Genomic DNA, 229,916 nt, shown 5'->3' with positions numbered 1-229,916 from the left:
GAACATAATTAATGAATATGAATAAACTGGAGCAGTAATGAAGGGAATTATTTTAAGTCTGGCTATGGCATCACTGATGGCTGCCTCGTTTACAGCTGATGCGCGCGGCCATCGTGGTGGGGGTGGGCATAGAAGCTACAGCCATAGTTTTAGTTCAGCTTACTCATCACAAACAACGACACCCAGAATCACGAAGAGATATTCCAGCAGCAAGCGAACGGCCAGATATGCTACTGCGGGCGTGGCGGGTTATGGCGCATACCAGGCCCATAACTACACGTCATCCTACGTGCGTGAGAAGGGCCGTCAGGCCGCAAGAAAACCCTCAACGAACAGCTATGACAACCATTATCCAAATCAGCCCCAGGCTCAGCCAGTTAGCCAGAATATGGCACCGACATGTTCACCCTTATCTATGGTAAGCCAGCCGGGCTATACAAACCTGCCTGTATGCCTGGGCAGTGTTAATTGATTTCAAGCCTTGTAGCGATGAAACGACGATGAATTGATATTTTTCAGGAAGACACATTTTACAGAATGCCACTTACCGCACCCCGGAGAGGTCATATTTTAGTGACTTCGTAGGGACACGAACCTTTAATAATATGAGATATAACTCATGACCATAGTTTTTATACCTGCCCTCATCCCATTACTGATGAGAATTGAGAATGAGAAAGGAAGCCCGCTTACTGAGCAGGAAGTCAGTAGCATCCGTGATAATGCCACAACTATCGAAGTGCCGCGTGATGTTGCTCTCGCCATGGCTGAATGCCGCGGTTACTTCGATATCAACCCTGAAAGTTGCTGGGCTGAATGGAGCTTGTACCGGAGTAAAAGTTTGCTGTATGTTGCTGACAACGGATAACTGCATCGCGGTGCACAGTTTTAGCAGCCGGTATCTGACGGCATAGCTTCAGAGCAGCACGGTGCCTTATGGGATTGTGAGTTTAGACATTTAAGAGCAACGCTTAACACTTTCCTTAGCTATGTAATCTTATTGCGGAGCAAAATGTATCGGGATTTCATCCTTCATAAAGGCGGGTCTCATTGGAAAAGTGTGGGCATCTGCAGCTTGTTTGATTGCTTTAATTGCAGCAGCGCACAGAGCTGGATCTCCGCCCTGAACGTTGATGCTTACCGGAGGCTCGCCTTCCGGCTGCCTGATCCTTACATCACATGTTTTACCGCGATAATTATCTGCATCGAAAAACCGATATTGTATTGCTGTAACAGCCTGGCAGAGCCAAAGCTGAGTTTCACGCTCTTGAGTTTGCTGTGGTGTCTGAGATTCACACTGACTTTTAATCTCTGACGCGTCGGGAGTCTTAATTCCCTTTTGTCGGATGTGATTTGTGCTCATATGGCATCCTGAAACTGCCAATGCGGCAGTCAAAGCAATTATTCTTTTCATGATTTCATCCCTGATCTTTGCCCATATTTTATACCATTAATTCTACTGACTTAATATCCACAGCCACCAGAACAACCCAGTACTTCATCTGCTCAGTCATCAGCTACGTTTTCAAAAAAAGACAGTGTTTCGGCGCTTTTTCGGCGGGGCTGCCCTACTGTTACCTGGCAATACACACCTCTCTATTATCTATAAATTTTTCTGTTCCGATGGAATGCGTGGCCGTTGGTCATCATTCTGTACCCTGCTTCAGACGCGCAACAATCTCACCCCTCTTTTCAAACCACGCCGATAACGTTAAGCTATACGAAACATATACGTTTCATATAAGGCTTGCATGGGTATCGTAAAAATCTCCGACCTGATGCATGAGAATCTGCGCATCGCCAGTCAGGCGATGAGCCGCTCAATTAATGCACAGGCAGAACACTGGCTAAAACTCGGTATGCTGGCAGAACTCTATCCACAGCAGACCCAACATCAACTGGCGCAGATGCTAATCCGGCTTGAACTGGAAGGCAGCGCTGATATACGCAATATGCTCCCTAAAGAGAGCCTCACCACACAAGGAGACGTGTCATGAACAGCGTTAAAATTCATACCGCAGCGGAAATCGAAATGGCACGGGCAGCCGGACAGGCTGCGGCTCAGGTGCTGGCGATGATTACACCTCACGTCCGTCCCGGCATCACCACGGAAGAACTGGATGATATCTGTCACGACTTCATCGTGAATGAGCTTAAAGTAACGCCAGCAAACATCGGTTATCACGGTTATACCCGTACCACCTGCACGTCGGTCAATCATGTGGTCTGCCACGGCATCCCGGCCAGCAAAAAACTCAAGGATGGCGATATCGTTAATATCGATGTAGCGATCATCAAAGATGGCTGGTATGGCGATACCAGCCGGATGTACTTTGTCGGCACACCGTCAGTCCGTGCCAAACGTCTGGTCGATATCACCTATCAGTCGATGGTCGCCGGTATCAAAACCGTACGTCCTGGCGCGACGCTGGGCGATGTGGGCGCGGCTATCCAGCGTGTCGCTGAATCGGCTGGCTTCTCGGTGGTGCGTGAATATTGCGGTCACGGTGTCGGCGAAATTTACCACACCGATCCACAGGTGCTGCACTACGGCACGCCGGGCGAAGGAATGCCACTGAAAGCAGGCATGATTTTCACTATCGAACCGATGATTAATGCCGGTAAAGCCGGAACCAGCGTGCTGTCAGATGGCTGGACGGTGGTCACCAAAGATCGTTCGCTCTCGGCGCAATGGGAACATACCGTCGCCGTCACCGATAAGGGTTTTGATTTACTCACGCCCTGGCCTGAAGGCACCGGCGACTACCCGGCGATTTAATCTCTCAGCCTGAGACAGGGGCCTCAGGCTGCATTGTTAACTGCCCCTGACTTCACTCAGCGTTTCCAGCGTGCCGGAATGCCACACCTGCACATCGTTACGTCCGGCGCGCTTGACCTGATACAGCGCCTCATCGGCGCATCTCAGCCATTCATGAATTGTCGCCGCATCGCATGCCGGTGCAATCCCGATACTCACCGAGCACTGAAAGGTGGATGAAGCCGGCAGCCGCAGCAGGGCAATCCCCTGTCTGATCTGCGCTGCCAGCAACATGATGCTGGGTTCATCCGCATCCCGCACAATCACACACAGCTCATCACCGCCAAAGCGGGCAGGTATATCTTTCAGGCCGACGCTGTCACGCAGTAGTGCCGAGATTTCTGCCAGCAGGAAGTCGCCGGCTTCATGCCCGAAGGTGTCGTTAACCTGTTTGAAGTGATCGACATCCAGCAGCATCAGCCAGGCTTTAACCTCACCTCGCTGGGTACGTAAAAACTCGCTTTCAAGCCGCCGCTCAAACAGACGTCGGTTAGGTATTTTCAGACCAGGATCCATCAGCGCAATGCGTTCCAGCTCCTGATTCTTCTTTCGCAGACTCAGGGTCAGATTGTGTGAAACCACGCTGAGCGCCAGCAGATAGCCGCTGGCGAGCGGCAGAGTCAGCCAGACGGTGCGGGTAGAGAAAGTCAGCTGCAAAGGCGCTTTTTCGGCTAACCAGGCCAGTAAAAAGGTCAACAGAAAGGCCTGCAGAGCAGACTTTAGCTGAACCCAACCGCCCGCCGAGTAACGATCAGAGATCAGTACCGCCATAATAATAATTGAGGGAAGCGGACTCAGCGCCATGGTTGCCACCCAGAAGCCGCCGAAAGCGGCATCCAGCGTCAGATTCTTACGTTCAAAACCCGTGGGATCGCGCGATCGCAATGCCAGTCTGAAGGCGGCATAGGGCCAGACAAACGCATTAGTAAATAGCAGTGCGCAGAGTTCCAGGCTTTTTCCCATCTCCATCAATACTGACAGAATGGGCAGGAAACAGAGAAAGGTGCCGAGCTGGCGCATCATGAACATGCGGCGCACAAATCGCGTCGATCGGCGCTTCAGCTGAATATCGTCAGGAGTGTAGTAATTCATATGCAGACTGAAGCAGCAACAGGTTATGGCAGTTTATCGGCAATTAATGAATTAAGGTAAACTATTTACAGAATATTCTTATTGCGGGTCGCGAAGGGAATCTAATCGGGCTTTGACTTGTGTGCCGGGGACGATGGCAGTCAGGGAACAATTGCAGTAATGTGAGAAGATACCGCGCGACATGAATACGCGCGGAAGCTTTTTATCGGCGGCCTTTAACCACTGAGGCAGACCAGTTGAAATCGCTGACTTCACTGGCGGTCATTGAAGAAGGTTTTTTCTTACGCAGCGGTTTTTTCTTCTCCTTCTCAGCCTGCGCCCTCTCCTTCTCCAGTTTGCTGGTCATGATGATCTGACGAGCTTCACTATTGAATTCTTTCTCTTTTTTGCTATCAGGCTCTTTACCGGTTCGTTGACGGTACTTCTCGGCAAGGCCCTTATAGGTTTGCTCGACGGCCAGTCGTTCATCAGCGTTGAACTGATCAATGGAAATCATCTTTTTATCGTTCATAGCGGCGTGTCCTGTGGCGAGTTATTCCGGCAAGTGTACCGCATTTGCGGTCCGTTAACGCAGGGAATGGCATTAATCCGGTGAGCTGCTGATTCCGTCAGCACACGCAGCCCGGTAATTTCTCTGAAACCTGCGCTTAGCCCTGTAAAAAATAGGGTTATCTCTTAATATAAAACTAATGTTCATCAGGTTTACTGGCAGTGACCACGTACTGCCGAGGAGCTGAAGGAATGATAAAAGAGACCGATCGCCTGTCACAGGCACTATTACGGCGGCATGGGATTGGCGTTAAACAGAAACGTATACACTTTCGTGGCAGGGATTTGCTGTTTCAGCTGCATAATGCCCGCTATGAGGTGTTCAATGGCGATCGCTGTATTGCAACCGTCGATACCAACAATATCAATGAAGCCATTAAACAATTTAAAGCGCTGGACCAGACTGGGGAGAAATAGCCATGCCAGACTATCGTCTGTTTCAGAAAGAGCAAACAGTCAGAGCCGTGAACACTGAGCGGCAGGATCAGCAGGACGCGTTAATGGCTGATGGCTATAAGATGGTGTGGGACGTGGTGCATGCCGATAACGACGATGCCGCGCTGCTGCGCTATCAGCAACTGCGTCACGAAGAGGATAATGCTGAGCAGAGTTTCGCAAACGATTCAGTTTTAAGTAGTCTGATGAACCTGATATCCCGCTGAGTCAGTGCGGGGCTGAAGGTATAAAGCCAATGTTACTGTTAATTCATGCTGTGCTGATTAGAATAAAGAAAATTTCCCGAATACAGGTTTCTGATGAAAATCACCATTCATAAAGAAGATGAGCTGTTTATGCACAACTTCTTTGCTGCGCCATGCCACACCGTTGAAACAGACTCACCACAGGCACAACAGATTCAGCAATCGCTTCAGCTGGCCATCCAGCAAAAAGGTGCAGAGGCTGATGGCGACTGGAAACGTAGTCTGACTTTTCTGATTCTGTTTCTCTTTTTATATGCTGCGCTGGGTGCCTCGCTGACGCTTGATCTCAGCACCACTGGCACGCCTCATAAGAGTATTGAATATGCGCTGGAAGCGATTCCGGTGCTGATCGCTTTCTCCGGCTTCTTCATCTCTATTCTCTATCTGTTCCTGACCCGCGCCAGCGCGCGTAAACAGCGTAACTGGGAAAGGACTATCCTGGTGCTGGAGAAATACTCCATCGGAAATCTGTTTAAAGCGACGCATACCCAGGGCGGTGGTACCAGCAACTACTCCGTGCCCAACCTTTCTATTTCGCTCGCGCTGTTTATCTGCCTGACCTGGCTGGTGATTTATAACTATCTGACATTTACCACCAGCGGAGTGTTTGGCAGTGTCATCTCCCTGTTTATCAGCACCATGGTTTATGTGATTCTGGATATTCAGCTGCTTAAGCCTTTTACCCATGTTGTTGAGAAAGAAGAAGCGGAAAAGAGTGACACGGATAAAGAGCAGGATTAACTGCGCCTGGTAAGCGGCAAAACAGATACCCGGTCAATGAGCCGGGTATTTTTTTTTCTAATCAGAACGATCTTGCTGCAAGACCCCTGCTGCACGGAGTTCAATGAGGTGAGTTGATATTAAAACATTTAAGTATGTTGTAACTATAGGCAGGACTTAATCCTTCGGGTTCAGCCCCTGTAAAAGTCAGACGGCCCGCTTTTAAAGCGGGCCGTATTCATCACCAGTGGGTTTTCTGCATATCGATGACAAAACGATATTTCACATCACTGGTCAGCATACGTTCAAAGGCAGTTTCGACCTCTTCACCGGTGATCATCTCAACATCAGCCGTGATGTTGTGCTGACCACAGAAGTCGAGCATCTGCTGCGTCTCCTGAATGCTGCCAATCGATGTGCCACTGATGCTCAGGCGACGAAACACCATCGGTGTCACATTCGGTGACGGATGAGGTTGATCGGGAATGCCCACCAGCACCAGCTGACCATTGGTTTTCAGCGCACCGAGATAAGGATCAAGGTCGTGTGGTGCAGCGACACAGTCCAGAATGATATCCAGTGACGCCTGGCAGTCAGCCATTTGTGCGGCGTCTCGTGAGATCACCACGTTCTTAGCGCCGAGCCGGCGTGCATCTTCCCCTTTCGCCGGAGAAGTCGTAAACAGGGTGACTTCTGCGCCCAGTGCACTGGCCAGTTTAACCGCCATATGGCCCAATCCCCCAAGCCCGACCACACCCACACGATCGCCTGCTTTGACTTTAAAATGCTGCAACGGTGACCAGACGGTCACGCCAGCGCACAGCAGCGGTGCCACCGCATTCAGTGCCAGATTGTCGGGCACCGTGACCACAAAATGCTGGTCGGCGATGACATGCTGCGCATAGCCACCAAATGTCGTATTGCCGGTGTATTTATCCGTACCGTTGTAGGTCGGCGTGAAACCCGCCTCACAATATTGCTCTTCCTGCTGCTGACAGAAATGGCATTCACCGCACGAGTCGACCATCACGCCAACGCCAACCGTATCCCCGGCGGAAAATTTAGTGACGTTGCCGCCCACTGCCACTACGCGTCCGACAATTTCGTGACCGGGAACCAGCGGATAGCGGCTGACTCCCCATTCATTACGGGCCATATGCAGATCGGAGTGACAAACACCGCAGTAAAGAATTTCGATTTTCACATCGTCAGCCTGCAGCTCGCGTAACTCTACCTGGCCTGCCCGCAGCGGCTGGTCTGCCTGGGACGCTATCAGCGCGTTAATTTTCATCTGTTGCCTCTTATCACCTGGTGGTCGTAAAGAAAGCGGCCCACTATAGACATACGGAACCCCATTTGGTAGTAGTTACCTTTTGGTTACCATCATGTCTGGGATGTCACTATGCCGGTCTGGGTTGAAGGAAAACTTTGCTTTTATGCGGATTCACCGCCACGCCGCCTGATGGAACTCTTTTCGGTGAAGTGGAGCACGATGGTGCTGCATGCGCTCTATCACTGGCCGGAAAATCGGGCACGCACGGGTGAACTGGAGCGTAGCCTGCAGGGTATTTCGAAGAAGATGCTGATTCAGACGCTGCGTGAGCTGGAGCAGCGCGGACTGGTGTCGCGTCAGGTGTGGCAGGTGGTGCCACCAAAAGTGGAATACAGCCTCACGCCGTTGGGGCATACCTTTGCCCAGCCGATTGAGCAGATGTATCAGTGGGGACTGGAGAATCAGGCTGCGCTGGATGAAATGGAACATCACGCGCGCAGCCATCAGGAGAGTGGCGGATAGAAGGCCGCCAGTTCTCACGCAGTGCAGGCTTAATCGAACGGGAATTCGCGCGCCAGCACGCGGGAAATGACATTCAGCGCGCCTTCATCATTGTTGCTCTGAGTCTGATAGCGCGCCACGGCAGCGACCGAATCAGCGGCATTGGCCATTGAGAAACTGAAGCAGGCCTGACGCAGCATTTCAATATCATTAGCGCTGTCACCAATCGCCAGCACTTCACAATCGCTGATGCCCCATTTTTCCTGCAGCAACGCAATGCCATGAGCCTTATGGCAGCCGGGAATAATGAGATCAATAAAGCCAAAACCGCTGGATACCGGATGCATGATGTTTTCCAGCTCGCCCAGACTGGAATGCAGTCTTTGCAGCAGTGCATCCACCCCTTCGTGCTCCAGCTTCAGCGAGAATTTGAAAATGGTGTCGTCGATGGCATAGAGGTCATCGCGTTTTTCCAGCCGGTGATAGTGGTTTGCAAGCATTGCCATCACCTCGTCAGAGGTGGATGAATGCATATAGGCGCCGTTGCGTCCACAGACCACGACCGCGATGTCAGGTTCATGCGCCAGGATATCGAGGATCTTATGCGCTTTCTCCTGAGCTAACTCTCCGCAGAAGATCTCTTCATTACAGTCAGAAACCCATGCGCCATTTTCCGCCACGAAAGCGATCTCATCTTTGATGTCGGGAAAATAGCGCTGCAGCTGGTAATACTGATTACCACTGGCCACCACAAAACGGATGCCCTTCTGCTTCAGCAGCGCATACTGACGTGAAAACCGCTGAACGTTGTACTGCTTATTGTCGTCCAGAAAGGTGCCGTCCATATCCACCGCAATCATCTTAACCGCCATCTCGCCTGCCCCTATACGTTCGCCGTTCTGTCCTTTCGGCTGATTGATTTGATTCATAAAGCTTACTCGCTGTGTGGATTAATGAGAATGCAAATAGTGACTTTGCTAACGGCTTTCAGAGCGTTCCGGTTCCGGAGTTGTGTTATCACGCACGTTTTTTTTCGTTAAAAGGATGTTAACCTCAGTCGAATATTACGAATGAAGGTTATTTTAATTACATTCGTAACTCAACCCCCAGATATTCAGGAGCACGAGATGCGTGAAGATTTCCGATCAACCCCTTTACCTGACGACGTCAAAACCGCTATTCGCGAGATGAAACAGCAGTTACGTCAACAGATTGGTGATGTTGATGCCCTTTTCCGTCAGGTTTGCGACAACATCACTGCTGCGATTGCTGAAGCAAAAGCAGATGAAAAGCGCACGGGCAGTGCCTGGCCGGTAGTGCCCATGCAGGACATTGCAGCGGGAAAGGTTTCGGATGAAACCCGGGCGCTGATTAAACGTCGCGGCTGTGTGGTAATTAAGCAGCACTTCACGCGTGAGCAGGCGCTGGCATGGGATAAGTCGATGCTCGACTATCTGGATCACAACCGGTTTGACGAACACTATCGCGGCCCCGGCGATGACTTTTTTGGATCGCTGGCCGCCTCCCGCCCCGAAATCTATCCGATTTACTGGTCACAGGCGCAAATGCAGGCGCGGCAGAGCGCGGCAATGGCTGACGCGCAATCTTTTCTGAACCGGTTATGGAAGTCTGAATCACAGGGCAAGCAGTGGTTTGACCCGGATGTCAGCATTATCTATCCCGATCGCATCCGTCGCCGCTTGCCGGGCACCACCTCGAAGGGATTAGGCGCCCATACCGATTCCGGCGCGCTGGAACGCTGGTTACTCCCCGCGTATCAGCAGGTTTTCAGTAAGCTGTTTCACGGTGATTTTGCCGCTTACGACCCCTGGGATGCAGCTCACCGCACCGAAGTGGATGAGTATGATCTGCCGGGTACCACCAAATGTTCCGTGTTCCGGACCTTTCAGGGCTGGACCGCACTCTCCGATATGATCCCCGGTCAGGGCCTGCTGCACGTGGTGCCGGTGCCGCAGGCGATGGCCTATGTTCTGCTGCGCCCGCTGCTTTCAGACGTACCTGAAGATGAACTGTGCGGCGTCGCGCCGGGCCGGGTGTTGCCCGTTAATGAACAGTGGCATCCGCACCTGATTGCAGGACTCTGTTCGATACCGGCCTTAGAGGCGGGCGATTCGGTATGGTGGCACTGTGATGTGATCCACGCCGTTGCACCGGTTGAAGATCAGCAGGGCTGGGGCAATGTGATGTATATCCCCGCGGCACCTATGTGTGACAAAAACCGCGCCTATGCCCGGCGGGTTGCACAGGCGCTGGAGCAGGGACGTTCGCCGGGAGATTTTCCGCCGGAAGATTATGAAACAGAGTGGGACCAGCGTTTTACGCTGCAGGATCTCAATCTTAACGGACGCCGGTCGCTGGATTTGTCCTGATCCCAATCCCGCGTTGTACACCAGCGCGGGATATCCCTGTTACACTGGAGCTTCTTTTTTTCTGCGAAACGCAATTATGAACCCGCGACATCATCAGATTATTCAACTGGTTAATAGCCGGGGCAGCGTAACGGTCAGTGAACTGGCGCAGCTTACCGGGGTTTCTGAAGTGACGGTGCGGCAGGATCTCACGCTGCTGGAACGCGACCGACTGCTGCGGCGGGTTCACGGTTCCGCGCTGGCGCTGGACAGCGATAACGTCGGCACCCGCATGAATACCCGCTATCCCACTAAGCAGGCGCTGGCACGACATGCGGCCAGCCTGGTTCAGGCGGGTGAATCGGTCTTCATCGAAGGCGGCAGCACCAATGCGCTGCTGGCGCGTGCGCTGGCTGACCGCGCCGATCTTACGCTGATTACCGTCAGTCACTATATTGCCCAGCTTCTTCGGGAAGCCACCTGTGAGGTGATTGTGCTCGGTGGCCTGCTGCAGAAAAGCAGTGAGTCGGTAGTCGGCCCGCTGACGCGGTATTCCATCCAGCAGGTTCATTTTCACCGGGCATTTGTTGGCGTGGATGGCTGGCATCCGGAGACCGGTTTTACCGGCCGCAACATGCTGCGCTGTGATGTGGTGGATGCCGTGCTGGCGAAAGGCGCTGAGAGCTATGCCCTGACCGACGCCTCCAAGTTTGGTCAGATTCACCCCTATCCGCTTTCATCCGGTTTTCAGGTCGGGCACGTGATTACCGATGAGACGCTGGATGCGGCGACGGTAGCGCAGCTCAGGGAACAGGCGATAGAGGTGATACAGATCGCCGCAGGTTAAGCAGAACGGCCGGGGCCTTTAGTAACGGAGTCCCGCAGCATCAGGCTGGCCGTGAAAGGTGCCTGAGTATGCCAGTCTCCGCCATCCAGCATGGTCAGCAGGCGGTTAATCGTCTCATCGATCATCTCAGTGACCGGCAGTTTCATGCTGGATAACGACGGCGTGATGAAGGGCGCCAGCGGAATATCATCGAAGCCAATCACCGAAACCTGCCCGGGTACCGCGATGTTGCATTCAGTCAGACGCTTGATTGCGCCAATCGCCATCTCATCATTACTCGCCACCAGCGCGCTGAATGTCACCCTGCGTTCCAGCAGCTGGTCCACGGCCGCCATACCGCTCTGCGCCGTCCATTTACCGGTCACGATTCGCCGGGAATCGGCTTCAATGCCCTGTGCGGCCAGCGCAGCGTGATAGCCGGAAAGTCGCTCGACGCCGGTCGGCGAATCGAGCGAACCGGTGATAAATGCGATCTCGCGATGCCCCTGATTCAGCAGATGGCTCACCGCCGCAGCGCTGCTGGCGTGCTGATCGCTGTAAATACAGTAGCTATGGTTGACGCGCAGCCGCCGGTTGATCACCAGTATCGGCTGCTTGTGCCGGGAGATAATCGCATCCAGCGCGTCAATAGTCAGGAAGCGCGGATAGATAATGATGCCGTCACAGCGCAGATCGAGCAGAAACTGAATCGCCGCCTCTTCCTGCTCAGCGGTGTGTTTGCCGTCCGCCAGAATCAGTTGGCGGCCCTGCTGCTCCAGTATGCGCGCGGAGTGTGCCATTAGTTCAGTGAAGTAGCTGCCGCTGTAGAGCGTATTGGTGATCACCAGTCCAATGGTCTGAGACGTTTTTGTCGCCAGGTTGCGCGCCAGCAGATTGGGCCGGTATCCGGTTTCGGCAATCGCCTTCAGTACTTTTTCGCGCTTTTCCTTCCCGACATAGCCATTGCCCGAGAGCACACGTGACACTGTCGCTTTTGAGACGCCCGCCCTGTTTGCCACTTCCTGAATCGTTGCCATGGTGATGCTCCTTTGCTGCGTCGTCCTGCAGTCTACCTAAGCCTCTCAATCTTGGAAATATTTACCCCGCCCTTGCACGAAGTTACCAGGCAGCATTAGGTGATGGAGTTCACAAAAAAGAGATCTTGATGATTTTGGCGCTTGTCGGCGCCATGAAAGCACTTCATGATTTTGTGAAACCGGTTTCCTATTTGCCTGCCCGCAGGCGCAAAAACATAAAAACTTTGACCGATTTACCCTACAGAGAAGAGCGATCATGCCCAGAAATTATGCCGAGGTGTCACGCGCCATCGTCGATGCGCTAGGCGGCCTCACCAATATCGAAGCCGTAACCCACTGCATGACCCGCCTGCGGTTTGTGTTGAAAGATGAAAACCAGGTCGACTATCCCCGGCTCAAGGCGATCAATGGCGTTATGGGCGTGGTGCACAACGACACTCAATGCCAGGTGATCATTGGTAACAACGTGTCACAGGCTTATCAGGCGGTGCTGGAGCTGGGATCGCCCGCAGCGACATCGACTGCACCCGTAAAACGTAAAATCACGCTACGAGGCATCGGTGCAGGTATTCTTGATGCGCTGGTGGGCACCATGTCGCCGCTGATTCCGGCCATTATTGGCGGGTCAATGGTTAAGCTGCTGGCGATGATCCTGGATATGGCGGGCGTGTTTGAGAAAGGCTCATCAACGCTGGTCATCCTCAACGTGATTGGCGATGGCGCATTCTTCTTCCTGCCGATCATGGTGGCCGCCTCTGCGGCGCTGAAATTCAAAACGAACATGTCGCTGGCGATCGCCATTGCCGGTGTACTGGTTCATCCCAACTTTGTTGAACTGATGGCGAAAGCGGCACAGGGTCAGGCGGTGGAATTTGCTTACATCCCGGTGACCGCGGTGAAATATACCTATACGGTGATCCCGGCGCTGGTGATGACCTGGATCCTGTCGCACATCGAGCGCGGCGTGGATCGTATTACCCCTGCCGTCACTAAAAACTTCCTGAAACCGATGCTGATTGTGCTGATTGCGGCACCCATCGCGATTGTGCTGATTGGTCCGATTGGCATCTGGATCGGCAGCGGCATCTCCGCGCTGGTCTACACCGTGCATGGCTATCTTGGCTGGCTTTCCGTCGCGATTATGGGCGCAATCTGGCCGCTGCTGGTGATGACCGGGATGCATCGGGTGTTCACCCCCACCATCATCCAGACCATTGCCGAAACCGGCAAAGAGGGCATGGTGATGCCGTCAGAGATTGGTGCCAACCTCTCGCTGGGGGGATCGTCGCTGGCGGTGGCGTTCCGGACCAAAAACCGTGAACTGCGCCAGACCGCGCTGGCAGCGGCGGCATCAGCGATTATTGCCGGCATTTCAGAACCGGCGCTGTATGGCGTTGCGGTCCGCTTAAAACGACCGCTGATCGCCTGTCTGATCAGTGGTTTTATCTGCGGCGCGGTAGCGGGCATTGGCGGGCTGGCCAGCCACTCCATGGCCTCTCCCGGCCTGTTTACCAGCGTACAGTTCTTCGATCCCACCAATCCCATGAGTATTGTCTGGGTCGGTGCGGTCATGGTGTTGTCTGTGGTGCTGTCATTTGTGCTGACGCTGCTGTTAGGTTTTGAAGATATTCCTGAAACCGAACCCGAAATCAAAACCGCACCCGAAAGCGCAACGCAACCTGCGCCCGTTACCGAACGCGCTAACGCGATTAATAGCCACTAAAGGAAAGGGTCACGCTGACCCGGAAAAGAGGATTGCATGTCTGATTCAAGGTTTCCGCAAGGATTTTTATGGGGCGGCGCACTGGCCGCCAACCAGAGTGAAGGCGGTTTTCGTGAAGGCGGAAAGGGCTTAACCACCGTCGACATGATTCCACATGGCCTGCACCGTATGCCGGTCAAACTCGGTCTGGAAAAGCGTTTTACCCTGCGTGACGATGAATTTTATCCCAGCCATGAAGCCATCGATTTTTATCACCGCTATCCGGAAGACATTGCGCTGATGGCGGAGATGGGGTTCAGCGTGTTCCGCACGTCGATTGCCTGGAGCCGTCTCTATCCCAATGGCGATGAACTGACGCCCAATCCGCAAGGCATCGCCTTTTACCGCGCGGTCTTTGAGGAGTGCCGGAAATATAATATCGAACCGCTGGTCACGCTCTGTCACTTTGATGTGCCGATGCATCTGGTGACTGAATATGGCTCGTGGCGCAATCGCAAAATGGTCGACTTTTTTGCCCGCTATGCCCGCAGCTGCTTTGAGGCGTTTGATGGCCTGGTGAAATACTGGCTGACCTTCAATGAGATTAATATCCTGCTGCACAGCCCCTTTTCCGGCGCCGGTCTGGTGTTCGAACCCGGTGAGAACAAGGATCAGGTAAAGTATCAGGCGGCCCATCATGAACTGGTCGCCAGCGCGCTGGTGACGCGCATCGCGCATGAAGTGAATCCGATGAACCAGGTCGGCTGCATGCTGGCAGGCGGCAACTTCTATCCCTGGTCGAGCAAGCCGGAAGATGTCTGGGCTGCGCTGGAAAAGGATCGCGAAAACCTGTTCTTTATTGACGTGCAGGCGCGTGGGGCCTATCCGGCCTACGCCGCCCGCGTATTCCGTGAAAAAGGGGTGACGCTTGAGATCGCTGACGGCGATGACGACATTCTGAAAAACAGCGTCGATTTTGTCTCGTTCAGCTACTACGCCTCACGTTGCGCCTCGGCCGAGATGAACGAGCAGAACAGCAGCGCCGCCAATGTGGTGAAATCCCTGACCAATCCCCATGTACCGCGCAGTGAGTGGGGCTGGGGTATCGATCCGCTAGGCTTACGCATCACGATGAATATGATGTATGACCGCTATCAGAAGCCGCTGTTTCTGGTGGAGAATGGCCTGGGCGCGCGCGATGAGATCGAATCAAATGGCGAGATCAACGATGATTACCGCATCAGCTATCTGCGCGAACATATCCGCGCCATGGGCGACGCGATCGAGGATGGCGTGCCAGTGATGGGTTACACCAGCTGGGGCTGTATCGATCTGGTTGCCGCCTCAACGGGTGAAATGAGCAAGCGCTACGGATTTGTCTATGTTGACCGCGACGACCTGGGTAACGGCACGCTGGCGCGCACGCGGAAGAAATCCTTCTGGTGGTACAAAAAAGTCATTGCCAGTAATGGTGCGGATCTTGAGTGACAACGTCACTTAAAATCTATCGTCATGCTGTTACTGGCGCGACAGCAACGCCGGAACAGAACGCTTATTTCTGCCGTTGTACTCCGGCAGTAATTATCGTATAACCAATGTCTCCGAGGGGTGTCCTGTAATGGGCTGAGATGGCGTAAGCCGAACCCTTTGAACCTGATCTGGGTCATGCCAGCGAAGGGACGGGTCGGCAGATTTTCTGCGTCATCTCCTGCAACATTCCCTGTTCCAGACCGTATGCCCGGATCTCCCTGTTACTGGAGATCCTATGTCACATCCGCTTTTCGACACCGGCTTTTATGGTCGTCTGCGCCAGCAGGCGGGCAGTCAATGGCACGCCTATATCGGGCACGATTTTGTGCGGCAACTCGGTCAGGGCACCCTGCCACCCGCCGCCTTCCGCCACTATCTCACCCAGGATTATCTCTTTCTGTTGCACTTCGCCCGTGCCTGGGGCCTGCTGATCAGCAAACTTTCCGAGCCAGCAGCCTTACGCAGCGCAACGGCATCGCTTAACGCTACCGTCAGCGAACTGCCACTTCACCAGGCTTACTGCCAGCAATGGGGCATCAGCGAGGCGGCTATGGCGAGTGAACCCGAAGCCGTGGAAACGCTCAACTACACCCGCTACGTGCTGGACGTGGGTCACACCGGGGATGCGCTGGAGCTGCTGACCGCGCTGATGCCGTGCGTTGCCGGTTACGCTGAAATTGGCCTGACACTACTTCATGATCCCGCAACCCGCTTTGAGGGGAATCCTTACGCGGCATGGATAGAAAATTACGGCGACGAAGCCTATCTGGCTGGCGTTCGCTCCTCACTTTCACTGTTTGAAACCCTGGCCCGGCAGCGTGCCGGTGAACACCGGTTTCACCCGCTGGCGGAGATCTTCACCACCGCGACCCGGCTGGAAGCCGCTTTCTGGCAGATGGGTCTCAACCATGCTGCCGCCCAGCGGATCAGCTCATGAACCTGCCGTGCAGTCCGGTGCCGCCAGGCATTTCAATTCGCCAGCTCAGTCTGAATTATGGCCAGCAGTCACTCTTCAGCCAGCTTGATCTGGAGATCGCGGGCGGTGCTTTTACCGCTTTACTGGGTGCCAGCGGCGTCGGAAAAAGCAGCCTGATGCGGGTCATTGCTGGTCTGACGCCACCCACCGCCGGGCAGGTCAGCGGCAGCGACGGCCTGCCACTGACCGGACGCATCGCCTGGATGGGGCAACAGGATCTGCTCTATCCGTGGCTGACGGTTGAACAAAATGTCTGCCTCGCCAGTCGCCTGAAAGGTGAAAGGGCCGATCGCGACTGGGCGCAGCATCTGCTGATGCGGGTAGGTCTGAGCCACTCTGCAAACGCGCGACCCGCGACACTTTCCGGCGGGATGCGTCAGCGCGCCGCGCTGGCCCGCACCCTTTACACCCGCCAGCCCGTTGTGCTGATGGATGAGCCCTTCTCCGCACTGGATGCCCTCACCCGCGCTCAGATTCAGACGCTGGCCGCAGAAGTGCTGGTCGGACACACCGTGCTGCTGATTACCCATGACGCCGCTGAAGCCTGTCGGCTCAGTCACCACATGCTGGTGATCGGTTCTGCGGGAATTGAAACCTGCCCGCCCCTGCCGGATCAGCCACCGCGGGCTGCAGACGACATACAGGTATTGCAGAGTCAGGCCGCATTGCTGAAGCAGCTGAGCAGGATAGCGGGATGAGATTACACAAAGGTTTTGCCGGTCTTCACCGTGGAGTGATGCTGTTTGCCGGACTGATTGCGCTGTGGTGGCTCGCCACACTGACTTCGGTTCCGGCCTTTCTGCTGCCCTCACCCGCTGCGGTCGCCATCGCACTGTGGCAAAACGCAGGTTATCTCGGCCATCACACTTTGATTACCCTGACCGAGATCGTCAGCGGCATGGCCCTCGGCGTGCTGCTGGGGAGCGTGCTGGCGCTGGGCATGACCTTTTCGCCGTGGCTGCAGCGCTGGATGATGCCGCTGGTGATCACCACCCAGGCGATTCCGGTTTTTGCCCTGGCGCCGCTGCTGGTGCTCTGGTTTGGTTTCGGCATGGGCGCAAAGGTCGCGATGGCCGTCCTGGTGATCTTCTTCCCGGTGACCTCCGCCTTTTTTGATGGTCTGCGTCGCGTCACGCCCAGCTATCTCGATCTGGCTCGCACGCTGGGCGCATCACCTGCAGCGCAACTGCGCCATGTCCGGCTGTTAGCCGCGCTGCCCGCCCTGGGCTCAGGATTGCGGATGGCGGCAGCCGTCGCGCCAATAGGCGCAATCATCGGTGAATGGGTCGGCTCGGCCGAAGGGCTGGGCTACGTGATGCTGAATGCCAACGCCCGGATGCAGAGCGACCTCTGTTTCGCCGCCTTGTTTATTCTGGTGCTGATGACGCTGGCCCTGTGGCTGACCCTCGACATCCTGCTACGCCGCCTGATTACCTGGGCACCCGAGACACATTAATGACCATACCAATGAGAAAACCCATGACAAAAATGCCTCTGTTTACCCTGCTGTTCAGCGCCACCTTAGCCACACAGGCTCAGGCGATGGAGAAACTGACACTGGTGCTCGACTGGTATATCAATCCCGATCACGCACCCATTATGGTGGCCCAGCAGACCGGCGCGTTTGCGGCAGAAGGGCTGGAGGTTAACATTGTGCCGCCTTCCGATCCGGCGCTGCCGCCGCGTCTGGTGGCAGCCAGGCAGGCGGACTTAGCGATTACCTATCAGCCGCAGCTGCATTTCTTCGCCGATCAGGGATTGCCCTTGATGCGGGTGGGGACGTTGATTAACAGTCCGCTGAATACGCTGATGACGTTAGACGAAACGGTAAAAAAACCAGCCGATTTAAAAGGGAAACGTATCGGCTATTCGGTCAGCGGCATTGAACAGGCGACGCTGGCGACCATGCTGAACCATGATGGCGTTAAGGCCGATCAGGTTAAGCTGGTTAACGTCAATTTCCAGCTCACCAGTGCCCTGATGACCGGGCAGGTGGATGCCGTTATCGGCGGCTATCGCAATATCGAAGCGCTGGAGATGAAACAGCACGGTAAAAAACCGGTAGTCTTCAATGTCGAGGATTATGGTGTTCCGGCCTATGACGAACTGATCATCGTCGCCAACCGTGATGAGGCACACTCGGAGAAAATCAAAAAGTTTTTGCGGGCACTGAAGAAGGGTAATGCGCAGTTGCAGGCGCACCCGGAGGAGAGCTGGCAGGCCTTTGCCCGCGCGCATCCGGAGCTGAACACGCCGCTGAATCATCAGGCATGGCGTGCCACCCTGCCGCTGTTCGCTGCCGATCCGGCAAAACTGGATCGCGCACGCTATCAGGCTTACGAGCAATTTCTGTTTGATAACAAGCTGATTAAAAGCATCACGCCGGTTGAGCGCTACGCCACCGGCAGTGAGTAATATGAGAGCCCGCAACGATCGCTGCGGGCCACTTGTCTAGTGTGACTTCTGATAAAGCCAGTGTTCAATATCGCTGGCTGGCAGCGGTTTTGAAAAGAAGTAGCCCTGGATTTGATCGCAACCGTAAGTTTTCAGCAACGTCAGGGTGGCTTCCGTCTCAACGCCCTCAGCCAGCACGGTGTAGTTCAGCTCTTTCAGCATCTGAATAATGCATCTGACGATGATTTTTGATGCATCATCTTCACCCATACGCGAGATCAGGGATCGGTCGATCTTGATCACATCCAGCGGGATATCCTGCAGATAGCTGATGTTGCTGTAGCCGGTGCCGAAATCATCCAGCGAGATCACAAAGCCGTGTGATTTCAGCGCTTCCAGCCCGCTGATCGCCACATTGGTTTTGGTGATCAGTTCATTCTCCAGACACTCAATGCCCAGAATAGAATTGGGTAACTGAGCCGCCGCTAATTTTGCCACCAGCCGATCGGCAAAATCGGGCTTTGCGAAGTCGCGTTCGCTGACGTTGATCGAAACCGGAATCAGATCGTATTCGCGATCCCAGCGCGCAAGCTGCTCAATGGTGTGATCGATAACCCAGTTGGTCAGATCGGAAATCAGGTTGGTTTTACCCGCTAACGGAATGAATTCTGAAGGGAAAAGCTCGCCCCGCTCAGGATGATTCCAGCGGATAAGCGCCTCCAGCCCGACCGTTTTACCGCTTTTGAGACACACTTTAGGCTGCCAGGCCAGGTAAAGCTCTTCGTCTTTATTCAGCGCCTGAGCCAGATCGTTCATGATCATAAAGTCATCGGTGCGCCGCGAGTCGTAACTCTCTTCAAAACACATTGCACTGATGTTCTCATCAACCGCCTCATGCAGCGCGCTCACGGCCTGACGCACCGTTTCATTGGCATCCATCTGGCCCGGTACAAACTCTGTTTCACCGGTAAAGACATCCAGGTCGAGCGTGATATTTTCCGCCAGATCGGCCTTCATGCCCTTAAACAGGTCGATCATGTTATGTGCGGTATAACGACCCGAGTAGGGCTGAACAATGGCAAAACGGCCTGGAGCGAAAGTATAGAGCGTTTCATTCTCCGGAAGATTGAGCCGGTGAGCGACATCCTGCGCCATCTGCTTTAGCAGTTTCTCCATCGGCGCAATGCCCACCGCACGGGAAAGCTCATAGGCGCGAATGATGTCGAGGCAGTCGATAAGAATCAGGCGAAAGCGGCTCTGTGGTGCGACAAGGGTCAGTTGCTGAATATCACGAATCAGACGTGGGCGATTCGGCAGGTGCGTAATGACGTCGGCAAAACCCGCATTGTTCCAGGCATCCAGAAATGAGGTGACCAGCGTAGCCAGTGAGCGCAGCGTAGCGAGTTTCTCATCCGTAAAGGGATGTGGCTGGGTGTCGGTGACGCAGAGCGTGCCCAGCACCGCGCCGTCTAGGTTCTGCAGCGAGACACCGGCGTAGAAACGAATATGCGGATCGCCTTTCACAAACGGGTGCGTGACAAAGCGCTCATCCAGTAAGGTGTCATACACCACCAGATGTCCCTCACCATCAATGACGTGGCGGCAAAGAGATTCATCACGGGTCGATTGCTTAAGATCGAAGTTGCGGGACGCTTTAATATATTGGTTATGATCGTCAATAATTGAAATGAAGCTGCCAGAAATACCCAGCACCTGGCTGGCGAGATTAACGAATCTTTCCAGCACCTTATCCCGGGCTTCATCCGGGGACAAAAGTGCCTTGATCGCACTCAGACGTTTTACGTCGCTGCCATTTTGCTCGTTATGCACTGAAACCTCTCCTATGCAGGCGCAAAAATCGAAAATAATTTAGCTCAGGAATGCTCAATTAGCGCCCAATTATCAGATAAATAGCGGCTCAATCTGACAGTACTTTCACAATGAAACAGTGTCGCATGATATCTGATCGCTGTCGAAATCATTTAACGCTCTTCTTTCATGTGCGCAACCTGCGGCGACTCCGTCCTGAAGCCCAGACCGATCAGGCGTCCCAGTACAAAACGCAGAAACGGCAGGCGCTGGATAATCGCGGGAACCTTGCTGCTTCCCGTAGGTTTTCTTTTTGCTTTGCTGCGGCTCATTTTGATCTGCAAAAACTGTGTGGCGACGGTAGGGAACTGACGGCGCTTCTGCACTTTTTCCAGATCGCGCAGCTGCAGTTCTCCCCGCTTCAGGGGATCGGTCAAAAGATTCGCCGTCGCTACCGCATCCTGAATCGCCAGATTTACGCCAACCCCACCAATCGGCGACATGGCATGCGCCGCATCACCAATGCAGAGAACCCCGGGCTTCGCCCACTTATCCAGGCGGTCGATACGTATCGTCAACAGTTTGAACGCCTCCCAGCTCTCGATTTCCGCCATACGCGCAGGCCCGAACGGCGACAGTGCGGCAACTTCCGCTTTAAATGCGTCGAGTCCGGCGGCCTGTTTCGCTTCAAACTCCCCTTTCGGAATAGTCAGTCCGCACTGCCAGTAGTCGCCGCGATCGATAACAATAAAGTTCTGGCGTGGCCCTTTATGCCCCATACCCAGATCGGGATCCTGCGGCTGTTTACTTAAGCGGAACCAGATGACATCGCGTGCTGCGCCGAATTCCTGTCCGGTCAGTCCTGCCGCTTTGCGTACGCGTGAATGGCGGCCATCTGCACCGACCACCAGTTTACAGCGGATGTGCAGTTGCTGATTCCCGCGGGAAGCTATCACACCACTGACCTTGCCATTTTCAACATTCAGCGACTCAAAAGAGGTCGACTGCAGCAGGCTGAAGCCCGAATACCGGGCGCTCTGTTCAGCCATATAGTTCAGGAAATCCCACTGCGGCATAAAGGCGATAAAACGGCACTGAACCGGCAGCCGTGAGAAATCGGCCATCGTAATACTCTGTCCGCCGATTTCCGCCTCCAGCTTTTCGGCACGCTGATGCGGCAGCGTCAGGAAAGATTCCAGCAGGCCGAGCTGATGCATAATTTCCAGCGTCGAGGGATGGATGGTGTCACCGCGAAAATCGTGGAGAAAATCGGCGTGCTTTTCGATCACCACCACGCGCAGGCCTGCGCGGGCGAACAGATAACCCAGCATTAATCCGGCCGGGCCACCGCCGACGATACAACAGTCAGCGGTGAGAATTTCAGTGGAATGTGGCTGCATGTCAGCTCCCTGTCACGCCAGTATTGCTATGATTATTGCGTCGACCGTGGCGACATTGCCGCAGTCGGTCGGGGATATTGTGCTCAGGCTAATCACTCAATGCGATTAATATCAACTGAAAACTGCCGAAGACCCGATCCTGTCCTCAGCAGTCAGGAGACCATCATGAACGTGATCCGCAACACGCTGTTTATTCTGCCGCTGTTAAGCCCGCTGATTGTGGCAGCCGCACCCTACGACACGCTGAAGTTTGCGCTGCGTCAGCAGCAGATAACTGACGATCTGCGTCAGAAGTGCCAGTTATCACCAGCCATCTCCGATGAAAAACTGCGTCAGACGTTTCTTAACGATAAGCAGAACCAGAAGCAGAATCAGGTCACGCTGACTGCGGTGGCTCAGGCGCTGAAAAACCAGGATGATCCAGCCTACCGCGAACGCATGGCGCAAGTGGTTTGTCCACCACAGACGAATTAACCCTTTACCCCGATGAAATTGATCCTGACGTTTGTTTTCACCTTATCACTCAGTAAACTGGGGCGCTGGTCTGGTTGAACAAGAATGTCTCTCAATGAATGAAGAATCACCGCAGCCGGTTTATGTTCCCCGCTCCATCGCGGCGCGCAGCCGGATGTTTCGCGCCCTGCTCTATCGTGATAAAACACCGCTGGCGATGCTGTTCTGTGCCGCGCTGGTCGGTACGCTGGTTGGCCTGGCGGGCGTGGCGTTTGCCCGGGCCGTTGAAACAATACAGCAGTGGCGTGCTGACACGCTTATACCATCGCAGTTTCAGGGCTGGATGCTCTACGCCGCCGCCTTTGCCATCTCGGCTCTGCTGGCGATGGTGGGCTATTTTCTCGTCAGGCGCTTTGCTCCCGAAGCGGGTGGCTCCGGTATCCCTGAAATTGAAGGGGCGCTGGAAGAGCTGAGGCCTGTGCGCTGGTGGCGGGTGATTCCGGTGAAGTTCTTTGGCGGCATGGGCACGCTGGGTGCCGGTATGGTGCTGGGCCGGGAAGGCCCGACAGTGCAGCTGGGCGGGAACATTGGCCGCATGGTCATTGATATTCTGGGGATGCGCAGCAATGAGGCACGCCATACGCTGCTGGCAACCGGCGCGGCGGCCGGTCTGGCGGCAGCGTTTAATGCGCCGCTGGCGGGCATCCTGTTTATCATCGAGGAGATGCGTCCGCAATTCCGCTATAACCTGATTTCAATTAAAGCCGTGTTTACCGGTGTGATTATGGCCAGCATTGTGTTCCGCTGTTTCAACGGCGAACAGGCGGTGATCTCCGTCGGCAAGCTGGCTGATGCGCCGGTGCAGACGCTGTGGCTCTATCTGGTGCTCGGGATGATTATCGGTATGGTCGGCGTCCTGTTTAATCGCCTGATATTTATCACGCAGGACATTTTTGCGCGTTTTTATGCCGGTAAAACGGCACGCGTGGTGCTGGCCGGTGCATTGCTGGGCGGCGGCTGCGGTATTCTGGCTCTGCTGTTTGCACCTGGCGCAGGCGGCGGTTCAGAACTGATTCCACAGGCGGTCCATGGCGTCTTTCCGTTCACCCTGCTGCTGATCATCTTTCTGGTCAGGCTGGTGACCACCCTGCTCTGTTTTGGCTCAGGTGCGCCGGGCGGTATTTTTGCGCCGATGCTGGCGCTGGGTACGCTGCTCGGCACAGCCTTTGGGATGGCCATGTCGGACCTCTTCCCGTTTTATCATCTGGAAGCGGGCACCTTTGCTATCGCGGGAATGGGAGCACTGTTTGCGGCGTCGGTAAGGGCACCGCTGACCGGTATCGTACTGGTGCTGGAGATGACCGATAACTATCAGCTGATATTGCCGATGATTATTACCTGTCTGGGCGCTACGCTGCTGGCGCAGTTTCTGGGGGGGAAACCACTCTACTCCTCAATACTGGCCCGCACGCTGGCGCGTCAGGCAGAAGCTACCCGCCCGTAGGGGCGGGTGACCGGCTTAATTACTTACCATCAAAATAGTCAGCAGGCATCTGTCCGGGTGCCTGATTGATCACTTCATCGTTATCTGGACCTTCATTTTTCATATAGGTCACTTTCGCAAACTCTGGAATGATCACATACGGATAAGCCGGGCCTTCATCGCGGAAGCGGTGCATATCCTCAATGAAGTCATTCTGATAACAGATAGTTTTTTCCGGATGCTGACCTTCACCGGCAATCCACTGCGGGAAGAAAATTGTGCCGTGAACCAGGGTGCGATTCAGATCAAACAGCAGGCTGACGCAGGTGCCGGTGGGCTCATGCCAGTCTACTTTGTAGATGCCAGGGGCGAACTGAATCGCATGCATTTTCTGGTTGGTTACCCAGCGGCCACCTACCAGCCCCTGATGAATACGGTAGTCGCAGGTGGTTTCGTTGCGAGCGTACCACTCATATTTCCAGCCATTATCATAGGTATAGACAAAATGTGTACCGACGAACTGTGAAAGATCGCTGGAGATATTCTCTGGAGATTCTGCAGACATTTTAACCTCTGTTTGAATAGCGCACTTAACAGGCGCAGATGAATTTCAAAAGAAAGCTATAGCGCAATAACTCGGTGAATATTGACTATGACGCAGATTGATTTTTTTGCCATCAGAAAACGGAAATGGTTCGCGATGGATAAATAATAATGTCAATAAAAACCCTTCTCACTTCCTTCAGGTCAATAGATGCCGGAAAAACGTTCTTTTTTATATTACCCCTTGAAATATTGGAGAATAGAGTGATCTAAAATGGGATATTTGCCCATCGTAAATCACACAACAAAAAGATGATTCATTATCAGAATTTAATATACTTTAAATAGATTCAACAGCCTATAAGATTATTGCTTATGCATTTCAGCTCTTTTTTATTTGTTTAAATATCGAAATTCCTCTGTCAGATGGACGAGTGAATAATAATAATCTGGTATTTTAACGTATATGATATAAATCAATAAGTTAATCTTAATAACTTAAAATTTAATCTTCCACCAACTTCAAATGAGGATAGATTTATTTTTGCTGACTTAGTGGGATTTTTTGACATTTTTGCGCACGATTTATGCTCAGGCATTCATCAGGTGTCAAAATGACGAGTAGCGCGATACCACTAAAGGCTCTGCTCCTGTGAGGTACAAATCGTCGATCTAGAAAAGGCGCCTCAAACCCGGCAGGTAAACCCTTTTATTATTATCAATCCCGTCAAACTTAAACGGCGCACACTATTGCTGATATTAAACACATAAGGAGGTAGCGTTATGTGAGGGTCACGTTAATGTTAAACCCGGCCGGAACAGGCAACCGACGCGCCGATAACGCGCCGGTCATAAATTGTCAACCTGTTCGCCGGTCAGCGTTTAATTGACCTTGCCGCAGCGACAAGTCCATCCAGCCATTCCTGATGTCCATTGATCATCGGATTAGGTTTAGCGACCGCCAGCTCTTTCGCCGGATTTCCGTTTTGCGTCTCCTGCGTCAGAATGCGTAGCCGGTTTCCTGGCAGCGCTTCAATCAACCAGGCATGAAGAACATCAAGCCGGTCGGCAGCCCCTTCCTCACCCGACCAACCGTGCCAGGCCAGACGTGCTAATTCGCCATTAACTGGCGGAACACATTCCGTTACCTTTGCCTCAACCCGGAAGCCAAAAGTCTCAAAGCAGAAACGCACGTCCTGCTCCAGTACTGGCCCTTTATTGTCATAAAACTGTGCGTTAGCGGAATTAGCATAATATTCAGGCCAGCAAGCGGGGGTGGCCAGCAACGGCCAGACGGCTTCTGGCGTCAGGTCAGTGACAATCACCTCGTTTGAACAGAAATTATCAGTCAGACCCGGGATAAATCCTTCTGGCCAGTGAATCGCGTTCATTTTCATTCTACGTTTTCCTGCCTTGTAACGGTTGCAACGGTAATCAGTGCCGTGGAAAACGCAGTATCTGATCCCTCCATATATAAGGCCAATAGTTATAATTTATCTGTGATATTATTTAAATTAATATCAAGATTTAACCGTGTGTCACAGGGGAAGAATGAACAATCATCTGCTTAACGTTGACCTGAATTTATTAAAAACGCTGGACGTGCTGCTGGATGAACGCAGCGTGACCCGAGCGGCTGAACGTCTGTGCCTGACGCAACCTGCGGTAAGCGGTATGCTGACACGACTGCGTGAAAGTTTTGATGATCCGCTGTTTATCCGGGCTCAACGCGGCATCGTGCCGACTCTGCGGGCGCTGGAACTGGCCGGGCCGGTAAAAGCGATACTGTCGGAGGTGGGAGAATTACTTCAGCCGCAACAGTTTAATCCAGCCCTGTCGCAGATGACGTTACATGTTGCTGCAACAGATTATGCGCTTAGTGCGGTGATTTTACCGTTTATTGCGCATTTACGACGTGAAGCACCAGGTATACGTGTCGCGGTGGTACCCGTGAACAGCGAGACCCTGTCAGGACAATTTGAACATGGGGACGTTGATGTGGCGTTGCTGACGCCAGAGACCACGCCGCCGACATTGCATACGCGGCAACTGTTCAATGAAGAATATGTTTGTCTGCTGAGTGAAAATCATCCTCTGGCGGGCTGTGCGACGCTGTCGCTGGATGAGTTCTGTGCGCAGGATCATGCGCTGGTTTCGTGGCCCGGCGGAAATTTTCATGGGGTTACCGACCAGGCTTTGGCTGCGATTGGCCGGGCCCGCCGGGTAACGCTCTCAGTTTGCAGTTTTCTGGTGCTCCCGGAAATTTTGCGCGTCACTGATTTGGTAAGCGTGGTACCGAAAAGACTGGCGGTCGACACCACGGGTCTGGTCATGTTGCCGCCACCGCTGGTCATCCCCGGCTTCAGTAAAATCATGGCCTGGCATGACCGAACCCATCATCACAAAGGGCATGTGTGGCTGCGTGAACGACTGGCGTCCGTGGCTAAAACGGTGGTGTATTGACAGGGATACCGGACTGCGGCTCACTGTTTCGCGATTTTGTTTAAGCAACAGACAGGATAACGGGGCGGTTTATCGCATTCTCCCCGATGCCAAAAAGGCAAAATCACGCTTTACTATGTCGGTAGCGGGGTAAAAATGGATGCTGGGGAATTCAGGAAAGAGAGTGTTGAACTGAGGAAAAATTAGCAGGGGAATAAATCGCGCGTGAATAACTTTGGTTATTATCGATAAAAGCTGCTTTGATAATGTTAATTACTCATATTTACGTTCTGAAAAGAACTGACAGACATCGTAAAAAGATAAAAGCCCTGACTGAAATAGCCAGGGCTTTTAAGGTACTACAGATTTTACGTTTACCATTAACTAACTTAATTGATAGGTACTACTTCGGTACTGCTATTTATGAACAGATCCTGCGGATAATAATGATCACGATACTTAAATGTCACTATTATTATCGGTTTCAACCACCTGATAGTCTTTCAGGAGACAAAGACAGGTCAGGCCCGTATAAATCTGCACACCCCCATCGCGATATATACTCTTTGATGCGTTGCCTTACTTTCATTACGACGTTTAAACCGCAATCGTATCCTGTCGTAACGTAACGTTCAGAACTACGAGGCCTTACATCATCGCGACGCGATACTACATACTTCTTAAAGACTTACTTCGACTCCATTTAACAGGGTTATCTTAACTAACGAACAGTTTTAAAGAACAATGTTTAACAGAACCACCGACAAGTTCAACTCACAAATTTGTCGGACCTTTTTACTTTACTCGTAACGCTTTTGTTTCCGGTTTATCAGGGCAACTGCACGCCGCTGATGAGTCCTACTTTACGGATATAAAAAACGATGTCAACACTGGTTTTAAAAACATGTTTATATTTGCAGTGAATTTTTCAGGCAATCATTTAGCTCTGAAACGCCCGTAAATTTATTATCAATGTTAAGAAAAATTGAGCCCTAATCTATTCAACCTGAATAATTAAGCAGGTCACTATCTGCCCTGACACTTAACGGTAGCAATAAAAAAGGCGCCCGCAGGCGCCCTCAAAACTCAGCATGCTGTAAAGATCTTTATTTCGCCAGGCTTGCCAGTAAAACCTTCGCGGTTTCGGCTGAGGAACCTGGGTTCTGACCGGTAATCAGCAAACCATCCTGAACCGTATAGGATTGCCAGTCATCACCGCGTGAGTATAGGCCGCCGTTCTGTTTCAGCACATCTTCAACCAGGAACGGCACCACGTCAGTCAGGCCAACGCCCTCTTCTTCACTGTTCGTGAAGCCAGTAACTTTCTTTCCTTTGACCAGAGGCGTGCCATCAGCATTTTTCACATCACGCAGGACACCTGGAGCATGACAGACCAGCGCAACCGGTTTGCCCGCCTGCAGGGTTTGCTCAATCAGCGAAATGGAGTGTTTGTCGTTTGCCAGATCCCATAAAGGACCATGGCCGCCTGGATAGAAAACGGCATCAAACGCTTCCTGATCAACAGTATCAAGCTTGACGGTCGAGGCCAGTACTGCCTGAGCAGCAGAATCGGCATGGAAGCGGCGGGTCTCATCAGTCTGAGAATCGGGTTCATCACTTTTTGGATCGAGTGGAGGCTGTCCGCCCTTCGGTGAAGCCAGGGTAATCTCTACGCCCGCATCAAGAAATGCATAGTAAGGTGCCGCAAGCTCTTCCAGCCAGAAACCGGTCTTCTTGCCAGTGGTGCCCAACTCATCATGCGAGGTCAAAACCATTAAAATTTTCATTTCCGCTCCATATAACAGTTAGTCGGTTTCAGGTGTAAGGATAGTCAGAACCAGCGTCTGAGCCGCTATCTTCTGCGTTGACCCGTTAATCATGGCGGGGTTACGAATATTTATGAAATTTATTTCTTAAATTTCAGTTATTCACATAGCATTATATCTTAATGAAATACGATCTGAATTTACTGCCAGTTTTGCTGGTTATGATGGAGGAGCGCAACGTTACCCGCGCAGCGGAACGGCTTGGCATAACCCAGCCGGCGCTTTCTAATGCATTAAACCGGCTGCGTGAAACGCTCAACGATCCGCTATTTATCCGCGAACGTTACGGGATGCGACCGACGCCGAAAGCGGAACAGCTGGCTCAGGTGGTCGGTGCTGCGCTGTCATCGATCGACAAGGTTATTCTTGGCCAGCAGGACTTTGATCCGCTTCATGCCACCCGGCTCTTCACGCTTGCGCCTAACAGCTATGTCGAATTCATCATGATGCCTGCCATCGTGGCCCGCCTGAGGAGCTGTGCGCCCGGCATCCGACTACGCCTCACTCCTTTTGGCAATGACGTCACTGAAACCGGTGTGATTTCAGGTAATACCGATATGGTGCTGGGTCGTATCGTGGAGCCGCCCGACAATCTCGTCGTTCAGCACCTGATGAATGAAGGTCTGGCCTGCGTGATACGCGCCGATCATCCGCTGGTGGGCGAAAACCTCAGCGCGGAGCAATATGAGCAGCTAAAGCACGTCAACGTTCTGCCACCTGGCCGTATGCGCGCTGGGTTATATCAGGCGCTTGAGCAGCGCGGCCTGCGTCGTCAGGTTGCAGTCTCCGTCACACACTTTCTGGCCGTGCCGGAAATGATTGCGGTCACGGACTACTGCGCGACCCTGCCGCGTTTGATCTGTCAGCATCTTTCACGCGATGAGCGGCTCAGAATCGTTACCGCGCCGGTTGACCTGGGCACCTTCCCGGTTGAAATGGGCTGGCATGCACGCTATCGCGACGATCCTGCCCATCGCTGGTTCAGGACGTTGATTACAGAGACGGCACAGTCGCTGTCTGATCCCCAGATAAACAATTAGCACGATCACCATTGCCGCACTAATAGTTAATATTGATATCATAACCTGAGTTACTATTCTTCTCATCGGAGGCAAACATCCTCCCAATTCATAACTCAGGAATATGACCATGAAAAACGTAAAAGCACTTTCAATCGCCGCACTCGCAGCTCTTTCTCTGATCTCTTTTGGCAGCTTTGCCGAGAGCGTTTCTGTCACCTCATCCACACTGGATGGCGCAGAATCAAAAATTGCAGCTCAGGCTCAGGAACAGGGCGCGCAGTATAAAATTACGGAAGCGAACACCAACAACCGTGTTCACATGACCGCAGAACTGTATAAATAACGGATGGTCGCAAACGGATTTGCCAGAAGAGGCTGCCCAATGGGCAGCCTTTTTTGTGTCCGATCAGGCCAGACGGGCGGCTGGCGCGCTACCGGTGCGCCACCATAGAATCAGCGCTGCCAGCGCAATTGCGCCGAGTACCGCAAACGCGGTGCTGTAGGAATATCGTGCGGCGATCATGCCCGTCATGGCGGGACTCAGCGCGGCACCTGCGCCCTGCATCAGCATAATAACGCTTTGCCCGGCGTTAACATGGCCCGTACCCCGCAGCAGGGAAACAATGTAGCCCGGCACCGCCACACCGAGAATCCCTGCCGCAATACCATCCAGAACCTGAACCGGAATGACAAAAATCGGCCCGGCAAAGCCGGCGGCGAGAACCGCGCGCAGCGGTAATATCATCAGGGCGATCATGATAAACAGGCGATAGCCGTGCGTATCAACCCGTTTAGATACCCACAGCGCGACCGGGATCATCACCAGTTGGGAAATCACCACCGTTGCCGCCGCGTAAAGGCCCGGACTGATCGCCGCCTGGCCGCCTGCCGAGGCGACGCGCATGCTCAGCATCGGCAGCAGTGCGGCATTGGCAAGATGAAACAGCAGCAGCGTCAAACCGGCGATCATCAGCGCCGGGTTTCGCAACAACATTGATAAGTGCAGCGCTGGCTGACGCTCTTCATGCGGTTCATAACCGCGCGCCACATCGTTATCGATCTCATTTCCGCGAATTGCCAGCGTAGCGAAAGCAGCGAAAACCGCCATTACCGTCATAAGAATGAAAACGGCACCCATGCCCCAGTACCAGGCTGAAAAACCGGCCAGCAATGCAGCAATCGTATTCCCGCCATGATTAAACGCCTCGTTGCGTCCCATCTGCTGGTTAAAGCCGCGCTGACCCGTGAGCCCTAAGGTGATCCCCGCCACCGTCGGGCCGATAAACGCCGCAGCCAGGCCTGCTACAACCTGAGAGACCATCGCCGTCCAGGTCTGATTGCTGTACCACAGCAGCAGTGTGGCAACGGTAATCACCAGACAGCCCAGCAGCACAATGATTTTTTTATGACGGGTCGCATCGGCGGCGATCCCTGCCGGTAGCGTGGCAAGTAATCCGGCGATACCGCCACAGGTCATTACCAGACCGATTTCGTCGGGTTGCCAGTGTCGCTCCGTAAGAAAGATGCCCAGAAATGGCCCCAGGCCGTCGCGGACATCGGCCAGAAAAAAGCTCATTAAACAGAGCGCGTAGAGTGAACGCTGAGACATGTTATTTCCCTGGAAGGTAAGTGTTAGAGGCAGTTGCGCTTCGGTTAAAAGGGAAATTATGTGTTACGCCGTGGAAAGTCACCTTTCGTTATAGTAACAAAATGAAAAAGGCCACCCGTAAACGCTACGGATGGCCTTTTTCTATTCACTCAATAACGAGAGCGAACTATTTATCTGTGCCAAAACCCTGCTTCAGCAGTGCTGGCAGTACATTCGGGAAGTAGATGTTTTTATAGTAACCGCTGACGCTTTCGCTCCAGCTCTCACCGTCATTACGACCAATCGTCTTCCAGTGCTGAACCATCTCATCGTTGTAGGCCGCAATCTGCTGCTCCAGACCCTGCGTCTGGTAAATCTCATCATGGCGGAACGTTGCCAGAGGCAGACGTGGTTTCTGATGAGCCGGTTCGTCTACGTGACCGATTACCACACCCGCCACCGGGAAGGTCAGCGGCGGCAGCTCCAGCAGTGAAATCATCGCCTGTGGGTCGCGACGGATACCACCAATTGGCACAATCCCCAGACCTTCGGCACGCGCAGCCGCCATTACCGATCCCAGCGCGATACCGATATCGGTAGAACCCGACACGATACTCTCAATGCTCTGATGGGCGATCTGCTGCTGATCGACAGCGGCCATTCCCACGGCTGATTTATGCATATCCAGCACAAAGGTGATAAACACCGGTGCTTTGGCAATCCACGGCTGACCGCCTGCAATGGCGGCGATCTGTGCGCGACGGCCGGCATCACGCGTGATCACCACAGAAACCTGCTGCGAGTTTACTGATGTCGGTGCGCGATAAGCGGTACTGATAATCCGATCCAGCACAGCTTCATCGACAGGTTGCTCAGTGAAACTGCGTTCACTTTTGTGACTTGTAAAAATATCAATCAGTTCGCTCATGGTTCCTCCCATATAAAGCGCAAGAATAGCAGCAAGTCACAAGGAAAAACTTAACCGCACTGGTCATGCTGTCGCGGCGTTTCTCAGCCTCCCCAGCGGCTTTTAAGATAGCTGACTGCTTGCTGAGTCTGCGGCTGATTCAGATAGTTCTCTCTGAACAGAATCGTGCCATCAATATTGGGGTTCGATTCATTAAGGTCGAGCTGCTTTTTCAGCTCCGGTACGCCGCCCTGCTGTGTCCAGTCAGGCTCAACTTTTGACGGCTCGCCCACTTTATAGAGAGCAAGGCCGATGTAGAGCCGGGTTTTGGTCGGTTTCACGACCTCTGCCCACCAGTTTGCCAGCACGTCGTATCGGGCCGCCTGACGGGAAAATGGCCAGTAGAGCTGAGGTGCAATGTAATCCAGCAAGCCCTGCTGCACCCAGCGGCGGGTATCGGCAAAAGCTTCATCATACGCCGCCGCTCCGCGGGTATCGGAACCGGCAGGATCATGCGACAGATTACGCCAGACGCCCGCCGGGCTGACACCAAACTCCACGTCCGGCTTCAGTTGTTTGATGGTACGTGACACCTGCTCAATCAGCTGCTGAGTATTGTGACGCCGCCAGTCCGCTTTGCTGGCAAACCCCTGACCGTAGCGGCTGAAGGTCTGATTATCGTTGAGCAGTGAACCGGCAGATTCCGCATAGAAGTAGTCATCGAACTGCACACCGTCGATGGGATAACGCGCCACCACCTCGGCCACAATACTGGTGATCCAGTCACGCGCCTCAGGGATACCCGGATCGAGTACATAGCGATCGCCTGCAGTGCGGATCCAGTCGCGATGCAGCACAAAAACGCTGGCCGGATGCAGTGACAGCGTGCGGTTGAGTTCGCTGACGGTAGACGATTTAGTGTTTACCGACACCCGGTAAGGGTTGAACCAGGCATGGACTTTGATACCGCGCTTATGCGCCTCATCCAGCATAAACTGCAGCGGATCATAGCCCGGATCTTCACCAATTTTTCCTGTCAGCATATCTGACCAGGGGAGGATTTTTGAGGGCCAGAGCGCAGTGGCATCAGGCTTAACCTGGAAAAACACCGTGTTGATGCCCAGGCTTTTCAGCTTATCCAGCTTTTCGATCAGCGATTGCTGCTGCTGGCGGATACGCTGCGCCGGACTGGTGCCATTTACCGACGCAACCGGCGGCCAGTCAAGACGTGAAACCGTGGCTAACCAGACGCCCCGCATCGGTTCCTGCGCATGAGGTTGTGCTGGCTTGCCGGGCGTCGGTAACGGCTGTTTCGTCACGGGCGGAAAAGGTGTGACCAGCGATTTCGGCGGCTCAGATGCGCAACTGACCAGCAACAACGCGGCAGCCAGCGCGGCGCCTCGCTTAATAGCCGCACGGGCCGGTGCAGTAAAGGGTTTAAAGGCGATGATAGACTCCAGTATTGTCTGGTCGGGGCGCAAAGAGGAGTATTCTCGGTGACTCTGATTAAATGTCAATGCGTTAGCACAGAGGCGGCAGTAAAACCGCCCTCCTTCAAAAAAAGCGCCCCTGAACCCGCTAGCGCTGCGGAGTGAATACCATTCCGGCTGACGCAAGACAGGCTTTGAGTGTGCCAAACGCATCCTGACACTGCCGCTCATTGACGCAGGCGTAACCCAGCAGCAATCCGCGCGCCTCCTGAGGGTGCATATAATATTGCGAAAGTGGCCGTACTTTGACGCCGCGCTTTAGCGCCTCCGCGGCTATCGCCACGTCATCCGCGCCTGCTGGCAGCGGGATCACCAGATGCAGCCCCGCTTCATGATTGAATGCCGGTAAAAAGGCTGGCCCCAGATAGCGCTCGATCAGCCTGCAGAGAAACTGCCGCCGCTGGCGGTAAAGCAGTCGCATCCGGCGGATATGCTCCATGTAATGGCCCAGCCGGATAAACTCCGCCAGCGCACGCTGAATCAGCAGATGTCCGCCGCGATAGAGTTCTGCCGCGGCGATGCGCAACGGCTGTGCCAGCGGTTTCGGCACCACCATGTAGCCAATGCGCAGCGCGGGATAGAGCGTTTTGCTGAACGTTCCCATGTAAATGACCGGCGCATCCGCTTCCAGCCCCTGCAGTGAGGGATGAGGCTGGCCGGAAAAACGAAATTCGCTGTCGTAGTCATCTTCCACAATCCAGCTCTGATGGCGACGTGCAAGGGTGAGCAATGCCTGACGACGGGCCAGACTCAGATGCACACCCAGCGGATATTGATGAGAGGGCGTCACAAACACCATCTTTGGTGCCGGGCCGCTGTCCGGCACCAGTCCCTGCTCATCCACGGGCATCGCCCGAATCTTCAGGCCATTCATGCGCAGCAGATTGCGCGTTCCCCAGTAGCCTGGCTCCTCCATCCAGACCCGATCGCCAGGATCGCACAACACCCGCGTCACCAGATCAACCGCCTGATGAACCCCTTCGGTGATCAGGATCTGGTCAGCATCGGCCCGCACTGAGCGGGCCACCCGCAGATAATCCACTAGCGCATGGCGCAGATCGGGACAGCCACCGCCGCTGCTGTAGACCAGGCGGTGAACGTCAGGCTCACGGTTCAGACGCGCCTGAATCTGACTGAACAGCTTGTGGGGGAATTCGGTCACATCGGGCGCACCGGGGACAAACGCGCCCCACTGGTAAGGCGATGCTGTCGCGTGCCCCAGCAGACTGGCGCCACGCTTCGACAGCGTTGCCGGTCGTTGCGCCTTCACCGCCTGAAGGTCGGCTATCGCATCACTCTGCAGAGAGTTTTCCGGCAGCGTCTCTGCAATCCAGGTGCCGCTGCCGGTCCGCGCGGTGACATAGCCCTGCGCCATCAGGCTCTCATAAACATGCATAACCGTGTTTCGCGACACGCCCAGCTCGCGCGCCAGATCGCGGGTTGGCGGCAAACGGCTTCCGCGCGGAAACACCTCTTCAGCGATCGCGGCCTGCATGCAGTTCAGCAGCCGCTGATGTAATGAGCCAGTTCTTAAAAACTGTAACCGCGCTAATAGATGATCTGCGTATAAGAGTCGCAATTGGCTCCACCTTTCCTCTGACAATTGGCTCTGGCAACTCACCACGCCTCAGGCATAAATAAACGTGTTTGTCGGGAATTGTAAACACGCATATTAACGAGGTGGAATAAATGAGCGAAAAAAATAACCTGTTGCAGCAGCGCAAAGCACAGGCTCTCCCCAAAGGTATCGGTACGCTGTGCGACTGGTACGTTGCCCGGGCAGAGAACGCCACCTTATGGGATCAGGAGGGTAATAGCTGGATCGACTTCGCGGGCGGCATCGCGGTACTGAACACCGGCCACCGCCATCCACGCATTGAACAGGCGATTGCCGATCAATTAACAAAGTTTACCCATACGGCTTTCCAGATCACCCCTTACGAAAGCTACATCGCACTGGCCGAGCGTATTAATCAGCGGGTTCCCATCGCCGGTGCGGCGAAAACGGCCTTCTTCACCACCGGGGCGGAAGCGGTAGAAAATGCCGTAAAAGTGGCGCGTGCCTATACCCGCCGTCACGGCATCATCACCTTTGGTAACGCATTCCATGGCCGCACCTTTATGACCATGGCGATGACCGGAAAAGTAGCGCCCTACAAGCGGGATTTCGGCCCGATGCCGCCGTCAGTCTTCCATGCACGCTATCCCAGCGCGGTTCAGGGGATCAGCATCGAGGCGGCACTGACCAGCCTTGAAGAAATTTTTACGCAGGACATTGCGCCCCATGACGTCGCCGCGATCGTGCTGGAGCCGGTGCAGGGCGAAGGTGGATTCCATGCGGCACCTGCAGAGTTTATGGTGCAGTTGCGGGAGCTGGCTGACCGTCACGGCATTCTGCTGATTGCGGATGAAGTCCAGAGTGGATTTGCCCGTACCGGCAAGCTGTTTGCCATGGAACACTACCCGGTGAAGGCCGATATCATCACCATGGCGAAAAGCCTGGCAGGCGGGATGCCGCTCTCCGCGGTCGCTGGTCGTGCAGAGGTGATGGATGCACCTGCACCAGGTGGTCTGGGCGGAACATATGCCGGCAACCCGCTGGCTATCGCCTCGGCCCATGCGGTGCTGGATGTAATAGAAGAGGAGCAGCTCTGCCAGCGCGCCGTTGATCTCGGTGCCCGGCTTGAAGCAGAACTTCAGGAACATCAACGCAAACATCCGGACATTGCTGAAGTGCGTGCGCTGGGTTCGATGGTGGCGATGGAGTTCTATCAGGCCAGCACCGCGCAGGCGGTTCAGAAGATGGCGATGGAACAGGGCTTGCTGCTGCTGACCTGCGGAGCCAAAGGCAACGTCATCCGCTTCCTCTACCCGCTCACCATTCCGGATGCGCAGTTCAGCCAGGCGCTGACCATTCTCTCCACGGTGATCGATCACTGTGTCGCACCCGTCGGACATCCCGTCGTCCCGGCCTGATTTCGCTGACGCGTTAACGCAAGTTCATCCCCGTTCGTCCGGCCATCCAGGCCGGACGTCGACAGGAGACGTTTACATGACGATGACTCAGAGTGCGAATGCAGATTCGCTGGCTCAAAACCTGAAACCGCGCCACGTGCGTATGCTCTCAATTGCGGGCGTGATTGGCGCCGGGCTGTTTGTTGGCTCCGGCCATGCTATTTCTGAAGCGGGCCCCGCGGTGCTGATCTCTTATGCCGCTGCCGGTGCGCTGGTGGTCCTGATTATGCGGATGCTGGCCGAGATGGCCGTCGCCTCACCCGATTCAGGCTCGTTCTCAACCTACGCCGATAAAGCGCTGGGACGCTGGGCCGGATTTACCATCGGCTGGCTCTACTGGTGGTTCTGGGTGTTGGTGATCCCGCTGGAAGCCAATGCGGCGGGAACCATTCTTCATGCCTGGTTCCCCGATGTCGCCATCTGGCAGTTCACGTTTGCTATCACCCTGTTGCTGACCATTACCAATCTGCTCAGCGTGAAAAATTATGGTGAGTTTGAGTTCTGGTTTGCATTGATCAAAGTCGTTGCCATCATCCTGTTCCTGGGCGTGGCAGGTGCGGCAGTGTTTGGTCTGCTGCCTGACAGCAATACCAGCGGCCTGTCGCATCTCTATGACACTCACGGATTTATGCCAAATGGTATCGGCGCGGTCGTGGCTGCCATCCTGACCACCATGTTCTCTTTTATGGGCACAGAAATTGTCACGATTGCCGCCGCAGAGTCGAAGAATCCCGGTAAGCAGATTACTCAGGCGACTAACTCCGTCATCTGGCGTATTGCACTGTTCTATCTGCTGTCGATTTTCTTTGTAGTGGCGCTGGTGCCGTGGAATGCACCAGGGCTGGTTGAACAGGGTTCATGGCAGACAGTGTTACAGGCGATGAACATCCCGCACGCCCGACTGATTGTCGATCTGGTGGTGCTGATGGCGGTGTGCAGTTGTCTTAACTCTGCACTTTATACCTCTTCGCGCATGCTCTACTCTCTGTCACGCCGCAAAGATGCACCGTCGGCTGCCTCACGTACCAATCGCAGCGGCACGCCGTGGATTGCTGTGCTGCTCTCTACCGCGGCTGCATTTCTGGCGGTGATCGCCAATTATCTGGCGCCCAGCGTGGTGTTTGAATTTTTACTGGCCACATCGGGAGCGATTGCACTGCTGGTCTATCTGGTGATCGCTGCGTCCCACCTGGTGCTGCGTAAAAAGCGCGAGAAAGCGGGTGAAGTCCTGAGTTACCGGATGTGGTTATTTCCTGGCCTGACGTGGGTCACTATCCTGTTTATCGTCACGGTGCTGATAATCATGTTGTTTGATGCGAAACATCAGGCTGAATTACTGGCAACGGGCGGTTTGACGCTGCTGATTATTACCACCAGCCTGGTGCTGCGTCGTAAAAAGGAGAAGCGTCAGAGCACGAAATATTTTACTCAGCGATCTTCTGACTCTTACTGATCTTCACGCAAGCTTTTTATAAATTAAACCCACCTTTGACAGCAAAGGTGGGTTTTTTTTGCATATCAACAGATGCAACGCGTATTAACCCTCGATTATGCAAGGGATTAATAAGATGCACACATTATCTGCTGATGATGAATATGGTAAACTGAATTCCCCGATGCTGACTTAAAAATTTCAAAAAAGATACTTCACTGGCTCTTAGTGACTTAATGATAAACCCTGTATTGGTTATGGGTTTATATCTTTAGGTTCCATGTCACCGTTGCTGCTAAGGCATTGCACTGTCGTTCAGAATAAAACTTCAGGAGAAGCGTTAAAGATAGGTAACGTAAAGTATCCCTTTGCTCTTTTCAGGATTAAACCAGTGCATTTTTACTTCCAGAGGTAACTTGGTCAGCGATTCGGGATTCATCAGGTCAGCAGTAGTGGCCACAGCCTTACCACTGGCGGGATCAAAACAGTCAAACACGACAGGATTTTGTCCGACATTCATATTACATGAACCATTAGTAATGGCTCCGCTGAAGGTAATAGTGCCAGAATCTGAATCCGCAATAACCGGTCCGGCCAGGGCAATCAGCAGCGTGCTAATGCAGACAGATAAAAAAGATTTCATTGTGCGTCCTCCTGAGTATGTATCACCTGTTATCGGCTCACATTCCCAAAGATTAAGTGCTGAGTGAACGAATAAATGTAAATGTACGAACGCTTAGCCCAATGAAATCCCTTAAAAACCTTTGTTGAGAATAATCCTAATCCAGCCAGCTAACGAGAGTGTAGACCATCGCTGGATAAATTTTCTTTCTTACATTCGTTTTTTTATTATGGCTTTGTAGCAGCAAATCACGGCCGCCTGTGACTTAATGACGCTTTGCAATCGTTAACACGCTATTCATAGCGCCTTCCGTTAGTGGAAAAGGTCATGATTAATGTGACGGTGGTAAACAGCAGGTAACTCTTCGCGCTTTAGATGACTTTACTACGCTGCTATTAAAGGCTTCCGTTGATCATGATTGAACAGTCAATATAAAATATCCGAAGAGAATGTTTATTTTACTCAAGCCATTCTCCTGCTGATTAATATTGCCAAAACACGTTCAGCTTATTCCAGATACTGGCTGAAACGCAGCAGATAACCATCGGGGTCCTGCACCAGAAACTCCCGCTGACAGGCGGTGGTCTCACCGGTGTCATAGTGGTTGTCTCGAAGCGCCTGAAAGAGCGGAACGGCATGCTGCTGCAAACGCGTCAGCACAGCCTGAACATCGTCGACTTCAATCTGGAAATTAATACCTCGCCCCAGCGGCCAGCGTAGATCGGCTACGTTCCAGCCCTGCGGGTGGAACTGCTCAATCATCAATTGCACCTCTCCATAGCAGAGGTAAGCAAAATCAGGCTGCTGGCGCTGTATTCTCACACTGAAACCCAGCACCACGGTGTAAAAATGCAGCGAGGCGGCAAAGTCAGTGACGGTCAGTTCTGGCACCATAGGGTTCCAGTAAAGAGTTTGATTATCACTCATAGTAAGGTTCCATTTTGATCGGTAACTCGCCCCTCTGATCACCGGTTCTGGATTGTGATTTGCAGCTCATCCAGCATCAGCCGCAATGCGGCAGACTGGTGCTCACGCGACAGGTAAAGCCCCCATATGCCGATGCGTTGCGGCTCATAATCGGGCAGTAATTTTACCAGCTTCCCTGTTTCCAGTGCGTGACGAGCCTCCTGCTCAGGCACCATCGCTATCCCGCAATGCGCTATCGCCGCGTCACACAACAGTGAGGAGATACCCGCACTGAAATTTCCTCTGACGGCAACCGCGATTTTCTCCCCGCCAGCCGCCGTAAAATGCCAACTCTGTCCGGCAAATCGACTGTAGTAGAGGCAGTTATGCTGAGCCAGATCGTCCGGGGTTTCCGGGTTACCCCGCGCCTTAAGATACTCAGGTGACGCGCAGAGTACCGAGTGACATTCGCCAAGACGGCGTGCGATCGCCCCCGGCTCTGGCGAGTCGGTGATGCGAATAGCGAGATCGATACGCTCACCAATCAGGCTTACTGGCTGATTGTTAATTTCCAGCTCGATGCGCAGTGCCGGATAACGCGCCAGAAAATCGGGGATCACCGGGCCGACAAGATGAAGAGCCGTAAAGTGGGCGCAGGCGATGCGAAGCGTTCCGGCCGGGACGCCCTGGGTAGTTTCCTGCTGGATCGCCTCTGAGAGCAGGGCCAGCTGACGGGTTTTTTGCAGGATCGCCTCACCGGCAGGCGTAAGGGTCAGCTGGCGCGAAGAGCGATGCAGCAGACGCGTTCCCGCCCACTTTTCCATCTCCTCCAGATAACGGCTGACCATCGGGCGAGAGATCCCCAGCGATCGTGAGGCGGCACTCAGGCTGCCCAGTTCACATATCCGGTTGAAAACGGCTGCCGCCGTGACTCTGTCCATCCACTCCACCTGTTCGGATTATGAAACTCAGCATCTCTGATTGCGGGAATTATAACAGATAGCCAGATGCGTAGAATAGCGCCACTGATACTGAAAATCGCCCGTTACGCCTGCCTGAATCGGGCATTTATCTCTGAGGATCCTCAATGAAAACTAAGCTGTTACCTGTGATGCTGGTGCTGGCCTCGGCCTCCGCCAGCGCGGCCACCCTGCAACTGCAAACCTATAATCCGCAGGAAAAGGGCATCTTTGCCGTCTCCTCAACGCTGGTTAGTGGGCCAACCGAAGCGATTCTGTTTGATGCCCAGTTCAGCACCCAGGACGGTGAAAAACTGGCAGAGATGATTAAAAAGAGCGGAAAAACGTTAAAGGAAATTGTGATCACTTCTGGCGATCCCGATTTCTACTTTGGTCTGGAGCCAATTGTTAAAGCCTGGCCGGACGTGAAGGTGGTTGCCGCGCCGGCGGTGGTGAAGCATATCCAGCAGACGCATGACGCCAAGCTGAAATACTGGGGTCCACAGATGAAGCAGGGCGCGCCGGATAAGGTGTTCGTGCCTGAAGTGACCCATCAGACCCGCTTTAGCGTCGACGGCGAGGTGCTGGAGCTGCGTCATCCGGAGCAATACGCCGCTTATATCTGGATCCCGTCTGCAAGCACCATTCTGGGCGGTACCGCCCTCTCCTCGGGCATTCATGTCTGGACGGCTGACACTCAGACCGTCCAGAGCCGCGCTGAATGGCGTCATATCCTGACCGAAATGCAGACGCTGAACGCGAAGAATGTAATTCCGGGTCACTATCTCGGTGCCCGTCCGGCCGGTTCACAGGCGGTGGATTTCACCCTGAATTATCTGAAGAGTTTTGAGGCGGCGCTGGCGCAACATAAAACCTCAGCGCAGGTGATTACCGCCATGAAAGCCGCCTGGCCAAAACTGGCAGAACCGGCTTCACTGGAACTCAGCGCCAAAGTTAATACCGGCGAGATGAAGTGGTAAACCCCGCTGAGAGGTCAGCTGACTACCAGGTTTGCAACGTTTAAGCAGACCCGGCTGAACCCATTGACCTGATCTAAAGATGCCCGGGCGCTATCTTTTAGCCAGATAGCGCCTGTCATCGCGCGCCTGCAACCGCGCCTCCGCTGGTGAGGGGAAGATATAGTGAAACAGATCGCGGTAAAAACTCAGGTGCTTCAGCAATCCTTCCTGTATGGATTTACTGATGTCTTTGATCAGAAATTCCTGGGTGGTGCTGAAGTTAGTCACGCTAAAAAAGGTTTTGTCATAGACGTTGACCACACCTTCCCATTTCATCACCTGCTCTTCCGGGGAAGCCCCTTCAGAGGCGACAAATATCCCTTTATGGGATTTCACACCCTGCTTGCTGATATAGGTAGTTAACGCATCATAGCCGCGCTTGTTACGCCAGCGGCAGAATTCGTAGGGCACATCGTAATGGGGCAGCACAAAGTCCGGACTACGAAAATGTTCATCACCAATTAACCCATCCAGCGTAACCGTGAAATGCAGAAAGTCCTGCAGGAAGTCGAACTGGCGGGTTTTAGTCAGTGTGACATTAATAGTGTAGTGACCTGCATGCACATACCAGTAATTGGTAAAGCCGGTGACCAGAATACAGAACGCCTGCCAGTCACTGAGTCTTCGATCCCCCGCCAGCCCCCTGAAACGACTGATCATCATCCGTGATTTGGGATGCTGATACGCTTTCAGCAGCGGATCGTTCATACCTTTCAGTAACATCAGGCACACTCCTTGATAGATTGCGCTTATCCTGCCACGCCCTGATCAGGGTGAAAAGTGTCGTTGGTCTGAATGTGACCCCCTTAAGATTGGGCGGGAGGCGTGAACTTATGAGGCGAATTGGGGAAACGGGTGCGCCTGGAGACCTTATAACTCTTAAGTGTGATTTTGCCCTTCTGAAGCTCCCTAAGCTCCTGCACACTTGTCATCACTTCACTGAAAATATCGCGTTCAGTCATGTCTTAACCCTTTTTTGATCACGTTCAGTGCGGTCGCCAAGGCATCACGCTGCTGCTTCGTCAGATCGTCGCGTTGATCTTTATCACAGATAGTAAAGAGAATTTGAGGGCCAATGGAACGAAAACGTATGTTAGTAAAGTAACTGGCTGATAAACATTCACATAATAGACATGAAAAATACCCTATAAATGATTTTTAGATCGTGAAATGGCACTTAATAGGCATTGATGTCTACTAATCGATTTTTTATACGATTATTTTTCTCTTATCGTACATTTCCGTTCAATTGGCCCTCGACCCCAGTTATCAGCACGGCCGCTTCTCTACCGGACAACCCCCAAGAAGAGTGCAGGCACGACCTCAAGAAAATATTTATTCGACTACCGAAGACACTTATGACATAAAAATATACTCTTCCAGTACTTATAAACTTATGGTCAGGGAAATGGGACTAAGATTTCGAAAATCAATAAGTATAATGCCGGGAGTCAGGCTAAACCTCAGTGGTTCAGGTGCGAGCATGAGCGTGGGGCCGCGAGGTGCATCTGTGTCGTTCGGTAAGAGAGGAACATACGCAAACTTTGGTCTGCCAGGCACCGGCCTTAGCTACCGGACACGGCTGGACCGGGCCAGTTCTTCAAGCAGACAGAGAGCACTTCAAGCCGAAGCAAATGGACACCTGCGTGATGAACTTGAGAGGGAAGTCGAGGCGTTAAACAGCGCGGTGGAGGCCATCATTAATATCCATTTGCTGACGCCTGATCCCAGAAACGGGCATACATACTCTGAGTTACTTCATCATTACCGTGAACTGGCACTTAAGCCATACGCAGTACCCGCCCCCATGCGCCCGGATAAACCCGTCCCGTTAGCTGAACCTACACAGCCTGGTGATGATCATGGCCGTGGTTTCATTGGCCGGATGTTCGAATCTGCAGACGCACGTCAGGAACGACAGCGTCTGAATCTGGAAAGATGGCAACGTGAAGTCGAAATGTGCCAGCAGGAAAATGCGCTAACCCTGAAGCGATACCAGACGGCTCGCCAGCTCTGGGCAGAACAATACTCGCACTGGCAGTATGACGCTGCAGAACACGATAAAAAGATTCAGCATGCAGCTGGTGATATCGACCGCCGTTTTGACGCCGACAGCGGGTATTTCGAATCCTTACTGACTGAGGTACTACAGGCAACTGACTGGCCCCGTGAAACGTTAGTGGCCTTCCAGGTTGAACCAGAACGCTCTGCCATCCTGATAGAAGTCGACTGCCCGGAAGTTGAAGATATGCCTACTTCGACGGTTCGGTTAAACGCAAAGGGAACGGAGATTCTGGAAAAGGAAATTTCACAGAAGGCAGTCAGGGAAAGATACGCGCTACACGTTCACGGCATACTGATGCGAGTAGCCGGTATGGCATTCTGTGCCCTTCCCTTTGAGAAGGTAGTTATAAGCGGCTTCACACAGCGCATAAGCAAGCAAAGTGGTTTTCTGGAAGATGAGTATATTGTTTCTGCAAGGATCAACCGACGGGATTTTGAGGGGTTGAATTTCAGCAATCTGGATTACGTCAACCCGGTAGAGGCTTTTGAGCGCTTCGAAGTACAAAGACGCATGAGCTCAACATACCTCTTCCAGCCCATCACGCCATTCAGTGTATAATAAAAACCGGCCTCATGGCCGGTTATGCTTATTCAGCGGCAGATACCCTCTTTACGCGCTGCATCTAACCACTCCCTGAACTCAACCAGCAGCTGGTCATAGAGGTATTCATCGCTCAGGCGATCGTAGTTATCGATCGGGAAAAAGTGGGTGTTATCGACCGGACGTCCGCTAAGGTTGTCGAGCTTCTCCAGAATCCCGTAATTGTTGCCGCCCAGACCAACGAACTTGAAGAATATCGGGCAACCAGAGGATTCGACGATCTTCTCTTTAATTTCACGGGTCTTGTTGATGCCGCCATCTGTGATGAAAACGACATACACTGGCAAGGTTGAATTTCTGAATTCACGAATGATATCAGCCAGCACTGGGGGTTCGTTGTTCGTACCGCCAAGGCCAGGCAGAATTTCCCACATGCCCTTCTTGCCGTCTTTCTGAATCCGTTCAATGTAACCATCCAGATTGTCTAGGGTCACATCTTCATACCGTTTGTGTTTTTCGGCAAAACCCCAGACCGGCATTAAACCATCATCATCGAACTGGACAGCCAGAGCTGCAATCCTTTCTAAAACTTTCTGCACATTGCCTTTCTTGAACTGCGCGGTCATTGACCCGGATGCATCCAGTACAAAGGCAACCTGGGCTTTTACGTCTGAGAGACGATGCTTTTCCAGGCTGACGCGTATGGGTTTCGCCAGGCTGACCAGTGCAGGTGCCTTCGCCAGCTTTTTCTCCAGGCTAACAGTCGTATTTGAGGCAGGAACAGGCGCTGAAGATGGAGCTGGTTCAGGGCTTGCGACATCCACCCCAAAGTGAAGAGCCAGCGGATGCAGACCACCATCAAATCCCTGACCTACAGCTCGAATTTTGAATTGCCCATTGTGGCGATAGATATGGGCTACGATCAGCGCCTTCTCACTTCTTCCCTGCAGCGACACGTTAAATGTATGGCCGTCGACAGTCATTTTGAGCTGTTCAAGTCCATCCAGTGTATCCGGACCGTCAATCACAACGGTCAGGGCAATTTTGGAAACAGATGAGGGAAGAGTGGTCAGATCGACAGCAAAAAAGGTATCACCCTGCTCAGAGCGCATAGTGACACTTTTATTCGCGTTGCTGTTGTTGTTGAAGAAGAGCATATCTTCATCTGAATGCGTTTTATCATTTTCTCCCAGGAGAAAAGCCGATGCATCTAAGTCGCTGCGAAATGTTGTCTTCTGAGTATAGGAGAGGCGAACCTCTATCTGGCTGGCACTAATAACAGTATTCTGACCGGGTAAAAGATCCATATTAATCCCCATTAATCACGTTACACCTGCCAACACAGGCAAAAAAAAGCCCCTTCAAAATGGAAGAGGCTGATACAGCGTTTTTATTTAGATGCTGACGCCATGCTGTGAAGCCAGAGCGGACAGGCCACCCGCAAACCCTTGGCCTACGGCTTTGAACTTCCACTCACCGTTGTGGCGATACAGTTCGCCGAATACCATTGCTGTTTCGGTGCTGGCATCTTCAGACAGGTCGTAACGCGCGATTTCCGCATTGTTGTCTTCGTTCACGATGCGGATGTAAGCGTTAGATACCATGCCGAAGTTTTGCTTACGGGCTTCAGCGTCATAGATGGTGACGGCAAAGACCGCTTTCTGAACGTCAGCCGGTACCGTAGCCAGGGAGATTTTAACCTGTTCATCATCACCCTCGCCTTCACCAGTACGGTTGTCACCCTGGTGAACGACAGAGCCGTCCGGGCTTTTTGCATTGTTGAAGAAAACGAAATGCTGATCGCTCAGCACTTTTCCGTCTGCGCCAACCAGGAATACAGAGGCATCCAGATCGAATGCCTGACCATCAGTCGCACGAGAGTCCCAGCCAAGACCTGCGATTGCTTTGGTCATGGTTGGTGCTTCTTTGGACAGGTTTACGTTACCGCCTTTCGTCAGGTTTACTGCCATGTTTAATTCCTCATTGCTTTTGGCTAATGCCCGGTTAAACCGGGCGTAAGATCAGTGCGTAATGTGAAACTCTATTAAGACGCGTTGATACCGTACTGAGCACAAACTGAACCCAGACCACCAGCATAACCCTGGCCTACGGCACGGAATTTCCATTCCCCAGCATGGCGATACAGTTCGCCAAACAGCATTGCGGTTTCAGTGCTGGCATCCTCAGACAGATCGTAGCGAGCGGCTTCAACATTGCTGTCGTTGTTCACCAGGCGAATGAAGGCATTCGCGACCTGACCGAAAGACTGACGGCGTGTGGTTGCATCGTGGATGGTAACCACGAACACAATTTTGGTCACTTCCTGTGGTACGCGGTTCAGTTCAATAATCAGTGATTCGTCATCGCCTTCACCTTCGCCGGTTCGGTTGTCACCGGTATGGGTAACGGAACCGTCAGAGGATTTCAGGTTGTTGTAGAAGATGAAGTCGTTATCACCACGAACTTTGCCAGCGTCAGTCAGCAGGAAAGCTGATGCATCCAGGTCGAAGTCCTGACCATCGGTAGAGCGGGTATCCCAGCCCAGACCGATTTTCACGTTTTTCAAAGTCGGGTCCACTTTAGAAAGTGATACGTTGCCGCCTTTAGAGAGAGTCACTGCCATGTTGTTATCCTCAAATCGTGTTGGTGCATACCTTGTATGCTGTGATTAACGACGCGGTTAACCGCGCCCTTCTTCTTTATGCTCGTCTTTAGCCGGGAAAAGTAGGCTTACAATGATACCTACTGCCAGTACACCCATAACCACGTAGAGGCTCATAGTCGCACTGATTGAATAGCCGTGATGGAAAAAGTGCTCAGTTGCGTTCAGACCCAGCTTCACGGCGATGAAGAACAGTAAAACGATAACGGCTTTTTCCAAATGAACCAGATACTGCTTCAGTCCCTCAAGCACAAAGTAAAGCGTACGCAAGCCGAGGATAGCGAACATCATGGCGCTGTATACGATCAGTGGCTCACGGCTGACCGCGATGACTGCAGGAACTGAATCGAATGCAAACATCACATCTGAAAGTTCAACAACGGCTAAACAGAGAAGCATCGGGGTTGCGTAACGCGCTGCTTTGGACAAGCGTCCCACCTGAACATCGGCATTTTCTGGTTTAGCCAACTCTGCATCCACTTCCTTCTGGCTGATTACGAATGCATTACCCTTGAGCTTTGGCCAGATAGGATAGAATCGTTTGACCATGCGGTAAGCTAGATGCTGCGAGTAGTCTTCGATTCCATCGTCATCATTGCCGCCTTTCAGCATCATTACCGCAGTCCAGCCCACGATGACTGCGAACACAACTTCCACCCACGGGCCCAGAGCAAGCAGACTGGTACCGATGGCAACGAAAATGCCACGGAACACGATTGCGCCGATAATCCCCCAATACAACACGCGATGACGAAAGTTATTCGGAATGGCGAACCATGAGAAAATAGCCATCATGACAAACAGGTTGTCGACCGACAGCACTTTTTCCAAGGCGTAACCCGTTACGAACAGACTCGCAACTTCCGGACCGTGATGGATGTACAGGAAGCCCGCAAATGCCAGCGCCATGAAGATCCAGAAGACCGACCAGGCTGCAGCGCTCCTCAGAGAGATTGGCTTGTCATGGCGGTGCATGAACAAATCGATAAAAATGGCACCGACTGACAGCAGCAGGAAAACTGCTACTGTCTCGATCGGGAACCCGATGTGGGTGGATTGCATGTGTTTAGCTCCAGAGATTGAAAGTCAGTAACCGTTACAGGCCAAACTCGCTGGTCGTAAAGCCGAGGGCTTCAATGATTTCGCGAGCGTTTGCCATTTCCGTTTCATCAAAATTACCGTCACTTTTCGCCACAGCGATGCCTACACGGACAGCTAACTGTGCCTGCTCTGGTTTATTTTTAAGTGCAAGGATGTACTTCATGGTTTCGCCCTTCCCAACTTCAATGTCGAAATTGAAGGACGTCACCAGCTTGTTGAAAAATTCGATCACTTCAGTAGTGTCGAAGATGCTCAGCTCAGGCGATTCTCGCAGGAACCCCATCATTTTCATCTTCTCTTCAGAACTGACGCCATCGCTTGAGACAGCAATACGAGCGCAGACTGCAACTGTACCTTCCAGGAAGGCGCGGTTTTTGTAGCGCCCAACCTGTTTGGTCAGCTCATCACGACCGGAATTAAATGACTCTTTAAGCTTATTGAAGAAACTCATGTCTAACCCTCTTAGATAACTACTTAGAGCCTGCTTTCCAGTTGAAACCCCAACCGAATGCCTGATCCAGCTCCTGATGTCCGCTGAAATAACGGTTGATACGCTCCACGCGGATCGCACCTCCTTCATTCACCAGACGGGCAATGGCGCACATATTCTGACGGTTGTTACCTTCAGTCATGAACGTTTCAACCGGTGGCTGTCCCGGCACAGTGATGGTCACTGAACCATCGGTGTTTTCCCAGCTAGGTACGCCTTCATAAATAAAGGCAAAAACCAGCACCTCACGGATGTGTTTCCATTCAGAACCGTTGATATGTATCCACTCACCGTCACTGACGGAACCCGTACGATCGTCACCCTGAAGTTCGACATAAGGTTCATTTCGGAAGCTGCCAAACTGATTACCCAGCGCCTGAACAATCGTGCGGTGTCCATCAGAGAGCTCAACAAACGCAGCAAGGTCCAGATCGATACCTTTATTGTTGCTGAAGATGCCTTTGAGGAAGCCGCCGTCAGAGCGACTGTGCTGATTCCAGTTCAGGTTTACGCGTATCTGGCCGTAATCATCCTTTTTCGTCAGGCTGATTGAGGGCTTTTCCTTGGTCAGGCTGACCTTACTCAGGTTAACCTTTGCTGGAGCTGGAGCTGGAGCTGGAGCTGGCGGAGGTGTCGGGCTGGCTGAAGGAGCATCTAAGATATCCACTCCAAAGTGTTCAGCCAGAGGTTGAAGACCCCCGTTAAACCCTTGTGACACAAAGCGGAACTTCCATTCTTCATTACGTCGGTAGAGCTCACCCAGAATCAGCGCCGCCTCAGTACGCCCTGTGAGGTCGACATGACTGCGCAAGATAACGTTGCCATTCGCTTCAACCTGAATCGCCAGGCGCTCGGTCTGAGAAACATTTTTTCCTGCATCACAGGTTGCGGTGAAAGCCACCTTTTGCACATCATGATGCAGCTGCGGCAGATTGACCGAAAACATGATTTCATTACCAGATGAGGAGTAACGGATGGTGCTGTCATCATTCTCTCGCTGGCCGTAAAAAATCATATCCAGATCGCCACGCACCTTACTGTTGTCATACAGACAGAAGGACGACACATCTACGGGTGTGCCGGAGGATATACGCACCACCAGCGACTGGTTAGGAACGGGGGCATTGCCCCCCGGCGTCAGGTTCATTAGCGGGTTACCGCTTGGATATCAGGGATCATGTCCTGAATGGTACGGCCACGCGATGTATTACCGTGAGCGGTAAAGTTCCACTCACCGCCGCTGCGGCTCAGAGAAGCGATGATGACCGCCGTGTGTGAGCCCTGCTCAGTGAGTGTGTATTTAGCCAGCTCTTTGCCCTGCTGATCGACAACGCGGCAGAAAGCATTTTCGACATCATTGAAGCTCTGTCCTGTAAAACTGTTTACTGTGAGGACCAGGTGCTCAACATTTGATGGGAGACGGGACAGGTCAGCGATGATTGTTTCGTCGTCACCATTACCTTCGCCTGTACGGTTGTCACCACTGTGCTGAATTGAGCCATCGTTAGACTTCAGCTGGCGGAACCAGACTGTATCAATAACGTTGCCCGAAGTGCCTAACATGACGCAGCTTGCATCGAGGTCGATGCTGTCACCACCGCCAAGTAACTTGCCAAACAATCCTTTCTTTTTGGCAGGATCCCAGCCGAGGCCGAACTGAATTTGTGAAATTGCGCTGCTGGATTTAGCTAACGAAATCGTCTGATTCTTACTTAAAGATACCATCACATCCCCTTACTGATAGGTGTTATTGCTATAGTAAAATCGTCGATAATTTCAAAGAAAGACAATCATAACATGACTTTTTTCACTCGCAATAATGCAATACTATGGTGACACTTTAATAATGATTATATTGCTGATACAGAAGGCTATTTATTTTATTTATGAAATTAAGTCAAATTATGTAAAGACCTAAATTTTAGTTTAAATACGACAAACCTCAAATAATCATAATATGATTGCTTAAAAAAACAGATATGCCTACACTCACCTAATCGTCATTTCAGCATCAAATCTAAGGAATACTTCAGCATGGCTAAACCTGTATCCATCTGGTTTATGGAGGGCGTATCGTCTCAGAAAGACATGCTTGCCTTAGTGAAAATGGCCCGCACAGAGTTTGACAAGGATTTCAGTATCATTGCGTCCCACCGAAGTGAGCGCCCTGAAATCCTTTCTGAAGCAGATATTGCTTATCTTGAGCCTGATGAAACCGAAGACCTGCTCCCGTTTATTGTCGGCATCTGCAGAAAGCATAATGTCGTCGCCATTCATGCCGGAAAACGTGGGCATCTTCTCGAACGCTATCGTGATGCCATCGAAGAGATGGGCGTAAGGCTGACGACCGGTGCGACGAACCTTGAGACCTTTGAGCTGGCCGATAACAAAGCAGAGTTCAGTATCAGGATGATGATGTATGGTCTGCCATCCGTCGTTTCAGTAAAAGTACAAAGCCCTGATGAACTTGCCAGCGCGCTTGAAGACTTTGAATCCCGGGGGGTGCTGCCATGCATCAAGCCAGTGAAAGGCATTTATGGCTTGGGATTCTGGATCCTCAAGCGCACTGCTAAAACCCTCAGCTTTTATAATAATCCTGACTACCGACAGATACATCCTGATGTCGCGATTGCTTCATTGCAGAGAGCGGAACTGGCCGGAGAAGAGTTACCGATACAGATAGTCATGCCGTATCTTCCCGGACCAGAATGTTCAGTAGACATGCTGGTCGAAAATGGCTGCGTCCTGGCCGCTGTCGCCAGGACTAAAGTCGGTTCATTGCAAACGCTTGAGAACGAGGGACCTGCTTATCAGCTTGCCATCGATTGTGCAAAAGCACTCGGTGCGGACGGATTGATTAACGTGCAGACCCGCAACGATGAAAATAGTATGCCCGTCCTGCTGGAAGCTAATCTCCGCCCGTCTGGAGGAATAGGCTACACAGCTCACAGTGAAGTGAATTTGCCTGGGCTTTATGCATTAAGGCAGCTGGGTATCATTTCTGATGATGACGTCCTGGTAAATGCTTTGCGCTTTAAATCCACCACAGTGATACCCACGCATTCAGTCAAGCCACTGCCGTTTTGCAGCATCACTCCATCACCGACTTCCAATAATTAGAAATAAGGCAGGAAGACATGACCCCTTCACAACAACAGGTTTATCAGCGTGAGCTCACTAGCGGAACTCTGACCGTGAAAACTAACAGCGCGATTGAGCTCGAAATGCTTTTCGACATCGCTCAGCGCAATAATCCTAAACGTGCCTTCCTGTTTGTCAGCAAAGTCCTGGGCCGCCACATCCCGGTTGCACCTGGGTTGATGAAGGAGACCTATGTCCAGCTGGCCGCTGGCATTCCTGCTGACTTACCTGAGCCGGTTCTGTTTATCGGCATGGCAGAAACAGCCGTCGGTCTAGCTGCAGGGGTATTCCGTGAGGCCAGCTCGCGCTTAGCAGAGCCTGTATTTCTGACCAGCACACGTCATCCGGTCGACGGCGAACTACTTTGTGAATTCAAAGAAGATCACAGTCACGCCACAGATCACCTCATCTACCAGCCGGAAGATGACACACTGCGTCGACGTGCATTAAATGCCCGAACTCTGGTTCTTATCGATGATGAAGCCACTACAGGTAAAACGTTTTTGAATCTGTTACAGGCTCTTCGCGATGCGGGTCTTTCGGACGTGACACGTGTGGTAACTGTTACACTCACTGACTGGAGCAACAATGCCATTACCAACAGTTGCCCACTCCCGGTTGACGTCGTCTCGCTCGTGAAAGGGGAGTGGAAATGGGAGCCTCGCCTGAATGCACCCGTCCCAGTTATGCCATCCGTGAACGTCACAGCAACTGGCACAGTTCCTGTGTCCGTTCGCCAGGACTGGGGCCGACTGGGTATGCATGAGACGACGTCTAAACTGGGCAACCATCTCCAGACTGAGCCCGGTGAAACCATTCTCGTTATAGGCTCAGGGGAATTTATCTGGCAGCCCTTCCTGCTGGCTGAACGACTGGAAAATGAAGGAGCAATCGTGAAGTTTAGTTCTCTTACACGTTCTCCCATTGCGCAGGGAATGGCAATTGAGTCAATCATTGCGTTCACCGATAACTACGGTCTCGGTATCCCTAATTTTGTCTATAACGTCGCTCATCAGAGCTTTGAGCGCGTGATTGTCTGCGTTGAAACACCCTGTTCGTCCGTCTGCCCGCAGCTACTCGCTGCACTCAGTAAGGTCGCTCCACGTGTTGAGGTCATTTGCTATGAATAAGCCGCTTGCTCTTTGCGATCTGGATGACACGCTGTTTCAGACGAAACGAAAGATGCTCGATGAAAACAGCCAGATTCCTTATCGCACAGGTGCCCTTGATCGGGAGCTTCAACCAAGAAGCTTTATGTCCGAAGAACAGTCGATGATGGTGGACTGGCTTCTTACAACCGCAGAACTTATTCCAGTTACTGCCCGTGGCACAGAAGAAACTTCACGCGTCCAAATCCCATTTAATTCATGGAAAGTCATGACGCATGGCGCTGTTATCACTAACCCGGACGGATCAATTAACGAAGAATGGGCGCGCGTTGTCAAAACGGCACTGTCAGGTATGCGTGAACAGCTCATTTCATATCAGGAGAGGCTGAGCGCTCAGCTACTGGACTCAGGTGTGAATGCATGGTGCCGCATGAACTATGAATATGACGGCACACCAGTGTATTTCGTCATGAAGCATCAGGACAGTACTCGTATAAAGGAGCTTTTTGACTTTAATGCGAACGCTGTAAAAGCATTTGACACAACAGATTTTTATATTCATCAAAACGGCAACAATGTTGCCTGGATCCCCAACTGTGTTCAAAAGGGGTTGGCCGTTGAGTGGCTTCTAAAGAAACTGCGCGAGGAACGCGGCGCGTTTCCTGTGCTAGGGCTTGGCGACAGCCTCAGCGACCACACATTCATGAAGCACTGCCACTGGTTTGGCATGCCATCCAGAAGTCAGTTTGCTGATGCAGTCAGTCAGAAATTGTTTTAGAGGATAAATCCACATGACTATTCTCGCACCAAAGCCATTTCACGGCTCATACCTCTCAACTGACGTCCAGTTCCTGTTAACGACGGTACAAATGGAAATGACGCCAGTCGACGAAAAAGAACATCTTATTCAGTCTGGACAAAAGCATTATTCCGACATGCTGAGCCAGGAACCAGCCCCGAGTTCTGCACACCTTGAATTGTTTGGCCGTGCACTGGATTTGGGTGCAGCGCGGATGGCGAAGGAAGTACTCAGTCTTGCAAAAGGGCTCGTCAGCCATATTGGCAATACTCCTGTTATCCTGGTGAGCCTGGTTCGTGCCGGTGTGCCATTAGGCGTAATGCTTCAGCGAGCAATGACAGACATGGGTCTGGAATCGCACCACTACGCTATCAGCATCATCCGGGACAGAGGGATTGATACAAAAGCCCTAGATTACATCGAGGCAAAACATGGAACAGGCGGGATCGTGTTTGTTGACGGCTGGACAGGTAAAGGTGCGATAACTAACCAGCTGGTAGAAAGCCTCAAGGGACGAACTGGATACCCTAATATTCCTCGTCTTGCTGTGCTTGCCGACCCGGCAGGTTGCGCCTGGCTGGCCGCATCTGATGATGACTGGTTGATCCCATTTGGCATCATGGGGGCTCCGGTATCGGGAATGGTCTCCCGTTCAGTGTGGACGGAGTCAGGCTTTCATGGATGCATGGAGTGTGGCCACCTCAAGGAATTCGAATGCAGCACAATGTTGGTGGATACTATTGACCATATCAGGAAGAAGCTGTGTGAAGAGGATGTGCCAGTAGCTGCGCCCTTCTCATCTCAAAATAACAATCAGCGTAAGATCAGCCTGCAGGTTATTGACCAGCTGGCAGCAAAGTATGGCATTACAAATATCAACCGCATTAAACCGGGAATCGCTGAAGCGACCCGCGCTGTGCTTCGCAGAGTGCCCGATCACGTGCTTGTTAAAAGTAAAGACGATAAAGATGTGGAGCTGCTTGTGTACCTTGCCGAGCAACGCGGCATCTACATTGAAGAAGTTGGCGAAGCGCTTGGACAGTATCGGGCCGTCACTATCATCAAAAAGGTGGCATGATCATGAGCAAGAACATATCTCCATTCATGCTTGGCGCAACACTCTATATGCCAGCAACTCGCACCGACCTAGCTGAAGTCATCCTTCGTGGCAAGATCCCAGAGCTTCGCTCAATGGTCATTTGCCTGGAAGATGCGGTAAGTGAAGAACAGGTCGATATGGCCCTGTACAACCTTAGTGAACTACTGGATGAACTGAAGCACACAGCTAATCAAGACAGCCCGGATAGTCGCCCATTGGTCTTTATACGCCCCCGTAATGCTCAGATGGCTCGTGAACTCGTCGAAAATTACGATCTGGTGGGAATTGATGGTTTTGTTGTGCCAAAGTTTACCAAATCTAATTTACCCTCCTGGTGGGAAATCATTTCAGCGACGACTCTCGCGCTCATGCCTACGCTTGAGACGCGAGAGGTCTATGACGTACAGGAAATGACTGAGCTTGCGGTTCTGCTTGAAAACCATGCTTGTCGTGATCGCATAGTCGCTTTGCGTATCGGTGGCAATGATTTGATGAGTGTTATTTCTATGCGACATCCGAAGAACATGACACTTTACGATGGCCCCATGGGCTATGTAGTGAAGATGCTGGTATCGGTTTTCGCCACTCGTGGTTTCTCTTTGACTGCGCCCGTCTGCGAGCAAATCGACAACATCGAGTTACTGCAGCGGGAGTTAACTCAGGACGTTGCACACGGTCTGGTGGGTAAAACAGCTATTCACCCTTCGCACCTGAATTTGATTCACCAGGGATTAATGGTCGAGAAAGACGATTATGAGGATGCCCTCCGCATTATCAACTCATCTCAGGCCGTTTTTAAATCGCAGGGAGCGATGTGTGAGCCTGCAACGCATCGCAACTGGGCTGTCTCCGTACTGGAGCAATCCAAGTATTGCGGCATCGCTAAGCAGTTTGAAAATGTAATTTTAGCCTCACGTTAATGAGGCGCGTATTATCCAGAGATATGGTGTGCTATGACCATCAGTCCTAAACAGCTGAGACAATACAAACTGATTGTCTTACTGAGTACAGGAAAGCCCGTGCGTAAGGACACGCTTTTTCAGGAGATGGACTGCTCCGAACCCACGTTTACGCGTGATCTTCGTGAAGTCAGAGAAGAATTTCAGGCTGATATCAAATTTAACAAGGCAACCAGTAAATACCAGTTAGCCTCAAAAGGTACTTTAACTACCAAGTTGTTAAGACATATGCGTGATGTTCTGACCGCACGTCAGCAAGCTGGATTTGCCGGGAGCGTATCCTCAGGAGTAAAGCTTGATAAGGAAGGTAAGAAGCCGGTGTCCCTTTCGCTACGACTTGATGTCATTCGTAAGATTGATAGCTATGCAATCGCGAATGGGCTGAACAGAAGCCAGGTTGTGGAATTGCTCGCAAAGGAAGTACTACCTGTCAGAGAGAAATAGTTATCTCCTAAATCAAAACGGCCAAAAGGCTGGTTTGATTTAGGATTAAAATCCCCATCCGATGTATGAAGTAATTATATTTGATTAGGCATAATATCCGCTCAGCGAAGTGAATATCATGAAGGAATTCTGTTTCAGAATAGAACAGGATTTAGGATCAGGGTCACTAAAATAGGAAGTTAAATCATGCAATTACATGCCTGACATGGGGTTCGAAGGCCAACTGTACGGAAACGTCCGATAAGAGAAAATTAATCGTATAAAAAAACGATTAGTAGACATCAATGCCTATTAAATACCATTTCCCGATTAAAAAAACCATTTACAGGGTAATTTCATGCCTATTATATATCAGGCAGTTAATTCACTAACGTACGTTTTCGTTCCATTCGCCCTCAAATCTCTAAACAGGATGAATTGGCCTTGTGTGTTCATCCAGTAATAGATAACTCTGATCACGCCTCTTGTGCCTGCGCTCATCCATGTATTTTTCTTCTCAACCTTATTCGCTGAAGTTCTGCCCTGTTCCCTGCAACCGCACCAGCTCCTGAGTTAACAACGTTACCAGCTTCCGCACTTTATCCGGGATAAAGCGGGCATCGGGGAACACTGCATAAAGATAGCGGTCGGGAAGCCGCCAGTCCGATAAAACCCGCACCAGTCGGCCGGATGCCAGCGCGTCTGCGCCGATAAGTGTTTGTAACCCACCGATCCCCAGCCCCGCTTCAAGGGCCTGCATCAATGCATCACTGTTGTTAGAGCGAAAAGCACTTTCCACCGGCAAAGACACCCTCGTGGTCGCGGACACCAGCTGCAGCGGCGCATCGGGCGATACGCCGCTAAAACGTATGTGAGGATGGTGCTGCAGGTCACCGGGAGTTTGCGGCGTGCCGTTTCGCGCTATCCACTCAGGGGAAGCCACCAGCACGGTTTCAACCGTGGTGAGTGAACGGGCAGCCAGTGTGGCGGGCGGCGATTCGCTGAGGCGGATTGCCACATCAACGCCTTCACCAATGAGATCCGACAGGCGATCCTCCAGCGCAATATTCAGACGCAGTGCGGGATGCGCCTGCTGGAATGCAATCAGATACGGCATAAGCCGCTGCCCGATGCCGCTCGGTAGTTGCATATAGAGTTTGCCGTGAAGAGGCTGCGACTCAGGCCGTAGTTGCTGCTCCAGCTCTTCCATCGCGCTGAGCAGCTGCCTGACCTGCTGCAGATAATGCTGACCCTGCTCCGTCAGCGCCATTTTGCGGGTGGTGCGGTGCAGCAACACAACCCCCAGCGCCTCTTCAAGCGCGGCAATCTGCTGGCTTACCGCCGACTGCTTCATGCCGTTTTGCCGGGCCGCCGCCGAAAAAGATCCCGCTTCAGCAACCCGGATGAAGGTCTGAATCGCATTCAGTTTGTTCTGCATTTATTGATTTTCCTGATAAGTGACATCCGGTTCAGGGTATTTAATCAGAAATAAACGCAGGTGAGAATTCAGCTTCTCTCTTAACAGGGCAATGATCATGAAAACGACGCAGGATAAGAAGGTTGCGCTGGTGGCGGGTGCCAGCGGGATTGTCGGTCAGCAACTGAGTCAGGCACTGGTAGCAGACCACTGGCAGGTCAAAGCACTGACGCATCGGTCAGACTATGCAGTCAGCGGCACAGAGGTGATTGCGGTTGATCTGCGCGATAGCCAGCAGTGCCAGCAACGGCTGGCATCACTCACCGACGTCACGCATATCTTTTACAGCGCCTGGCTGAACGCTTCTGACTGGGGAACGATGGTCGGGCCAAATCTTGCCATGCTGCAAAATCTGGTTCAGACCATGGAGGATGTCGCCCCACTTGAGCATGTCAGTCTGATGCAGGGATACAAAGTGTATGGCGCCCATCTCGGACGCTTTAAAACGCCGGCGCGGGAAAGCGATCCTGGTGTACCGGGTGCTGAGTTTAACGCCGCGCAGCTGAACTGGCTGACCGCACAACAGCAAGGTAAAGCCTGGCACTGGAGTGCGCTGCGGCCCGGTGTGGTCGGCAGTGACAGGCCGGGCAACAGCATGAACCTGGCGCTGAGCCTGGCGCTGTACGCTTCAATCTGTCGCGCGGCGCGGCTGCCCTTACGCTTTCCCGGTTCGCCGGAAACCTGGCACAGTATGGTCGATTTTACCGATGCCACTCTGCTGGCCGACGCGACGATCTGGGCCGCGCGTACTCCAGACGCACGCAATCAGGCCTTTAATATCAATAATGGCGATCTCTGGCGCTGGAGTGAGCTATGGCCGGTCATTGCAGCGTGGTTTGAACTGGAGATCGCGCCGCCGGTTTCGCTGTCGTTCCGGCAACTATTTCAGGATTATCGTGCGCTGTGGCGGGAAATCGCCGCTGCCGACGCGCTGCTCCAGCCCGATATTCTGGCGCTCAGTGATGGTGTCTTCGCTGATTTTGTTTTTGGCTGGGATTACGACATGTTTGGCGACGGCAGCAAGCTGCGGCGGGCGGGATTCCACGGTTATCGCGCAACGGATAAGATGTTCTGCGATCTGTTTGCCCGCTTCCGGGCGGCCCGGATCATTCCGTGATGATCCGCTGATTACCGATGCAGAGAGCAGGAAAGTCGCTCTCTGCATCGGGCCAGCATTAGCGCCCTTTCTTCTTACGTCCCGGCTGGACAAAGCGCTTGCGTGAGGCACCGTTAGCATCCGCTTTTTCAGCGGGTTTCGCCGCACTCTTCTGCGGTTTTTTAGCGGCGGCCGGTTTCGCCGGAGCTTTAGCTTTCTTCGCTGGTTTATCTTCTGAAGAGGAGTTCTCCAGCAGTTTAAACAGCTCAACGAGTTCGTCGTCAGTGAGATCGCGCCATTCCCCCAGCGGCAATCCCTTGAGATTGACGTTCATGATGCGGGTGCGCTCAAGCTTCGTCACTTCAAAGCCAAAATGCTTACACATACGGCGGATCTGGCGATTCAGCCCCTGGACCAGCGTGATGCGGAAGACAAACGGTGCTTCTTTCTTCACTTTGCACTTTTTGGTCACCGTGCCCAGCATCGGCACGCCCGCGCTCATTCCGGCAATAAACTCATCGGTGATCGGCTTGTCGACCGTAACGACATACTCTTTTTCGTGATTGTTACCGGCCCGCAGTATTTTGTTGACCAGATCACCGTGATTGGTAAGGAAAATCAGCCCCTGAGAATCTTTGTCGAGTCGGCCAATCGGGAAGACGCGCTTGCTGTGATTGACGAAATCGCTGATGTTATCGCGCTCGCCCTCTTCCATGGTGGTGATAATCCCCACCGGCTTATTCAAGGCAATCAGCACCAGATCGTCTTCATCGCGCGGCTCGATAAGCTGACCATTGACCTTCACCACATCGCCTGCAAATACCTGCGCGCCTACAGTGGCGCGTTTGCCGTTAATGAAAACGTTGCCCTGCTCGATGTAACGATCGGCGTCACGACGGGAGCAGATGCCGCTCTCGCTGATGTATTTATTAAGACGAGTTGATGAGTCAGTCAGCATGATTCCTCCAAAAAACGCGGACTATACCTTACCGGCGGGGGCTTGCGAAGTCTTTGCACCGGAAACTTTTGCTCTGCTTTGCCAGCCTGACGGCAGCGGGCATTCACAGATCAATCGCCATCTCAGTACAGCGTAAATCGCTGCCCGCCAGCTTTGACGGATAGAAACTTTCGCCCAGCGGCCGGAAGCCATGCTGCTGGTAAAAACCCACGGCGTTCGGCGTCGACGCGAGCGTCAACCGGCGGTAGCCACGCTGCAGCGCCTCCGCTTTGATGGTGTTGATGATTAGGCCCGCCATTCCCTGTCCGGTGAACCCAGGCAGGGTAAAAATGGCTTCCACGCTGGCGGCGGCAAGGTCCAGCGATCCCATAGCAACCGGTACGTCGTCCGGACCATCAATCACGAAGAAGGGATTCATGCGGATCATTGCGGGAAAGCTGGCGGGCATGCGGTCCGGCGTCCAGGCGGCGAGCACGTCGGGTGGATAAGCATGCTGGCAGCCATGACGGATGGCCAGATTTCTGATGTTCCATAAATGGTGCGCCTCTTCGGGCGATGCCTGTCTGACAATCATAGTGCCCTCCGGCTCTGCAACAGAACCGCTACGTTATCACATCGCTTTGCGGCTATCTGCGAATACCGCCGGGTTCAGTGCCCCTGGCCTCGCCGCAATTACGCGCGGTCATGAAGCGCTGCTGCATCAGCAACCGTGCTGTTTCTGTGTTGCTGCATTTGCAACAGCTCGCTTATGCAAAACTGGATTTTAATCCTTTAACTTCAATTATTTAATCTCTGGCATGGTTACTGCTTGGTCTTTTCTTTTATATCTGAAAGTTTGGAAGATTTAACTGTTCCATTAATCCAGCTATATGCCAGGAGAAAACCATGTCACTGAACCAACCTTTACAGTTCGCCTACTGGGTGCCGAATGTCTCGGGCGGACTGGTGATCAGTCAGATAGAGCAGCGTACCCGCTGGGATGCCGAATACAACCGCAAACTGGCGCAGATCGCTGAACAGGCGGGTTTTGATTACGCGCTGACGCAGATTCGCTTTACTGCAGGATATGGCGCAGATAATCAGCATGAATCGGTCACATTCTCGCAGGATTTACTTAGTCACACCTCGAAATTAAAAGTGATTGCCGCTCTGCTTCCCGGCCCGTGGAATCCGGTATTGGCGGCAAAGCAGATTGCCACTATCAGCCATCTTTATGGTCCACGCATCGCCGTTAATATTGTCAGCGGCTGGTTCCGGGGCGAGTTCAAGGCAATTGGTGAACCCTGGCTCGATCATGAAGAGCGCTATCTGCGTTCAGAAGAGTTTATTCGCTGCCTGCGCGGCATCTGGCGTGAAGAGAGTTTTAGCTTTGCCGGCGATTTTTATCGCTTCCGCGATTACGTGATGAAACCCAAGCCGTTGTCACCGCTCCCGGAAATTTTCCAGGGTGGCAGTTCACGCGCGGCGCGCGACATGGCCGCCAGGGTGTCAGACTGGTATTTTACCAACGGTAATACCCCGGACGGTGTCCGTCTGCAGGTCGCGGATATCCGTGAAAAAGCCGGACGTCATCAGCATCAGGTCAGAATCGGGCTGAACGGTTTTGTGATTGCCCGCGAGAGCGAACAGCAGGCGCAGGCGGTGCTTCATGAGATCATCAGCAAAGCCAACCCGGATGCGGTAAAAGGCTTTCAGCATGAGGTCAAAAATGCTGGCAGTGCCTCACCCGAAGGAGAGGGGAACTGGGCGAAATCGTCGTTTGAGGATCTGGTGCAGTACAACGACGGCTTTAAAACCAATCTGATTGGCACACCGCAGCAGATTGCTGAACGCATTATCGAACTGAAGCAGGCCGGTGTGGATCTGCTGCTGCTGGCATTTCTGCACTTTCATGAAGAGGTCGAATTCTTTGGCCGCGAAGTGATACCGCGGGTCCGCGAACTGGAGGCGCAGGCTTTGATCGAAGCGTGAAAAAGGTACGCCACAGAAGAGAGTTATACCCGACTGCATCCGGGGTGTGATGAACGCTCAGATCTGCTGCAACGTCGCCCGCCGCTATCATTATGAGAGCGACGGACAACGTCTGCAGGGCTTTTCACTCCGCAAAGCAGATCCGTTAAAAGCGGGCGTTAAGCCCGACGTTCCATGTCACCTGATGCATGTCGCTGTTGCCTGTTACCGCCGAGACGCCCGCAAAGGCATTCACCGAGGTGCCAAGCGGCACGCTCGCACCCACCGCCATATCGATCCAGTTATCATCACTGGAATCGCTGCTGCGGGTAAAGGCGGTGCGGGTCGATTTCAGTCCGGCGGTCACCGCCGAATCGCTGTCACCAAACTGGTGATTGTAGCTGACCTGCGCCCAGGGATTGATCAGCAAATCTTTGCTGTCGATACGCCAGCCCACTGCGCCGATTTGAGAGTGCAGCGTCTGGTCGCCAAAGCGCATTGAGGTGCTGCTGTTGCCTTCCTCTTTATAGCCATCGACCTGGGTGTAGTCGAGCGCATAGCTGGCCACCGGGCCAGTAGAAACATAGCTACCCAGCGGCAAATCCCAGCCGGTCTGCAGCCGCATTCCCAGCACCTTACCATTGCTGTTGCCCTTTTCCGTGCGGGTCGCCGGTCCCAGCCTGATCTGACGCTCAATATCATCAAAGTCGAGATCGGCATAATGGGCGTCCGCATTAATCCATCCCCGATCGAGATAATTCAACTGACTCCAGAGTGCCACCAGATTGCCGCGTAAACGGTAATCAAAGCGCGACGAGGGATCCTGACGTTGCGAGGTCGTAGAGAGCATGGCACCGGCCTGCCAGTGATCGGTCAGCTGATAGCCCACACCCACGGTGCCGCTGGCGCTGGTCGCATCGCCATCCTGCAGGCTGTCGCCGCGGAAATCACGCTGCTGCCCGGCATAACCGCCGAAAACAGTAAACTCGCCAGCACTGGCGGGCTGCTGACGCTGCTGCTGCAGATGTCCATCCAGCGTATTGCGCGCATCGCCCACCAGCATCGACGGCGCCTGACTCAGTGCAGCTACCTGCAGCGGCGCATTCAGCACCGACTGAATGTAATCGGCGATCAGCGCATGGACCGCCGGGCTGGGATGCAGTCTGTCTGCAAACAGATACTGCTGTGACTGCGAAAATCCTGTCGTCGAGGAGGTGCAGTCCATCGCCGAGACACCTGGCGGACAGGCCATTCCGGCCGTATTCGTGAGTCCATACAGGCCCGGATTATCGATCACCTCATTAAACAGGCCATTGATATCCACTCGTGCGATGTTCCCGCGTGCGGTCACCAGCCCCTGCTCTTCAGCCTGGTTGTAACGGTCGGTGAGGGCCGCCGCCTCCTGACTCAGTAACTGCCAGGCGGCAATCAGCTGCTGTGCAATGGCATCCCGGATCAGCGGAATTGAAGAGATTTGTCCGGCCGCCTCGCCAAGCGCGGTTTCAATCGCCTGCTCTCTTGCGGCACGGTCAGGCGTAGTGGTGGTGCTCAGCGACTGAAACAGCGCCGCCGTGGCAGGTTGTGCCGCTGGACCAGGCACCTGCAGAATCGCCTGCAGCAGGGCGGGCGTTGCCCCTACATTAGGTACCGTCGGTACAATCACCGTTCCGGCTCCGGCATCCAGCAACCGGCTGACCTGTGAGGCCGCTGCACTGGCGCTGTTATCCACTATCTGCCGGGCAGCGAGAGGGGCAAGAGCCGCCGCCGCTAAATCATTGCCGCCAATCCAGTGAATATAGAGACCATCCGAATCAGCCCGCCCGCCTCGCGCCGCAAGGTAGCTATCAAGCTGATCCTGAGTGTTAAACAGGGGATTAATCGCAGGTACCGCAACTGCGCCACCTTCGGCATAGTTGCTTCCGCCCTGCGATGAAGGGCGCAGGTTATCACCCAGCGACTGCGCTACGATCTCGTCATAGAGCGGATGGGTCGCGCCATCATAGGTAAAGCGCCCGACGTTCCCGCCATCACTCAGGCTATCGCCAAAGACGGTGAGGTCGCTCCAGGCCATCGCAGGGAGCGGCGACAGCAGGCTCAGGGTGGCACAGCAGAAAAGGTATTGCGCGTGAAGGGGTTTCATCAGCAGCTCCGCACAAATCAAATGAAAGTCAGTATGAGTAAGAACCGCACCGGCTGGCGCAGCAAGCTGTAAGCGTAGACGGCTGAGGAAAGGGGTGGCAGAAAATACGGGATCGCGCTCGCAAAGCGGAGAAATTTGACTTAAAGATCAGCCGTGCCGGTTCAGGTGAAATACCGGGAATCCACCACGGCGTCGTTACACTGGCTACTTTTTGCTGGCGGGCTTCAGCCCGCGATTAAGATCCTGTAAACGTTTCATCGTCTTAACGGTACGCTGTGGCAGCGTTGAGGCAACGGACAGGATCAGCATCTCCAGACAGACCATAATCGTGCCGTGCAGGGGAATGCGTCCCTTCTCGCCGCCGCGCGGCACATTGATTACGACATCTGCCTCGCGGGCGAAAAAGGAGTCGGTGGCGTTGGTCAGCAGAATAATCGGAATATCCAGCCGCTTCGCTTCACGTACCACGGTTGTCCCTTCCCGGTGCGCCGACTGTTGCGCCATCATGATCAGCACGTCGCCACGCTGTAGTGCCAGCATCTGCTCTGCCAGTGCAATACCGGCACGGTTAAGGGAAAAGGCGGGCAGCCCGATACGGTTGAGCAGCCGCACGCTGTAGTCCGCCAGAATACCAGAGGCGTTGATGCCGAAAATAGCGACCTGCCGCGCTTCGCCCAGCAGCGCCACGCTATCCGCTACCGCCACCCGATTCTGCGGCTGCGACAGCACCTCACAGGCGTGCCGGTGGCCCTCCAGCACAAAGTCGATGGCGCTGTTCACATCACTGGTCACCTCACTGACGGTGGTAATCATCTTATCTTCAGAGGTCAGCGAAGGACCAAACCAGGCCTTTAGTGTCTGTTTGAGGTCACGCAGTCCGCTAAAGCCCAGCGCCTGAATCGCGCGGATTACAGTGGCATCAGAGGTGTGATTCGCCACAGCGATCTCCATCGCGGTGCTCTCCAGCACCGTTTCCCGCTGCTGATCGATATAGCGTGCCACCGCCAGCAGGCGGGGTGAAAGCTGCTTTTCACGGGCGCGAAGACGTTCTGCCACCACATCCACTCTGTTTTTAACGGGCCTGCTCTGTTTCATGCTGCACCTGCAATTGGGGTTAACGTGTGAAAAGGCTCATCGCTGGTCTGGCTAAATGGAGAGTTTCAGGGCCGGGAGATGTAGTAAAAACGTCATGCTGTTTTATATTTCACCTGAAGAAGATGTGGATTTAACCAAAAACATCACCTCACCATGAAAATATATTGATTATTTTCAATAAGCTAAAACTTCCAGCCAATCTATTTGCCAGCGATAAACGACACGGCAAAAATGTAGTCAATTCTATTCAAATTATGTTTACTACTACAATAGCGGATGTTTGAATGATTCTCAATTACAGATGAGAAAGGTTGTCGTCCGGCCGGCATAATGACCTTGAAGGCCTGATACTGATCTCCTCTGTTTAAACGCTGCATATTGCAGAACACCTCCAGGGTAGACCTGCAAGACAGACAGATTGTCAGTCGTCAGGTCCTTTGCTTCAGATACGAAAAGAAAAATGAAAAACAAAGACTCACGATATCCGGCCCGGCACCCCGCTCTGGTCGTGGCGATCTGCAGCAGCATCATGCTGCCACAGGTCAATGCAGCAACCGACAGCGCCCCGGATATGACCGTGACCGCGGATGCCAGTTCAGAGGGAAATTACAGCGCCAGCCAGAGTAGCGTTGCCAGTAAAATGCCGACCGCGCGGATCGATGAGGCGCAGTCGGTCAGCGTGGTCACGCAGCAGCAACTGGACGATTACCAGGCAAGCTCACTGGCGGATGCGATGCGCTTCGTCAGCGGTGTGACCGAAGCGAACACGCTGGCTGGCACCGAAGATGGCTTTGTACGACGCGGATTTGGCAGCAACGCCGATGGCTCCATCTACCGGGATGGCATCCGCAGCAGTCAGGGATTGAATTTCGATGCCACGACCGAGTGGGTTGAGGTGCTGAAAGGCTCCTCCTCGCTGCTGTATGGCATTCAGAATCCGGGCGGCATTATCAATGTAGTCAGCAAAAAGCCGCAATACAGCTGGCACTCCAGCGTCAGCGGACGTTACGCCAGTGAAGGTGGCGGTGCGGGCACCCTGGATGTCACCGGTCCGCTGGGCAACGGCTTCGCCTTCCGCCTGATCGCCGAAAAGCAAAATCAGGATTACTGGCGCAACTTTGGCAGTGAAGAGCACACACTGCTGGCACCCTCTCTGCAATGGTATGGCGAGCAGGCAAGTTTTCTGATCAGCTATGCCGACTACCGCTATGACATTCCCTACGATCGCGGCACGGCCTTTATCGACGGCAAGCCAATCGACATCGGTTATAAAGATCGGCTGGATGACAAAGCCAATCACGCCTGGGGCCATAACAAAACCCTGAATGCTCATTATGACTGGCAGTTTAATGATGAGTGGCGCACCCGGTTAACCCTGGGCTGGAACCAGCGGCGCTATGACAACAATGAAGTGCGCGTGACGGCGGTGAACGCCAGCAGCGGCGTGGTCACACGTCGCGCCGATGCCAATCGCGGGTTTAACCACAAAACCAAATATCTGAGCTGGGATCTGCTGGGTAATCCCGAAATTCTGGGTATGCAGCATGCGCTGGTGGTGGGCACCGACTATGAGATGAACCAGACTTATCGTGCCCATCAGTATCAGGGCAAGGTCAACCGCCAGTTCAACTATTACTCGCCTGAATATGACCTGCTGTCACCGGTCACGGACGCCAGCACGGAAAATAGCGCAGCCGCCAATAACCTGAACCGCATTCATAGCCGGTCGCTCTACGCCAAAGACAGCATTTCTCTGTCACCCGACTGGATTGTGGTGCTGGGCGGTCGTTATCAGCATTATGAACAGCGCGCCTCGCGCGGATTTAATCCGCAGGTGGAAACCCTGAATGATGAGGGTAATAAGTTTCTGCCGCAGACGGGGGTGATCTACAAATTCACACCTGACCTCTCTTTCTACACCAGCGTCAGCAAGTCGTTTACGCCGTCAACCGACGTGGATGATGATGGCAATGTCGGCAAACCGGAACAGGGCACCAGCTGGGAAGTTGGCAGTAAATGGCAACTCTCGCCGAAACTGTTCGCCACCGTCGCGCTCTATCGGATAGACGAAAAAGCGATGTCGCTGAATATTAATGGCAGCACGCGGGCCATTGATAAAGCCCGATCGACCGGCGCTGAGTTTGAGCTGAACGGCGAAATTGCACCCGGCTGGGATTTAAGTGCGAACTACAGCTATGATCAGGCAGAGATCGTTAATGACCGGGTTAATCCGGATAACAATGGCAATCGTCTGCAGAATGCGCCGCGCCATGCCGGTGCGCTCTATCTCAGTCATGAGATGCAGATCAGCAGCCTGCCCGGCTCGTTCCGGCTCGGTGGTGGTGCTCGCTATGTCGGCAGCCGTGCGGGCGATCCCGATAACAGTTTCACCCTGCCCGACTATGTGGTGGCAGACAGTTTTGTGGCATGGAACAACCGCCTGTTCGGTGAAAAAACGCAGCTGCGTCTGAACATCAATAACCTGTTTAACCAGCACTATTACAGTTCAAGCGGCGGCAACCTGCGCGTCCGTGAAGGTGAAACCCGCAACCTGATGGTACAGGCCCGTGTTGAATTTTAAATCGCTGCGCTGTGCGTTATTAATGCTGAGTGTGATACTGGTCAGCGCTGGCGCACACGCCCGCACGCTGACCGACATCACCGGCCGTAAGGTAGAGATACCCGACCATCCGCAGCGTATTGTGCTGGGTGAAAGCCGGATGCTCTACAGCGTCGCGCTGCTGATGCCCGGCAATCCGCTGCAGCATATCGCTGGCTGGCCACAGGATCTGAAAAAGTATGATCCCCAGACCTGGCAGATTTTTGCCAGTAAGTTTCCGCAGATGGAGGACATTCCGGTACTGGGTCTGGATGGCGTCAATGACATGAATCCCGAACAGGTGATCGCACTGAAACCGGACCTGGTGATCCTGCCGCAGCTGGCGCGCGGCAGTGAAAGCGGAGCAGTGCTGGAGAAGATGCTCAGCGCGGCGCATATCCCGGTGGTGAAGCTCGATCTGCGGGTTGAGCTGCTGAAAAATACCGAGCGCAGCATGACCCTGCTGGGCGAGGTGCTGAATCAGCCCCAGCGGGCTGCTGACTTCAATCGCTTTTACCGCAGCCACATGCAGCGCATTGAGAGCCGACTGGCGGGCTATCACGGTGCTAAACCTAAAGTTCTTTTGCAGCTGCATCTCGGGCGGCGCAGTGAATGCTGCGTGACGTCGGTGAATGGCAACCTGGGTGAGCTGCTGCGCTTTGCCGGGGGCGACAACATTGCCAGTCAGCAGATCAAAGGCGTGTTCGGACGGCTGAGTGAGGAGAGTGTGATTGCGGCACAGCCCGACTTTTACTTCGCCACCGGCACCGGCAGCGCCGATGAAGCGGGAGCCTTAAAACTCGGCCCCGCCGTCACAACAGCGCAGACCCGGCAGAGCCTGCTGGCGCTGACCGGTCAGCAGAATGCGCTGAAGCAGCTGACGGCATTGCGGGACGGTCATGCCGGGGCAATCTGGCACAACTTTTACCTCAGTCCGTGGCACGTGGTAGCGACAGAGTTCTTCGCCACCACGCTCTATCCGCAACTGTTCCGCGATGTCGATCCTGAACAGACATTGCGGCAGCTGTTCCGTGATTTCCTGCCCATCCCCTATTCAGGCAGCTACCTCTATCGGCTCGCACCGGAGGCGACGCCGGGATCAGGCGGCTGATAGCCCGCGATTTTTCACCCGGACGATATCGGCCATCACCGACAGCGCAATCTCCGCCGGGGTTTTGCTGCCGATAGGCAGGCCGATGGGCGCATGGATGCGGTCCAGTTCGGCACGATCCATGCCGGCGATCTGTTGCAGTCGCGTACGTCTTTTCTCGCTGTTTTTCGCCGAGCCCATGATGCCGATATAGAACGCGGGTGTCGCGATCGCCTCCATCATCGTCAGGTCATCAATGCGGGGATCGTGGGTCAGTGCCACAATCGCCACCGCTGCATGCGCCCCGTTCAGCTCCAGCCAGCGCGCCGGATGCTGTGACACCAGCGTCACGTTGTCCGCAGCACTGAAGTGGCTCTCCAGCTCCGTCAGCATCTCCGGTCGGTGCTCACAGACCCGCACATGAAAACCCAGCATCTGCCCGAGCCGGATGCACTCATATGCCACAGTCGAGTAGCCCGCGATCAGCAGTTCCGGTATCGCGCCAACCGGCAGTAACATCTGCTGCTCACTGGCATCCAGCGCAGGCAACACCCTGTCAGGGGCGAGCACTTCCCACTGCGCACGTTCGCCGGGTCGTATCATTTTCACCATCGGCTGCTGTCCGCTCAGCGCGCGCTGCATGGCCGTCAGCAGCGCCAGCGTGGCATCATCGGGCGGCAGAAACTCGATGACGATCTCCAGGCTGCCGCCGCACGGCAGGCTGACGTCAGGACGCATTCCGCCTTCACCGTACCGCACCCGCTGACTGCTGGCGCGATAGGCTCCTGCCGCCAGTTGCGCCAGAAAGTCCTCTTCAATGCAGCCGCCCGACAGCGATCCGCAGTAAGCACCCGTTTCGTTGACCGTCATCAGGGTGCCAGGGGCCCGCGGCGAAGATCCATAGGTGCGCAGCACCGTGCAGAGCCAGACCTGCTGACCCGCCTGGCAGCTGCTCAGTGCCGCATTAATCACACGTTGATCCAGCGTAATCATGAAAATTCCTTTATTAACTGCAGATCGGCAGGGAGATCGATATCACACAAACAGCCGCGATCCTGATGCGGCAACCGGACGGCGAGTGACTTCACCGCCGCCTGCGGCCCGGCATCGCCCTGTAGCGTGCTCAGCATCGGGTAGCAGGGGTTCTGAAAGCCCACCGGATGGCCCGGCCTGCCGTCAATCCACGGCCTGACGATCGGCGCGTAAGCCAGCGCAGCGCTGACGGCGCGGTAACTTTCAGGCGTGACAAACGGCATATCGCCCAGCGCAATCAGCCAGCCGTCATAGTCACGGCTGGCTTTGACACCTGCGGCGATTGATTCGCCCAGCCCGCCGCTGTCACACAGCACCAGGGTAGCCTGCGAGCAGAGCGCCTTAAGCGCAGCGGCGTCCGGGCGCGTGACCACAAACAGGTCAAGACCACTGGCAGCGGCCTGCTCCAGCGTGCGTTGCAGCACCGGTTTGCCATCCAGGTCGGCCAGCAGCTTATGCCCGCCCGCCTGCTGGCGAAAACGGCGACTCAGCCCGGCGGCCAGCACAATCAACGCTATCTTCACTCTTTCTCTCCGCTAAGCGTGAAAAACGGGCGCAGGTTTCAGCCCGCGCCCGCATATCCTCACATCGACCTGCTGGCAGCAGGTCAGGAACAGGCTCAGATAATCTTATCGAGAGTAATAGGTAAGTCGCGCACCCGCTTACCGGTGGCATGGAACACCGCATTACTGATGGCTGCCGCCACGCCCACGATACCCAGCTCACCCACGGCTTTACCGCCCATGGTGGTTGCCTCAAAATCGGGCTCGCCAACGTTGATGGTGGTAATGCTCGGAATGTCTCCGTTAACCGGCACCAGATAGTCGGCCAGGTTGTTGTTGATCACCCGACCATTGCGCGGATCGACGATGCCCTCTTCCATCAGCGCCTGACCGACGCCCATGATCATGCCGCCAATCCACTGGCTGCGCGCCAGTTTAGGGTTGTAGAGACGACCGCTGTCGAGCGCCGCCACCATCCGTTTGACCCGGATAGTGCCGAAATCTTCATCGACCCGCACTTCCACAAACTGCGCGCTCCAGCTGTGGGCCGAGAATTTTTCAGGGCGGCTCATGTCATTAAGGTTGCGCACCATCTTGTCGCGCTCGCTCTGTGACAGATCGTCCGGGAAAGTGCCGCCTTTCACCGTCAGACTCTCCGCCGGTGCCAGGCTTGCCAGCCGGGCAAATGAGACCGCCAGACCGCTGCGCAGATTATGCTGAACCCCGTCGCCTTTCAGCGTGAGCTGAGATGCCGGAGTGCCATTCAGTGGCGACTGTGGTAGCTCGCTGGCGAGTTTCAGCAGCTGGTCGCGCATTCGTCTGGCGGTATCGTTCACCGCCGCGGTCACGTTGCCCGCCAGCTGCGATCCACCTGCGACACCGGCACGCGGCAGCTCGGTATCACCCAGCTGAACCTCGATGGTGGCAGAGGCGACGCCAAGAATGTCGGCAGCGGTCTGCGCCAGGATGGTATAGGTCCCGGTGCCGATATCCGCACCGGCGCACTGCACCACAAATTTACCCTGTGGCGTCAGGATGATTTTTGCCTCAGCCGGCAGTTTGTTGACCGGATAGGTGCCAGAGGCCATGCCCCAGCCAATCAGCTCACGCCCTTCGCGCATCGACCGCGGCGTCATAATGCGCTTATCCCAGCCAAAGGCTTCAGCCCCTTTCTGATAGGCTTCTTTCAGGCGACGCGAACTCCACGGCAGATCGAGCTGATAATCTTTGTCCGCCCAGTTGCGCAGACGCAACTCCAGCGGATCGATATTCAGGGCATAGGCCATCTCATCCATCGCCACTTCAAGACCAAAGGCGCTGGGGTTTTCGCCTGGCGCCCGCATCCAGCCTGGCGTCACGGTATTGATCGGCCTGACCTGATGCTGGGCGGAGACGTTGCCCACCGCATACATGCGGGCGGTGACTTTGCTGCAGTTCTCAGCAAATACATCGATTAATGAGGTTTCACTGAAACTGCGCTGGATAATCGCCTGGATTTTGCCGTCACGCGAGGCACCTAGTTCCAGCTGCTGCGAGGTGGCGGGACGTCCGCCCAGACCGGTAAAGGTCTGCGGTCGGGTCAGCGACACTTTGATCGGACGCTTTAGCGCCCGCGACGCCACACTGGCCAGTGCGACGTGGGTGTAAGGCACCGGCTTGGACCCAAATCCCCCGCCGACATAGGGCGAAATGATCCGCACATCTTCAACGTCAATGCCCATCCACTCGGCGATTTCCACCTGCGCGCCTGCCACCCACTGACTTGGCTCCCAGACGGTAATGCGTCCATCCAGCCACTCAGCGACACAGGCGTGCGGTTCCATCGGCATGTTGTATTCGCGCGGCGTGGTATAGCGCTGGCTCAGACGCACCTCGGCCTGCTGCATCGCCGCCTGTGCATCGCCCATATCGATATCCTGTTTCGATACCGGTTTCGGTTCGACACCCTCATCGGTGGCAAAAATCAGTGCGGGCGAGGTTTCATAGTCGATCTCCACCAGCGAGGCGGCATAAGTTGCCTGCTCAAACGTCTCTGCCACCACCAGACCGATGTTCTGGCCGTTGTGAATAATCACATCGTCCTGAATCGGGGTATAGGTTGACTGCGCCGCGCCGCCGTCTGCAATCGCGGTAGGTTTGTTGATCTTCAGGCTATTCAGATGGGTATAAACCGCCACCACTCCCGAGGCCTGCTGCGCCTTTTCCGTCGACATCCGGCTGATACGGCCGCTGGCAACAGTAGACTGGATCACCACGCCATAGAGCGGATTTTCCGGCTGATGTTCTACCGCATACCGCGCCTCACCGGTGACTTTTACTTTGCCGTCACCCCGCGAGCGCCCGGCGCCCAGTCCCTCAATCGGATCGGTGGTTTCTGGTTCCGCCGTGGCAGTATCGCTGGCACTGGCGCTTTGCATACTCAGCCCCAGGCTGCCCGCCGCTGAGATCGCCGCCGTCGCCTTCAGTAACTCCCGACGTGATTTGTCATTTACGTCACTCATGCGGTTTCTCCTGCTGCCATCAGCGCACGTGCAATCACACGCGGCGCCAGTTTTACTTTATAGGCGTTGTGGGTCAGCGCCTGCGTCTCCTGAATAATCCGTTCTGCCGCCTGGAAGACCGTCTCTTCATTAAACGGCTGGCCCTCCAGCGCCTGCTCCACCGACCTGACCCGCCAGGGTTTGGTGGCGACGCCGCCCAGCGCAATATGGACCTGACGCATCACGCCGTTCTCCAGCGTGAAGCCTGCGGCCGCGCTGGCTGCAGCAAACTCATAAGAGCTGCGGTCACGGACTTTAAGGTAGTGTGAGTGCCGCAGTGACTCGGTTTGCGGCACTTCAATGGCCACAATAATTTCGTCATCGCGCAGATCGTGCTCACGATCAGGTGTGTCACCCGGCAGCAGGAAGAAATCATCAATCGCGATGCGACGGGTTTCGCCCTGCTGATTCTGCAGGACCACGATGGCGTCAAACGCCACCAGCGCCACCGCCAGATCGCCGGGATAGACCGCGATGCAGCTGTCGCTGGCGCCCAGGATGGCATGATTGCTGTTAACGCCATCCAGTGCGGCGCAGCCGGAACCCGGATTGCGTTTGTTGCAGGCGGAAAAGGTCGCCGGATCACGGTAATAGGCGCAACGGGTACGCTGGCGTAAATTACCGCCCAGCGTGGCCATGTTACGAATCTGCGGTGACGCGGCCTGCCACAGGCTGCCGTAGATGGCTGGCGCGTTCTGCTGGCAGGCGGGATGATCCGCCAGGCCGCTCATGGTGACCAGCGCGCCGGCCGTGATCTTATCGTCGTCAAACTCCAGGTTTTTAAGCCCGGTCAATCCAGTGATGCCGATGAGCTGCGGCGGCGTGAAGACCCCACACTTCATCAGATCGAGTTGTGTGGTGCCACCTGCCAGAAACTGGCTGCCAGACTGCTGTTTCAGGGCTGCGGCTTCCTCAGGCGACTGCGCGACTTTCCAGCTGAATTCATTCATGCGGACTCCTTCGCCATCTCTGCTGCGGCCTGTTTAATCGCATCCACAATGTGCGGATATGCTCCACAACGGCAAAGGTTGCCGCTCATATACTCACGGATCTCATCTTCTGAACCCGCATGGCCCTCTTTGATGCAGGCGACGGCGGACATAATCTGACCCGGTGTACAGTAGCCACACTGGAAGGCGTCATTCTCCATAAAGCAGCGCTGCACCGGGTGCAGTTCACCTTCGGTGGAGGCTAGCCCTTCAATGCTGGTCACTTCGGCGCCATCCGCCTGAGCCGCCAGCGTCAGGCAACTCAGCACCCGCTGGCCATTAATCAGTACCGTGCAGGCACCGCACTGCCCCTGATCGCACCCTTTTTTGGTGCCGGTCAGGTTAAGATGCTCACGCAGCGCATCAAGCAGGGTGACACGGGGATCGACCTGCATCTGCTGCGACTGACCATTAACCTGCATTGTTAGCGATATTTTTTCCGACATTGTCTGCTTCCCATTGTTGGGGGCCAAAAGATGTAATTTTTTTTAGGTTTATTTCTGACGGGGTTCGAATCGGGGGAAAATCGTGATAACCCTAATCTTTACGCGCGTATCTCTGCTTTAAGGTTTAGCAGCTTTTTGGCAATTTTGCGGGCAAGCCGGGAAAAGTAAGTGTTATCTGAATGGCGGAGCAAGGTTGAATCAGGATAAATACGTGCTCATACAACGCTCATCTAAATGATTTTATTAATTTTATTGAAAAAAGCTTTTATAGCCGTGGTTCATAGGGTTTATCTGTGCGCCTCATTAATCCTGCCGCGAAATGTGCAACCCTGAAAGACTATTTCGGGTCTGATAGCAGGTCGGGTAGCGAAGCCGCAGTTAACGTCGATAAATCGGCCTGTCCCGACCGGGATAACCGATCAAACAGGTCAGAGGGCCTATGCTGAAAGAAAATTTTAACGATCTGATCTATCTGTTGGTGGTAGCAGAAGAGCGCAGCTTCACCCGGGCAGCGGCAAAGCTGGGTGTGTCGCAGTCGGCACTGAGCCACGCGATTCGCGCTCTTGAAGAGCGTCTTAGCGTCCGGTTGCTGACGCGCACTACACGCAGCGTTGCCCCGACAGAAGCCGGTGAACGGCTGATCACTACCCTCGCCCCGCTGTTCAGCGAGATTGAGTCTGAACTGGTCAATGTCACTGACAGTCAGGGTAAAATCTCCGGCAACATTCGTATCACCGCAGGCGAACATGCGCTCACCTCTACACTCTGGCCGCTGCTCAGGCCCTTTCTTCAGCAATACCCCGATGTCCATGTTGAAGTGTCGGTGGATAACAGTCTGACCGATATTGTCAGCGGCCGTTTCGATGCGGGCGTGCGACTGGGTGAGCAGGTCGAAAAGGATATGGTGGCGGTGCGCATCGGGCCGGACTGGAATATGTGCGTGGTGGCAGCCAGCAGCTATTTTGATCAGCACGGCAGACCTGAGACTCCCTATGATTTACAGCATCATAACTGCATCAACCTGCGGCTGCCGACGCTGGGTGGCCTCTATAACTGGGAGTTTATGCGTGATGGCAAGGAGATCAGGGTCAAAACGCAGGGTCAGTTAATTTTTAATCATCTCGCGTCGCGCATTGATGCGGCACTGAGCGGGATGGGGATCTGCTATGTGCCGCAGGATAGCGTTGCGGAACACCTTAAAAGTGGCCGTCTGGTTCAGGTTTTGGCTGACTGGTGTGAGCCTTTTCCGGGTTATTATCTTTACTATCCCAGCCGCAGACAGCACACCAGCGCCTTTACACGTTTGATTGAAGCGGTGCGCTATCGCGGTTAAGAGAAAGCAGCGATAGCCAGTCAGCTGGCATTAAGCCGCTGGCGTTCAAGCTGCCGCGTTTTGCGACCTGAAATCACCATCGCCACAATAAATACCAGTGCAAACAGCACCACGATCGTGGGTGCTGGCGCGCTGTCGATAAAGAACGAGAGATAGACCCCGCTCAGCGACACCAGCACCGACACCATGACCGCCACCAGCAGCGCATGTGAAAAGCGTCGGGTGAGCAGAACTGCGATAGCACCGGGCGCGATCAGCAGGGAAATCGACAGGATGATCCCTACTGCTTTCAGCGTCGCCACAATGGTCAGCGAGACCATGCAGAGCAGCCCATAATGCAGCCAGCGTGCGGGTAAGCCAGAGACCTGCGCCTGCTGTGGATCAAAACTGAATAGCATAAAATCACGCCATTTCACCGCAATGACCCCAACGATCACCGCTGCGATAAGCGAGGTCTGAATTATGTCAGCGCCCGTAATGCCGAGCATGTCACCAAACAGAATGTGATCAAGATGCACCTCCGGCTTCACGGCTATATAGAGGATCAATCCCACCGCGAACATGCCGGAAAAGACGATTCCCAGCACCGTATCCTGCTTGATACGACTGTTGTCCTGCACAAATCCACTGGCAACGGCACAGAACAGACCGGCGACAAACGCGCCCACCGCCAGCGGCAGCCCGGCCATCCAGGCGAGGACGATGCCAGGGAATACCGCATGGCTCATGGCATCGCCCATCAGCGCCCAGCCTTTCAGTACCAGAAAGACCGACAGCAGCGCACAGGGAATCGCCACCACCAGCGCAATCAGCAACGCGCTGTTCATAAAAGCGAACTGGAAAGGTTCAAAGATCCACATCAGCCAGGCTCCTTTTCGGGACGATGGCGGCCACGACGCCGGTTAGCCAGCAAGCCATGTTTGGGCGCAAAAACAAACGCCAGCAGGAACAGCAACGTCTGCGCCACCACGATGATGCCGCCCGTTGCGCCATCCAGGTAGTAACTCGCCCACGCACCGAGAAAACTGGTGATACTTCCAATCGCTACGGCAATCATCAGCAGACGCGGGAAGCGGTCGGTGAGCATCCAGGCCGTCGCGCCTGGCGTCACCACCAGACAGATCACCAGAAATGCACCGACGGTTTGCAGCGCCGCCACGGTTGAGACTGCCAGCAGGGTAAAGAAGAGGACCTTCAGTCGTTCAGGGCGCAGTCCGATAGCGCGCGCGTGATTCTCATCAAAGAAGGTAACCATCAGATCCTTCCACTTAAACAGCAGAATGATGATCGACAGCCCGCCAATCAGCGCCAGCTGGAGTATATCCGCGGGCGCAATCGCCAGAATATTGCCGAGCACAATGGTCTGAATGTTTACCGCGGTCGGATTGAGCGACACCATAAACAGACCCAGCCCAAAGAAGGAGGAGAAGATCAGGCCGATGATTGCATCTTCTTTTAAGCGGGTGCGCTGATTGAGTAACAGCATACTGCCCGCCGCCAGCCCACCTGAGAGAAACGCGCCCAGCGCAAAGGGCAGTCCCAGCATGTAAGCACCCGCTACGCCCGGCACGATGGAGTGCGACAGCGCATCGCCAATCAGCGACCAGCCTTTAAGCATCAGATAGCAGGAGAGAAACGCACACAGGCCGCCGACCATGGCGGAGACCCACATCGCGTTGAGCATGTAGTGATAACCAAAAGGCTCCAGTAACAGTTCCATGGTCAGTTCCCGTCTTCAGGTGCCGTACGTGGCGCAATAAAAGGCCGCTCATCGTCGGTGATAATCTGATCGTCCAGCCCTTTCACCATTACATGACGCAGCACCCCACTGAACGCGCGCTCAAGGTTGGCGGCGGTAAAGGTGGTGCGGGTCGGGCCGCTGGCCAGAATGGTGCCTTTGACCATCACGGTGTAATCGCAGAACTCCGTGACCGATCCCAGATTATGCGTTGAGACCAGCATCGTCTTGCCTTCATCGCGCAGCTCACCCAGCAGGCTGATGATTCTGGCCTCAGTCTGAACGTCCACGCCGGTAAACGGCTCATCCAGCAGGATAACGCTGCCCTGCTGAGCAATGGCGCGCGCCAGAAATACCCTTTTTTTCTGTCCGCCGGAGAGTTCACCGATTTGCCGATGGCGGTAATCCAGCATATCGACCCGCGCCAGCGCATCACTGACAATCTGCTGGTCGTGTGGTTTGGGTCGACGCAGCAGGCCCATATGACCGTAGCGACCCATCATTACCACATCCTCCACCAGCACCGGAAAAGACCAGTCTACCTCTTCCGACTGCGGCACATACGCCACCAGACTCTGACGCAGTGCTTCACGAGTTGGCATGCCGAGCACCGAGATGCTGCCGCTGGCGAGCCGGACAAAGCCCATCAGCGCTTTGAACAGGGTTGACTTGCCGGAGCCATTCACACCCACCAGCGCCGCAATCGATCCACCCGGCACGCTGAAGCTGGCATCATGCAACGCGGTGTGACCGTTGCGATAGGTCACGGTGACATCCGAAACAACGATGGTGTCTGTCATTGCGCTTTCTCTCCCGCTTTAATGCCCTGCGCCAGCGTCTCAGTGGTGACTCTGAGCAAATCCAGATAGGTCGGCACCGGTCCCTGAGCGTTGCTTAAGGAGTCAACGTAAAGCACCCCACCGTAATGCGCACCCGTTTCCTGTGCGACCTGACGGGCTGGCTTATCCGACACGGTGCTTTCACTGAACACCGCCGGAATAGCATTTTTCTTCACCTGGTCGATCACTTTTCTCACCTGTTGCGGCGTGCCTTGCTGATCAGCATTTACAGGCCACAGGTAGAGTTCTTTCATACCCAGGTCGCGAGCCAGATAGGAGAATGCGCCTTCGCTGGTCACCATCCAGCGTTTATCCTCCGGGATGTCGGCAATCTGCTGGCGAAGCGGATCCAGCGCTGCGGTGATTTTTTGTTTATAGGCAGCTGCGTTCTGACGATAGGTTTCCGCATGCGCCGGGTCATATTTCACCAGCGCATCACGGATATTATCGACATAGATCAACGCATTGTCCGGTGACATCCAGGCGTGCGGATTCGGTTTACCGTTGTAAGGCCCCTCGCCGATACCAATCGGTTTTACCCCGGCAGAGACAATCACTTCCGGCACCCCATCCAGATGCTGATAAAAACGCTCAAACCATCGTTCGAGATTAAGACCGTTCGCCATGATTAACTGCGCACCCTGCGCCCGTTTGATATCGCCGGGCGTCGGCTGATATTCGTGTATTTCAGCACCCGGTTTGGTAATGGAAGTGACTTCGGCCGCATCGCCCGCCACGTTCTTTACCATGTCAGCGATGACCGTAAACGTCGTCACTACCTTAAATTTTTCTGCTGCATAGCTGCTGGTCGCCATCAGGGTTGTCAGTAGCGCACTCAGTAGCATCATGGTTATTTTTCTTTTCGGGACCATAGGGCGATCTCCAGAGGTGATTAAAAACAGAACATAATTAGCATAGGCTATTTTTTATAGCACAGGCTATACCTTTGTAACAGCGAAGGGTTGTGAAGTTTCTTCAGCGTCCGGGCCCGAATGTGAAGTTTTGTAAGCTAGGTGTTTTACTTATTGATATGTAAAAAGTTAATTTCATTGATGGAAAGTTTATGGAAAGCGTGATGTATAGCTATAACCGGGTTTTACGCCTTTCTCATCTGTGGTTGAGTAAACCGCAAAAGCGATAACAGGATTACAAAAAGGCCATCCTGGCTGTGCAATTGACCGAAAAGCGCTCTGACACCTGGCGGCACTCACATGACACGCATAGCAGACCGACAATTAAAATAATCTTATTGATAGGCTGAATTGATTAAGCTTCGTAAATTTTTTTGCTACAGTTAATGTTACTTACCGCAATCACCCAGGAGGATAATTTGTATTTTTCCAGCGACGAAAAAGCGAATGTCATCATTGGCGAAGCCGCAATGAACCTGTTTAATGCCGGTCAGGAAGTGAATGTTGAACTGCTGATTAATGAACTAAGGGTCATGGCTGACTCTGAAGTTAATGAGACTCGCCTTGAGCAGATGCAGCATGCGCTTCAATGGCTGATGGGGTTCAAAACCATCGGTTCCCGCAGCACCGCCCCGGCGAACTGGCTTGCCAAAACCACTGGCAAAGAGCCCGCTGCTCCTGTCTCTGCCGATGACATCTTCTTTAAACACTAATCCATGTGTGCCGTTCCTCTCCGGCCTTAATATTCAGGTCGGAGCGTCGGTGGGGTGTGAATGATACAAGAATCTGGTACAATTTTTACCTCGCTACAAACTCCTCGTAACACCCTGTTTTAAAAGCCTTAGCACTTTTTGCACAAAAAAATTAATCCCAAAAATCCAAAATTCTGTACAAGTTTTGCAAAGATGTATAACTTGCGCATCCAGAGTGCATACATTTAAATCACCTGAGGACAACAACATGCGTCAGAACGGACAAGCCCCGGAAACGATCAGCGATATTGCCCGTTACTTTAATCAGGCCAGCTCACCGTCGCAACAGGAGACGCTGGGTTCGGTTGTGGTGGAAATTCTGCGCGCAGGTCATAGCCTTAGTCGGAAAACGATTTGCAGTAAACTGCTGAGTCGCCTTGAACTGGCTGCCACGCCAGAAGAAGAGAGTCATCTGCATGAACTCATTGCGATGCTGTTTCGTCGCGAAGATTAATGCCCTCTCACGGTCGTGCATGTTAATCAGGACGCCTGTTTCAGCCATCACCCAGGAAGATCTATCCTAGCAATAAAGCCCAGTTCTGCTTCCCGTATCGGGTGCACTAAGTCGCACCCGCTGACGCATACGGACCCGCAGCATGGCCATTGATTCGCAATCAGAGAAGCCAGTATGTACAGAAGTGAAGATGAGAAACTGACAGATGTTATGATCGGCGAAGCCGTTCTGACATTACTCAAGTCAGACAAACCGGTATCCAGCAACGCCTTAATCGCACAGCTCGAACTGATGGCTGCTGATGCTGACGACGCCGTGAAAGTGTCAGTGATTCGCAAAGCCATCACTGAAGTCCGTAATGGTATGGTTGCCGCGCGCAAACGCGTGCAGGGCGACGGTGCCGAACGTGATAACACGGCTCATCGTATGAACAGTGATGGCCCGCCTGAAGGTTCGAAAAAGCACTGATTGAGCGTACTGCGTACCTGATACATGCGGCTAATTTTAAGCGAAGCGGCAGACCTGAACAGAATTTTTAAGGCGGGCTGGGCAAAACGAAAACTGCGCCTACACTCGTTTTTGACTTCAACCATTGCATCTGACCCATTTTCCTCAGAGAAAGAATAATCATGCAGCATTCATCATCAGATTCTTCAATCATTGACTACTTCCGTAGCGCAGGCGATCAGCTTGCTCCGGAAACTGAACTGCTGGGCGCAGTGATTCGTGACATTGTTGCTGATCAGGGACGTGTAACCAATAAAGCGATCATCCTCTATTTGATCGCTGAACTGGAATGCACTTCAGATGTTGTCAGGCTGGATGTGTTACGCAAAACGCTGGAAATCGTGGTTGGCCGCACGCCAGACGATACCGGCATCTGATACGCCATTCTGCGTTACCTCTGGTAACGCAGGATACTCTTCCCCCTTGCCCGCTTTTGTTTCCTTCCCTCACTTTCGCTGTATACCCGATATGCCACACAGAAATTATCCGATATAAAAATTCTTTTGCAGGTTAATGATGTAGCAGGGATTTGATCCCGACGATAACGCTTTTTTGCAATCATGCCAGATGATGATCATTCAGGCTTAATAAGACCTGCCAATGAAAAGGCGAACTTCTTTATCAGAAATTCGCCACCCCTAATGAATAATCAACAGAAAGATCTGACTGACATTTTTAATGCGGTCATCAACCGTCTCGCTGAATAAAAAACAAACGACTCACAAAAAATCCGTTTTAATGGCTGCCAGCAATATGCAATGCCTCTTATTCTCGCCGATGTCAAAGGTAGCAGGGCCGCTATCATGACACAGGCCGGGACAACGCCCGGCATCAGGCCTGGCAACCTTAATGCATCTTACGAGTGAAAAAGCTTATCGCTTCCTGACACAATGCTTTCAGCCTGTTGTCACGCGTCTCTTCGCTCAGGCGAAACAGCGCGTCCGTAATGTCGTGGAAATGAACCGGCTCTCCCGCCTTGATCAAATCACTGACTACCGCACCAACCAGCGCACGGATTTCATTATCGTTGTCGTACTTCACACGACCTCCCGATGGTGTATGCATATACAGTCTATCATTAGCGGGAGCCAAAAAACAAAAAAGCCGTCAAGCGGGAAATATAAGCGAAGCGGCAAAAAGGTTATTAACTATACAACCTCAGAATATTATCTTGCTTTATTTTCACCCCATGCAGCCCTGAAGCTATAAATAGCAAAAACGTGGTAGCAACCGCTGTAATCTATTTATGCCCATGTATATTGAGAGTTGGATAGTTATATATCGCGGAAACAGACTTTTGGCTGAATGTGTTATAAACACTTCTACGACTCACTGTTTGTTGCGATAACCTGCGCGGCAGCTTTCCCGGCCTGATATGTTCTGACCAGCCTTTCACAAATGATCATCTGACAATGGCCAGCAGTATGATAAAACTATCGTCATCCTCTGGTGTCACGAGCAGCACATGGCTAAATTTACCCTGAAACAGATTGCTGCCCAGTCGGGACTCAGTCTGGCGACCATCGACCGGGCCCTGCATCAGCGCGGCAACGTGCATGCCACGACCCAGCACCGAATCCAGCAGGCGATAGCGGACCTGGAACTGATGCAAAAAGCGGGACTCGCCAGGGGAAGAACGATCTATTTCGACGTCATCATGCATACACCTGACCGCTTTCAGCCACTGATACGTGAGGCGTTCAGCAGTCAGATTGCCAGTTTTACTGCCTTTAAACTTCAGCTGCGTTTCCACTTCGGCGCGAATTTGACTGCGGAGGCGATTAACGCGCTGCTAAATAAAAAAGCGTTGCATAGTCACGGCGTCATTCTTAAGGCAGCCTGTTCTGGTGAACTTCATCCCACCCTTGAATCACTGCTGAAACAACGCGTTCCGGTGGTCACCATGATGAGCGACCTGCCCGGCAGCGCGCGCCTGCGCTATATCGGCATGGATAATTTTGATGCCGGTAAAGTGGCGGCTTTTCTGATGTCAAAATGGCTGCGGGTGAGTCGTTCGCATATTGTGGCTGTGACCGGCAGTCACGATTTCATTGGCGAACAGGAGAGAATTCAGGGGTTTCAGCGAGCAATGCAGGAGTTTGCGCCCCAGCATCAGGTGAGCGTGGTGGCAGGCGGTTATGGCATTGACGCCCGGATGCAGCAGTCGGTGACACAGTTTTTGCAGAGACATCCGGATGCAGATGCGGTCTACACAGTCGGTGGCGGTAATCCCGGCATACTGCGCGCTTTTGCCGAACAAAAGCGGACGGTTAACGCTTTTATTGGTCACGATCTCGATCGTGAGAATCGTGCACTGCTGCAGGCCGGTAAAATTGATGCATTAATCGAGCATAATTTACAGCTTGATGCGCTGCACGCTTTCAGAACGCTGCTGGCGTTTCATGGATTTTTGCCCGCCTCAGAACCGCCCGCGCCCTACTCTAAAATTAACATCATCACCCGTTACAACATGACAGCCTGAAAACTGTCAGGCAATTAATGAGCCCGGCTCATAACCGTTTGCCGACTGAGCGGGCTAATCACGCTCCGGCTTGCCGGTTACACTGTGCATGACACGTTAACAACAGGAGTGAGTAATGAAAATTATCGCCAACGGATCGCTGCCTTCGCGTAAGGGACCTGCTGAATATTTTACCGGCACGGTTCGGATTGATGCGCCATTCCAGGCAACCGAACCCGCCCGCGTGGGTGGCGCAACGGTGACTTTTGAACCGGGTGCCCGCACCGCATGGCATACCCATCCACTCGGGCAAACCCTGATCGTCACGCATGGCCAGGGCTGGATTCAGTGTGAGGGTGAAGCCATTCAGGTGATGAACACCGGTGATATCGTCTGGATCCCGGAAAACGTGAAGCACTGGCACGGTGCAACGCCGGATAACGCCATGACGCATATTGCTATCGCTGAGTCACTGAACGGCTCGCCGGTTGACTGGCTGGAGCAGGTCAGCGATCAGCAATATCAGCGCTAAATCAGACGTGCACTCTGTCGCTAAAGTCTGACGTGATCGATCAGCGCCCTCAGCTTGGGGGCCAGGTTTTTACGGCTGGGAAAATAGAGATAGAAGCCGGCAAAGGCAGGCAACCATGCGTCGAGCAGGGTCACCAGTTCGCCACGTGCGATGTAAGGCTGGAAGGTTTCTTCCATGCCAAAGCTGATGCCGCCCCCGGCGCAGGCGGTGCGGATCATCACCCCCATATCGTTGGTGGTGAGTTGCGGATTGACGGCAACATCAAACTCGCGTCCCTGCTCTGCGAACTCCCAGCGATAAGGGGCCAGACCTGGCCCTTTTCGCCAGCCGATGCAGCGATGATTGACCAGATCCTGAGGATGTTGCGGCGTGCCTGCGCGAGCCAGATAGGCGGGTGACGCCACCGCCACCTGACGCTGCGCGGTGGATACCGGCACCGCAATCATATCCTGAGCAATCACCTCCCCCAGCCGCACGCCCGCGTCATAGCGCTGCCCGACAATATCAAACTCCTCATCGGTGACGGTGATATCCACCTCCACCTGCGGGTAAGCGGTAATAAAGCTCGCCAGCAGTTCTCCCCCCAGCATCCGCTCAGCAATCGAGGAGATCGCCAGCCGCAGCTGGCCCCGAGGTTCCGCAGCCAGTTCGGCAATATCGGTCACGGCGCGATTGAGCTGGTTGATCGCCGGCGCCACTTCGGCATAGAGCCGCTGTCCGGCTTCGGTCAGCTGAACCGATCGTGTGGTGCGCTGCATCAGCGTGAGGTTAAGCCTGTCTTCCAGACGTCGCAGACTCTGGCTGATCGCCGGACGCGTAACACCCAATTGTTCTGCGGCCAGCCGGAAATTTCGCGTCTGCGCCACAATCACAAATACTTCGAGAGCATTTTTATCGGCATTCATTGGTCAGATTGAGTTACCAGTGCGTAAAGCGTTCGGTGGATTATCTTTATAATCCAGTCGCCGTATGATCGCCAGTGACAACCTGACTGGAGAAACAAAATGACTCAGAAAGTGATTTTAATTACCGGCGCCTCAAGCGGCATCGGTGCAGGCATTGCACGTGAACTGGTGAAAACAGATGCCATTATGCTGCTGGGTGCGCGGCGGGAAAGCCGCCTGGCCGCGCTGGCTGAAGAGCTGCAGTTCAATGGTGCAGAGGTGGCGATCAAAGCGCTTGATGTAACGCGCCGCGAAGAGGTGACGCAGTTCGTTGAGTATGCGCTGGCGAGATGGGGCCGGGTGGATGTAATGATCAATAACGCCGGTATTATGCCCTTGTCAGCGATGGCGTCGCTGCGGGTGGAAGAGTGGGAACAGATGATCGACGTAAACATCAAAGGGGTGCTGTATGGCATTGCGTCAGTGTTGCCGACCATGCTGGCCCACCAGCGCGGCCACATCATCAACGTCGCGTCGATAGGGGCGCTGGCCGTGTCGCCCACCGCAGCCGTCTACTGCGCCACTAAGTTTGCGGTGCGGGCGATTTCCGACGGATTACGGCAGGAGAACAGCCAGCTACGGGTGACCTGTGTCCATCCCGGTGTGGTGGAGAGCGAGCTGGCATCAACCATTACCGATCCGGCAGCCGCCGAGGCGATGCAGCACTATCGCGCTATCGCGTTGCAGCCGGACGCCATTGGTCGCGCCGTGCGCTATGCCATTGAACAGCCTGAAGAGGTGGATGTGAACGAAATCGTGGTGCGGCCAACCCGAACGCAGCAGTAAGCAACCCGCCCGATGCGCTGTGTGCATCGGGCGGAAGGTTTTACTGTCAGTAGAGGCTTCTGCGGGTACGCTGCACGGTGATGGCGATGGCCGTCAGTGCCACCAGCATAAGAAATATTCCCAGTCCAACCATGGCGTTAAAGCCATAGACTTTGAACAGCAGCAGACCGGCAATACAGCCGCTCAGGAATGAAAACACGGTAGTCAGATGGGTGTGCAGAACCTTCTGGAAAAAGCGACGATCGTCGGTTTCAAGATGCACGGCGTGGGACGTATGGGCAAAGATCCACGAACCCAGCGCAATACCCGCATCGGTCAGCGTGCCGGTAATGTGGGTCGATCTGACGCGGCCATTGGAGAGCTGCGTCGATGTCGCATTATGAATCCCCATTAAAAAGCCCAGCATTAACAGCACTTCCCCGTTAAAGCTTGGCCGGTAGAACACGATCTCAAAGATTGATGCCGCCGTCAGTGCCGCCCCTTCCGCCAGAATGATCAGACAGAATATGGTGCGTAACTTATGTCTGATCCCCACTACCACCGCCAGCCGGGCAACGGTACAACCCAGCACAAAGGCAATAATCAGTGCCATCAAAAACAGCATGGTATGGAGGTCGCTGGTGGTCACTTTCTGGGAGATTTGCGACGTGTTACCGGTCATATGCGATGGAAAAAATCCAAACGCGCCCAGCGCCATGGCATTAAGGATGCCGGCGGTGGTGGCAAGCACCAGCGCCAGCAGTCGATCTTCGGTATGCGAACGAACTTTCTTCTTTTTTATCAGCACAGGCTTCCCCACCTCAGGTGAATGCAAAACGTTCTTATAAGGCTTCTAGCATACAACCTGATGGAAATTATTCCTGTCAGAACCAGATAACTCTGATGAAATAAGCCATTAATTTTGCTGATTTTTATAAAGCTGATTCAGTTTACTTTTAAAAGTGTCAACGACGCGATGATTCACCAGCAGGTGATCACCAGAGAGGCTGATGGTGAACTCAGTCAACGATAAATAGTTGCGCGCCTGTGGACGTAAAGGAGCGATGTGGTTCAGCATCGTCCGCCACCTGATAGCTGACGCCCGGTGTCAGCACGAAACGGCGACCATCTGCCAGTTCAGTGTGCAACTCACCCGCCATGCACAGCAAAATATGGCCCTTTGTGCACCAGTGGTCGGCGACATAGCCTGGTGAATAGTCGACCATCCGCACCCGGATATCGTTAAACTTCACGGTTCGCCAGGTCGCCTGTCCCTGTTCGCCGGGATGAATCGTCTCTTCAATCTGATCCCACTGGGTCAGGCCAAACGGCAGATTTTCTATTTTCATGCAATTCCCTTGAGGTTAAGTGCAGGATAAACGTCAGGCCAGCGCCTGGGTAACAGCCTCTTCCGCGTGGATAAGCGTGGTATCAAACAGTGGCACGCTGGCATCCGTGGCATCCACCAGCAGTGTGATTTCGGTGCAGCCGAGAATAATGGCCTCCGCCCCCTGCGCGACCAGCTGCTGCATGATCTCCCCATAACGGCGACGCGACGCGGGATTGATCTCGCCCAGACAGAGCTCGTGGTAAATCACCTCATGCACAAAAATCCGATCCTCTCTATCCGGCGTGATCACCTCAAGACCAAACTGCTGTTGAAGTCGCCCGCGATAGAAATCCTGTTCCATGGTAAATCGCGTCGCCAGTAATCCGACCTTACGCACCCCGGCCTGCTGAATGCGCCATCCGGTGGCGTCGGCGATATGCAGCAGCGGGATGCCCGTTGCGGCGCTGATTTGTGCTGCCACTTTATGCATGGTGTTGGTACAGAGTACGATGAACTGCGCGCCAGCCCGTTCCAGATTGCGTGCCGCTTCAGCCAGTATCTCTCCCGCCTGCTGCCACTCGCCCGCGGCCTGTAGCTGCTCAATGCGCTGAAAATCCACGCTATAGAGCACCAGCTCCGCCGAGTGCAGGCTGCCCAGCCGCTGTTTAACCAGCTGATTGAGAATACGGTAATAGAGCGCGGTAGACTCCCACGACATACCGCCTAACAGACCAATCACTTTCACAATGCACTCCGGGTTCAGGGGTTTTATTCCAGCATGCCAGATCGACATTGATCGGCAACGGCTTTGTTCAGTTGATACTGTTCTGAGGTCTGAAGCGTCGGGCAATCACCATTAACAGCACAACGCCAGCGCTCATGATCAGCCAGGCCTGAGTCATTGACGTTCCGCTATCACGCACCCAGCCTGCCAGCAGCGGCATCAGAGCCGCAATCAGATATCCGCCTCCCTGTACACGTGACAGCAGAATGCCCGCTTCTCTGGCACTGCGCGCATGATCCAGCGTGACGATCAGCGACAGCGGAAAGAGCGCACCGATGCCCGTACCCAGTAACAGTGAAGAGAGTATCGGCATCGTACCCGGGTAAAAGACCAGACTCAGCAGCCCCAGCAGCAACAGGGCCAGCACGCCGAGCAGCAGCGGACGGCGATCGGGAAAGCGATGTAACGTCGCCGAGACGATGAATCCTGCCACCACTTCGGTTAACGTCAGGGCCGCGAGCAGATAGCCACTGTGGCGAGCACTCCAGCCCAGTTGAATATAGAATGGCGGCAGCCAGGCCAGCACTAATGTATAAGCACCCGTGCCAATGCCGAAAAAGAGCATCAGCAACAGGGTACGCCGCACAGGCAGCGTCGCTGCATCAGAGGCCACGCTCACCTGCGGCGATCGCCTGACTAAAGTCAGCCAGATCAGCAGTGTTACCAGCGTTAACCCGCCGGAAAGCGCCAGCGCGGGTTGCAGGCCCAGCCATGAAAACAGCGGGTCAGCACCGGCAGCAGTCAGTGCCGCGCCCGCCATAATGCCCGTGCTGAACAGCGCCATCAGCGTCGCCGCTGCCTCAGCAAAGCGTTGCCGGATCAGAGCGGGCATCAGCGCCTGTATCACGCCAATCCCTGCGCCCCCCGCCAGCGCGGTGAGCAGCAGTTGAGAGGGAGTAAGCGTAACCCCGCGCCACAGGCAGGCGACCGTCAGACAGAGCAAACCGGCGGCGATTCCCCTTACCGGCCCGATGCGGGCGATCAGCCACGGGCCAGAGAGTGCGGCCAGACCCATCATCGCCACTGGCAGCGTGGTCAGCAGACTGAACGTTGTCGACGACAACCCGGCCTGCAGTTGCAACACCGGGAACAGCGGGCCGATAATCGCCAGCATAGGGCGCAGGTTCAGCCCGATAAGAAAAGCGATCACGGCAAACAGAACGGGGAACAACACCTTATTTTTCATCATCGACGCCTTAAAAGAGGATTGACGATGACAGCACCGGGCTGCCACTATTTATCTTAACGTTAAGATAAATTCCCCCCGGTGTTAAGAGGCTGCGCACAACCCGACAACATAACCACAATATTTAAAGGTGATTTATGCATGACCATATTGATTTCGTTGTCAGTCAGTGGGACGACGCGATGCCCGATCTCGACGCCTCTTCAATGCGGATCTTCGGCAGGGTGCTGCGTCTGATGAAACATCTGGCGAAAGCGCGCAGTCAGGCACTGGAGCCTTTTGGTTTTCAGGAGGGAGAATTTGATGTGCTGGCGACATTGCGACGGGCGGGATCGCCTTTTCGCCTGTCGCCCACCCAGCTCTACCAGGCGCTGCTGGTGACGTCCGGTGCGATGACAAATCGTCTGAACCGGCTGGAGCAGCAGCATCTGATTGAGCGTATTGCCGCGCCAGAGGATAAGCGCAGCATGCTGGTCGGGCTGACGCCGCACGGGCAGCAGCAGATTGAGCATGCACTCCGCGTCCATACCGCTACGCAGGAGGCGGTGCTGGCCCCGCTTGGCGCTTCAGAGCGTGCCGAACTGGAAAGGTTGCTGAAAACGCTGCTGCTGGCGTGTCCAGGCGAAGCGACAGCCGCAGAATAGCGCCGTCAGCGCTGCAGTTCGGCCACCGTCATGGTGAAGATAACCGGCAGGTGATCGGCGCTGGCATAGGCATGCGGCATATCGGTTCGCGCTACGGCTGCACAGCCCTGCTGCACCACCAGGGTCTGCTCACCCACCGTTAAGGCGAGCGTGCCCTGCTCGACATGCAACAGTTCGAGTGTGCCTGAGGAGTGACCGGCAGAACGGAAAGCTTCGCCCGCAAACATCTGCCAGCGCCAGAGCTCGATCATATCCGGCCCACGGGTTCCCGCCAGCAGCTGCGCATAACCGCCCTGCTCGCCCTGCCACAGCCGGGGCATTTCGCTGTTCTCAATCAGCCAGGCGTCAGGCGCATGCGCAACGTTGACGATATCTGCCACCGAGACGCCCAGTGCGGCAGCCACTTTACAGAGAATGGCAATGCTGGGATTGGCGGCACCCTTTTCGATCTCCACCAGCATGCCTTTACTGACGCCAGCCCGGCGGGATAACTCATCCAGCGAGAGTTTCTGACTTTTACGCCAGCTTTTGATGCTGTCCGAAACAGCCTGATTGACACTGGCGACATCGGCACCCGCATCGGTCGTTATATTGACTTTTTTGGTCATCGGTCATTACTATGAAATAAATTAGTCACTGAGAGAGTATCCGATGTTATCTGTTCACCCGTCAATCGATCCTGCTGTTTTCGCGCTCGCTCCCGGCTTTCGTGCCATGAGTATTGTGGTGGAAGCCACACCGATTACCCGACCAGACGTTGCCAGCGATGCAATGAAAAGCGCATGTCAGCAGGTGTTAAATGATGATGCGACGTGGGCAGACGCGCATCTCGCCGCCTGGGCTGAAGTATTTAAAGCCTTTGGTGCCAAAGCGAAACGTACACCCTGTTCGGCAGAAGCATTGCGTAAGCGTGTGCTGCGGGATGGCGCATTGCCTGCCATCGATCCGGTTGTCGATCTCTATAACGCCATCAGCATTCGTTATGCGCTGCCGGTCGGGGGTGAAAATATCGCGGCCTATGCTGGCGAGCCACGTCTGGTGATTGCTGACGGCAGTGAACGTTTCGATACCGTTAAAGAGGGCGAGGTGGTTTATGAGTCGCCAGAACCAGGCGAAGTGATCTGGCGCGACGATCAGGGCGTAACCTGTCGCCGCTGGAACTGGCGTCAGGGTGTAAGAACCCGACTGGATGCCAGCGCGCAGCAGATGTGGTTCATTCTGGAAAGTCTGCCCGCTATGCCGCTCTCCGCGCTGCAACAGGCCAGCGACGATCTGGTTTCGGGATTACAGCAGATGATGCCGGGTGCGCAAATCAGTACGACGCTGATTGAAGCGCCAGCAAACTGAACATTGCCTTAACAGCGGCTGAACAAGGTAAACGGTGAGCAGAAATTGTGGCAGGATACGCGCCCTGCGTCTGGCCATACCCGGCTGACTTAACGGCACTCAACCGGTGACTAAAATGGCTAAAGTAAAATATATCCTGCCCCTGCTGCTGATCCTCGCCCTGGCCGCCTGGTGGTTTATCCCACACGACAGTGAGGAAGATAAGGCGTATTACGTCGCGGTGCTCTGCGCGATTGATCATGATAATAAGCAGCCACTCGACCGGCAGATGCAGAACGTCATTGAAGGCGGCAACTCTGATTATGCGCTGCAAAAAATCACTTATAAATCGGGGCTGGGCCGCAGCGTGATTGCTCGCTGGCAGCAACTGACACCTGATGAACAGCAGCGCGCCGCCCAGGATAACCTCGCCTGCCAGCAGATGCTGAAGCGCTGATTTCTGACGGGCGTGTTCATATCATTAATCATATGATTTCGCGCTGGTCATCATTATGGCCGCGCCCGTCCTGGCTTATCCCTACGCATCTGAAATTACCGTGTTTTTTGTCTACGACTAACAGGTAAGCGGGCTTATGAATCCCTGATAACCTGATGCCGGAGAAATATGGGCTGATGGCTGAGAATCCGGAAATCTCAAAAATTGAGTGAAACTAAAACGGGGATGCTGACAGTGGCACTTACGTCCATAAGCTTTCATTATGCAAAAGCCCGCATTAGCGGGCCCTGAGCGTCATTTCAGTATGTTGTATCTGTAAAGCAAATTTCCGAAATCCTGTTTCATACTAACGAAAAGAAGAATCTGGATAGTATTGTCCACGAAATCGTACAGAACACGATACTCTCCTTCAACATCAAGACGTTCGCGTAACAAAAGCCCGCGCTCTGAAAGATAAGCATTGTAGCGATACCTTTCAGGATCCTGACTGATATTGTCGACTGAATCCATGAGTAGATTATCGACAAATGCAGCCGCTTGCTGCGCCCCAACTGTTCCGCTCTTATAGGACTCAATGTCCTTGAGACACTGTTCAGCCAGAGGCGCGATTACCAGCTGATATTGTTCTGACACTCAAAGCCTCTCTATTATTTTCTTGCGGCACGTAACCTTCCCAGAACGTCTTCAGGGGTCATGCCTTTGCCATCAGCGACTTCCTTTTTAGCTTGCAAGGCCAGCTTGAAAAGGGCGTTTATGTTTCTTTCCTGCTCGATTTCTCTAATCTCAGCCTGACGCTCAGCAGCAGTCTGGATGAAGAGTTCAGAGACGCCGTTTTTTGTTACGTATACTCCTCCTTCGAAGGCGGCAGCATTTCCGAGACTGTCTCTGGCAAGCTTCTGGGACATGGTTTGATTTGAGTTCATACATGATTTCCGATTAGACAGGACGGGTAAAATCAAAGGGATTGCCGGTAGAGCCATCCAGATTTCATCGTTGATTAAAAAATTTCACAGACCGTAAGATTTGAACTGCCCCTCTCTTTTCCGAGGGTCATAGGATGAATATAACCTACGAGTGAAATCGTGTACATATTTATCCACCCTATCCACGTTACTGAATCTGGATGGCAAGGCATCGTCCTGATAGGTTTAAAATCAGAAGGTAGTCATGCTATTCAATGTATTGTATATAGCACGCAACACAGGACCGGCGTTGATGTCTGAAATCGACTGAAATCGTCAAAAGATCGCCTTAACCACTAGCAATCACCTCTTCTGCCTATTGCCGATTTGTTAACACAACCCGCTATCGACTCTCAGCCTGCTTTAATGCCAGTAGCCTGTATGGTATGAAATCACTTAAAAAGAGAAAAATATGACGATGCCAGAACGCAAAAATTACCCGCAACTGGGCGAAGTAAAAGCGCCTTATGTCCACGCAGTGAAGCATGGCGCGACGCTGTATGTCTCAGGACTGACCGCTTTCGGTACGGCGGCTCAGCAGGGAGATATGGCTGAACAGGCAGAAGCCATTTTTAATCAACTCAGGGCGGTTGCCGCGGCTGAGCATACGTCGCTCGCATCGCTGCTGAAGGTCACGATATTCATCACCTCTTTCACAGAGATCACCGCGCTGCGGGAAGTGCTTTATCGCAACTACGGCGAGCATCTGCCCGCCAGCTCACTGGTACAGGTCAGCGGACTTTTCTCCACTGACCTGCGCATAGAGATTGAAGCCATTTTTGCCCTGTGAGTAGAAAGCAGCGGCATTCCCGATGCTAGAGTTGCAGATCCGCGACGGCTGCACCCCGTGCCAGATAACCGATGCGATAGACTTCCTGCTCGCCAGCGGGGCGCTGGTGTGAAGCGTTAACGTCTACTCCCTGCCAGCGGCTCACATCCCAGGCGCTGATCCCTGTTGTTACCGGCAGTGTCGTAAGGTCTGAATGCGGTGGAATCGTCCAGCGGTTCAGCGTTATAAAGCGGGCATCGGCCAGATCCGGCATGTGGGTCAGCCCCTCAAGCGCCAGCCAGCTTTCGATGATCGGCCAGCCAAAATCCCTGACCAGCGTCGCAAAGCCAGGACTTTGCAGGAAACGCTGCATACCACTCGCCTCCCGCCAGAAATAGAGCGGCGCATAACGGTTTTCATTCTGTCCGTCATCATCACGGCAGGTGTAGAGATACGCCTTGGCCACCAGCCCTGGAAAGCCATCAAGCCGGGCTCCGTTCAGACTGATGCGCTGTTCAATGATGCCCATGTCGTAGTCAGCGGGCAGGGTAAAACGGTAGTGCATGATAATCATAACGCCTCCTGTGCCAGCATCCTGCCGCCGCTAAAGCTCCACTCTTCGGTGCTGTTAAACTGAATGATGATCATCACGTCGTCAGGATCGATCGCCATCTCCGCCTGAAGCGTCGTACAAAGTGAATGATAAAACCGTTGCTTCTGTTGGCGGATTCGCGGTCGGCCTGCCATCACCTGAAACAGCACGAAATTATCGCTGCGCCCGCCGCTGAGATAGTGACGATCAAATACCCGCTGTCCGGCGGGCAGCATCTCAATCACCTGAAAGCAATCATGCTCAGGAACGTCAAATTCTGCGACCAGCGCTTGCTGAAGCAGCGTGGAGATCTGATGCAGAGCCGCCTCGCTGTAGCCCTGACGCAGGGTAATTCGGGTAAAGGGCATCAGTGATTATCCTCCAGATAACCCAGCGCGGTGACGGCGGCGGGCCAGCCTGCGTAAAACGCCAGATGCGTGAAGCTCTCCACCAGCTCATCCTGCGTCAGTCCATTTTGCCGGGCGAAATCGATGTGCCACGGCAACTGCTGGACCCGCCCCAGCGCGGTTAACGTTGCCAGCGTCAGCAGGCTGCGTTCACGCGGTGACAGCAGTTCGCGCTGCCAGATATCGCCAAACAGCACCTGCTGTGTCAGTTCGGCCAGTTTTGGCGCGCGCTGCGCCAGTGTTTCCCGATCAAGCGATTTTTTCATTGCACACTCCTCAGTGGTGAGACAGAGTGTCACTCAGGCCTTCAATCCTGAAAATCAAATTAATCAGCTCTTACCATCCATAATTACAGGACAATAATGAACAAGGTACCGGAGTCCCTCGATATGGATGCGCTGCGCAGTTTCGTCGCGGGCATTGATGCCGGCAGCTTTGCCCTGGCGGCACAGCATCTGTGTCGGTCTGCCTCGGCCGTGAGTGCGCAGCTTAAGAAACTGGAGCAGCAATGCGGCACGGCGCTGGTGATGAAAAAAGGGCGGCATGTGCAGCTGACCCGCAGCGGTGAACAGCTGATGAGTTACGCCAGACGCCTGCTGTCGCTGAACGATGAGACATTGCGGGCAGTGAAAGGCGAAGCGTTACAGGGCGAAATACGCATCGGGATGCAGGAGGATTTTGGCGAGGCATTGATGCCGGACATTCTCGGCGCGTTCAACCGGCAGCATCCGGAGGTGATGCTGACCGCACGCGTCGACAGAAATCTGCCGCTGCTTACGGCGCTGGCCCGTCATGAGCTGGATCTGGCGCTGCTGTGGCAGGCAGAGCAGCAGGCTGGCACGCAGTTAATTGGTCAGTGTCCGTTAGCCTGGATACAGCATCCGGCGTTTGATCTGGCGGGATATCTGCAGCGCGGCGAGCCGCTGCCGCTGGTGGCATTCGATGCGCCGTGTGTCATGCGATCGCGCGCCATTGAGGCGCTGGATAAGGCAGGTATTCCGTGGCGGGTTGTGTTCACCAGCCACAGTCTTAGCGGGATCTGGGCGGCATTACAGGCCGGGCTGGGCATCACCCTGCGCACCCGCGCCGGGTTGCCGGAGACGCTGGTGATTGAATCACACCGGCTGCCAATGCCCGGCTATCTGGGTATCGCGCTCGCCCGCTCAGATCAGGGTGACGATCCGGCGCGAGCACTCTTGCAGCATCTGATCACGCAAGCCGCCCTGCCCTTTATTCAGCGCTGACTGCTGTCTGAAATGCCCGCTGAACCAGAGACGAACAGTATTCTGCTGAGATGTCGCGGTCGCCGAACAGAATATGAAACATCACCGGCGCCACGACCACATCGATGATGCGATCAACGTCAAAGCCTGATTCGCCGCGTGCCTCGGCCCGACTTTTCAGTGTTTCAAGATGCTGATAGGTAAACCCACAGCATTTCTGGCTCGCCACTTCAGCCTGACTTCCTATCACATCAGCCAGAAGCTCACGACCGACTTTGGACGACATCTCTTCAGCATACTGCTGGATGAACGCGGTAAGATCGCCGGCCGTCGATCCGGTATCTTCCGGTTCTGCAATGGGCCGCATCCGTGCCACGGCCACATCCGCCAGCAACTGGGACAGATCGCCCCAGCGCCGATAGATCGTGGAAGGTGTCACACCCGCCTGTTCGGCGATCATCGGCACTGTAATAGCTGAACGATCAAGCGTTTCAAGCAACCGGTTAACGGTGTTATGCACTTCCGCCTGAATACGTGCGCTGCGCCCACCCTGCCGAATCATCTCCCTCGCCATCTCTTTCTCCCGCTTTTATCAGCCTCAACGTCATGGTTAAAGCAACGAAGTTGCATTAACAGATAGCGGCAGTGTACCGCATCTCAGGCTGAGCAGGCGCTAATGTGTGCTATCGGGCGATTGAGAATCAAGGCTGCAGTTTACTCAGGACAGATTTAACCGGCTCGGCGGTGAGATGTGACGAACGGTTATCTGATGCGCCTATCCATAAAAGACTGACTGCCATGACTGCTGAAATAAAAATTGTACGAATATCCATAAAGCCTCCCGCTGATTAAGGTGGCTAAAGTAATCCACACAGCGGAGTATTAATCGCGGGATAAGAGAGGGTTTAAAGGGACCTGGTGCGAAAAGGTGGCGCAGATTTCGCCACGCCTGAATCACAAACGGGAAAGATCAAACTTATTCGGTAACGATGTTGCCAGCCGCAAGCCAGTCACGTCGTGTGAGGGTGTACATCAGGCTGGGAGGCAACCCCTCAGGATCGTCGACCTTTTTCAAAAAGGTCAGGCCCGCTTTTTCCAGTACCCGCCGCGAAGCCAGATGGTTTTCGCGCGTCACACCCGTAATGATGCTCAGCCCGGCCTCTTCGAATCCGTAGCGAATGGCTCTGCGGGAAAGCTCGGTGGCATACCCTTTTCCCCAGGCAGCAGGCTCAAACCGGTAACCGAGATTATTCGTCTGACGACCGTCAAACTGGCTTCTGAAAACGCCCCCAAAGCCAATGATTTTATCCGGATGGGCTTTCTCAAATATCGTCCAGTCGCCAAAACCCTGTTCCTGATAGCTCTGTAATATGCGCTCTATGGCCTGAATGGCATACGTTCTGTCGGGCCATGGACCTCGCGGGTTAAATTTATGCGTTTCGGGGTCGCCATAAATTCTGAAGAGGTCGTCAAGATCCTCGCGAAGAGTATATCTGTAGAGCAGCCGCTCTGATTCCCAAACCATCCTGCGCTCCTTTTGGGTGCTGAATAAGCAATCTTTACTCTTTATATCAGCAACTTCTCCTGTCACCAACTCTGTTAATACTCTTAACGAACGGTGGCTAATTTCAGTGCACAAGCCGCGGTTTTCGTGCTCATCTGATTGCAGAAAATGGACCTCTCATCAGAGGCTGTCACTACGTTGTGTTGTGCTTCTGATATTGGTAAAGGGTGGAAAGAGGTTGCCGCCCAGGTAATAAGCTGTTTAAGCGGCGGGAAGACAGATTCACCCGGGGCGATTGCCATAAAGGGTGGCGCACGGGTTCTGAATACGCTGCATGGGTGTTAAAGTGCTGCTTAAACTGGCGCGTCGGGTCTGTGTAGTCTCACCTTCAGCGTCATGAGGATCTGAATAGTGAAAGGAAAGTGCAAAAATGGCTGAACAGAGCAGCATTATCACTGAACTTACCGAACTTGAAGGTCTTTACGGCACGGTCGCCCGGCCCTCTGTCGCTAAAGAAACCGATCATATTCATCCCGCCTATCGTCCGTTTATCGCCGCCTCGCCTTTTGTGGCGCTGGCAACGTCGGGGCCTGAGGGACTGGATGTTTCACCGCGCGGCGATCCGGCCGGATTTATCGAAATCGAAGATGACAAGACCCTGTTATTACCCGACAGACGCGGCAATAACCGCATCGACAGCCTGCGCAACATTCTGCATGACAATCGGGTAGCGCTGCTTTTTCTCATCCCTGGCATTGGCGAGACGTTGCGCGTGAACGGCACGGCAGCAATCAGCACCGACCCGGCGCTGCTTGAGCGCTTTGCCATCAACAATCAGCTGCCAAAAACCGTATTGCGCATCACTGTGGAGAGCGTTTTCTTTCAGTGCAGCCGGGCGATTATTCGCTCCGGATTATGGGATGCCGAAACGCAGATCTCACGGCAGTCGTTGCCCAGCACCGGTTCGATTCTCAAACAGATTGCAGAAATTGATGGCGATGCCTACGACAAAGCGCTGCCCGAACGATTGAAGAACTCACTTTACTGATCGCCGTTCAGGGCCAGGAAGCTTCACTTCATCCGGCGTGCCGATGAGTGAAGTACTTATACTTTCGGAACGGAGATCATCGTGCGCCTGCAGTCACGCCTCTAAGCGCAAACAGCGATAGCGTTACGTAAAGCTCTCCAGTATCTGCTTTGCATGCAGGTAGTCGTAAGAGGTCACTTCAATTTTATTATTACTGAGATCGCTGAAATAGACGGACATCGACACGTCGTGGTCACTGACGCTGGGATTTTATTCTTACGGGGTACAGGCATAAGTTCGTTGAAAGATGAGGCTGCCACCCCGAAAGCCACCGTATGGCCTGGTGGCTGAGATTTTCGCAGGAAAAGAGAGAGGGATGCCCTGTTATTTCTTATGACCAGCGGCCCACCCTGTTCAAACCAGAAGTACAGTGAAGGGTCGCGTTCAAAGCCCAGGATCTCGTTGTACCACTTTTCTGCCTGTTCAATATTTTCAACGTAGAGATGGATATGATCGATCTCAGCTATCTTCATCATCTGGCTCCCTGATTGTTATTAACAGTGAGACTCGCCGAAATATTATTGATAAACAACCCGCAAAGCACATAACAACATGAAATTTAGCATGATTCTTTATGGCAGGCAGAGATTACCCTAAAGGCTCCTGCGACAATAATATTGCTTAGCTTGTTTAATTAAAGCCTCACTTATCCTTTTTTAAGCAGACCAGTGCAAACCTTCCTCGTTCCGCTACAGATTCCGATATATCGGAAGCCAGTTGAGTGGCCATGGAAAAGGCTTCATCACATATATTTTCTAATTCTTTAATCAGCATTTCTCCGGCTATACGCCGTACCATCGGTGAGCGGTCAAGTATGGCCATCCTTAAGATATCAATAAAAGGTCTGGAAACGGCTATTGTTTTTTCTTTTAAAACAGGTACACGCCGTCGTACGCCAAAGGCTTTATCAATCCACTTCCATTCCAGCCCCTCGGACCAGATAATTTTGCCTTCGAACAGGCAGCGGTACGCCTTCGCACGCAGTGAGGGCTGAATGGAGGATTCAGCAATCTCAGACAGAAAATTATCTAATACTGACGTGCGTCCTGCTTGGGTAAAGACAGTCGCAGCAGGTCCCGAAGAAGTGCAGATAAGTCTTTTTTTCAGAGAGGCAGTGACGTTCTCCATTGAAATAATGTCTGTCAGTACCTCGTGTTCCTTCTCACCCGCTCTTCCCCATGAGGTCCAATAGGGAAGCGTTATAAACAAGACATCCACGATAATTTCCGGGTCAGAAGCTTCTGCGATTGAGGGCAGTGCTTCACGGGCGGCTTCTCTGACCTGAGGAACCCAATCATTTAACCTTCTGACGGCTAAGGCAAATAAAAAACTGTTGGGTGCGCCAACTGATAATGTTCGTAATGCGCGTTCCCGCCGAAAACCATCTGCATGACATAAGTCCAGCCACCTGAGAGAACACACCTGCTGAATCTCAGCACCTGTCCGTTTATAACCTGATGCATAAAAAGATGAGTCAATCTGCCAGCGTATTAATCGCTCCCAATCATCAAGACTTTTCAATGGCAGTTGTGACGTTGCAGCCACGAAAGCTGATATATCAGGCCGTATTCTCTGATACAAAATATCGAAGGTGAGTGATTTTTTGACTGCTTCAGTAACTTCCTGTTTAAGGCTTTCCTGCAATAGCATGCGCCCTTTTTCCCCAACTTAAACTTATAAAGGTTTGAGCTTATCTATAAAGTCACGGTGGCCCAAAGTCAACGTGCCTCTGCCAGCACATGAACTCCCGTCGGGAGAGGGTCAGTAAATCAGATATCCTGATAACAGGCTTGCCTCTGTCAAAAATCAGACGTAACACCTTGAATAGCTCTTACCGTTACAAACTCTCAGACAAGCCTTCCACCCTCACCGCAATAAACGTTAAAGCAAAGATATTGCATTAAGGCACAGATAGCCGTATACCTTATTAAAAGCTAATACTTTGCATTAAGGTGATTTCATGAACCCCACATTGACGCCTCAGGCTGCTGCCCGCACCACGCTTTTCAGTTTTACCGGTGCGGCGCTGATCTCCGCCACCAGCAGTGCGCCAACGCCGCTCTACCCACTTTATCGCAGCCTGTTCCATTTGACGCCGACCATGCTGACGCTGATCTTTGGCGCCTATGCTTTCGCGTTGCTGGCCGCGCTACTCACGGTGGGTAAAGTGTCCGACTATACCGGCCGCCGCCCGCTGATGCTGCTGGCGCTGGCGATCAATGCGGTCGCGCTGGTGATCTTTATGTCTGCCGGTTCTGCGACGACCTTAATCGCCGCCCGGCTGGTGCAGGGCTTTGCTACCGGTATTGCCTTACCGACCTTTGGTGCCAGCCTGATTGACGCCAGTAAAACCCGTGGGCAACTGCTGAACTCATTCACCGCCTTTCTGGGGATGACGCTGGGCACGCTGGCGGGCGGCATACTGGTCACCTTTGCGCCCTTTCCCACGGTGACGCTTTACGCGCTGCTGCTGATACTGATGCTGGTTGCCATGGCGCTGTTGCCGCTAATACCAGAAACCATTGCGCCTCAGCCGGGTGTTCTGGCCGCACTGCGACCTCAGGTCAGCATACCGCGACGCGCGCTGGGCCCGCTGTTAATGGTGACGCCGGTTAACATCGCAACCTGGATGCTGGGCGGATTTTACCTTTCACTGATGCCCTCAATGGTGGCGAACGCAACCGGCCTGACATCGCCTTTTATCGGCGGCTCGATTGTGGCGACGCTGATGCTGAGCGCAACGGCAGCAGTATTTCTCTTTCGCCCGTTACCGCCTGCGCGGGCATTAGTTATCGGTACGCTGATGCTGATAGCGGGCGTCAGCGTCACTCTTGCGGGCCTTTCTCTGCACAGTGTGGCCTGGCTCTATCTCGGCACTGCCATTGCGGGTCAGGGATTTGGATCGATTTTCTCCAGCGTGCTGAAGATCATTATGCAGTTAGCTGAAAGTCATGAACGCGCCGGACTGTTCTCCGCCTTTTTGATCAAAAGCTATCTCGCCTTTGCCCTGCCTGCGATTGCCGCCGGAATGGCAGCGCCCCATATCGGGCTGAACCAGACCGCCTGGTTCTATGGCATGACTATTATCGTGCTGGCACTGGTGTCGCTGCTGGCGATCAGAGGTCGCGCTTTAGCCGGAGCGGCCAGTTAATAAACCCGCCCGACGCGGCCAGATATCTGCCGCGTCATCCACAAACGGCAATTTTCACTTACACTCAACGGATTAATTTCAGGCGCAGTTGCTGCGTGATCCGTGAGTATGATGTCGAAATCCCATTCTGATGCGGTTTTAGCCCGGTTTTCATCCGCCACACGACGCTGGTTTTCTGCCACCTTTGCTGCACCCACGCCGGTGCAGCAGGCGGCATGGCAGGCGATAGCCAGCGGAGAGCATGCGCTGGTGATCGCCCCGACCGGTTCAGGGAAGACGCTGGCGGCCTTCCTCACCGCCATCGACACGCTGTTTCAGTTCCGAACCGCGCAGCCCTCACCTGCACGTGAAACGACCACCCGCATACTCTATATTTCACCGGTTAAAGCGCTGGCCGCGGACGTACAGCGCAACCTTAATCTGCCGCTGGCAGGCGTTTACGCTGAGCGGCAGGCGCTGAATGAGCCAGAGATCACTCTGAATATCGGAATGCGATCAGGCGATACGCCCAGTGCAGAGCGCGCCAGGCTGGTGCGCCGCCCGCCCGATATCCTGATCACCACACCCGAATCACTGTTTCTGATGCTGACCTCAAAAGCGCGAACGACGCTGCAGGGCGTGACCACGGTCATCGTCGATGAGGTGCATGCGGTGGCGGGATCGAAGCGGGGTTCCCAGCTGGCGCTGAGCCTGGAGAGGCTGGATGCGCTGCTGCCACAGCCCGCCCAGCGTATCGGGCTTTCCGCCACGGTACGACCGGTTGAGCGGGTCGCCGCCTTCCTTGGCGGCTGTCAGCCCGTTCAGGTCGTTAATCCGGCCGCCGATCGGACGCTGCACCTGACCATCGAGGTTCCGGTCGAAGATATGACCGATATCGCCAGCCCCGATGACCTGACCGGTGAAGCCACCTCTGCCAGCGGTTCGATCTGGCCGCACATTGAAGCGCGCATTCTGCAGCAGGTCATGTCCCATCGCGCCACGCTGGTGTTTGTGAATTCGCGTGGCCTGGCGGAAAAGCTGACTGCGCGGCTCAATGCGCGTTATCTGGCGCAGCAGACAACCGCTGGCGAACGGGATGCAGAACCGGACGACAGTGACGATCTTATTGCCCGCTCGCACCACGGGTCCGTCTCGAAGGAGCAGCGAGGCGAGATTGAAGCCGCATTGAAGCTGGGCAGACTGCGCTGCGTAGTGGCGACTTCCAGTCTGGAACTTGGCATTGATATGGGACCGGTGGATCTGGTGATCCAGGTGGGCGCACCGCTTTCAGTCGCCAGCGCACTGCAGCGCGTGGGACGCGCCGGGCATCAGGTTGGCGGTGTATCAACCGGCATCCTGTTTCCGCGCACCCGACGCGATCTGCTGGATTCGGCCGTCATATTGCAGTCGATGCGTGCGGGCCAGCTCGATGCGCTGGCTCCGCCGCGTAACCCGCTCGATATCCTGGCGCAGCAAACCCTGGCGGCCGTCGCAATGGATCCCTTACAGGTCGATGATTGGTATGCGCAGGTCTGTCGGGCCGATCCGTTTCGCACTCTGTCGCGTCGGCTGTTTGATGCCACGCTCGATATGCTGGCGGGTAAGTTTCCCTCAGACGCTTTTGCTCAGCTGCGGCCGCAGCTTGTGTGGGATCGTCAGAGCGGACTGCTGACGCCGCGACCCGGCGCTCAGCATCTGGCCGTGACCAGCGGCGGCACCATTCCCGATCGCGGCATGTTCAGCGTCATCCTGCCGGAAGGCGAAGAGCAGGCTGGCTCACGTCGTGTCGGCGAACTGGATGAAGAGATGGTCTATGAGTCGCGGGTCAATGACATTATTACCCTGGGCGCAACGTCGTGGCGGATTCAGCAGATTACCCACGACCAGGTACTGGTGGTGCCTGCGCCAGGCCGTCCGGCTCGTCTGCCTTTCTGGCGCGGAGAAGGTGTGGGCCGCTCGGCCGAATCGGGTGCCAGCCTCGGGCTGTTTCTGCGTCATCTGAGTGCGGCTTCACCGGTAGACGCGCAGGAGCAGTTGCGCGCGCTGGGGCTGGATGCCCGCGCAGTCACGAATCTGCTGGCTTTGCTGGCTGAACAACGCGCCGTCACCAGCGTACTGCCGGACGATCGCACGTTGCTGATTGAACGCTGCCGTGACGAAATCGGCGACTGGCGGATGATCCTGCATTCGCCCTGGGGAAAGCGGGTCAATGCGCCCTGGGCGCTGGCGATTGCCGCCCGAATCCAGCAACGCCTGGGCATTGATGCTTCTGTTGCGGCCAGCGATGACGGCATCGTGGCCCGCTTTCCCACCAGTGAGGGAGTATTACCCGGCGCTGACCTGTTTATGTTCGACGCCGACCAGTTGACCCGGGAGGTCACTGAGAGTGTCGGTCAGTCGGCGCTGTTTGCCGCCCGCTTCCGTGAATGTGCCTCACGCGCTCTGCTGCTGCCGAGGCGTAATCCGGGCAAACGTTCGCCGCTCTGGCAGCAGCGGCTGCGCGCTGGTCAGTTGCTGGAAGTTGCACGACAGTATGACGATTTCCCCATCCTTATCGAAACCGCACGCGAATGTCTTCAGGATGTCTACGATCTGCCTGCCCTGCACCAGCTGATGGAACAGATGGTACAGGGAAAGGTAAAGCTGGTCGAGGTGACGACCGAACAGCCCTCCCCTTTTGCCGCGCCGCTGCTGTTTGGCTATGTTGCAGAGTTTATTTACGCCAGCGACGCCCCCCAGGCAGAACGGCGCGCCTCACTGCTGGCGCTCGACAGTAATCTGCTGGGTGAGCTACTCGGCCAGACCAGCAAGCGTGATTTGCTGGCACCTGACGTCGTTGAGCAGGTTGAACAGGAACTGCAGCGCATTGATTCCCGCTATCAGGCGCAGCACACCGAAGGCATTATCGATCTGCTGCGCGATCTTGGCCCGCTCCCGGTTGCCGGTATTGCGGCACGTTTCAGTGGCAACGCCCAGCAGATCGCGGAAGCCATAACGCAGTTCGCGGCCGCGCAGCGAATGATTACGGTCACCCTCGCTGGTGAAGAGCGCTGGGCGATCATTGAAGATGCAGCCCGCCTGCGCGATGCACTGGCCGTTGTACTGCCTGACGATCTGCCCGAAACATTTCTGGAGCCGCAGGCCGATCCGCTACGCGATCTCATTAACCGCTACGCCCGAACCCATACCCTGTTCACTGCCCGACAGCTGGCCACGTATTTTGGTCTGGGTATCGCCATTGTGAATGAGGTGCTGCTCTCCCTGCATCAGCAGGGCAACCTGCTCAATATGGGTTCGCCAGAGGGCGCATCGGATACGGAGTGGGTTTCCACAGAGATCTTCAAACGGTTACGCTTACGTTCACTGCAATCAGCACGTGAAGCAACCCGGCCTGTTCCACCTGCCGCCTGGATCAACCTGCTGCTGGAGCGTCACGGTGTGCTTAACACGCAGCGTGAAGAGCATCAGGGGGTTAGCAGGCTGTTACGTGTGATTGAGCAACTTGCGGGCGTGCCGCTACCGGCCTCGCTGTGGGAGTCACAAATCCTGCGCGCCAGGATAGCCGACTATCAGCCCGCGATGCTCGATGAACTGTTAGCCAGTGGCGAGGTTACCTGGTGCGGACACAAAGCGCTGGGTCAGAATGATGGGTTGATCTCGCTGCACCTCACGGAATATGCCGCTGAAACACTGCCGGTGATTGACACTACGCAGCCTCTGACGCCGATTCAGCAGGCGACTCTCGACGCCCTTAGCCGGGGTGGCTCGTGGTTTGTTCATGAGATCATGGCACAGATGGACGAGGCAGAGACGCAAACCACCGACGTTTATGCTGCCCTGTGGCAACTGGTGTGGCAAGGCTATGTCACTGCCGATAGCTGGATTGCGGTGCGTGGGCTGCTGACCACGCCAGGCGCCCCCCGTTCACGTCCCGCGCGTTCCCTGCGCACCCGTTTTGGTCAGCGCTTCACCCCGGGCGCACTTTCTGCACGCCGACCGGCGGTCAACACGCTGGCTGGTCGCTGGTCGCGGGTTAACCGACAGGAGGTTGCTCCTGCCCGGCTGGCCCTGTCGCTGGTGGAAAATCTTCTCGACCGTTATGGGGTGATCAGCCGGGGTAGCGCGATATCGGAGCAGATCCCGGGAGGATTCCCGGCGTTACAGCCGGTATTACGCAGCATGGAAGATGCCGGACGGCTGCTGCGTGGCCGGTTTGCCGCTGGTGCGGGCGGCGCGCAGTTTGCCGACCATAACACCATTGAGCGGCTGCGGGAGCTGGCAGAAAAGCCGCTGACCGCGACAGAGGCTGTGGCGCTGGCCGCACCGGACCCGGCAAATCCGTTTGGCGCGTTACTGAGCTGGCCGCTCCACGCCAGCGGCATCCGCCCGACCCGCCGTCAGGGGGGACGCGTGGTGATTGCAGGCGGCGCGCTGGTGCTTTATCTGACGCCGGGAGGCAAAGAGTTGCTGACATTCATCGACGATCCCGCGCTGCAGCAGATCGCGGTGGCGGCGCTGGGCCTGGCACTGAAGCGTGAAAAGCCCGCGAGTTTCACGCTGGAGAAGGTAGATGGTGAACCGGTTTCGCAGTCACCGCTGCTTAACGCGTTGCGACATGCCGGATTTTCACGGGTACCACAGGGGTTTAGCTGGTATAGCTGAGTTGTTTTCGCGCCCGTTTTTTTCGCGGACAAAGTCGATAAATGCCTGAAGCGGAGCGGGGATCAGGCGGCGATCGTTGTAGTAGAGCCACGGACCGGAGAAAGTCAGCCACCAGGGTTGCAGCAGCGGTTCCAGCCTGCCGCTGTCAAGGGCTGGCCTGAGCCACTCGTCAAACAGATATATCACGCCGCTTCCGGCGATGGCCGCCTCCACCGCCAGATCCATTGCGCCACCGACCGAAACCACCAGCGGCCCGCTGGTTTCAACGCTGATCTCTTCGCCCTCGTGGCTGAAGGTCCAGTCAGCCATGATGCCGCTGGCATAACGGCCACGCAGACAGCGATGATGGATCAGGTCGCGCGGATGTTCCGGTCGGCCATGTTCTGCCAGATAAGCCGGAGAAGCCGCCAGCGCGAACCGTTGCTGTCTGGGGCCAATGGGCATCGCCACCATATCCTGCTCCAGCCGCTCATCATAACGAATTCCGGCGTCACAACCGTCTCGAAAGACATCCTGCACGCTGCTCTCCGCCACAATTTCCAGCCGGATGTCGGGATAACGCTGCAAAAATTCCGGCACCAGCGCGGGCAGCACCAGCCGGGTTGCACTGACCGGCACATTCAGCCGCAGCGTGCCACCAGGGGTGTTACGGTAGCGATTAACCGCATCCAGCGCGGCGTTAACTTCATTGATCGCGGGCAGCAGACGTTCCATCAGCGCCCTGCCCGCTTCGGTTAACACCACGGTGCGGGTGGTGCGGTGAAACAGACGAATGCCCAGCTGTTGTTCCGCCCGTCGTACCGCATCGCTCAGGCGTGACGCATTGCTGCCGGTGACGCGTGCCGCTTCCCTAAACCCTCCCGCTTTTGCCACCGCCACGACGGCATCCAGCAGCGCCATATCGATCGCCATTGTGCATCACCCCGTACAGTCTGTCCTGATTTCACCGGATAGTTGCACAGCTGAATCACCGTTACAATTGATCTACATTCACGCAGGAGGTTTTCATGTCAAACACCACCATGACTTTTACGTTAGGCGATCGTGATGTTAACCGTATTGGCTACGGCGCAATGCAACTGGCCGGGCCGGGCGTGTTCGGCCCGGTAAAAGATGAAGCCCGGGCAATCCATGTTTTGCGCGACGCTGTCGCGGCAGGCGTTAATCATATCGACACCAGCGATTTTTACGGTCCGCACGAAACCAACCAGCTGATTAAAAAGGCGCTACATCCCTACCCGCAGGATCTCTGCATCGTCACCAAAGTGGGTGCCCGACGCGACGCCAAAGGCGGCTGGCTGGCGGCGATGGAGCCAGAGGCGCTGACGCAGGCAGTTGAAGATAACCTGCGCAACCTGGGGCTGGATGTGATTGAAGTGGTGAACCTGCGCAGTATGTTGCATCCGGCCAGGCCCAAAGAAGGCTCTCTGAAGCCACAACTGGAGGCGCTGATGGCGTTACAGGCACGCGGACTGATTCGCCATATTGGCCTGAGTAACGTTACCGCCACGCAGATCGCAGAAGCTCAGGCGATGACGCCGATTGTCTGCGTGCAGAATATGTATAACCTGGCGCATCGACAGGATGATGAGCTGGTGGATCAGCTGGCGCAGCAGGGAATTGCGTATGTGCCGTTCTTCCCGCTGGGCGGCTTCTCTCCGTTGCAGTCGGATCAGCTTAATGAAGTGGCTGCATCCCTGAATGCCACGCCGATGCAGGTCGCACTCGCATGGCTGCTGCGGCGATCGCCAAATATTCTGCTGATTCCAGGCACCTCTTCCCCGGAACATCTTAAAGAGAATCTTACCAGCGGCAGCCTGGAACTGTCGGATGAGGTGATGGAAAAGCTGAACACTATTTAACATCAGGCCCGCACGATGCGGACCTGATGCTGTACTGATTCAGAAACTGCTGAGGCAGGCCGCAAGTTGCGGCTTGTCGCTACAACTGATGTGGTGATCGATTCGGTTAATCATATAAGGATAAAACGGGTTAGAGGTGGCGCGCATAATTGAGTCCAGCCCGACAATCAGCACTGCACTCTCGCCGCGCAGTGACAACGTCCCAAAACTGATACCAAACTCATTCTTCTGCGCGGGCGCACTGCCATATAACCCATCCTCGGCCGGGAACGGAATCGCAACGTGCGACAGCGAGTAGAGACCCGCAGGATAGGCAATTGCCAGCGGCTGAATCCGTTCCTGCATCTCTCCCACGGGAATGCTTTTTGTCACCATTTCCAGTGAGGTAGCGGAGGCATTGGTGATCACCGTGGATGAGAAATTCCGACGCGCCGCAGGCAACAGCTGATTAACCGCGGTATATGAGGAGTGGCGGAATAACGGACTGACGCTGACCGCCTGATTGATATCGAACAGCACCAGTTCGCTGCCGTTCACTGGCAGATAATTATAGAGCGAGCGGATGACCGAAGGCGTACTGACGGTGGAATCCATGACCGACTGAAAGGTCAGCACGGGCGGGAAACCGGAGAGCTGCTGATTACGCGCATATTGCAGGATCTCTTTCTGCAGCGCCTGCGTTAGCAAATAGGTCTGCCGGGCAGCGTGAACCGGAAAAGAGTTGTATTTAAACGGATTAAACTCCGGCACGATATTCAGCCAGGCCGTTTTCGAAAAGGCAGGGAAAACAGAGGGCAACCCGGCAACACCTGCGAACCGGGCAAAGCGAGTCACACCGATCATCGGCGATAACAGAATCAATTGCTGCGGACGACGCAGCGTGTGATCGCCCAGGCTGTCGAGCGCATATTTTACCGCCAGCGCCCCGCCGTTCGAGAAACCCACCAGATGCAGCGGCGGCTGCGTGCCCGCCAGCCGGGTCGCTTCCCGCACCGCCAGGCGTGTGGCGGCCATCCAGTCCTGCCAGTCAACATCGGTCAGACCCGCAGGCACCGTACCGTGACCCGGTAACCGTATCGCCACTGCCACATAACCCTGCTGACGGTAAGCCTCTGCCACATGCCGCAGACTGTAAGGACTGTCGGTCAGTCCATGTAACAGCACTACCGCACCGCGCGGCCTGCCCGTCGGTTGCAGAATATAGGAACGGTTCCAGTCCTGCGCGAAATGCCCCGGATAGATCATGCTGCTGGCATAGTATCGGTTGAGTGGCGTTTTTTCTTCCGCATCCAGTCGGTCGCTGACCTGCTGCTTCATCTCGTCGAACAGATGATTTTCGGCCTTGAGGTAGTCGGCATAGGTCACATTATCAAGCTGTTCTACTGTCAGTTCATGCGGGACCCAGGTGTGCCAGCGATGTAACTCCGGCCCGCGCTCCGCTTCATAGATTCGAATAATCAGTAGCAGCAGTAACAGTACTCCAGACGCAATCGCAAGGCGCCAGAGCCTGCGGGTGACGGTTTTCCACCTCCGGGTCATAAATCCTTTCCTGAAAAATTAAAATGCATAGCGAAACCACGCGAACAGCACGTTGCCATTATTGTACGTGCCCGGAATATAGGTGAACTGTACATTCAGCGCCTTATAACCGGCAGAAAACAGCGGCAGAATAATCGGTAGCGGAATATAGTTACCAAAATCTTCGCGTGCGGTGATGCCGGCGGTTAATCCCGCGCCAAGACGAAAGTCCTGATTCGAACCTGGATACCAGCCCTTTTCCCAGCCATAGCCGACAATCGGCTGCCACTCATTGTGTGAGTCTTTGAAAGCCATTGCATAAAGCGCGCTCCAGTTGCCGCTGTCGCTGTAGCGGGAAATGCCCAGACCGCCTCCCCAGGGATTCTCGTTATAGTTATCGGTTTTTTCTTTGTCGTACATAAAGCGGGCGTGCCAGCTGATAAATGGCAGGTAGAGATCGGTATGCTGAGGCGCGTTCCAGGTCTGCGCAACATCGTCAGTGAATCCATTCCACCAGGAGGAGATTGGTGTGTTTTCAGCATGCAATGGCGCAGCAGTCAGCAATGCGGCAAAAACTGCCGTCGTGGTTGAAATTTTCATAGTGCGTACCGGTCAGCGTGCGGAGCAGATGAAAAATGAGTATAGCGCAGAGCCTGAGGCAATCTTTGTCAGCGGTCATGCTTCGCTTAACCGGGGATTTCTGAAGACAATAACGACAGTTCATTAAGTCAGTTTCTGGCGATTTCAGCCTGAAATCGCCAGAACTGTTTGAAAATTAATCGAGGGAAAATTGCTGATTACAGTGAATGTTGTCTGATGGTACTTAGTGAGGATAAGGACGGGGAAATGCGGTGCAACGGTTAGTAAGAAGATAAGGAGGTAACAAGATAAGGCGATAAGAAGGTAAAACCGGATTCAGCCGGTGGGCTGAATCCGGTGGGAGACTCAGGAGGCTTCAGCCTCTTTTGGCTTTTCACCAAACTTCTCTTTCATGTGTGACTCAATCTCTTCCAGGCTTTTGCCCCGCGTCTCTGGCACCATCGCCATCACGAAGATCAGCGACCCGACGTTAATCGCGGCAAAGATAAAGAAGGTGGTGCTGCCGGCATATTCCATTATCGGTGGAAAACCAAAGGCGACTATCGCGTTAAAGATCCACTGTAGTGAGACAGCGCCGCCGGTTAACACGCCGCGCAACTGCATCGGGAACAGTTCCGACATCATCAGCCAGTAGACCGGGGAGATGCACATCTGCATGCAGAACAGGAACAGCAGAATACAGGCCAGGGCGAGGTAGCTCTGCATCAGGCTGGGAGCGATAAAGGTCATCACGCTGCCCAGCATAATCTGCGAAGCTACCACCAGACACAGGCCGGTAATCAGCATCGTCCGGCGCGGGAAGCGACTAACCGCCCAGATACCTACAATCGCCGCCACCACTGAGACCACGCCGTTACCGATGGTCGCGGCAATCGAGGCGCTGGTGCCAAGTCCGGTCTGTTTAAGGATGATCGGGGTGTAATACATAAAACCATTTACCCCGGTGAACTGGGCAACAAAGCCCAGACCGACGCCGATAACCATCAGGCGAATCACCCACTTCTCACGGATCAGGGTTTTCGCATCCGGCCCACGTTCCGCCGCTCTCGCCTGCTTCTTCATCTGCGCCATCTCATGGCGCACTTCACGCGGCGTTTCACGCAGATATTTCAGGATCTTTTTAGCCTCTTTCAGACGCCCTTCCGCGACCAGCCAGTGTGGTGAGGCGGGAACGAAGAACGTGCCGATAAACAGCAAAAGACCCGGCACCATGGCAATTGCCAGCATGTAGCGCCACAGGTGCTCATCATGCAGCAGATAGCTCAGCAGCGTACTGGCAACATAAGCAATGAGCTGTCCGGTAACGATCATCAGCTCATTGCGGCTGACCAGCGGCGCACGCAGGCGCGGTCCGGCAATTTCGGCGATAAACACCGGCACGGTAGAGGAACCGCCGCCGACAGCAATCCCCAGCAGGAAGCGCATTGCCACCATGACGTTGACAGAAGGCGCCAGCGCTGTTCCCAGTGAACCCAGCACAAAAATAACCGCCAGGCTGCGTAGTGTAATACGCCGGCCAAACCGGTCAGAGAAGAAACCACTCAGGAAAGAGCCTATCGCGGCACCGAACACCAGCGAAGAGGCTACCAGCCCTTCAGTGAATGAATTCAGTCCAAGTCCACCCTGATCGGGTGGTGAGGTCATGTAGGGTAACGCACCCGAGATTATCCCGGTGTCATAACCAAAAGCCAGCGCGCCCATAGTGGCAACCAGTACCACTAAAAAAATACGCTGGCGTACCGTATCCGCAGGCGCGTGATCGCCCGCTTCACCAGAGTCTGGTGTATTCGTACTCATAATATCCCTGCCATTAATTAGTTAAACATCCGTTTGATTAAATTTCATACGGAATAGAAATGGAACATATTTACCGAGTGGGTAAAGAAGTGTAGACGGTATTTAAAAGTTAGCTTTAGCAATGCGATTTTTATAACAGGGATAGTTAACCGGATAAATAAACCAGCGCAATAATGACGTCGTGAAAGTTATTTTAACATTAGGTTAACACTTTCAGTTCCTGCTGGATCCAGCTCAGGAAATGCGCGACGCGGGGAAACTGGGCAAATCCACGCGGGAAGACCAGATGATGGGCGCTGACGGGCAGACTCTCCTGTTCGGACAAGACTCTGACCAGTTTTCCACTGCGCAGATAATCCTCCGCCAGCAATTCACTTTCAAATATAAGACCGTGGCCTAACATCGCCGCCTCAAGACTCATATAAGAGCGATCAAAGCGAAATAACCACTCTTTATCTGGCTGAGGTAATTGCTGAGAAGCAAACCACTGCGGCCACTGAATAAGCGGCGACTCCGATAATATCAGCGCATGATGAATTAAATCAGCGGCCTGATTAACAGGATGTTTTTTCAGATACTCAGGCGAGGCCAGCACCGACATTCTTTCGTGGCGGATCGTTTTAATCTCGAATGAGTTCCAGTCCGGGAATCCATGGCGTATCGCAATATCAATATTGTCGCGGCTGAAAGATAAATTCTCGTAAGAGCAGGAGAGCGTGAGCTGGAACTCGGGATAGCTGTCGCGAAATTTATGGATGCGCGGCAACAGCCACAGCAGACCGAAACTGGGCGCGCAGTGGATCCTGAGGTTGCTGCGGGCTTTCTCGTTACTGATGCGTGCAGTCGCCTGCGTCAGACTCAGCAGTATCGGACCAATCTCCCTGAGGTAATGCTCACCCGACAGCGTCAGCACTACGCCCTTTGCCGAACGATTAAACAGAATACAGCCCAGTTCACGCTCCAGTTTTGCCAGCTGATGACTGGCCGCCGAAGGCGTAATACTTAATTCCTCGGCCGCACGCGCGACATTACCAAAATGGGCCACCTGCTCAAAAACCCGCAGTGATTTAATCGAAGGTAAGTGATCAGACTGCTTTTCCATCCGCCTCTCCACACTGGAATTTTGTGATGTGTGCCCATTTTTAAATCGCAGAATTGTTAACTGCATCAAACCAACAAATTCATTCAGCATCAAATGAATTTTTTTGCATTGCCAATATTAGCCGCTTTATCAATTCTGATCGTGACCCTGCCGGTAGCGATACCGAACCACTAATAATTATTTTTCTGGAGTGGACAATGTTACTCGAAAATAAAGTTGCGATTATTACAGGTGCCGCCTCTCAGCGCGGCATTGGCCGGGCAACAGCCGCCTGTTTTGCTCAGCATGGCGCGCGCGTGGTAGTGCTCGATTTAGATCTGCAGGCCGCCCAGGCCAGCGCACTGTCTTGTGGTGACGGGCATCTCGGCCTGGCCACAGATGTGACCGATCCCCTCTCTGTTCGTCGTGCCATCGACCAGGTTCTTGAGCACTTCGGCCGTATTGATGTGCTGGTCAACAATGCAGGTATTACTCAGCCGGTTAAAACACTGGAAATCGGCATCGAGGATTACAACCGTATTCTTGATGTCAATCTGCGCGGCACGCTGCTGATGTCTCAGGCGGTGATCCCCACCATGCAGCAGCAGAAAGGCGGCAGCATCATCTGCCTGTCCTCGGTCTCAGCACAGCGCGGCGGCGGGATTTTCGGTGGCCCGCACTACAGTGCCGCTAAAGCGGGCGTTCTGGGCCTGACTAAAGCGATGGCGCGCGAATTTGGCCCTGACCAGATACGCATTAATGCCCTGACGCCCGGTCTGATCCAGACGGACATCACTGGTGGCCTGTTACAGGATGAACGCCGCCACGCCATTCTCGACGGAATTCCGCTCGGCCGCCTTGGGTCCGCCAGTGACGTCGCCAACGCTGCGCTGTTTCTCGCCAGCGATCTCTCCGGTTATCTCACCGGCATCACGCTGGATGTGAACGGCGGCATGCTGATCCATTAAATAGCGCCCTTCCCTGCCCGCACGCCTGGCGGGCTAACTTCGGGAGTGAACACCATGACCACGCTTAATCTGAGCGCAGCCTCTGCTGCGCGCGATATCACCTATCGCAAAATTGCCTGGCGCCTGATGCCCTGGCTGATGCTCTGTTATCTCTGCGCCTATCTTGATCGCGTCAATGTGGGCTTCGCTAAATTACAGATGATGGATGATTTGTCTCTCAGCGAAACCGTGTATGGACTGGGTGCCGGGATCTTTTTTATCGGCTACTTCTTCTTTGAGGTGCCGAGTAACCTGATCCTGCACCGTGTCGGCGCACGCCGCTGGATTGCCCGCATTATGATCACATGGGGCATCATCTCAGCCCTGTTCGCCTTTGTAGAAACCGCATGGCAGTTCTACCTGCTGCGCTTTCTGCTCGGCGTCGCCGAGGCCGGTCTTGCGCCTGGTCTGCTGCTCTACCTGACCTACTGGTTTCCATCACACCGTCGCGCGCGTATGACCGTGCTCTGGTTTGTCGCCATTCCGCTGTCAGGGATGATTGGCGGCCCGCTCTCAGGCTGGATTATGGCGACCTTTGCAGGCTTTAACGGATGGGCAGGCTGGCAGTGGATGTTTATGCTGGAAGCTATCCCCACTCTTATTATGGGATTAGTGGTACTGCTGGTTCTGAAGGATCGCGTTGAACAGGCAGAGTGGCTGGACGAAGATGAGAAACGCCGGGTGCGTGCCGATCTGGATGAGGATAATCAGCAGAAAGCCTGTCATGGCACGGTAAAAGCCTTTGTCGCCGACCGTCGTCTGTGGCTGCTGGCGCTGATCTACTTCTGTGTGGTGATGGGTCAGTACGCCCTGACTTTCTGGTTACCGACGCTGGTGAGAAACTCAGGCGTTAGTGAACCGCTGCATATTGGGCTGCTGACCAGTCTGCCTTACCTCTGCGCCATTATCTTTATGCTGCTGGCCGGGCGCAGTGGCGATCGCTATCGTGAACGCCGCTGGCATCTGATTGTTCCGATGCTGATCGGACTCACCGGACTGACGCTGGCGACCCTGCTGAGCCATAGCGTCTCCCTGTCACTGCTCTCCCTCTGTATTGCCGCTGCGGGCATTCTTTCCGCCTCATCGCTGTTCTGGATGTTGCCGACCAATCTGTTAGGTGGCGTCTCTGCCGCCGCAGGCATCGCCGCCGTGAACTGCATTGCTAATCTGGCCGGTTTTTTCTCACCGTGGCTGATAGGCACCATCACCACCGCAACCGGTACGCCCGCTTCCGGAATGTACTTTATTGCTGCCGTCCTGCTGGGTGGCGCGCTATGCGTGCTGCGCATCCGGGCAGCGGACGTTAATCGTTAATCAGGAGGTAACATGACTGACTCTCGTCACGCTTCACACGTGCTCTCATTGCAGCAACGAGCCACCAATATTCGCCGCCATGCCTTATTAATGGGCCAGGTTCAGGGGCAGGGATATATCGGTCAGGCGCTGGGTGCAGCCGATTTGCTTGCTGTCAGCTATTTCCACGCCATGAATTACCGGCCGGATCAACCTGAGTGGGAAGACCGCGATCGCTTCTATCTGTCGATTGGCCATTACGCTATCGCCCTTTATGCCGCCCTGCTGGAAGCAGGCGTGATACCTGAAGAGGAGAGGGAAACCTATGGGACTGATGAGAGCCGCCTGCCGATGTCCGGCATGGCTGCCTATACCCCAGGCATGGAAATTACCGGCGGTTCACTGGGTCATGGCTTAGGTATTGCTGTGGGTGCCTGTCTGGGGCTGAAACAGAAAGGCTCGCAGGCACGAGTCTATAACCTGCTTTCAGATGGTGAACTGAATGAAGGCTCTACATGGGAAGCGGCAATGTCCGCCTCACACTGGCAACTTGATAACCTGATCGCCCTTATCGACGTCAACAATCAGCAGGCTGACGGCCATAGCAGTGAGATTCTCGCTTTTGAACCCATTGTGGATCGCTGGCAGTCTTTTGGCTGGTACACCCAGCGGGTTGATGGCAACGATATCTCTGCTTTGCAGGCCGCCTTTGATGCGGCTCGCAGCTGGCCCGAACCCCAGCCGCGCGTCATCATTTGCGATACCCGAATGGGCAAAGGGGTACCGTTTCTGGAAAGTCGTGAGAAAACCCACTTTATTCGGGTCGATGCCGATGAGTGGGACAAAGCCCTGACTGCACTTGAGCAAGGAGTCTGAGATGAGTTCACAACCGCAAAAAAAACGTCTGACCACATCCGCCATGATCGCCTCGATCGCCGCTGAAGGCCAGCCCACGGTTTCAGCTCCTTTTGGACATGCCCTGGTCTCTCTGGCAGAGCAGCGCTCAGATGTGGTCGGGCTGACGGCTGATTTAAGTAAATACACCGATCTGCACCTGTTCGCAGAGGCTTTTCCGAAACGCTTTTATCAGATGGGCATGGCGGAACAGTTACTGATGAGCGCCGCAGCAGGTATGGCGCGTGAAGGCTTTATGCCTTTTGTCACCACGTATGCCGTCTTTGCTTCCCGCCGCGCTTATGATTTTATCTGCATGGCCATCGCCGAAGAGAATCTGAACGTTAAAATCGCCTGCGCGCTGCCGGGCCTGACCACCGGTTATGGACCGAGTCATCAGGCGACTGATGACCTGGCAATCTTCCGTGGCATGCCGAACCTGACTATCATCGATCCCTGCGATGCACTGGAGATTAGCCAGGTGATACCGGCTATCGCTGAACATCAGGGTCCGGTCTATTTGCGCCTGCTGCGCGGTAAGGTTCCGCTGGTGCTGGATAAATATGACTATCGCTATCAGCACGGTAAGGCTCAGCGCCTGCGCGGCGGTAAGCATGCCGTTATTATCAGCAGCGGATTGATGACCATGCGGGCGCTTGAGGCCGCTGAAGCGCTGGAGAAGCAGGGGATTGAGGTCGGTGTGGTTCACTCACCCATGATTAAGCCTCTGGATGAAGAGACCATCCTGCGTGAGGCGGGAGTAGCACTGCATCATAACCAGCTGGTTATCACCGCTGAAAATCATTCGATAACCGGTGGCTTAGGCGAAGCTATTGCCGGCCTGTTAATGCGAAACCATGTGACACCGCGCTTTAAACAGATTGCGCTGCCGGATGCTTTCCTTGCAGCAGGCGCACTACCGACGCTGCATGACCGTTATGGCATCTCAACGGATGCCATGGTTAAGCAAATCACCGCCTGGCTTGAAGCCTGATTCATATCAAAACCGGGCCTGGCCCGGTTTTCTTCTGCATAGGTTCGCTGCTGCCGTGGAAGATCATCATTGCATTACGTCACTTCACATCGGTCTGATTACTGATTGCAGTGGTCAGCACTCTCTGCGCATCAGCAACTACGCTGTATGCTGATAACAGCCACTTATAACCCGGTTCAATGCCATACAGACGTTATTTCTCGCAATTCACTGTAAACAGCAGTGCAGTGAGCCATCGCCTTTTATCAGGTAGGCCGATAGGGGCTCTTCGTCCGTAAGCTGCCGATTTCATCTGCTTTACCCAATACAGTGAATCTGATGCCATGCAACTACCTTTCCGTTATGAACAAACTATGACAATCTTTTCGCGCTGATCAGGTTTTAATGGAGTTCCATGCCAAAGCTGCATCTTGTATCGCACCTCTTCAAAAAAAATTTTATCGCGCAGAAAAAGTTATCCACTTTTTCTGTGGATAAGTGAGGGATAGTTTCTGAGTATCTTTTTTCACTCTCTGTTCAGGACTTTACTGCTCTCAAGATACGCCTCTTTTCTGATCTTATCCGTTCGCCCTCAGGCCTGAAACGAGGGAGCGTTTAACTGCAGGCATGGCGATTTCAGGCTGAAATTATTGCATCTTTTATATTAAAAACAAACAGTTAATCACGAAATATCGCTGGCGGGCTAATGTTTGGAGAAAGGCCAGGCAGAGGGTTTAGCGGAGTGTGTGAAGCCGGTACGCTGTTACTGAGGTTCAGTGGGGGTTGATTGGTCACTAATGAACCAGCCCCGGAAAATCATTACTTGCAATATTCTGACCGTCGGATGCGCGCTGACGGCGATGAGATTCATCAACGATAGCATCAGACGAAAAACGTTATCTCTGTTTATAGTGACCTGTGCGGTTTGGAAGGGGCCTGGGTATCTGGCGAAAGAGTTCAGCGAAGTGGCGATTTCATGCAGTTTTTCAGCAAGACACAATAGATTAATTTATTATATTTCAATAGCATAATCATGAATTCACACTTGAAAATCTGGCGATTTCAGCCTGAAATTTAGGTGTCCGCCATCTCTATTAACGCCGATTACCTAAAAAATCAAAAAAAAAGCCAGCGTTTATCGCTGGCTGATTTGAGTGCGGATGCCTTAACGGTTGAGATATTTTTTCAGGGTCTCCGCAATAACTTTATCCAGCTCTTCCTGCAACTCTTTCGACTGCCGGTTAAATTCATAACTGAACATCCGTCCGCGTACCTTTTTGCGGGCGAAGCGATCTTTATCAGCAAAAGACCAGAGCGCAGTCGCCTGAGTTTTATCTTTCTCCGGTTCTTTGATCAGAGTCTGGCTGCCCTGTCGAATCAGACGTAAAATATGATTTTTAAGCTCGTCCTCGGCCAGACCTTCACGGGCACAGACCACATCAATTTCCCTTGAAATGGACTTGATCAGAGCTTCAACGCTTTGCCCGGACTCACTCAACTTGTCAGCTGCCTGTAACAACGCTTTATAGTCGGGATAGGTCAGCTCAGCGTGATTAGGAAAAAGTGAAATCAAATCTGACGGAACGCTGGCGGCCTGCAGGGCACGCGTCACTTTTGCCTGGGACAAACCCTGATTTTCAGCAATCTCCTTCTGCGACAAACCGCCATCTTTAAGTGTTAACAGACGCATACCCACTTCGCGCAGATTGTGTTCCCGTGCCGTCTGAATATCCTGCGCCAGTCGGCGAGCTTCATCAGGGGTGATGGCCGCGTCAGTGATCAGCACGTCCAGGCCGGTTTTGCAGTAGAGCGCCGCTGCCCGACGACGTGAACCGTCGAGGATTTCGATGCGGTCATCGCGCATCACGCCAATAGCGGGAAAGAACTGCTGCAGCTTAATGGTCCGGATAATGTCGCGCAGCGAATCAGGTGTCAGGCCTGCCTGATCGCGACCGTTGGTTTCCATTGTGACAAACGTTTTGCTTTCAACGTCGCTGGCGGCAATGCGTTCAAAACGAAATAACGCGCGCTTGCCCGTTGCCAGAACGAATGTCTGGTTGTGCTGGCTGTCTGGCGTGTCATTTTCCAGTGGAGTCTGGCTGAAGGTTCTGCCAATCGTAATTCTTTTTGCGCTCATACAAACCTCAGTTCAGGCGAATAAATTCGATACGGTCGAAGACGGCTTTAGCAAAATCTTCTGCGGCGGATCGTGCATTCTTCAACGCTTCGCTGCTGCCGACGTAGGTCGAAGGATTGGCGGAGATAACCGTATCAAAGGATTCGCCACAACGTTCGAAACCATCAAGGCGGGGAAGGGCAGCATCAAGCATGTCGCCACCAAAAATCTCTTTCGCCAGGCTATGACAGAGTTTGTGGTCCGCTTTATTGGAGAGCTTCGACATGAAGCCAATATTGCCCTGCAGCCGACAGGTCGCGCCGGAGTCTTCGATAATCGCAATCAGTTCCGGAAGACGTGTCAGGTATTTTAGTGTCGAGTGAAAGTCTACCTGAGCCGGTGGCACCGGAGTCATCAGAAGATCTGACGCTGCAATCGCATTCTTCAGGAAGGCATCAAGATGCGGGCCGCTGTCGATAAAGATAAAGTCATAATCTTTTTTCAGTTTGGCAATAACGTTGTCATACAACACGGCGTGAACGTTCTGTTGCGGAAGATGCTCAGCACAAAGCTGATCCCAGCTTGAGGCGATAAAGGCGTCATCAATCGATGCAGGCAGCACATCCACACCCGGAATGATCGACGGAACGATAAACTCGTTGACCAGCTCATCTCGTGAGACATTCTGCAGCATTGCCTGCGCCGCAGTCGCTTCCACCAGCCCGACGGAGCGCTCGTGGTTCAGAAACATGGTTGCTGAGGACTGCGGATCAAGGTCGATAACCAGGATGCGCAAATCTTCAAAAAGCAGATGGGGATGTGCGCGCAACGCATGTGCCAGCGAGACGGTTGAAACCGTTTTGGAGACACCGCCCTTCAGATTACCGACAAACAGGGTGTAAGCGTCACTATGGCGATCGCGATACTTCGGCACGCCACGATGATGATAGATATCGATAATATTCTGAATCGACATAGCATATTTAACGGAAGAACCGGCCGCACGTTTATCAAATTGATAACCGCTTTCTTCCATCTCATTGACTGCGTAATCCACACTGGCTCGGGTCAGTTTGGGCAACTTTGCCAGCGCCGCTTTGGCATAGACCTGATAGTAAGTATTTTCATGCAGTTCCTGCTTTTGCGCCTGAATTTGCTCGGTGAGGCTTAGCAGCATGCGTTCTGAACGCTGCGCAACCTTCATCACCTGCTTGTCATCATTAGCCATAGTTGCTCCAAACATGTAGGATTTATGACTTTATACAGAAATCCTGCACGTGAGGCAATAAATTATCTTCTCAACATAATCTCCGTTTTTATGTAACCACACGGGTTTTGGTGAGCTTCATCACATTATTTCGTCTGGCCGAATATATTTTGCAGGTTAATTGCGGTAAGCATTCACTGTAATCAGCAGAACATTCACTGTAGTGAGCAAACAGGTTTAAAAAATCATCAGACAAACCGGGTACATTGAGCGGGAAAGGGGAAAACACAGAAGACGAACCTTGAGATCAAACGTTCACTGTAGTCAGTAAAGCTTGTGTCTCTTTCGGTGACGTTATGGAGCAGGCGAAAGCGCGATGGATACATTGATAAATGGATTTCAGGCAGTGACTGCAGGTTGCTGTGCTGATCTTTGCCACTGCATCACTTCAACATTCACTATAGTCAGTAGCGTTTTACGTGTTCAGCTCTGTGAAGAGCAACGTTCACTGTAATCAGTAAACTTGCCGATCAGGAGCCAGAAGAGGGAGCAGGGCAGAGTAAACGTTCACTGTAGTCAGTAAGGATGGGTTGAAAAATCCTCAGCGGATGATAAAAGCATCGGAATCTGGAGAGGGAATATACACCGGCAACGTCACAACCGACTCTGGTCTGCGATACAGAAGCGTAAAGCCCATAAACGTTCACTGTAATCAGTAAATCCAGAAAGCAGTAAACATTCACTATAATCAGTAACACTACTAGTGGAAGAGGGATGAGAAGAAGAACAACCGCGCAAACATTCACTGTAGTCAGTAGTTCCTGGTTAGCAGTAAGTAGACAGAGGCGATTCCGTTCTGCATCAGAGTGTGCCGACGTAGTCGTGAGTCATGAAGTGACCAGACCTTGCGAGCAACGGCTTCTTCTGTCGCCCTTCAGCCAGTCATGCACCAGCCCCGTATGCATAAGCAATGCCGTCAGCAGGTTCACTTTAACGTTCACTGTAATCAGTAGAATGCACGATGCCTTCAGGTACACCGCAGCAAACATTCACTGTAATCAGCAGAACGTTCACTGTAATCAGTACAAGATTAGCATCCCGCCATGGCAGTTATGACTCGCCTCAGACCGGGCATCTGGTAACAACGTTCACTGTAATCAGTAGCGATCTGGAAAGCCGTTAAAGAGATTCAATGCTGAGGCGAGGGTAGTGCCCATCAGCAAACATTCACTGTAATCAGTAACAGTGTCACGCTGCTCTCTATGGTTACGTGTGTCATTCAGGTCATACGTATCATGTGAATCACGCTGAGCAGACCCCTCATGGTAAACCGCATCCAACCCTGATTTGCTGGCCAGCCAGTAATGCTCTTTGAGAACAGGGCAGAGCAAAGGCATTCACTGTAGTCAGTAAAAAGGATTCACTGTAATCAGCAGAGAGAGGCTTAGCCAACCGAAGTCAGGGCATTCACTGTAATCAGTAAACACAGTATAATTGAGTGCTAACCAATATGAGAGTAAGCACTAACTTACTTATAAGCCCTTGTTATCAGGCGCATTGAAGGGGGGTAGGGTCTGAACACACTTTTGCCCGGCGGCCCGTATACTGATTACAGTGAACGTTACTGATCACAGTGAATCCCTGGGGAGTACTGATTACAGTGAATGAAGAGTGGATGGCGCAATGTCACCGGTAACGCAGAAAGTGACACTGCCACGCAGGAATACTGATTACAGTGAACATGAGGAGTTAATCATCAAACTCGATCTCATCCAGCGAATCGATGCTCTCCAGATTACTGATGCCATCAAGCTTAGGCGTACGGCTGTGGATAATAAAAAAGACTGAGCGGCCACGCTTCACTTCTGAGTAATCCAGATAACCGATCTCTTTCAGCTGCTCCATCGCGCGCCGCACGACATGGTTCTGCGTGGTGGTCTTAGAGCCGAGGTTCAGGCGCATACGCAGGCGTGCAAGCGAGATAGGCGCTGGATTGGTTGGCAGGCTTTCCAGGAAAGTGTAAAGCGCCTGCGCAGACTCTTTACGCTTCAGACGGGATATTGCACGGAGCTGAAGCAGGACCTTGTGGTCGAAGTTATAGAGTTCGAACAGCTTGGGGTCGGCCTGGATGCGCACAATATCTTTTTCGCGATCGTAATAAGCAGACTGAACAAGGTGGGTGTGATAGGCCTTGCCGTTACCTTCAAAAGAGAGCGTATTGGTCGCGATACGGCGCAGAGAGGCATCAAGACGCTTGCGCAGGGCGGCTGAAGAGTTGGCAGAGGGAATGCCACACATCTTAACAAAGTCGATAAACGGCAGCGTGACAGTATCGCCTTTGGTCGGATAGCGGGAAAACGATTGAATAATACCCGCCCAGGTTTTGAAATCGTTATCCATATCCAGCCGCGCGCCGGTAATGGTAATCTTTTCGTAGCCTTCCGCTTTCACCAGCGTCAGATTCTTCAGCTCTTTCGTCGCATCCGTTGATGCCATCGCACCGGATTTACCGCGTGCAGTAGATTTCAGCGTCGGCACGAACAGCCCAAGACGCATTAAAGCGACAGGCTGAACGGTATTATTCTTGTTGGGATGAAGCTGAATAACTTCACCGCTGTTTTTTGTCACTGACAGAAAAGGTTCAAGTAACGTTTTGTTTTCGTTGTCTTTATCTGCCATGGCGTAAGATCTTCATTCTGTGGATGAAAGGGATCGTTTTCTGACTACAGTGAACATTAGCACTGTTTACAGTGAACATTCTACCTGGTACAGTGAATAAAGTACTGATTACAGTGAACACTTTACTGATTATAGTGAACGCGATCACCCTTTCAGCCCTTGTGGGGTGCGGCCTGCGACGATCGGGGATCTCTTAGGATCTCTATATGATCTATTAAGGATCGTTTATTAGGATCTGGTCACTGTATAAGTGGAAAACTTAAGGCGTGACATCATTTTCAGACGGGCTGACCACCAGCAAAAACTGGCCCGCAATCTGCCCACTGCCTGACCGACTAATCGGTCATAGCCGCATTCATTCTCAATCGATAAACAACTTCCTCACTATTATTCATTTTTCATCATCAACTACAGCGCGTATCGTCTCTCCATCACTGACAGAATGAGGAATACGACACCATGACTGAACATGCCCTATCACGTAACCCCACAACTGGTGAAATTCTGGCACGCTATCCTTTGCAGAATAGTGCAGAGCTGGAACAGACACTGACTGAAAGCGCATCTGCTTTTGCTGCATGGAAACAGAGCACCATGACGGACCGCGTTCGCGTATTGCGTCAGCTTGGCGAACAGATCCGTCTGCGTGAGCAGGATCTTTCCCGCATGATCACCCTGGAGATGGGTAAACCCATTGCACAGGCACGCGCTGAAGTTCTGAAATGCGCTAACTTATGCGACTGGTATGCGGAACATGGCCCTGCAATGCTGGCCGATCAGCCCACTCAGATTGCCGATGCGTGGCAGCGATTCCGTCCCATCGGGGTGATCCTGGCTGTGATGCCATGGAATTTCCCCTTGTGGCAGGTTCTGCGGGGCGCAGTGAGTATGTTGCTGGCAGGCAACACCTATCTGCTTAAACACGCGCCTAACGTCATGGGAAGCGCCACACTGATGGCTGATCTGTTCAGGGCAACCGATCTGCCTGCTGGTGGCTTTAACCTGATCAACGTTGACAACGACGGTGTCTCCGTAGCCATCAAAGATGACCGCATTGCCGCCGTTGCCGTTACCGGAAGTGTCCGGGCTGGCGCCGCGATCGCTGCACAGGCGGGCGCAGCACTTAAGAAAACCGTGCTGGAGCTGGGTGGATCCGATCCCTTTATCGTGCTGGCGGATGCCGATCTTGATGAAGCGGTTAAATCAGCCGTTATTGGACGTTTCCAGAATACCGGGCAGGTTTGTATGGCTGCCAAACGCTTTATTGTGGAAGCTCCGATCGCTGAAGAATTTGAAAAACGCTTCACTGCCGCGGTCCAGGCACTCACCATGGGCGATCCGCTGGATGAAAATACCTTCCTGGGCCCGATGGCACGCGCCGATCTGCGTGACGAACTGGATGGACAGGTAAAGGCCACGCTGCGTGAAGGTGCACGTCTGGTACTGGGCGGCGAGAAAGTGGCAGGGCAGGGTAACTACTACGCGCCGACCATTCTCGCTGATGTCACCAGCGACATGACCGCGTTCAGGCAGGAGCTGTTTGGCCCGGTAGCCGCTATTGCGGTCGCAAGGGATCCACAACATGCGCTGGAGATCGCCAACGACAGCGAATTTGGCCTCAGCGCCACCGTCTGGAGCGGTAATGAAGAGATTGCCGATCGTCTGGCGCTGCAGCTGGAAGTCGGTGCTGTGTTTATTAATGGCAACGGCGCGTCCGATCCGCGCGTTACCATTGGTGGTGTGAAGAAAAGCGGCTACGGCCGTGAGCTGTCGCACTTTGGTGTGCACGAATTCTGTAACGTGCAGACCGTCTGGAAGAATCGTCGCTAGTGTTTACTGTGCCGACGGAAGATAAGCGGGCGCTGTTTTAGCGACTGCACTGAGCGGACTCAGCAACCGATGCGGTGCAAACGCACTCAGCATTGGTGACGCTGTGCCGCTCAGCATCTCCTCAGCCACCAGCCTGCCCAGCAATGGGGCAAGTGTCATGCCGCTATGGCTGACCATCAGATAAACGCGTGCCGACTCGCTGATGTAGCCTAATGCCGGCAAGCCATCTGCCGGACGCGACCGCTGTCCTGTTTCAATCCGCTCAATTCTCGCGCCTTCCGTATTTCTAAACAGCCGCCGCAATCGACGCAGCATCTCTTTGCCAATCAGTCCATCCGGCGAGACCGGCCGCGCCGGATCGGCATGCTGATCCAGATCCAGCGCCTGCAGCATCAGGCGGCCGCCACCATTCGGCCGCACATTCAGTTCCGGGGTAATCAGATTGCATTTAAGTGGGATCGGCAGAGGCTGCGTCTGCGCCAGAAAACTGCAGGCAACAGGATCGGCGCGGTTCGCATCGGTCATCGCCAGTTCAAGCCCGCACTGGCTTATCAGTTCCGGTGCCCAGCGGCCGGTCGCCAGCACCAGCTGATCGCCGCGCCATTCATCCCCACTGGCCAGCGTAAGATGGACATCCTGCGCCGATTCAGTCAGCGTCGTCACTTCATTGTTGCAGACCAGCTGCCCGCCACTGGTACGCAGCTCTGCCAGCAGAGAGGCGATAAACAGGCTCGGATAAAGCAGACACTCCGACGGGAAAGACCAGGCGTGCTGAACGCGGGGATCGAGCCGCAACTCGGGCATTGCACCCAGAAGTGCGGCGCGGCTACGTTTCTCTACGGGGTAATCGAGCGTCGTAAGCTTTGCTGCGCGCTGCGCCAGCTGGCGCAGGGATGATTCATCGGCTGCCCACTCCAGCGTGCCGGTTTCCAGCAGCCATCGGGGCGATGCAGGATGGCTGGCCTGCCAGCGCTTATGCTCGTCTATCGCATGGGCATTAAGATCATGGTAGCTGGTGGGTTCTTTGCCGTTGGCATTGACCCAGGCATAGCTGATTTGACTGGTTCCGCTGCCAGGATAGTTTTTATCGAAGACGGTGACCTGTGCGCCCCGTCGCGACAATGACTGCGCGACGGCTAAACCCAGCACGCCTGCACCGATTACGGCAATACGTTGTGGCATATCTGGTCTCTCCTGAACAGGGATTAGTGGAAAACTGCTACCCGCCGGTTCGTTTACTATTGCGAAGTCAAAGAAGTACGTCAACCGCAGCGTCAGGCGGTGGTTTCATCGAACCATGCGGGCACCGGATCGGCCAGGGTGATCCACTGTTCAGGCCCCGCAGCCATCTCCTGTGGTGTCAGCAGCGCATGATCCAGCGCGGCACGGACGCTCTTCTCGTCCATCTCAATGCCGATAAAGACCAGCTCCTGGCGCGCATCGCCGGTACCTTCCTGCCACTGTTCAGCGATAAAGTTGAGCGAATCTGCATCCTGTGGCCATTCAGTTCGCGGCACGCTGACCCACCAGCGCCCGGCATAACCCTGACGTGCCACCGCGCCCGCCTGCGACCACATCGCGGCATATTCCGGCCGACTGGCCAGCCAGAAGTAGCCTTTAGAGCGGATAACGCCGTCAAGCTGGTGGTTTACTGCATGCCAGAAACGCTGCGGATGGAACGGACGACGGGCGCGATAGACAAAGTTACGAATGCCATACTCCTCCGATTCCGGCTGATGCTCACCGCGCAGGGTCTGCAGCCAGCCGGGTGCCTGCGCTGCCCGGTCAAAATCAAACCGGCCGGTATTCAGCAGGCAGTCCAGCGGAACCTGCCCAAACTCACTGTTCACAATAAGCGCGTGCGGGTTAAGCGCCTGCAGCATGCCCTTCAACTGGTGCAGCTGCGCCGGGCTGAGCAGGTCCGTTTTGTTCAGCACCAGCAAATCACAAAACTCAATCTGATCCACCAGCAGATCAACCACTGAGCGCTCATCCTGCGCGCCCAGCGATTCGCCACGTGACTGCAGATCATCGGCTGAACGATAATCGCGCAGGAAGTTGAAGCCATCGACTACGGTGATCATACTGTCCAGCCGGGCATAGGCTGACAGACTTTCACCCGCTTCATCTTCAAACGTAAAGGTTTCGGCAACCGGCAGCGGTTCAGAAATGCCGGTAGACTCAATCACCAGGTGATCGAAACGCCCGGCCTGAGCCAGACGTTTTACCTCCAGCAGCAGATCTTCACGCAACGTGCAGCAGATGCAGCCGTTACTCATTTCGACCAGCTTTTCATCGGTGCGGGAGAGCTGCGCGCCGCCATCGCGCACCAGCGCAGCGTCAATATTAATTTCAGACATATCATTGACGATCACCGCGATCCGCCGTCCTTCGCGGTTGTTCAGAATATGATTAAGCAGGGTAGTTTTACCGGCACCGAGAAAGCCGGAGAGAACGGCAACCGGCAGACGAGGATCGTCGGATGTCAGAGCAGAGAGTGTCATGATGTTACCTGTAAGAACGGGATTATAGATACGTTATAACATAACATTAGTGAGTTTGTTTTCAATCCTGATTTGTGTTTTTGTTGTGGGTACCAATGAGCGTTTAAAAGGGAGTGGAAATGCAACAACTCACGCTTGTCCCGCGTCTGATGCCAGCCGTCAGGTCCGGAGAGAAAACCTCGACGATTCGCTGGCAGGAGGGAGATATCACCATGGGTCCGCTGAGACTGGTGAATCAGCACGATGAAACGGACGCGGTAATCGTGTGGGTGAAGCAGGTCGACACGCTGCGCTTAAGCGAAGTCGCCGCGACGCTGGGGAAACAGGAGGAATGGCCTGATGAGGTGCTGCTGGAAGGGATGCGCGAGCACTATCCGGAGATCAGGCTGAGCAGTGAGGTGCAGCTAATCACTCACCTCACGCCCGCAGAAACCCTGCAGAAGCTCACTAAACAGTGATCAGCTGTGCTCAATCACCAGCAGCGCCATCGTATCGGCTTCCAGCGCCCGAAAGATATGCAGCTCATCGCCCGGATAGGTAATGTAATCACCCACATCCAGCTCCACCGCACTGTCGACCGGGCCCACCAGCGCACGCCCTTTAGCGATAATAATATGCTCAATGGTATTGGGGATATGGGGCTGGGAAATGCGTTCGCTGCCGGGCTGAACTTCCAGCAGATAGATATCACGCCGAACGCCGGGCGGGCAGGAGGCCAGCAAAACGGCCTGATAATCGGCCAGATCGGCGGTAACCGTCAGGCCCTCTCCACGCCGAATCACCTGCAGACGACGCGCATCCGGCTCCAGCAGACGTGAAAATGGAATGTTCAGCGTTACGCAAAGCGACCACAGGGTTTCAATGCCCGGATTGCCATTACCCGCTTCCAGCTGTGACAGCGTAGATTTGGCGATCCCTGCGCGGCGCGCCACTTCAGCCAGTGAAAGACCGGCTCGCTGACGTTCACGTACTAAGGCATTGGCAATAATGCTGATAGGGGTATTCAAACGCACTCCTGATAACCTGAATGTTTTTTATATCGAACATAACGTTCATCTTGTAAAACGTTTTCGCAGTGTTCATTATATCGGATTATATGTTCATTATGAGACAGAGTGATGCTTTTTCCGCAAATGCAGTTGCTGGACAAAGGGGTGATCAAAGCGATTTTTCTGGTCTGCCTGGCTGATGGAATTGTTGGTTTATCCTATGGCTCGCTGGCGTCGGCCGACGGGTTTCCGCTCTGGGTGCCGCTGGCGCTCTCAACGCTGGTGCTGGCGGGGGCGTCGGAGTTCCTGTTTATCGGCATTGTGGCCGGTGGCGGCAGTCCATTTACCGCCGCCGCAGCGGGCCTGCTGGTAAACGCACGTCATTTGCCGTTTGGCATCGCGGTCAAGGATCTGGTGGGGCAGGGTCCGTCAGGCTGGCTGGGCTGTCACATCATGAACGATGAAAGTGTGGTGTTTGGGATCTCTCAGCCGCAACTGGCGCAGCGCCGCGGTGCTTACTGGCTGTGCGGTATCGGTATCGGCTTGATATGGCCGGTCAGCGTCATGATCGGGGCAGCAATCGGGCAGTTTATTCCTGATGTCTCGGTGATCGGACTGGATGCGGTGTTTCCGGCGATCCTGATTGCTCTGATCTTCCCGGCGCTGCGCCAGCGACGCACCCGGATCCCCGCGACCGTCGGCGCGCTGCTCTCCTTGCTGGCGACGCCACTGGTTCCGGCGGGCATGCCGGTGCTGTTTTCACTGCTGGGCCTGCTGACATGGAGATCGCGCAAATGACACATCAGGGAATGATTATCGCCGGGATTGCCCTGCTGGCTGCCGGAACCTATCTGATGCGGTTTGCAGGCGTCAGGCTGGGAAACCGTCTTCCGATAAGCGAGCGCACCCAGCAGATGCTCTCCGACGCCGCCACGATATTGCTGCTGGCGGTAGCGGCCACCACCACGCTGTTTGAAGGCCAGCATTTTGCCGGTGTGGCACGGGTGGCGGGCGTGGGCTTTGCCCTGTTGCTGGCGTGGCGTCGTGCGCCGCTGATTATGATTATTCTGGGGGCGGCGGCGATGACGGCGCTGTTGCGTTTTCTCGGCGTGCCCTGAGGATGTCATTAACCCCGGCAAAAGCGGGGATGTTATCGCGGTGAAAATTTGTCAGGATGGCACTCTCTCAGGCGTGATTAGCCCGATAACCTTGCAGGGATTGCTGAATGAACACTATCCGTACCTGTTTCCTCCTGATGCTGCTGACCGTGATGACAGCCGGTTTAACCGCCGTTCCGGCCATTGCCCGACCCGATATGCGTCCGCTGGGCAAGAACATCGCCGACACAGGTTCCGCCTGGTATCGCTTCCAGAGTAAAAAGTTTGTCTCACAGGATGGGGAACGGCACTATCGGGTGTGGCTTGCTATCCCCAAAAGCGATGCGCCGCCAGGCGGCTATCCGGTGCTCTGGCTACTGGATGGCAATGCGGCGATGGCACATTTGACAGAACCTCTGCTTAAAAAGCTGAGCAGCGGCACGCCGCCAGTGCTGGTCGCGGTGGGTTACGACACCCATTTGCCCTTTGATGTGGTGGCGCGTAATTACGACTACACCCCACCCAATGATGCGCCTGATACTCTGGTCACTCAGCCTCATGGCCGCAAAGGCGGAGGCAGCCATCAGTTTCGTCAGCTGCTGCTGAACACAATTGTCCCGTGGGCAGAACATCTTGCGCCCAGTAATCCGCAGCGGCGTGCGCTCTGGGGGCACTCCTACGGCGGACTGTTCGTGCTGGATACCTTCTTTCATGCCGCCTGGTTCAGCCATTACTTTTCGGCTGCTCCCTCGCTGAGCTGGAATCATCAGCGCATTCTTACCCTGGCCCGACGCGCTGACGCCGGACCGCTTAAACATTTGTCGCTCTATCTGATGGAGGGCGATGGCATCACCGAACGCCGAACCGGCCACTCTGACGATCTTCAGCAGGAAGAGCGTGCGCTTACCGACATCCTGTGCCCGAGCGGTGCCAGACTGATTCTGACGCGTTATCCCGGTCAGAGTCACGGCCAGATATTACCCTCATCGCTGGTGGATACGCTGGAAATAGTTTCCGGTAGCCGGGATTGATATCTGACCGGGCATCGCGGCATGATGGCGTTTCATCACCTGCCCGGAGTTCACGCATGAATCGTCCGCTACAGATTGGTCTTTTGCTGTTCCCTGATGTCACTCAGCTCGACTTAACCGGCCCGTGGGAGGTATTTGCGCGCACGCCTGGTGTCGAATGCCATCTCATCTGGAAAGATCGCCAGCCGGTGCGTTCCGATCGCGGCCTGTCGATATTGCCGACTACTACGTTTGCAGATTGCCCGCCACTGGATGTGATCTGTGTGCCTGGCGGGCCGGGACAGATCGCCCTGATGTCGGATGACGTCACGCTGAATTTCCTTCGCCAGCAGGCCGAACAGGCGAAGTGGGTTACGTCGGTCTGTACCGGTTCGCTGGTGCTGGGGGCCGCCGGATTGCTGAAGGGATATCGTGCTACCTCGCACTGGAGCTCCATCGATCAGCTGGCCCTACTGGGCGCGGAGCCGGTTAGTCAACGGGTGGTGCGCGACCGCAATCGTATCAGCGGCGCAGGCGTGACCTCTGGCATCGATTTTGCCCTGACGCTGGTGGCCGAAATTGCGGGTGACGCGGTGGCGAAAGCGGTTCAGCTGCAGATGGAATATGATCCCGAACCGCCGTTTACCAGCGGTTCACCGCATACCGCACCGCCACAGGAAGTGGAGCAGGCACGGGCTAAAATGGCTGAGTTTCTTGCCACTCGCCGTGCGGCAACCGAACGAGCCGCCCTGCGACTACAGGCTGATTAGCTTACTGACGCCGGGGATGCGCAACAGCAGCAGTGACAGCGCCATTGAGAAGATTAACGTCAGGGCGATGACCAGCAGTTTATCGCCCAGCGTCTGGATGCGGATTGCCGCCGCCAGCAGGCCAAAAATCAGATAGTGCAGGATATAGACGCCGGTCATGGTCTTCCCAAGGGTCGTCAGAAACGGCGTCAGCCACTGGACTTTTTCCGGCAGGCGAATGGCGTTAATGCTGATCACAATCAGCACCACCAGCAGATAAACCTGCGAGCCCGTCAGCACCACATCGTTATGGGTCGCCAGAAAGCGCGCAAGAAAGTAATGACGCTCATACAGCCAGGTAAAGAGATAAACCGCGGGCAGCAGCAGCAGGCTGATCTTTATCACTCTGGGTGATGTCAGCAACTGCATCACGCGCGGCGCGGCCATCAGCCGACCTGTGAGGTAGTAGAGCACCCAGGTCCAGATTCGGTATTGCGGCAGCAGCGAAAAGGCCCGCTGGCCCGGGTAGAGACTGGCGAGCAGGTCATAGGCAAAAGCTAACACCAGCAGCAGTAAAATCCCCGATGCCATCAGCCCAGGCCGCTGAATGAGTCGGTCAATCAGCGAATGCGACACGTAAATCACAATCAGCGCAATTACAAACCACGGCTGAATGAGATAGCCCTTATGATGCATCCCGGCAAACCAGAAAAAGCTGAACCAGAAGATAAAAATCAGCAGAATGCGGCGAATTTTGCCGAGCTGCCACGCGGGCGTATGCAGCTCACCGGCGTCGATATAACCGCTGAGCAGAAAATAGAGCGGCGTGGCGATCGTCGAAACAAAACTCAGCACGTTCAGCGTCAGATTGATGTCGTAATGGTAGCTGTCGTAGCTCTGGTAAAGCGTGAAAAACGAGACGGCGGTGATACAGGCCAGCGTCTTCAGCATTGCCAGTCCGCTCTTATTCACCGTGCGCCTCCCGACCATGGAAGCAACGATAGATGACCGGCAGCACCAGCAGGGTCAATACTGTCGCGAACCCGAGGCCAAAAATAATGACCACCGCCATGCTCTGGAAAAAGACGTCGCGCAGCAGCGGCAGCAGGCCCAGCACCGTGGTGAAGGCGGTCAGCAGAATAGGACGCAGACGTGAGGTCGCCGCATCAATAATCGCCAGCTGCAGCGATTTCTCCTGCCGGAACAGCCTGATCTCCTCAATCAGCACGATCCCGTTACGGATCAGCATGCCCGACAGGCTCAGCAGCCCAATCAGCGCCATAAAGCCAAACGGAATACCGGTGAACAAAAAGCCACAGGTGACGCCAATCAGCGCCAGCGGCACGGTGATACAGATAGCGACGGCGTCGCGCAGCGAGTTAAACATCAGCACGGTAATGATGAACATCGCCAGGAATCCCACCGGCAGCGAACTCAGCAGCCCGCTCTGCGCTTCACGTGAACTCTCCAGCTCACCTCCCCATTCAAGCCGGTAGCCCGCCGGGAGTTTTAGCTGGTCGATCTGTGGCTGAACCCGCGCCACCACCTGTGCGGAGGTTAACCCTGAAGCGGGATCGGGATCGGTCTGCACCGTCAGCACGCGGGTACGATCGCGGCGCATAATCAGCGGATTCTCCCACTCCAGCCGGAAGTCAGAAATCACATTGCTCAGGGGCAAAAAGTGCTGCAGGGCGGCGCTCCACAGCTGAATATTCTCGATGTGATCGACACTCTGCCGCTCTTCATCAGCCGGATAGAGCATCACCGGCATCAGCCGCGAACCGTCACGGAAAATGCCCACCGCGTCACCGCTGAAATTCATTCTCAGCGCCTGATCGATGTCACGTTTATCGATACCCAGTTCCTGACCACGCAGCGCCGAATAGACCGGGCGGATCACTTTGCTGCGCTCCTGCCAGTCATTGCGCACCGGGAACGTTGAGCCATCCGCCAGGAAGATGGCATCCAGCTGGCTGCCGATGTGGCGCAGCACTTCGGGATCGGGGCCGATCACCCGCAGGGCAATGGCGCTGTCACTGGCGCTGCCAAACTGGATACGTTTGATGCGCTGATTCACCTGCGGGAAGTTCTGCTCAATATACGCCTCGGTTTTCAGCGCCAGCGCATCTAGCTGTCGGCCATCCTTAACCCGCACCATAATCTGGGCGAAGTTGCTGTACTGCCGTGCCGCGTCATAGGTCAGGGTAAAGCGCAGAGCGCCCTGGCCCACCGTCGTGACCGTGGCTGCGACCTCAGGATCCTGATTAATGAACCGGGCAATATCCGCCGCCGTATTCGCGGTGTAATGAATATCGGTGCCATAGGGCAGCCAGAGATCGGTGAAAAAGACTGGCGTGCTGGAGGAAGGGAAAAAGTTCTGCTTCACCATGGTAAAGCCATACAGCGACAGAGCCAGCAGTGCCACCATTACCGTCAGCGTGGTCAGGCGGAAACGCAGCAGGCCGCCCAGCGCCTGACGATAGAGCCGGAATACGATGCCCTGATAAGGCGTGGAGGGTTCAGTTTGCTCAGGCTGAGCCGTGCTGCGGCGCTTCTCACTCCAGTTGATAAATACCGGCGTTAAGGTCAGCGCCGTGACCCAGCTCAGCATCAGTGAAATCAGCAGCACCTGGAACAGCGATTTACAATATTCGCCGGTCGAATCCTGCGACAGGCCAATCGGCGCAAAGGCGAGAATCGCAATCACCGTGGCACCCAGCAGCGGCAGGGCAGTGCGCCGTACCATACGGGCAATGGCCTGCTGTAAAGGGTGACCGCGCTGGTGATCGATTTTGACCCCTTCGACCACCACAATGGCATTGTCCACCAGCATGATGAGCGAAATAATCAGCGCGCCCAGCGACACCCGCTGCAGCTCAAGTTTAAACAGGTACATGATCAGGAGTGTGCCAAGCACGTTAAGCGCCAGCGAGGCGGCAATCACCATGCCGCTGCGCAGGCCCATAAACAGCAGCAGCGTTCCCACCACAATCGCCAGCGCCATCAGGAAGTTGAGGATAAAGCCATCAACCGACTGTTTCACCTCATGGGCCTGGTTATAGAACACCTTCAGACTGATACCGGCGGGCGTATCCTGCTGGTAGTGCGCCATTCGGGCGGAAAGCGCGTCGCCAACATCAATCACATTGACGCCGGGCGCGAACGAAATGCCGATAGCCAGAGCCGCTTCACCGTCTGCAAAGTAGATATTGGCGGGATTGTCGGTAACGCCACGCGTCAGGGTGGCGATATCGCGCAGATGCACGTTCTGTGGGTTGCCAGCGGGCAGAATCGGCAGATTAGCCAGATCGTCCAGCGTCTGCAGTTCGCCGGTGGGATGAAAACGGATCGATTCGCTGTCGACCCGCAGCGTTCCGGCACTGGCAACGCTGTTATTCCGGCTCAGCAGATCGGCGACGCGCTGCGGCGTCATACCATAGGCGGTCATTTTGCTGGCGGAGAGAGCGATGCGGATCTCCTCCTGCTCGATGCCCGCTACTGCAACTTTAGCCACACCCGGCACCAGCACCAGATCGCGCCGCAGCTGATCGGCGTAGTTGCGCAGTTCGCTGTTGGTAAAGTCGTTACCATGAATGACGAAGAAGTAGCCGTAAACATCGCCGAAATCATCGTTAACCAGCGGGGCCTGAACGCCAGGCGGGAACTGCCGGGCCGCATCGCCGACCCGACGACGTAACTCATCCCAGATTTGCGGCAGCTGATCGGCCAGATAGCGGGTATGAATATTAACGGTAATCTGCGACAGGCCATTGCCAGAAATGGACGTGACATTGTCCAGCGACGGCAGGCGCTGCAGCGCATTCTCCAGCGGCAGCGTTACCTCCTCTTCAACCTGCTGTGCGGACGCGCCGGGATAGTGGGTGACAATTACCGCCGACTTAATGGTAAACAGCGGATCTTCGAGGCGGCCAATGTTGAGCAGCGCATAGATGCCGCCCACGCCCAGCAGCAGAATGACCATCCAGATGCGAATGGGTTTATCAAGAAAATGCTCCTGAATACGCATTATAAACCCCGCTCGCGCTGCCAGATGCGCACCGCTTCACCGTCACGCAACTCACCCACACCGGCGGCAACGATACGGTCGCCCGGCTTCAGCCCGCTGATGATTTCTATGCCCTGGGCGGTGAGACGGCCCACTTCGACAGGTCGATCTTTGATGCGCAGCGCCTCACCATCCTGCTCAACCAGCCAGACGTGCGGTTGATTGGTGGGGCTGCGATCGGGATTGAACACCGCCGCCGCAGGCACGACCAGACGCGGCTGGGCAGGGGCATTTGGCAGGTTATGCAGCCTGACGCGAACCGAGCCGCTGAGGCCGGCAACGCCAGGGAGATCAGCCGGACGCGGCATGGTCAGCACCACCTGATAGGTCAGCGTGGCGGCATCCGTCTGGCTGGTATGCTCTTTATATTGTGCGGTGAAAAAGCGGCCTGGCAGGGCGTTAAACTGCACCTCAGGCTGATAGTCAATATTCTGGATATCGAGGCTGGTGAAGAGGGTTTCGGGCAGCGTAAAGATGACGTCGAGCAGATCGGCACGGGTCAGCAGCGCAATGGGCTGTCCGGCGGCCACGACTTGATGATTACGCGCCTGTACCCTTGCAATCACGCCATCAAACGGCGCGCGAAGGCTAAGAAACTGTAACTCCTCCTGTGCGATTTTCAGCGCAGTCGCGGCGGCATCGCGATTAGCACGCTGCACATCCATTTCAGACTTTGAAACGGCGCTGCGCTGGGCCAGCGTATTGAAGCGCTGAAATTGTCGCTCCGCCAGTTGCAGTGCAGTCTGGCGGTCGCGTACCCGTAGTTTCGCATCTGCATCATTCAGAGTAGCGAGAAGCTGTCCCGCTTTCACGGGCGTTCCGTCACGAATATCAAGCTGTACCAGCTGGCCTGCCCGTTTAAACGCAAGATCGGTATTATCACCCGCCTGAATACGCGCAGGAAATACCCGGATATTTTGAGCGATGTCCGACTCAAGGGTGAAAACTTTAATTACGCGGGGCGGGGGAGCATCCGGTTCTTTTTTTTCATCGCACGCTGTCATAAAAAAACAACAGAGCAAAATGAGGATAACCTTGCGTTTAATCATTTTCTTCGCCTTAACATCAGCTTTTAAACTGCGGTTTGATAAGCATTAAGGCGTAATAAACCCTGATGCTTATCGCGACCGGGATAAACTTATTTTTAATCTTCGTCATATAAGTTTAACGAAGCGGCAGGGCCGCTTCGCCTGAATCGGCTTACGCCGCCATCTGAGAGACCACCAGCCAGGTCAGTAAGCCCACCAGAGTCGTTGCGGCGACCGCGAGAATAACGAAACCGCAAAGCATGATAATGCTCTGTTTTTTCATCAGAGTTTCCTTTTGCGAGCCAGAGTATAAACCGATGCACACTGCATCAGCATACTTAAACCTTAGCTAAACAAAAACAACGTTGTCATTCTCATAATATAGGTTAGATTTAATTTAGCCATTTTATGTTATTCGTCAGACGTTTCTTACGTAAATATGATATCGGTCATTACCTGCAGGAGGGGCTGCCTGCAAAATGCATGTCTTTTAATTGCGCCTTTATTTCATCGCTAAATGGTACGAGGTTTATATATGCTAAATAATGATAAGCAGGATAAAGCGTTAGCTTTATCTGAGCGCCCCTGGTATCAGCGTAGTGTGGCAGAGATATTCTCCGAACTGCAGAGCTCATCAGCAGGATTATCCACCGCCACTGCGCAGGAACGCCTGCAGAAACACGGTCCCAATGCCCTTCCGCAAAAAGCTGAGAAATCGGCTCTGCTCAAATTCATCGCGCATTTTAAAGATGTGCTGATCTATATTCTGCTGGCCGCGGCGGTGATCACCGCGATAATGGGTCACTGGGTCGATACCTTTGTCATTATCGGCGTGGCCGTCATTAACGCCCTGATCGGCTTTATTCAGGAGAATAATGCCGAGAAGTCACTGAAAAGTATTCAGAACATGCTTGCCAGTGAAGCGATGCTGGTGCGGGATGGCAAACAGGTCACGGTCGCGACGCGCGATATTGTAGTCGGTGATGTGGTGATGTTACGCCCCGGCGATAAAATCCCGGCTGATCTGCGACTGTTTGAGGTCAATAATCTGCGGGTTGAAGAGGCGATTCTCACCGGGGAGTCGACGGTGGTGTCGAAGAACACCGATACGCTGAGCGGTGAAAAATCGCTGGGCGACCGTCTGAACCTGGCTTTTTCAGGCACTACCGTCAGTTCCGGCACCGCCGCTGGCGTGGTGATCGCCAGCGGCGGTGATACTGAGCTGGGCCATATCAACGAAATGATCAGCGGCATAAAAGAGGTTAAAACCCCGCTGCTGGTGCAGATCGACAAACTCGGTAAAGCGATCTTTTTCATCATCCTGCTGATGATGGTCGCCCTGTTTATCTTCGGCTATCTGCTGCGTGACATTCCACTGGGCGAGTTGTCGCTGTCCGTCATCAGCCTGGCGGTTGCTGCGGTTCCGGAAGGTCTGCCTGCCATTATCTCTATCATCCTGTCGCTGGGCGTGCAGTCGATGGCACGCACCCAGGCGATTATCCGTAAGCTGCCGACTGTTGAAACACTGGGCGCGATGTCGGTGATCTGCTCCGATAAAACCGGCACGCTCACCATGAATGAGATGACGGTGAAAGCGGTGGTGCTGGCGAAGAGCCGCTGGCGCGTCAGCGGAAACAGCTATGAACCCAAAGGGGAGATTGTTGCTGAGCAGGGCGACGCAAGTGGACTCTCTGCGGCACAGGATCCGCTGTTTCAGCAGTTCCTGCATGCGGTAGACACCTGTAATGAAAGCCAGCTGCGTCAGGAAAGTCAGGGTCACTGGACGATTGTTGGCGGCCCGACTGAAGGCGCGCTGAAGGTGCTGGCGGCGAAGGGTCAGACGACACCTCAGCCGGTTGAGGTGGTGAGCAAGCTGCCGTTCGATTCCCTCTATAAATATATGTCGGTCAGCTGTGTTGCCAACGGCGAATCTTATGTGCTGCTGACCGGTGCGCCAGACGTGCTGCTGACGCTGTGTCAGCAGCAGCAAACGCCGGAGGGTGCAGAGCCGATAGACCGTGCGTACTGGGATGCCGCCATCACCACCTACGCCAGCGAAGGGCTGCGCACCGTTGCCGCCGCCTGGAAGAGAACCTCTGCACCCGTTACCGCGCTGGATCATGCCGATCTGAAAAGTGACATGGTGCTGCTGGGTCTGGCCTGCATGATGGATCCCCCACGTCCCGAGGCGATTGCCGCCATTGACGAGTGCCAGAAAGCGGGCATTCGCGTCAAAATGATCACCGGCGACCATCAGGAAACCGCGATGGCGATTGGTCAGATGCTGGGAATCGGCAACAGCCAGGCTGCTATCACTGGCTACCAGCTTGAACACATGAGTGACGCCGAACTGGCGGACGCGGCAAAAACCTATGACATTTTTGCCCGCACCAGCCCGGAACACAAACTGCGTCTGGTGAAAGCGCTGGAAGCGAGCGGCGAGATCGTCGGCATGACCGGCGACGGCGTCAATGATGCTCCGGCGCTGAAACAGGCCAACGTCGGTATTGCGATGGGTATCAAAGGCACCGAGGTGACAAAAGAGGCGGCCGATATGATTCTGGCCGACGATAACTTTGCCACCATCGCTGCGGCAGTCAAAGAGGGACGTCGGGTTTACGACAACCTCAAGAAAACCATCCTGTTTATTATGCCCACCAACCTGGCACAGGGTCTGCTGATTATTATCGCGATTCTGATGGGCAATCTGCTGCCGTTAACCCCGGTACAGATTCTGTGGATGAACATGGCAACATCCGCCACGCTGTCGTTTGGTCTGGCGTTCGAGCCTGCTGAAGCCAATGCGATGCGCCGGCCACCGCGCAATGTTAAAGCGCACGTGATGGACGCTTACGCTATCTGGCGCGTGGTGTTTGTCGGTCTGCTGATTTCAATCAGTGCCTTTGTGCTGGAAGCCTGGCTGCAACCGCGTGGCTACAGTGCCGAGTTTATCCGTACCGTGCTGCTGCAGATGCTGGTGACTGCGCAGTGGGCCTACATGCTTAACTGCCGTAACTCTGATGGCTTCTCACTGGATCGCGGTCTGCTGAAAAATCGCGGTATCTGGCTGGTGACGCTGGTACTGATTGTCCTTCAGGCGATCATTATTTATGTGCCATTAATGAACACGCTGTTTGGTACCCGTCCACTGCCGATCAACTACTGGCTGATTTCGCTGATTGTCAGTATCGCGATCTTCATCATAGTTGAGATTGAAAAACGCCTCACCCGCGCATGGCGGGTGAAGACGCCATCACTGAGTTAATTCTGTCTCCGGGTCCTGCTGCGGATAGCTCGCCAGCAGGACCTTTTTAATCAGATAGGTCAGTGGAATAGCCAGTATCCCGCCCGTAATCCCCAGTAACGCCTGCCAGAACAGAAACGCCAGCAACTGCGTGGTCAGCGCCAGATTGAGTCGCTTCCCAATCAGCAATGGTTCGATCACCGAACTCAGGCAGAGGTTCAGCACCACAAAGAAACCTGCTACCGCCAGCGCGATCTGTAAATCAAACATGATGTAACTCTGGATCACCGGCGGAATCGCGGCCAGAAAGGAGCCAAGCACCGGCACGTAATTAAAGATGAACATCAGCACGCCCCAGAAAAAGGCAAACTTCAGCCCGATCAGATGCGCACCGACGCCCACGATTAACCCGCCCAGAATACTGGTCAGCGTTTTCACTCTGGCATACACTATCACGCTCTGAATTCCCTCCTGCAGCGCCAGATAAAAGGCCTGATGTTTTCCCTTTACCCGCTGTTGCATTGCAGCTTTCAGCAGCGGCATCTCATAGAGCATAAACAGCAGCATCAGGAACACCATGATCCACCATGAGATGACGCCAGGGATTTGCGTCAGAAATGCAGTGACGATGCGCACTATTGCCCCTGCATCCACAAAGGTCAGCAACTGGTCGGGCGTCATACCGATATCAAGCCGTGCAAAGGCCAGCGTCAGCTGTTCAAGCCGGGCCGCCAGCAGCACGGGCGCCTGGCGGCTGAGCTGCATTAAATCGGGCGTCAGCACGGTTAACTTGAGGATAGTGACCACCATGATCAACAGCATCAGCATAATCACCAGCAGTGACGAGACGATGCGCGGTATGCGTTTGTTTTCCAGCCGGGTAATCAGGGGATCAAGCATGATGGCCAGTAACATTGCCAGCAGAACCTGATTGATCAGCGGTGCTGCCAGATAAAGGCCGGTCAGAATAATGGTCAGACAGGCGAGGATAAACAGCACGCGTGCCAGTGGCGGCCAGAGGGTGAACCAGCTCAGTCCCATGATTGGGCTCCTTCAGCAAAGATAAGCTGCAGTATAGATGAGGCTTAAGCTTCAGTGCTTTGCGTCAGGTCAGAGGGGGAAAGGCTTCTCGCAGGGCTTAAGAGACGATCATTGGTGGCTTCCGGCCCTTGTTCAACGCACGAATGCGCGACCAAAAGCTATCCGGATAGTTTATTTACGATCCGGTTTCAGCCGACGATCAAACCGGAACGGAATGGCCTCAGCCTGTTGAACTATCCGGAAGAACTCGGGATGTTCAGGATTTAACAGATAGTTATATTCTACAGGGGAGAGGGCACTGGGAACACGCAACGCAACAGCATCGCAGGCAGAGCACCAGGCGTCTCCATAGTCAGCCAGTTCTGCCGGTGCGTCTTCATCAGCCCAGTTTGCAGGCAACTCAGTGATATCAGCGGTCTGAATCAACGCATCGGGAACATCGATGCGCAGAAGTGTGAAAGCATCCAGGATGTGTGCTGAGTGCAGATGGACCAGTGTTTCCAGCAAAGTCAGTGATGCTGTTTCAGAAACATAAACCATGGAGATGCCGATGCTGTTCCAGCGGCCGCCCGCCTCTTTTGCGCCAAATCCCGTCCAGGCTGTTGAAAGATACTTTGTCTTGGTCAGCCTGTAGAGAATCAAGAGTAAACTCCGTGCTCCAGGCGCGTGATTAATTTCATGACCTCGTAAGCCCCGGTTTCAGACGCCATCAGTTCTGCGGGCATTTTCCAGCTCAGCGCCCTGTTAGGCTCATTCAACCATTTTTGCGCTTCATCCTTATCACCTTCGAACAGTTCAACTGCGCGATCAATGACACGGATAATACGTACCAGTCGTTCACTTTGTTCAGCGCTGAATTTCGCTTTCACGCTTCGGCTGAACGTCGTGGAGGGTATACCGGACATTTTGCGCAGGTCGTTTTGCGTAATCTTCGCCCAGTTGACGATCAGGTGAGCTACGTTGCCATCAAGGCCTTCATTAATCTGGCCCAGCAGGGCGACACCATCAGCGTTATTCAGGCCTGCGGCCTGCCATAAGCGTGGCGGCCTGGTTTTGTTCGCAGAAAAGCTGAATGTTTTCATCTGTCACCTCCAATTGGTCATTTAACTATAACCATTTGGTGGGAGGGGCGCAAATTTCAGGATCTGATAAATCAGGAAAACCGTTCACTCTGAACCTTTCAGTGGCATGTGTCAGATCAAGTCGCGACTCACACATATTCATGAGTTTCATTCATATCACGTTATTGATCTGAATAATGTGCAGATTGTCGATCTCATGAGCCAGTTTTTTAAAGAGCGAAATCTGCAATAGCGGGCAGACAAAGATCAGGATTAATCATCATTGATGAATAAAAGTAATAAGCCCTAGCTAATTACCCTACTTAATCCAATTAATCACTTTACGTTATGCTTTTTACACACAACGGCTGAAGGATAACGCCATGCCAACTGTAAAACTCAAAAATGGTAGAGAACATCAATATCCTCGTTTTTGAACGCAGTTCTGAGGATATGTTGCAAATTGCGGCGCTTGATTCCGCAACCAGCGCATTCTTCTCTCATCCCTATCCGGCGATGGTGGAGTGGCTGACTGGCCGCAAACCTGACGTTTAAAACGCAACAGAAGAGGCTTTCAATAATGCAAAAACGCTATCTCGGAAAATCAGGGCTTGAAGTGTCAGCACTGGGTTTGGGCTGTATGGGCCTGAGTCATGGCTATGGTCCGGCGACCGACACTCGTCAGGCTGTTGAGCTGATTCGCGCAGCCGTTGAACGTGGGGTGACATTTTTCGACACAGCCGAAGTTTATGGCCCGTATCTTAATGAAGACGTGGTGGGTGAAGCGTTACAACCCTTACGCGACCGGGTGGTTATCGCTACCAAATTTGGTTTTACCTTTGGTGAGGACAATAAACAGCAGATTTTAAACAGCCGCCCGGAACATATTCGTAAAGCTGTTGAAGGCTCGTTGCGTCGTCTGAAAACCGATGTGATTGATTTGCTGTATCAGCACCGCATCGATCCGGAAGTCCCTATCGAAGATGTTGCGGGAACCGTGAAAGACCTGATTTCAGAAGGTAAGGTCAAACATTTCGGCCTTTCTGAAGCGGGTGCACAAACCATTCGTCGTGCACATGCCGTACAACCTGTTACTGCACTGCAAAGCGAATACTCAATGTGGTGGCGCGAGCCTGAGCAGGAGATCCTGCCATTGCTGGAGGAGTTGGGGATTGGTTTTGTGCCATTCAGTCCATTAGGCAAAGGATTTCTGACGGGCGCGATTAAGTCAGGAACGACGTTTGGCAGTGACGATTTCCGTAGTAAGGTGCCGCGTTTTGCCGCTGAAGCAATTGAAGCCAACGAAAAGCTGGTCACATTACTGGGTGAACTGGCTGCCGGAAAAGGGGTTACGTCTGCACAAATAGCACTGGCATGGTTGCTGGCACAAAAACCGTGGATTGTTCCCATCCCCGGCACTACTAAACTGCACCGGCTGGATGAAAACCTGGGTGCTGCCGACATCACTCTTTCACAGGACGACGTGCGGCAGATACAAGAGGCGCTTGAAACGATAGAAATCGTCGGCGAACGTTACTCCCCTGAGCATCAGGCTCGTGTGGGCCGTTAAGATTCAGGCGGGTCTGCATCGAATTGCAGACCCGCTATTCCGGGTGCCGAAGCGCATCTATCATCAGCACAAAAGCGGGCGGATGCTGTTTACGGCTCGGATAACAGAGATAATAACCGGGAAATGCAGGGCACCAATCCTGCAGAATCTGAATTAGCTTTCCGGATTTTACATGCTCCCTGATCGTATCTTCAGGAACACAGGCAATACCAAAACCCGATAATACGGCATCGATTCTTTCTGACAGAAAATTAAACGTGACCTGTCCTTCAACTCTGACACGTAACGATTTTCCTTCCTTCTCAAACTTCCAATGATAAAAGTTTTAATTTCGGCCATACGAGAGTTTGAGCTGCATGCTCCCCTGCGGATAAGCGGATATTGCCAGAGGGCGTTCCATTAAGTTGAACCAGAGAGGCCAGCTCCTGCTCAAGATTGGCAATACGTGGCTCAGATGGGCCTGATTAGATAACGCGAGATTAAAACGGCGTGCCTGACGTGCCGAACATGTCTGGGCCTATGCCTTTCACACGCCGTCGATACGGAGTTTTATCTGAGAAGGTCATGGTGAGGGGCGGGTTCCATTTCCAGGCGAGCCCCAGGCATAAGAAAGCCTTTATCTGGCGGACAAATCAGTCTATCTTTAAGGAAATGATCATTCTCTAATGGTGTTAGCGATGAACGATAACCGTTATAAAGAGCGGGGACGACCGCGGGCGTTTGATACCGATGCGGCACTGGACAGCGCAATGCTGGTATTCCGGCAAAAGGGCTATCACGCCACCTCGATCGGCGATTTGGGCCAGGCTATGCAGCTCACTACCGGCAGCATCTATAAAGCTTTTACCGACAAGCGCACGCTGTTTGCAAACGTCTTCGCTCGCTATCTCTCAATGCGCAACAGCAGTTTAGCCGCGCGGCTGGCGCAATGTGAAAATGGCCGTGAGCAACTGGCGGCGCTACTCAATTTTTATGTGGATTCAGTGCGCGATGTAGAAGGTGAGCGCGGCTGTCTGGTGGCTGTCAGCGCCGTGGAGCTGCAAACTCTGGATGAGGAACTTGCCGGAGCCGTCAGCGCGGCGCTGATACGCAACCAGCAGAATCTGCAGCAGATAATCAGCCTGGGTCAGCAGGATGGTTCGGTCAATCCTGCACTGGACAGAGACGCCACCGCTTCGCTGATGCTTTGCATCGTGCTGGGGATGCGGGTCGCCGGTAAAGTTGCTGCGACCCGGCCCGATGCCAGCATCATCCCCCTGGCGCTGAAGTTACTCGACTAAATTTTTTACTCATTAAGGAATCGATCGTTTCCTTATTATCCGGAGGTTTTATGCACGAATATCCACTCTACCAGCACCACTTTATTAACATTGACTCGCAGCGGCTGCACTACCTCAGCGCAGGCAGTGAACACGCTGAGGCTGTGGTTTTGCTCGCGGGTTTCCCGCAAAGTAGTTATGCCTGGCGGGAGGTTATTCCCTTGCTTGCCAGCCGCTTTCATGTGATCGCACCCGACCTGCCAGGGCAGGGTGATTCTGACTTTCCAGCCAGTGGTTACGACACTGACAGCGTGGCAGAGCGCATACTGGCGCTGCTGAACCAGCTGGGTATCGAACGCTTTCATCTGGCCGGACATGATATCGGGGCGTGGGTCGCCTGGTCACTGGCGGCAGGCCATCCCGAAAAGGTTAGCCGTCTCGCGCTGCTGGATGGCGGCATTCCCGGTATCACGCTGCCTGACTTACTGCCAATGGTGGGTGATAGCGCCTGGAAAACCTGGCATTTTGGATTTCACTGTGTGGATGATTTACCGGAAGCGCTAATCACTGGCAGAGAGGCGATCTACCTCGACTGGTTTTTTAACCGTAAGTCAGCCAATCCACATCGCATAGATGCGGCGGCCCGTCATGAATATCTGCGCGTTTTTCAGCAGCCCGGGGCCTTGCGGGCCGGACTGGCTTTTTACCGCGCTTTTGCACAGTCGGCAGAGCAGAATCGACAGCGCGCGTTAAAAGGCAAACTGGCTTTACCGCTGCTGGCTGTCAGTGCCGACCAGGGATCGATACCCGATATGGCCACCCCACTGCGCACCGTAGCGCATCAGGTGAGCAGTGAAACTGTTCTCAACTGCGGCCATTTTATTCCCGACGAACAACCCGAGAAATTAGCGGAAATACTGGCAGACTTCTTTATTCCCTCTCCGGATAAAAGCGAAATATCACCTCAGTGACAGTAGGGAAAGTAATGTCGTGTGGCGGATTATTAATATTATTGCTGATCCGCTGTTATCTCATACAGGTTTCCAATAAATAACACTATCTTATTGATTTTTAAGTATGTAGAGCAGGCTGTTGCGCGTTGCTTTCTGTCGCGTGCTGTGAATAAATAAACGGTCATCAACGTCCGTCATCAGGATGAGATTAAAATAGCGGTCGGCAGCAGAGTGCCGATCGCATATTGCCGGGGCTGCTATGAATCAGGAAAAAGCACGACTGGCCGGGGAAATAAAAGCCAGAGTTAATGAACTTGAATCGCAGTTAGTGGCGATTCGACGTGATATCCATGCGCATCCGGAATTAGGCTTTGATACGCTGCGCACCGCCAGTCTGGTCACAAAGTATCTGCAGGCGCTGGGACTCAATCCCCGCACCGGCGTTGGCCGCAGCGGTGTTGTGGTGGATATCGACGGCGCAGAGCCGGGTAAGACGCTGCTGTTGCGCGCCGACATGGACGCGCTGCCGATCCATGAGCAGACCGGTCTGCCGTTTGCCAGCCGCTATCCCGGAAAAATGCACGCCTGTGGGCATGATATTCACACCGCAACGATGCTGGGTGTGGCAACGATCGTGCCGCACTATCGTCAGCAACTCAAAGGCCGGGTCCGGCTGATATTCCAGCCAGCGGAAGAGACGCCAGAAAGTGGCGCTGAGGCGATGATTGCGGACGGCGCGGCAGATGGCATCGACTGGGCCGTGACCCTGCATAACAAGCCTGAACTGGCTGCGGGGGAAGTCGCCCTGACGCGCGGGGCCAGCACTGCCTCCAGCGATGAATTCGACGTTACGGTGCATGGCGTATCGACCCACGCGGCACGTCCTCACATGGGCACCGATCCTATCATCGCGACCGTGCATCTCATCAGCCAGCTACAGACCCTCATCTCGCGTGAACGCGATCCCGCTCACTCCGCCGTATTAACGATCGGGCACATTCAGGGTGGTACCACCCACAATATCATTCCAGATAGCTGCCTGTTTCAGGGCACCATCCGTACTAAGTCGCCGGAAGTACGCGCTGCAATGGAAACCTCGTTTAAACGGATGTGCGAAGGGGTGGCGCTGGCGCAAAACGTACGGGTGGAGGTTAATTTCCAGCGTGGCGTGCCGCCTCTGATGAATGACGATCGCCTGATCGATTCACTGGAACAGATTCTGTCGCATCAGTTTGATAAGCCCATCATCGCGCAGCCCAGCGCCAGCTTTGGAGCCGAAGATTTTTCACTGTTCACGGAACGGGTACCGGGCTGCCAGATTCATATTGGATCGGCCACGCCGGGCCGTGACGATCACCTGCATAACTCCGACTATCAGCCGGACGAACGCAGCATTACCGCCGGGACGCAGGCGCTGACCCGCCTTGCAATTGATTTACTCTCTTAATAATAAATAAATGAGGTTTATATGATGATGCGTAACCGCCTGTTTACGGCTTCTCTGACCGTGGCGCTGCTCGCCATTTCCGCGTTCAGCCAGGCGAAAGATTTCGGCACCCTGAAGTTTGCGACTGAAGCGGCTTATCCTCCGTTCAACCAGACCACCCCGAGCGGCAAAATCGTCGGCTATGAGCCGGATATGGTGGCGGAGCTGGCTAAACGTGCTGGCTTCAAATATGAAATCATCGCCCAGAAATGGTCGGGCATGATCCCAGGTCTTATCGACGGTAAATATGATGCGGTGATCGATGCGGTGACCGTAACGCCAAAACGTGCTGAAGCGATCGATTTTACCCATCAGTACACCGTCAGCGTCTCCAGCTTTGTGACTGCGAAAAAAAGCCCGCTGGCCACGCTGCCAGGCAGCGGCACGATTGTGACGGCGGATGATGACGCCGGCATGAAAAAAGCGATCGACGATCTGAAAACCACCTTCAAAGGGAAAACCATCGCGGTGCAGGTCGCCACCATTCAGGCGGATTTCCTGCAGAAATACCTGGGCGACGTTGCCACTATCCGCACCTATCAGGCGGGTCCTGAAACCTTCGCCGACCTGATGAATGGCCGGGTGGATGCCGTCATGGCGTCTCGTACCAACCTCAACGCCTTTGTGAAAAAACATGCTGAGGCGATCAGCAGCAGCGGCTATGGCTTCTCCGGTGGCGTGCTGGGCGCAGGCTCGGCGATTGGTCTGCGTAAAGGCAACAGTGAGCTGCAGCAGGTGCTGAATCAGGCGCTGGACTCCATGATCAAAGATGGGACGCTGAGCAAACTGTCGATCAAATGGTTTGGCGAAGATGTCGCGCCGAAAGCGTAACCGCTGATGCTGATGAATATTGACTGGCAGATACTGGGCTTCGGGGATGAGGGCTGGGGTGGCGTGCTGCTTAATGCCGCCGCCGTCACCGTCAGCGTGTCACTCTGCGCCTGGCTGCTGGGTGCGTTGCTGGGCAGCGTGCTCTGCTGGATGCAGATTGCCGGTTCACGCTGGCAGCAGCGACTGGCCGCAGGCTACATCACTCTGTTTCGCGGCGTGCCGGAACTGCTGGTGATCTACCTCTTCTACTTCGGTGGACGACAGGTGGTCTCCACCGTGGGCACCGCGCTGGGCTTCCAGGGACCGTTTGATGTGAACGGTTTTGTGGCGGGCGCGATTGCCATCGGGCTGATCTCCGGAGCCTATCAGAGCGGGGTATTCCGTGGCGCCTTCTACGCCATTCCCGGCGGAACGCTGGAGGCGGCGACCGTGACCGGCATGGGACGGCTGATGATGTTTCGCCGCATTATCGTGCCGCAGGCGTTACGCACTGCGCTGCCCGGCATGGGCAACCAGTGGCAATCGGTGATCAAAGAGTCGGCGCTGGTCTCGGTAACCGGACTGGTGGAAACGATGAACCAGGTCTCCACCGCAGCCAACTCCACCCAGATGTCCTTTTTCTTCTACAGCGTGGGTGCGGTGATCTACCTGATTATCACCACCTGTTCCGATATGGTTTTCCGCTACGTGGAAAAGTTTGCGATGCGCGGTCAACAGCGCGTGAAGGGGTAAGGAGTCCACGTGGATATCATGTTTTTACAGCAGACGCTGCTGGCGCTGCTGAAAGGATTGCCGCTGACCATCAACCTGGCGCTGCTCTCACTCTTTGGCGGCGGCGTGCTGGCGCTGCTGCTTAACCTGCTGCGCATGACGCGTGTCGGCAGCGTTTTCTGTCGCTTCTACGTCTGGCTGTTTCGCGGTACGCCACTGCTAATCCAGATCTTTATGGTCTATTACGGCCTTGGCAGTTTACCGGCGGTGCGGGAAAGCCTGTTCTGGCCGCTGCTGCGCGATCCCTACTGGTGCGGCTTGCTGGCGCTGATTCTGAATGATGCCGCCTACACCTCGGAGATCCTGCGCGGCGGGCTGCGTGCCGTCAGTCAGCAGTCGCTGGAGGCCGCTAAAGTCTCGGGCATGTCGTCGTATAAAATCTTTACCCGCATCACCTTACCGATTGCGATTCGACAGGCATTGCCGGCCTACAGCAATGAGATCATCTCGATGATCAAAGCGACGTCGCTGGTCAGCACTATCAGCCTGATGGAGATGACCGGCATTGCCGACTCGATAGTCTCTTCCACTTTCCGGGCGCTGGAGGTTTTCCTGAGCGCGGCGGTGATCTACCTGATACTCACCATGCTGGTCAGCAAAGGCGTATCGATGCTGGAACGACGCTTATCACCTTACTATTTTGGAGCACGCTCATGACCGCACCTACCATCATGCTGAGTCATCTCAGAAAGAGTTATGCGGGACACGAAGTGCTGCACGACATCAGCCTGACCGCGCAGGATGGCGATGTGATATCGCTAATTGGTGCCAGTGGGTCGGGAAAAAGTACGCTGCTACGCTGCATTCCGTTTCTTGAAGTGCCGCAGGCAGGCGAAATTGCGGTAGGCGAGGTGAACGTCACGCTGGATAACGCCGACGAAAAACTGAGCCGCGAGCAGCGCCGTCGCATCAAGCTGATGCGAATGCAGCTCGGCTTTGTATTTCAGAGCTTCAACCTGTGGCCGCATAAAACGGTGATGCAGAACATCATTGAAGCGCCGGTTCATGTGCAGAAGCGCAGCCATAAAGAGGCGACTGAAGAAGCGGAAGCGCTGCTCCATAAAGTGGGACTCTATGCAAAACGCGACGCCTGGCCGTCGCAGCTTTCCGGCGGACAGCAGCAGCGCGTGGCGATTGCACGGGCGCTGGCGCAGCAGCCAAAAGCGATACTGTTCGATGAGCCAACTTCAGCGCTGGATCCGGAGCTGGTGGGCGAAGTATTGCGGGTGATCCGCAGTCTGGCGGAAGAGGGACGTACCATGATTATCGTCACCCATGAAATGGGCTTTGCGCGCGACGTGTCGAACAAAGCGGTGTTTCTGCACCAGGGCATGATTGAGGAGTCCGGTTCGCCGGAGCAGGTGTTTCTCGATCCGATCTCGCCACGCTGCCGCGCCTTTGTGAACAGCCACTTTGAGCGTAATGCAGGCTGAATTGGCATTCTGATAAGGCTGACGCGCGAAAATTTCATGTTTTGAGATCACAAAACCCCGGAAGATTTTCCGGGGTTTTTTACAGCAGCCAGACCACGTTATCCAGAACGATCAGCGCGATCTTACGCCCGGTCCTGAGACGATGCAGCAGCAGCAGGGCGGCCCGCTTCAACCATTGCCTGCCATTGCTGATAGCTGGGGCGGCTCTGGATTTTTGCATACCACGCTTTCAGGGCGCGACATTCGTCAGGAACAGCAAGATTCACCAAAGTCGCGAAAATCATTCCGCCGGTTACGGCGATATCCGCCATCGAAAATGTATTGCCCGCGACATAAGGTTGTGAGCGTAAAACGCCGTCAAAGTAGTGCATCCCTCTGATGGCCTTTTCACGCATCTTCGCACCCCATTCCGGATTCTGATAGAGCTCCACCTCCGGCCCCAGTCCTGCGGTGGCATGATGGAAATAGACGCTGACTGCATCAAGAAATTCGATCTCAGCCCGTTTGGTCATCATATGGATAACGCCTTTTTCTGCCGGCGTGACGCCAGTCAGAACCGGATTGTCATCCAGCACATCGAGATATTGCGTAATGGCGGTGCATTCAGCGATCAGCGATCCGTCATTCAGCGCTAAAACCGGCAGTGTTCCGGAATAATTGATCGCTAAAAATTCAGGTTTTTTATGCTCACCTTTCCACAGGTTGACCGGAATAAATTCGACCTCAGAAAGTAATCCCTTTTCCGCCAGCGCAATCCTGACCCGTGCAGGATAAGGGCCATCATACCAGTCATAAATCTTCATCGCGGGGAGTGACGGAACTGCAGATGCATTGTGGATATCAGTCATGATTAAGTTACCTACCTGTCAATTGGTAGTTGGATTGTGGTACCGAACTTTTCTCCTGTCAATCCCTGTCTACCAGTTGGCAGGTAAATATTTTCCCCTTATAATGCGTCTCCACCTCCTGAAGGAAAACTGAGTTATGAGCCTGAACGCGCGTGAAGCCATTCTGGCGGCAGCAAAAAGTGCTGCCCAGAATCATGGCTATAACGGGATTAATTTTCGCAGCATCGCTGACGAGGTAGGCATCAAGAATGCCAGTATCTATTATCACTTCGCCAGTAAGGCCAATCTGGGGGCCGCGGTTGCCAACCGATACTGGCAGGATACGGCTGAGGATTTAAAGACTATACGCGAGCAAAGTGCCTCACCGGATGAGGCGTTGCAGCGCTATCCGCAGATTTTCCGCAAGTCGCTTGAAGATGCCAACCGGCTCTGTCTCTCCAGCTTTATGGCGGCGGAATATGAAGATCTGCCCGAGGAAGTGAAGCGTGAGGTTCAGTGTTTTGTCGATGCGAACGTCGAGTGGCTGACTGATGTCCTTTGCGAAAAGTCGCCCGATAACGCGGAGAAAAATGCGCAGCGTGCGCTGGCAATTTACACCGCAGTTGCTGGCGCGCAGTTAATAGCCCGCACGCGCCAGGATATAACCATTTTTGATAACCTGATTGCGACCTATCAGGAGAGCGGCCTGATTCCGCTGTCACACTGAATTAAAACGACACCGCGCCTGAAAGAGATGCAGGCGTCAGCACTCAGAGCCTCAGGGCTATCAGTGAAAGCAGCAGTGAACATTCAGGGTTAAATCGCACTATGGCGCAAGCCGCCTGCCAGTTGTGTGAACACGTCGATCATCTTTGGCAGCGCCTTTTCCGGCTCGCTGCTGGAAGCGACCCACAGTGCGGCATTCAGCGCCGCGCTGTTCAGCAGATGAGCGGCGGCATCGGCGTCGACCGGCTTCATTATCCCGCTGTCGATAAGACGGGTAATCGTTTCACGCGTGGCTTCCAGGCAGCTGTTCTGGCTGGGCCATTGCGAGGGATCTCCCAGGAAAGCCGGGCCATCGCGCAGCACAATACGTTGTACTTCGTTATCCATTGCCATGCGGATGTAGGCGATGCCTTCAGCCACCAGCTTTTCCCACGCATCGCTCACCCCAGACGCTGCCGCTTTAGCCTGCTGGGCCATTTCGCCATCAACCTGTGCGACGACCGCCGCAAGCAGCCCCTTTTTGTCACCAAAATTGTGGTAGAGCGCCCCGCGAGTCAGACCTACGCTGGCCGTCAGTTCATCCATTGATGCGGCGGCAAAGCCTTTTTCGGCAAAGGCTGTGCGTGCTGCTGCAATCAGTTTTGCCCGGTTCTCTTCCATTGTTTCAGCGCGACGTTTAGCGGCCATACACTCTCCTTTCACATACGCGAGGTATATTAATTGACATACGCGACGTATGTGTGATTAATGTGACATACGCCGCGTATATTAAATCAAACTCGTGTGCGCTGCATCCTGCAATCCGCTAAAGGCTATTGAGGAAATTCTATGATCACCCGCGAACCCATTTTTCCTGCTAATCGTCACGCTCTCTATGAGCAGCATGGTTATTCAGCGGCTATACGCTCAGGCGATCTGCTGTTTGTCTCTGGTCAGGTGGGCAGCCGTGCCGACGGCACGCCGGAGCCCGATTTTGCTGCTCAGGTAGAACGGGCATTTGAGAATCTGGCGGCCACGCTCGCTGCGGCAGGGTGTACCTTTGACGATCTGATCGATGTCACCACATTTCACACCGATCCGGAGCAACAGTTCGAAACCATCATGCAGATAAAGCAGCGCGTTTTTCCGCAGCCTCCTTATCCTAACTGGACAGCGGTGGGTGTGACGTGGCTGGCGGGATTTGATTTTGAAATCAAGGTGATTGCACGCATTCCCGATCAACGGGACCAACGGAGCCTGTCACAGAGTGCATAAAGCATGAGTGGCAATCAGCCTGTCAGGTACTTTACACCGGAGACGGGCGCTGCGATGACATGCCGGACGTGAAATAAGCTGGCATCACAGACAGGGATGTCCCGCGCTGCATTTGCAAAACACTTTGGTCAGACGGTTGGAATTACGCCCATAGAATCTCTGACGCAATGGAGGATGCTGCTCGCCAGCGATCGTCTGCAAAATTCAGGCGAAACGATTTCAGGCGTTTCTGCCGCACTGGGATATGAGTCGGAGAGCGCCTTCAGAAAAGCATTTAAGCGTGTTACTGGCGCTCCACCAGGAAAGTTAACCCATTCGAAAAATTTTTGAAGGTTAATCGAAAACCCCATTAATTACGGCGGTCACGACAGCGGTGCTCAGGGCTATCAGCACAAGATTATCTCCGACGGCTCGCCATTCGTAACCAGGGTAATAGGGCAGCTCATTTAGCATTGATGCTGGCAAACTTTTTTTGGCGATACCCGGAGGCAAAGGTTTACCACGCGCAACTTTTTTAGCTATTCCTGGCGGCAAAGACTGATAGCCGACAAGGCCATAATTGACGGCAAGTTTACGTGCAAGAGAGTAGTTGATATCTGACTCGACGTGATCGGGTCGTCCTGCGTTCTTACGATTTCCATGTTTTTCTTTCGGACCCGCATTACCATGCCCCTTGTTTCCGTGCTCTCCGCTTTTGCCGTTATTAACCGGGTTTCCGCTATTACCATTACCCTGACCGCCACCACCGTTGCCGTTGCCCGGATTTGCGAAAACGGGCGCAGCAAGCACGGTACAAGATATCACCACCGCAAATGCGGCTTTTAAAGCGCGAGATTTGAGCATGTGATCTTTCCTTAATATTATTCAGTAATCTGAACCAGAAAATATAAAGCGATGTAAGGAGGTAACATGAGCTCAACCTCTTCACATTATTATGTCACCTGTTAGTTATTACCCAGCATTAAACGGCCGACAACCACATAGCAACATTAAGAATTATCTCAAAGTAATCAAAGAAAAGCTGTACGGTGTTTTGATATTTCGTATAAATTTTACGCTGAAACCCTTGCTAACAATAGATAAATTTTCGGCTTTAAGCGAGGCGGAATACATTTTCGTTATTTTTATGCTGCTGCAATGCATTGTTTATACTTGCGATTACCTGACATTACTACAACGCTTAATAACTCTGCTACATAAGGTACCTTAAGCGAGACAGAAACCATGTCGACTCATGAGACGGAGCAGGTAATTTTGAGCAGAACTTTTCTGATATCGGTCTTCCCATAATATTTAGGATTACAAAATGAAAAATAATAAAAGCTATAAAGGATGGCTGGCTATATCAGCCGTCGTCGCTCTGTGCAGCACTGCCACCGTACAGGCTGAGACGCAGACAAGCGCCCCGCAGGGCGGGAATACACCGCAGACCGTAAAGAGTGACAAGCTCAGCCCTGGTGATGAAAAAGCACTGAAGGATATGGCGCAGGCCAATATCAATGAAATTGCCGCCGCCAAAATTGCGCTGAACAAAACACAAAGCGCAGAAGTTAAAACCTTTGCACAGAAGATGGTCGAAGATCATGGCAGTGCCCTGACAAAAGTTCAGGCGGTTGCTAAGCAAAAAGAGGTGACATTACCGACTGCGCCAGACGCTAAACATAAGGCCATGGCCGACAAGCTGGAAAAGCAGAGCGGCGGTGCCTTTGACAAAATGTATATGGAAAATGCCGGAATAATGGATCATAAGATGGTGCTGTCGACGCTGAAGAGTGACGCGACGAAGATAAAGGATCCGGATGTGAAGGCGCTGGCCGACGCGCATACCCCTGTTGTAGAACAGCATCTGAAATCCGCCCAGCACATGGCGATGTAACCGGGCTGGCCGGTTCCGAATTATCCGCAAGCGCTGTTACGGGATCATCGGGACCAGCCAGAAACGACATAATCCACCATCGGCTGGAGTTTCTTTCTCGTTACGCCAGCCTTGGCCTGAACAGCCATGCCCTGCGCTCAGCCACATCGGTATAACTAGGTTGAAATGCGAGCTTCAGGCGCCATCAAGCCCCAGCGTTTCACGACGCAGGAAGGCCCAGTCAATCAGAGCAGTCATTGATGGCCCAAGCGCTTTTCCCAGATCGGTAAGTGAGTACTCAACACGCGGAGGGACTTCGGGATAAACCGTGCGAGTCACGATGCCATCCTGTTCCAGTTGCTTAAGCTGCTGGATCAGCATTTTTTGATTTACGCCCTCAATCCGGCGCTCCAGCTCGGAAAAGCGCAGCGGGCCTTTAGCGGCGAAAAGCTGACAGATAATAATTGTCTTCCATTTACCTTCAATAATCTTCAGCGCTTCGGTGGTAGCCTTAGCCCACACCAGTCGCTGCTCCGGAATATCACAACGCCAGTCTCTTTCCATACTTACCTTCAGGTTAGTAACCCACTATTTTGTCGGTTCTTGTTGTTTATTCAGTGAATATATAGGGTATCTCACTTCAACACAGAATCAGGAGCGAAATATGAAAATCGGCGTAATTGGCACAGGTAATATCGGTGGTACCCTGGCACGGAAGCTCAGTGAAGCGGGGCACAAGGTAAAAATCGCTAATTCACGCGGAGTTGATGGCGTGCGTGGTTTTGCGGGTGAAATTAATGCAGAACCCACAGACATCAGGGGAGCGGTTACAGACGTCGAAGCCGTGATTCTCTCCATTCCGCTGCCGGCACTTAGCAGCCTGCCTGATGGGCTTTTCGATCACCTGCCACCCCATGTCCCGGTGATCGACACCAGCAATTACTATCCTGGCCTGCGTGACGCACCGATTACTGCACTGGATAATGGGCAGACCGAAAGCGAATGGGTTCAGGAGCAAATCGGACACCCTGTGGTTAAAGCTTTTAATAATATCCTTGCCGACTCGCTCGCCGATCTGGGCCAGCCGCAGGGAAGTCGGGGTCGTCTGGCGGTTGCCGTAGCGGGAGATCATCCTGATGCTGTGCAGACGGCCATGTCACTGGTTAACGATACCGGTTTTGATCCTGTGTTCTCTGGGACTATCGCTGAATCATGGCGTCAGCAGCCCTGCACACCTTGTTACTGCTGTGACTGGGAAGCGCCCGTGATGCTGCGAGCTCTGGCGTTGGCCAGAAAGGGAGAAGGTCAGGCTCGGTTGCCACAGCTTTATGCCAGTTTCGCTACGCTGGGTGATGCACCCTCTCATCAGGATATTATCGAAAACAACCGTGCCATAAACTGGCCGGTTTAAATCGCCAGGCAAGGATAATCTGTCTGCATTGAAGTTCTGGATAAAGATTGTTCTGAGAATATTTTTGCATAGTGGCTCTGGCTCAGGCATCTGGTCCACGGTATTGCTCTGCAGGCTTGTCCTTAAGCCTGAGAGATCCAGATTACTCTCCGGGAAGTGTGCTAATAAAGTCACGATAGGTATGCAGTGGGCGGCCAGGCAGGGTGACCAGACGTTCCCGGTCGCCCTCTTGTGGAATCATCCCATCACTGACGTAACGTTCAGCCATCAGCCGCATTTCATACGCCATCCAGCGCGGCATAAACTCCGCCATATTGGCTTCGAATGCATCCGGATTATCTCCTCCATAAATTACCGGACGGCCCAGAAGCTGTTGCCAGGCTGCTGCTGCCTCTTCTCCGTTGAGCGTATCCGGCCCCACGAGATTGAGCGTTTCGACCGGTAATTCTTCGCTGGCCTGGTCGCGCCTTATCACTTCAATTGCCGCCACTTCAGCAATATCCCGTGTATCGATCATTACAGTTACGGATTATCAGACCTCTTTACGGCCCAGATAACGCTCTTTCATCAGTGACAGTTTTATGCCGATATCCAGCGCCGGCGATGGCGGCATGAAACTGGCCTTGCCCAGCGACAGCATATCCGCGATATGCGGGTTGTCCTGTTTCATCATGTAATCTGCCAGCAGACTGCCCGCTACGGTCTGTTTTGAAACACCTGCGCCGTTACAGCCACCCGCCGTACAGATAAATTTGTTCAGCATCCCCCATTCAGGCGCGCCGTTTCGCGTAACGCTGATGGTGCCGGACCAGGTATGCGTTATCTTCACACTGCCCAGGGTCGGATAGGCTTTATGAAATAAGCGCTGATGCAGCTGGGTTGCCTGCCAGGTCTGCGCGGCATTCACCTGACCGCTGAGTGCGGGTATCACGTGCTGGCGAATCAGGAAACGGCGGTCTGAGGTAAAACGGAAGGTAGCACCGGCAATCGCATTAACCGGCGTAAGCCCCCAGCTCTGCATAGGAGGCAGGGTGGCCAGTTGTTCATCCGTCAGCGGATCGGTGATGCTGGCGAAGGTCGCCATTGCAGCCTGCCGCGAAAGTCCTGGTCGCAACTCTGGCGATAATGCGTTGGTGGCCAGCATCACCTTTGGCGTTTTGATGATGCCAAACGGTGTCAGCACTTCAGCCATGCTGCCGTAGCGAATCCCCAGCACTGGCGTGTTATCGAAGCGTTGAACATTTTCAGACAAATAGTGGTTTAGCCCGGCGATCAACTGCGCCGGATTCACCAGCACGCAGCCAGGGGTAAATATCCCTTTGCTGTAAAAGCGCGTGCCGAGTTTAAAGTAAAGCTCCTCGCTGTCTGACATCTGCCACGGCTCATCCATTAAATCGAGGTGGCTGGCGTACTCTTTTAAAATACGATCGTTGCCACGCTCAGCCTGGCAGTGATATTTACCGACCTGTTGCCAGTCGCACTGAAGATGATGCTGAGAAATAACCTGCTCCAGTTGACGAATGCCTTCCTGAAGCAGGTTACGGTAAGCGTTGGCCTTTTTTAATTCAGCGGTGGAACTGCCAATATTATGAGGCAGACCGATAACAAATCCGGAATTACGTGCCGATGCGCTTTCTCGTGTGCTGTGCGCATCGACGATGATAATTTTCAGGTCGGGATTAATTTCAGCCAGGCGGCGCGCAAAGGCAACACCTGCAAATCCCGCGCCGACGATAACCCAGTCGGCAGTCATATCCTCTCGCAGCATGGGCTGCGGCGGAAAACAATGCTCACCCGCAGGCCAGCCCAGTTGATTGTGATTAAATGGTATCGATGCGTAGCGCAATTCCCTGTGCCTTATCTGAAAAATAAAGCAATTTTATAAGTGAAAGCAGGATATCTGTGCCAGCGGTAATCTGACTAATGTTGATTTCAGACAAGTAAAATTCTGGTGGATGATTTTTAAGTTAACTACCAAAGGTTGCGCGAATTTTCGAAGAAGAGATTATAACGCGACTGTTATGGGGTTTATTTTCTGGTGTCAAAGACCGAAAACAGTGATCTGCAGAGGCGATATATTCATGAGGCCCGGGCAGGGGAGAGCGAAACGGAACAGGTCGCGCTGTTAACTGGCAATTTCGAGTGAGGATCCGCCCGTGAAACCGATGCCTGTACGGCATCAAAGCGTTTTATAGATTTCAGCAATCACCTGCATCGTTGCTTCTTCTACGGTTCCTTCATTGCGACATAAAAACCAGCCGTGGTTGGTCATCTCCTGCTCGAACACTCTGGTGCAAGCGACATGCTCTTCCAGTTTGTGAATGACTGTACTGCCCAGCCCACGCGATCGTGCCGAGGCTCGTTCCCATGAAACTTCAGGTGCCGTGACCACCCCGATATGCAGGTCTGGCGCTCGCACATTGAGCTCAATGTTTCGCTGCAATATCTCTGCAAAAGGCACCAGTCGCCGAAACGCTGCATCAGACGGATACCAGCGATCCATCAGGATAATGCAGTTCATGGGCTGTTTAGTGAGTACATTCTGTGAAATCCAGGCACGGCTAACGGCAAAGCGTTCACAAATTTCCCGCTCCAGTTCGACGGAGGGATTTCTGGCGAGCCTGTTAACCAGCGCCATTGTTTCCGCCCTGAAGGGATCGCTTTTTTGCTCGCTAAGTCGGATCACCTTCCTGTTATCTGCTCTTAGCACTTGCGTAATGGACTCCAGCAGAGTGGTTTTACCGGTTCCCTTGGGCCCATCCAGAGAAACAAACAGCTGACGACTCATGCCTGGAATGAGAAGTGAGGAAAGATTTTTGTGAATCGTGCATCCGGTAAAAACATCTTATTTTCCTGGTTTGAACAGCTGAACCTACATCGTTCTCTGTAACCGTCAGGCACGTCAGCGTGAACATGATTTTTAAACAGACCCTGGTGAACACGCTGGTAACGGTTCTGACTCACGAGTTTATAGAACAGGATGTTAGTCAGGTAAGCTTAATAGTTGAGGCCTGTGCGGTGTAGTTTAAGGGAAGCGTCTGGAAAACGGAAAAGATCGTGCCTGTTCTGCCATTTACCCATTCAAACGCATGTCCTTAATCGCAATAACGAGCCCTCAAAGGCAATCCCCCGGTACGTGCAGGAATCTGGCGAGTAGAAATTATCTATATTATGCTCATAAGCCCTTGTTAAATTGATCCTAATCCAATCCTGCCTAAGGTGGTTAAATGTCTGACGAAAGGGAAATCAAACTGGAGACTGCTTTAAAACTGGCGGCCGATCATCCAGCAGAACGACCTGAGTTTTACCGGGTACTGTTAGATTCATCGCTTTACGTCCTGGGTAGTTCCGGAGGGGCAACGGGTGATGGTGAGGTCGAACTAAAGGCGGGTGAGAATATCTCGATTCAGCACTGGGAAAAACCGGATGGAACGCCTGTCATTCCGGTATTCAGCTCGCTTGCCACCCTGCAGCGCGCCATCAGCCAGGAAAGTAAATACATGAAGTTGCCTGCCAGAGCCTTTTTTGAAATGACGCGGGGAGAGGGTGTGTTTCTTAATCCAGGGTCAGATTACGGAAAGGAGTTTGTGCCGGAAGAAATAGAAGCCATGCTGGCGGAAGGAACGGGTCGCCTGCCGCAGACAAGGGTGGTTGAGGAAGAAACACAGGTATTAGTGGGAGTACCTGCCGTTGTTCCGGACAGGCTTCTGAAAGAGTTATCTGCCTGGTTTGCAAAATGTCCCGGGGTCAGCCGTGCATTCCTGGTTTTAATGCACGACCCGTCAGTCGATGATAAACCGCATTATCTGGTGGGGGTGGAAATGAGCGGTGATGTGCAAGAGGTGATGCGTGGTGCGGGTCTTGTCGCAGCGGACACCTCTCCGGATGGGCAGGCGGTGGATCTGATGCGCCTTGGCCAGAACGACAAAGGTCTGGACTCACATATCAGGTCGCAGTTTACGCCATTCTATGTTCGGAGCATGAAGCAAAAACTAAAGGGCATGTTTGGACGCTGAGCGCTGAACGGCTTCTGAATGTTCTCTTGTAACCAGCGTAGTAAATCGGGGGTGACTTTGATCTCCGTTTTCAACAGTGCCAGTGATAGTGACTGAAATACGTGATCCAGGGCGGATTTATCTATGTCCGCTATGAGTGAGAAGGGGACTTTATGCTTCGGGTTTAATGAGGCGTAACAGAGCGGCCCTGCACATACGCCTCGTCTATCTGAGTACGTGCGTGAAAGCTCACGGATCAAAGGCTCAGGCCTCGTTAAACCCCTCAATTCGTAAAAATTCTTATCAGCAGTTACCGATCACCGGGTAAATGAAAATCAATAAGACCCACATTAATTGACGATTAGTGCGCTTATGCACAGGATAATCCCTTTATAACTATACGTTCATTAAACAACATTAATCCATCTTAATACATTCACATGTCTTTACTATTTTCGTGAAAGTTGCACTCTTTCCACAGTGTTATAAAGTTGTTTTTCCCTCCGTATTCAGCCCACTTATAACTTTATGGCGGTAACAAAAATAATACCGTTTATAAAAAGATTCTTAAGAGGGATGAATATGAAAACACTGACAAGAAGACATTTTATGGCTTTTGCGGCAGGAGGAACGGTCGCGCTTGCGGCGGGTCAGGCCATGGCACATGACAACGGCGTAAAGACGTTTCCGGCAGGGAGCGGAGGACGAGATCCCGGACCACATGATCCTATTCGTGAGGCAGAAAGTCCGGACATCGTAAATCCGCCCGTTACCGATAGCGGAACGCTGCCAAACCTTCGCTTTTCTTTCAGTGATGCGCACGTACGCAAGGGAAGCGGTGGCTGGACGCGTCAGGTGACACAGCGGGAGCTGGGCATATCTACGACGATTGCGGGTGTGGACATGCGCCTCAATGCCGGAGGTATTCGCGAACTGCACTGGCATAAAGAGGGGGAGTGGGCTTACATGACTTATGGCAACGCGCGGATTACCGCTTTTGACGCCAGCGGAGGATGGTTTGTTGATGATATCGCTGCAGGTGACCTATGGTATTTTCCGCCCGGTATTCCCCATTCGATTCAGGGTCTCGGTCCCGACGGCTGTGAATTTTTACTGGCTTTTGACGACGGAAATTTTGATGAGGATAGCACTTTTCTGCTGTCAGACTGGTTCAGGCATATTCCCCCGGAAGTTCTCGCCAAAAACTTCAGGGTTCCGGTATCTTCATTTTCTCACCTGCCTTCACCTGATGATGAGTACATTTTTGCCGGCAACGTTCCGGGCAGCCTGGAATCAGACAGTATAAAAGGCGGGGTGAAGTCGAAAATCCGCTTTACCCACAAGATGCTGGCTCAGGATCCGGTACGCGCGCCGGGAGGAACCGTCAGGATCACGGATTCGTCTAATTTTCCGGTTTCAAAAACGATTGCTGCCGCACTGGTAGAAATTGAGCCAGGCGGACTGCGCGAGCTGCACTGGCATCCTAACAATGATGAATGGCAGTATTACCTTGAAGGAGAGGGACGGATGGGGGTCTTTGCATCATCCGGTCAGGCAAGGACTTTTGACTACCGCGCCGGCGATGTGGGATATGTTCCTTTTGCTATGGGACACTACATCGAAAACACCGGTAAGGGACCACTGCGTTTTCTTGAGCTTTTTAAAAGTGATTACTATGCCGATATTTCGCTTAACCAGTGGCTCGCCAGTACACCACCTGAACTTGTCCGGCAACACCTGCACCTGGATGAAGAGTTTATGAACATGCTTTCACTTAAAAAGAACCCGGTGGTGAAGTAACTGGCTCAGTCGTTACCTGATTAATAAGGATTGACGCTGACTTATTCCTGTTTAAATTAAAGTGTCCGCTTTTAGCATAAAGCGGACACTTATATCGGTAATGCAATATCCCACCTGCCACTTAAAATGGTGCAATAGCATCAGCATTGCTCTTACAGGGATGGGGAAGTCGTTACTAAACTGAGACAGCAGGGCAGTTAAATCATCATGAAGCATCTGCTATTAACAGGGGACATTTCCAGATTTTACCTGGTAGCCAGACATGAAAACGAAGTTTAGCTTATGTCTATCCAGCATCAACTATTCACTTTTCCTGACGATACGTCGTTGAAGTCAGTAAAGGTTAATTGAGCCGATGCCCGGACTCTTGCAAAGAATGGTACTTTTTATTTTGCCAGCAGAAATAATCTGTTTTCAAAAACGAATATTTAATCTGGCTGTGGTTATGCCCTTTATTGTTGCTACGAATTGCGTTTAATGCGTTGAGTGCCGGCTCTGCCTCAGCACCTTTATTGGCGCTGGCCGTTGCGTGCCTGAAATAAGTAAAGCGTCGCTTTATTTCCAACGGCATTGCCTACTTAATAACTGGTATATAAGGAGATTTCCATGGCATTTTCAGGAACGGGCCGCGCCACGGTCATATCGCTGAAAAGCGGTCACCCATTGTCTCAGTCCACTGAAGGAAAATCACAATCTATTCTGAGCGAACCCGCTCTTATCACGCTGCAAAGCTCACCTTCTCAGATTTCTTCTTTTCAGAAACAGGGTGACGATCTCATTCTTAACCTGCACGAGAGCGATACGCTTCGCTATCAGAATTTCTTTACTGAGGTTGCAGGCCAGCAGAGTAGAATGCTTTTCCAGCAGGGAAGTTTATTTCAGGAGGCACAGTTCAGCACAGACGTTTCCGGCGATGCTCAGACTGTCACCACGCTGACACCTGTCTGGCAATCTCCAGCTTCTGCAACATCTCCAATGCCATTCCCTGCCAGTCCAGAGTCAGATCCCGCGTTATCAGTCGTAGAGTCTTCCCAAAGCCAGATTCTGATCCCGTCAGGCACGCCGTTAAACGGAGCAGCTGTCGCCCTGAGGGCGACGACCAGCGAAGCCGATTCAACCTTAACGCTTACGCCCCAGGTTGAGTCAGCAACAGCTTCAGATGCCCCCGCCACCTCCGACGCTATGAAGGCCAGCGCCATTCCATTACCGGCGCTGACTCTTGATCCGGTTACCGGCGACAATGCGGTCAGTTACCAGGAGGGGATATACGGCATTATCTTCACCGGCTCCGCCGCCCATCTCCCCTCCGGCACGCCGGTTGAACTGACCCTTGACGGCAGAACCTGGCAAGGCAGCGTCTACCAGGATCAGTGGCAGGTTCAGCTCTCTGACAGCGACGTGAAAACTATCAAGGATGGCAACTATACCATTCAGGTCAGTGCAACGGATCTGAATGGAAACAGTACCAGCCTCAGCCAGAATCTGCTGCTGATTACCCACTACAACAGCAGCAACCCAAAAGTCACCGTTAACGACATCACACTGGCGGATGCGGTCCAGCATGACGGTCAGACCTGGTACGTTATCAGCGGCACGCTTGAAGCGCCGCTGCCGCTTAAGACTTTTGCGGTGCAGGTTTCTGATACCTTCCACTGGAATTATGCCGTGGTAGAGGCAGATGGCAGCTGGCGCGCGGAAATCAGCGCGTCGGAGCTTTCCCAGGGCGGCAACTTCCTGTCGTTTGGCGTGCTGGACGGTGCCGGAAACTGGTTTGAGCAGAGTGGCAATGTCACAGCCGACCTTATTACGCCCGTTGAAGGCGGCAATGGGGTTCCGCCGGTTATCGATGACAATCCAACGGATGGTGGCAACACGCCACCCGCCGATGGTGGCACGCCGATTCCGCCTGTCAGCACGCCCCCTTCTTTAACCATTAACAGTTTTACTGGTGACGGCGTGTTAAGCGCTGAGGAGAAGCTCTCCCCACAGACGTTCAGCGGCACCACAGCGAACCTCGCCGCAGAGAGCACGCTGACCATAATGCTGAACGGTCAGACCTATACCACAACGCCGGCCGCTGACGGCAGCTGGAGTGTTACCCTGCCGTCTGCCGATCTGCAGGTGCTGCCGGTAGGGTCTAACCACATCAGCGTAACCTTTGAAAACAGCGTTGGCGGTACGACCACCGCAAACAAAGTCATTACCGTAGAGGCGTCAGCACCGCCATCAGACGCTATCCCGCCACAGCCGACTATAGACACGCCGTTTGTCGACGGGTTTATGAACGCACATGAACGCTTCGAGCCTGTTACGCTGAGCGGCTCCACTGGTGTGACCGGGGCGGGCCAGAAGATCGATCTGACCATAGATGGTGTTCACTATGCGGGCGCTGTGGACAGTCTGGGCAACTGGCTTGTCTCACTCTCCACCGGGCAGCTGATGGAAGCAGATTTAGCCGAGGGGAGTCATTCCGTTACGCTGACCGCCACCGATCGCTGGGGCCAGTCCGGTATCACGGAGACGACGTTTATTACCGATACGCAGGATCCTCTTGTCACGATTAATACACTGGCAGGGGACGGGGTGATCGACAGTCATGAAATCAGCAGCCCGCTGGTGATCTCCGGCAGAGGCGAAGCCGGCAGCACGATTGAGGTTAGTTTTGGGGCCTCCCACTGGAGCGGCATCGTCGATCAAAATGGCCAGTGGCAGTTCTCAGTACCCGCGGAAACGCTGCAGGGAATGGAGGAAGGGAGCTACCGTGCCATTGCTGAAACAACCGACGAAGCGGGCAACAAAGGTTATGCCTCAGCAGGTGTGCAAATCTTCGCTACTGAGGCGTTGCCGCAGCTGACCCTTGATCCGATCACCGGCGACAATGCGGTCAGTTACCAGGAGGGGATATACGGCATTATCTTCACCGGTACCGCCGCTCATCTCCCCTCCGGCACGCCGGTTGAACTGACCCTTGACGGCAGAACCTGGCAGGGCAGTGTCTATCAGAATCAGTGGCAGGTTCAGCTCTCTGACAGCGACGTGAAAACTATCAAGGACGGCAACCACACCATTCAGGTCAGCGCAACGGATCTGAATGGAAACAGTACCAGCCTCAGCCAGAATCTGCTGCTGATTACCCACTACAACAGCAGCAACCCGAAAGTCACCGTTAACGACATTACGCTGGCGGATGCGGTCCAGCATGACGGTCAGACCTGGTACGTTATCAGCGGCACGCTTGAAGCGCCGCTGCCGCTTAAGACTTTTGCGGTGCAGGTTTCTGATACCTTCCACTGGAATTATGCCGTGGTAGAGGCAGATGGCAGCTGGCGCGCGGAAATCAGCGCGTCGGAGCTTTCCCAGGGCGGCAACTTCCTGTCGTTTGGCGTGCTGGATGGCGCCGGAAACTGGTTTGAACAGAGTGGTTACGTCACAGCGGATCTGACTTCTCCGGTCAGTGATAACAGCGGCGATCCGTTGCCACCGGTCACCCCCGATAATCCCACCGATGGAAGCAATACTACGCCAGTGGTCGATATTCCAGGTCAGCCTGCACCTGAAATTGATACGCCATTTGGTGACGGCTGGCTGAACCGTGCGGAGAAAAAAGAGGGCTCGATGCTGACCGGCACAACGGGCGTCACCGGCAGCGGTCAGACGGTATCGATGATTATTGGTGGTAAACATCACAATGCGGCAGTAAGCGACAACGGTCACTGGAGCCTGCCACTGACGCCGGGGACGATGAAAACAGGTTTCGGCAAGGGGCAGCATGACATTGTCGTGACTGCTAGCGACGCGGCTGGCCATACGGCTACGATAACGACCAGCTATCAGGTGGATGTCTGCGCACCCAAAATCGCTTTTACTCACCTCACAGACGGGCAGCAAATCAACCTTGCCTCCAGCCATGATCAGCATGTATCAGGTACGGGTGAAGCCGGTGATATTGTTACTGTCAGGCCTGGCGACCACCAGTGGCAAACCAGTGTGACCAGCAAAGGCACGTGGGCCGTGCAGCTTGAAACGCTGGACGCACTCACGCCTGAACCGGGCGAGCACAGGATAACCGCAACTATTCGTGATGCTGCCGGAAACGTTAACCACGTTTCGCAAAACGTCGAGCTTTATATGGCCGAGCCGCAGCCGAAGCTGAGTATTGCAACCGCAGCGCAGGACAACCTGATCAATGCCACAACTGTGATCAGCAGCAACACAGAAGATGGCAGCAATTCGGAAAGCCATAGTGCTATCACACTGGAGCACGCGTCTCTTCATCCTGATATGGCTGACAATCTCCATCTCTCTGGAACAGTAAACAGTGAAACGCTCTCGCTTTTATATTCAAATCTGCACACCAGCCTGAACGGTGCTGCCGATGACGATTCGTTTCAGCTGAATGGTGCGCATGAGGCGTTTGATTTTGCCACGCTTGGGCTGAGATCAGGCAACGCTGAGGTCATTAATCTGGGCGCTTTCAGCAGTAATAGCGTCAATCTGGGGCAAAAAGAGCCGTTGCCAATGAACGACAATGCGAGTGAGGCGCCGACGATAAAAGACGCGGACGGCAATGTGGTTACGCTAAGTAACATTGAAGGCGGCGTCTGGAGCGAGGATGGGCAGCGTATTAGTAACGGTCAGCAGTACGACCTGTATCACAATGCCTCTGCCAGCCATGAAGGTTCGCTGGCTGATATCCTGATGCAACATAATCTTCACTTACAACTGGCTTAAATCAGATGGCCGGGGCGGATTGTCTTCCCTGGCCATTTTCCGCAATTAAGATTGCCAGTGAAACGCATACGAGTGCCCAGCGTAGCTATTCTCTAATTGCGTGCGAACCTACGCTGCCGGTATAGGGAAGACTGACGTCAGGCTAATTTCCGCTATGAGCGAAAAGCGGACATTATGGCCAGATAAAATTCTGCTATCCCAATACATTGATAACTACCAGATATGTTGAACGATGCAGTTCAGATCTTTAGGTAAATAATCAAAAGCATAACCTGTTGAGAATCGATACTATATCTCGGTATCACTTTCTTAAGATGTTGATAGATGGGCGCGTGTAAACAGGAGAAGGATGATGATTTCAAAGGAAAATGCAGAGCATTATTTCTGGGGCGACAATTGCGATGGTTGGTATCTGGTAAACCGTCAGGATATGTTGGTTATTCATGAGAAAATGCCTGCCGGCACTTCTGAAAAGCGACACTTTCACTCCGTTTCCAGACAATTTTTCTTTGTTCTCGATGGTGTTCTTTCAATGGAACTGGAGGGTAAGATGCATAATATTAAAGCCCTGCAGGGGCTAGAAATTCCACCGGGGTCAAAGCATCAAGCCAGAAACGACACTGAGTTTCCTGTAGAATTTATTGTAATTTCGCACCCAACGACGCGAGGAGATCGTTCTGACCTTCCTTCATCCTGCTGACGAATTATGAACACCGCTATGGCTTGTCTTAAGGTAAGGACTGCGCGCCAGGTGTTAACTTAACTGAGTATTTGCAACGCCTGCTTCAGGCACAAACCTGACCTGCGTTCCGGTAGGTCCGCTATGAGCGAAAAGCGGAACATTAAAAATAATGACATTGCTCAGACCCCATGTCCGCAGCTGACTAAAGTGAAAATAAAATGAACAAAAGCAGTCTTAAAGCGTTTTCCCTGTTACGTGTTCTGACGTTGACGTGTGTGCCCATGTTTTTACTGGGTTGTGCCAGTGCACTTTGCCCTTTTGGCACCACCGAAGGCACGATTCCGGACTATGAAAAATAGTTACTGGAGATCCACAGATAAAAAACCGGCTAAGACTAATGAACAAGTCCTGGAGGAATGCACCCATGCTGCCGATGCTGAGGAGCAACGCCTTTCGCAGATCTATCTGCAGATGTGTAAAACCGGACGTTTAACCGCAGAAAATCAACGCTTTGCACAGAAATTACTCGGCAATCCACTCTATTCTGGCTTGAAACCAGCAAAAGCCGTCCCCCAGCATCAATCAGATGATTCAGTTAAAGCTCAGCTGAAATGGTCGATGTCTTATAGCGATAATCCTCAGGAGTTCAAAGAAAATTGTGGCTCTTACATTGAAAATAACGCAGCGGAACGGTCCAGCACCATGCTGGGTTTACAGGCGGGCCGTTACAAAGAGCAGGTTTTTAAACAGTGCATGGCAGAAAACCATATGGCGCTCATTGTTCCAAAAACTGAATTCAGTCAGTGCAAGTCGATAGGGTGGTAAGCAACCACAGGCCTGACCTCTATACCAGGCAAAATATAATGTGTCCGCTAAAACTCATCATCTATTTATGTCTGTAAACCGGGTTCATTAGCCGTGCCCAGCACACCGGAGTTTTTAAACCTGCGCCACCAGACAAGTAAGCATGGGAAGATGAGAAAATGATGACACTGAAGATTTACGCTCCGTACCCCAGAGAAACAGTGTTATGTGGGCAGATATAAAATTAAATGCGGGCTATGCTGCAGAATGCATGATCCCGGAAAAACATTAATTATGTTGAATAGCGTTCATGCCAGGCGGCGCGCTTGCCGTTTACCTTCGGTCTGCACTATCTGATGTGATACCAGGATAGCGGTTAAAGGGAATAACACATGAAGTCAAACCAAAGTATCTTTGTCAAGATGGGGTTAATTGCTGGAGTGTTTCTGATTTTTATTTTCTTAAAATATATTTTCGATGTAAGTCGGCCAATGCAAAGCGATGTGCGTGGCAGGCCTGTCCTTAATGTCTGTAGCGAATCTGTTCATGGTAAATTTAACCAGAATGGTGAGAGAGATAACTTATTTCAGGTAAGTCAGCCATGTTCAAATGATATACGGCCTGTTTTCAGTAACTATGTATCCATTAAGAACAATATTTACTGGGTGAGTAAAATTAATTACGAACACTCTCCCTGCATTACTGGGACGGGCGATACTTCAGGTTTAATTTATAACATCACTTCCTGGGGTTGCTTAACAGCAAAGCCCATGCAGGTCAATAAAATAGAAAAGCGCGATCTTTATTTAGTGGCTAAATACTCCTCTACGTTTCGACCGGTTGATTACGTTAAGACTACCCGGCCATACTGGCAATCGGAACAATTAGCGAGCTACGCGCAAGATGAATCGTCTGTATATTTCCGGAGCGAGAAGATAAAAGAGGTTAACCCGGAAGATTTCCAGGTTATTTTTCCATTTGGAAAGGATGATAAATGGCGTATTTACAATGTCTTCAAAAGTAATGGCTCAACCTATGTCGGTGGCTATAATGTTGGTGATTTAGATCTGAGTAAATTTCATCTTCTTTCTTTTGTCTCCTGTCCGGAGCATGGGCTCACCAGATGCACGGGATATAGCAATCCAGATACCTTTTTTCGTGCGGAAAACTGGGGGCGCGGAGTTATTGGTCACATCGGGAATGATGTCATCTTTTTACAGCCTGAAGTGATAAGTCGCTTCTCAAATATGGCTTCACCAGACATGTTTATGTTTGCGTCATCCGAGCGTATTTATCTTTATACTCACAGTAAATTTTACGAAGTGGTTGAAGGTGAGACAGGATTACAAAAGAAACTTGTCGAGATGGATAAACAGTATTTCGAGCAGAATCCATGATTATCTGGCAGGCAAAATGTGATCACGTGTTGTCACGTGAACATTATCTAATTAACATCCAGGTGAGTCTGTAATTAAAATTGCTCACATAGGGTTGGAAAACATGGGAATTCCGACACCCTGGACTCACCTGTTTCCATGTGTCTGGTTGAAAAATGATACCATTAGCTCTTTTCATTAACGGCCCTACTGCACCGATCCTGATTGATATAATACGCATCAATCCCAGTAAACCAGATAAGCAAGTGCGGCAGCTGAACAGAAGGCATAGGGGCTTAAAAGCAAAATATCCGAATAAGGCGTTTCACATATCCTGATAACAGGCCATGCCAGTACAACCAGCCACATGAAGAGCGCAGAGCACACGATAAAAAAGCTCCCCTTCAGGGCAGCGTCAGGATAAAATCGCTTTGAAATCATCGCTAATGGCATGCCGATTATCATTGAGCCCATCGTGGTGCCAATAATACTCACCATAACGATGAAAAAATAAGTAAAAATTAAACCCATTACGGGTGTACTGCTTTTTCCCAAGGAAAGATAGGTTAAAACCAGTAATGAACCCACGACACTACTAAATATTGCTGATATCACAGATATCCTAATCCAGTTGTCGTCAATAATGTTCGGCATAATTTTCTCTATGTCTGAGCAGCTATATTGATGCAGCTTACTCGCTTAAATTTTCGGCACGGGCTTGATCGCAAAACAGGCTTCCGGCACAGCATCCTTTTGCTGACCTGTGACGGGCATCCGGCAATAAGGACATTAAGGCCGCCTGTCAGGGTATTTAGCGCCAGGCCAGTGAGCGTCTCGCATCCTTAAGGCTGAATCGCTTTACCCTGCTCATCAAGCAGATCCGTCAGGAGAGCCGTTCCATCGCTTCCCACCCGAAATGCCCCGTAACGCGCCTGGGCGAATCTGTCGGCATGACCTTCCTGAAAGAAATAAGCGTTAGTACCGACGGTCAGCGAGCCATAATGTTGATGGTATTTTACCCGTAGCTGATTCGGCTGCAGAGGTTCACCCTGATCAAAACGGGCCTGAGTCGCATGACGCTGCGCATCGAGGTCAACAATCAGGGTTCCGCTGGTGGGCAGGCATGACGCTGACAGGGTCGCGCCACAGGACTCAGCCTGTTGATACAACGTCAGTTCCAGTGGGCGGGTGAGGGCATAATTCAGCGCCATGTAATCACCCTGCATCAGGGATCGTGGGTCAACCGGGGCAAGAGGTAAAATCATGACCGCGCCTTGCTTCAGCAACTGCTCTTTTTGCCAGATACTGACATTGACGGCTATCAGCGCCAGCGCTATCACAGCGCCAGCCAGCCATCGGCTCTGTTTATGCATTTTCACTGGCACCTCCGATTTGTGCAGGTAATACTTTTTTGACTCCCCATGCCAGCCCCAGTAAAACCAGACCGCTGACCAGCAACAGCAGGGATTTCTGCAGCAGAATTACCTCCAGGAAGTAATACCAGCCAATGACATACAGCACCATGAAACCGCCACTCATCACCAGCAACCCCAGACTTCCCTGATAACGTGCCATCAGAATTAACCACAATCCCAGCCCTATACCCGGTGCATAGAGGGAGGCAGCCCCGCAGATAAGTGCAGCGGGCAGCGTGATGATCGAAAACAGCGGCTGGCTGTGCCTTTTCTGACTGAGCGCACTCAGCATTAAGCCAGCCGCGATTCCTGTACCTGTCGCGGACTGAAGCGTGGAAAATTGCGATGCTGACCAGAGGAAATCCGTGAGATACGCCGCGTTAATCCCAAGGAAACTTAGCAACATCAGACCACAAGGTATGCCATACAGCAGGGGGTGTACCGCGTCAGCATACGGCCCTGACCGTAACCTAAGCTGATGACTGACAGTCCACATCCATAAAAATATAACCGCCGCCACCAGTACGGACACAGCAAGGCGTGCAGCCATCGGAGACAGGTAAAGCCGGGCCACAGAATGGCCCGCCAGCACCAGGAAAAAGGTCAGGGCAGTGATGGCCATAAACCGATAAGTGCGGTCGGGCATCGCCATCGGCATTGCGGCCAGGATCGGCAAGGCAGTCAGTGAACTCAGCATAATAAAGCTGGCATCATTGCTCTGGATTTGCAGCAGAACGCCAGTTATCAGCCCGCACGTTGCCGCAATCGCCCATGCCAGCCCGAGGTGATGTTTACCGTCACGCTGACTGCTTAACAGGCCACGCGCAATGGCGGCAAGCAGCAGCGAAGGAATAATAAGGGTCGCAGCGTTCGGGTCTTCCAGCAGATCAGTGGCATAGAGCATCAGTATCATCAGTAACAGAATGATGATCGCTGCGACCCAGCCTCCGACGCTTAGCGCCAGCCTGAGATACCAGGGCAGGTCGGATGCGTGACCGCGTTGCTTAATTTCCTCAACCTGTGAGGCGCTCAGCAAACCCTGCTGACGCAAAGTGTCTGTCAGTAAGGTCAGCCTGGCCGGAACCAGATCGATTGGCCCCTTTTCAACCAATTTGCGTTGCCACTTCAGCAGAATTGAACCATTTACCGCCACCCAGAATGCCAACAGGATGCCAGTCAAAAACAGATCACCCGTATCGTAGGCTAAAAGGAATAACTGCATAATTAGCGCACAGCCAACCACGGTCAGGCTGGCAATGCCCAGCGTCAGCATGCAGAGATCCTGATAGCGGTAACGGTACAGGTAATAACCTGCCATCAGGGTGATCACCCAACCGCCGGTGATATAAGGAAGGTGGTCACCGCCGCCCCAGTCCGAGAGGTTCCCGGCCACAATGGCGGTCAGCTGAAGCAGTAAAAATCCCGCCATGACTCGCGAGAACCAGCGGCTTGCCAGCCAGCTCTTGGGATGATGCGTTATCGCGCACCAGGCCAGCGCTTCCCTGACAATCAGGCAGGCTGCCAGCAACGCCAGATATGCGTAGAGCACAGTGATCGGGAGCCTGGTTAAACTGTCAGACGCGGCGAGATCCAGAAGTGACGACGGCAGGGTGTTGTAATAGAGCTGGAACGCCAGGTTAGCGACCAGCCAGCTGCAAAACCACAGGCTGTTTTGCCTGGCAATCAGCGCCAGCGGCAGAAGAACGTATAACCAGGCCCGGAATAGCTCCCAGCTGTCAGCACCGGTCTGATAAATCTGTCCATACAGCGCAAAAAGGGCACCGAAGCTTAACCCTGTCGCCAGTAATGCGTTGCGTGCCAGCGTGCTGTACCAGCGCCACCAGACAATCACCGCCAGCGCGACGATCAACAGCTCGGCCAGGGCAAATTTCGCCATTTTTGGCAGCCAGGCCCAGTTCCAGGCAACAAAGAACACCGCTCCGGCAACCAATGACAGTAATCCCAGACAGGAAAGAACCGGGATAAGAAACTGACGCCACTGAGCATCTGACGGTCTGATTCCACAGAAAGCAAAGATACGCTCGCAGGTCTCCGGGGTCAGGCTTCCTCCTTTCAGCAGGCGTGCGATCTGGCGACAAAGATACTCTGCCGTCCGTGACGGCATCCCGGTGATGCCATCGGGTGCAAGCTCCCTCATTCTTTCCCTGCCTCTGTTTGCGGTATGACTTTGATGATGAAGTTAACGGCTGTTCTTCCCTGCGATCAATCCGCGTGTCGGTCAGTAACGCTCTGCTGAGCGGCCGATGATTTTGCTGAACAAATGTAAACATCTTTTCCAGGATATAACAGCGTAAATCAAAGGCGAGGGGGAACTCTGCGCAATCTGCCGCATTATTTTGATCAAATAGTATCGTGGCCGTATTTTGGCTGCGTGAACATGACATCCGCCCCCGACGAACTCGATCCCAGCAGGCAGGCTTTACTGCTGTACTCTCAGGCGTACCGCATCACCCGCGTTGCTGAAATGCTGGGAGAGAAATCCGCAACCGTGCACAGCTGGATTAAGCGTGATAAGTGGGCGACTATGGCCCGTTGGATCAGATGCAACTGACCACCGCCGCGCGCTTGTATTTCTTAGGCACCCACGCTCGTACCGTGCAAAGTTATTACGGCAACCTGTACCTGTATGAATATTTTTGGATCCCGAAGTTTCAGGAACTGCAGAAAGTGGCGTCCGGCATGGCGCTGCACGAAGTGGTGCCAAACTTACTTTTCCATCCCATCCAGCCTGACACACAGCGCCTATCCGTTCTGGCCCGTCGCGCATTGATTCAAAGGGGTGAGTTCCTGAGTGGAAAAGCGCATACGCTACCGGACGCCGCGCCGCATTGGGCGCGCGTGCAGAAAATCGCCCATTCGCTGAATCGGATTGCGGGCAGTTGCTATTCTGGCAGAGGTCCGAAGGCGCTGTATGAATCCACCAGTGAATCAAAAAGCGAGATATCTGAGCGACTTCTGGCGATAAGCTGGGCACCGGCAATGGCCGTGAAAATTGCACGTGCTCTGGATTCACTCTCACTTGAATCGCACACCTTCGCAGCCACCAGAAGTCTGTTCAGCCATGCAATGTTCACATCAGCAAACTTCTGTATTTCTGCATTCATTTCAGGAGGTAAGGTCTCTTTTTCAGCGCCCATGAAACTGCCCAGGCAGAGACGATTTTCGGCCTCAAGTGATCTTCGGAAGATTTCAGGAAAGCGACGCAGCGCGTCAATGGGTGATGGGCTTTCTGATTCGATCATCTCGAGTGCGAGCGCACCGTCCTCCCAGTATCGTCTGGCAACGGCAATACCCAACTCGGCTTTGCCTGGAAAATAGTAGTAAATACTCGCCGCTTTGATACCCACATCCTGCGCGAGGTCGCGGAAATTCAAACCGTTATAGCCCTGAGATTGGGCAATTTTCCTGGCCGCCTGCAAAATGGCTTCCCTGGTGTTGACGCTCATCTTGATGCCTTTGGTATTGGGATGATCTCTTAAATAGAGAACACTAATTTACAGCAAACGCTTACCGTGTGACAGGGTGATTGTCATGGAAAACAGTAAGTTCAATGCATCCAGGGTGCTCAGGCAGACGTCATTGCATCATGGTTTAGCAAGTAACATCGACAGCCGACGCTATCATAAGCACTCTGGTCACCGGGAAAGTCAGTAGATAACGAACCCGGCGTACCGGAGTTTACATCGAGTGGCGCTATTACCGGCCTGGCGAATCCAGCTCAGGAATGCCGCTGTTGCGATCGGCGTAGGCCGCCTGGAAGGCAGGACGTTTTGTCCAGCGCTGCCAGTACGCATCTAAGAACTCAAAACGCTCGTCCAGTGGAGTGGCATTGACCGGGAATTTCGAGAAGGCGATCGCGGTCGCCAGAGTCATATCCGAGAAGGTCGGGGCATCGCCGCCGAGCAGCCATTCGCGGCCGTCTGAAAGATGGCGATTAACCAGCGCGGCGTGAGCCAAAGCTTCTTTACGGCAGTGTTCTCCCCAGGCCTCATTTTTGGTCAATTCCAGCCTGAAGCCGAGGCCGGTGTGCAACACGTGGAACGCTGTAACGATGCGGTACAGGATATGCACCCACACCCGGTTATCCCACATATTATCCAGCCCCTGTTCCAGTGCTGTTTCTCCCATAATCTTGCGGCCCGGATACTCCTGATCAAGATAGCGAACGATGGCAGCCGTTTCAGAAATATAACTCCCGTCAGCCAGTTCAAGGGTAGGTGTTTCGCCCCACGGATTCATATTCAAATGTCGCCAGCCACGCTGCTCTCCTCCAGGGGACATGTCATAGATGGTCTCGGCAAACTGGTCAGCGATGCCTTTTTCGTGCATGAAAAGCCGCAGGCGCTGTGGATTAGGAAAGGCCGAAGGTGATGTAAAAAGCTGAAGTTTAGCAGTCATGGTCGATCCTACAGGTTGATGGTTGGGGTATCTAACTAACGTTAGGTAGGTAAACATTAGCTGTCAAATCAACACACGTCAACACATGTCTAACACTTGTTAGGTTAATTTTTTGGTGACCTTCCTGCTTGATACGATATTTCAGCGGAGGCATAACTGAAGAAGGGGGGCAATGACGCCGGAGGGATGAAAAATGCAAATGAGTGGAGAGGTTCGATTCAAACGGGTTTTCAGGTGAGTTACATATTGGCAATTACTGTCGACTGGTTGCCATGCGGGCTGCTGGCCAACAGGAAGAGCCGGCTGGTAGTCCGGAAGCGCAAGGGCCACGGGGTGAGGTAGTAGCGGTTAGATCAGCCCATGAAGCCGACTGGTGTGGGCATCATCACTGGTCACAAAAATGAGCGGCCGCTGTGGCTTTGAGCGAAAAGCGGACGTCAAAATAATAGCGGCAGGGACGTTCTACCATAATAAATATAACAACCCGCTCGCGAACCCTTTTTGGTGTTGATTTTTCAGACAGAGTTGCAGGGCAGCATAAAACCCCCGGTTTTTACTGCAACCAGTCTATCCACGTTTTACTTTTTTAATTGTCATTTTTACTAACCAATACATGGCTAAAGCGTAAAACGCGATAACGGTCAAAAGGGAAAAGAACGTAACCGGATCCGTACCGGCTTCGTATACGTCATCCTGATAACTGCTGAAAATTTGGTGAGAATGTTCAACGAGCCACGCCGTCAGCGGATAGAGTGGCATCCCGTAGCGCGACACCATAAAGGCCACAATAAAGCAGACGAAAAAACCCGCTGCTTTTCTAGCGAATTTTGCAGTTTGCAAAGTTACTTTCTCCCTGAACGTCAACATAGCCGTATGCCATCAAGCTGTTTCGCGAACCCGGCACGCGAATTTTTTTTCTCCGGAGCAGCGCCTGTCTTACCGTATAGAAATCAGTACGCCGCACAAAAGTGATACACCCTTCACTTTCTCCGGAGCCGTCTGGCCGAAGAGGATGCAGGCGGAAACCGCCACGGGAAACGCCATTGATGAAGATTGAATCAGTCATTGTTTTCGAATTAAAGAGCGCAAACCACTCTGAATGATTTGAGTTGTTCCAGGTGTCGACGGCCCATCCTCTGATCCGGTTAGCGATACTGCCTTCAGGACGCGGAACAATCCAGTAGCGCCCGACCGGAATGGCACTGTTAGGCTTGTAGGTACAGTTTGGATCATTGGTATAAGGCTTTTGGCCGGAAAAGACCGGGAAGGTACCCACGCCGTAAACGTGCAGCTTTGCCTCGCCGCCGCCCTTTGTCAGATCGTCGTAGGTCATTCTCATTAACTGCATTAAACGCTCCCTGTAGGTTATAAGGCATGCCAATGAACCGGGCAATGCTACCATTCCTTAATAGAGAAGTTAACGGGCAGGCGGGCGCTTGACAGCCAGAGTTCATCTCATGCGAACCAGACAGCCTTATTTATCATAAGACTACTTGCCGCACCCCGCAAGAGGCCTTCGGCGCGATCCTTCAGCACAAATACTGACGTCCGCTTATGGCACAAAGCGGACAGTCAGGCGAATGTCCGCTATGAGCGAAGAGCGGACCGTCAGGCTTGCAGCAAGACGGCCAGTTAACTGGCAATAATAATTGAAATTATGCCCATGCCTTATTTTGGATAACCACCCTGTATCCATCTGGGTCAACAAATGTCCTTCCATTGACATCCCAGTAAGGGTTAAACGAATTCGTCATTATGAACCCGGCTTCTATCATCCTGGCACAGGCATCTATCCACGCATTTTCATCTGAGTAATAAAGAACGAGTAAATCCTCCTTAGTTTGCAAAGGTTGAATGGAATGACTAAGGCAAAAGGTGAATTCTATATGCCAGTCTAAACCCTTCCGTCCTAACATCAGTCCATTGAAACCTTCATGATCATTGAATTCAGCAATTTTTTGTAAATCCAGTCCCTGACTGTACATCAGAAAAGATCGTTCAAGATTGGAGACGGGTTTGGCAATACGCATATGAGTAAACAATTGGATGTTCCTCGCAGAAGCTTTTAACTTGAGTGTTAAAATTCAGTTCGAGTTTACACGTGATCATATTTTCAACTTGTCCAGGAGAGCTTACAAAATGTCCGCTGCTGGCACCAAGCGGACAGCCTCGGTGAGCATGATGTCAACCCTATCGAAGTGCGGAAGTAACAAACACGATAGAGCCTCAAAAACGCATATCATACCTATATGAATGTTGCACTTAGTCAAAAACATGCATCGCTTCCAACTGCCCCGTTTTCATTTCATTGCAGGAAGATAAAAATTTATCTTTAAAATCTAATGGTGGAGATTTTAGTTGCTGCACTGTCTCTTTATTTGCTTCCAATTCCCGTAATTGTGCAATTGTATTTCTTCGAATCGACGAGAGAAATTTATCACCTGCTATCTTTTTATTCTTCTCCAGATAATTAGTCAGTATTATAGTCGATGTTTGGATGGCTTTTTCCTCAGAAAAACCCAAAGTAAAGCGGGAGTTGACGACCTCGTATTGAAAAAGACATGCTGCTTCAGCCATTTGTTTCGCTTGTTCCCTCGGGGTTTGCTGACGTCCCCACGACTGGGAGGTGATGATCAGCATGAGTATTAATAATCGTATTTTCATGCGAATAATCCATGTCCATTGGTAATATGGGATTTGAATCTATTCAGACGGACCTTGACAACGTCTGCTTTTGGCACAAAGCGGCCATGCATGAAGGCAAAGTTCGCTATGAGCGAGGTGCCGAATCCACAATTTTCCTTACGGTTGGTGTGAGCATCCCTGTTAATGAAAAGGATTCATCTGTATGCACTATCCCTGGGATTTAGTATTTGCCTTAGATGAGAAAAGAAAATCAAAAAAACTGGCTGCATTTTTAGTATTGATGCCATCTGTATTGTTCTGATTCAGGAAGTAATCCATTAACGTTCTGCCCCCCTTCTTACCAGACTGAGTATCATTTATGCCAGTGCCTTTATCCTGTACGACGTCATTGCCTTCTAACCTGAATCCATGCTTTTTACCAGTTTCGGTGACAGTAAATATACCATCTTTGTTGATGACATCAGGTTCTTCGATTTTCAGTGTGGCTTCGCTGGCAGTATTTATTATGTAGTTATTCTGCCCCTGGCTTACATAAGTTGCGAATTGAGATGCCATGTGTTGACCTTTCGATGTCACATCAGAACCGGTATTGTTCATGATGACTTCCAGATAGTCAAAACTTGCGGTATGACTGAAAGAATATCCGGGGTTGAGTTCATATCTGAGAAAAGCAGGGTCGAGGCCAGAGCCTGAAAGGTTACCGCTACTCAGAATACGGGATGCCGTTGCAGCATCTTTATTTGTAAACGATACCGTTTGAACCCGACCACTCGCATCGTAAGTATTTCCTGTATTGTAACTACCCGATACGCTTCCAAACTTTCGGTAATTCCCTAAGTCGCGTGCTATGTCATCGACATATCGTAAGTCAGTTCCCTGAGCTTGTGCCTGACCATACAGATCTGAAAGTGCACTGAGATCGCTCTTCGTCAGAAAATTAGTGGCATCCATGTCTTGGGTGCTTTTGGTTAGCTGCGTCTGAATTTCAGGTAAGGTGCTTACCTTACCAAACAGACGAGACATCATAAGTCCTTGTCCACTTATCGTAGACTGGCCTGACGATACTGGCTGCACTACCGTGGCGTTGCTTTCTCTGACAGGTTGGGGGCTGGAGATTTTAGAGGTCTTAACTGATGCAGCTTCATTTTGGCTGTAAATAATGCTTAATGTATTGATGTTCATAGTTAAATTTCTCTCCAGCCTGAATAAAGATTAGTCCGTGATTTATATTGATGGCTTTTTTCAAGTAACGGCAGGGTGACATAAATCTTTAGAAAAAATGATTTATTTAAGGTCTCCAGTTAAAGATGCAAGCTTTCTGTACTCTAAAGATAAAAGCGAAGAGGCTGCTACTGGCACAAAGCGGACATGTGCAACAAACAATGTTCGTTATGAAAGAAAAGCGAATGTTTTATATTTAGCGTTTTAGACATCATAAACAGTACAGTTTTTATTTATCGTTCAGAAACTGTGAATAAACATTTAAGGTAAGTGCGTTTTCCTGAATGATAAGTAGCATCATAGGGTTTTAACGATAGCTATAACGAAGCCATCCCATCCTTTTTCACCAACAGTCTGAACTGCCGTCGCTTCAAGGCGCTCATCCTCAGAAATCATCTCGACAAATTTTCGCAGGCCTATAACGTTCGGATCTTCACTACTTGAGTCGATGACATTGCCACCGCGCACTGTGTTATCTCCTACGATAACAGTGCCTGGTTTCGACAGTCTGATAGCCCATTCAAGGTAATGGGGGTTATTCACTTTATCGGCATCGATAAAAATCAGGTCAAAAGGAGCATCAAGCGTGGGTAAGACCCCAAGCGCAGCTCCCCTGTGCAACGTGACGCGCTCAGCCAGCCCTGCTTTATTAAGGTTCTGGCTGGCCACTTCTGCATGATGCTCGTTGAATTCAATTGTCGTTATGCTTCCATGTGGTGGGAGAGCTTTGGCCATCCATATGGTGCTATACCCCCCAAGCGTGCCTATTTCAAGAACACGAACAGCACGTGACATTTGCATGAAAATAGCCAGCGTTTTTCCCTGCAAAGAGGATACGTCCTGCGTAGGCAAACCTTGATCTGAGTTATTAGCCAGAGCGTATTTTAAATCTGAATCTTCAGGGGCTAGCTTTTCAGAAAACCATGCATCTACCTGAGCCCATTTATCAGAATCTTGTGAAGGGTAATCCGGAATGCGCATATGAATTTAATCTCCTTAAAAACTTCAGTAATGAACCAGCCCGCCATCTACAGCATACTGGCTGCCGGTAACATAAGATGCGTCATCTGACAGGAGGAAAAGTGCAACTGCAGCTGCCTCTTGTGCCGTTCCTGCGCGGCCTAAAGGAACCTGGCTTACAACGAAATCTTCAAACTGCTGACGTGACTCTTCTGGCATAAAGTGCCTGAAGTTGGTTTCAATCGGACCCGGAACCAATGCGTTGGCGCGGATACCCCGTTCGGCCAGCGCAGATGCCCAACTTTTGACCATAGCGATAACGGCACCTTTCGTCGCTGCATACAGGCTTGTCAACGCCGTCCCTTCATAGACGGAAGAGGAGGAAGTTACCAAAATGGCCGCGCCTGAATTAAGTGATTCGGAGAGGGCTGCCAGCTGTAGCATCGGGCCGCGCACATTAGCATTCATCATACGATTAAAAGAATCTGCCGTTACAGATTCCGGAGAGCCTACTTCAGCAAAGCCGGCATTTAGCCATAATCCATCAAGTGACCCCCAGTCGTTAATAGCCTCACCCAGCCCATGTATATCAGTTTCGCTTGAAGCATCGCTTTTCAGAATAAGCGAAGCTGCAGGAAGCAGGCTGCGTGCACGCTCCAGTCTTTCTTCATTGAGCCCGGTTATGGCTACATGGCCACCTTCCGTGACAATACGCTGAGCGCCTGCCAGCCCCATGCCACTCGTGCCGCCCGTAATTAGTATCCGTTTACCCTTAAATCTACCCACGCTTACACCCTTATTTGTCTCTGGAATCAGCATTTACCTTACGTAAAAAAAATACTATTCGTCATCTGTTTCATTACGCAACGATGGCATTGCTGCCCGAACTTCCGCTCCTGACAAAAAGCGGTCTGAAACGCGGACCCATGCCTCCAGTGCGTTTTAACCTGCCACAACCTGTCAAAAAAGAGGTGAGCTTGTTAGCCGAGCTCAATATCGACTGGCGGGCCTGCTACTGCACTCAATCGAGCGGTTCAGGCATTGACTGTACCTCTTTCAGGAAATCCACAAAAGCGCGCAGAGGTGCTGACATAAAGCGGCTGGGAAAGTAGAGCCAGGGACCTTCAAATTCGGGCCACCACTCCGGAAGCACAGGCTGCAGTTCACCCGTCGTAAAGCAGGGCTGCAGCCAGTTTTCAAAGACGGCGATAATGCCCTGACCCTTTTTTGCCAGCTCAATTGCGCCTGATGCGCCATTGACACCGATAGTCAGGCGACCAGCAGGGTTGACGCTGACGGTTTCTCCGTTGCGTTCAAATTCCCAGGGTATCAGCGCGCCGCTGGAATACTTAAGGCGGATGCAGTGATGTTCGGCCAATGCCGTCGGGTGAACGGGGAGACCGCGCGAAGCAAGGTAGTCGGGTGCCGCCGCGAGAGCCAGACGCTGGCGGCGTGGGCCGACAGGAACGGCAACACTGTCCCGGGCCAGATGTTCGCCATAGCGTATGCCTGCATCGCAGCCTTCCGCCGTGGCATCAACAAGGCGATCGTCCACCATAATCTCCACCCGCAGCAACGGATGGCGATCGAGAAATTGCTCAAGCAGGGGCGGAAGAATATCGACCATCACCGCACCCGTCACGTTCAGCCTGAGTAGCCCGCGCACCTCCCGTTGAGAACTTGCCACGTCATTCATCACCGATCTCATTTCGCTCAGCAGAGGTGCCATGCGCTCGGCCAGCATCCGGCCTGCTTCGGTGGGCGTTACGCTGCGGGTTGTGCGGATAAACAGCGGAACGCCCAGACTGACTTCCAGCGCGGTAATCCTCTCACTGATCGTTGAGGGTGCCAGGCCTAACGTTTTAGCAGCGGCCCGGAAACCCTGACCCCTGAAGACGGCAAGAAATATCGCGACATCATCCATCTCAACTTCCGTTACTGTTCGCCTTTCCGAACAGCGTATTCGTATTGCGGCCTCTTATCAAACAGCTCTGAGAGATTTATAACTCAGATACACCTGCATAAATCACTGAGGCGACAACATGAAGAAGAGAACGGTTTTAATTACCGGCGCAAACAAAAGTATTGGTTTTGAAACGGCCAGACTGATGGGGAAACTGGGATTTAATGTCTGGCTGGGTTGCCGCGATGGGGGGCGCGGTCAGGATGCTGTAAGCCGGTTGCTGTCGGAAGGCATTAAAGCGCGGCTGGCTATCATTGACGTGACAGACCAGCAAAGTGTTGATGCGGCCGTCGGGCAAATAAAGTCAGAAGATGGAAAACTAGATGTGCTGATCAACAATGCGGGTATTCCCGGAACCTGGCCCATCGCGCCTGAGTCGCAGAGCATCAGCGATATTATGACGGTGTATAACACCAACGTTTTCGGCGTCATCAGAGTAACGCAGGCTTTTCTGCCGCTGCTCAAACTGGGTGAGGAACCCCGGATTATCATGGTCAGCAGCGGGTTGGGATCGCTGGAATGGGTATCTGACAAAGCGCATCCCTACTCTCAGGTAGCGGCACTGGGCTATACCAGTTCAAAAACGGCATTAAATGGCGTTACGGTGGCATTTGCCAATTCACTGTCTGAGTATGGCATCAGCGTAAACGCAGTTGACCCGGGATATACGGCCACCGATTTTAACGGACATACCGGTTACCGGACTGTATCCCAGGCGGCCAGGGGGATCGTCTGGCTCGCTGCTGAAGCATCCCAGACAATCACCGCAGGATTCTTTTTGGATGGAGAGTGCGCACCCTGGTGAATCTCGTCTAATAAAGCATTCCACCTGCCTGGATGGGGCAGGTTGGTTGACGGGTGTGGGCAGAACGCCTGGCGTGTCGTGCGCAGTCGGTTCTCAAATATGTCCGAATCATCCTGAAGGAAAATAAGCGGCTCAATGTTTCTTAGCGCATCTGAATGTAATTAATGGCCGCCTCAGGCACGGATCGTACAGAAAATTAGGTCATAAGGTCCGCTTTGAACGAAAGCGGACCCAAACCTACAGGCTGGTCATCAGCCGGGTTAGTTTCTGAAGTTAAACGGCAGTTTTACAGAAGATGACAACAGATAACGATGACCGAATAAATTTATCTGAAAGGCGGGCACGCCAGGAGCGAGATACACACACACTGGATTTACTGCCCTGTAAATACACATACTGCCCAATTATGGCTGTTCAGGTGAACCAGGCGCCAGCTTCCCATATCCAGACAACATTGCCGTAGCTTCATCCATCCGTTGTCTATCAAGTTTATAGAACACCCAGTTCTTGATACGTTTCGATGTCACAATTCCGGCCTTAGCAAGAATTTGCAGATGGCCTGTCACGGTGGGCTGACTCAGACCAATTTTTTCGGTGATAAATCCGACACACACACCATCCTTAACCAGATCGCCGTCCTGCTGCACCGGAAAATGTGACTCTGGATCGGACAGCCATTCAACAATCACGAGCCGATGCTCATTACCAAGGGCACGAAAAATATCGGCCATTAATGTCTTTGAGTTGTGCATATAGTCAATCGCCTATATAGTCATTTTCTTATATAACTTTAGGGGCATACTATGACAAACCACAGACAAAGGCTAACAGACAGTGTCACGCTGAAAGATATTTATGCCGCTTCCGGGCGAATTAAATCAACAGTATGCAAAACTCCACTGGAGCCTTCCCACTCGCTGTCTGCTCTTGTCGGGACGGAGGTCAGGCTTAAGATGGAAAATCTTCAGCATACGGGTAGCTTTAAGCTGAGAGGTGCTGCAAACGTTCTTGCCAGTCTTAATGCAGACCAGCGACGTGCCGGCGTCATCGCCCCGACGGCAGGGAATCATGGTTTAGGGCTTGCCTGTGCGGGACATGCGGCAGGCATACCCGTATCCATATTCTTACCGTTTTCAGCAGACCCGATTAAGGTTTCTGCAATGAAAAGTTATGGTGCGCAGGTTACGTTTTTTGACGACATTGAAGACGCAAGGCAGGAAGCCATTGTCGCAGCGCAACAGTCCGGCGCAACGTTCGTCTCAGCCTATAATAATCAGCAGATGATTGCCGGAGGCGGCACCGTCGGTCTGGAAATCATGGAAGACTGGCCAGACGCTGACGTTATTCTCGTGAACATTGGCGGCGGCGGGCTGGCCTCCGGTATCGCAACAGCCATCAAGGGCATAAACCCTGCAGCCGAAGTGTGGGCAGTGCAGAGTGAAGCAAGCCCGACGTTTGAGCGCTGGAAAGAAGCTGGTGAGGCGATCCCAGTGGAAATATCGTCGTCAATCGCCGAAGGCATAAGTGGCTATATAGAGCCTGAAGCGATGACCTGGCCACTTATACGCGATCGTGTCGATCGTGTTCTTCTGGTTTCAGAAGCCGAAATCAAAGCAGCGATGCTGTTAATGCTTAATCTGCACAGCCATGTTGTAGAGCCTTCAGGCGTACCCGCAGTTGCGGCAGCCATCCGTTATGCAAAAGAACTGAGCGGGCGTAAAGTTGTCTGCGTGGTGAGCGGTAGAAACATATCGGGTTCCCGCTATCTCAAATTAGTTAATGAGGCGTCACTATGAAGAAACAGAGCGGAGTTAAGGTCGGCTGAGCTCATATTGCACAACGTTCTTATCATAACGACTTCATTCATTACGCAGGCTTTGAGGTAGTGCCGCCTTTGACGGCCTGCCGTTTAACAGCCTTTTCGCTTAAAATTCTATGGTTCGTTTAAGGGAATGTCTGGCATCATAATCAAAAAATATTTTTGTCATACAAGGAGTAAGACTAATGAATATAAATATAAGAACAGCCCGGGCTTCTGATGTTGACAGTATTTTCGAAGTCAGAACCTCAGTGCTCGAGAATTATTTGAGTCGTGAAGAAATGCGTCAGCTGGGGATCACCGAAAGCGTCGTGGCGGATATGATTGAAAAGAATTTATGCGCCTGGGTTGCGGCTGAAAGCGATAAAATAGTTGGATTTTCAATGATTTTGCCGGATGAAGGCTGTCTTTTTGCGGCCTTTGTTCTCCCGGAATATGAAGGCCAGGGGATAGGTCGCAGGCTGGTTTTTCTCGCCGAGCAGGAATTATTCAAACATCATGAGATTGCCTGGCTGGAAACCGATAAAAATAGTCGCGCGGCGAAATTTTACATGCAGCTCGGCTGGGGCAATAAAAAAGAGATTAACGATACCGATATCAAACTGGAGAAGCATCGCAGCGTGTAATCCACTGCCATTTTCATAAACGTCTGCCAATGGCATAAGGCGGACGTTTAGCCAAAATAACATCTTTGCTGTCAGCAAGACCGATTGGGTGGCCTGGCGAAAACGCTTTAATCATTAATCGTCCTTTCTCAGAGCGATTTTATTACGTCGGTTTACATTCCCAGACTGGCCAGCAGGTCGTCCACATCATCCTGACTGGCAGGAGTCTCTGGTGCGGAGGAAGGTTTAGACGGCGCAGTGCGCTCGGCGGTGCTGTGTGAGCCGGTATTATCGCGGATGACCTGTATCAGCTGCTGCTCAGCCTGATTCAGCACGGCCATCATAGCCTGCACAATCTGTCCTGTGAGGTCCTGGAAGCCCTGTGACATCATAATCGCGTGCAACTGCTGTTGCGTCAGACCCGTGACGCGGGGGACATCATTCAGCAAGGCAACAGTATCTGCCGCTAATGCCTGGGTCTGTTCTTTGTCTGACAGCGTACCGGAAGTGGCATCCCAGCGTTGCGTGAGTTTCTCCGCTTTTTCTCCCAGATTGGTTTGCAGAGGCTGCGTGATTTCCACGCTGTTGATTACGCCCTCTGCTGCTTCGCGGGTCATTGTGACGACATAACCCAGCCTTTCACGGGCGTTAGGGATGCTTCCCGCCACATCGGCGATGGTTTTATCAAGCCCCAGCTGTTGCAGACTGTCGCGAAGCTGCCGCAGGATGAAGCCAGCACGCGCCGTAATTTCGCCAATTTCCTGATGCTTACTATGGGTGTCGGATGGTGACATGGATGTTGTTTCCTGCGTACAGAGTTTCGATACCTGAGGTTATCGGCAGCTCGCGGCGGTTTTTTAAATTTCCTGAGGTTTTTACTCGTGTAAAAAGTGACATGATGTGAATGAGACACCATAGAGCTAACGAAATCAGGATTGTGAAAGGCAGAAAGTGTTGCGCGCAGGCCCTGTTTTTTCAGCCGGAGGGGGTTGTCAGGTATAGAGCGGAATGTGTGCGGGTTAATGACTATTATGAGCGATAAAAGGGGCGTATTACCCACTTCTGAAACGTTTACGCGAGGAGAGGGAGTGGAAACTAAGACATCTTATTTATCATGTAATTTCTTCGTCTTAATTAATCCGCCAACGGATAACATTTTGTCCAGTTGTAGTTGACCCTCGCCAGTTTTAATTCTCCAGCAACCTCCCCAAAATTAATGGTCTGACGTTCAAAAATAAACTCACGCACGGGTGCAGGTAAAAAATCAGCGCCGTAGCGCAGGATAGTATTGTGCCAGAAGGGTGCCGGTAATGGGCTGCCGGTATGACGCATCAGCAACTCATTTTTCCAGTGCGAATCCAGAACTTTTTCGCAGAATGAGTGGCGCATGGCTGTTGCCGAACTATCAGGGATCCCCGCAAGCAATAACTGACTGGGCAATGCAACTAACCGCAAATCTCTGATAACAATTTTTATCGCATCAAATTCGCTCCAGATATTCGTCAATTCATCGATTTTTTCGGGCAATGACTCGTTTTCGTTATAGAGCGGCAGGGTAAGGGGTAAGAAAGTAAAATGGAAACCCTGTGTGGGCAGAATATCGGCAAGGGGATCATCCTTTGTGAGCTGCTGTAATTCACAAATAAGACGTGAGACATCAAAGGGCACCGGCGGCTGAATGCCCGCTGCAAGAGCCAGCCTTACAGGATCGTAGTAATTCCCCTCTTTAACAGCCCCAACTCCTGCATTTTCCGACCAGATGGAGAGGGTGTTCTCGTTGGCAGAGCGATACAAGCTTTCCAGATTTATCGATTTCATTACAGACCTTTGGCATTGGTATGAACAGAGGCGATTCGTCATTAATAGTATTTCTGTCTGGTATTTTAGGCTATTCGATTAATTTTTAAGGGATAATAAGGATTTGAGAAGTGAGTTGTTATTACTGCCCATAACTTATCAGGCATATCCCCTTTGCTGATCGCAAACATATCACCATATGTTCAACGTCTCACACATCTTTAAGGATAGCGTTGCGTCGATTCGTCCAGGTCACAGGAGATGGCGAACGCAGTCTACCCGTACAGTGGCCACTGATGACCAGTTAGCGACCAGATTTAAACGATTGTATTACATGGTTATTCACGGTCAGGATGGCGGGTCAGGGCTGGCTGATGAGTTGGCAATATCTCAGTAAATGCCAACAGTATCTGGAAATCCCGATTAGCCGCAGCTGTTTCGCGGTCAGGAGTACATTCACAAGGGGCACTATCTGATAGATCAGGAAAAGCGCACTGGTACATCATGCTGATCCCAGCTAACCACCCGCTCTGTGGATAATGGACGTTTACAAGTATCACGCGACAGAAAGCCTGCGCTTCACGGGTTTTTTAGTGCCGTTTTCAGGTAAACTTGCTTAAGCTATTAAGGTAATTTTTAAGGATGAAAATCTATGAAAGTGAGTGAAAAAGCACTACTGGAATCCGGCTTTAGTCATGCAGATCTACTAAAACTGAAAAACAATATGGCTAATTATGGTGGCTCACTGGATTCCATGATCCATGATCTTGCTAACCGCTTTAACGCCTCGAAGTGGATTACTATTATTGCCTTTATCATACTTGCTCTTACGCTGATGCTGGCATCCGTAGATACCAGCATCACGCTGGCGGCCACACTTGCGATTATATTGCCTTTTATATGGTATTTAGCCCCAGCAAAGCTTGCATACAAGTCATGGCGCTATCGCAGAATCACGGCTCATTCAGAGCAGCATCAGTGATATACATAAGGTCAAATATGACCTTAGCTTTAACACCATAACCGACTATATTCATTGTGAGTTTTGGACGGCTCATAGTGCTGACTTTCCTGAAATAATCCGCGGGCAAATATCTGAACAGACGCCAGGTTCCAGGGCGTCTGAACAGACCGAATACGCTATAGGCATTTGCAACAAGCGAGATTGATTTATAGATTCCCAGCCCGCTATCAGGGCTGAACCCCATGAATGCAGCAGTGGACATAGCGGCATCCGCAACCAATCCTTCAGACTGTTTGTTATCCATTACATAGTGCGCAATTTCTTTGCTTATGCCGTTCGCACCATCAGTAACTAAAACTGCACCGGCCAGAACGCCCAATGGTGTCATAGTTCCTATAAGGGTCAGGCCAGCAGCTATTTCAGCCCCCGACAAAACTACATTTACAGCCGAAATGACATACCCGACAATTTTATTATTTTCCCTGACGAACTCCACTTTGGCATAGAGTTTCGCCGTTTTCATGCGCAGCATTCTGTCCTGCTCCTGAAGGTTTTCCGTTTCTTCCCTCAGATTTTTAATACAGGCTATGCATTCTTCTTCTGATTTTGCACGTCGGGCAGACGCAAACTGCTGCTCAACCAGATCTCTGATCTCCTGAACAAACTTCACCTGAGTCATGCCATTCGAAAGATGGACTGAGGACACATGATTAGCTGTATTAATCAGCATTCTGGCCTCAAGGTTAATCATTGTTTCAGCCCAGTTTTTACTTCTGCCTGAGCGCATCATATCAAGCAATGCTACATCCATTTATCTTCTCCCTGTACATAATATCGCCGATAATACCCCATTATTTACAGGTGTAAACCGTCGTTACAGTTGAAGATATGTTGCTTCGGATAACACGGTAAAGGATGAACTATCAGGATTTATTTCAAATGATCGTGGCTCTCACACTTATACAGAGGCCATTCACATGACACCGAAAACCGACCCAAAGCGAAACTCATGCAATTGAGATCGCCAGCGCGTTGGCCGCGTTACGTTTTATCAGAATATCGCGCCTGTCTGGCCGAATCAGTAAAAGACGGCAGGTCAAACTGATCGTCACAACCCCCGCTCTGCCCCTAAACGGACAACCAGAGGACAGATCAGGACAACAGATGCCTGACGTATAGAATCGATCAACTCTCTCTGATATTGATGATGTCGATGGCGTTAAATCACTTCTGTTGAGAGAGCTAAAATGAATTTTTATTGCAGTAAGGAATTTACCGGCTCGAAGGCCTGGGACTCACAGCATATTGCCAGCTTCGATAATGTCAGCGTGAAACTTCACTGGACCGATCAGCCTTATAAGTGGCACATCAACGATGGTCAGGAGGTTTTTGCTGTCATGGATGGGTGTGTTGAAATGCAATATAAAGAGCAGGGCGAAGTTAAAAGCCGTGTACTCAACGCCGGTGATATTTTTTATGCCAGTGAAGGGACAGAACATATCGCGCGTCCACAGGGCGTCGCCCGCGTGCTGGTGATTGAAAAAGAGGGATCGGTTTAATTAAGTTGTGATTCATTATCTGGCTGAGCCAACAAGCCAGTGACAAAACGGGCGATCTCTTCTCCCAGATTGAGAAGAAAGGCGTCGCGTGATGGGTGGGTGTCAGTGATGTGCGGCGGCAGGATGTTCATGAAGGTAAAATGCCCGGCATCTTTAACCACGCAAAGTTCTGTCTCAGTTCGATTATCTAATTCTTCTTTGATGAATAGCGCTTGCGATGGCGGTGCCAGGGTGTCTTTCTCGCCAGTCCAGATCCTGACAGGTACTTTCACGGAGGCGAGGGCCGAGGGTGCTCTGAAAAAATCCGCAGGTGGCGCTAACAGCACCAGTTGATTCAAATCCTGTCTGCCTGCATATGTCGCCTTCTCTCTGGTGCGAGTCCAGGCCGTCGCCCCGGCGTGCATTAACAAAATCACGGTGCCGAGTGAGTGCCCGACGCCGGTAATCGAGGCATAATGTTGACAAAACGCATCGCGGGCGAGGACCAGCCTTTGGCTGCGTTCCAGTAAGTCAGCCTTTGAGGGCGTGGAAGAGGTTAACCGTTCGAAATGGGGCGCTACCACTGAAATACCATTGCGGCTAAAGGTCTGCAGAAGCTCAAGATGACGCAATGGACTTCCGCCAGCACCTGCCGCAAAAAGGATGCAGTGGCTGGCCTCATTCACCTTCAATAACGTGACGTCAAAATTCCTGTCGGCATGCCTGATGACAGAGGTTTCCGCCCTGGTGTTGTTAATCATAAAGCCGACTCCCCGCTAAAAGGTCAGTCTGGAGATACTAACCCGTTCCCGGTGAAACGATAAATTTCCGTCTGCTTCTGGCTCCAGACTACCGTTACGCAAGGCGCCAGCATCAGATCAAGGACCGGTTATTCATACTCTGGCATCAGGCCACCAATCTGTCCGCGCTTACTGCGTCGCCTCTGCACGTAATGCCGCCTGTACAGCAGGGCGCGCATTGATATTTGCTCTGTACGCCAACAGCGCAGGCCAGCGATCCAGTTCAATGCTGAAGAACTTACACCAACCCAGTACGGTGAAAAGGTAGGCGTCCGCAATGCTGAATGATGGTCCCATCAGAAACGCTTTTTCGGCGAGCGTATCCTGCAGAAAGTCGAACCGCCGGAAGAGCTTTTCACGAAACAGTGACAGGACAGCGTCGGGCAGTGCCTGGTTAAATAACAGAGCGGAACCCGCGTGGATTTCACTGGTAATGAAGTTCAGCCACTCCTGCAGTCGAACACGCGCCCAGCTGCCTGCTGGCGGTGCCAGCCCGCTTTCGGGCCTCAGGTCGGCGAGGTACTGCACAATCGCCGGCCCTTCAGTCAGTATCTGCCCGTCGTCCAGTTCCAGTGCAGCAACATAGCCCTTGGGGTTGATAAGGCGAAAGTCGCGTCCGTCAGAGGTGAGCTTGCTCCTGTTATCCACTTTAACCAACTCAAACTCCAGTGCGAGTTCACGCAGCACGATATGGGGTGACAGCGAACAGGTATCCGGGGCGTAATAAAGTTTCATGTCTTCTCCGTTAACATTGAAAGCGATGTGAGATTCTCTTTGTCGTTACGGAACAGACTGTGCTTAACGCAGAGGATTCTGTAAAATTAATGCTCCAATAATTAACTATTAGCTGGGCTACTGATAACCATGATGAATCTTCTGCACTGGCGCTTGCTGGTGGCGGTGGCCGATGCCAGCAATATTTCGCGTGCTGCTGAAACGACAGGCATGACACAGTCCGGTGCCAGCCAGGCTATCACCCAGTTAGAGTCGTCACTCGGGTTCGCGGTATTCGTGCGTGAGCGCCGGCACATCGGTGTTACCGCGCTGGGAGAGCAGGTCATTGAACATGCCAGGATTATGCTGTCGCAGCTCAGCGCGATCCGCGTGCTGGCTGATGAGAGCCGGGGTTTAAAAGGCGGACGCATTCGGCTTGCCAGCTTTCCCTCTGTGACGTCCACACTCCTGCCTGGGCTGTTGCGTAACTTCAGGCGTCTGCATCCGGGCATGGAGGTGGTGGTGCTGGAAGGGACGGATGAAGAAGTTGAGGAGTGGCTTGCAGCAGACTCCGTTGAACTGGGGGTGGTAATGAACCCCACACCCGGACGTGCTGAGGTGATACTGGGAAAAGACGCCTGGGTCGCCGTCATGCCAGCCAGCGCTCCGCACATCGGTCAGTCAGGCGCGAACGGTATAACCCTGCAGGAACTGGCAGACCAGCCCTTTGTGCTTGCAACAGGCGGATGCGTCGTTAATGGCAAAAGCCTGATGGAACAGTCAGGATTCCACCTCTCTGACGTGCGCGTAAAGGTCCGCGACTGGATCAGCGCCTGCATGCTGGTACGTGAAGGTATGGGTGTCGCGCTGGTGCCGGAATCAGCCCTGCCAGCGGAACGTCGCGGCCTGTCAGTGATGCCGGTCATCCCGCCTCTGCACCGTGAATTCGGGCTGGTCTGTTCGCCTTCCGGAAAAGCTTCTGGCGTGACGCAGGCACTCCTGAACGGGCTACGTAAAGGACAGGGTAATATCTCCGGATAATCCCACTGCACCGCTGACTTTATCTGCCGTTACCCGATCATAAACAGCAGAATGGCTGGCCGGGAAAGAGAGGTCTGCAGACTCTCCCGCCCGCGATCCTTTCTCAACTCACGTCTTAACGCTTTGCCGCATAAGGTGATCGGGGCGAATAACGGTTTTCTGACGTGGCGGAACACGCCTGAATCATCGGGATGGCTCAGAATTCGCGTAACTGGTCGAACAGCTGATACAACCGCGGCTGATCCACAAGCGTGGCGCCTTGCTCGCCCAGTTTCTTCTCCAGCGGGTTCAGAACATCGCACAGCACACTGTAGATCTCCTCACGCTCGACCGTCTCAATCGCCTTTGAACGCCGGTCGATGAGATTAAAGGCTTCGGTATAGGCGGTTACGGCGGCTGTTAGCAGGCTCGCCACATCCATGCTGCTATCGATGTTGTTCGTGGCAGCCCGCAGGTTTTTGTAAGCCAGCGCTGCTTTTTTGGCATAAGTGGCCGAAATATGTTCGCGTCCATCCCAGTCCCGGAACGGATTGTGCAGATTCTCAGCCAGCCATTCCGGCTTGCGTGCTTTACTCAGCGAGAGATCCAACCCCTGAGTTGTCGCCTTTTTATAAGCGGCTCTGACAGAGCTGACCACGTCAAGCGGGACGCTGGTCATCCACAGGCATGAGAGATTGGGCAACGCTTCTGGTGAGGGAAAGTCAGCCGCGCTGAAGCCAAACAGGTTGAAGAAGGTGAGCATCTGCAACTGTGGCAGTGCGGCAATACGATGCATATTGCTGGCTACGCCGGGATTTCCCCAGATGCGCAGCTCAGTTAAGCAGGTAAAGCGCTCAACGACTGACGCCAGGTCAATCTCTTTAACGCCTGTCAGTGACAATGCCCTGAGCCGGTCAATACCCTGCAGCACAGGCAAAGCCTGAGAGCATTGCAGGCACAGGTTGCGCCCTTCCTGATCAGCCTCTACCTGAAAGCCTGAAGAAGGCGTTGCGGTGAGTGACAGCAGGGAGAGATCAGGATTCAGACGCACGCAGCTGACGCCTTCAGGGTGCAGAATAAAACGCGACAGACGGGTCTCCCCGACATCGATTTCGCTGACGACAGCGGATTGCCAGTGCAGCTCATTAATGAAGTCATGCTGCTGTATATAGGCCATCAGTTCCGGGGTGCCATGGCGGGTTTCGATGGTCATCAGGCAGGGCAGGCGATCCAGTTCAGAGAGATCGGTCAGGGTTTGCAGGAGGTGGTCATTGATACGGGTGGTGTCCTGGCGAAGTGTCTGGCCGCCGACAACCACGTTGGGCGCGCCTGAAGCAGCCTTGAACCGCGCACGGCTGGCCGGGTCGATCTTCTCCCAGTTTCGCTGTCGAACAAGACTGTCTCCCACGTCCCAGCCGAACTTGTAGGCGTTTACTTCCTGATCTGCCAGCGGCGGCAGGTTGGCAATTAATACATGTCCCGGTGGGACATTGGCAGAGACATAACCGTGATCGAAGCTGTCTTTGACAAAATAGTAGCTACAGCGCAAAGGCTGCATACGGCTGGCTTCCGCCCTGTCAGGCAAATGATCACCTGCCCAGTCGAGCTGGAGTATGGCTGCAAGGACTTTGCCTCTGGCATTAGCAGGCTGCTGGAGGTGTGTCACCTGACAGGCGACGTACTGCTGCAACTGCGGGGAATACACGCTGTAGATATCGCCGACCTTTGCTTGCACTCTCGCTCCTCTCAGTCAAAAATTTTACAGTCAGAAAATCTGATGCAGCGCGCATCCTGCTCAGGGGTGCGCTTTACCGCGGGTCTCAGATCCATCCAGCACACTAGCCTGGCATAACGTTTTAACGAAATGCTGGCGCGTGAACATTTTTATTTTTTTTTCGCGGCAGGTGAAAGCGTCAGTCGGGTTGCACGCAACAACCCGACTGATGAAGCCTGCCCGGAGGCAAGCGGGGCAGGTATTCAGCTTACAGGCGGTTACCGGCCTCAACCAGTTCGTTATAGGATTTTAAAACACGCATCGGTGAACCCGATACCATCCAGCCTGAATTACCGCTTCCTTTCAGCAGACTCTGCTCACCCGTGCTGTAAGGTGTTTTATCGCGAATCCGACGCATGCGATCCTTGCAGTCTTTCAGGAAGGTTCCGGCATTATCCTGGAAGATGGACCAGGTTAATGGCTTGCCCGCTTCGCTGGCCGTTGCCTTTTCTGCCTCACTCAGCAGCGTACTGTAAGCATCAATCGCTTTTGTCATCTCTGCCACGTCGGGAGCGGAAGAGGTAAACAGGGTCGCCAGCGGTTTGGCCTGTGTGACTAATGCCAGGCGGTAGTAGCGACTATGACGGCCCTCAGACTTTTCAATCTCAACGAGTTGCGCAGCAACGACCTCATTGTTCTCTTTTTCAACTTCGGCACCGAACTGGTCGCTGGATTTCATAAAGCTGTTAAACGCCTTCATGAGCAGCGGATGCATTTGTTTGGCTTTCGCGAAGCCATCATCCTTGTAATCTTCCTGACTGTAGTAAAGATGAGCCTGCGAAACCAGCGGCTGCAATGTCGTTAAATCCGCCAGATACTGTGTTGCTGCAGCATCCAGCGCCGGTAACGCCGGTTTAGCCTTCGATGCCTGGTTGATGGCTTTAGTGCAGCTCTCCAGTTCATAAGGCGTGACCTCGCCCAGTACGTTGATGCTGCGCTCTTTGCCGGTTGGCCCCTTTTCAGCATTCGCCATCCAGCTCACATAGCGCAGGGCACTATCGCGAACCGATCCATCCGTAGTGTTAAAGCAACCCACATAGGCGTTTAATTTTGTGGTGAGTTGCGCAGCGCTATCCTCCGCAACAGCCTGGGGTTGACTCTGAGGGGCGGGTTTTGCATCCGCTTTGTCACTGTTGTCACATGCTGCCAGCGGCAGCACAAGGGCAGTCACCAGCATCCCGGGTATCATGGCCCTGCTTGCTCTTTTAAACACAATCGTTCCTTTATTTATGTGGTCAGAAATAGAGATTGAAAATGGGTGTTCGCATTGGCTCCCTTTTCAGCTGCGATGAGGGAGCCGATGACAAACGGGTTATGCGCTTTGCGTCGCTGCCGCCGTTTCTTCTTTCAGCAACGCCCTGACTGTCTGATGACGATGCCAGTAATAGCCGAGGGTGTTTTTAAAGGCTTCAATCTCCTTTTTCAGGCCCGGCAGAGGGATCTCACTGCGTTTTTTTCCCTGCGAGTTTGGCTGCACATGTTGCACGTAGAGCTTATCCCGGCCGAAGCTACGAATGACGTTGATGTTTTTAACGTTATCCCACTCCAGCACTTCGCCGGTTTTCGGCGACACGATGCCCTGCCAGGTGATGACGATCTGCGAGCCATCTTTCAGGGTATAAGGAACATTGGGGAAATGCTTCAGCACCAGCGCGGTTTCCATTTCACCGTCAGGCTGATAGCGCCAGGCCAGGCTCTCTTCATGCACAGAAGAGAAGTCGCGCTCATATTTCTGCCACAACTGCTGTTCAATCTCGTTGGCAACCGGCATCAGATCGACCCAGCTCTGGGCCGGGAAATCGGCGGCGATGGCTGCATAGTCAGCTTCGTTAATCTCATACCCTACGTTACGCATCCTTTCCGCCAGCGGCGGGTGTGAATCAAACGGGTGCGGCACATTCTGCTCACGGATGACGCTGATAAAGTTCGGAGAGGCGACATGTTCTGGCAGACCGGCAGCAATAGCTTTACTGATCCCCAGTTCATTTTCGTGCAGCGTCTGATTATTAAAGAAGTTTCGTTCAACTTCATTCCGGTAGCTGGCATACGCAGATACTTTGATCAGTGATTCGATAATCGCGGCAGGGGAGACCAGCGTTGATGCATTGCGATCCGCGACAAACTCACGTTCACGGCTGTTACGCTGCCACGCCAGTTCAAACAGCATGCGATAAAGATAGAGCGGATAGAAGACGATCAGCGTGGCCACATTCTGACCCATCAGCTGCATATAGAGATCAAACCGATGCAGTTTAGGTCCCAGTAATGCGCCGGAGGCGGTGTCGCCTTCATGCAGGTGGGTCAGCTCATGGACCATCACGCCATCAGCCTGCGCAACGGTGAGCTGACGCAGGAGCGGAATACTGACATAGAGCTTACGGCCGGTGAGCGGATTCCCATTCACGTTCAGCGGAGCTTCGGTCACGTAGAAGTTGGTGTCGATACCCGCAACAATATGATCGGGTGGCGTGGTGCCCACTCTGGCGGCGAGCATATCAATCTGTGACCAGAGTGCCGGTGCCGCTTCGCGGGTCACGACTTCGCCTTCAATACTCTCTTCCGGTGGGAGTTTTTTGAAGATGCCTTTAATCATGTAATACATACCGGCCAGCACCAGCAGTCCTACTGCCATCACCAGTTTGGGATAGTAGGTCTGCGTGAAGAAGGCGGTGCCCCAGAATGAGAGCCATACCAGCATGCCGCCCTGTACCATGACTTCCAGCGAACAGGCCAGCATCAGGAACTTGCGGGCCAGCGCCAGGCTGATAACCTGTCCCTGGCGGCTTTTAAAGGCCAGCGCACTGAACAACAGCACCATCAGCAGGACAGCGCCGCTGCCGATCAGTGTCCAGAATGCCACTTTATCCATCATGTAGAACTGCCACAGTTCGGATTGCGGTTCGCAGACGGCGTTTTTGTAATCCTGCAGATTTTCATCTACCGGGCCGCAGACACTGGAAGGCGGGTTCTGCTGCAGAAACGCCTGTAGTTTGTCCGTATCCTGATGTTGTTCCCGCGCATCGTCCATGAAGAACTGCGTGTATTGCTGATCAAGTTGTTTGTTGCCATATTCAGCAAAAAACAGGGTAATGACAGGGACGAGAAACAGTGTGAACAGCAGCCAGAAAAATACCTTTAGATAACCCTTTTTCAATTCCGTTAATGTATTCAAAATAGTAACTTCCTGCATGTCTATGAAAGGGAGAAGCTGCTGCTATCAGGAAATTCCGAAAAGAATATCCTGGCCCCGGTTAAACGGTGCGGAAACATTTATGCGAGCTTCACGATATTATAATTATTGCAGAGCGATTATAAGCCAGCCTGAACCCGTTTTGAAAAGGTATAGACGGATATTTTCGGCGATTTTTTCCTTTTCCGTCAGGTTATTTTTCTGGCGGCTTCCGGTGGTTCTGCCACGACAGCACTAATTTGAGTTAGTGCTCATCACTTATTCTGTCCGATCTCCTGACCGATGGCTAATCCCCGCCATCTGTCTGCATCAGATACACCATAATCCTATATTTTACCATCAGAGCGGTGCGAAAAAATTACCAGCGCATCCCTTTGAAGGGATTCCAGCCGTTATCGCCTTTTTTCTCTTTCAGGTAATAACTGTAATTGGTGCTCATGCCGTACAGGGCATTAAAGCCATAGCCCAGGCCAACCTGAAGATACCGTGGAAATTCCATGCCCGCTATCGCTAAGGCGATGATCAAAATAGTATAAACAACTACCATAATTAAAATCAGCATGATGTTCTTCTTCCACAGGCCGAGTACGAACAGATAAATCGGGCCGAAAAGGAAGGCAATTAAATTCATGTTCACTTTTAATTTTTGCCTGAAAGGCAGTTGTTTCAATGCCTGTCTGAAGCCTGGTGTACTGGGAGCACCATGAAGGTCGAAAAAATCAAATCGGGTCTGCCATTTCGCACTGTACTCTTTAGTTGCGTTTACTTTATTATGATTTTCAATAGGTTGTTTCATGGTTGCCTCAATATCCTGCGCAGAAAACTACAGAGACCGACACTGTTTCAGACGGATGACAGCCGCATGAATTGTGCTTATCGACCGCCAGAACAGCGCATAAGAATTTTAAAAACAGGGAAGCCGCGTTAATTCGCACCAAAATAATATCGGTACGGTACAAATAGCCATGCTACACCCTGGGTGCGCTATTAGCTGCACGGGTGCCGAATTCAGGTTAAACAACAATATTTGAAAATAAATCCATCAGAATCAGTAATGTGAAAATTGCACAGGCCGGACATCTCCTGTGCTGGATGTAATTGATATTAGCACCAAAGAAAATATCGCCACAATGATAAAAATATGTTAATTTTCAAAAAAAATATTCCTCGTTCCTCACACCTTAGAAGGATATAAAGATGATCGCATGGAGCGGAGTGGGTTTTTTCGTCGCAGTATTAATTTCTGCCGCCTACCTCCTGTGTAAATGGCTGTTAGATATTTATTACTACGACGGTTTCTTTGTCTCCCATCTATGGGCGACAGGGGCTACGCTGATCGTTTCTGCCCTTTTTTGTGCGGCCTTTGTCTGGGTGCTTCGGCAGGAAAAATGGCTGGACTCCCTTGCACAAGCAACGAAAAGCCAGCCAATGATGGCCCCCGAAAAAACCCACAACTTCTTTTTTATTCCCGTTCTCTACTGGCCGATTATTCTGTTTCTGCTCGGCTCAGGGATCTGTATTTACGACCTGACCCGATAACACTTCACATCACTGATACAGGCCATACTGATGCTGTATCAGCGAAATGGAAATATCATCAATACGAAGGAGTTCATGGTGAAATTAAGAAAATCATTAAACATTATGGGTGCGATCTGCCTGGCAACTGCCATCGGGGCTACTTCTCTGATGGCATCAGCCGCTGAGACAGCACCAGCTGCAAACACGCAGACTCAGACGATCTCTTTGCTGGATGGCAAACAGACGTTCAAACTGCAGGGCTATGAAAAGCAGCCTGTGCCGGGCGGCGGACCAGGCACCATGTATGTGAACAAGCAGGAAAAACGCGTATTGATCATTGGCGAAGAAGAGATCCCATTGATTGCGCGCGGTGGCAGTGACGCTGATTTTCTTGAAGGCGGGAAGTCTATCAAAGACAAGCAGAAGCAGGCTTCACCTTCTTATACGGTGATCAGTGAGAAAACTGAAAATACCAACGGTTTGCCGGTCTATCATATTGAAGCCACCGACAAAATGGGTGGCAACGATGTGCAACAGGCGACGCTGCTGGCGGTCGCCAACAAGAAATTCACCGTTATTCAGGTGATTTCAAACCACAAAGACAAGGCTGGCCACCTGAAAGCAGTAAACAATATCCTCGGTAAGTAAGGCCTCAGTCGATAAGCCCGGTTAGCTGATCGACCCGGATAAGGGGTTGCCGGTGGGGTTCATGAGTTTACTCAGAACTCACCTGCAATGCCTTGTCTGAACAATGCTCAGGCTGACGCGTCTGCGCGTCATCACGGCTTGCCCGCAAACCCCTTTCCTGACCTCTTTCTTCAGGCGTTATGCCAGGCCTGAAAACACAAAAGGCCGTCTCCGGCCTCTCGTTAACTTTATGCAAACATCTACTTCAGGCTGCGCGAACCTGCGGCATCGCTATATCCGCGCTGATACGAGCACCTTCAGCATCAAATACCATGCAATGGTGCGGATGGAAGGTGGGGCGCAGCGTCTGATAAGGACGGAAATGCACATCGCCGGGCAGCAGCATCTTGAAGCCGTCGTGGCCGTGGCTCTGACCAAACAGATAGGTGTTGTTGCCAAGTCGCTCAACCACTTCGCAGTGGAAGTTGATGTTCAGTGGTGCATCGCCGTTGATCTGCAACTGTTCCGGCCGGATACCCAGCGTGATCTCATCGCCTGGTTGCAACTGGCGGATGGGCGAGGGGAGCTGCAGCCGATGCTCGCCGTCATTGATCAGGGCGACCAGGCCAGCAGGGCCACACTGCTCCACGCGTGCAGGCAGGAAGTTCATCTTAGGTGAGCCGATAAAACCGGCGACAAAGCGGTTAATCGGGTTGTAATAGAGCGCCATCGGTGAACCCACCTGTTCAACCTTCCCGTAGTTCATGACCACAATCTTATCGGCCAGCGTCATTGCTTCCGTCTGATCGTGCGTCACATAGACCATGGTGGTTTTCAGCTCCTGGTGCAGCTTCGCAATGTGCAGCCGCATATCGACACGCAGCTCCGCATCCAGGTTCGATAAGGGCTCATCAAACATAAACACCCGGGGATTACGCACGATTGCGCGACCAATGGCGACACGCTGACGCTGACCGCCGGAAAGCTGCTTTGGTTTACGATCCAGCAGATGCGCAAGCTGTAGCGTCTTCGCCACCATCTCTACCTGATGCTGAATCTGCGCTTTCGGCACGCCGTTCACCTTCAGTCCGTAACCGATATTTTCCGCCACCGTCATATGCGGGTAAAGCGCATAAGACTGAAACACCATTGCCACTCCGCGGTGCGAGGGTGCGACATCATTCATGACCTCATCACCAATCAAAATCTCACCGTCACTGATCTCTTCAAGCCCGGCGATCAGCCGCAGCAGTGTGGATTTACCGCAGCCTGACGGACCGACGAAGACCGCAAACTCACCGGCCTCAATATCAAGCGCGATATTTTTCAGCGTTTCTGTTTTACCAAAGCGTTTGGTGACGTTTCTCAATCTGATGCTGGACATGCTGATCCTCATGGCAAGGGATTTGGCGGCTGAAATGTATGACGTATAACAGTCTGTCTTTTTACACGTCAGCCCTGATGGTGCCTGCGCTGACTATATCGTTCCGCCAGAGTGCGCCCTACCGCTGATTTTGATTTCTGTAATAGCGATCACACATTGATGCGAACGGGCTGGAGCGCGATACGCATTCCGCGTAGCGTATGTCTCAAATGCGATACGTTATTCACACTTCATATGCTCAATAATTCCTTGTTCAGCATGTGCCTGAAAAAAGAACATCAGCAAATGACAGCTTAAAATGTCATACCTTCACACGAGGCCAGTAATGAAAATCAAAATCAGCGTTACGCTACTTCTTTCTGCATTGATGCTTAATCAATCCGCCTGGGCCGCTCAGCAACTTACCGTCTGGGAAGACATTAAAAAATCAGACGGCATCAAAACGGCGATCGCCGATTTTCAGAAACAGTTCGGCGTTGAAGTGAAAGTTCAGGAGATGCCGTTTGCACAGCAGATTGAGAAGCTGCGTCTTGATGGCCCGGCGGGTATTGGCCCGGATGTCCTGGTGATCCCTAATGACCAGCTCGGTAGCGCGGTCGTACAGGGATTACTGGCACCGCTGAAAATAGATGCAGCAGAGCAGAGCGCTTACACCCCCTCAGCAATGGCGGCTTTCACACAGAACAGTGTGGTCTACGGCGTACCCAAAGCGGTGGAAACGCTGGTGCTGATCTACAACAAAGATCTGCTGCCGTCGCCACTGAAAACGCTGGAGGAATACCGTGCCTTCTCCCAGAAGCAGCGTGAGGCGAAGCAGTATGGCCTGCTCGCTAAGTTTGACCAGATTTATTACAGCTGGGGTGTGATGGCTCCGATGGGCTCTTACATCTTTGGCAAAGACGCCAAAGGCGCAATTAACACTCAGGATATCGGTCTGAACACCCCAGGCAGCGTTGAAGCGGTGACTTATCTCAAGCGCTTCTTCAGTGAAGGATTGCTGCCAGGCGGCATCATGGGCGACAACGGCCTCAACGCCATCGATTCGCTGTTTACCGAGAAGAAAGCGGCGGCGGTGATCAATGGGCCGTGGGCATTCCAGCCCTATCAGGCTGCCGGAATCAACTATGGCGTGACACCGCTGCCGCTGCTGCCTAACGGCAAGCCGATGAGCTCCTTCCTGGGCGTCAAAGGCTATGTGGTCTCTACCTGGAGCAAAGATCAGGCGCTGGCGCAGAAGTTCCTCACCTTCATCAACCAGCCGCAGTACGTGAAAGAGCGTTATCAGAAAACCCAGGAGATCCCACCGGTCACCGCGCTGATGAACGATCCGATTATCAAAGATGATGAGAAGGCCAACGCGGTCGCGGTGCAGGCGGCGCGTGCGTCAGCAATGCCTGGCGTGCCGGAAATGCAGGAAGTGTGGGGGCCAGCCAATGCTGCCCTGGAGCTGAGCGTATCCGGCAAGCAGGAGCCAAAAGCGGCACTGGATAATGCAGTGAAGCAGATCACCATGCAGATTGAAGCGATGCAGGCCAGTAACCAGTAATGCAGGTTCACGGGATAACCGTACAGGATAAGGATCAGGGTGTGGCTATATCTTCCGATGAAAATCTGGTGACGGCTAAGCGTCCGCGTCGTCATGCGACCTCCGGTGCGCTGTTGGCACTGCTGCCTGGCTTCGGCCAGTTTTACCACCGCCAGTGGGCTAAAGGGCTCTGTTTTCTGATTTTGCTCAGCAGTTTTACCGGCGTCTTCCACGATTTTCTGCGTGAGGGATTCTGGGGGCTCTATACGCTGGGCGAATCGGTGCCGCGTGATAACTCAATTTTTCTGCTGGCAGAGGGCATTATCAGCGTACTGATTGCCGCCTTCGGCGTGGCGGTCTGGGGAGTGTCAATGCGCGACGCCTGGGTCAATGGCGTCAGGCGCGACAAGGGTCAGCAGCTGAACAGCGTGCGCCAGCAGTATCAGTTACTGCTGCGCGATGGCTTCCCCTATCTGATGATTTCGCCAGGCTTTATTCTGCTGGTGTTTGTAGTGGTGTTTCCGATTCTGTTCGGTTTCGCCATCGCCTTCACCAACTACAACCTCTATCACACGCCACCGGCAAAGCTGGTGGACTGGGTGGGGTTCAAAAACTTCATCAACATTTTTACCCTGTCGATCTGGCGCTCCACCTTCTTTGATGTGCTGCAATGGACGGTGGTCTGGACACTGCTCGCTACCACGCTGCAGTGCACCGTGGGCGTCATGCTGGCGATTCTGGTCAATCAGAAAGACCTGCGCTTTAAGCCGCTGATCCGCACCATCTTTATTCTGCCGTGGGCGGTGCCGGGCTTCGTCACCATTCTGGTCTTCGCCGGAATGTTCAACGACAGCTTTGGGGTGATCAACAACGCTATTCTCGACTTCTTTGGCATTGCACCTAAAGCGTGGATGACCGATCCATTCTGGACCAAAACCGCGCTGATTATGATGCAGACCTGGCTCGGTTTCCCGTTTGTGTTTGCGATGACTACCGGCGTCCTGCAGGCGATCCCTGACGATCTCTATGAGGCGGCGATCATGGACGGTGCCAGCGCCTGGACGCGGCTGAAAACCATCACGCTGCCGCTGGTGCTCTACGCCATTGCGCCGATCATCATCACGCAATACACCTTCAACTTTAATAATTTCAACATCATCTATCTGTTTAACAACGGCGGTCCGGCGGTGGCGGGGTCGAATGCCGGAGGAACCGATATCCTGGTGTCGTGGATCTACAAGCTCACCATGTCGTCGTCGCAATATGCTATCGCCGCCACTATCACCATTTTGCTGTCGATTTTCGTGGTAGGTCTGGCGCTGTGGCAGTTCCGCGCGACCCGGTCGTTTAAACAAGATGAGATGGCGTAAGGAAGCAGTTATGGCGAAGTCCGGCAGTATTAAACGCGAAAGGTGGATACGCCTGTCGCTGACCTGGCTGGTGGTGCTGGCCGTCTCGGCCATCATTATCTATCCGCTGGTCTGGACAGTAGGAGCATCCCTGAATGCAGGTAACAGCCTGCTCAGCAGTTCGATCATTCCGGAGAATGCGTCGCTGCAGCACTACCGCGACCTGTTCAATGGCACGGTGCCTTACCTGACGTGGTACTGGAATTCGATGAAAATCAGTTTCCTGACCATGGTGCTGACGTTGATCAGCGTCAGCTGTACCGCCTACGCTTTTTCCCGTTTTCGGTTCAAGGGGCGGCAGAACGGACTAATGCTGTTTCTGTTGTTACAGATGATCCCGCAGTTTTCGGCGCTGATCGCGATTTTCGTGCTGTCGCAGCTGCTGGGGTTGATCAACAGCCATCTGGCGCTGGTGCTGATCTACGTTGGCGGGATGATCCCGATGAACACCTGGCTGATGAAGGGTTATCTCGACTCGATTCCCAAAGATCTCGATGAGTCGGCGCGCATGGACGGTGCGGGCAACTTCCGCATCTTTGTTGAGATCATTATGCCTCTGTCGAAGCCGATCCTGGCGGTAGTGGCGCTGTTCTCCTTCACCGGCCCGCTGGGTGATTTCATCCTCTCCAGCACCATTCTGCGAACGCCAGAGCAGTTCACGCTGCCGATTGGCCTCTATAACCTGGTGTCGCAAAAAATGGGCGCCAGTTACACCACCTATGCCGCCGGTGCTGTGCTGATCGCCGTGCCGGTGGCGGTGTTCTATCTGGCCCTGCAGAAATACTTCGTTTCTGGCCTGGCCTCAGGCAGTACTAAAGGATAAATCATGACGCCAAAAACATTGATTCTCGCCCTGGCGCTGGCCTGGGCGACACCGCTGCTCGCCGCCGATCAGCCTGTCATCGGCTCTGCCGGGCCGTGGCCAGCCGATTTTATCAAAGGTGCGGATATCTCATCGCTGGCTGAACTGGAGAAGCAGGGTGCGAAATTCTACAACGCAGATAACCAGCAGCAGGATGCCATCGCCATCCTGAAAGCCAGCGGCATCAATACCATACGGCTGCGGCTGTGGGTGGATCCCCGCGACGGCAGCGGTCAGACCTACGGTGGTGGCGGTAACGATCTGGCAACCACGCTGGCGCTGGCGAAGCGCGTTAAAGCTGCGGGCCTGAAGCTACTGCTGGATATCCACTACAGCGACTTCTGGACAGACCCAGGCAAGCAGTTCAAGCCCAAAGCCTGGCAGTCGCTGCCTTTTCCGCAGCTGGAAACCCAGGTTCATGACTACACCCGTGACACCATCGCCCGTTTCAAAGCGGACGGTGTGATGCCGGATATCGTGCAGATTGGCAATGAACTTAACGGTGGCATGCTCTGGCCGGAAGGCAAAAGCTGGGGCCAGAACGGCGGTGAGTTCGATCGGCTGGCCGGTCTGCTGAAAGCCGGGATCAGCGGGGTGCGTGAGAACCTCAGCGACCCGCATCAGGTGAAGATCATGCTGCACCTGGCTGAGGGCACAAAGAACGACATGTTCCGCTGGTGGTTCGACGAGATCGTTAAGCGTGATGTGCCATTCGATGTGATTGGCCTGTCGATGTACACCTACTGGAACGGCCCCATCAGCGCTCTGAAAGCCAACATGGATGATATCTCCCGGCGCTATGACAAAGACGTGATGGTGGTGGAAGCGGCCTACGGCTACACGCTGGAAAACTGCGATAGTGCGGAGAATAGTTTCCAGGCCAAAGAGGAGCAGGCGGGCGGCTATCCCGGCAGCGTAGCAGGCCAGGCGGCCTATCTGCATGACCTGATTAAAGCGGTGCTGGCGGTGCCGGACCATCGCGGCAAGGGTGTCGTCTACTGGGAACCGGCGTGGATCCCTGCGCCCGGCAATACCTGGGCGACGCCCGCTGGCATGAAATATATCCACGACGAATGGAAACAGGGTAACGCCCGCGAAAACCAGGCGCTGTTTGACTGTCACGGCAAGGCGCTGCCTTCGCTGCAGGTTTTTCATTAACCATTAGCGCAAACGCTGATGTCTACCTCTGAGGAACAGGTATGAATAAATTTCCCCCGCTCAGCACCCGGGTTAACCGGCTGCTGCATGGTGCTGACTACAATCCGGAACAGTGGGCGCACCAGCCGGGCATTATTGATGACGACGTCATGATGATGAAGCAGGCGAACTGCAACGTTATGTCGGTGGGTATTTTCAGCTGGGCGAAGCTGGAGCCGGAAGAGGGGCGCTATGAATTTGGCTGGCTGGATGAGGTGATTGATACGCTCTGGCTGCAGGGGATATCCGTGTTTCTTGCTACCCCGAGCGGGGCCAGACCAGCCTGGATGTCGCAGGCGTATCCGGAGGTACTGCGTGTGGGGCGCGATCGCGTGCCGGCTCTGCATGGTGGCCGTCATAACCACTGCATGACCTCGCCGGTGTATCGCCAGAAAGTGCAGGCGATGAACAGCCGGCTGGCGGCGCGCTATGCGCATCATCCGGCGGTGCTCGGCTGGCATATTTCCAATGAATATGGCGGAGAATGTCATTGCGATCGCTGTCAGCAGGCGTTTCGCAGCTGGTTGCAGCGCCGTTATGAGACGCTGGAGAACCTGAATCTCGCCTGGTGGAGTGATTTCTGGAGTCATACCTACAGCGACTGGTCACAGATTGTGTCGCCAGCGCCACAGGGTGAGATGTCGATTCACGGTCTGAATCTGGACTGGCGGCGGTTTATGACCGATCAGGTTACTGATTTCTGTCGTGAGGAGATTAAACCGCTGAAGCAGGCCAATCCCGATCTGCCTGCGACCACCAATTTTATGGAATATTTCTACGACTACGATTACTGGAAGCTGGCACCGGCGCTCGATTTTATCTCCTGGGATAGCTACCCGATGTGGCATAACGAGAAGGATGAGACCACGCTCGCCTGTTATACCGCGATGTACCACGATTTGATGCGCACACTGAAGCAGGGCAAGCCCTTCGTGTTGATGGAGTCGACGCCGAGCGCCACCAACTGGCAGCCGACCAGCAAGCTGAAGAAGCCGGGGATGCATATTCTGTCGTCACTGCAGGCGGTGGCCCATGGTGCGGACGCGGTGCAATATTTTCAGTGGCGCAAGAGCCGGGGTTCGGTCGAGAAGTTTCATGGCGCAGTAGTCGATCATGTGGGTCATCTTGATACGCGCACCGGTCGTGAGGTGAGTGAGCTGGGCCGGATGCTGGCCGCAATGACGCCGGTGATGGGCAGCCGGGTTGAGGCGCGGGTGGCGATTATTTTCGACTGGGAGAGTCGCTGGGCGATGGATAATGCGCAGGGGCCGCGCAATCTCGGACTGCATTATGAGCGCACAGTGAACGAGCACTATCGTGCTTTCTGGGAGCAGGGCGTGGCGGTGGATGTGATTAACGGCGACTGCGATCTCAGTGGTTACGATCTGGTGATTGCGCCGATGCTGTATATGGTGCGGGATGCTTTTGCGGCGCGGGTGGAACAGCATCTTGAGCAGGGCGGGCATTTCGTTGCCAGCTACTGGAGCGGCATCGTGAATGAGAGCGATCTGTGTTATCCCGGTGGCTTCCCGGGGCCGTTGCGGCCGTTGCTTGGCATCTGGTCAGAAGAGATCGATAGTCTGACTGATGAGGAGTTCAATGGCGTACGCGGGGTGCGCGGCAATGAGCTGGGTCTGAGCGGGCCTTATCAGGCGCGAGAGCTTTGCGAGCATATTCATCTGGAAGGGGCAACGGCGCTGGCCAGTTATGAGAGCGATTTTTATGCCGGTACCCCGGCGGTGACGGTGAATCGCGTGGGTCAGGGCAAAGCCTGGTATATCGCGTCGCGTAATGATTTGTCGTTCCAGCGGGATTTTTATGGTGCGTTGATTAAGCAGCTGGCGTTGCCACGCGCGCTGGCGATTGATCTGCCACCGGGCGTGGTCGTTCAGCGGCGCACTGATGGCGAACAGGCGTTTCTTTTTGTGCAGAATTTTACCAGTCAGGTGCAGCAGCTGTCGTTGCCTGCTGGGCTCAGCGATTTGATCGATGGCTCGGTTGTGGGGGAATCGCTGCTGCTGGCGCCGTGGGGATGTCGCGTTCTGAGTGTGCCGCTAACTGAAGGCACAAGCCTTTAAAGTTAGTTGAATGCCGCTCGATGGCAGGGTGAGGGTTAGCTCAGGGTGCAAATGCCCACATCGCTTAGAGTCTGGGCGTTGTTTGTGGCAGGAGGTTGCCGGAACTGTTGATATGGAGCAGCTTGATTAAGTTTGCTGGCAGTCTGAGCACTGGCTCAGGGGGCATATGCCTTCCGCAAAGACGCAAAAGATGGCATCCCTGCCAGCTCAGCACGGGCCATCCCTGGCCCGTGATGCTTTGCTCCAGGCATATGCCCCCATCGCTTTGAGTTTGGGCATTGTCTGTGGCAGGAGGGTGCGGGAACTGTGGATAATGAGCAGGTTTGGTTAAATTTGTTGGCAGGCTGAGCTTTGAGCATGAGAGTTGTGTGTGGGAAGTTCTGCCGTGGCTTTAATTGCGGACTTTGTGGCGGAGGAATAGGGTTTGAGGGCAGGAAGAGTGTATTTTCTGTAAGTGCCCTGAAGCCAGTCCCCCTCGTTTTCGTTTATCAGTCGTGAGTGGCGGGCAGCAGCCCGCCTTTTTATTATCTGGAGGAGAACAACATGGTGAGTCTGAAATCGTTTAAGCAATATTTCAGTCGGCAGCCGCTGACGGCGGAAGAGGTTGAGATAGACAGTGCGCTGCTGGAGCGTCTTGTAGAGTGCTTCGGCGGGCGTGAAAACATTCAGCAGGTGGACGCCTGTTTAACCCGGCTGCGGGTGAAAGTGACATCGCTGAGGGCGGTTGATACGGCAGGATTACAGAAGGCGGGGGCGATTGGCGTGGTGATTCTGGGGCAGGAAGTTCATGCCATCTTTGGTACGCAATCCGACCAGCTGCGTCAGTTGCTGGAAGCCCGATTCTTCAAGCCGCTTCAGCCGGAGTAAAAAAAAATGGATAACCGTCGCCGGTTATCCAAATAAGCCCCTGCATAAGAGCTTAACAATGATCACAATGAGGAGACTGCTTGGTTACCACCAGGCTTCGACCTGTACGCCGAAGTTCCAGGTGTTGTTACTGGTGTTGTCCTGGAAACTGTGTCCGTCTTCTGAGTCATTCAGGTAAGAGGCAAACAGACGCAGTTCCGGGCGTGACATAAATTCGGGACCGGCTGCGAGACCCAGCGCCAGCGTATATTTCTGACCCGCCTGTTTGTAGTCGCTGCCCACTTTGTTCTCATCTTTCTGCCAGAAACTACCCACTTCGCCGATGCCGCGGACATACTGCGTGAACTGATACTGACCTCGACCCACCAGCGACAGCAGTGTGCTTTTGCTGGTCTGCGCGGTGACATCATCCGCTGAACCCCAGGTAAAGACCTGATTCAGGGAGAACTTGTCGGTGATCGGCAGCAGGCCGGTATTGATTACGCGGTATCCGGTGGCATCGCGGGTATCGTTCCACATGTCATACCAGCCACCGCCCTGTGAAATCATATTTTGTGCCAGGCCTTTGTTAGCGTACTGGAATACCAGTTTCTGATAGCCGCCCCACATATCCTGACTGATTTCACTGGTGAGCATAACGCCGTTTTCCGCATCATACAGGCCACCATACTCTTCCTGCTTTTTAGTCGTGTTCGGCATGGCGTAATCAATACCAAACTCGGTCCAGGCACCGCTCCACGGTTTCCAGCCAGCATACCGAAGATCCAGGTAGTTAATGTTGACGTCGTTATCGCCATCGACCCGGTAATCGACGTCATTAGCATCGCCACGGATCCAGGCAAAGGAGATCGCGCCCGGGCCCAGAGTGTAATTTTCGATACCCGCACCGGAGCCGGAGATATTCCAGTATTTGGTATCAATGATGTGCAAATCGTGACGCTGGTAGTAACGTTTACCGCCCCAGATCACCGCATTCTTGTCACCCGGCACCAGCCCTTTGATCTGCAGATTAAGCTGACGCAAACCAAACTGCGCATCGTCACCGAAGGTGGTTTCGTTATCGTTAGAACCGTCGGAGAACATGCTGACCATGGTGTCGACGTAAAAACTGACGTCATCCTTTTTGTAGACTTCGCTGCCCAGCTCAACCTCGCCGTAGGTGTCGGCTTCATTGCCGAGACGGCCAATCTTGTTCTTTTGATACTCTTCAATACCGCCATCCTGCGATACGCCAACGCCACCACGCAGATAGCCATGGAAATCAATGTTGTCGATAGCAGCATAGAGCGTCGGGGAGGTCAGGGCCGCAGCGAGCGCCACAGCAGCAGTACGTAACCTTGTTTCCATGTTATCCTCAATTTTATTTGTAATACGTTCACATGACAGCGGCAGTTAACGCTTTTTGTCAGATGGGTGACAAACAAAATCGCGATAATGTGTGATGCACTGCAAATAAAGTGGCGGTATTTGTAACGATTAGTGAATCAGATCACCAAACCTCGTGATGTGAAGGTATGACTTTTACTTTTTATTTGCGCAATGTGACTGCGGTAACCTGGCTTATTCGGCTGCTGTGATACCATTCCGCCATCGGTAATCAGGGATGCGAATTATGAAATCAAAAAATGCCACCTTAGAGGATGTCGCCCGCCATGCTGGCGTCTCTTATCAGACGGTTTCGCGGGTTTTGAATAAGTCGGCAAACGTCTCAGAATCAACGCGGCGCAAGGTGGAGCACTCTATTGAGACCCTGCGCTACGTGCCAAACAGACTGGCGCAACAGCTGGTGGGTAAGCAGAGCACAACGCTGGGTCTGGTGACCACATCGCTGGCGTTGCATGCTCCCTCGCAGGTGGCCGCTGCGGTTAAACGATATGCCAATGCCGCTGACTATCAGGTACTGATCGCCATGATTGATGAGAACGTCAATCAAAGTCTGCAGAATTGTATCAATGAGCTGAAGTCGCAGCGCGTGGATAAGGTGATTATCAACGTCCCGCTGGAGAGCAGTGATGCGGAGCAGATCGTGCAGGAGAACGACGATATCCTGTGCCTGTTTCTTGATGTTGATCCCTACAGCGCGGTGTTTAACGTTTCGTTTAACCCGGCTGACGGTACCCGTGCCAGTGTCAAATATCTCTACGAGCAGGGGCATCGGGAATTTGCTCTGCTGGCCGGGCCAGAGGAGTCCGTTTCTGCCAATCTGCGGTTAAAGAGCTGGCTGGATACGCTGGAGAGCTATCGTCTGAAGCCGGTCAGCGTCAGCCACGGTAACTGGGATGCGCAAAGTGGTTACAACGGCGTGCTGCAACTGCTGCGTGAAGCGCCGGAGTTCAGCGCGCTGCTGGTGGGAAATGATCAGATGGCACTGGGAGTGCTGAGCGCGCTGCATCAGCGCGGTGTAGCGGTGCCGGGGCAGATTTCGGTGATTGGCTACGATGACACCTATGAAAGTGCCTTCTTCCATCCGGCGCTGACCACGGTGTCGCTCGATCTTGATTTACAGGGCAAAGAGGCCGTTGCGCGTCTGTTGTTAGCCAGTGAGCAGGATGAGCAGCGTTCCTCTTCTATCCTTCCGGCAAAACTGGTGGTACGCAGCTCGACGGGTATCGCCGGTCAGCAGCAGCGTGATCTGAAGCAGATTGCTGAGCAGCTGCGGCTGCTCGCCAGTCGTCTTGAGTAGCAGAGCACCGCAAGCAGATAAAAAAAGCATAAGAACGCGCCGCTGCTATGCTCAGATCAGGATAACGATTCTGCATGTCGGAAAATTATCCGATCACTAAATCGGTCAGTGAACGGGCATTCTGCTTCGCGGTAATGCAGCCGACACGTTCAGCCCGGTTTCTCTACTCTCAGGGAGTGACATTATGTTGTGGCTTGAACAGGGGCTTTACCTCAGGATTGAAGAGTTAGCGCATGGCCCCAGGCCACTGCCGCTTTCCAGCGGTTTTACCCCGCAGACGGCTTATCGCGCGCTGGGCTGTTTTAACCCCTCTGAAACATCAGATGCTTACTACATTCTTTCAAATGACCGCGATGAAATATGGTTCATCTGTAACCGTCATCTTAGAACCGTTTTCCTTGATGCCAGCAACACGGCGTTTCGGGTGAAAATGCAGGAGCCTGCAGAGAGTCTGCCGGTACTCGCTGCTGCACCCGATGGTCAAATCGTCTCCTTTGAGCGCTCTGTCTGATGTAGCCTGTTACGCATCAGATAATAAAAAAGCCGCCATCGCTGGCGGCCCTGATTACGTTTAAGTCGATGCGTTATCTGTAAATCTGCCAGTAACGTTTTTTAACTCGCCGTGGCGGTCTTCATTGCCGGACGCTGGGGCAGTATTACCAGAAGAGCGATGATGATTAGCGCCAGCGTCAGTGAGGCACCGTAGCGGCTTAGCGCGAGTCCGCCTGAGGCAAGGGGTTTGTCCAGAAAGTCGCCGACCACGGCACCCAGTGGTCGGGTCAGGATAAAGGCCGCCCAGAAGAGCCCCGTACGCGAAAGTGATGTAAAGCGACTGGCCGCCCAGATGATTGCCAGCGCGCCAACAAACAGCAGGATCCCGCCATCGTAGCCCAGCCCTTCAGTGTCTGCCGTCCAGTCACCTAAGGCCGTGCCCAGGGTTTGTGAAAACATAATAGTGACCCAGTAAAAACTCTCTGTGACGCCGTTGCTCACTGAACTGACCGCAACCGTACCGCAGGTGATTTTCCACAGGAAAAGCGAGAGGATAAGCAGGGTGCTCAGCAGCACGGTGCCACCTAAATACCCTATGCCCAGTGAGCGATCGGCAAAGTCTGCCATCGTCGTGCCAACGGTGGTTGTGGCCACCACGGTGAACCAGTAAATCCATTTGTTGAAACTGTGGCGATTTATCTGCACCACCACCGCGACAAGAAAGATGATGGCGAAAATCAATGTCCCGGTCAGGTAACCGAGATTCATCGACATGGTCACCGCATCGCCGCCGGTTTCACCCAGGGTAGTCGCAGCGATTTTGGTTAACCAGAAAGCCGCGGTAACGGCCGGAACTTTACTGAGAGAGTGAGAAGCTGTGTTGTTATTTTGCATAGGGTGATACTCCGGAACAGCCCAACATGGGCTAATACAGAGACGATGTTATAAGATTAATCTTAAGAAAAGGTTAAGCTAAAGAAAACCATGACAGGAATTTTGCTCACAGCTTGTCACTCGCTAAACCGGCACTTACCCTATGATTTAATGTAATATTTGCTCTGTCGCAGTGTGGTGGTTGGGCGGTTTTACCTGTTAACCTATAAGAATTAATTCTGAGTTACTCTGTTTTCTTCTTAATTTTCAGGCGATGCAAAGAGTGATAGCCCGGCGGCTTAATCAGGCGAAAATTGAAGGAAAGTAGCATCAGGGCGTGCGAGCCATGCCGGGGCAGTATTGCCCTGATAATCAGCATCAGGGCAGGGTGGATGGCATAGCAACCCCCGACGCTGTTATCCGGATATCACCAGTTTTGTCTGGTGGGAGAGACGATGAGGTCGTTGACGGTAACGTTCTGCGGCTGATTTAGTGCATACACCACCGCATTAGCCACATCCTGTGGGCTGATGGCTAATTTATTGAGTTCCTGAGCCACTTTACGGCCCTGAGGATCGCCGACTTTATCGGCCCAGCCGGTATTGATTACGCCAGGGCTGATGGTATTGACGCGTATCCCGTTATTAACTCCTAAGTCTTTGCGCATCGATTCTGTCATGGCATGGACGAAGAATTTTGTTGCACTGTAAACCCCTGCACCCGCATCCACCTGATGACCTGCAACCGATGCCATATTCAGGATCTGTCCCTCATTTTTCTTCAGCATAACGGGTAACACAGAGGCAATGGCGTTCAGATAGCCTTTGATATTGACGTCGACCATTTTGTTCCACTCTTCCCATGCAACGTCACTCCAGCTTGAGAAAAGCATCAGGCCCGCATTGTTAATCAGTATGTCTATGGAGCCGAAGGTGTCACTGGCGAACTTCACCAGCGCCTGGGTTTCTTCCAGACGCGTAACATCGGTTACCAGGCCGACAGCGCGTCCCCCTTCAGCTTCAATCTGACGTACCAGCGTATCGAGGCCATCCTGGTCCAGTGCTGCCGCCACAATATTCACGCTATGACGCGCAAGTTCCCGCGCGGTAGCCGCACCAATCCCGGAGGATGCACCCGTAATAATGGCTGTTTTCTGTTGCAGGTAATTCATTTTTAATTCTCCTTCTGGTGAAAGGGGCGGGTAGTCACCCGCCATAAACCGTTATCAGCAGCTGGCTTCCGGCCAGTCGGTATAACCCTCTGCACCACCGCCGTAATAGGCTTCTTTCGGCGCGATGGTCAGCGCGGCACCGTAACGCAGACGCTTAACCAGATCCGGGTTGGAGATGAACAGGCGTCCAAAGGCAACCGCATCAATAATTCCGGCGTTGCGGCGGCTGATGGCCATCTCAAGGTCATAGTTGTTATTGCCAATAAACGGACCGTTGAACTGGGCGCTCAGCGCGTCCATGTCCACATCGGCAGGCACATCACGAGAGGTGGCCGTCGCGCCTTCAACGAAGTGCAGATAAGCCAGGTTGAACCGGTTAAGTTGCTGAATGAGGTAGCCGTACATCGCCATAACATTGCTGTCTGGCGGGGTGTTACCGGCATCAGGCGTGACCGGAGAGAGGCGGATACCGACTTTGTCATTGCCCCAGATGTTGATGATGGCTTCTGTCACTTCCAGCGTCAGGCGGGCGCGGTTTTCAATAGAGCCACCGTAGGCGTCAGTACGGTGATTGGTGGAATCACGCAGGAACTGATCGAGCAGGTAACTGTTGGCGGAGTGGACCTCAACGCCGTCAAAACCGGCACGCAGGGCATTTTCAGCTGCACGTTTGTATTGCTCAATGATGCCGGGGATTTCTTCTGTTTCCAGCGCACGCGGCGTCGATACCGGCACAAAACCGTTTACGGTATAAGTCTGTCCCTCCGCTTTGATGGCAGAAGGTGCAACCGGACGCTGGCCCTCAGGCTGCAGTTCCACGCTTGAAAAACGGCCCACGTGCCATAACTGGCAGACGATTTTGCCGCCTTTGGCGTGGACTGCCTCGGTGACCTTTTTCCATCCAGCCACCTGCTCTTCGCTCCATATCCCCGGCGTAGCGGCATAGCCGCGTCCCTGCGGAGAGATGTTGGTGGCTTCAGAAATAATCAGGCCAGCCCCGGCACGCTGTGCATAGTAGGTAGCATGGAGTTCATCAGGCACACCCTCTTCACCGTAACGGCTACGCGTGACCGGTGCCATGACAATGCGATTTGACAGCTGAAGACTGCCCATCGAAACAGGTGAGAATAAATCGGTACGGGTACTGTTGTCAGTCATATAAGCCTCTTAATAGTTGACCGGTCGTCTAGTAAATGGATAAAAAAAACCGGCTACCCAAGTAGCCGTGTTGTTGCGTTCATTGCCTGACTGAACGCTTTGTCAGGATCGTGGATTTTCGCCATCAGGGAAGCCCCCAGCCAGAGCTGATAGAGTTCTTCTGCCAGTTCAGTGGCATCCGTTACGGCGGGCAGGGAGCCATCTTCCTGACCGAGCCGGAGGCAGGCAGCAATTTTGAGCACAATTTCATGGGTGCCCGTTGCCAGCACATGCCGCATGTTATCGTACTGGTCGCAGACTTCCGCCCCCAGCTTGACCACGAGACATTTACTTTCAGGCAGGTCTGCGCCCTGGGTGGTTTTCCAGAAGGTAAAATAGCGCAGCAGTCGCTCTCTCGCCGTTCCTGTTCCGCCTAGCTGATGCTCTACTTCCAGCAAATAGTGGCTGAAGTAGTGCTCCAGCAGCGCCTCTGCAAACGCTTCCTTCGACGGAAAATAGTAATAGAACGAGCCTTTTGGGATATCCGCCGCTTTTACAATCTCGGAAATCCCGACGGCGCTGTAGCCCTTATGAGTAATGATCGCCCTGGCCACATCAATGATGTGCTGCCGCATATCTGTCACGTTTCTTTTCATAATGTGCACACTCTAGTGAAAAACTGACCGGTCGTCTAGTAACTTTTAACCTGTTTCATGCTATCTGTTTCTGATTGTGAGCGGGTGAAGCAGTCGGGTGGCGTGCTGGCCGATCAATTTCAGGCTCTGAAGCGTCGCACCGTCTTTCGCCTCTATCGACATGCCTTCCAGCAGCGTATTCAGAACGGTAGCCAGCGCGACGGTGTTGGTATCTGCGGGCAGTTGTTTCTCCTGAACCGCTCTGACCAGCCTTTTTTCAAACAGATCTTTCCCTTCCTGTCTGAGAACGCTAACCGCCCTGACAACATCCGTCGATTCTGCTGAAACATTGATGGCTGCCAGCACCACCATGCAGCCGCAGGGCGCTGAAGGGGAGAGCAGAATATCGGCTGCTTCGCTAAAGAAACCGTCAATCGCTTCACCAATATCCTGCCTCTCTTCAAGCCGCAGCCAGGTCGCTTTCCAGTACTTCGTTTCGTAGTAGTTCACGGCCTCAAGAAAAAGTTTTGCCTTGTTGCCAAAGGCGGAATAGAGGCTGGGTGGGTTGATTTCCATGGCGGTGCAAAGTTCGGCAACCGATGCCGGCTCAAAACCTTTGCGCCAGAACAGATCCAGCGCCTTCAGCAACGCTTTATCACGGTCAAAGCTTCGTGGCCGGCCTTTCGGCTTTTCAGTGGCAGCAGGCTGGTCAGGTATTTTCATAGACGGCCTCAATCATTCTCTTGACACATTACATAGTGATCACTATACAATAATAACATTGCATAGTGCTCACTACAGAATTAAATCGACACAGTGGCTCGCCTTTTATCCCGCCTGCGCTCCCCCGGCAGGCTGCTGTCGCACTGAGTCGGTACATGTCTGTGTCAGAAAATATCACCCAAAAGCGGGGTGTCTGAAGGGATACCTTATTAATCAGAACGGAGAGAAAACAGATGAATAACACGACCTATGTGCAGGACTATAACGCCATCGTGGCAGTGCTGAATCAGTATAACGAAGGAGGTAAGCAGGCGAAAAGTGAGCTCATGAAGCCCGCTTTCAGCGACAGGGCGACCATTTTTGGTCTCGACAGTGACGGCAACCTCAGCGGCGGTCCAATTCAGGGATTGTTTGACACCATCGACACCGCATTCCGTCCTTCACCCGAAGCAAAAGCGGCTATCGTGCGCGTAGATATTGTTGGGACTGCCGCCAGTGCCCGCATCGACACTGACGACATTTCTGGTTTCCGTTTCACTGATTTTTTTAACCTGCTGAAAGTGAACGATCGCTGGACCGTGGTCAGCAAGATCTATCACACACATACGGCAGACTGATCGCAGTCTGGTCAGCTGACCGTTGCAGCCTGCGTTTGCTGCGGGCTGCAAAAATGGATTGTGACGACTAAAACAGTAAGGTGATTTTACGCCTGATTATCCGGTTGCTATTAATCAACATAATCATACCCCAGCGCTTTTGGCAGAGGTGGCATCATTAAAGATTCTGGGCCGTTCGGCCGATAAACACTGGCTCATACTTCTGACACTGAATCCCGGGTTCGCTCACTTTTGTGCGGGCAGGGCGGCACCTCAGCAGCTGCAGACGGACAAGCGCAGCGTCAGCCGCCGTCAATGGCGGGTATTCTCGCAATGGTGAACCTGTCTCCGGATCCTCCTTCAGCTACAGGCGGACATTAACGGTTATAATCAGGTCTGTAGCGACGAGTATTGAGCCTGTTTAATATCGTCAGCTACGTTGGAGTCGGCCGCCATGAACACAATGATCAAACCCTCTTTTACCGCTGTCTGGTCTACAGATGCCCAGGGTATCTGCGTCGCCAGTCAGGAAAGCCCTGCTGGTCTGATGCCTGAACTAAAGGGTGTGACGCTGAGTTCATGGCTGAGACTGGCACAGGCCGACGACGATGCAAAGATCGCGCTGCAACTGACCGCAGCGCTTGATTTCCTGACGCCTTTTCATATTGAAGTGCCGATCAACTGTCTGGATGGCAAGACGCGTCGGGTTATTGTATCTGGCCTGCCGGATCGCCAGCCTGGTACGTCCCGTCTGCAGTATAACGGCTTCATTCTGGATGTGACCGGACAGCGTAAAGCGCTGGAAGATGCGCTGCGCACGGCGGCAGAATATCGTCTGTTAATTGAAAACAGCACCGATCTGATTGCCCATTGCGACGCGGATGGCCGGTACGTTTCAATCTCGCCCTCTTATAGCGAAATGATTGGCTGGACAGCCGAAGAAGTTGTCGGTCAGCTGGTGGTGGATTTCCTGCATCCCGATGACCGCGGCCCCGCTTCTGAAGCACTCGCCTGCATCTTCAGCGGAGGAGTACTGCCGGACGTCGTTGAGGTGCGCAAGCTACATCGTGACGGCCACTACATCATTCTGGGCACCAAAGCCTGTGGCGTCATCAATCCCTCTACCGGCAAAAATATCGGTGCAGTTCTGGTGTCGCGCGACATTACGCGAGACAAAGAGAGGATGCGCAATCTGGAGAAGCTGGCAACGCTGGATACGCTGACCGGGCTGCATAATCGTACCTGGATCAACGACCAGGTTGGGCGCATGCTGGCGAAGGTGGATGATGAGGCCTACACGACGGTGATGTTTATCGATCTTAATGGCTTTAAGGCGGTGAACGATTTGATGGGCCACGCGACAGGGGATGCCTTGCTGCAGCAGGTCAGTGAACGGCTGCAACGCTGTATGCGTCCGGGCGACTCACTGGCGCGACTGGGCGGAGATGAATTTGTTGTGGCGGCAAAGTGCAGAAATCGCGATACAGCCGCTGCCATTGCCCTGCGTATTATTGAAAGTCTGCACGCGCCATTCGCCATTGATAATATGGATGTGCGCATTGGCGCGGCTATCGGTATCAGCCTTGCCCGCTTTGGGACGGCATCGGCCAAAATATTATTCGAAAACGCGGATAAAGCGATGTACCAGGCCAAAGCCCGACGTGATGGGTCGTATCAGTTTTTTGAGTCAGAAGAGCCTTAGTCGATGCATATGATTGCTGGTATGACCTTCCGGATTTGAAGGTAATAGATCTTACGTTTAACGCTTTGCCGCCTGTTCCCGCAAGGATACATTTCCTGAACGCCTGATTAACCCGCCTAATATTCTGAAACCGCGCGCCACAGCAGAAAGATTTTCTGTTTCAGGCTCAAAAAGAAGTCTGTTGCTGATGACCAACATCTATGTGCGAGACAGGCTACTGAATTCCCTCAAACGTCTGTGATGAACTGGCCTGAGTGACTTCGCGTACGGCAATTCATTGTTCCTGCTGAACTCATCTTCTCATTAACCTGACGCTATTGACAGGCAGGAACGCCACCCTGGCGGAGTTCATACAGACTCATCGATATCCCGTCCATTATCATAAACCGTCTGCGCCTGTTCCATCGCTCCCCCATGTTGCTTTGCCCAGCTCACCAGCGCGATAAAAGGATCCTGCAACGTTCGGCCCAGCGGCGTAATCGCATATTCCACCGCCACAGGGGAGGAGGCAATCACGTGGCGGCTCACTAATCCGTTGCGTTCCAGCCGTCGTAATGCCTCCGTCAGAGACTTATGTGTGATGGGGTCGAGCCTGCGCTTGATGGCGTTAAAACGTGAGGGCTGGGAGCACAACACGGTCAGGATCAGTACTGACCACTTGTTTGCCACCTGTTCCATGATAGGGCGCGTGCTGTTGATCTCGGCCAGCACTACGGTGATATCAGTGGTCATTTGGTTTCCTTGAGGATATCTGGTGTACATCAGGTGCGTAATTGACACTAAATATAATAAATATACCATCAGGTGTCTAACCCCTATCCGGAGTGGTAATGATGAAACTAAGTGGAAAGATCGCCCTGGTCACCGGTGGTAGTAGCGGTATTGGCCTCGCTGTTGCTCGCCGTTTTGTTCAGGAAGGCGCACGGGTTTTTATAACGGGCCGACGTGAAGCACAGCTGGCTGAGGCTGTAGCTCTGATTGGCGGTGAGGTCGAGGCGATTGCGGGTGACATCACCCACACAAGCGACCTTGAGCGTCTGTTTGAAACCCTCAATGTCAGGGCTGGCAGACTTGATATCCTCGTCAACTCGTCTGGCGTGTCAGAACCTGCGAGCCTGGAAGAGACCACGGAGGAGCACCTTGATCGCATCTTTGATCTGAATGTGCGTGCCATGGTGTTGACGGTGCAGCACGCGGTACGGCTCATGGGGGAGGGCAGCAGCATCGTGCTGGTGGGGTCGATCGCGGGAAGCATTGCTAATCCTGGCTATGCTGCCTATTCCGCCAGCAAGGCAGCGGTGCGATCCTATGCCCGCACCTGGAACAGCGAGCTGGCACCGCGTGGCATCAGAGTTAATACACTCAGCCCTGGCCCAACGGATACGCCGATGTTTAGCCAGGCCAGCGATGAAGTCAGGCAGACACTCAGCGAACGGATCCCGGCAAAGCGGCTGGGTAATCCTGATGAAGTCGCGGCTGCGGCCCTGTTTCTGGCCTCCGATGAAAGCAGTTACGTCAGCGGCACCGAACTGGTGATTGATGGCGGGATGACTGCATAGGGGATTAGCGGCGGACGTTGCGGGGTTGCTCGATGTCATGGGAGAGGGTTTTGACTCATTGAGAAGCTCTCCCCATGCTATTCCAGCTAAGAACATTTCTAAGACTGGTATTTCATTCCTGGATTTGTTCTGGTCCCCCTTTATTGTTCAGATTCAGAAATAACTTCGCAGCGTAAAATCATATTGCGTCAGTTTATTATTTCTGTTGGATTTTCACTTTCGGGAGACCAAAATTTAGTACTCATTGTATTCATTGTGAGGCAGAACGCCGGTCCATGATTTCTTTCACGTAATGCTCTATAACAATGTGATGTTCATGGCTTATCTGAGAAATGAATGTTTGCAGGAAATCGGGTGTGGAGTGAAGGGTGTTCGTGACCAGTTTATTGAAGTCTTTCTGGGTAAAGCGGTCATAGCCTTTTAGCGTCGAACGCTGGAGCAAGGTATGCGCAGTAATTTCGAGCACGGCACGTCTGTAATCATCGGAAAGCAGAATATCCAGATCGTGCCGGCTGATCTCAAAAGCAAATTCATAGCTGATAAAACCAGAATCGACAGGCAATGAGTAGGTCAGTTTACCTTCCTCCTGTGTCACATGAGGTTCGTATCCGTCACCCATGAGGTGAACTGATTGCATATTAATCTCCTGCTCTTTCAGCCCTGGGTTGTTACTTCAAAAGTTTAAAACCACCGATATCGATATTATTCCGCTTCTGACGACGAGCGCAGATACTCACAATATCAGATCGTTCGATAGCGGAAGTTCCCGGTTGTTCACCTGTTCACTAACGGCAAAACTGACAAAGTGGTATGCCTGTTACGGAGAGTCATGTCAACCGTGAGCAGTGAGCTAAAGTTTTCCAGGTGACTTTATGAACCGGTCTCCTCTCCCCGCTGGTTTTCTTGTCTGCCACGGATAAGCGCTTTCAGGCTGACCCGCCAGTGCCAGCAATAAATTCTCCTGATTAAATCCTGCGCAGAACTGCATGCAAATCGGCAGTCTATGGGAAGAAAGGAAGCCCAGAGGAACAGACATCGCGGGGGTTACGCACACGTTCGCCAGCGCAGTAAACGGTGACTGATTGAAAACGTGATGTTAGCGCATCGACTGGCTGCTTTGAGCGAGGAGCGGTCGCTTAAATTGTGACATGGAAGCATCTCGATTATTCGTGTCTTTACGCATAGAATTTGATAACTTGAGTTGCCCCACCACCTTAGAGTGCGATCCTACTAATAAAGGAATAAATAATGAAAGCAAGGTTGCTTTTAAGTCTATTACTTTTGGCAATGTCATTTAATGTCGCTGCATTTACTCAATTCAAACCAGCAGTCTTAAATGCTGCTCTTTTGTTCGAGCATGATGCAACTACCGGGAACGTAAAACATAGCCTCCAGTGGATCCGAGATATTTACGGTAAACTTCAGGCGATGACAGAAGTTAGATACGATCGTAACGGGTGCTTTACTAATATCAACATGGTTGATAAGGCAAATGGCCATGAATTCCATTTGGTAAACAAAGATGGTGTACTGACCTCTTTTAAAGGTCAGAGTATTACCGGAAAAATCAATGAACGCTGCGAAATCACTGAGCTTGAGAATGAAAAAGGCAATTATGTACTCAGCTATAATGTGCGCGGATTGCTTGAAACAATCGCGGACAAAGACACGGGCGAAGTTGTAAAGCGATATGAATATCACAATAGCCAATTTCCTGTGCGTATAAGAAACTATAAAGATCGGAAGGACACGCGTATCTTTTATCCATCCGGAAGTGCGCAATTTGTTGACTCAGAGAGCGTATCAAAAACAGGGGACTTAATTGTCCGACTGAAGCAAAGCTGTGCTTACACCGCTGATGGTAATGCAGATAAATGCTCGCTGATCGCTTCCACTAAAGACGACTATCGTAGCTCAATCTTGATATGGATCTCTAATCACGAAACGGAATATTTCTGAATCTATTAAAAATATCAAAGCCAACGCGACCTCTCCCGAGAGATTGTCCTGCTTCCTAATTTTTAATGCCATTGAAATATTATCAATGTCCGCTCCTAGCACGAAGCGGACAAGCTAACTGAGCTAGAGGCCGCTATGAGCGAGGAGCGGACATCAGGTTAGCCGGTATTATGGGTGCCGCCTGTAATTTTCCCGGACATACGTCTGTAGTTTTTAATGGTCGCACTGGAAAGGCTTGCTGCCGTATCTACGATGACAAAGCTGAAAGTGTTTTCAGTTATCAGGGGACTAAGATCTGTACAGGCAATAAGAAGAGCCTCCACATTAAGATTTGCCACTACAGACATTAAATTCATCCACTCTGCCTGTACACCGGAGTCATGAAAACCTTTCGTTTTAATCCGTCCAATTAGCGATGTGGTCATCTCACGAAGCAGAGGTGGATCAATAATCTCTTTGCCAGAAGCTTCTATCCGCGCCTGATAAAAACCCGCTTCCAGTGTAGGTTCCGTAGCCAGTACAGCAATCCTGGTTGCCTCTGCAGGCAGTGACTCAAGTGCAATGTCTGCGATATGCAGAAGTGGGATACCGGAGCTCACCGCCTTCATTTCGGCAAAGTAGCAGTGCGCAAGATTACAGGGAACAGCTATCAGACTCACTTTGGCCCTGACGAGTTCGGTAATACCCTGCTGCAGGGTTGCGATCATCGCATTATCATCAACTTTCTTGCCAGGCCAGAAAGGTGTCGGCAACGAGATAATATGCATTTTAGGAAAATCCATATCATATTTCGCTCCGTACCCGATGTGACAGTCTGTTACCAGCATATCAACGAAGGGGGCTGTGGAGCGGGGTCCCATTCCTGCAAGCACACCTATAGAAAAAGTCATTGTCAGTGCCTCCTTTTAAGATCTTCTTTCCGCTTAACAAATTATCGCTAAGTTGCCTGCAAAATTACAGACGAACGGAATGAACATGCCGGAGGTCACTCAGAAAGGTGCAGGTGAACTGCCGCAATTGATCAACACATCATGATGCGGAGAGAGCAGGCTTCAGGCACAAAGCGGACCTACGCTCCGGAAGGTCCGCTATGAGCGAGGAGCGGATGTTCGCAATTGTTGTCACAATGTCAAGAGTATTACTTACATCGTGGTGTCTTAATCTGCACGGAGGAGGTTAGTCGCCCTGCATGTTGGTTAATTGATGTTGTAAGTTCATGCACAATGACCAGTGCTCATCAACAGACACAACAGCGCGTGAACGCTGCTCCATAGACAATTGTGGCTCGGTCCACAGGAAAGGATAAAAGGAGTAAACCGCGTCACCATTCATTTCAGATGTTTCTTCACGCCAGCCTGTCCAGCGTACGCTTTGATAGAATCGATCCAAATTGCCACAGAGAACCCATTGCAGGAAACCTGAATAGTTAGTATCAAGGCTCTCCCATTCCAGAGAATCCGGTGCGAAATAATATACGCCGCCTCGATCTTCACCGAATTCACCACCGTTAAGTGCAAAAAAGCCCCCCGATACATCATCAGCAACCAAGAGCGCCTGAAATATCCGGCCTGTTGCTACCGATTGCGTCCAGGAAGCAGGAGCTCGTGCCAGCTTGGGATGACCAGAGCCTAAAATCCGCAACCAGCCATTATCAACCAAGATGCCTCCCGTTTCGGACAACACAGCGCCTAGCGGGGAGAGCGTTGTAACCTGAAGCTGATGTAAGGCAGATCTTGCGAGCGTCGGGTCACAGGGAAGCACTTCATAATTATTGTTCGCTTCTTTCAGCCACTGCTGCACCATAAGCCAGCCAGAGCTTTGCTGATCAATTAATTCAGTCAGTTCCCTCATGCATTATCCTTTATCGCACTTCGCATCTTTAGCTTATATATCGGACGACTCGCCGATAACTGAACATGGTCACTTACATGCTCCTTTAGAAAAACATAGCATTAGGTTAGCAAGGTCCGCTTCTGGCACAAACCGGACATTGGCATCACGTAGTGTCCGCTAAGAGCGAAGAGCGGACCTTGTTTATGCTTATACTTTTTGAATTAGAACCCCTGCTACATGACCTAAATAATTGATATGCTATTGAAACTGGCAAATCAGGAAGAAATTCATGGACAAGGACACACTGGTTACACTCTTGAAATTCAAGCGCTGGATTGATGCTGAAGCGCTAAAAGCAGTTAAAGCTATCAGCGAATCTGCTTATGCAGAAAAGCGTCATCTGATGCTAAGATTGATGAACCATATTCATGTGGTAGACATGATTTTCAGAGCAAATATTTCGGGACGGCAGCATGGTTACACTGCCCTGAATACCCCTGAAACACCCTCTGTAGATGAGCTTGAGGTCAAAATGGAAGACTGTACAAACTGGTATATTCAGCACGTCAGCTCAATGGCTCCGGCCGATTTAGGAGAAACGATTAAGTTCAGTTTTGTCGATGGTGGAGAGGGAGAAATGACAGCCATAGACATGCTAAATCATATGCTTTTTCATGGAACCTACCACCGTGGGGCAATAGGCTGGTTAATTTCAGAGTGCGGAGGTGTTCCTCCGAAAGATGTGCTGACGGTTTTTCTAAGGGATCATAATCACTGACAGGTAAGTTCTTCAGCCCATCACCTACCAGCGGCTTTGAGGGCCGCTTTGGCGAGAAGCCTACCTTAACGACCTGCGATGGCGATAAGTTTGGGCTAAAAATTTTCAGAGATAATGCTTAGAGCTCTCTCAAAAGTCTGGCTGGATTGCCAGCATACACCCCTTTAATTAACACAGGCTTTGTAACCACGCTACCTGCACCAATCACCGCACCACTGCAAATGTCCGTTGTTAAGATAGTTGCTCCGCTCCCCACGGTTACCGCGTTGCCTAATACGATATGTATCCAGCTTTCTGCAGAAGCATCAGGACCGCCATTCTTGAACAGGTCGTTAGCAAAGGTTACGCCATGGCCTATAAAACAGTCCTTACCCAAGGTAACGTTCTCACAGATAAAAGTGTGAGACTGTACTCGGGTTCTGTCGCCTATAACGCATCCCTTTTGTATCTCTACGAATGGTCCTACAAAAACATCATCGCCCAGTTCACACTCATAGATGTTTACCGGCGTGATTACTTTCACATTTTCACCTTGTTTTACGTCACGAATGCCACTTTCAATAACCTTCATATGAGCTGTGTCCTTCCTCGAGATGATTCGGCTAAAAGCTTGAGCAGGTTTTGAACTTCACCAAGTGCCCAAGTTAACCTGCTTTCACTCATTCGCGCACTATGATGATCGCAATGTCCGCTCCTGCCACTAAGCAGACATGCTTGCGGGGCACAGTCCACTATGAGCGAGAAACGGACTTAAGGGTGATATGTTAGGTAACATAGAAATGAAAATCTAAAAACGGATGCCACTTACAGTGAAAGAAAGCAATTGCCAGACCTGTAATCAGCCAATGAGTAAGACACCAGACACATTGAATTTTGACTGTGGTGGAGACTGTTTAAGTTGCATGGCCTGGCATGGCGATTCAGACGCATTGGAGATGGTTGAAAGACTTACAGGTGAAAAAGTTGATGTCCGTGGAAATCGATAACGTACATGTAAGATTGAAGGTCAGCCATGAGCGAGGAGCGGACGTTGTGTAAGATTAAAGCTGTAAGAAAATACAGACCTATAGGCCGATTCAGGCTGCAATTTATGTTTATATAAATATCAAGAATTAGTATTTAAGCTTTTTTAAGGGGGGTACGTGCGCATTCGACCATCATCTCGACTGATCATTGTTTCGCCTGATAATCGCGTCCTGCTCTTTAGGTTCTGTCATAAAGATGGAGCTCTGAGAGGAAAAACATACTGGGCAACACCGGGTGGAGGGCTTGAAAAAAATGAATCTTTTGAGCAGGCCGCTATACGCGAATTATTTGAAGAAACGGGTTTGATAAGGACATTAACAGGACCACAGATAGCGTCCCAAAACTTCACAATGATGCTACCCAGTGGGGAGACTGTACTTGCTGAAGAGCGTTTCTTTATGATTGATGCAAATACAGTTGAGCTCGACCGCTCAGGGTGGAGTAGCAATGAACAGGAAGTCATACGCGATTATCATTGGTGGACAATTGAAGAGCTCATACACACCAATGAGACAATTTTTCCACGCGATTTAATCATTAACATACTTGAAAGGGAGTAAGCCGGACCTTCAACATTAACTGCAACATGATACCCTGAACGTCCGCTTCTGGCACTAAGCAGACGTTGTGCAGGCCCATGTCCGCTATGAGCGTGAAGCGGACATAGTTACAAGCATTCTGTTAAAATTAACAGGAAGCAGGTTAATCCGCGGCTTCAATTATGCTTAATTATCTAATAAAGGCTTACGTATTTACTCATCAGGTTCCGGCTTCAGCCGGTCGGGAGGTATTTTACACAGTAACTGAGCTATCATGCCGATAATTGATTGGGGCGGGAAACTCTCCCATTGCCCAATATCAGGTTTTGCGTAAATGATATCGCCTTCGGCATAAGGTTTAGTAAACAGAGTCCATCCCATGACGGAACGTTGATTTTTATCACAATTAATAATATTGATTGTTCGTGAGCTGTTTGCGTAAACGGGAGGATGAGAACTAATACGCTTCGTTTCTTTATAATTATTGATCATATAAAATTTGCGCAAATGATTGTTTCCTTGATACATTGAAACCATCCGCAGGTCCGCATAGGAAATGGCATGATCATCTGTCAATACTTTAATCAAGCCTGCAGGTTTTTTTGCGGATGTATCAGGTGAAGATGTATTTTTCAAAGCACATCCTGATAGTAAAAAAAACATAAGACATAGTAGAGTTTTCATATTAATTTTTCACCTTCAAATCAGGTCTAAACTCTGCAAGCATATCAGGCGTGACATAACCTTGAATTGAGCAAAGTAATAACGAACCATTCTTATCTTTGCTCAGAATCAAAAGCTTCTCAGTACTTTCTTTGGCGGGTGCAATACCACTTACAGCTTGATTATTGATTTTCCAGTTGCTGTCAGGCCCTTCTTTTATCATTGCCTGAGAAATAGAGTCATCGCCTGTTTTTACCCACTTCAGATGGTTAAGTGCGTTCATCACTTCTTGAGGCGAATTTTGCAAAATCATGCCCCAGTAATAAAATTTCCCGTCATTAATCACGTCGAGATCGCTGGTTTGAAGATAATAGCCTGAAATCGTCAGATTTAGTTCTTTCAAAGGCTGGGCGAACCATATTCTGCCATTACCATCGGCTGGCCCTTTGAACCATGCCAGATGATGCTCGCCTATAGCGAGAGGAACCAAACCTTTAAATTTACTTTTCTGATGATAGATTTCTTGGAAAAAACTCGCGTCGCAACGTGAAAGGCTTTTCGTTAATGTGCTGGCCTGAACAGAAGATACTGCGCATCCCATACTAAGTATCATGGCGGTTATGTATACAATTTTACTCACGTTATATCCTTATTTAGAAAAAACATTTTTTATTATCGGCACGAGTTGATGAAACTTTACAGTTTTCAATTAAATGTCTTTCATGTTGATTTTGTTAGTGCAATAACAGTAAGTCTGGATCGTCATTGTCAGACTGTGACCTGCTCCCGGTAAACTAACTTACCATGATCCAAGCAAAGTCCGCCCTTGGCACATAGCGGACTGTGTATAGGCCAATGTCCACTATGAGCGAACAGCAGACGTTGACTGATGACTACTCAGTGAATTCATCGTTATTGAACATACCCTCCCGGCAACGAACTCAATCTCAATCGTTCTCAGACAGCTAGCGCTAGTTGTTGATGACGCTCTATAAATTTCGCTTTGAGGGCGCTATAGCGATGAGCATCGTTCCTGCTGACTAATACAGCTGCGTGTTTTATCTCAGCATACTCTTCTGCAATGTCTTTGTTTCTTCGAAGATAATCACGGAAAGCAAGATGTCTCAATACCTGCATATCTCCGACTGCAAACGCATGGACTTGATGACTACGCTGATCACCACCTTTAATGAAATATCTGCGCCCCGCAATCCCGTTCTCACCGCGAGCAACATACCCGGCGTGGGCCATTGCTGAATGGTACTTATCCAGTTCATTGATGTCGGAAACTTCAAGTAGCATATCAATTACAGGCTTTGCTGAGAGACCAGGAACTGACGTGCTTCCAATATGATGGACATCCTTAGCCATTCCACCGAGCAATGTTTTTATCAGTAAACTTTCAGCTTCAAACATCTCAGGCCATCTATCAACGTATGGCACAACAATAATCTTCCGCATAAACACATTCTCTCTGTCCTAAGTGTGCAACTCAACCCTGAACCCCGGCATTGCCTGCAGCCGGCGTTCCCTGGTGAAAAAACAGAGTCCACTGGCCCTCATCCGAACAAATCCAGCAAGAGGAACGTAGTGCATGATGGCTACCATCAGCGTAAAACGTCCGATAGTGAAGCAGAGCGTAACCGCAGCCCATCTCCGTAAGACGGAAATCGCTGCTGAGAATATAAGGTGCAGCCTTTTCACTTAGCAGCGACGCAATGGTCTCTGACCGGTCGACCGTCACACCTGACCGGGTGATTTCACGGAATTCAGGATGAAGAATCAGTTCCAGCCACTCCGGATCATTGCGCCTGTCGCCGTGAAGGCTGCACTCAAGCAATCTGAGCTTCTCCAGAAGCATTCTGCTTATCCTCAAGTGATTAAGCCGGACGTTCAAATTTACCATAACAGTTCATGCGCTACTTCCGCTTCTGAGACGAAGCGGACTTAAACGTTGGCCTATGTCCGCTATGAGCGAAAAGCGGTCGTCAAAATGATAGCGGCAGGGACGTTCTGCCATAATAAATATAACAACCCGCTCGCGAACCCTTTATGGTGTTGATTTTTCAGACAGAGTTGCAGGGCAGCATAAAATCCCCGGTTTTTACTGCAACCATTCTACCCACGTTTTACTTTTTTAATTGCCATTTTTACTAACCAATAAATGGCTAAAGCGTAAAACGCGATAACGGTCAAAAGGGAAAAGAACGTAACCGGATCCGTACCGGCTTCGTATACGTCATCCTGATAACTGCTGAAAATTTGGTGAGAATGTTCAACGAGCCACGCCGTCAGCGGATAGAGTGGCATCCCGTAACGCGACACCATAAAGGCCACAATAAAGCAGACGAAAAAACCCGCTGCTTTTCTAGCGAATTTTGCAGTTTGCAAAGTTACTTTCTCCCTGAACGTCAACGTAGCCGTATGCCATCAAGCTGTTTCGCGAACCCGGCACGCGGATTGTTTTTCTCCGGAGCAGCGCCTGTCTTACCGTATAGAAATCAGTACGCCGCACGAAGGTGATACACCCTTCACTTTCTCCGGAGCCGTCTGGCCGAAGAGGATGCAGGCGGAAACCGCCGCGGGCAACGCCATTGATGAAGATGGAATCACTCATCGTTTTTGAATCAAAGAGCGCAAACCACTCTGAATGATTTGAGTTGTTCCAGGTGTCGACGGCCCATCCTCTGATCCGGTTAGCGATACTGCCTTCAGGACGCGGAACAATCCAGTAGCGCCCGACCGGAATGGCACTGTTAGGCTTGTAGGTACAGTTTGGATCATTGGTATAAGGCTTTTGGCCGGAAAAGACCGGGAAGGTACCCACGCCGTAAACGTGCAGCTTTGCCTCGCCACCGCCCTTTGTCAGATCGTCGTAGGTCATTCTCATTAACTGCATTAAACGCTCCCTGTAGGTTATAAGGCATGCCAATGAACCGGGCAATGCTACCATTCCTTAATAGAGAAGTTAACGGGCAGGCGGGCGCTTGACAGCCAGAGTTCATCTCATGCGAACCAGACAGCCTTATTTATCATAAGACTACTTGCCGCACCCCGTAAGAGGCCTTCGGCGCGATCCTTCAGCACAAATACTGACGTCCGCTTATGGCACAAAGCGGACTGACGGCAGCCCAGGGTCCGCTATGAGCGAGAAGCATAAGTCGCTGCTGCGTAAGCCGGAATAGAGCTTTGGTGGTGCGGCGGGCGAGAAGAACAGTCCGCATTCAAAAAGCTTTCTCGATGGCGTCAAAAAGTTCTTCGACGATTTGACTCGCTAAGCGGAAACGCTGCGGTAAACATAAAAAGCTCCTGCTGTGCAGGGGCTTTTTTTATTGCTGTACTATTCAGCAAAACGTATCCGGTAGGCGTACTTAAAAATCTTTCTCAAGTTTCCGCTTTCGTTGTCGATAACCTGATTGCTGGCTGAGTGATGATTTCACTCAGCATTTTTTTTCATTTCAGGCGATAAGGATATTTATGAACAAGCTTTGTGTTGCGGCGTTGTTGGCTCTGAGTTTAACCGGCTGTGCGCAGCAGACTTTCGTAATGAAACAGAATCAAGTTGGCGCGGCGACGAAAACCACCAGCCAGCCGTTCTTTGTTTCAGGTATCGGTCAGCGCAAGAGCATTGATGCGGCGCAGGTGTGCGGCGGCCAGGAAAAAGTTAACCGGGTTGAAGTGCAGCAAACGTTTGTTAATGGCTTACTGAGCGTGGTGACGTTTGGTATCTACACGCCACGTGAAGCGCGCGTTTATTGCGCCATCTGATAATGCCTCAGGCCGGTTCGCCGGCCTAATCCTGCGCCTGTTATTAAATCGCATTAGTATATTGTAACTATTAAATTCTGCTCTCGCACCGCTGCGCGGCTCGCCTGCTGACGACGATATCCGAAACGAGTTCAGGCAACGTCGTCCAGCCTGGTAAAAGCAGTGGTAAGCTGTTGATGCGTGTCAGTCCGCTTTGAGCGAGTAACGGACATTGCTAAAAGCGTTCTGTAAGAATTAACAGGG

At 52.9% G+C, this 229,916-nt stretch carries 225 protein-coding genes, 5 pseudogenes and 1 riboswitch; of the genes and pseudogenes, 107 read left to right on the top strand and 123 right to left on the bottom strand.

Annotated features, from left to right (window positions below):
- Positions 1–619: 619 nt before the first annotated feature.
- Positions 620–868 carry a hypothetical protein gene (locus OK412_RS06225; RefSeq protein ID WP_264352871.1) on the top strand — a complete coding sequence of 83 codons (249 nt, stop codon included), beginning with the start codon at positions 620–622 and terminating at the stop codon, positions 866–868.
- A 129-nt stretch (positions 869–997) separates the two neighbouring features.
- Here the strand turns inward: OK412_RS06225 and OK412_RS06220 are convergent, their stop codons facing one another.
- A complete protein-coding gene (locus OK412_RS06220) occupies positions 998–1,414 on the bottom strand; it encodes a cell envelope integrity TolA C-terminal domain-containing protein (protein ID WP_033743904.1) in 417 nt (138 codons plus the stop codon).
- A 337-nt stretch (positions 1,415–1,751) separates the two neighbouring features.
- On the opposite strand from OK412_RS06220, the gene OK412_RS06215 reads away from it, so the two are divergent.
- Together OK412_RS06215 and map are read left to right on the top strand one after the other, a co-directional pair.
- On the top strand, positions 1,752–1,997 hold the full coding sequence (locus tag OK412_RS06215; protein ID WP_010247005.1) for a ParD-like family protein: 246 nt from the start codon (positions 1,752–1,754) through the stop codon (positions 1,995–1,997).
- On the top strand, positions 1,994–2,779 hold the full coding sequence (gene map / locus OK412_RS06210; RefSeq protein WP_256843905.1) for a type I methionyl aminopeptidase: 786 nt from the start codon (positions 1,994–1,996) through the stop codon (positions 2,777–2,779). Before OK412_RS06215 ends, map begins: the two co-directional genes overlap by 4 nt.
- Positions 2,780–2,815: 36 nt before the next feature.
- On the opposite strand, the gene OK412_RS06205 is transcribed toward map, so the two are convergent.
- Positions 2,816–3,910, bottom strand: coding sequence for a diguanylate cyclase (locus OK412_RS06205; protein ID WP_264352870.1), 1,095 nt, complete (start codon positions 3,908–3,910; stop codon positions 2,816–2,818).
- A gap of 202 nt (positions 3,911–4,112) precedes the next feature.
- Positions 4,113–4,421, bottom strand: coding sequence for a hypothetical protein (locus tag OK412_RS06200; RefSeq protein WP_010247001.1), 309 nt, complete (start codon positions 4,419–4,421; stop codon positions 4,113–4,115).
- 230 nt (positions 4,422–4,651) lie between these two features.
- Between OK412_RS06200 and OK412_RS06195 the strand changes: the two genes are divergently transcribed.
- The 3 genes from OK412_RS06195 to OK412_RS06185 all read left to right on the top strand — a co-directional run bounded on the left by OK412_RS06195 (position 4,652) and on the right by OK412_RS06185 (position 5,901).
- Positions 4,652–4,876: a hypothetical protein gene (locus OK412_RS06195; RefSeq protein WP_033787112.1), complete on the top strand. Its 225-nt coding sequence runs from the start codon at positions 4,652–4,654 to the stop codon at positions 4,874–4,876.
- Between the two features lie 2 nt (positions 4,877–4,878).
- The gene (locus OK412_RS06190) at positions 4,879–5,121 is read left to right on the top strand and encodes a hypothetical protein (protein ID WP_264352869.1); all 243 of its coding nucleotides are present in this window, start codon (positions 4,879–4,881) and stop codon (positions 5,119–5,121) included.
- A 93-nt stretch (positions 5,122–5,214) separates the two neighbouring features.
- Positions 5,215–5,901: a hypothetical protein gene (locus tag OK412_RS06185; protein ID WP_010246994.1), complete on the top strand. Its 687-nt coding sequence runs from the start codon at positions 5,215–5,217 to the stop codon at positions 5,899–5,901.
- Between the two features lie 220 nt (positions 5,902–6,121).
- Here OK412_RS06185 and OK412_RS06180 read toward each other — a convergent pair whose 3' ends face one another.
- On the bottom strand, positions 6,122–7,171 hold the full coding sequence (locus OK412_RS06180; RefSeq protein WP_264352868.1) for an NAD(P)-dependent alcohol dehydrogenase: 1,050 nt from the start codon (positions 7,169–7,171) through the stop codon (positions 6,122–6,124).
- Positions 7,172–7,282: 111 nt separating this feature from the next.
- On the opposite strand from OK412_RS06180, the gene OK412_RS06175 reads away from it, so the two are divergent.
- Complete coding sequence (locus OK412_RS06175; RefSeq protein ID WP_033768861.1) at positions 7,283–7,675, top strand: winged helix-turn-helix transcriptional regulator; 393 nt, start codon at positions 7,283–7,285, stop codon at positions 7,673–7,675.
- A 29-nt stretch (positions 7,676–7,704) separates the two neighbouring features.
- Here the strand turns inward: OK412_RS06175 and OK412_RS06170 are convergent, their stop codons facing one another.
- The gene (locus OK412_RS06170; protein ID WP_264352911.1) at positions 7,705–8,526 is read right to left on the bottom strand and encodes a Cof-type HAD-IIB family hydrolase; all 822 of its coding nucleotides are present in this window, start codon (positions 8,524–8,526) and stop codon (positions 7,705–7,707) included.
- A gap of 255 nt (positions 8,527–8,781) precedes the next feature.
- On the opposite strand from OK412_RS06170, the gene OK412_RS06165 reads away from it, so the two are divergent.
- Positions 8,782–10,044 carry a DUF1479 domain-containing protein gene (locus OK412_RS06165; RefSeq protein WP_264352867.1) on the top strand — a complete coding sequence of 421 codons (1,263 nt, stop codon included), beginning with the start codon at positions 8,782–8,784 and terminating at the stop codon, positions 10,042–10,044.
- Positions 10,045–10,120: 76 nt separating this feature from the next.
- The gene (locus tag OK412_RS06160) at positions 10,121–10,870 is read left to right on the top strand and encodes a DNA-binding transcriptional regulator YciT (protein ID WP_010670440.1); all 750 of its coding nucleotides are present in this window, start codon (positions 10,121–10,123) and stop codon (positions 10,868–10,870) included.
- On the opposite strand, the gene OK412_RS06155 is transcribed toward OK412_RS06160, so the two are convergent.
- Positions 10,867–11,886: a LacI family DNA-binding transcriptional regulator gene (locus OK412_RS06155; RefSeq protein WP_264352866.1), complete on the bottom strand. Its 1,020-nt coding sequence runs from the start codon at positions 11,884–11,886 to the stop codon at positions 10,867–10,869. The genes OK412_RS06160 and OK412_RS06155 overlap by 4 nt on opposite strands.
- 256 nt (positions 11,887–12,142) lie before the next feature.
- On the opposite strand from OK412_RS06155, the gene ascF reads away from it, so the two are divergent.
- From ascF to OK412_RS06125, 6 genes are all read left to right on the top strand, one after another.
- Positions 12,143–13,609, top strand: a complete 1,467-nt coding sequence (ascF, locus tag OK412_RS06150) for a PTS cellobiose/arbutin/salicin transporter subunit IIBC (RefSeq protein WP_061703205.1) — start codon at positions 12,143–12,145, stop codon at positions 13,607–13,609.
- 36 nt (positions 13,610–13,645) lie between these two features.
- Complete coding sequence (locus OK412_RS06145) at positions 13,646–15,076, top strand: 6-phospho-beta-glucosidase (protein ID WP_033780331.1); 1,431 nt, start codon at positions 13,646–13,648, stop codon at positions 15,074–15,076.
- Between the two features lie 106 nt (positions 15,077–15,182).
- Positions 15,183–15,285, top strand: a riboswitch (TPP riboswitch).
- A 68-nt stretch (positions 15,286–15,353) separates the two neighbouring features.
- A complete protein-coding gene (locus OK412_RS06140) occupies positions 15,354–16,055 on the top strand; it encodes a TenA family protein (RefSeq protein ID WP_264352865.1) in 702 nt (233 codons plus the stop codon).
- Positions 16,052–16,792, top strand: coding sequence for an ABC transporter ATP-binding protein (locus OK412_RS06135; RefSeq protein WP_264352864.1), 741 nt, complete (start codon positions 16,052–16,054; stop codon positions 16,790–16,792). The genes OK412_RS06140 and OK412_RS06135 overlap by 4 nt, the downstream gene beginning before the upstream one ends.
- Entirely contained in the window at positions 16,789–17,550 is a 762-nt protein-coding gene (locus OK412_RS06130) for an ABC transporter permease (RefSeq protein WP_264352863.1), read from the top strand. Before OK412_RS06135 ends, OK412_RS06130 begins: the two co-directional genes overlap by 4 nt.
- A gap of 23 nt (positions 17,551–17,573) precedes the next feature.
- On the top strand, positions 17,574–18,509 hold the full coding sequence (locus tag OK412_RS06125; RefSeq protein WP_264352862.1) for an ABC transporter substrate-binding protein: 936 nt from the start codon (positions 17,574–17,576) through the stop codon (positions 18,507–18,509).
- A 36-nt stretch (positions 18,510–18,545) separates the two neighbouring features.
- On the opposite strand, the gene OK412_RS06120 is transcribed toward OK412_RS06125, so the two are convergent.
- Entirely contained in the window at positions 18,546–20,318 is a 1,773-nt protein-coding gene (locus OK412_RS06120; RefSeq protein ID WP_264352861.1) for an EAL domain-containing protein, read from the bottom strand.
- 152 nt (positions 20,319–20,470) lie between these two features.
- Positions 20,471–21,697 carry an FAD-dependent oxidoreductase gene (locus OK412_RS06115; RefSeq protein ID WP_264352860.1) on the bottom strand — a complete coding sequence of 409 codons (1,227 nt, stop codon included), beginning with the start codon at positions 21,695–21,697 and terminating at the stop codon, positions 20,471–20,473.
- Positions 21,698–21,862: 165 nt separating this feature from the next.
- Between OK412_RS06115 and OK412_RS06110 the strand changes: the two genes are divergently transcribed.
- Positions 21,863–22,171 carry a YicS family protein gene (locus OK412_RS06110; RefSeq protein WP_033773512.1) on the top strand — a complete coding sequence of 103 codons (309 nt, stop codon included), beginning with the start codon at positions 21,863–21,865 and terminating at the stop codon, positions 22,169–22,171.
- 154 nt (positions 22,172–22,325) lie between these two features.
- Entirely contained in the window at positions 22,326–23,654 is a 1,329-nt protein-coding gene (gene clcA / locus OK412_RS06105) for a H(+)/Cl(-) exchange transporter ClcA (RefSeq protein WP_235603810.1), read from the top strand.
- A gap of 19 nt (positions 23,655–23,673) precedes the next feature.
- Here the strand turns inward: clcA and OK412_RS06100 are convergent, their stop codons facing one another.
- Positions 23,674–24,198: a phenolic acid decarboxylase gene (locus OK412_RS06100; RefSeq protein ID WP_010246964.1), complete on the bottom strand. Its 525-nt coding sequence runs from the start codon at positions 24,196–24,198 to the stop codon at positions 23,674–23,676.
- An 853-nt stretch (positions 24,199–25,051) separates the two neighbouring features.
- A complete protein-coding gene (locus OK412_RS06095) occupies positions 25,052–25,567 on the bottom strand; it encodes a polyketide cyclase (RefSeq protein ID WP_033780400.1) in 516 nt (171 codons plus the stop codon).
- A gap of 160 nt (positions 25,568–25,727) precedes the next feature.
- Here OK412_RS06095 and OK412_RS06090 point away from each other — a divergent pair, with 160 nt between their 5' ends.
- Entirely contained in the window at positions 25,728–26,639 is a 912-nt protein-coding gene (locus OK412_RS06090) for a LysR family transcriptional regulator (RefSeq protein ID WP_264352859.1), read from the top strand.
- Positions 26,640–27,724: 1,085 nt separating this feature from the next.
- Here the strand turns inward: OK412_RS06090 and OK412_RS06085 are convergent.
- On the bottom strand, positions 27,725–28,405 hold the full coding sequence (locus OK412_RS06085) for a type 1 glutamine amidotransferase domain-containing protein (protein ID WP_182500604.1): 681 nt from the start codon (positions 28,403–28,405) through the stop codon (positions 27,725–27,727).
- A 161-nt stretch (positions 28,406–28,566) separates the two neighbouring features.
- On the opposite strand from OK412_RS06085, the gene OK412_RS06080 reads away from it, so the two are divergent.
- Positions 28,567–29,484: a LysR substrate-binding domain-containing protein gene (locus OK412_RS06080; protein ID WP_264352858.1), complete on the top strand. Its 918-nt coding sequence runs from the start codon at positions 28,567–28,569 to the stop codon at positions 29,482–29,484.
- Positions 29,485–29,593: 109 nt separating this feature from the next.
- Complete coding sequence (locus OK412_RS06075; RefSeq protein ID WP_022624516.1) at positions 29,594–29,809, top strand: YdgH/BhsA/McbA-like domain containing protein; 216 nt, start codon at positions 29,594–29,596, stop codon at positions 29,807–29,809.
- 63 nt (positions 29,810–29,872) lie between these two features.
- Here the strand turns inward: OK412_RS06075 and OK412_RS06070 are convergent, their stop codons facing one another.
- The 4 genes from OK412_RS06070 to OK412_RS06055 form a co-directional block, all read right to left on the bottom strand.
- Complete coding sequence (locus tag OK412_RS06070) at positions 29,873–31,075, bottom strand: MFS transporter (protein WP_010246959.1); 1,203 nt, start codon at positions 31,073–31,075, stop codon at positions 29,873–29,875.
- A gap of 166 nt (positions 31,076–31,241) precedes the next feature.
- Positions 31,242–31,982 carry a nitroreductase family protein gene (locus OK412_RS06065; protein ID WP_264352857.1) on the bottom strand — a complete coding sequence of 247 codons (741 nt, stop codon included), beginning with the start codon at positions 31,980–31,982 and terminating at the stop codon, positions 31,242–31,244.
- Between the two features lie 83 nt (positions 31,983–32,065).
- On the bottom strand, positions 32,066–33,442 hold the full coding sequence (locus OK412_RS06060; RefSeq protein ID WP_264352856.1) for a glycoside hydrolase family 10 protein: 1,377 nt from the start codon (positions 33,440–33,442) through the stop codon (positions 32,066–32,068).
- Positions 33,443–33,539: 97 nt separating this feature from the next.
- Positions 33,540–35,030, bottom strand: a complete 1,491-nt coding sequence (locus tag OK412_RS06055) for a PLP-dependent aminotransferase family protein (protein WP_182500568.1) — start codon at positions 35,028–35,030, stop codon at positions 33,540–33,542.
- A 110-nt stretch (positions 35,031–35,140) separates the two neighbouring features.
- Between OK412_RS06055 and gabT the strand changes: the two genes are divergently transcribed.
- Together gabT and gabP are read left to right on the top strand one after the other, a co-directional pair.
- The gene (gene gabT / locus OK412_RS06050; RefSeq protein WP_022624521.1) at positions 35,141–36,427 is read left to right on the top strand and encodes a 4-aminobutyrate--2-oxoglutarate transaminase; all 1,287 of its coding nucleotides are present in this window, start codon (positions 35,141–35,143) and stop codon (positions 36,425–36,427) included.
- A 76-nt stretch (positions 36,428–36,503) separates the two neighbouring features.
- Positions 36,504–37,919: a GABA permease gene (gene gabP / locus OK412_RS06045; protein ID WP_045140002.1), complete on the top strand. Its 1,416-nt coding sequence runs from the start codon at positions 36,504–36,506 to the stop codon at positions 37,917–37,919.
- A 319-nt stretch (positions 37,920–38,238) separates the two neighbouring features.
- Here gabP and OK412_RS06040 read toward each other — a convergent pair whose 3' ends face one another.
- From OK412_RS06040 to OK412_RS06030, 3 genes are all read right to left on the bottom strand, one after another.
- A complete protein-coding gene (locus OK412_RS06040) occupies positions 38,239–38,541 on the bottom strand; it encodes a type 1 fimbrial protein (RefSeq protein WP_228312759.1) in 303 nt (100 codons plus the stop codon).
- 486 nt (positions 38,542–39,027) lie between these two features.
- Positions 39,028–39,447 carry a bleomycin resistance protein gene (locus OK412_RS06035; RefSeq protein WP_264352855.1) on the bottom strand — a complete coding sequence of 140 codons (420 nt, stop codon included), beginning with the start codon at positions 39,445–39,447 and terminating at the stop codon, positions 39,028–39,030.
- 38 nt (positions 39,448–39,485) lie between these two features.
- Entirely contained in the window at positions 39,486–40,367 is an 882-nt protein-coding gene (locus OK412_RS06030; protein ID WP_245115044.1) for a LysR family transcriptional regulator, read from the bottom strand.
- 146 nt (positions 40,368–40,513) lie between these two features.
- Between OK412_RS06030 and OK412_RS06025 the strand changes: the two genes are divergently transcribed.
- Positions 40,514–41,365, top strand: a complete 852-nt coding sequence (locus OK412_RS06025; RefSeq protein WP_163658736.1) for a Vmh family MBL fold metallo-hydrolase — start codon at positions 40,514–40,516, stop codon at positions 41,363–41,365.
- A gap of 90 nt (positions 41,366–41,455) precedes the next feature.
- On the opposite strand, the gene OK412_RS06020 is transcribed toward OK412_RS06025, so the two are convergent.
- Complete coding sequence (locus tag OK412_RS06020; protein WP_122459730.1) at positions 41,456–42,127, bottom strand: hypothetical protein; 672 nt, start codon at positions 42,125–42,127, stop codon at positions 41,456–41,458.
- A 685-nt stretch (positions 42,128–42,812) separates the two neighbouring features.
- Between OK412_RS06020 and OK412_RS06015 the strand changes: the two genes are divergently transcribed.
- Entirely contained in the window at positions 42,813–44,027 is a 1,215-nt protein-coding gene (locus OK412_RS06015) for a DUF4236 domain-containing protein (RefSeq protein ID WP_264352910.1), read from the top strand.
- Positions 44,028–44,059: 32 nt separating this feature from the next.
- Here OK412_RS06015 and OK412_RS06010 read toward each other — a convergent pair whose 3' ends face one another.
- The 7 genes from OK412_RS06010 to OK412_RS05980 form a co-directional block, all read right to left on the bottom strand.
- Positions 44,060–45,316 (bottom strand): VWA domain-containing protein, encoded by a 1,257-nt coding sequence (locus OK412_RS06010; protein ID WP_264352854.1) that lies wholly within the window; start codon positions 45,314–45,316, stop codon positions 44,060–44,062.
- Positions 45,317–45,403: 87 nt separating this feature from the next.
- On the bottom strand, positions 45,404–45,979 hold the full coding sequence (locus OK412_RS06005; protein WP_033760720.1) for a TerD family protein: 576 nt from the start codon (positions 45,977–45,979) through the stop codon (positions 45,404–45,406).
- A 74-nt stretch (positions 45,980–46,053) separates the two neighbouring features.
- Positions 46,054–46,632 carry a TerD family protein gene (locus tag OK412_RS06000; RefSeq protein ID WP_013360015.1) on the bottom strand — a complete coding sequence of 193 codons (579 nt, stop codon included), beginning with the start codon at positions 46,630–46,632 and terminating at the stop codon, positions 46,054–46,056.
- Between the two features lie 57 nt (positions 46,633–46,689).
- A complete protein-coding gene (locus tag OK412_RS05995; protein ID WP_033760724.1) occupies positions 46,690–47,733 on the bottom strand; it encodes a TerC/Alx family metal homeostasis membrane protein in 1,044 nt (347 codons plus the stop codon).
- Positions 47,734–47,767: 34 nt separating this feature from the next.
- On the bottom strand, positions 47,768–48,223 hold the full coding sequence (locus OK412_RS05990; protein ID WP_033760726.1) for a tellurite resistance TerB family protein: 456 nt from the start codon (positions 48,221–48,223) through the stop codon (positions 47,768–47,770).
- A 19-nt stretch (positions 48,224–48,242) separates the two neighbouring features.
- A complete protein-coding gene (locus tag OK412_RS05985; RefSeq protein ID WP_264352853.1) occupies positions 48,243–49,409 on the bottom strand; it encodes a TerD family protein in 1,167 nt (388 codons plus the stop codon).
- A complete protein-coding gene (locus tag OK412_RS05980) occupies positions 49,409–49,987 on the bottom strand; it encodes a TerD family protein (RefSeq protein WP_033760730.1) in 579 nt (192 codons plus the stop codon). Before OK412_RS05980 ends, OK412_RS05985 begins: the two co-directional genes overlap by 1 nt.
- 309 nt (positions 49,988–50,296) lie before the next feature.
- Here OK412_RS05980 and OK412_RS05975 point away from each other — a divergent pair, with 309 nt between their 5' ends.
- From OK412_RS05975 to OK412_RS05950, 6 genes are read left to right on the top strand one after another with little or no spacing between them, the layout of a single operon-like run.
- Positions 50,297–51,382, top strand: a complete 1,086-nt coding sequence (locus OK412_RS05975; protein ID WP_264352852.1) for an ATP-grasp domain-containing protein — start codon at positions 50,297–50,299, stop codon at positions 51,380–51,382.
- Between the two features lie 17 nt (positions 51,383–51,399).
- Complete coding sequence (locus tag OK412_RS05970) at positions 51,400–52,533, top strand: phosphoribosyltransferase domain-containing protein (RefSeq protein WP_264352851.1); 1,134 nt, start codon at positions 51,400–51,402, stop codon at positions 52,531–52,533.
- Positions 52,526–53,290 (top strand): hypothetical protein, encoded by a 765-nt coding sequence (locus OK412_RS05965; RefSeq protein ID WP_033760736.1) that lies wholly within the window; start codon positions 52,526–52,528, stop codon positions 53,288–53,290. The genes OK412_RS05970 and OK412_RS05965 overlap by 8 nt, the downstream gene beginning before the upstream one ends.
- A gap of 13 nt (positions 53,291–53,303) precedes the next feature.
- Positions 53,304–54,389, top strand: coding sequence for a cysteine protease StiP family protein (locus OK412_RS05960; RefSeq protein WP_264352850.1), 1,086 nt, complete (start codon positions 53,304–53,306; stop codon positions 54,387–54,389).
- Between the two features lie 2 nt (positions 54,390–54,391).
- Positions 54,392–55,330, top strand: a complete 939-nt coding sequence (locus OK412_RS05955; protein WP_033760738.1) for an HpcH/HpaI aldolase/citrate lyase family protein — start codon at positions 54,392–54,394, stop codon at positions 55,328–55,330.
- A 33-nt stretch (positions 55,331–55,363) separates the two neighbouring features.
- Complete coding sequence (locus OK412_RS05950) at positions 55,364–55,813, top strand: tellurium resistance protein TerW (RefSeq protein WP_264352849.1); 450 nt, start codon at positions 55,364–55,366, stop codon at positions 55,811–55,813.
- A 502-nt stretch (positions 55,814–56,315) separates the two neighbouring features.
- On the opposite strand, the gene OK412_RS05945 is transcribed toward OK412_RS05950, so the two are convergent.
- On the bottom strand, positions 56,316–57,230 hold the full coding sequence (locus tag OK412_RS05945) for a LysR family transcriptional regulator (protein WP_264352848.1): 915 nt from the start codon (positions 57,228–57,230) through the stop codon (positions 56,316–56,318).
- A 97-nt stretch (positions 57,231–57,327) separates the two neighbouring features.
- Here OK412_RS05945 and OK412_RS05940 point away from each other — a divergent pair, with 97 nt between their 5' ends.
- On the top strand, positions 57,328–58,386 hold the full coding sequence (locus tag OK412_RS05940; RefSeq protein ID WP_033761113.1) for an SDR family oxidoreductase: 1,059 nt from the start codon (positions 57,328–57,330) through the stop codon (positions 58,384–58,386).
- 58 nt (positions 58,387–58,444) lie between these two features.
- On the opposite strand, the gene rluF is transcribed toward OK412_RS05940, so the two are convergent.
- Positions 58,445–59,323 (bottom strand): 23S rRNA pseudouridine(2604) synthase RluF, encoded by an 879-nt coding sequence (rluF, locus tag OK412_RS05935; RefSeq protein ID WP_033768811.1) that lies wholly within the window; start codon positions 59,321–59,323, stop codon positions 58,445–58,447.
- Between the two features lie 103 nt (positions 59,324–59,426).
- Entirely contained in the window at positions 59,427–59,897 is a 471-nt protein-coding gene (locus tag OK412_RS05930) for a GNAT family N-acetyltransferase (protein ID WP_010670550.1), read from the bottom strand.
- A gap of 311 nt (positions 59,898–60,208) precedes the next feature.
- Between OK412_RS05930 and sfnG the strand changes: the two genes are divergently transcribed.
- Complete coding sequence (gene sfnG, locus OK412_RS05925; protein WP_010246924.1) at positions 60,209–61,294, top strand: dimethylsulfone monooxygenase SfnG; 1,086 nt, start codon at positions 60,209–60,211, stop codon at positions 61,292–61,294.
- A 145-nt stretch (positions 61,295–61,439) separates the two neighbouring features.
- Here sfnG and OK412_RS05920 read toward each other — a convergent pair whose 3' ends face one another.
- Together OK412_RS05920 and OK412_RS05915 are read right to left on the bottom strand one after the other, a co-directional pair.
- Complete coding sequence (locus OK412_RS05920) at positions 61,440–63,413, bottom strand: autotransporter outer membrane beta-barrel domain-containing protein (protein WP_264352847.1); 1,974 nt, start codon at positions 63,411–63,413, stop codon at positions 61,440–61,442.
- Positions 63,414–63,617: 204 nt separating this feature from the next.
- Entirely contained in the window at positions 63,618–64,508 is an 891-nt protein-coding gene (locus tag OK412_RS05915) for a MurR/RpiR family transcriptional regulator (RefSeq protein ID WP_010670553.1), read from the bottom strand.
- Positions 64,509–64,968: 460 nt separating this feature from the next.
- On the opposite strand from OK412_RS05915, the gene OK412_RS05910 reads away from it, so the two are divergent.
- A complete protein-coding gene (locus OK412_RS05910; RefSeq protein WP_264352846.1) occupies positions 64,969–67,089 on the top strand; it encodes a TonB-dependent siderophore receptor in 2,121 nt (706 codons plus the stop codon).
- Between the two features lie 22 nt (positions 67,090–67,111).
- On the top strand, positions 67,112–68,218 hold the full coding sequence (locus OK412_RS05905) for an ABC transporter substrate-binding protein (protein WP_264352909.1): 1,107 nt from the start codon (positions 67,112–67,114) through the stop codon (positions 68,216–68,218).
- Here OK412_RS05905 and OK412_RS05900 read toward each other — a convergent pair.
- The 5 genes from OK412_RS05900 to OK412_RS05880 form a co-directional block, all read right to left on the bottom strand.
- The gene (locus tag OK412_RS05900) at positions 68,207–69,190 is read right to left on the bottom strand and encodes an XdhC family protein (RefSeq protein WP_052271321.1); all 984 of its coding nucleotides are present in this window, start codon (positions 69,188–69,190) and stop codon (positions 68,207–68,209) included. The two genes, OK412_RS05905 and OK412_RS05900, sit on opposite strands and share 12 nt — an antisense overlap.
- Positions 69,187–69,753 (bottom strand): NTP transferase domain-containing protein, encoded by a 567-nt coding sequence (locus OK412_RS05895; protein WP_264352845.1) that lies wholly within the window; start codon positions 69,751–69,753, stop codon positions 69,187–69,189. Before OK412_RS05895 ends, OK412_RS05900 begins: the two co-directional genes overlap by 4 nt.
- Before the next feature lie 95 nt (positions 69,754–69,848).
- Complete coding sequence (locus OK412_RS05890) at positions 69,849–72,233, bottom strand: xanthine dehydrogenase family protein molybdopterin-binding subunit (RefSeq protein WP_264352844.1); 2,385 nt, start codon at positions 72,231–72,233, stop codon at positions 69,849–69,851.
- Positions 72,230–73,222, bottom strand: coding sequence for an FAD binding domain-containing protein (locus tag OK412_RS05885; RefSeq protein WP_264352843.1), 993 nt, complete (start codon positions 73,220–73,222; stop codon positions 72,230–72,232). Before OK412_RS05885 ends, OK412_RS05890 begins: the two co-directional genes overlap by 4 nt.
- A complete protein-coding gene (locus tag OK412_RS05880; protein WP_022624540.1) occupies positions 73,219–73,707 on the bottom strand; it encodes a (2Fe-2S)-binding protein in 489 nt (162 codons plus the stop codon). The genes OK412_RS05885 and OK412_RS05880 overlap by 4 nt, the downstream gene beginning before the upstream one ends.
- Before the next feature lie 439 nt (positions 73,708–74,146).
- On the opposite strand from OK412_RS05880, the gene OK412_RS05875 reads away from it, so the two are divergent.
- Entirely contained in the window at positions 74,147–75,040 is an 894-nt protein-coding gene (locus tag OK412_RS05875) for a LysR family transcriptional regulator (RefSeq protein ID WP_264352842.1), read from the top strand.
- Positions 75,041–75,060: 20 nt separating this feature from the next.
- Here OK412_RS05875 and OK412_RS05870 read toward each other — a convergent pair whose 3' ends face one another.
- Genes OK412_RS05870 through OK412_RS05855 form a run of 4 tightly spaced genes read right to left on the bottom strand, consistent with a single transcriptional unit; the run spans position 75,061 to position 78,465 of the window.
- Positions 75,061–75,900, bottom strand: a complete 840-nt coding sequence (locus tag OK412_RS05870; protein ID WP_264352841.1) for a metal ABC transporter permease — start codon at positions 75,898–75,900, stop codon at positions 75,061–75,063.
- Entirely contained in the window at positions 75,900–76,760 is an 861-nt protein-coding gene (gene sitC, locus OK412_RS05865; protein WP_010246899.1) for an iron/manganese ABC transporter permease subunit SitC, read from the bottom strand. Before sitC ends, OK412_RS05870 begins: the two co-directional genes overlap by 1 nt.
- Positions 76,761–76,762: 2 nt before the next feature.
- The gene (locus OK412_RS05860) at positions 76,763–77,578 is read right to left on the bottom strand and encodes a manganese/iron ABC transporter ATP-binding protein (RefSeq protein WP_031591112.1); all 816 of its coding nucleotides are present in this window, start codon (positions 77,576–77,578) and stop codon (positions 76,763–76,765) included.
- Positions 77,575–78,465 (bottom strand): metal ABC transporter substrate-binding protein, encoded by an 891-nt coding sequence (locus OK412_RS05855; protein ID WP_413629112.1) that lies wholly within the window; start codon positions 78,463–78,465, stop codon positions 77,575–77,577. The genes OK412_RS05860 and OK412_RS05855 overlap by 4 nt, the downstream gene beginning before the upstream one ends.
- Before the next feature lie 482 nt (positions 78,466–78,947).
- Here OK412_RS05855 and OK412_RS05850 point away from each other — a divergent pair, with 482 nt between their 5' ends.
- The 4 genes from OK412_RS05850 to OK412_RS05835 all read left to right on the top strand — a co-directional run bounded on the left by OK412_RS05850 (position 78,948) and on the right by OK412_RS05835 (position 80,618).
- Complete coding sequence (locus OK412_RS05850) at positions 78,948–79,241, top strand: hypothetical protein (RefSeq protein WP_010670559.1); 294 nt, start codon at positions 78,948–78,950, stop codon at positions 79,239–79,241.
- 247 nt (positions 79,242–79,488) lie between these two features.
- Positions 79,489–79,734, top strand: coding sequence for a regulatory protein YcgZ (gene ycgZ / locus OK412_RS05845; protein WP_010246891.1), 246 nt, complete (start codon positions 79,489–79,491; stop codon positions 79,732–79,734).
- A 174-nt stretch (positions 79,735–79,908) separates the two neighbouring features.
- Complete coding sequence (locus tag OK412_RS05840; protein WP_010670560.1) at positions 79,909–80,202, top strand: hypothetical protein; 294 nt, start codon at positions 79,909–79,911, stop codon at positions 80,200–80,202.
- 161 nt (positions 80,203–80,363) lie between these two features.
- Positions 80,364–80,618: a biofilm/acid-resistance regulator YmgB/AriR gene (locus OK412_RS05835; protein WP_010246887.1), complete on the top strand. Its 255-nt coding sequence runs from the start codon at positions 80,364–80,366 to the stop codon at positions 80,616–80,618.
- Positions 80,619–81,087: 469 nt separating this feature from the next.
- Here the strand turns inward: OK412_RS05835 and OK412_RS05830 are convergent, their stop codons facing one another.
- The gene (locus tag OK412_RS05830) at positions 81,088–81,282 is read right to left on the bottom strand and encodes a hypothetical protein (protein WP_264352839.1); all 195 of its coding nucleotides are present in this window, start codon (positions 81,280–81,282) and stop codon (positions 81,088–81,090) included.
- 424 nt (positions 81,283–81,706) lie between these two features.
- On the opposite strand from OK412_RS05830, the gene OK412_RS05825 reads away from it, so the two are divergent.
- Complete coding sequence (locus tag OK412_RS05825; RefSeq protein ID WP_033760784.1) at positions 81,707–82,723, top strand: substrate-binding domain-containing protein; 1,017 nt, start codon at positions 81,707–81,709, stop codon at positions 82,721–82,723.
- Positions 82,724–82,838: 115 nt separating this feature from the next.
- Positions 82,839–83,234, top strand: a complete 396-nt coding sequence (locus tag OK412_RS05820; protein ID WP_010246880.1) for a cupin domain-containing protein — start codon at positions 82,839–82,841, stop codon at positions 83,232–83,234.
- 20 nt (positions 83,235–83,254) lie between these two features.
- On the opposite strand, the gene OK412_RS05815 is transcribed toward OK412_RS05820, so the two are convergent.
- Positions 83,255–84,139, bottom strand: a complete 885-nt coding sequence (locus OK412_RS05815) for a LysR family transcriptional regulator (RefSeq protein WP_264352838.1) — start codon at positions 84,137–84,139, stop codon at positions 83,255–83,257.
- 99 nt (positions 84,140–84,238) lie between these two features.
- On the opposite strand from OK412_RS05815, the gene OK412_RS05810 reads away from it, so the two are divergent.
- Positions 84,239–84,964, top strand: a complete 726-nt coding sequence (locus OK412_RS05810; RefSeq protein WP_264352837.1) for an SDR family oxidoreductase — start codon at positions 84,239–84,241, stop codon at positions 84,962–84,964.
- A 46-nt stretch (positions 84,965–85,010) separates the two neighbouring features.
- Here the strand turns inward: OK412_RS05810 and OK412_RS05805 are convergent, their stop codons facing one another.
- The 4 genes from OK412_RS05805 to OK412_RS05790 form a co-directional block, all read right to left on the bottom strand.
- A complete protein-coding gene (locus OK412_RS05805) occupies positions 85,011–85,751 on the bottom strand; it encodes a YoaK family protein (RefSeq protein WP_264352836.1) in 741 nt (246 codons plus the stop codon).
- 211 nt (positions 85,752–85,962) lie between these two features.
- Positions 85,963–86,292 (bottom strand): DHCW motif cupin fold protein, encoded by a 330-nt coding sequence (locus tag OK412_RS05800; protein WP_010246874.1) that lies wholly within the window; start codon positions 86,290–86,292, stop codon positions 85,963–85,965.
- 33 nt (positions 86,293–86,325) lie between these two features.
- On the bottom strand, positions 86,326–87,018 hold the full coding sequence (locus OK412_RS05795; protein WP_223564460.1) for an aspartate/glutamate racemase family protein: 693 nt from the start codon (positions 87,016–87,018) through the stop codon (positions 86,326–86,328).
- Positions 87,019–87,085: 67 nt separating this feature from the next.
- Positions 87,086–88,243, bottom strand: coding sequence for an MFS transporter (locus OK412_RS05790; protein ID WP_264352908.1), 1,158 nt, complete (start codon positions 88,241–88,243; stop codon positions 87,086–87,088).
- 137 nt (positions 88,244–88,380) lie between these two features.
- On the opposite strand from OK412_RS05790, the gene OK412_RS05785 reads away from it, so the two are divergent.
- Positions 88,381–88,887, top strand: coding sequence for a MarR family winged helix-turn-helix transcriptional regulator (locus OK412_RS05785; protein ID WP_010670568.1), 507 nt, complete (start codon positions 88,381–88,383; stop codon positions 88,885–88,887).
- Between the two features lie 5 nt (positions 88,888–88,892).
- Here OK412_RS05785 and OK412_RS05780 read toward each other — a convergent pair whose 3' ends face one another.
- Positions 88,893–89,495 carry a helix-turn-helix transcriptional regulator gene (locus tag OK412_RS05780; RefSeq protein WP_033768765.1) on the bottom strand — a complete coding sequence of 201 codons (603 nt, stop codon included), beginning with the start codon at positions 89,493–89,495 and terminating at the stop codon, positions 88,893–88,895.
- A gap of 43 nt (positions 89,496–89,538) precedes the next feature.
- Between OK412_RS05780 and OK412_RS05775 the strand changes: the two genes are divergently transcribed.
- Entirely contained in the window at positions 89,539–90,234 is a 696-nt protein-coding gene (locus OK412_RS05775; protein WP_191924090.1) for a B3/4 domain-containing protein, read from the top strand.
- Positions 90,235–90,349: 115 nt separating this feature from the next.
- Entirely contained in the window at positions 90,350–90,670 is a 321-nt protein-coding gene (locus tag OK412_RS05770) for a hypothetical protein (RefSeq protein ID WP_033760803.1), read from the top strand.
- A 294-nt stretch (positions 90,671–90,964) separates the two neighbouring features.
- Here OK412_RS05770 and OK412_RS05765 read toward each other — a convergent pair whose 3' ends face one another.
- Positions 90,965–91,303: a type II toxin-antitoxin system RelE/ParE family toxin gene (locus OK412_RS05765; protein WP_010246865.1), complete on the bottom strand. Its 339-nt coding sequence runs from the start codon at positions 91,301–91,303 to the stop codon at positions 90,965–90,967.
- Between the two features lie 14 nt (positions 91,304–91,317).
- On the bottom strand, positions 91,318–91,593 hold the full coding sequence (locus OK412_RS05760) for a hypothetical protein (RefSeq protein WP_010246864.1): 276 nt from the start codon (positions 91,591–91,593) through the stop codon (positions 91,318–91,320).
- A gap of 451 nt (positions 91,594–92,044) precedes the next feature.
- On the opposite strand from OK412_RS05760, the gene OK412_RS05755 reads away from it, so the two are divergent.
- Positions 92,045–92,422, top strand: a complete 378-nt coding sequence (locus OK412_RS05755) for a RidA family protein (protein ID WP_264352835.1) — start codon at positions 92,045–92,047, stop codon at positions 92,420–92,422.
- A 25-nt stretch (positions 92,423–92,447) separates the two neighbouring features.
- Here OK412_RS05755 and OK412_RS05750 read toward each other — a convergent pair whose 3' ends face one another.
- From OK412_RS05750 to OK412_RS05740, 3 genes are read right to left on the bottom strand one after another with little or no spacing between them, the layout of a single operon-like run.
- On the bottom strand, positions 92,448–92,975 hold the full coding sequence (locus OK412_RS05750; protein WP_264352834.1) for a DUF4865 family protein: 528 nt from the start codon (positions 92,973–92,975) through the stop codon (positions 92,448–92,450).
- A complete protein-coding gene (locus OK412_RS05745; protein ID WP_264352833.1) occupies positions 92,972–93,361 on the bottom strand; it encodes a tautomerase family protein in 390 nt (129 codons plus the stop codon). Before OK412_RS05745 ends, OK412_RS05750 begins: the two co-directional genes overlap by 4 nt.
- Positions 93,361–93,666, bottom strand: a complete 306-nt coding sequence (locus OK412_RS05740) for a carboxymuconolactone decarboxylase family protein (protein ID WP_010246860.1) — start codon at positions 93,664–93,666, stop codon at positions 93,361–93,363. Before OK412_RS05740 ends, OK412_RS05745 begins: the two co-directional genes overlap by 1 nt.
- Positions 93,667–93,762: 96 nt before the next feature.
- On the opposite strand from OK412_RS05740, the gene OK412_RS05735 reads away from it, so the two are divergent.
- A complete protein-coding gene (locus tag OK412_RS05735) occupies positions 93,763–94,644 on the top strand; it encodes a LysR substrate-binding domain-containing protein (protein ID WP_033779946.1) in 882 nt (293 codons plus the stop codon).
- Here OK412_RS05735 and OK412_RS05730 read toward each other — a convergent pair.
- The 3 genes from OK412_RS05730 to OK412_RS05720 all read right to left on the bottom strand — a co-directional run bounded on the left by OK412_RS05730 (position 94,631) and on the right by OK412_RS05720 (position 96,148).
- Positions 94,631–95,197, bottom strand: a complete 567-nt coding sequence (locus OK412_RS05730; RefSeq protein WP_033773604.1) for a TetR/AcrR family transcriptional regulator — start codon at positions 95,195–95,197, stop codon at positions 94,631–94,633. The genes OK412_RS05735 and OK412_RS05730 overlap by 14 nt on opposite strands.
- 127 nt (positions 95,198–95,324) lie before the next feature.
- Complete coding sequence (locus OK412_RS05725) at positions 95,325–95,456, bottom strand: hypothetical protein (protein ID WP_010670579.1); 132 nt, start codon at positions 95,454–95,456, stop codon at positions 95,325–95,327.
- Positions 95,457–95,599: 143 nt separating this feature from the next.
- Positions 95,600–96,148 carry a GNAT family N-acetyltransferase gene (locus tag OK412_RS05720; protein WP_010670580.1) on the bottom strand — a complete coding sequence of 183 codons (549 nt, stop codon included), beginning with the start codon at positions 96,146–96,148 and terminating at the stop codon, positions 95,600–95,602.
- A gap of 409 nt (positions 96,149–96,557) precedes the next feature.
- On the opposite strand from OK412_RS05720, the gene OK412_RS05715 reads away from it, so the two are divergent.
- Entirely contained in the window at positions 96,558–97,175 is a 618-nt protein-coding gene (locus OK412_RS05715; protein WP_033787202.1) for a pyridoxamine 5'-phosphate oxidase family protein, read from the top strand.
- Positions 97,176–97,298: 123 nt separating this feature from the next.
- Here the strand turns inward: OK412_RS05715 and OK412_RS05710 are convergent.
- Both OK412_RS05710 and OK412_RS05705 read right to left on the bottom strand, forming a co-directional pair.
- Positions 97,299–97,687, bottom strand: a pseudogene (locus OK412_RS05710) (VOC family protein).
- A gap of 169 nt (positions 97,688–97,856) precedes the next feature.
- The gene (locus tag OK412_RS05705) at positions 97,857–98,864 is read right to left on the bottom strand and encodes a hypothetical protein (RefSeq protein WP_033768755.1); all 1,008 of its coding nucleotides are present in this window, start codon (positions 98,862–98,864) and stop codon (positions 97,857–97,859) included.
- Positions 98,865–99,174: 310 nt separating this feature from the next.
- Here OK412_RS05705 and OK412_RS05700 point away from each other — a divergent pair, with 310 nt between their 5' ends.
- Positions 99,175–100,365 carry an MFS transporter gene (locus OK412_RS05700; RefSeq protein WP_264352832.1) on the top strand — a complete coding sequence of 397 codons (1,191 nt, stop codon included), beginning with the start codon at positions 99,175–99,177 and terminating at the stop codon, positions 100,363–100,365.
- A gap of 108 nt (positions 100,366–100,473) precedes the next feature.
- Complete coding sequence (locus tag OK412_RS05695) at positions 100,474–105,006, top strand: ATP-dependent helicase (RefSeq protein WP_264352831.1); 4,533 nt, start codon at positions 100,474–100,476, stop codon at positions 105,004–105,006.
- Here OK412_RS05695 and OK412_RS05690 read toward each other — a convergent pair.
- Positions 104,971–105,918 (bottom strand): LysR family transcriptional regulator, encoded by a 948-nt coding sequence (locus OK412_RS05690; RefSeq protein ID WP_062759009.1) that lies wholly within the window; start codon positions 105,916–105,918, stop codon positions 104,971–104,973. The two genes, OK412_RS05695 and OK412_RS05690, sit on opposite strands and share 36 nt — an antisense overlap.
- Before the next feature lie 95 nt (positions 105,919–106,013).
- Here OK412_RS05690 and OK412_RS05685 point away from each other — a divergent pair, with 95 nt between their 5' ends.
- Positions 106,014–106,868, top strand: a complete 855-nt coding sequence (locus OK412_RS05685; RefSeq protein WP_264352830.1) for an aldo/keto reductase family oxidoreductase — start codon at positions 106,014–106,016, stop codon at positions 106,866–106,868.
- A 39-nt stretch (positions 106,869–106,907) separates the two neighbouring features.
- Here OK412_RS05685 and OK412_RS05680 read toward each other — a convergent pair whose 3' ends face one another.
- The 4 genes from OK412_RS05680 to OK412_RS05665 all read right to left on the bottom strand — a co-directional run bounded on the left by OK412_RS05680 (position 106,908) and on the right by OK412_RS05665 (position 111,885).
- Entirely contained in the window at positions 106,908–108,407 is a 1,500-nt protein-coding gene (locus tag OK412_RS05680) for an alpha/beta fold hydrolase (RefSeq protein ID WP_264352829.1), read from the bottom strand.
- An 18-nt stretch (positions 108,408–108,425) separates the two neighbouring features.
- Positions 108,426–108,986 carry a lipid IV(A) palmitoyltransferase PagP gene (pagP, locus tag OK412_RS05675; protein WP_010246837.1) on the bottom strand — a complete coding sequence of 187 codons (561 nt, stop codon included), beginning with the start codon at positions 108,984–108,986 and terminating at the stop codon, positions 108,426–108,428.
- Between the two features lie 345 nt (positions 108,987–109,331).
- Complete coding sequence (locus OK412_RS05670) at positions 109,332–110,783, bottom strand: sugar porter family MFS transporter (protein ID WP_022624569.1); 1,452 nt, start codon at positions 110,781–110,783, stop codon at positions 109,332–109,334.
- 199 nt (positions 110,784–110,982) lie between these two features.
- A complete protein-coding gene (locus OK412_RS05665; RefSeq protein ID WP_010246833.1) occupies positions 110,983–111,885 on the bottom strand; it encodes a LysR substrate-binding domain-containing protein in 903 nt (300 codons plus the stop codon).
- A 197-nt stretch (positions 111,886–112,082) separates the two neighbouring features.
- On the opposite strand from OK412_RS05665, the gene OK412_RS05660 reads away from it, so the two are divergent.
- The 4 genes from OK412_RS05660 to OK412_RS05645 are packed head-to-tail and all read left to right on the top strand — an operon-like array spanning position 112,083 to position 116,052.
- Positions 112,083–112,832 carry an SDR family NAD(P)-dependent oxidoreductase gene (locus tag OK412_RS05660; RefSeq protein ID WP_045139970.1) on the top strand — a complete coding sequence of 250 codons (750 nt, stop codon included), beginning with the start codon at positions 112,083–112,085 and terminating at the stop codon, positions 112,830–112,832.
- 54 nt (positions 112,833–112,886) lie between these two features.
- Entirely contained in the window at positions 112,887–114,185 is a 1,299-nt protein-coding gene (locus OK412_RS05655) for an MFS transporter (protein ID WP_264352828.1), read from the top strand.
- Positions 114,186–114,197: 12 nt separating this feature from the next.
- Positions 114,198–115,040 (top strand): transketolase, encoded by an 843-nt coding sequence (locus OK412_RS05650; protein WP_182500538.1) that lies wholly within the window; start codon positions 114,198–114,200, stop codon positions 115,038–115,040.
- Between the two features lies 1 nt (position 115,041).
- A complete protein-coding gene (locus OK412_RS05645; protein WP_022624574.1) occupies positions 115,042–116,052 on the top strand; it encodes a transketolase family protein in 1,011 nt (336 codons plus the stop codon).
- Positions 116,053–117,196: 1,144 nt separating this feature from the next.
- Here OK412_RS05645 and OK412_RS05640 read toward each other — a convergent pair.
- From OK412_RS05640 to OK412_RS05630, 3 genes are all read right to left on the bottom strand, one after another.
- The gene (locus OK412_RS05640) at positions 117,197–118,168 is read right to left on the bottom strand and encodes a ParB family protein (protein WP_264352827.1); all 972 of its coding nucleotides are present in this window, start codon (positions 118,166–118,168) and stop codon (positions 117,197–117,199) included.
- Between the two features lie 7 nt (positions 118,169–118,175).
- Positions 118,176–119,375: an AAA family ATPase gene (locus OK412_RS05635; RefSeq protein ID WP_010246822.1), complete on the bottom strand. Its 1,200-nt coding sequence runs from the start codon at positions 119,373–119,375 to the stop codon at positions 118,176–118,178.
- Between the two features lie 1,728 nt (positions 119,376–121,103).
- Positions 121,104–122,033 carry a replication initiation protein gene (locus OK412_RS05630; protein WP_264352826.1) on the bottom strand — a complete coding sequence of 310 codons (930 nt, stop codon included), beginning with the start codon at positions 122,031–122,033 and terminating at the stop codon, positions 121,104–121,106.
- Between the two features lie 459 nt (positions 122,034–122,492).
- Between OK412_RS05630 and OK412_RS05625 the strand changes: the two genes are divergently transcribed.
- The gene (locus OK412_RS05625) at positions 122,493–123,863 is read left to right on the top strand and encodes an aldehyde dehydrogenase family protein (protein WP_158132397.1); all 1,371 of its coding nucleotides are present in this window, start codon (positions 122,493–122,495) and stop codon (positions 123,861–123,863) included.
- Positions 123,864–123,866: 3 nt separating this feature from the next.
- Here OK412_RS05625 and OK412_RS05620 read toward each other — a convergent pair whose 3' ends face one another.
- The gene (locus OK412_RS05620; protein WP_264352825.1) at positions 123,867–125,045 is read right to left on the bottom strand and encodes an NAD(P)/FAD-dependent oxidoreductase; all 1,179 of its coding nucleotides are present in this window, start codon (positions 125,043–125,045) and stop codon (positions 123,867–123,869) included.
- 92 nt (positions 125,046–125,137) lie between these two features.
- Entirely contained in the window at positions 125,138–126,367 is a 1,230-nt protein-coding gene (gene zigA / locus OK412_RS05615) for a zinc metallochaperone GTPase ZigA (RefSeq protein ID WP_010246814.1), read from the bottom strand.
- 119 nt (positions 126,368–126,486) lie between these two features.
- Between zigA and OK412_RS05610 the strand changes: the two genes are divergently transcribed.
- Entirely contained in the window at positions 126,487–126,825 is a 339-nt protein-coding gene (locus OK412_RS05610) for an ASCH domain-containing protein (RefSeq protein WP_111534292.1), read from the top strand.
- Here OK412_RS05610 and OK412_RS05605 read toward each other — a convergent pair whose 3' ends face one another.
- Positions 126,826–127,374 (bottom strand): helix-turn-helix domain-containing protein, encoded by a 549-nt coding sequence (locus tag OK412_RS05605; protein WP_010246810.1) that lies wholly within the window; start codon positions 127,372–127,374, stop codon positions 126,826–126,828. It abuts the gene before it with no gap.
- A 111-nt stretch (positions 127,375–127,485) separates the two neighbouring features.
- Here OK412_RS05605 and OK412_RS05600 point away from each other — a divergent pair, with 111 nt between their 5' ends.
- The 4 genes from OK412_RS05600 to OK412_RS05585 all read left to right on the top strand — a co-directional run bounded on the left by OK412_RS05600 (position 127,486) and on the right by OK412_RS05585 (position 130,233).
- The gene (locus OK412_RS05600; RefSeq protein ID WP_245115094.1) at positions 127,486–128,154 is read left to right on the top strand and encodes an AzlC family ABC transporter permease; all 669 of its coding nucleotides are present in this window, start codon (positions 127,486–127,488) and stop codon (positions 128,152–128,154) included.
- Positions 128,151–128,474: an AzlD domain-containing protein gene (locus tag OK412_RS05595; RefSeq protein WP_010246806.1), complete on the top strand. Its 324-nt coding sequence runs from the start codon at positions 128,151–128,153 to the stop codon at positions 128,472–128,474. The genes OK412_RS05600 and OK412_RS05595 overlap by 4 nt, the downstream gene beginning before the upstream one ends.
- Positions 128,475–128,581: 107 nt before the next feature.
- Positions 128,582–129,484: an alpha/beta hydrolase gene (locus OK412_RS05590; RefSeq protein ID WP_245115096.1), complete on the top strand. Its 903-nt coding sequence runs from the start codon at positions 128,582–128,584 to the stop codon at positions 129,482–129,484.
- 56 nt (positions 129,485–129,540) lie between these two features.
- On the top strand, positions 129,541–130,233 hold the full coding sequence (locus tag OK412_RS05585) for a DJ-1/PfpI family protein (protein ID WP_122459931.1): 693 nt from the start codon (positions 129,541–129,543) through the stop codon (positions 130,231–130,233).
- Here the strand turns inward: OK412_RS05585 and OK412_RS05580 are convergent.
- From OK412_RS05580 to OK412_RS05570, 3 genes are read right to left on the bottom strand one after another with little or no spacing between them, the layout of a single operon-like run.
- Entirely contained in the window at positions 130,219–131,184 is a 966-nt protein-coding gene (locus tag OK412_RS05580) for an acyltransferase family protein (protein ID WP_163800106.1), read from the bottom strand. The genes OK412_RS05585 and OK412_RS05580 overlap by 15 nt on opposite strands.
- Complete coding sequence (locus OK412_RS05575) at positions 131,177–134,239, bottom strand: efflux RND transporter permease subunit (RefSeq protein WP_264352824.1); 3,063 nt, start codon at positions 134,237–134,239, stop codon at positions 131,177–131,179. Before OK412_RS05575 ends, OK412_RS05580 begins: the two co-directional genes overlap by 8 nt.
- Positions 134,239–135,327 (bottom strand): efflux RND transporter periplasmic adaptor subunit, encoded by a 1,089-nt coding sequence (locus tag OK412_RS05570; RefSeq protein WP_033768724.1) that lies wholly within the window; start codon positions 135,325–135,327, stop codon positions 134,239–134,241. The genes OK412_RS05575 and OK412_RS05570 overlap by 1 nt, the downstream gene beginning before the upstream one ends.
- A gap of 514 nt (positions 135,328–135,841) precedes the next feature.
- Between OK412_RS05570 and OK412_RS05565 the strand changes: the two genes are divergently transcribed.
- Positions 135,842–138,571, top strand: a complete 2,730-nt coding sequence (locus OK412_RS05565; protein ID WP_010246792.1) for a cation-transporting P-type ATPase — start codon at positions 135,842–135,844, stop codon at positions 138,569–138,571.
- Here OK412_RS05565 and OK412_RS05560 read toward each other — a convergent pair.
- The 3 genes from OK412_RS05560 to OK412_RS05550 form a co-directional block, all read right to left on the bottom strand.
- Positions 138,560–139,591: an AI-2E family transporter gene (locus OK412_RS05560; RefSeq protein ID WP_052271293.1), complete on the bottom strand. Its 1,032-nt coding sequence runs from the start codon at positions 139,589–139,591 to the stop codon at positions 138,560–138,562. The genes OK412_RS05565 and OK412_RS05560 overlap by 12 nt on opposite strands.
- A 171-nt stretch (positions 139,592–139,762) precedes the next feature.
- Positions 139,763–140,233 (bottom strand): RES family NAD+ phosphorylase, encoded by a 471-nt coding sequence (locus OK412_RS05555; protein ID WP_033760865.1) that lies wholly within the window; start codon positions 140,231–140,233, stop codon positions 139,763–139,765.
- Positions 140,230–140,673, bottom strand: coding sequence for an antitoxin Xre/MbcA/ParS toxin-binding domain-containing protein (locus tag OK412_RS05550; RefSeq protein WP_033760867.1), 444 nt, complete (start codon positions 140,671–140,673; stop codon positions 140,230–140,232). Before OK412_RS05550 ends, OK412_RS05555 begins: the two co-directional genes overlap by 4 nt.
- Before the next feature lie 381 nt (positions 140,674–141,054).
- Between OK412_RS05550 and OK412_RS05545 the strand changes: the two are divergent.
- Positions 141,055–141,207, top strand: a pseudogene (locus OK412_RS05545) (aldo/keto reductase); the annotation flags it as partial.
- 25 nt (positions 141,208–141,232) lie between these two features.
- Positions 141,233–142,222 (top strand): aldo/keto reductase, encoded by a 990-nt coding sequence (locus OK412_RS05540; RefSeq protein WP_264352823.1) that lies wholly within the window; start codon positions 141,233–141,235, stop codon positions 142,220–142,222.
- Between the two features lie 34 nt (positions 142,223–142,256).
- Here OK412_RS05540 and OK412_RS05535 read toward each other — a convergent pair.
- Positions 142,257–142,674, bottom strand: a pseudogene (locus tag OK412_RS05535) (LysR substrate-binding domain-containing protein); the annotation flags it as partial.
- Positions 142,675–142,887: 213 nt separating this feature from the next.
- On the opposite strand from OK412_RS05535, the gene OK412_RS05530 reads away from it, so the two are divergent.
- The 7 genes from OK412_RS05530 (at position 142,888) to OK412_RS05500 (ending at position 148,955) form a co-directional block, all read left to right on the top strand.
- Positions 142,888–143,502 carry a TetR/AcrR family transcriptional regulator gene (locus OK412_RS05530; protein WP_060678871.1) on the top strand — a complete coding sequence of 205 codons (615 nt, stop codon included), beginning with the start codon at positions 142,888–142,890 and terminating at the stop codon, positions 143,500–143,502.
- Positions 143,503–143,552: 50 nt separating this feature from the next.
- Complete coding sequence (locus tag OK412_RS05525) at positions 143,553–144,452, top strand: alpha/beta fold hydrolase (protein ID WP_033779990.1); 900 nt, start codon at positions 143,553–143,555, stop codon at positions 144,450–144,452.
- Positions 144,453–144,693: 241 nt separating this feature from the next.
- Complete coding sequence (locus OK412_RS05520; protein WP_264352822.1) at positions 144,694–145,881, top strand: M20 metallopeptidase family protein; 1,188 nt, start codon at positions 144,694–144,696, stop codon at positions 145,879–145,881.
- Positions 145,882–145,902: 21 nt separating this feature from the next.
- Positions 145,903–146,751 carry a transporter substrate-binding domain-containing protein gene (locus tag OK412_RS05515; RefSeq protein WP_264352821.1) on the top strand — a complete coding sequence of 283 codons (849 nt, stop codon included), beginning with the start codon at positions 145,903–145,905 and terminating at the stop codon, positions 146,749–146,751.
- Positions 146,752–146,757: 6 nt separating this feature from the next.
- Positions 146,758–147,483: an ABC transporter permease gene (locus OK412_RS05510; protein ID WP_010246779.1), complete on the top strand. Its 726-nt coding sequence runs from the start codon at positions 146,758–146,760 to the stop codon at positions 147,481–147,483.
- A 9-nt stretch (positions 147,484–147,492) separates the two neighbouring features.
- Positions 147,493–148,179, top strand: coding sequence for an ABC transporter permease (locus OK412_RS05505; RefSeq protein ID WP_010246777.1), 687 nt, complete (start codon positions 147,493–147,495; stop codon positions 148,177–148,179).
- Entirely contained in the window at positions 148,176–148,955 is a 780-nt protein-coding gene (locus OK412_RS05500) for an ABC transporter ATP-binding protein (protein WP_052271289.1), read from the top strand. Before OK412_RS05505 ends, OK412_RS05500 begins: the two co-directional genes overlap by 4 nt.
- A 122-nt stretch (positions 148,956–149,077) precedes the next feature.
- Here the strand turns inward: OK412_RS05500 and OK412_RS05495 are convergent, their stop codons facing one another.
- The gene (locus OK412_RS05495) at positions 149,078–149,803 is read right to left on the bottom strand and encodes a glutathione S-transferase (protein ID WP_122459925.1); all 726 of its coding nucleotides are present in this window, start codon (positions 149,801–149,803) and stop codon (positions 149,078–149,080) included.
- Between the two features lie 136 nt (positions 149,804–149,939).
- Here OK412_RS05495 and OK412_RS05490 point away from each other — a divergent pair, with 136 nt between their 5' ends.
- Positions 149,940–150,509 carry a TetR/AcrR family transcriptional regulator gene (locus tag OK412_RS05490; protein ID WP_191920237.1) on the top strand — a complete coding sequence of 190 codons (570 nt, stop codon included), beginning with the start codon at positions 149,940–149,942 and terminating at the stop codon, positions 150,507–150,509.
- A gap of 89 nt (positions 150,510–150,598) precedes the next feature.
- On the opposite strand, the gene OK412_RS05485 is transcribed toward OK412_RS05490, so the two are convergent.
- Complete coding sequence (locus OK412_RS05485) at positions 150,599–151,195, bottom strand: TetR/AcrR family transcriptional regulator (protein ID WP_033779998.1); 597 nt, start codon at positions 151,193–151,195, stop codon at positions 150,599–150,601.
- A gap of 141 nt (positions 151,196–151,336) precedes the next feature.
- Here OK412_RS05485 and OK412_RS05480 point away from each other — a divergent pair, with 141 nt between their 5' ends.
- Both OK412_RS05480 and OK412_RS05475 read left to right on the top strand, forming a co-directional pair.
- On the top strand, positions 151,337–151,762 hold the full coding sequence (locus OK412_RS05480; RefSeq protein ID WP_010246770.1) for a RidA family protein: 426 nt from the start codon (positions 151,337–151,339) through the stop codon (positions 151,760–151,762).
- A 78-nt stretch (positions 151,763–151,840) separates the two neighbouring features.
- A complete protein-coding gene (locus tag OK412_RS05475; protein ID WP_264352907.1) occupies positions 151,841–152,092 on the top strand; it encodes a helix-turn-helix domain-containing protein in 252 nt (83 codons plus the stop codon).
- Between the two features lie 3 nt (positions 152,093–152,095).
- Here the strand turns inward: OK412_RS05475 and OK412_RS05470 are convergent, their stop codons facing one another.
- Positions 152,096–152,605 (bottom strand): anti-virulence regulator CigR family protein, encoded by a 510-nt coding sequence (locus OK412_RS05470; protein ID WP_022624599.1) that lies wholly within the window; start codon positions 152,603–152,605, stop codon positions 152,096–152,098.
- Positions 152,606–153,068: 463 nt separating this feature from the next.
- Here OK412_RS05470 and OK412_RS05465 point away from each other — a divergent pair, with 463 nt between their 5' ends.
- Positions 153,069–153,638 carry a DUF4142 domain-containing protein gene (locus OK412_RS05465; RefSeq protein ID WP_158149996.1) on the top strand — a complete coding sequence of 190 codons (570 nt, stop codon included), beginning with the start codon at positions 153,069–153,071 and terminating at the stop codon, positions 153,636–153,638.
- Between the two features lie 174 nt (positions 153,639–153,812).
- Here the strand turns inward: OK412_RS05465 and OK412_RS05460 are convergent, their stop codons facing one another.
- Entirely contained in the window at positions 153,813–154,181 is a 369-nt protein-coding gene (locus tag OK412_RS05460; protein ID WP_050679222.1) for a winged helix-turn-helix transcriptional regulator, read from the bottom strand.
- 100 nt (positions 154,182–154,281) lie between these two features.
- Between OK412_RS05460 and OK412_RS05455 the strand changes: the two genes are divergently transcribed.
- Positions 154,282–155,028, top strand: a complete 747-nt coding sequence (locus tag OK412_RS05455; RefSeq protein ID WP_033768704.1) for an NADPH-dependent F420 reductase — start codon at positions 154,282–154,284, stop codon at positions 155,026–155,028.
- A gap of 142 nt (positions 155,029–155,170) precedes the next feature.
- On the opposite strand, the gene OK412_RS05450 is transcribed toward OK412_RS05455, so the two are convergent.
- The 3 genes from OK412_RS05450 to OK412_RS05440 all read right to left on the bottom strand — a co-directional run bounded on the left by OK412_RS05450 (position 155,171) and on the right by OK412_RS05440 (position 157,816).
- Positions 155,171–155,545: an NmrA family transcriptional regulator gene (locus tag OK412_RS05450; RefSeq protein WP_033787236.1), complete on the bottom strand. Its 375-nt coding sequence runs from the start codon at positions 155,543–155,545 to the stop codon at positions 155,171–155,173.
- Positions 155,546–155,560: 15 nt separating this feature from the next.
- Complete coding sequence (locus OK412_RS05445) at positions 155,561–156,874, bottom strand: NAD(P)/FAD-dependent oxidoreductase (protein ID WP_264352820.1); 1,314 nt, start codon at positions 156,872–156,874, stop codon at positions 155,561–155,563.
- Between the two features lie 333 nt (positions 156,875–157,207).
- Positions 157,208–157,816: a dTMP kinase gene (locus OK412_RS05440; RefSeq protein ID WP_250489469.1), complete on the bottom strand. Its 609-nt coding sequence runs from the start codon at positions 157,814–157,816 to the stop codon at positions 157,208–157,210.
- A 439-nt stretch (positions 157,817–158,255) separates the two neighbouring features.
- Between OK412_RS05440 and OK412_RS05435 the strand changes: the two genes are divergently transcribed.
- The 6 genes from OK412_RS05435 to OK412_RS05410 all read left to right on the top strand — a co-directional run bounded on the left by OK412_RS05435 (position 158,256) and on the right by OK412_RS05410 (position 168,437).
- Complete coding sequence (locus OK412_RS05435; protein ID WP_132499253.1) at positions 158,256–159,044, top strand: enhanced serine sensitivity protein SseB C-terminal domain-containing protein; 789 nt, start codon at positions 158,256–158,258, stop codon at positions 159,042–159,044.
- A 561-nt stretch (positions 159,045–159,605) separates the two neighbouring features.
- Positions 159,606–160,823, top strand: a complete 1,218-nt coding sequence (locus OK412_RS05430) for a cupin domain-containing protein (protein WP_319633951.1) — start codon at positions 159,606–159,608, stop codon at positions 160,821–160,823.
- A gap of 606 nt (positions 160,824–161,429) precedes the next feature.
- Complete coding sequence (locus OK412_RS05425; protein ID WP_264352819.1) at positions 161,430–165,554, top strand: BapA prefix-like domain-containing protein; 4,125 nt, start codon at positions 161,430–161,432, stop codon at positions 165,552–165,554.
- 352 nt (positions 165,555–165,906) lie between these two features.
- Positions 165,907–166,254: a cupin domain-containing protein gene (locus tag OK412_RS05420; protein WP_033761129.1), complete on the top strand. Its 348-nt coding sequence runs from the start codon at positions 165,907–165,909 to the stop codon at positions 166,252–166,254.
- Positions 166,255–166,584: 330 nt separating this feature from the next.
- Complete coding sequence (locus OK412_RS05415; RefSeq protein ID WP_264352818.1) at positions 166,585–167,061, top strand: hypothetical protein; 477 nt, start codon at positions 166,585–166,587, stop codon at positions 167,059–167,061.
- Between the two features lie 371 nt (positions 167,062–167,432).
- Positions 167,433–168,437, top strand: coding sequence for a DKNYY domain-containing protein (locus tag OK412_RS05410; protein ID WP_264352817.1), 1,005 nt, complete (start codon positions 167,433–167,435; stop codon positions 168,435–168,437).
- A gap of 219 nt (positions 168,438–168,656) precedes the next feature.
- Here the strand turns inward: OK412_RS05410 and OK412_RS05405 are convergent, their stop codons facing one another.
- The 3 genes from OK412_RS05405 to OK412_RS05395 all read right to left on the bottom strand — a co-directional run bounded on the left by OK412_RS05405 (position 168,657) and on the right by OK412_RS05395 (position 171,989).
- Complete coding sequence (locus tag OK412_RS05405; protein ID WP_060678909.1) at positions 168,657–169,070, bottom strand: hypothetical protein; 414 nt, start codon at positions 169,068–169,070, stop codon at positions 168,657–168,659.
- Positions 169,071–169,258: 188 nt separating this feature from the next.
- Entirely contained in the window at positions 169,259–169,789 is a 531-nt protein-coding gene (locus tag OK412_RS05400) for a GDYXXLXY domain-containing protein (RefSeq protein ID WP_033768695.1), read from the bottom strand.
- Positions 169,782–171,989, bottom strand: coding sequence for a DUF4401 domain-containing protein (locus OK412_RS05395; RefSeq protein ID WP_264352816.1), 2,208 nt, complete (start codon positions 171,987–171,989; stop codon positions 169,782–169,784). The genes OK412_RS05400 and OK412_RS05395 overlap by 8 nt, the downstream gene beginning before the upstream one ends.
- Positions 171,990–172,223: 234 nt before the next feature.
- Between OK412_RS05395 and OK412_RS05390 the strand changes: the two are divergent.
- Positions 172,224–172,607 (top strand): annotated as a pseudogene (locus OK412_RS05390) (terminase gpP N-terminus-related DNA-binding protein); the annotation flags it as partial.
- Positions 172,608–172,734: 127 nt separating this feature from the next.
- On the opposite strand, the gene OK412_RS05385 reads toward OK412_RS05390, so the two are convergent.
- From OK412_RS05385 to OK412_RS05340, 10 genes are all read right to left on the bottom strand, one after another.
- A complete protein-coding gene (locus OK412_RS05385) occupies positions 172,735–173,298 on the bottom strand; it encodes a TetR/AcrR family transcriptional regulator (RefSeq protein WP_264352815.1) in 564 nt (187 codons plus the stop codon).
- 250 nt (positions 173,299–173,548) lie between these two features.
- Positions 173,549–174,250 carry a glutathione S-transferase family protein gene (locus OK412_RS05380; RefSeq protein WP_264352814.1) on the bottom strand — a complete coding sequence of 234 codons (702 nt, stop codon included), beginning with the start codon at positions 174,248–174,250 and terminating at the stop codon, positions 173,549–173,551.
- 567 nt (positions 174,251–174,817) lie between these two features.
- Complete coding sequence (locus tag OK412_RS05375) at positions 174,818–175,090, bottom strand: hypothetical protein (protein ID WP_083069397.1); 273 nt, start codon at positions 175,088–175,090, stop codon at positions 174,818–174,820.
- Positions 175,068–175,598, bottom strand: a complete 531-nt coding sequence (locus tag OK412_RS05370; RefSeq protein ID WP_083069398.1) for a DUF2778 domain-containing protein — start codon at positions 175,596–175,598, stop codon at positions 175,068–175,070. The genes OK412_RS05375 and OK412_RS05370 overlap by 23 nt, the downstream gene beginning before the upstream one ends.
- Positions 175,599–175,905: 307 nt before the next feature.
- Positions 175,906–176,280, bottom strand: coding sequence for a VOC family protein (locus OK412_RS05365; RefSeq protein WP_264352905.1), 375 nt, complete (start codon positions 176,278–176,280; stop codon positions 175,906–175,908).
- A gap of 232 nt (positions 176,281–176,512) precedes the next feature.
- Entirely contained in the window at positions 176,513–176,914 is a 402-nt protein-coding gene (locus OK412_RS05360) for a hypothetical protein (protein WP_010670631.1), read from the bottom strand.
- 189 nt (positions 176,915–177,103) lie between these two features.
- The gene (locus tag OK412_RS05355) at positions 177,104–178,078 is read right to left on the bottom strand and encodes a hypothetical protein (protein ID WP_264352813.1); all 975 of its coding nucleotides are present in this window, start codon (positions 178,076–178,078) and stop codon (positions 177,104–177,106) included.
- Between the two features lie 336 nt (positions 178,079–178,414).
- The gene (locus OK412_RS05350) at positions 178,415–179,098 is read right to left on the bottom strand and encodes an O-methyltransferase (protein WP_264352812.1); all 684 of its coding nucleotides are present in this window, start codon (positions 179,096–179,098) and stop codon (positions 178,415–178,417) included.
- Positions 179,099–179,122: 24 nt separating this feature from the next.
- Positions 179,123–179,863, bottom strand: a complete 741-nt coding sequence (locus tag OK412_RS05345) for an SDR family oxidoreductase (RefSeq protein WP_264352904.1) — start codon at positions 179,861–179,863, stop codon at positions 179,123–179,125.
- Positions 179,864–180,098: 235 nt separating this feature from the next.
- On the bottom strand, positions 180,099–181,001 hold the full coding sequence (locus OK412_RS05340) for a LysR family transcriptional regulator (RefSeq protein ID WP_167423265.1): 903 nt from the start codon (positions 180,999–181,001) through the stop codon (positions 180,099–180,101).
- A gap of 118 nt (positions 181,002–181,119) precedes the next feature.
- Here OK412_RS05340 and OK412_RS05335 point away from each other — a divergent pair, with 118 nt between their 5' ends.
- Positions 181,120–181,845 (top strand): SDR family NAD(P)-dependent oxidoreductase, encoded by a 726-nt coding sequence (locus OK412_RS05335; protein WP_158132207.1) that lies wholly within the window; start codon positions 181,120–181,122, stop codon positions 181,843–181,845.
- A 404-nt stretch (positions 181,846–182,249) separates the two neighbouring features.
- Here the strand turns inward: OK412_RS05335 and OK412_RS05330 are convergent, their stop codons facing one another.
- Positions 182,250–182,597 (bottom strand): ArsR/SmtB family transcription factor, encoded by a 348-nt coding sequence (locus tag OK412_RS05330; RefSeq protein ID WP_409390732.1) that lies wholly within the window; start codon positions 182,595–182,597, stop codon positions 182,250–182,252.
- Between the two features lie 51 nt (positions 182,598–182,648).
- Here OK412_RS05330 and OK412_RS05325 point away from each other — a divergent pair, with 51 nt between their 5' ends.
- Together OK412_RS05325 and OK412_RS05320 are read left to right on the top strand one after the other, a co-directional pair.
- The gene (locus tag OK412_RS05325; protein ID WP_187500398.1) at positions 182,649–183,641 is read left to right on the top strand and encodes a threonine/serine dehydratase; all 993 of its coding nucleotides are present in this window, start codon (positions 182,649–182,651) and stop codon (positions 183,639–183,641) included.
- A 208-nt stretch (positions 183,642–183,849) separates the two neighbouring features.
- Complete coding sequence (locus OK412_RS05320) at positions 183,850–184,290, top strand: GNAT family N-acetyltransferase (RefSeq protein WP_060678945.1); 441 nt, start codon at positions 183,850–183,852, stop codon at positions 184,288–184,290.
- Between the two features lie 152 nt (positions 184,291–184,442).
- Here the strand turns inward: OK412_RS05320 and OK412_RS05315 are convergent, their stop codons facing one another.
- Together OK412_RS05315 and OK412_RS05310 are read right to left on the bottom strand one after the other, a co-directional pair.
- A complete protein-coding gene (locus tag OK412_RS05315; protein ID WP_264352810.1) occupies positions 184,443–185,063 on the bottom strand; it encodes a protein phosphatase CheZ in 621 nt (206 codons plus the stop codon).
- 340 nt (positions 185,064–185,403) lie between these two features.
- Positions 185,404–186,087, bottom strand: coding sequence for a hypothetical protein (locus OK412_RS05310; protein ID WP_264352809.1), 684 nt, complete (start codon positions 186,085–186,087; stop codon positions 185,404–185,406).
- 631 nt (positions 186,088–186,718) lie between these two features.
- On the opposite strand from OK412_RS05310, the gene OK412_RS05305 reads away from it, so the two are divergent.
- Positions 186,719–187,048, top strand: a complete 330-nt coding sequence (locus OK412_RS05305) for a hypothetical protein (protein WP_223564327.1) — start codon at positions 186,719–186,721, stop codon at positions 187,046–187,048.
- Here the strand turns inward: OK412_RS05305 and OK412_RS05300 are convergent.
- Positions 187,020–187,841, bottom strand: coding sequence for a DUF4225 domain-containing protein (locus OK412_RS05300; RefSeq protein ID WP_264352808.1), 822 nt, complete (start codon positions 187,839–187,841; stop codon positions 187,020–187,022). The genes OK412_RS05305 and OK412_RS05300 overlap by 29 nt on opposite strands.
- A gap of 436 nt (positions 187,842–188,277) precedes the next feature.
- Here OK412_RS05300 and OK412_RS05295 point away from each other — a divergent pair, with 436 nt between their 5' ends.
- A complete protein-coding gene (locus tag OK412_RS05295) occupies positions 188,278–188,589 on the top strand; it encodes a cupin (protein ID WP_010259799.1) in 312 nt (103 codons plus the stop codon).
- Here the strand turns inward: OK412_RS05295 and OK412_RS05290 are convergent.
- Together OK412_RS05290 and gstA are read right to left on the bottom strand one after the other, a co-directional pair.
- Complete coding sequence (locus OK412_RS05290) at positions 188,586–189,329, bottom strand: alpha/beta fold hydrolase (RefSeq protein WP_264352807.1); 744 nt, start codon at positions 189,327–189,329, stop codon at positions 188,586–188,588. The genes OK412_RS05295 and OK412_RS05290 overlap by 4 nt on opposite strands.
- A 168-nt stretch (positions 189,330–189,497) precedes the next feature.
- Positions 189,498–190,103 (bottom strand): glutathione transferase GstA, encoded by a 606-nt coding sequence (gene gstA / locus OK412_RS05285; RefSeq protein WP_064690684.1) that lies wholly within the window; start codon positions 190,101–190,103, stop codon positions 189,498–189,500.
- Between the two features lie 129 nt (positions 190,104–190,232).
- Between gstA and OK412_RS05280 the strand changes: the two genes are divergently transcribed.
- Positions 190,233–191,123, top strand: coding sequence for a LysR family transcriptional regulator (locus OK412_RS05280; RefSeq protein ID WP_264352806.1), 891 nt, complete (start codon positions 190,233–190,235; stop codon positions 191,121–191,123).
- 196 nt (positions 191,124–191,319) lie between these two features.
- Here the strand turns inward: OK412_RS05280 and OK412_RS05275 are convergent, their stop codons facing one another.
- The 4 genes from OK412_RS05275 to OK412_RS05260 form a co-directional block, all read right to left on the bottom strand.
- Positions 191,320–192,837, bottom strand: a complete 1,518-nt coding sequence (locus OK412_RS05275; RefSeq protein ID WP_264352805.1) for a hypothetical protein — start codon at positions 192,835–192,837, stop codon at positions 191,320–191,322.
- Positions 192,838–193,084: 247 nt separating this feature from the next.
- Positions 193,085–194,053, bottom strand: coding sequence for a YiiG family protein (locus OK412_RS05270; protein WP_031292497.1), 969 nt, complete (start codon positions 194,051–194,053; stop codon positions 193,085–193,087).
- Positions 194,054–194,188: 135 nt separating this feature from the next.
- Complete coding sequence (locus OK412_RS05265; protein ID WP_111534324.1) at positions 194,189–196,066, bottom strand: M48 family metallopeptidase; 1,878 nt, start codon at positions 196,064–196,066, stop codon at positions 194,189–194,191.
- A 358-nt stretch (positions 196,067–196,424) separates the two neighbouring features.
- Entirely contained in the window at positions 196,425–196,862 is a 438-nt protein-coding gene (locus tag OK412_RS05260) for a DUF2628 domain-containing protein (protein WP_264352804.1), read from the bottom strand.
- A 401-nt stretch (positions 196,863–197,263) separates the two neighbouring features.
- Between OK412_RS05260 and OK412_RS05255 the strand changes: the two genes are divergently transcribed.
- Positions 197,264–197,605 carry a hypothetical protein gene (locus OK412_RS05255; RefSeq protein ID WP_010670649.1) on the top strand — a complete coding sequence of 114 codons (342 nt, stop codon included), beginning with the start codon at positions 197,264–197,266 and terminating at the stop codon, positions 197,603–197,605.
- A 30-nt stretch (positions 197,606–197,635) separates the two neighbouring features.
- A complete protein-coding gene (locus OK412_RS05250) occupies positions 197,636–198,235 on the top strand; it encodes a hypothetical protein (RefSeq protein ID WP_010259156.1) in 600 nt (199 codons plus the stop codon).
- A gap of 244 nt (positions 198,236–198,479) precedes the next feature.
- Here the strand turns inward: OK412_RS05250 and OK412_RS05245 are convergent, their stop codons facing one another.
- Complete coding sequence (locus tag OK412_RS05245) at positions 198,480–199,598, bottom strand: ABC transporter ATP-binding protein (RefSeq protein WP_010670650.1); 1,119 nt, start codon at positions 199,596–199,598, stop codon at positions 198,480–198,482.
- Positions 199,599–199,923: 325 nt separating this feature from the next.
- On the opposite strand from OK412_RS05245, the gene OK412_RS05240 reads away from it, so the two are divergent.
- The 6 genes from OK412_RS05240 (at position 199,924) to OK412_RS05215 (ending at position 207,536) form a co-directional block, all read left to right on the top strand.
- The gene (locus tag OK412_RS05240) at positions 199,924–201,144 is read left to right on the top strand and encodes an extracellular solute-binding protein (protein ID WP_033780055.1); all 1,221 of its coding nucleotides are present in this window, start codon (positions 199,924–199,926) and stop codon (positions 201,142–201,144) included.
- Between the two features lie 41 nt (positions 201,145–201,185).
- Positions 201,186–202,493 carry a carbohydrate ABC transporter permease gene (locus OK412_RS05235; protein ID WP_033773985.1) on the top strand — a complete coding sequence of 436 codons (1,308 nt, stop codon included), beginning with the start codon at positions 201,186–201,188 and terminating at the stop codon, positions 202,491–202,493.
- A 10-nt stretch (positions 202,494–202,503) separates the two neighbouring features.
- A complete protein-coding gene (locus OK412_RS05230) occupies positions 202,504–203,355 on the top strand; it encodes a sugar ABC transporter permease (RefSeq protein WP_010259151.1) in 852 nt (283 codons plus the stop codon).
- A gap of 3 nt (positions 203,356–203,358) precedes the next feature.
- Positions 203,359–204,552: an arabinogalactan endo-beta-1,4-galactanase gene (locus OK412_RS05225; RefSeq protein WP_033761006.1), complete on the top strand. Its 1,194-nt coding sequence runs from the start codon at positions 203,359–203,361 to the stop codon at positions 204,550–204,552.
- Positions 204,553–204,593: 41 nt separating this feature from the next.
- A complete protein-coding gene (locus OK412_RS05220) occupies positions 204,594–206,669 on the top strand; it encodes a beta-galactosidase (RefSeq protein ID WP_264352803.1) in 2,076 nt (691 codons plus the stop codon).
- Positions 206,670–207,212: 543 nt separating this feature from the next.
- Positions 207,213–207,536 (top strand): glucose PTS transporter subunit EIIB, encoded by a 324-nt coding sequence (locus OK412_RS05215; RefSeq protein ID WP_010259145.1) that lies wholly within the window; start codon positions 207,213–207,215, stop codon positions 207,534–207,536.
- A gap of 84 nt (positions 207,537–207,620) precedes the next feature.
- On the opposite strand, the gene OK412_RS05210 is transcribed toward OK412_RS05215, so the two are convergent.
- The gene (locus OK412_RS05210) at positions 207,621–208,883 is read right to left on the bottom strand and encodes a maltoporin (protein WP_022624645.1); all 1,263 of its coding nucleotides are present in this window, start codon (positions 208,881–208,883) and stop codon (positions 207,621–207,623) included.
- Positions 208,884–209,148: 265 nt separating this feature from the next.
- Between OK412_RS05210 and OK412_RS05205 the strand changes: the two genes are divergently transcribed.
- Positions 209,149–210,219, top strand: coding sequence for a LacI family DNA-binding transcriptional regulator (locus OK412_RS05205; protein ID WP_010259142.1), 1,071 nt, complete (start codon positions 209,149–209,151; stop codon positions 210,217–210,219).
- A gap of 184 nt (positions 210,220–210,403) precedes the next feature.
- Positions 210,404–210,730, top strand: a complete 327-nt coding sequence (locus OK412_RS05200; protein ID WP_010670656.1) for a hypothetical protein — start codon at positions 210,404–210,406, stop codon at positions 210,728–210,730.
- 101 nt (positions 210,731–210,831) lie between these two features.
- Here the strand turns inward: OK412_RS05200 and OK412_RS05195 are convergent, their stop codons facing one another.
- From OK412_RS05195 to OK412_RS05175, 5 genes are all read right to left on the bottom strand, one after another.
- Positions 210,832–211,605, bottom strand: a complete 774-nt coding sequence (locus tag OK412_RS05195; RefSeq protein WP_122459900.1) for a hypothetical protein — start codon at positions 211,603–211,605, stop codon at positions 210,832–210,834.
- A 406-nt stretch (positions 211,606–212,011) separates the two neighbouring features.
- Positions 212,012–212,755: an SDR family oxidoreductase gene (locus OK412_RS05190; RefSeq protein WP_264352802.1), complete on the bottom strand. Its 744-nt coding sequence runs from the start codon at positions 212,753–212,755 to the stop codon at positions 212,012–212,014.
- Between the two features lie 54 nt (positions 212,756–212,809).
- Positions 212,810–213,913 carry an alkene reductase gene (locus tag OK412_RS05185; protein ID WP_033761024.1) on the bottom strand — a complete coding sequence of 368 codons (1,104 nt, stop codon included), beginning with the start codon at positions 213,911–213,913 and terminating at the stop codon, positions 212,810–212,812.
- Positions 213,914–213,966: 53 nt separating this feature from the next.
- Positions 213,967–214,548, bottom strand: coding sequence for a TetR/AcrR family transcriptional regulator (locus OK412_RS05180; protein WP_029519282.1), 582 nt, complete (start codon positions 214,546–214,548; stop codon positions 213,967–213,969).
- A gap of 60 nt (positions 214,549–214,608) precedes the next feature.
- On the bottom strand, positions 214,609–215,250 hold the full coding sequence (locus tag OK412_RS05175) for a TetR/AcrR family transcriptional regulator (RefSeq protein WP_264352801.1): 642 nt from the start codon (positions 215,248–215,250) through the stop codon (positions 214,609–214,611).
- A 233-nt stretch (positions 215,251–215,483) separates the two neighbouring features.
- Between OK412_RS05175 and OK412_RS05170 the strand changes: the two genes are divergently transcribed.
- Entirely contained in the window at positions 215,484–215,867 is a 384-nt protein-coding gene (locus OK412_RS05170; RefSeq protein ID WP_033786812.1) for a nuclear transport factor 2 family protein, read from the top strand.
- Between the two features lie 433 nt (positions 215,868–216,300).
- On the top strand, positions 216,301–217,548 hold the full coding sequence (locus tag OK412_RS05165; protein WP_033761029.1) for a sensor domain-containing diguanylate cyclase: 1,248 nt from the start codon (positions 216,301–216,303) through the stop codon (positions 217,546–217,548).
- Between the two features lie 348 nt (positions 217,549–217,896).
- Here the strand turns inward: OK412_RS05165 and OK412_RS05160 are convergent, their stop codons facing one another.
- On the bottom strand, positions 217,897–218,280 hold the full coding sequence (locus tag OK412_RS05160) for a winged helix-turn-helix transcriptional regulator (RefSeq protein ID WP_264352800.1): 384 nt from the start codon (positions 218,278–218,280) through the stop codon (positions 217,897–217,899).
- Between the two features lie 98 nt (positions 218,281–218,378).
- Here OK412_RS05160 and OK412_RS05155 point away from each other — a divergent pair, with 98 nt between their 5' ends.
- Positions 218,379–219,107, top strand: coding sequence for an SDR family NAD(P)-dependent oxidoreductase (locus OK412_RS05155; RefSeq protein ID WP_182500491.1), 729 nt, complete (start codon positions 218,379–218,381; stop codon positions 219,105–219,107).
- A gap of 250 nt (positions 219,108–219,357) precedes the next feature.
- Here the strand turns inward: OK412_RS05155 and OK412_RS05150 are convergent, their stop codons facing one another.
- Positions 219,358–219,744 carry a hypothetical protein gene (locus tag OK412_RS05150; protein ID WP_182500490.1) on the bottom strand — a complete coding sequence of 129 codons (387 nt, stop codon included), beginning with the start codon at positions 219,742–219,744 and terminating at the stop codon, positions 219,358–219,360.
- Positions 219,745–220,355: 611 nt separating this feature from the next.
- Here OK412_RS05150 and OK412_RS05145 point away from each other — a divergent pair.
- Entirely contained in the window at positions 220,356–221,066 is a 711-nt protein-coding gene (locus OK412_RS05145; protein ID WP_033773736.1) for a YnfC family lipoprotein, read from the top strand.
- A 158-nt stretch (positions 221,067–221,224) separates the two neighbouring features.
- On the opposite strand, the gene OK412_RS05140 is transcribed toward OK412_RS05145, so the two are convergent.
- Entirely contained in the window at positions 221,225–221,956 is a 732-nt protein-coding gene (locus OK412_RS05140; RefSeq protein ID WP_182500489.1) for an aspartate/glutamate racemase family protein, read from the bottom strand.
- Between the two features lie 286 nt (positions 221,957–222,242).
- A complete protein-coding gene (locus tag OK412_RS05135; protein ID WP_033761037.1) occupies positions 222,243–222,917 on the bottom strand; it encodes a DUF2625 domain-containing protein in 675 nt (224 codons plus the stop codon).
- 271 nt (positions 222,918–223,188) lie between these two features.
- Here OK412_RS05135 and OK412_RS05130 point away from each other — a divergent pair, with 271 nt between their 5' ends.
- Entirely contained in the window at positions 223,189–223,677 is a 489-nt protein-coding gene (locus OK412_RS05130; protein ID WP_033761040.1) for a DinB family protein, read from the top strand.
- 118 nt (positions 223,678–223,795) lie between these two features.
- Here OK412_RS05130 and OK412_RS05125 read toward each other — a convergent pair whose 3' ends face one another.
- Positions 223,796–224,248 (bottom strand): acyltransferase, encoded by a 453-nt coding sequence (locus tag OK412_RS05125; protein WP_033761045.1) that lies wholly within the window; start codon positions 224,246–224,248, stop codon positions 223,796–223,798.
- Positions 224,249–224,819: 571 nt separating this feature from the next.
- Between OK412_RS05125 and OK412_RS05120 the strand changes: the two genes are divergently transcribed.
- Positions 224,820–225,263, top strand: a complete 444-nt coding sequence (locus tag OK412_RS05120) for an NUDIX hydrolase (protein ID WP_031292560.1) — start codon at positions 224,820–224,822, stop codon at positions 225,261–225,263.
- A 192-nt stretch (positions 225,264–225,455) separates the two neighbouring features.
- Here OK412_RS05120 and OK412_RS05115 read toward each other — a convergent pair whose 3' ends face one another.
- The 6 genes from OK412_RS05115 to OK412_RS05090 form a co-directional block, all read right to left on the bottom strand.
- Entirely contained in the window at positions 225,456–225,878 is a 423-nt protein-coding gene (locus OK412_RS05115) for a surface-adhesin E family protein (RefSeq protein WP_243207468.1), read from the bottom strand.
- Positions 225,879–225,927: 49 nt separating this feature from the next.
- A complete protein-coding gene (locus OK412_RS05110) occupies positions 225,928–226,545 on the bottom strand; it encodes a hypothetical protein (RefSeq protein WP_033760035.1) in 618 nt (205 codons plus the stop codon).
- Positions 226,546–226,862: 317 nt separating this feature from the next.
- A complete protein-coding gene (locus OK412_RS05105; RefSeq protein WP_033760036.1) occupies positions 226,863–227,366 on the bottom strand; it encodes a GrpB family protein in 504 nt (167 codons plus the stop codon).
- Positions 227,367–227,397: 31 nt separating this feature from the next.
- A complete protein-coding gene (locus OK412_RS05100) occupies positions 227,398–227,766 on the bottom strand; it encodes a DUF4440 domain-containing protein (protein ID WP_033768683.1) in 369 nt (122 codons plus the stop codon).
- A gap of 257 nt (positions 227,767–228,023) precedes the next feature.
- The gene (locus OK412_RS05095; protein ID WP_010246721.1) at positions 228,024–228,296 is read right to left on the bottom strand and encodes a hypothetical protein; all 273 of its coding nucleotides are present in this window, start codon (positions 228,294–228,296) and stop codon (positions 228,024–228,026) included.
- A complete protein-coding gene (locus tag OK412_RS05090) occupies positions 228,274–228,804 on the bottom strand; it encodes a DUF2778 domain-containing protein (RefSeq protein ID WP_010246718.1) in 531 nt (176 codons plus the stop codon). The genes OK412_RS05095 and OK412_RS05090 overlap by 23 nt, the downstream gene beginning before the upstream one ends.
- A 244-nt stretch (positions 228,805–229,048) precedes the next feature.
- Here OK412_RS05090 and OK412_RS05085 point away from each other — a divergent pair.
- A pseudogene (locus OK412_RS05085) lies at positions 229,049–229,183 on the top strand (molecular chaperone DnaJ); the annotation flags it as partial.
- Positions 229,184–229,382: 199 nt separating this feature from the next.
- The gene (locus OK412_RS05080) at positions 229,383–229,673 is read left to right on the top strand and encodes a Bor family protein (RefSeq protein ID WP_010259114.1); all 291 of its coding nucleotides are present in this window, start codon (positions 229,383–229,385) and stop codon (positions 229,671–229,673) included.
- The last annotated feature ends 243 nt before the right edge of the window (positions 229,674–229,916 follow it).

The sequence above is a fragment of the Pantoea sp. JV6 genome, from assembly GCF_025910055.1.
GTDB lineage: Bacteria > Pseudomonadota > Gammaproteobacteria > Enterobacterales > Enterobacteriaceae > Pantoea > Pantoea agglomerans.
This window is presented reverse-complemented; position numbering and strand designations above follow the sequence as displayed.

Coding starts and splice junctions, on each gene's coding strand:
- OK412_RS05820 (WP_010246880.1), top strand. CDS start 82,839: ATGAAAATTATCGCCAACGGATCGCTGCCTTCGCGTAAGGGACCTGCT.
- OK412_RS05320 (WP_060678945.1), top strand. CDS start 183,850: ATGAATATAAATATAAGAACAGCCCGGGCTTCTGATGTTGACAGTATT.
- OK412_RS05735 (WP_033779946.1), top strand. CDS start 93,763: ATGAACAAGGTACCGGAGTCCCTCGATATGGATGCGCTGCGCAGTTTC.
- OK412_RS06185 (WP_010246994.1), top strand. CDS start 5,215: ATGAAAATCACCATTCATAAAGAAGATGAGCTGTTTATGCACAACTTC.
- OK412_RS05395 (WP_264352816.1), bottom strand. CDS start 171,989: ATGAGGGAGCTTGCACCCGATGGCATCACCGGGATGCCGTCACGGACG.
- OK412_RS05515 (WP_264352821.1), top strand. CDS start 145,903: ATGATGATGCGTAACCGCCTGTTTACGGCTTCTCTGACCGTGGCGCTG.
- OK412_RS05905 (WP_264352909.1), top strand. CDS start 67,112: ATGCTGAGTGTGATACTGGTCAGCGCTGGCGCACACGCCCGCACGCTG.
- OK412_RS05430 (WP_319633951.1), top strand. CDS start 159,606: ATGAAAACACTGACAAGAAGACATTTTATGGCTTTTGCGGCAGGAGGA.
- OK412_RS05875 (WP_264352842.1), top strand. CDS start 74,147: ATGCTGAAAGAAAATTTTAACGATCTGATCTATCTGTTGGTGGTAGCA.
- OK412_RS05910 (WP_264352846.1), top strand. CDS start 64,969: ATGAAAAACAAAGACTCACGATATCCGGCCCGGCACCCCGCTCTGGTC.
- OK412_RS05305 (WP_223564327.1), top strand. CDS start 186,719: ATGAAAGTGAGTGAAAAAGCACTACTGGAATCCGGCTTTAGTCATGCA.
- OK412_RS05155 (WP_182500491.1), top strand. CDS start 218,379: ATGATGAAACTAAGTGGAAAGATCGCCCTGGTCACCGGTGGTAGTAGC.
- OK412_RS05825 (WP_033760784.1), top strand. CDS start 81,707: ATGGCTAAATTTACCCTGAAACAGATTGCTGCCCAGTCGGGACTCAGT.
- OK412_RS05530 (WP_060678871.1), top strand. CDS start 142,888: ATGGTGTTAGCGATGAACGATAACCGTTATAAAGAGCGGGGACGACCG.
- OK412_RS05380 (WP_264352814.1), bottom strand. CDS start 174,250: ATGACTGCTAAACTTCAGCTTTTTACATCACCTTCGGCCTTTCCTAAT.
- OK412_RS05860 (WP_031591112.1), bottom strand. CDS start 77,578: ATGACAGACACCATCGTTGTTTCGGATGTCACCGTGACCTATCGCAAC.
- OK412_RS06000 (WP_013360015.1), bottom strand. CDS start 46,632: ATGGCAGTGACTCTCTCTAAAGGCGGCAACGTATCACTTTCTAAAGTG.
- OK412_RS05415 (WP_264352818.1), top strand. CDS start 166,585: ATGAAAAATAGTTACTGGAGATCCACAGATAAAAAACCGGCTAAGACT.
- OK412_RS05405 (WP_060678909.1), bottom strand. CDS start 169,070: ATGCCGAACATTATTGACGACAACTGGATTAGGATATCTGTGATATCA.
- OK412_RS05465 (WP_158149996.1), top strand. CDS start 153,069: ATGAAAAATAATAAAAGCTATAAAGGATGGCTGGCTATATCAGCCGTC.
- OK412_RS05440 (WP_250489469.1), bottom strand. CDS start 157,816: ATGAGTCGTCAGCTGTTTGTTTCTCTGGATGGGCCCAAGGGAACCGGT.
- OK412_RS05325 (WP_187500398.1), top strand. CDS start 182,649: ATGACAAACCACAGACAAAGGCTAACAGACAGTGTCACGCTGAAAGAT.
- OK412_RS05840 (WP_010670560.1), top strand. CDS start 79,909: ATGTACAGAAGTGAAGATGAGAAACTGACAGATGTTATGATCGGCGAA.
- OK412_RS05920 (WP_264352847.1), bottom strand. CDS start 63,413: ATGAAACCCCTTCACGCGCAATACCTTTTCTGCTGTGCCACCCTGAGC.
- OK412_RS05700 (WP_264352832.1), top strand. CDS start 99,175: ATGAACCCCACATTGACGCCTCAGGCTGCTGCCCGCACCACGCTTTTC.
- OK412_RS05870 (WP_264352841.1), bottom strand. CDS start 75,900: ATGTGGATCTTTGAACCTTTCCAGTTCGCTTTTATGAACAGCGCGTTG.
- OK412_RS05570 (WP_033768724.1), bottom strand. CDS start 135,327: ATGATTAAACGCAAGGTTATCCTCATTTTGCTCTGTTGTTTTTTTATG.
- OK412_RS05590 (WP_245115096.1), top strand. CDS start 128,582: ATGAACACTATCCGTACCTGTTTCCTCCTGATGCTGCTGACCGTGATG.
- OK412_RS05650 (WP_182500538.1), top strand. CDS start 114,198: ATGACTGACTCTCGTCACGCTTCACACGTGCTCTCATTGCAGCAACGA.
- OK412_RS05655 (WP_264352828.1), top strand. CDS start 112,887: ATGACCACGCTTAATCTGAGCGCAGCCTCTGCTGCGCGCGATATCACC.
- OK412_RS05425 (WP_264352819.1), top strand. CDS start 161,430: ATGGCATTTTCAGGAACGGGCCGCGCCACGGTCATATCGCTGAAAAGC.
- OK412_RS05915 (WP_010670553.1), bottom strand. CDS start 64,508: ATGAAACAGAGCAGGCCCGTTAAAAACAGAGTGGATGTGGTGGCAGAA.
- OK412_RS05560 (WP_052271293.1), bottom strand. CDS start 139,591: ATGGGACTGAGCTGGTTCACCCTCTGGCCGCCACTGGCACGCGTGCTG.
- OK412_RS06200 (WP_010247001.1), bottom strand. CDS start 4,421: ATGAACGATAAAAAGATGATTTCCATTGATCAGTTCAACGCTGATGAA.
- OK412_RS05150 (WP_182500490.1), bottom strand. CDS start 219,744: ATGCAATCAGTTCACCTCATGGGTGACGGATACGAACCTCATGTGACA.
- OK412_RS05635 (WP_010246822.1), bottom strand. CDS start 119,375: ATGGCTAATGATGACAAGCAGGTGATGAAGGTTGCGCAGCGTTCAGAA.
- OK412_RS05290 (WP_264352807.1), bottom strand. CDS start 189,329: ATGATTAACAACACCAGGGCGGAAACCTCTGTCATCAGGCATGCCGAC.
- OK412_RS06145 (WP_033780331.1), top strand. CDS start 13,646: ATGTCTGATTCAAGGTTTCCGCAAGGATTTTTATGGGGCGGCGCACTG.
- OK412_RS05490 (WP_191920237.1), top strand. CDS start 149,940: ATGAGCCTGAACGCGCGTGAAGCCATTCTGGCGGCAGCAAAAAGTGCT.
- OK412_RS05140 (WP_182500489.1), bottom strand. CDS start 221,956: ATGACTTTTTCTATAGGTGTGCTTGCAGGAATGGGACCCCGCTCCACA.
- OK412_RS06115 (WP_264352860.1), bottom strand. CDS start 21,697: ATGCAGCCACATTCCACTGAAATTCTCACCGCTGACTGTTGTATCGTC.
- OK412_RS06130 (WP_264352863.1), top strand. CDS start 16,789: ATGAGATTACACAAAGGTTTTGCCGGTCTTCACCGTGGAGTGATGCTG.
- OK412_RS06030 (WP_245115044.1), bottom strand. CDS start 40,367: ATGGACAGAGTCACGGCGGCAGCCGTTTTCAACCGGATATGTGAACTG.
- OK412_RS05930 (WP_010670550.1), bottom strand. CDS start 59,897: ATGATTGTCAGACAGGCATCGCCCGAAGAGGCGCACCATTTATGGAAC.
- OK412_RS05720 (WP_010670580.1), bottom strand. CDS start 96,148: ATGGTTTGGGAATCAGAGCGGCTGCTCTACAGATATACTCTTCGCGAG.
- OK412_RS05705 (WP_033768755.1), bottom strand. CDS start 98,864: ATGCTATTGCAGGAAAGCCTTAAACAGGAAGTTACTGAAGCAGTCAAA.
- OK412_RS05105 (WP_033760036.1), bottom strand. CDS start 227,366: ATGCGGAAGATTATTGTTGTGCCATACGTTGATAGATGGCCTGAGATG.
- OK412_RS05690 (WP_062759009.1), bottom strand. CDS start 105,918: ATGGCGATCGATATGGCGCTGCTGGATGCCGTCGTGGCGGTGGCAAAA.
- OK412_RS05725 (WP_010670579.1), bottom strand. CDS start 95,456: ATGGATATTCGTACAATTTTTATTTCAGCAGTCATGGCAGTCAGTCTT.
- OK412_RS05245 (WP_010670650.1), bottom strand. CDS start 199,598: ATGTCCAGCATCAGATTGAGAAACGTCACCAAACGCTTTGGTAAAACA.
- OK412_RS05170 (WP_033786812.1), top strand. CDS start 215,484: ATGAATAACACGACCTATGTGCAGGACTATAACGCCATCGTGGCAGTG.
- OK412_RS06195 (WP_033787112.1), top strand. CDS start 4,652: ATGATAAAAGAGACCGATCGCCTGTCACAGGCACTATTACGGCGGCAT.
- OK412_RS05200 (WP_010670656.1), top strand. CDS start 210,404: ATGTTGTGGCTTGAACAGGGGCTTTACCTCAGGATTGAAGAGTTAGCG.
- OK412_RS05495 (WP_122459925.1), bottom strand. CDS start 149,803: ATGACTGATATCCACAATGCATCTGCAGTTCCGTCACTCCCCGCGATG.
- OK412_RS05970 (WP_264352851.1), top strand. CDS start 51,400: ATGACCCCTTCACAACAACAGGTTTATCAGCGTGAGCTCACTAGCGGA.
- OK412_RS06155 (WP_264352866.1), bottom strand. CDS start 11,886: ATGGCAACGATTCAGGAAGTGGCAAACAGGGCGGGCGTCTCAAAAGCG.
- OK412_RS05100 (WP_033768683.1), bottom strand. CDS start 227,766: ATGCTTCTGGAGAAGCTCAGATTGCTTGAGTGCAGCCTTCACGGCGAC.
- OK412_RS05940 (WP_033761113.1), top strand. CDS start 57,328: ATGAAAACGACGCAGGATAAGAAGGTTGCGCTGGTGGCGGGTGCCAGC.
- OK412_RS05785 (WP_010670568.1), top strand. CDS start 88,381: ATGCATGACCATATTGATTTCGTTGTCAGTCAGTGGGACGACGCGATG.
- OK412_RS05565 (WP_010246792.1), top strand. CDS start 135,842: ATGCTAAATAATGATAAGCAGGATAAAGCGTTAGCTTTATCTGAGCGC.
- zigA (WP_010246814.1), bottom strand. CDS start 126,367: ATGACACTCTCTGCTCTGACATCCGACGATCCTCGTCTGCCGGTTGCC.
- OK412_RS06010 (WP_264352854.1), bottom strand. CDS start 45,316: ATGGATCTTTTACCCGGTCAGAATACTGTTATTAGTGCCAGCCAGATA.
- OK412_RS06170 (WP_264352911.1), bottom strand. CDS start 8,526: ATGGCGGTTAAGATGATTGCGGTGGATATGGACGGCACCTTTCTGGAC.
- OK412_RS06095 (WP_033780400.1), bottom strand. CDS start 25,567: ATGAACGCGATTCACTGGCCAGAAGGATTTATCCCGGGTCTGACTGAT.
- OK412_RS05990 (WP_033760726.1), bottom strand. CDS start 48,223: ATGAGTTTCTTCAATAAGCTTAAAGAGTCATTTAATTCCGGTCGTGAT.
- OK412_RS05715 (WP_033787202.1), top strand. CDS start 96,558: ATGGCTGAACAGAGCAGCATTATCACTGAACTTACCGAACTTGAAGGT.
- OK412_RS05540 (WP_264352823.1), top strand. CDS start 141,233: ATGCAAAAACGCTATCTCGGAAAATCAGGGCTTGAAGTGTCAGCACTG.
- OK412_RS06035 (WP_264352855.1), bottom strand. CDS start 39,447: ATGAGTGATAATCAAACTCTTTACTGGAACCCTATGGTGCCAGAACTG.
- OK412_RS05760 (WP_010246864.1), bottom strand. CDS start 91,593: ATGAACTCAAATCAAACCATGTCCCAGAAGCTTGCCAGAGACAGTCTC.
- OK412_RS05365 (WP_264352905.1), bottom strand. CDS start 176,280: ATGCGTATTGCCAAACCCGTCTCCAATCTTGAACGATCTTTTCTGATG.
- OK412_RS05460 (WP_050679222.1), bottom strand. CDS start 154,181: ATGGAAAGAGACTGGCGTTGTGATATTCCGGAGCAGCGACTGGTGTGG.
- OK412_RS05370 (WP_083069398.1), bottom strand. CDS start 175,598: ATGCAGTTAATGAGAATGACCTACGACGATCTGACAAAGGGCGGCGGC.
- OK412_RS05980 (WP_033760730.1), bottom strand. CDS start 49,987: ATGGTATCTTTAAGTAAGAATCAGACGATTTCGTTAGCTAAATCCAGC.
- OK412_RS05230 (WP_010259151.1), top strand. CDS start 202,504: ATGGCGAAGTCCGGCAGTATTAAACGCGAAAGGTGGATACGCCTGTCG.
- OK412_RS05960 (WP_264352850.1), top strand. CDS start 53,304: ATGACTATTCTCGCACCAAAGCCATTTCACGGCTCATACCTCTCAACT.
- OK412_RS06160 (WP_010670440.1), top strand. CDS start 10,121: ATGAACCCGCGACATCATCAGATTATTCAACTGGTTAATAGCCGGGGC.
- OK412_RS05885 (WP_264352843.1), bottom strand. CDS start 73,222: ATGAATGAATTCAGCTGGAAAGTCGCGCAGTCGCCTGAGGAAGCCGCA.
- OK412_RS05790 (WP_264352908.1), bottom strand. CDS start 88,243: ATGAAAAATAAGGTGTTGTTCCCCGTTCTGTTTGCCGTGATCGCTTTT.
- OK412_RS05510 (WP_010246779.1), top strand. CDS start 146,758: ATGCTGATGAATATTGACTGGCAGATACTGGGCTTCGGGGATGAGGGC.
- OK412_RS06220 (WP_033743904.1), bottom strand. CDS start 1,414: ATGAAAAGAATAATTGCTTTGACTGCCGCATTGGCAGTTTCAGGATGC.
- OK412_RS05740 (WP_010246860.1), bottom strand. CDS start 93,666: ATGAAAAAATCGCTTGATCGGGAAACACTGGCGCAGCGCGCGCCAAAA.
- OK412_RS05315 (WP_264352810.1), bottom strand. CDS start 185,063: ATGTCACCATCCGACACCCATAGTAAGCATCAGGAAATTGGCGAAATT.
- ascF (WP_061703205.1), top strand. CDS start 12,143: ATGCCCAGAAATTATGCCGAGGTGTCACGCGCCATCGTCGATGCGCTA.
- OK412_RS05420 (WP_033761129.1), top strand. CDS start 165,907: ATGATTTCAAAGGAAAATGCAGAGCATTATTTCTGGGGCGACAATTGC.
- OK412_RS06215 (WP_010247005.1), top strand. CDS start 1,752: ATGGGTATCGTAAAAATCTCCGACCTGATGCATGAGAATCTGCGCATC.
- OK412_RS05205 (WP_010259142.1), top strand. CDS start 209,149: ATGAAATCAAAAAATGCCACCTTAGAGGATGTCGCCCGCCATGCTGGC.
- OK412_RS05815 (WP_264352838.1), bottom strand. CDS start 84,139: ATGAATGCCGATAAAAATGCTCTCGAAGTATTTGTGATTGTGGCGCAG.
- OK412_RS05090 (WP_010246718.1), bottom strand. CDS start 228,804: ATGCAGTTAATGAGAATGACCTACGACGATCTGACAAAGGGCGGTGGC.
- OK412_RS06090 (WP_264352859.1), top strand. CDS start 25,728: ATGAACAATCATCTGCTTAACGTTGACCTGAATTTATTAAAAACGCTG.
- OK412_RS05695 (WP_264352831.1), top strand. CDS start 100,474: ATGATGTCGAAATCCCATTCTGATGCGGTTTTAGCCCGGTTTTCATCC.
- OK412_RS06135 (WP_264352864.1), top strand. CDS start 16,052: ATGAACCTGCCGTGCAGTCCGGTGCCGCCAGGCATTTCAATTCGCCAG.
- OK412_RS05480 (WP_010246770.1), top strand. CDS start 151,337: ATGATCACCCGCGAACCCATTTTTCCTGCTAATCGTCACGCTCTCTAT.
- OK412_RS06015 (WP_264352910.1), top strand. CDS start 42,813: ATGGGACTAAGATTTCGAAAATCAATAAGTATAATGCCGGGAGTCAGG.
- OK412_RS05680 (WP_264352829.1), bottom strand. CDS start 108,407: ATGACCCGGAGGTGGAAAACCGTCACCCGCAGGCTCTGGCGCCTTGCG.
- OK412_RS05595 (WP_010246806.1), top strand. CDS start 128,151: ATGACACATCAGGGAATGATTATCGCCGGGATTGCCCTGCTGGCTGCC.
- OK412_RS05280 (WP_264352806.1), top strand. CDS start 190,233: ATGATGAATCTTCTGCACTGGCGCTTGCTGGTGGCGGTGGCCGATGCC.
- OK412_RS05800 (WP_010246874.1), bottom strand. CDS start 86,292: ATGAAAATAGAAAATCTGCCGTTTGGCCTGACCCAGTGGGATCAGATT.
- gabT (WP_022624521.1), top strand. CDS start 35,141: ATGAGCGAAAAAAATAACCTGTTGCAGCAGCGCAAAGCACAGGCTCTC.
- OK412_RS06005 (WP_033760720.1), bottom strand. CDS start 45,979: ATGGCAGTAAACCTGACGAAAGGCGGTAACGTAAACCTGTCCAAAGAA.
- OK412_RS05585 (WP_122459931.1), top strand. CDS start 129,541: ATGAATCGTCCGCTACAGATTGGTCTTTTGCTGTTCCCTGATGTCACT.
- OK412_RS06100 (WP_010246964.1), bottom strand. CDS start 24,198: ATGTCTGCAGAATCTCCAGAGAATATCTCCAGCGATCTTTCACAGTTC.
- OK412_RS05550 (WP_033760867.1), bottom strand. CDS start 140,673: ATGAAAACATTCAGCTTTTCTGCGAACAAAACCAGGCCGCCACGCTTA.
- OK412_RS05130 (WP_033761040.1), top strand. CDS start 223,189: ATGGACAAGGACACACTGGTTACACTCTTGAAATTCAAGCGCTGGATT.
- OK412_RS05945 (WP_264352848.1), bottom strand. CDS start 57,230: ATGCAGAACAAACTGAATGCGATTCAGACCTTCATCCGGGTTGCTGAA.
- OK412_RS05600 (WP_245115094.1), top strand. CDS start 127,486: ATGCTTTTTCCGCAAATGCAGTTGCTGGACAAAGGGGTGATCAAAGCG.
- OK412_RS05775 (WP_191924090.1), top strand. CDS start 89,539: ATGTTATCTGTTCACCCGTCAATCGATCCTGCTGTTTTCGCGCTCGCT.
- OK412_RS05270 (WP_031292497.1), bottom strand. CDS start 194,053: ATGCTGGTGACTGCCCTTGTGCTGCCGCTGGCAGCATGTGACAACAGT.
- OK412_RS05295 (WP_010259799.1), top strand. CDS start 188,278: ATGAATTTTTATTGCAGTAAGGAATTTACCGGCTCGAAGGCCTGGGAC.
- OK412_RS05780 (WP_033768765.1), bottom strand. CDS start 89,495: ATGACCAAAAAAGTCAATATAACGACCGATGCGGGTGCCGATGTCGCC.
- OK412_RS06175 (WP_033768861.1), top strand. CDS start 7,283: ATGCCGGTCTGGGTTGAAGGAAAACTTTGCTTTTATGCGGATTCACCG.
- OK412_RS05450 (WP_033787236.1), bottom strand. CDS start 155,545: ATGATCGATACACGGGATATTGCTGAAGTGGCGGCAATTGAAGTGATA.
- OK412_RS05260 (WP_264352804.1), bottom strand. CDS start 196,862: ATGAAACAACCTATTGAAAATCATAATAAAGTAAACGCAACTAAAGAG.
- OK412_RS05955 (WP_033760738.1), top strand. CDS start 54,392: ATGAGCAAGAACATATCTCCATTCATGCTTGGCGCAACACTCTATATG.
- OK412_RS05080 (WP_010259114.1), top strand. CDS start 229,383: ATGAACAAGCTTTGTGTTGCGGCGTTGTTGGCTCTGAGTTTAACCGGC.
- OK412_RS05500 (WP_052271289.1), top strand. CDS start 148,176: ATGACCGCACCTACCATCATGCTGAGTCATCTCAGAAAGAGTTATGCG.
- OK412_RS06165 (WP_264352867.1), top strand. CDS start 8,782: ATGCGTGAAGATTTCCGATCAACCCCTTTACCTGACGACGTCAAAACC.
- OK412_RS05995 (WP_033760724.1), bottom strand. CDS start 47,733: ATGCAATCCACCCACATCGGGTTCCCGATCGAGACAGTAGCAGTTTTC.
- OK412_RS05660 (WP_045139970.1), top strand. CDS start 112,083: ATGTTACTCGAAAATAAAGTTGCGATTATTACAGGTGCCGCCTCTCAG.
- OK412_RS06140 (WP_264352865.1), top strand. CDS start 15,354: ATGTCACATCCGCTTTTCGACACCGGCTTTTATGGTCGTCTGCGCCAG.
- OK412_RS05880 (WP_022624540.1), bottom strand. CDS start 73,707: ATGTCGGAAAAAATATCGCTAACAATGCAGGTTAATGGTCAGTCGCAG.
- OK412_RS05300 (WP_264352808.1), bottom strand. CDS start 187,841: ATGGATGTAGCATTGCTTGATATGATGCGCTCAGGCAGAAGTAAAAAC.
- OK412_RS05470 (WP_022624599.1), bottom strand. CDS start 152,605: ATGCTCAAATCTCGCGCTTTAAAAGCCGCATTTGCGGTGGTGATATCT.
- OK412_RS06080 (WP_264352858.1), top strand. CDS start 28,567: ATGAAATACGATCTGAATTTACTGCCAGTTTTGCTGGTTATGATGGAG.
- OK412_RS06065 (WP_264352857.1), bottom strand. CDS start 31,982: ATGAGCGAACTGATTGATATTTTTACAAGTCACAAAAGTGAACGCAGT.
- OK412_RS06040 (WP_228312759.1), bottom strand. CDS start 38,541: ATGAAATCTTTTTTATCTGTCTGCATTAGCACGCTGCTGATTGCCCTG.
- OK412_RS06025 (WP_163658736.1), top strand. CDS start 40,514: ATGAAAACTAAGCTGTTACCTGTGATGCTGGTGCTGGCCTCGGCCTCC.
- OK412_RS05220 (WP_264352803.1), top strand. CDS start 204,594: ATGAATAAATTTCCCCCGCTCAGCACCCGGGTTAACCGGCTGCTGCAT.
- OK412_RS05400 (WP_033768695.1), bottom strand. CDS start 169,789: ATGCATAAACAGAGCCGATGGCTGGCTGGCGCTGTGATAGCGCTGGCG.
- OK412_RS06020 (WP_122459730.1), bottom strand. CDS start 42,127: ATGTTACTGAAAGGTATGAACGATCCGCTGCTGAAAGCGTATCAGCAT.
- OK412_RS05125 (WP_033761045.1), bottom strand. CDS start 224,248: ATGAAGGTTATTGAAAGTGGCATTCGTGACGTAAAACAAGGTGAAAAT.
- OK412_RS05135 (WP_033761037.1), bottom strand. CDS start 222,917: ATGAGGGAACTGACTGAATTAATTGATCAGCAAAGCTCTGGCTGGCTT.
- OK412_RS05745 (WP_264352833.1), bottom strand. CDS start 93,361: ATGCCCTTTACCCGAATTACCCTGCGTCAGGGCTACAGCGAGGCGGCT.
- OK412_RS05610 (WP_111534292.1), top strand. CDS start 126,487: ATGCAACAACTCACGCTTGTCCCGCGTCTGATGCCAGCCGTCAGGTCC.
- gabP (WP_045140002.1), top strand. CDS start 36,504: ATGACGATGACTCAGAGTGCGAATGCAGATTCGCTGGCTCAAAACCTG.
- OK412_RS05755 (WP_264352835.1), top strand. CDS start 92,045: ATGACGATGCCAGAACGCAAAAATTACCCGCAACTGGGCGAAGTAAAA.
- OK412_RS05670 (WP_022624569.1), bottom strand. CDS start 110,783: ATGAGTACGAATACACCAGACTCTGGTGAAGCGGGCGATCACGCGCCT.
- OK412_RS05190 (WP_264352802.1), bottom strand. CDS start 212,755: ATGAATTACCTGCAACAGAAAACAGCCATTATTACGGGTGCATCCTCC.
- OK412_RS05355 (WP_264352813.1), bottom strand. CDS start 178,078: ATGAACATCAATACATTAAGCATTATTTACAGCCAAAATGAAGCTGCA.
- ycgZ (WP_010246891.1), top strand. CDS start 79,489: ATGCGTCAGAACGGACAAGCCCCGGAAACGATCAGCGATATTGCCCGT.
- OK412_RS05185 (WP_033761024.1), bottom strand. CDS start 213,913: ATGACTGACAACAGTACCCGTACCGATTTATTCTCACCTGTTTCGATG.
- rluF (WP_033768811.1), bottom strand. CDS start 59,323: ATGCTGACTGACTCATCAACTCGTCTTAATAAATACATCAGCGAGAGC.
- OK412_RS05145 (WP_033773736.1), top strand. CDS start 220,356: ATGAAAGCAAGGTTGCTTTTAAGTCTATTACTTTTGGCAATGTCATTT.
- OK412_RS05175 (WP_264352801.1), bottom strand. CDS start 215,250: ATGAAAATACCTGACCAGCCTGCTGCCACTGAAAAGCCGAAAGGCCGG.
- map (WP_256843905.1), top strand. CDS start 1,994: ATGAACAGCGTTAAAATTCATACCGCAGCGGAAATCGAAATGGCACGG.
- OK412_RS05965 (WP_033760736.1), top strand. CDS start 52,526: ATGAATAAGCCGCTTGCTCTTTGCGATCTGGATGACACGCTGTTTCAG.
- OK412_RS05950 (WP_264352849.1), top strand. CDS start 55,364: ATGACCATCAGTCCTAAACAGCTGAGACAATACAAACTGATTGTCTTA.
- OK412_RS05730 (WP_033773604.1), bottom strand. CDS start 95,197: ATGGCGAGGGAGATGATTCGGCAGGGTGGGCGCAGCGCACGTATTCAG.
- OK412_RS05160 (WP_264352800.1), bottom strand. CDS start 218,280: ATGACCACTGATATCACCGTAGTGCTGGCCGAGATCAACAGCACGCGC.
- OK412_RS05410 (WP_264352817.1), top strand. CDS start 167,433: ATGAAGTCAAACCAAAGTATCTTTGTCAAGATGGGGTTAATTGCTGGA.
- OK412_RS05360 (WP_010670631.1), bottom strand. CDS start 176,914: ATGAAAATACGATTATTAATACTCATGCTGATCATCACCTCCCAGTCG.
- OK412_RS05525 (WP_033779990.1), top strand. CDS start 143,553: ATGCACGAATATCCACTCTACCAGCACCACTTTATTAACATTGACTCG.
- OK412_RS05240 (WP_033780055.1), top strand. CDS start 199,924: ATGAAAATCAAAATCAGCGTTACGCTACTTCTTTCTGCATTGATGCTT.
- OK412_RS05620 (WP_264352825.1), bottom strand. CDS start 125,045: ATGCCACAACGTATTGCCGTAATCGGTGCAGGCGTGCTGGGTTTAGCC.
- OK412_RS05225 (WP_033761006.1), top strand. CDS start 203,359: ATGACGCCAAAAACATTGATTCTCGCCCTGGCGCTGGCCTGGGCGACA.
- OK412_RS06125 (WP_264352862.1), top strand. CDS start 17,574: ATGACAAAAATGCCTCTGTTTACCCTGCTGTTCAGCGCCACCTTAGCC.
- OK412_RS05350 (WP_264352812.1), bottom strand. CDS start 179,098: ATGCGCATTCCGGATTACCCTTCACAAGATTCTGATAAATGGGCTCAG.
- OK412_RS06180 (WP_264352868.1), bottom strand. CDS start 7,171: ATGAAAATTAACGCGCTGATAGCGTCCCAGGCAGACCAGCCGCTGCGG.
- OK412_RS05455 (WP_033768704.1), top strand. CDS start 154,282: ATGAAAATCGGCGTAATTGGCACAGGTAATATCGGTGGTACCCTGGCA.
- OK412_RS05435 (WP_132499253.1), top strand. CDS start 158,256: ATGTCTGACGAAAGGGAAATCAAACTGGAGACTGCTTTAAAACTGGCG.
- OK412_RS05195 (WP_122459900.1), bottom strand. CDS start 211,605: ATGCAAAATAACAACACAGCTTCTCACTCTCTCAGTAAAGTTCCGGCC.
- OK412_RS05340 (WP_167423265.1), bottom strand. CDS start 181,001: ATGGATGATGTCGCGATATTTCTTGCCGTCTTCAGGGGTCAGGGTTTC.
- OK412_RS05250 (WP_010259156.1), top strand. CDS start 197,636: ATGCTGTATCAGCGAAATGGAAATATCATCAATACGAAGGAGTTCATG.
- OK412_RS05485 (WP_033779998.1), bottom strand. CDS start 151,195: ATGGCCGCTAAACGTCGCGCTGAAACAATGGAAGAGAACCGGGCAAAA.
- OK412_RS06190 (WP_264352869.1), top strand. CDS start 4,879: ATGCCAGACTATCGTCTGTTTCAGAAAGAGCAAACAGTCAGAGCCGTG.
- OK412_RS05665 (WP_010246833.1), bottom strand. CDS start 111,885: ATGGAAAAGCAGTCTGATCACTTACCTTCGATTAAATCACTGCGGGTT.
- sitC (WP_010246899.1), bottom strand. CDS start 76,760: ATGGAACTGTTACTGGAGCCTTTTGGTTATCACTACATGCTCAACGCG.
- OK412_RS05835 (WP_010246887.1), top strand. CDS start 80,364: ATGCAGCATTCATCATCAGATTCTTCAATCATTGACTACTTCCGTAGC.
- OK412_RS05215 (WP_010259145.1), top strand. CDS start 207,213: ATGGTGAGTCTGAAATCGTTTAAGCAATATTTCAGTCGGCAGCCGCTG.
- OK412_RS05165 (WP_033761029.1), top strand. CDS start 216,301: ATGAACACAATGATCAAACCCTCTTTTACCGCTGTCTGGTCTACAGAT.
- OK412_RS06205 (WP_264352870.1), bottom strand. CDS start 3,910: ATGAATTACTACACTCCTGACGATATTCAGCTGAAGCGCCGATCGACG.
- OK412_RS05180 (WP_029519282.1), bottom strand. CDS start 214,548: ATGAAAAGAAACGTGACAGATATGCGGCAGCACATCATTGATGTGGCC.
- OK412_RS05575 (WP_264352824.1), bottom strand. CDS start 134,239: ATGCGTATTCAGGAGCATTTTCTTGATAAACCCATTCGCATCTGGATG.
- OK412_RS05210 (WP_022624645.1), bottom strand. CDS start 208,883: ATGGAAACAAGGTTACGTACTGCTGCTGTGGCGCTCGCTGCGGCCCTG.
- OK412_RS05685 (WP_264352830.1), top strand. CDS start 106,014: ATGTCAAACACCACCATGACTTTTACGTTAGGCGATCGTGATGTTAAC.
- OK412_RS05640 (WP_264352827.1), bottom strand. CDS start 118,168: ATGAGCGCAAAAAGAATTACGATTGGCAGAACCTTCAGCCAGACTCCA.
- OK412_RS05335 (WP_158132207.1), top strand. CDS start 181,120: ATGAAGAAGAGAACGGTTTTAATTACCGGCGCAAACAAAAGTATTGGT.
- OK412_RS05625 (WP_158132397.1), top strand. CDS start 122,493: ATGACTGAACATGCCCTATCACGTAACCCCACAACTGGTGAAATTCTG.
- sfnG (WP_010246924.1), top strand. CDS start 60,209: ATGTCACTGAACCAACCTTTACAGTTCGCCTACTGGGTGCCGAATGTC.
- OK412_RS05385 (WP_264352815.1), bottom strand. CDS start 173,298: ATGAGCGTCAACACCAGGGAAGCCATTTTGCAGGCGGCCAGGAAAATT.
- OK412_RS05975 (WP_264352852.1), top strand. CDS start 50,297: ATGGCTAAACCTGTATCCATCTGGTTTATGGAGGGCGTATCGTCTCAG.
- clcA (WP_235603810.1), top strand. CDS start 22,326: ATGTTTCGCGCCCTGCTCTATCGTGATAAAACACCGCTGGCGATGCTG.
- OK412_RS05900 (WP_052271321.1), bottom strand. CDS start 69,190: ATGATTACGCTGGATCAACGTGTGATTAATGCGGCACTGAGCAGCTGC.
- OK412_RS05645 (WP_022624574.1), top strand. CDS start 115,042: ATGAGTTCACAACCGCAAAAAAAACGTCTGACCACATCCGCCATGATC.
- OK412_RS05750 (WP_264352834.1), bottom strand. CDS start 92,975: ATGATTATCATGCACTACCGTTTTACCCTGCCCGCTGACTACGACATG.
- OK412_RS06225 (WP_264352871.1), top strand. CDS start 620: ATGACCATAGTTTTTATACCTGCCCTCATCCCATTACTGATGAGAATT.
- OK412_RS06085 (WP_182500604.1), bottom strand. CDS start 28,405: ATGAAAATTTTAATGGTTTTGACCTCGCATGATGAGTTGGGCACCACT.
- gstA (WP_064690684.1), bottom strand. CDS start 190,103: ATGAAACTTTATTACGCCCCGGATACCTGTTCGCTGTCACCCCATATC.
- OK412_RS06070 (WP_010246959.1), bottom strand. CDS start 31,075: ATGTCTCAGCGTTCACTCTACGCGCTCTGTTTAATGAGCTTTTTTCTG.
- OK412_RS05890 (WP_264352844.1), bottom strand. CDS start 72,233: ATGAGTGACGTAAATGACAAATCACGTCGGGAGTTACTGAAGGCGACG.
- OK412_RS05265 (WP_111534324.1), bottom strand. CDS start 196,066: ATGCAGGAAGTTACTATTTTGAATACATTAACGGAATTGAAAAAGGGT.
- OK412_RS05855 (WP_413629112.1), bottom strand. CDS start 78,465: ATGATGCTACTGAGTGCGCTACTGACAACCCTGATGGCGACCAGCAGC.
- OK412_RS05810 (WP_264352837.1), top strand. CDS start 84,239: ATGACTCAGAAAGTGATTTTAATTACCGGCGCCTCAAGCGGCATCGGT.
- pagP (WP_010246837.1), bottom strand. CDS start 108,986: ATGAAAATTTCAACCACGACGGCAGTTTTTGCCGCATTGCTGACTGCT.
- OK412_RS05330 (WP_409390732.1), bottom strand. CDS start 182,597: ATGCACAACTCAAAGACATTAATGGCCGATATTTTTCGTGCCCTTGGT.
- OK412_RS05255 (WP_010670649.1), top strand. CDS start 197,264: ATGATCGCATGGAGCGGAGTGGGTTTTTTCGTCGCAGTATTAATTTCT.
- OK412_RS05770 (WP_033760803.1), top strand. CDS start 90,350: ATGGCTAAAGTAAAATATATCCTGCCCCTGCTGCTGATCCTCGCCCTG.
- OK412_RS06110 (WP_033773512.1), top strand. CDS start 21,863: ATGAACGTGATCCGCAACACGCTGTTTATTCTGCCGCTGTTAAGCCCG.
- OK412_RS05520 (WP_264352822.1), top strand. CDS start 144,694: ATGAATCAGGAAAAAGCACGACTGGCCGGGGAAATAAAAGCCAGAGTT.
- OK412_RS05985 (WP_264352853.1), bottom strand. CDS start 49,409: ATGAACCTGACGCCGGGGGGCAATGCCCCCGTTCCTAACCAGTCGCTG.
- OK412_RS05630 (WP_264352826.1), bottom strand. CDS start 122,033: ATGGCAGATAAAGACAACGAAAACAAAACGTTACTTGAACCTTTTCTG.
- OK412_RS05310 (WP_264352809.1), bottom strand. CDS start 186,087: ATGAAATCGATAAATCTGGAAAGCTTGTATCGCTCTGCCAACGAGAAC.
- OK412_RS06075 (WP_022624516.1), top strand. CDS start 29,594: ATGAAAAACGTAAAAGCACTTTCAATCGCCGCACTCGCAGCTCTTTCT.